158 protein-coding genes and 4 tRNA genes (1 of these 162 cut by a window edge) are annotated in these 215,608 nt (G+C 41.2%); 80 read left to right on the forward strand and 82 right to left on the reverse strand.

Annotation, left to right across the window (positions count from 1 at the left end):
• From QWZ08_RS08565 to QWZ08_RS08575, 3 genes are all read right to left on the reverse strand, one after another.
• On the reverse strand, positions 1-237 hold the 5' portion of the coding sequence (locus QWZ08_RS08565; protein WP_290336972.1) for a DNA-directed RNA polymerase subunit omega. The gene continues 105 nt to the left of window position 1, outside the view; 237 of the gene's 342 nt are visible here — the first part of the coding sequence; its start codon is at positions 235-237; the stop codon falls past the left edge of the window.
• The gene (locus tag QWZ08_RS08570) at positions 230-1,036 is read right to left on the reverse strand and encodes an outer membrane protein assembly factor BamD (RefSeq protein WP_290336973.1); all 807 of its coding nucleotides are present in this window, start codon (positions 1,034-1,036) and stop codon (positions 230-232) included. The genes QWZ08_RS08565 and QWZ08_RS08570 overlap by 8 nt, the downstream gene beginning before the upstream one ends.
• Positions 1,037-1,200: 164 nt before the next feature.
• Entirely contained in the window at positions 1,201-2,808 is a 1,608-nt protein-coding gene (locus tag QWZ08_RS08575) for an OmpA family protein (RefSeq protein WP_290336975.1), read from the reverse strand.
• A 264-nt stretch (positions 2,809-3,072) separates the two neighbouring features.
• Between QWZ08_RS08575 and QWZ08_RS08580 the strand changes: the two genes are divergently transcribed.
• The 3 genes from QWZ08_RS08580 to QWZ08_RS08590 are packed head-to-tail and all read left to right on the forward strand — an operon-like array spanning position 3,073 to position 6,503.
• Positions 3,073-4,035: a polyprenyl synthetase family protein gene (locus tag QWZ08_RS08580; RefSeq protein ID WP_290336978.1), complete on the forward strand. Its 963-nt coding sequence runs from the start codon at positions 3,073-3,075 to the stop codon at positions 4,033-4,035.
• Between the two features lie 42 nt (positions 4,036-4,077).
• On the forward strand, positions 4,078-5,784 hold the full coding sequence (gene recJ / locus QWZ08_RS08585) for a single-stranded-DNA-specific exonuclease RecJ (RefSeq protein WP_290336980.1): 1,707 nt from the start codon (positions 4,078-4,080) through the stop codon (positions 5,782-5,784).
• Between the two features lie 26 nt (positions 5,785-5,810).
• Complete coding sequence (locus tag QWZ08_RS08590; protein ID WP_290336982.1) at positions 5,811-6,503, forward strand: class I SAM-dependent methyltransferase; 693 nt, start codon at positions 5,811-5,813, stop codon at positions 6,501-6,503.
• Positions 6,504-6,527: 24 nt separating this feature from the next.
• On the opposite strand, the gene htpG is transcribed toward QWZ08_RS08590, so the two are convergent.
• Both htpG and QWZ08_RS08600 read right to left on the reverse strand, forming a co-directional pair.
• A complete protein-coding gene (gene htpG / locus QWZ08_RS08595; protein ID WP_353960476.1) occupies positions 6,528-8,348 on the reverse strand; it encodes a molecular chaperone HtpG in 1,821 nt (606 codons plus the stop codon).
• 93 nt (positions 8,349-8,441) lie between these two features.
• The gene (locus QWZ08_RS08600; RefSeq protein ID WP_290336984.1) at positions 8,442-9,143 is read right to left on the reverse strand and encodes a head GIN domain-containing protein; all 702 of its coding nucleotides are present in this window, start codon (positions 9,141-9,143) and stop codon (positions 8,442-8,444) included.
• A 192-nt stretch (positions 9,144-9,335) separates the two neighbouring features.
• Here QWZ08_RS08600 and QWZ08_RS08605 point away from each other — a divergent pair, with 192 nt between their 5' ends.
• The 3 genes from QWZ08_RS08605 to QWZ08_RS08615 all read left to right on the forward strand — a co-directional run bounded on the left by QWZ08_RS08605 (position 9,336) and on the right by QWZ08_RS08615 (position 15,423).
• On the forward strand, positions 9,336-12,428 hold the full coding sequence (locus QWZ08_RS08605) for a glycosyltransferase family 117 protein (RefSeq protein WP_290336985.1): 3,093 nt from the start codon (positions 9,336-9,338) through the stop codon (positions 12,426-12,428).
• Positions 12,429-12,675: 247 nt separating this feature from the next.
• Complete coding sequence (locus QWZ08_RS08610) at positions 12,676-13,773, forward strand: vWA domain-containing protein (protein WP_290336986.1); 1,098 nt, start codon at positions 12,676-12,678, stop codon at positions 13,771-13,773.
• 126 nt (positions 13,774-13,899) lie between these two features.
• A complete protein-coding gene (locus QWZ08_RS08615; RefSeq protein ID WP_290336987.1) occupies positions 13,900-15,423 on the forward strand; it encodes an AAA family ATPase in 1,524 nt (507 codons plus the stop codon).
• A 53-nt stretch (positions 15,424-15,476) separates the two neighbouring features.
• Here the strand turns inward: QWZ08_RS08615 and QWZ08_RS08620 are convergent, their stop codons facing one another.
• The 4 genes from QWZ08_RS08620 to QWZ08_RS08635 form a co-directional block, all read right to left on the reverse strand.
• Entirely contained in the window at positions 15,477-15,959 is a 483-nt protein-coding gene (locus QWZ08_RS08620) for a hypothetical protein (protein ID WP_290336988.1), read from the reverse strand.
• 52 nt (positions 15,960-16,011) lie between these two features.
• Entirely contained in the window at positions 16,012-17,037 is a 1,026-nt protein-coding gene (gene murB / locus QWZ08_RS08625) for a UDP-N-acetylmuramate dehydrogenase (protein WP_290336989.1), read from the reverse strand.
• Between the two features lie 97 nt (positions 17,038-17,134).
• Positions 17,135-19,624, reverse strand: a complete 2,490-nt coding sequence (gene priA / locus QWZ08_RS08630; RefSeq protein ID WP_290336990.1) for a replication restart helicase PriA — start codon at positions 19,622-19,624, stop codon at positions 17,135-17,137.
• Positions 19,625-19,941: 317 nt separating this feature from the next.
• Complete coding sequence (locus QWZ08_RS08635; protein WP_290336991.1) at positions 19,942-20,742, reverse strand: lysophospholipid acyltransferase family protein; 801 nt, start codon at positions 20,740-20,742, stop codon at positions 19,942-19,944.
• A gap of 189 nt (positions 20,743-20,931) precedes the next feature.
• On the opposite strand from QWZ08_RS08635, the gene rplU reads away from it, so the two are divergent.
• The 4 genes from rplU (at position 20,932) to QWZ08_RS08655 (ending at position 23,716) form a co-directional block, all read left to right on the forward strand.
• Entirely contained in the window at positions 20,932-21,237 is a 306-nt protein-coding gene (gene rplU / locus QWZ08_RS08640; RefSeq protein ID WP_290336992.1) for a 50S ribosomal protein L21, read from the forward strand.
• A gap of 108 nt (positions 21,238-21,345) precedes the next feature.
• Positions 21,346-21,612, forward strand: a complete 267-nt coding sequence (gene rpmA / locus QWZ08_RS08645) for a 50S ribosomal protein L27 (RefSeq protein ID WP_290336993.1) — start codon at positions 21,346-21,348, stop codon at positions 21,610-21,612.
• A gap of 81 nt (positions 21,613-21,693) precedes the next feature.
• On the forward strand, positions 21,694-21,879 hold the full coding sequence (locus QWZ08_RS08650) for a hypothetical protein (RefSeq protein WP_290336994.1): 186 nt from the start codon (positions 21,694-21,696) through the stop codon (positions 21,877-21,879).
• A 154-nt stretch (positions 21,880-22,033) separates the two neighbouring features.
• Positions 22,034-23,716: a DNA polymerase/3'-5' exonuclease PolX gene (locus QWZ08_RS08655; RefSeq protein WP_290336995.1), complete on the forward strand. Its 1,683-nt coding sequence runs from the start codon at positions 22,034-22,036 to the stop codon at positions 23,714-23,716.
• An 88-nt stretch (positions 23,717-23,804) separates the two neighbouring features.
• Here QWZ08_RS08655 and QWZ08_RS08660 read toward each other — a convergent pair whose 3' ends face one another.
• Both QWZ08_RS08660 and mazG read right to left on the reverse strand, forming a co-directional pair.
• On the reverse strand, positions 23,805-27,575 hold the full coding sequence (locus QWZ08_RS08660) for a sensor histidine kinase (protein ID WP_290336996.1): 3,771 nt from the start codon (positions 27,573-27,575) through the stop codon (positions 23,805-23,807).
• Between the two features lie 43 nt (positions 27,576-27,618).
• Positions 27,619-28,380, reverse strand: a complete 762-nt coding sequence (gene mazG, locus QWZ08_RS08665) for a nucleoside triphosphate pyrophosphohydrolase (RefSeq protein ID WP_290336997.1) — start codon at positions 28,378-28,380, stop codon at positions 27,619-27,621.
• Positions 28,381-28,598: 218 nt separating this feature from the next.
• On the opposite strand from mazG, the gene QWZ08_RS08670 reads away from it, so the two are divergent.
• Positions 28,599-29,438, forward strand: coding sequence for a hypothetical protein (locus QWZ08_RS08670; protein WP_290336998.1), 840 nt, complete (start codon positions 28,599-28,601; stop codon positions 29,436-29,438).
• Between the two features lie 287 nt (positions 29,439-29,725).
• Here QWZ08_RS08670 and QWZ08_RS08675 read toward each other — a convergent pair whose 3' ends face one another.
• The 12 genes from QWZ08_RS08675 to QWZ08_RS08730 all read right to left on the reverse strand — a co-directional run bounded on the left by QWZ08_RS08675 (position 29,726) and on the right by QWZ08_RS08730 (position 51,385).
• Positions 29,726-32,155: a TonB-dependent receptor gene (locus QWZ08_RS08675; protein ID WP_290336999.1), complete on the reverse strand. Its 2,430-nt coding sequence runs from the start codon at positions 32,153-32,155 to the stop codon at positions 29,726-29,728.
• Positions 32,156-32,439: 284 nt separating this feature from the next.
• Complete coding sequence (locus QWZ08_RS08680) at positions 32,440-32,937, reverse strand: hypothetical protein (RefSeq protein ID WP_290337000.1); 498 nt, start codon at positions 32,935-32,937, stop codon at positions 32,440-32,442.
• A 57-nt stretch (positions 32,938-32,994) separates the two neighbouring features.
• Entirely contained in the window at positions 32,995-33,648 is a 654-nt protein-coding gene (locus QWZ08_RS08685; protein ID WP_290337001.1) for an HAD family hydrolase, read from the reverse strand.
• A gap of 97 nt (positions 33,649-33,745) precedes the next feature.
• The gene (locus QWZ08_RS08690; protein ID WP_290337002.1) at positions 33,746-35,467 is read right to left on the reverse strand and encodes a GH39 family glycosyl hydrolase; all 1,722 of its coding nucleotides are present in this window, start codon (positions 35,465-35,467) and stop codon (positions 33,746-33,748) included.
• Positions 35,468-35,483: 16 nt separating this feature from the next.
• Entirely contained in the window at positions 35,484-36,629 is a 1,146-nt protein-coding gene (locus QWZ08_RS08695; protein ID WP_290337003.1) for an aldose epimerase family protein, read from the reverse strand.
• Positions 36,630-36,734: 105 nt separating this feature from the next.
• On the reverse strand, positions 36,735-37,730 hold the full coding sequence (locus QWZ08_RS08700) for an arabinan endo-1,5-alpha-L-arabinosidase (RefSeq protein WP_290337004.1): 996 nt from the start codon (positions 37,728-37,730) through the stop codon (positions 36,735-36,737).
• A 5-nt stretch (positions 37,731-37,735) separates the two neighbouring features.
• Positions 37,736-39,724 carry an alpha-L-arabinofuranosidase family protein gene (locus tag QWZ08_RS08705; RefSeq protein ID WP_290337005.1) on the reverse strand — a complete coding sequence of 663 codons (1,989 nt, stop codon included), beginning with the start codon at positions 39,722-39,724 and terminating at the stop codon, positions 37,736-37,738.
• A gap of 134 nt (positions 39,725-39,858) precedes the next feature.
• Positions 39,859-41,403, reverse strand: coding sequence for an alpha-N-arabinofuranosidase (locus QWZ08_RS08710; RefSeq protein ID WP_290337006.1), 1,545 nt, complete (start codon positions 41,401-41,403; stop codon positions 39,859-39,861).
• Positions 41,404-41,493: 90 nt separating this feature from the next.
• Positions 41,494-43,095 (reverse strand): arabinan endo-1,5-alpha-L-arabinosidase, encoded by a 1,602-nt coding sequence (locus tag QWZ08_RS08715; protein ID WP_290337007.1) that lies wholly within the window; start codon positions 43,093-43,095, stop codon positions 41,494-41,496.
• Positions 43,096-43,145: 50 nt separating this feature from the next.
• Positions 43,146-46,574, reverse strand: coding sequence for a VCBS repeat-containing protein (locus QWZ08_RS08720; RefSeq protein WP_290337008.1), 3,429 nt, complete (start codon positions 46,572-46,574; stop codon positions 43,146-43,148).
• A gap of 150 nt (positions 46,575-46,724) precedes the next feature.
• The gene (locus tag QWZ08_RS08725; RefSeq protein ID WP_290337009.1) at positions 46,725-48,284 is read right to left on the reverse strand and encodes a RagB/SusD family nutrient uptake outer membrane protein; all 1,560 of its coding nucleotides are present in this window, start codon (positions 48,282-48,284) and stop codon (positions 46,725-46,727) included.
• 26 nt (positions 48,285-48,310) lie between these two features.
• Complete coding sequence (locus tag QWZ08_RS08730) at positions 48,311-51,385, reverse strand: SusC/RagA family TonB-linked outer membrane protein (RefSeq protein ID WP_290337010.1); 3,075 nt, start codon at positions 51,383-51,385, stop codon at positions 48,311-48,313.
• A gap of 607 nt (positions 51,386-51,992) precedes the next feature.
• Between QWZ08_RS08730 and QWZ08_RS08735 the strand changes: the two genes are divergently transcribed.
• From QWZ08_RS08735 to QWZ08_RS08745, 3 genes are read left to right on the forward strand one after another with little or no spacing between them, the layout of a single operon-like run.
• Positions 51,993-55,133: a ligand-binding sensor domain-containing protein gene (locus tag QWZ08_RS08735; protein WP_290337011.1), complete on the forward strand. Its 3,141-nt coding sequence runs from the start codon at positions 51,993-51,995 to the stop codon at positions 55,131-55,133.
• A gap of 53 nt (positions 55,134-55,186) precedes the next feature.
• Positions 55,187-55,975, forward strand: a complete 789-nt coding sequence (locus QWZ08_RS08740; protein ID WP_290337012.1) for a response regulator — start codon at positions 55,187-55,189, stop codon at positions 55,973-55,975.
• Between the two features lie 52 nt (positions 55,976-56,027).
• The gene (locus QWZ08_RS08745; protein WP_290337013.1) at positions 56,028-57,563 is read left to right on the forward strand and encodes a serine hydrolase domain-containing protein; all 1,536 of its coding nucleotides are present in this window, start codon (positions 56,028-56,030) and stop codon (positions 57,561-57,563) included.
• A gap of 39 nt (positions 57,564-57,602) precedes the next feature.
• Here QWZ08_RS08745 and QWZ08_RS08750 read toward each other — a convergent pair whose 3' ends face one another.
• The 6 genes from QWZ08_RS08750 to QWZ08_RS08775 form a co-directional block, all read right to left on the reverse strand.
• Complete coding sequence (locus QWZ08_RS08750; RefSeq protein ID WP_290337014.1) at positions 57,603-58,334, reverse strand: NUDIX hydrolase; 732 nt, start codon at positions 58,332-58,334, stop codon at positions 57,603-57,605.
• A 201-nt stretch (positions 58,335-58,535) separates the two neighbouring features.
• Complete coding sequence (locus QWZ08_RS08755; protein WP_290337015.1) at positions 58,536-60,221, reverse strand: sodium/sugar symporter; 1,686 nt, start codon at positions 60,219-60,221, stop codon at positions 58,536-58,538.
• Positions 60,222-60,279: 58 nt separating this feature from the next.
• Positions 60,280-61,779 carry an L-arabinose isomerase gene (araA, locus tag QWZ08_RS08760; RefSeq protein ID WP_290337016.1) on the reverse strand — a complete coding sequence of 500 codons (1,500 nt, stop codon included), beginning with the start codon at positions 61,777-61,779 and terminating at the stop codon, positions 60,280-60,282.
• Positions 61,780-62,016: 237 nt separating this feature from the next.
• Positions 62,017-64,020 carry a glycoside hydrolase family 127 protein gene (locus QWZ08_RS08765; protein WP_290337017.1) on the reverse strand — a complete coding sequence of 668 codons (2,004 nt, stop codon included), beginning with the start codon at positions 64,018-64,020 and terminating at the stop codon, positions 62,017-62,019.
• A 60-nt stretch (positions 64,021-64,080) separates the two neighbouring features.
• Entirely contained in the window at positions 64,081-64,779 is a 699-nt protein-coding gene (locus QWZ08_RS08770; protein ID WP_290337018.1) for an L-ribulose-5-phosphate 4-epimerase, read from the reverse strand.
• Positions 64,780-65,070: 291 nt separating this feature from the next.
• On the reverse strand, positions 65,071-66,738 hold the full coding sequence (locus QWZ08_RS08775; RefSeq protein ID WP_290337019.1) for a ribulokinase: 1,668 nt from the start codon (positions 66,736-66,738) through the stop codon (positions 65,071-65,073).
• Between the two features lie 312 nt (positions 66,739-67,050).
• Between QWZ08_RS08775 and QWZ08_RS08780 the strand changes: the two genes are divergently transcribed.
• Positions 67,051-68,160 (forward strand): acyltransferase family protein, encoded by a 1,110-nt coding sequence (locus QWZ08_RS08780; RefSeq protein WP_290337020.1) that lies wholly within the window; start codon positions 67,051-67,053, stop codon positions 68,158-68,160.
• A gap of 75 nt (positions 68,161-68,235) precedes the next feature.
• Entirely contained in the window at positions 68,236-69,546 is a 1,311-nt protein-coding gene (locus tag QWZ08_RS08785; protein WP_290337021.1) for a hypothetical protein, read from the forward strand.
• Positions 69,547-69,630: 84 nt separating this feature from the next.
• Here QWZ08_RS08785 and QWZ08_RS08790 read toward each other — a convergent pair whose 3' ends face one another.
• From QWZ08_RS08790 to QWZ08_RS08810, 5 genes are all read right to left on the reverse strand, one after another.
• On the reverse strand, positions 69,631-71,103 hold the full coding sequence (locus tag QWZ08_RS08790; protein ID WP_290337022.1) for a S8 family peptidase: 1,473 nt from the start codon (positions 71,101-71,103) through the stop codon (positions 69,631-69,633).
• Between the two features lie 123 nt (positions 71,104-71,226).
• The gene (locus QWZ08_RS08795; protein ID WP_290337023.1) at positions 71,227-72,438 is read right to left on the reverse strand and encodes a glycoside hydrolase family 5 protein; all 1,212 of its coding nucleotides are present in this window, start codon (positions 72,436-72,438) and stop codon (positions 71,227-71,229) included.
• A 46-nt stretch (positions 72,439-72,484) separates the two neighbouring features.
• Complete coding sequence (locus QWZ08_RS08800; protein ID WP_290337024.1) at positions 72,485-73,351, reverse strand: 3-keto-disaccharide hydrolase; 867 nt, start codon at positions 73,349-73,351, stop codon at positions 72,485-72,487.
• A 311-nt stretch (positions 73,352-73,662) separates the two neighbouring features.
• Positions 73,663-77,040, reverse strand: coding sequence for a DUF1080 domain-containing protein (locus tag QWZ08_RS08805; protein ID WP_290337025.1), 3,378 nt, complete (start codon positions 77,038-77,040; stop codon positions 73,663-73,665).
• A gap of 165 nt (positions 77,041-77,205) precedes the next feature.
• Positions 77,206-78,471: a Gfo/Idh/MocA family oxidoreductase gene (locus tag QWZ08_RS08810; RefSeq protein ID WP_290337026.1), complete on the reverse strand. Its 1,266-nt coding sequence runs from the start codon at positions 78,469-78,471 to the stop codon at positions 77,206-77,208.
• 397 nt (positions 78,472-78,868) lie between these two features.
• Here QWZ08_RS08810 and QWZ08_RS08815 point away from each other — a divergent pair, with 397 nt between their 5' ends.
• From QWZ08_RS08815 to QWZ08_RS08835, 5 genes are all read left to right on the forward strand, one after another.
• Positions 78,869-79,831: a serine hydrolase domain-containing protein gene (locus QWZ08_RS08815; RefSeq protein WP_290337027.1), complete on the forward strand. Its 963-nt coding sequence runs from the start codon at positions 78,869-78,871 to the stop codon at positions 79,829-79,831.
• 50 nt (positions 79,832-79,881) lie between these two features.
• Positions 79,882-80,142: a serine hydrolase gene (locus QWZ08_RS08820; RefSeq protein ID WP_290337028.1), complete on the forward strand. Its 261-nt coding sequence runs from the start codon at positions 79,882-79,884 to the stop codon at positions 80,140-80,142.
• A gap of 420 nt (positions 80,143-80,562) precedes the next feature.
• Positions 80,563-83,016 (forward strand): hypothetical protein, encoded by a 2,454-nt coding sequence (locus QWZ08_RS08825; protein ID WP_290337029.1) that lies wholly within the window; start codon positions 80,563-80,565, stop codon positions 83,014-83,016.
• Positions 83,017-83,353: 337 nt separating this feature from the next.
• Positions 83,354-83,893 carry a hypothetical protein gene (locus QWZ08_RS08830; RefSeq protein ID WP_290337030.1) on the forward strand — a complete coding sequence of 180 codons (540 nt, stop codon included), beginning with the start codon at positions 83,354-83,356 and terminating at the stop codon, positions 83,891-83,893.
• Positions 83,894-83,959: 66 nt separating this feature from the next.
• On the forward strand, positions 83,960-84,241 hold the full coding sequence (locus tag QWZ08_RS08835) for a putative quinol monooxygenase (RefSeq protein WP_290337031.1): 282 nt from the start codon (positions 83,960-83,962) through the stop codon (positions 84,239-84,241).
• 481 nt (positions 84,242-84,722) lie between these two features.
• Here QWZ08_RS08835 and QWZ08_RS08840 read toward each other — a convergent pair whose 3' ends face one another.
• Together QWZ08_RS08840 and QWZ08_RS08845 are read right to left on the reverse strand one after the other, a co-directional pair.
• Positions 84,723-87,389, reverse strand: a complete 2,667-nt coding sequence (locus QWZ08_RS08840; protein ID WP_290337032.1) for a glycoside hydrolase family 3 protein — start codon at positions 87,387-87,389, stop codon at positions 84,723-84,725.
• A gap of 225 nt (positions 87,390-87,614) precedes the next feature.
• Positions 87,615-89,597 (reverse strand): hypothetical protein, encoded by a 1,983-nt coding sequence (locus tag QWZ08_RS08845; protein ID WP_290337033.1) that lies wholly within the window; start codon positions 89,595-89,597, stop codon positions 87,615-87,617.
• A gap of 318 nt (positions 89,598-89,915) precedes the next feature.
• On the opposite strand from QWZ08_RS08845, the gene QWZ08_RS08850 reads away from it, so the two are divergent.
• The 4 genes from QWZ08_RS08850 (at position 89,916) to QWZ08_RS08865 (ending at position 92,919) form a co-directional block, all read left to right on the forward strand.
• Positions 89,916-90,476 (forward strand): DUF6320 domain-containing protein, encoded by a 561-nt coding sequence (locus tag QWZ08_RS08850; protein ID WP_290337034.1) that lies wholly within the window; start codon positions 89,916-89,918, stop codon positions 90,474-90,476.
• A gap of 247 nt (positions 90,477-90,723) precedes the next feature.
• Positions 90,724-91,173: a hypothetical protein gene (locus QWZ08_RS08855; protein WP_290337035.1), complete on the forward strand. Its 450-nt coding sequence runs from the start codon at positions 90,724-90,726 to the stop codon at positions 91,171-91,173.
• Positions 91,174-91,288: 115 nt separating this feature from the next.
• On the forward strand, positions 91,289-92,221 hold the full coding sequence (locus QWZ08_RS08860; protein ID WP_290337036.1) for a sugar phosphate isomerase/epimerase family protein: 933 nt from the start codon (positions 91,289-91,291) through the stop codon (positions 92,219-92,221).
• A gap of 194 nt (positions 92,222-92,415) precedes the next feature.
• Positions 92,416-92,919, forward strand: a complete 504-nt coding sequence (locus QWZ08_RS08865) for a transposase (protein WP_290337037.1) — start codon at positions 92,416-92,418, stop codon at positions 92,917-92,919.
• 253 nt (positions 92,920-93,172) lie between these two features.
• Here QWZ08_RS08865 and QWZ08_RS08870 read toward each other — a convergent pair.
• The 4 genes from QWZ08_RS08870 to QWZ08_RS08885 all read right to left on the reverse strand — a co-directional run bounded on the left by QWZ08_RS08870 (position 93,173) and on the right by QWZ08_RS08885 (position 94,834).
• Positions 93,173-93,258, reverse strand: a tRNA-Leu gene (locus QWZ08_RS08870).
• Positions 93,259-93,330: 72 nt separating this feature from the next.
• Positions 93,331-93,403 (reverse strand) — tRNA-Gly (locus QWZ08_RS08875).
• A gap of 87 nt (positions 93,404-93,490) precedes the next feature.
• A complete protein-coding gene (locus QWZ08_RS08880) occupies positions 93,491-93,694 on the reverse strand; it encodes a hypothetical protein (protein ID WP_290337038.1) in 204 nt (67 codons plus the stop codon).
• Positions 93,695-93,742: 48 nt separating this feature from the next.
• Positions 93,743-94,834, reverse strand: coding sequence for a glycosyltransferase family 2 protein (locus QWZ08_RS08885; protein ID WP_290337039.1), 1,092 nt, complete (start codon positions 94,832-94,834; stop codon positions 93,743-93,745).
• Between the two features lie 234 nt (positions 94,835-95,068).
• Between QWZ08_RS08885 and QWZ08_RS08890 the strand changes: the two genes are divergently transcribed.
• Positions 95,069-96,220 carry a sensor histidine kinase gene (locus QWZ08_RS08890; RefSeq protein ID WP_290337040.1) on the forward strand — a complete coding sequence of 384 codons (1,152 nt, stop codon included), beginning with the start codon at positions 95,069-95,071 and terminating at the stop codon, positions 96,218-96,220.
• Between the two features lie 27 nt (positions 96,221-96,247).
• Here QWZ08_RS08890 and QWZ08_RS08895 read toward each other — a convergent pair.
• Positions 96,248-96,331: transfer RNA gene (locus tag QWZ08_RS08895), tRNA-Leu, on the reverse strand.
• Positions 96,332-96,590: 259 nt separating this feature from the next.
• Here QWZ08_RS08895 and QWZ08_RS08900 point away from each other — a divergent pair.
• The 7 genes from QWZ08_RS08900 to QWZ08_RS08930 all read left to right on the forward strand — a co-directional run bounded on the left by QWZ08_RS08900 (position 96,591) and on the right by QWZ08_RS08930 (position 105,747).
• Positions 96,591-97,865, forward strand: a complete 1,275-nt coding sequence (locus QWZ08_RS08900) for a DUF2130 domain-containing protein (protein ID WP_290337041.1) — start codon at positions 96,591-96,593, stop codon at positions 97,863-97,865.
• Positions 97,866-97,873: 8 nt separating this feature from the next.
• Positions 97,874-98,230 carry a hypothetical protein gene (locus QWZ08_RS08905; RefSeq protein WP_290337042.1) on the forward strand — a complete coding sequence of 119 codons (357 nt, stop codon included), beginning with the start codon at positions 97,874-97,876 and terminating at the stop codon, positions 98,228-98,230.
• The gene (locus QWZ08_RS08910; protein ID WP_290337043.1) at positions 98,172-99,173 is read left to right on the forward strand and encodes a zinc-dependent peptidase; all 1,002 of its coding nucleotides are present in this window, start codon (positions 98,172-98,174) and stop codon (positions 99,171-99,173) included. The genes QWZ08_RS08905 and QWZ08_RS08910 overlap by 59 nt, the downstream gene beginning before the upstream one ends.
• Positions 99,174-99,637: 464 nt before the next feature.
• Entirely contained in the window at positions 99,638-101,581 is a 1,944-nt protein-coding gene (locus tag QWZ08_RS08915) for a T9SS type A sorting domain-containing protein (protein ID WP_290337044.1), read from the forward strand.
• Positions 101,582-101,686: 105 nt separating this feature from the next.
• Positions 101,687-102,214: a T9SS type A sorting domain-containing protein gene (locus QWZ08_RS08920; RefSeq protein WP_290337045.1), complete on the forward strand. Its 528-nt coding sequence runs from the start codon at positions 101,687-101,689 to the stop codon at positions 102,212-102,214.
• A gap of 26 nt (positions 102,215-102,240) precedes the next feature.
• A complete protein-coding gene (locus QWZ08_RS08925; protein ID WP_290337046.1) occupies positions 102,241-105,369 on the forward strand; it encodes a beta strand repeat-containing protein in 3,129 nt (1,042 codons plus the stop codon).
• 6 nt (positions 105,370-105,375) lie between these two features.
• Complete coding sequence (locus tag QWZ08_RS08930; protein ID WP_290337047.1) at positions 105,376-105,747, forward strand: hypothetical protein; 372 nt, start codon at positions 105,376-105,378, stop codon at positions 105,745-105,747.
• A gap of 240 nt (positions 105,748-105,987) precedes the next feature.
• On the opposite strand, the gene QWZ08_RS08935 is transcribed toward QWZ08_RS08930, so the two are convergent.
• Positions 105,988-106,797 carry a DUF4382 domain-containing protein gene (locus QWZ08_RS08935; protein WP_290337048.1) on the reverse strand — a complete coding sequence of 270 codons (810 nt, stop codon included), beginning with the start codon at positions 106,795-106,797 and terminating at the stop codon, positions 105,988-105,990.
• Between the two features lie 267 nt (positions 106,798-107,064).
• Between QWZ08_RS08935 and QWZ08_RS08940 the strand changes: the two genes are divergently transcribed.
• Both QWZ08_RS08940 and QWZ08_RS08945 read left to right on the forward strand, forming a co-directional pair.
• Complete coding sequence (locus QWZ08_RS08940) at positions 107,065-107,553, forward strand: hypothetical protein (protein WP_290337049.1); 489 nt, start codon at positions 107,065-107,067, stop codon at positions 107,551-107,553.
• Positions 107,554-107,617: 64 nt separating this feature from the next.
• On the forward strand, positions 107,618-108,010 hold the full coding sequence (locus QWZ08_RS08945; protein WP_290337050.1) for a hypothetical protein: 393 nt from the start codon (positions 107,618-107,620) through the stop codon (positions 108,008-108,010).
• Between the two features lie 28 nt (positions 108,011-108,038).
• Here QWZ08_RS08945 and QWZ08_RS08950 read toward each other — a convergent pair whose 3' ends face one another.
• Entirely contained in the window at positions 108,039-108,323 is a 285-nt protein-coding gene (locus tag QWZ08_RS08950) for a hypothetical protein (protein ID WP_290337051.1), read from the reverse strand.
• Positions 108,324-108,516: 193 nt separating this feature from the next.
• On the opposite strand from QWZ08_RS08950, the gene QWZ08_RS08955 reads away from it, so the two are divergent.
• From QWZ08_RS08955 to QWZ08_RS08985, 7 genes are all read left to right on the forward strand, one after another.
• On the forward strand, positions 108,517-109,149 hold the full coding sequence (locus QWZ08_RS08955) for an MgtC/SapB family protein (protein ID WP_290337052.1): 633 nt from the start codon (positions 108,517-108,519) through the stop codon (positions 109,147-109,149).
• Positions 109,150-109,178: 29 nt separating this feature from the next.
• Positions 109,179-109,532, forward strand: coding sequence for a hypothetical protein (locus QWZ08_RS08960; RefSeq protein WP_290337053.1), 354 nt, complete (start codon positions 109,179-109,181; stop codon positions 109,530-109,532).
• A gap of 255 nt (positions 109,533-109,787) precedes the next feature.
• Positions 109,788-110,150, forward strand: coding sequence for a BlaI/MecI/CopY family transcriptional regulator (locus tag QWZ08_RS08965; protein WP_290337054.1), 363 nt, complete (start codon positions 109,788-109,790; stop codon positions 110,148-110,150).
• On the forward strand, positions 110,147-112,222 hold the full coding sequence (locus QWZ08_RS08970; protein ID WP_290337055.1) for a M56 family metallopeptidase: 2,076 nt from the start codon (positions 110,147-110,149) through the stop codon (positions 112,220-112,222). Before QWZ08_RS08965 ends, QWZ08_RS08970 begins: the two co-directional genes overlap by 4 nt.
• 276 nt (positions 112,223-112,498) lie before the next feature.
• Positions 112,499-113,488, forward strand: a complete 990-nt coding sequence (locus tag QWZ08_RS08975) for a helix-turn-helix domain-containing protein (RefSeq protein ID WP_290337056.1) — start codon at positions 112,499-112,501, stop codon at positions 113,486-113,488.
• Between the two features lie 3 nt (positions 113,489-113,491).
• Entirely contained in the window at positions 113,492-114,484 is a 993-nt protein-coding gene (locus tag QWZ08_RS08980) for a helix-turn-helix domain-containing protein (protein ID WP_290337057.1), read from the forward strand.
• Between the two features lie 366 nt (positions 114,485-114,850).
• Positions 114,851-115,243 (forward strand): hypothetical protein, encoded by a 393-nt coding sequence (locus QWZ08_RS08985; protein ID WP_290337058.1) that lies wholly within the window; start codon positions 114,851-114,853, stop codon positions 115,241-115,243.
• 88 nt (positions 115,244-115,331) lie between these two features.
• On the opposite strand, the gene QWZ08_RS08990 is transcribed toward QWZ08_RS08985, so the two are convergent.
• Both QWZ08_RS08990 and QWZ08_RS08995 read right to left on the reverse strand, forming a co-directional pair.
• On the reverse strand, positions 115,332-117,476 hold the full coding sequence (locus QWZ08_RS08990) for a xanthine dehydrogenase family protein molybdopterin-binding subunit (protein ID WP_290337059.1): 2,145 nt from the start codon (positions 117,474-117,476) through the stop codon (positions 115,332-115,334).
• Between the two features lie 5 nt (positions 117,477-117,481).
• A complete protein-coding gene (locus QWZ08_RS08995) occupies positions 117,482-117,940 on the reverse strand; it encodes a (2Fe-2S)-binding protein (RefSeq protein ID WP_290337060.1) in 459 nt (152 codons plus the stop codon).
• A 134-nt stretch (positions 117,941-118,074) separates the two neighbouring features.
• Here QWZ08_RS08995 and QWZ08_RS09000 point away from each other — a divergent pair, with 134 nt between their 5' ends.
• The 3 genes from QWZ08_RS09000 to QWZ08_RS09010 all read left to right on the forward strand — a co-directional run bounded on the left by QWZ08_RS09000 (position 118,075) and on the right by QWZ08_RS09010 (position 121,019).
• On the forward strand, positions 118,075-118,965 hold the full coding sequence (locus QWZ08_RS09000) for a PIG-L deacetylase family protein (RefSeq protein WP_290337061.1): 891 nt from the start codon (positions 118,075-118,077) through the stop codon (positions 118,963-118,965).
• Between the two features lie 224 nt (positions 118,966-119,189).
• On the forward strand, positions 119,190-119,717 hold the full coding sequence (locus QWZ08_RS09005; RefSeq protein ID WP_290337062.1) for a lipocalin family protein: 528 nt from the start codon (positions 119,190-119,192) through the stop codon (positions 119,715-119,717).
• A gap of 180 nt (positions 119,718-119,897) precedes the next feature.
• Positions 119,898-121,019 (forward strand): acyltransferase family protein, encoded by a 1,122-nt coding sequence (locus QWZ08_RS09010; RefSeq protein WP_290337063.1) that lies wholly within the window; start codon positions 119,898-119,900, stop codon positions 121,017-121,019.
• 95 nt (positions 121,020-121,114) lie between these two features.
• On the opposite strand, the gene QWZ08_RS09015 is transcribed toward QWZ08_RS09010, so the two are convergent.
• On the reverse strand, positions 121,115-121,666 hold the full coding sequence (locus tag QWZ08_RS09015) for a DNA-3-methyladenine glycosylase I (RefSeq protein ID WP_290337064.1): 552 nt from the start codon (positions 121,664-121,666) through the stop codon (positions 121,115-121,117).
• Between the two features lie 455 nt (positions 121,667-122,121).
• On the opposite strand from QWZ08_RS09015, the gene QWZ08_RS09020 reads away from it, so the two are divergent.
• Together QWZ08_RS09020 and QWZ08_RS09025 are read left to right on the forward strand one after the other, a co-directional pair.
• Positions 122,122-122,721 (forward strand): START domain-containing protein, encoded by a 600-nt coding sequence (locus QWZ08_RS09020; protein WP_290337065.1) that lies wholly within the window; start codon positions 122,122-122,124, stop codon positions 122,719-122,721.
• A gap of 204 nt (positions 122,722-122,925) precedes the next feature.
• On the forward strand, positions 122,926-123,495 hold the full coding sequence (locus QWZ08_RS09025) for a lipid-binding SYLF domain-containing protein (RefSeq protein WP_290337066.1): 570 nt from the start codon (positions 122,926-122,928) through the stop codon (positions 123,493-123,495).
• Positions 123,496-123,626: 131 nt separating this feature from the next.
• Here the strand turns inward: QWZ08_RS09025 and QWZ08_RS09030 are convergent, their stop codons facing one another.
• Positions 123,627-126,026, reverse strand: a complete 2,400-nt coding sequence (locus QWZ08_RS09030; protein WP_290337067.1) for an aconitate hydratase — start codon at positions 126,024-126,026, stop codon at positions 123,627-123,629.
• Between the two features lie 45 nt (positions 126,027-126,071).
• On the opposite strand from QWZ08_RS09030, the gene QWZ08_RS09035 reads away from it, so the two are divergent.
• The 3 genes from QWZ08_RS09035 to QWZ08_RS09045 are packed head-to-tail and all read left to right on the forward strand — an operon-like array spanning position 126,072 to position 128,338.
• On the forward strand, positions 126,072-126,293 hold the full coding sequence (locus QWZ08_RS09035; RefSeq protein WP_290337068.1) for a PspC domain-containing protein: 222 nt from the start codon (positions 126,072-126,074) through the stop codon (positions 126,291-126,293).
• Between the two features lie 37 nt (positions 126,294-126,330).
• A complete protein-coding gene (locus QWZ08_RS09040; RefSeq protein ID WP_290337069.1) occupies positions 126,331-127,326 on the forward strand; it encodes a helix-turn-helix domain-containing protein in 996 nt (331 codons plus the stop codon).
• A gap of 31 nt (positions 127,327-127,357) precedes the next feature.
• Positions 127,358-128,338 (forward strand): helix-turn-helix transcriptional regulator, encoded by a 981-nt coding sequence (locus tag QWZ08_RS09045; protein WP_290337070.1) that lies wholly within the window; start codon positions 127,358-127,360, stop codon positions 128,336-128,338.
• A gap of 242 nt (positions 128,339-128,580) precedes the next feature.
• On the opposite strand, the gene kdsA is transcribed toward QWZ08_RS09045, so the two are convergent.
• On the reverse strand, positions 128,581-129,402 hold the full coding sequence (kdsA, locus tag QWZ08_RS09050) for a 3-deoxy-8-phosphooctulonate synthase (protein ID WP_290337071.1): 822 nt from the start codon (positions 129,400-129,402) through the stop codon (positions 128,581-128,583).
• 151 nt (positions 129,403-129,553) lie between these two features.
• Here kdsA and QWZ08_RS09055 point away from each other — a divergent pair, with 151 nt between their 5' ends.
• From QWZ08_RS09055 to QWZ08_RS09075, 5 genes are all read left to right on the forward strand, one after another.
• Entirely contained in the window at positions 129,554-130,492 is a 939-nt protein-coding gene (locus QWZ08_RS09055; RefSeq protein WP_290337072.1) for an NAD-dependent epimerase/dehydratase family protein, read from the forward strand.
• A gap of 375 nt (positions 130,493-130,867) precedes the next feature.
• On the forward strand, positions 130,868-131,362 hold the full coding sequence (locus tag QWZ08_RS09060; protein WP_290337073.1) for a hypothetical protein: 495 nt from the start codon (positions 130,868-130,870) through the stop codon (positions 131,360-131,362).
• A gap of 131 nt (positions 131,363-131,493) precedes the next feature.
• Positions 131,494-132,009, forward strand: coding sequence for a hypothetical protein (locus QWZ08_RS09065; protein WP_290337074.1), 516 nt, complete (start codon positions 131,494-131,496; stop codon positions 132,007-132,009).
• Between the two features lie 173 nt (positions 132,010-132,182).
• On the forward strand, positions 132,183-132,740 hold the full coding sequence (locus tag QWZ08_RS09070; protein WP_290337075.1) for an outer membrane beta-barrel protein: 558 nt from the start codon (positions 132,183-132,185) through the stop codon (positions 132,738-132,740).
• A gap of 206 nt (positions 132,741-132,946) precedes the next feature.
• Positions 132,947-133,474, forward strand: coding sequence for an outer membrane beta-barrel protein (locus QWZ08_RS09075; RefSeq protein WP_290337076.1), 528 nt, complete (start codon positions 132,947-132,949; stop codon positions 133,472-133,474).
• A gap of 60 nt (positions 133,475-133,534) precedes the next feature.
• Here QWZ08_RS09075 and plsX read toward each other — a convergent pair whose 3' ends face one another.
• The 3 genes from plsX to QWZ08_RS09090 all read right to left on the reverse strand — a co-directional run bounded on the left by plsX (position 133,535) and on the right by QWZ08_RS09090 (position 135,348).
• Positions 133,535-134,482, reverse strand: a complete 948-nt coding sequence (gene plsX / locus QWZ08_RS09080; protein ID WP_290337077.1) for a phosphate acyltransferase PlsX — start codon at positions 134,480-134,482, stop codon at positions 133,535-133,537.
• A gap of 81 nt (positions 134,483-134,563) precedes the next feature.
• Positions 134,564-134,758 (reverse strand): 50S ribosomal protein L32, encoded by a 195-nt coding sequence (gene rpmF / locus QWZ08_RS09085; protein ID WP_290337078.1) that lies wholly within the window; start codon positions 134,756-134,758, stop codon positions 134,564-134,566.
• 47 nt (positions 134,759-134,805) lie between these two features.
• Entirely contained in the window at positions 134,806-135,348 is a 543-nt protein-coding gene (locus QWZ08_RS09090; RefSeq protein ID WP_290337079.1) for a YceD family protein, read from the reverse strand.
• Between the two features lie 114 nt (positions 135,349-135,462).
• Here QWZ08_RS09090 and QWZ08_RS09095 point away from each other — a divergent pair, with 114 nt between their 5' ends.
• A complete protein-coding gene (locus QWZ08_RS09095) occupies positions 135,463-136,542 on the forward strand; it encodes a DUF3810 domain-containing protein (protein ID WP_290337080.1) in 1,080 nt (359 codons plus the stop codon).
• 20 nt (positions 136,543-136,562) lie between these two features.
• Here the strand turns inward: QWZ08_RS09095 and dcd are convergent, their stop codons facing one another.
• Positions 136,563-137,099, reverse strand: coding sequence for a dCTP deaminase (dcd, locus tag QWZ08_RS09100; RefSeq protein WP_290337081.1), 537 nt, complete (start codon positions 137,097-137,099; stop codon positions 136,563-136,565).
• A 34-nt stretch (positions 137,100-137,133) separates the two neighbouring features.
• Here dcd and QWZ08_RS09105 point away from each other — a divergent pair, with 34 nt between their 5' ends.
• A complete protein-coding gene (locus QWZ08_RS09105) occupies positions 137,134-137,829 on the forward strand; it encodes a 4'-phosphopantetheinyl transferase family protein (protein WP_290337082.1) in 696 nt (231 codons plus the stop codon).
• 3 nt (positions 137,830-137,832) lie between these two features.
• On the opposite strand, the gene QWZ08_RS09110 is transcribed toward QWZ08_RS09105, so the two are convergent.
• The 4 genes from QWZ08_RS09110 to QWZ08_RS09125 form a co-directional block, all read right to left on the reverse strand.
• On the reverse strand, positions 137,833-138,222 hold the full coding sequence (locus QWZ08_RS09110) for a VOC family protein (protein ID WP_290337083.1): 390 nt from the start codon (positions 138,220-138,222) through the stop codon (positions 137,833-137,835).
• A gap of 92 nt (positions 138,223-138,314) precedes the next feature.
• A complete protein-coding gene (locus QWZ08_RS09115) occupies positions 138,315-138,851 on the reverse strand; it encodes a YceI family protein (RefSeq protein WP_290337084.1) in 537 nt (178 codons plus the stop codon).
• Positions 138,852-138,933: 82 nt separating this feature from the next.
• Positions 138,934-139,986 carry a Gfo/Idh/MocA family oxidoreductase gene (locus QWZ08_RS09120; protein ID WP_290337085.1) on the reverse strand — a complete coding sequence of 351 codons (1,053 nt, stop codon included), beginning with the start codon at positions 139,984-139,986 and terminating at the stop codon, positions 138,934-138,936.
• A gap of 67 nt (positions 139,987-140,053) precedes the next feature.
• Complete coding sequence (locus QWZ08_RS09125; protein ID WP_290337086.1) at positions 140,054-140,437, reverse strand: SET domain-containing protein; 384 nt, start codon at positions 140,435-140,437, stop codon at positions 140,054-140,056.
• A gap of 244 nt (positions 140,438-140,681) precedes the next feature.
• On the opposite strand from QWZ08_RS09125, the gene mgtE reads away from it, so the two are divergent.
• A complete protein-coding gene (gene mgtE / locus QWZ08_RS09130; protein ID WP_290337087.1) occupies positions 140,682-142,088 on the forward strand; it encodes a magnesium transporter in 1,407 nt (468 codons plus the stop codon).
• Here the strand turns inward: mgtE and QWZ08_RS09135 are convergent.
• A complete protein-coding gene (locus QWZ08_RS09135) occupies positions 142,080-142,637 on the reverse strand; it encodes a histidine phosphatase family protein (RefSeq protein ID WP_290337088.1) in 558 nt (185 codons plus the stop codon). The two genes, mgtE and QWZ08_RS09135, sit on opposite strands and share 9 nt — an antisense overlap.
• A 209-nt stretch (positions 142,638-142,846) precedes the next feature.
• On the opposite strand from QWZ08_RS09135, the gene glmS reads away from it, so the two are divergent.
• The 3 genes from glmS to QWZ08_RS09150 all read left to right on the forward strand — a co-directional run bounded on the left by glmS (position 142,847) and on the right by QWZ08_RS09150 (position 147,570).
• Positions 142,847-144,682, forward strand: a complete 1,836-nt coding sequence (gene glmS / locus QWZ08_RS09140) for a glutamine--fructose-6-phosphate transaminase (isomerizing) (RefSeq protein ID WP_290337089.1) — start codon at positions 142,847-142,849, stop codon at positions 144,680-144,682.
• 131 nt (positions 144,683-144,813) lie between these two features.
• A complete protein-coding gene (locus tag QWZ08_RS09145; RefSeq protein ID WP_290337090.1) occupies positions 144,814-146,931 on the forward strand; it encodes a DUF4954 family protein in 2,118 nt (705 codons plus the stop codon).
• A 9-nt stretch (positions 146,932-146,940) separates the two neighbouring features.
• The gene (locus QWZ08_RS09150; RefSeq protein ID WP_290337091.1) at positions 146,941-147,570 is read left to right on the forward strand and encodes a peptidylprolyl isomerase; all 630 of its coding nucleotides are present in this window, start codon (positions 146,941-146,943) and stop codon (positions 147,568-147,570) included.
• Positions 147,571-147,711: 141 nt separating this feature from the next.
• On the opposite strand, the gene QWZ08_RS09155 is transcribed toward QWZ08_RS09150, so the two are convergent.
• On the reverse strand, positions 147,712-148,233 hold the full coding sequence (locus tag QWZ08_RS09155; protein WP_290337092.1) for a YdeI/OmpD-associated family protein: 522 nt from the start codon (positions 148,231-148,233) through the stop codon (positions 147,712-147,714).
• An 81-nt stretch (positions 148,234-148,314) separates the two neighbouring features.
• Between QWZ08_RS09155 and QWZ08_RS09160 the strand changes: the two genes are divergently transcribed.
• Both QWZ08_RS09160 and QWZ08_RS09165 read left to right on the forward strand, forming a co-directional pair.
• A complete protein-coding gene (locus QWZ08_RS09160; protein WP_290337093.1) occupies positions 148,315-149,280 on the forward strand; it encodes a transglutaminase domain-containing protein in 966 nt (321 codons plus the stop codon).
• Between the two features lie 72 nt (positions 149,281-149,352).
• Entirely contained in the window at positions 149,353-151,557 is a 2,205-nt protein-coding gene (locus tag QWZ08_RS09165; protein WP_290337094.1) for an alpha-galactosidase, read from the forward strand.
• A gap of 62 nt (positions 151,558-151,619) precedes the next feature.
• Here QWZ08_RS09165 and QWZ08_RS09170 read toward each other — a convergent pair whose 3' ends face one another.
• The 3 genes from QWZ08_RS09170 to QWZ08_RS09180 all read right to left on the reverse strand — a co-directional run bounded on the left by QWZ08_RS09170 (position 151,620) and on the right by QWZ08_RS09180 (position 155,186).
• Positions 151,620-152,099 (reverse strand): TlpA family protein disulfide reductase, encoded by a 480-nt coding sequence (locus tag QWZ08_RS09170; RefSeq protein WP_290337095.1) that lies wholly within the window; start codon positions 152,097-152,099, stop codon positions 151,620-151,622.
• A 157-nt stretch (positions 152,100-152,256) separates the two neighbouring features.
• Positions 152,257-154,296 (reverse strand): putative porin, encoded by a 2,040-nt coding sequence (locus QWZ08_RS09175; RefSeq protein ID WP_290337096.1) that lies wholly within the window; start codon positions 154,294-154,296, stop codon positions 152,257-152,259.
• A gap of 77 nt (positions 154,297-154,373) precedes the next feature.
• Complete coding sequence (locus QWZ08_RS09180; protein ID WP_290337097.1) at positions 154,374-155,186, reverse strand: purine-nucleoside phosphorylase; 813 nt, start codon at positions 155,184-155,186, stop codon at positions 154,374-154,376.
• Between the two features lie 353 nt (positions 155,187-155,539).
• On the opposite strand from QWZ08_RS09180, the gene sucC reads away from it, so the two are divergent.
• On the forward strand, positions 155,540-156,751 hold the full coding sequence (sucC, locus tag QWZ08_RS09185; RefSeq protein ID WP_290337098.1) for an ADP-forming succinate--CoA ligase subunit beta: 1,212 nt from the start codon (positions 155,540-155,542) through the stop codon (positions 156,749-156,751).
• A 194-nt stretch (positions 156,752-156,945) separates the two neighbouring features.
• Here sucC and QWZ08_RS09190 read toward each other — a convergent pair whose 3' ends face one another.
• Together QWZ08_RS09190 and QWZ08_RS09195 are read right to left on the reverse strand one after the other, a co-directional pair.
• Complete coding sequence (locus tag QWZ08_RS09190) at positions 156,946-157,383, reverse strand: c-type cytochrome (RefSeq protein WP_290337099.1); 438 nt, start codon at positions 157,381-157,383, stop codon at positions 156,946-156,948.
• 6 nt (positions 157,384-157,389) lie between these two features.
• The gene (locus QWZ08_RS09195) at positions 157,390-158,664 is read right to left on the reverse strand and encodes a PQQ-dependent sugar dehydrogenase (RefSeq protein WP_290337100.1); all 1,275 of its coding nucleotides are present in this window, start codon (positions 158,662-158,664) and stop codon (positions 157,390-157,392) included.
• A 213-nt stretch (positions 158,665-158,877) separates the two neighbouring features.
• Between QWZ08_RS09195 and QWZ08_RS09200 the strand changes: the two genes are divergently transcribed.
• Positions 158,878-161,064 (forward strand): penicillin acylase family protein, encoded by a 2,187-nt coding sequence (locus tag QWZ08_RS09200; RefSeq protein WP_290337101.1) that lies wholly within the window; start codon positions 158,878-158,880, stop codon positions 161,062-161,064.
• Between the two features lie 175 nt (positions 161,065-161,239).
• Here the strand turns inward: QWZ08_RS09200 and QWZ08_RS09205 are convergent, their stop codons facing one another.
• Complete coding sequence (locus QWZ08_RS09205) at positions 161,240-162,622, reverse strand: GH1 family beta-glucosidase (RefSeq protein WP_290337102.1); 1,383 nt, start codon at positions 162,620-162,622, stop codon at positions 161,240-161,242.
• Positions 162,623-162,943: 321 nt separating this feature from the next.
• On the opposite strand from QWZ08_RS09205, the gene QWZ08_RS09210 reads away from it, so the two are divergent.
• Complete coding sequence (locus tag QWZ08_RS09210) at positions 162,944-164,875, forward strand: sodium:solute symporter family protein (protein ID WP_290337103.1); 1,932 nt, start codon at positions 162,944-162,946, stop codon at positions 164,873-164,875.
• A gap of 133 nt (positions 164,876-165,008) precedes the next feature.
• On the opposite strand, the gene QWZ08_RS09215 is transcribed toward QWZ08_RS09210, so the two are convergent.
• From QWZ08_RS09215 to QWZ08_RS09225, 3 genes are all read right to left on the reverse strand, one after another.
• Positions 165,009-165,581: a fasciclin domain-containing protein gene (locus QWZ08_RS09215; protein WP_290337104.1), complete on the reverse strand. Its 573-nt coding sequence runs from the start codon at positions 165,579-165,581 to the stop codon at positions 165,009-165,011.
• 421 nt (positions 165,582-166,002) lie between these two features.
• Entirely contained in the window at positions 166,003-166,815 is an 813-nt protein-coding gene (locus QWZ08_RS09220) for an anti-sigma factor (RefSeq protein WP_290337105.1), read from the reverse strand.
• A complete protein-coding gene (locus QWZ08_RS09225; RefSeq protein ID WP_290337106.1) occupies positions 166,812-167,363 on the reverse strand; it encodes an RNA polymerase sigma factor in 552 nt (183 codons plus the stop codon). Before QWZ08_RS09225 ends, QWZ08_RS09220 begins: the two co-directional genes overlap by 4 nt.
• A gap of 78 nt (positions 167,364-167,441) precedes the next feature.
• Between QWZ08_RS09225 and QWZ08_RS09230 the strand changes: the two genes are divergently transcribed.
• On the forward strand, positions 167,442-167,783 hold the full coding sequence (locus tag QWZ08_RS09230; protein WP_290337107.1) for a DUF8817 family protein: 342 nt from the start codon (positions 167,442-167,444) through the stop codon (positions 167,781-167,783).
• A gap of 54 nt (positions 167,784-167,837) precedes the next feature.
• Here the strand turns inward: QWZ08_RS09230 and QWZ08_RS09235 are convergent, their stop codons facing one another.
• From QWZ08_RS09235 to QWZ08_RS09250, 4 genes are all read right to left on the reverse strand, one after another.
• A complete protein-coding gene (locus QWZ08_RS09235; RefSeq protein WP_290337108.1) occupies positions 167,838-168,467 on the reverse strand; it encodes a SprT-like domain-containing protein in 630 nt (209 codons plus the stop codon).
• Entirely contained in the window at positions 168,460-168,855 is a 396-nt protein-coding gene (locus tag QWZ08_RS09240; RefSeq protein ID WP_290337109.1) for a hypothetical protein, read from the reverse strand. Before QWZ08_RS09240 ends, QWZ08_RS09235 begins: the two co-directional genes overlap by 8 nt.
• Positions 168,856-168,883: 28 nt before the next feature.
• Positions 168,884-169,288, reverse strand: a complete 405-nt coding sequence (locus QWZ08_RS09245) for a bactofilin family protein (protein WP_290337110.1) — start codon at positions 169,286-169,288, stop codon at positions 168,884-168,886.
• A 231-nt stretch (positions 169,289-169,519) separates the two neighbouring features.
• Entirely contained in the window at positions 169,520-169,918 is a 399-nt protein-coding gene (locus QWZ08_RS09250) for a hypothetical protein (protein ID WP_290337111.1), read from the reverse strand.
• Positions 169,919-170,019: 101 nt separating this feature from the next.
• On the opposite strand from QWZ08_RS09250, the gene porW reads away from it, so the two are divergent.
• A complete protein-coding gene (porW, locus tag QWZ08_RS09255; protein ID WP_290337112.1) occupies positions 170,020-173,067 on the forward strand; it encodes a type IX secretion system periplasmic lipoprotein PorW/SprE in 3,048 nt (1,015 codons plus the stop codon).
• Positions 173,068-173,144: 77 nt separating this feature from the next.
• Entirely contained in the window at positions 173,145-175,586 is a 2,442-nt protein-coding gene (locus QWZ08_RS09260; protein ID WP_290337113.1) for a penicillin-binding protein 1A, read from the forward strand.
• Positions 175,587-175,993: 407 nt separating this feature from the next.
• Here the strand turns inward: QWZ08_RS09260 and porU2 are convergent, their stop codons facing one another.
• Together porU2 and QWZ08_RS09270 are read right to left on the reverse strand one after the other, a co-directional pair.
• Complete coding sequence (gene porU2 / locus QWZ08_RS09265) at positions 175,994-181,141, reverse strand: putative type IX secretion system sortase PorU2 (protein ID WP_290337114.1); 5,148 nt, start codon at positions 181,139-181,141, stop codon at positions 175,994-175,996.
• 26 nt (positions 181,142-181,167) lie between these two features.
• Positions 181,168-182,274 carry a putative type IX sorting system protein PorV2 gene (locus tag QWZ08_RS09270; RefSeq protein WP_290337115.1) on the reverse strand — a complete coding sequence of 369 codons (1,107 nt, stop codon included), beginning with the start codon at positions 182,272-182,274 and terminating at the stop codon, positions 181,168-181,170.
• Between the two features lie 438 nt (positions 182,275-182,712).
• Between QWZ08_RS09270 and tyrS the strand changes: the two genes are divergently transcribed.
• The 4 genes from tyrS (at position 182,713) to QWZ08_RS09290 (ending at position 187,982) form a co-directional block, all read left to right on the forward strand.
• On the forward strand, positions 182,713-183,999 hold the full coding sequence (gene tyrS, locus QWZ08_RS09275; protein WP_290337116.1) for a tyrosine--tRNA ligase: 1,287 nt from the start codon (positions 182,713-182,715) through the stop codon (positions 183,997-183,999).
• Between the two features lie 103 nt (positions 184,000-184,102).
• Positions 184,103-184,173, forward strand: a tRNA-Gln gene (locus QWZ08_RS09280).
• 294 nt (positions 184,174-184,467) lie between these two features.
• Positions 184,468-185,163, forward strand: a complete 696-nt coding sequence (locus QWZ08_RS09285; protein ID WP_290337117.1) for a LytR/AlgR family response regulator transcription factor — start codon at positions 184,468-184,470, stop codon at positions 185,161-185,163.
• Positions 185,112-187,982, forward strand: a complete 2,871-nt coding sequence (locus QWZ08_RS09290) for a sensor histidine kinase (protein ID WP_290337118.1) — start codon at positions 185,112-185,114, stop codon at positions 187,980-187,982. Before QWZ08_RS09285 ends, QWZ08_RS09290 begins: the two co-directional genes overlap by 52 nt.
• 842 nt (positions 187,983-188,824) lie before the next feature.
• Here the strand turns inward: QWZ08_RS09290 and QWZ08_RS09295 are convergent.
• Positions 188,825-190,375: a SulP family inorganic anion transporter gene (locus tag QWZ08_RS09295; protein WP_290337119.1), complete on the reverse strand. Its 1,551-nt coding sequence runs from the start codon at positions 190,373-190,375 to the stop codon at positions 188,825-188,827.
• 315 nt (positions 190,376-190,690) lie between these two features.
• Between QWZ08_RS09295 and QWZ08_RS09300 the strand changes: the two genes are divergently transcribed.
• The 4 genes from QWZ08_RS09300 to QWZ08_RS09315 are packed head-to-tail and all read left to right on the forward strand — an operon-like array spanning position 190,691 to position 194,251.
• The gene (locus QWZ08_RS09300; protein WP_290337120.1) at positions 190,691-191,374 is read left to right on the forward strand and encodes a hypothetical protein; all 684 of its coding nucleotides are present in this window, start codon (positions 190,691-190,693) and stop codon (positions 191,372-191,374) included.
• Complete coding sequence (locus QWZ08_RS09305) at positions 191,371-192,648, forward strand: glycerophosphodiester phosphodiesterase (RefSeq protein ID WP_290337121.1); 1,278 nt, start codon at positions 191,371-191,373, stop codon at positions 192,646-192,648. The genes QWZ08_RS09300 and QWZ08_RS09305 overlap by 4 nt, the downstream gene beginning before the upstream one ends.
• Before the next feature lie 25 nt (positions 192,649-192,673).
• Positions 192,674-193,252: a porin family protein gene (locus tag QWZ08_RS09310; RefSeq protein WP_290337122.1), complete on the forward strand. Its 579-nt coding sequence runs from the start codon at positions 192,674-192,676 to the stop codon at positions 193,250-193,252.
• A gap of 12 nt (positions 193,253-193,264) precedes the next feature.
• Positions 193,265-194,251: a metallophosphoesterase family protein gene (locus QWZ08_RS09315; protein ID WP_290337123.1), complete on the forward strand. Its 987-nt coding sequence runs from the start codon at positions 193,265-193,267 to the stop codon at positions 194,249-194,251.
• Between the two features lie 95 nt (positions 194,252-194,346).
• Here QWZ08_RS09315 and QWZ08_RS09320 read toward each other — a convergent pair whose 3' ends face one another.
• On the reverse strand, positions 194,347-197,583 hold the full coding sequence (locus QWZ08_RS09320; RefSeq protein ID WP_290337124.1) for a S41 family peptidase: 3,237 nt from the start codon (positions 197,581-197,583) through the stop codon (positions 194,347-194,349).
• 141 nt (positions 197,584-197,724) lie between these two features.
• On the opposite strand from QWZ08_RS09320, the gene QWZ08_RS09325 reads away from it, so the two are divergent.
• Entirely contained in the window at positions 197,725-199,563 is a 1,839-nt protein-coding gene (locus QWZ08_RS09325; RefSeq protein ID WP_290337125.1) for an AAA domain-containing protein, read from the forward strand.
• A gap of 20 nt (positions 199,564-199,583) precedes the next feature.
• Here the strand turns inward: QWZ08_RS09325 and QWZ08_RS09330 are convergent, their stop codons facing one another.
• The 3 genes from QWZ08_RS09330 to QWZ08_RS09340 form a co-directional block, all read right to left on the reverse strand.
• The gene (locus QWZ08_RS09330) at positions 199,584-200,441 is read right to left on the reverse strand and encodes a diacylglycerol/lipid kinase family protein (RefSeq protein ID WP_290337126.1); all 858 of its coding nucleotides are present in this window, start codon (positions 200,439-200,441) and stop codon (positions 199,584-199,586) included.
• Between the two features lie 97 nt (positions 200,442-200,538).
• Positions 200,539-201,531: a potassium channel family protein gene (locus QWZ08_RS09335; RefSeq protein ID WP_290337127.1), complete on the reverse strand. Its 993-nt coding sequence runs from the start codon at positions 201,529-201,531 to the stop codon at positions 200,539-200,541.
• A 241-nt stretch (positions 201,532-201,772) separates the two neighbouring features.
• Positions 201,773-204,211 (reverse strand): T9SS type A sorting domain-containing protein, encoded by a 2,439-nt coding sequence (locus QWZ08_RS09340; protein WP_290337128.1) that lies wholly within the window; start codon positions 204,209-204,211, stop codon positions 201,773-201,775.
• Between the two features lie 881 nt (positions 204,212-205,092).
• Here QWZ08_RS09340 and QWZ08_RS09345 point away from each other — a divergent pair.
• Positions 205,093-208,206, forward strand: a complete 3,114-nt coding sequence (locus QWZ08_RS09345) for a VPS10 domain-containing protein (RefSeq protein ID WP_290337129.1) — start codon at positions 205,093-205,095, stop codon at positions 208,204-208,206.
• Positions 208,207-208,281: 75 nt separating this feature from the next.
• Here QWZ08_RS09345 and QWZ08_RS09350 read toward each other — a convergent pair whose 3' ends face one another.
• Both QWZ08_RS09350 and QWZ08_RS09355 read right to left on the reverse strand, forming a co-directional pair.
• Positions 208,282-209,526 carry an NAD(P)/FAD-dependent oxidoreductase gene (locus tag QWZ08_RS09350; protein WP_290337130.1) on the reverse strand — a complete coding sequence of 415 codons (1,245 nt, stop codon included), beginning with the start codon at positions 209,524-209,526 and terminating at the stop codon, positions 208,282-208,284.
• An 89-nt stretch (positions 209,527-209,615) separates the two neighbouring features.
• Positions 209,616-211,580: a glycoside hydrolase family 127 protein gene (locus QWZ08_RS09355; RefSeq protein ID WP_290337131.1), complete on the reverse strand. Its 1,965-nt coding sequence runs from the start codon at positions 211,578-211,580 to the stop codon at positions 209,616-209,618.
• A 151-nt stretch (positions 211,581-211,731) separates the two neighbouring features.
• Between QWZ08_RS09355 and QWZ08_RS09360 the strand changes: the two genes are divergently transcribed.
• Positions 211,732-213,006, forward strand: a complete 1,275-nt coding sequence (locus QWZ08_RS09360; RefSeq protein ID WP_290337132.1) for a sterol desaturase family protein — start codon at positions 211,732-211,734, stop codon at positions 213,004-213,006.
• On the opposite strand, the gene QWZ08_RS09365 is transcribed toward QWZ08_RS09360, so the two are convergent.
• Both QWZ08_RS09365 and QWZ08_RS09370 read right to left on the reverse strand, forming a co-directional pair.
• Complete coding sequence (locus tag QWZ08_RS09365) at positions 213,007-214,488, reverse strand: aldehyde dehydrogenase (NADP(+)) (RefSeq protein WP_290337133.1); 1,482 nt, start codon at positions 214,486-214,488, stop codon at positions 213,007-213,009.
• A gap of 213 nt (positions 214,489-214,701) precedes the next feature.
• A complete protein-coding gene (locus tag QWZ08_RS09370) occupies positions 214,702-215,241 on the reverse strand; it encodes a GNAT family N-acetyltransferase (RefSeq protein WP_290337134.1) in 540 nt (179 codons plus the stop codon).
• Positions 215,242-215,608 lie beyond the last annotated feature (367 nt).

Here is a 215,608-nt window from a genome sequence, read left to right on the forward strand (position 1 = left end):
AATTTCTATCTGTTCTTTGTTTTCATGAATTTCTTCCAAACTATCGGTATGGCTTGCAAATTCCTCCAGCTTGTTATGCAATTCTTCCTTAATAGAAATATTGATCTGGTTCGCACGCTTTGCAATAATGGCAATAGATTCATAAAGATTGCCTGTTTTTTGCTTGATGTCAAACAAGTTCTTTGGTTCAACCACATTGCTTGTGCTGGAACTTAGCTGGCGTCTTAGTTTACTCATTTTTTATTTCTTTAATTTTATTTAAACTTAAATTATTGTATTCCTGAGCTTCCTTCAGGTGAACACTTTGAGGAAAACGATCAGCGAAATCCTGGTACTCTGTTATCACTTTTTCAAACCTTTCAGGTTGCTTATCAACTACGCTCAATTTTGCAAACTTATAGTAGCACATTAAAGATTTCAACTTATATAAATCCCCATTTTGGGACTCGGGATAATCACTCAACAGAGTACTGTAGGAAATTGCAGCAGCTCTGTACTGACCTAATTTATTGTAAAGATCAGCTGCCCGCAATTCCTTTTGCTCCAGTTTTATCCTGTTTTTATCAATTATTTCGGTAGCTTCTTTTACTCTTGCAGAACCAGGATGCGAATTTATAAACGATTGCATTACACCGATTGATTTAGAAGTATTGGTCTGATCTAATTCAATTTTTGCAATCTGTTTGTAGAAACAAAGGGCATGCATAAAATCCACTTCTTCAGATTTACTGCTATTGGGAAACACTTCCAAAAATCCCTTGAAAAAATTTTCTGCGTCTTTATATTCTTTTAGATAATAGAAACAGTAGGCATCTTTATAATATAACTCTTCAAATTTATCCGTGCCTTTATAAACAGGGTATAATTCCTCATATAATTGCTGAGCTATACGATATTTTTTTTCTGAATAATAGGTATCCGCCATTTTCAGTTTATAATCTGAGTCCTTACTTTTTAGCACTTTTCCATACTTATTGCATGATGAAAAGAACGTTACCAATAAAAGAGATGTAATAAATACTTTAATAAAATTCATAAAGAAGTGCGAAATTAATGATTTTAAATCAAAAATCCCTTCTAATTATCGTATAGCAAAAAAGATCCCGTTAAGGTTTTGGTAAACCAATTTCCGGATGATTATCGTACTTGCAAAAAGAGCCCCTCCAACAGGAAGGGCTCTTCGACAAAAACTATTTTTAATTAGTTTGATTTAATATCAATCGTATTGGAATCTCCGCCGCCAATAACCTTATCAACCAAAACCCTGTCCGGACTAATACCTAATTTTTCAACCAGGTAGTTTTTAACCGCATCCAGTTTTTTGTCAGCTAGAGACTGTTCCTTTTTAGAGGCTGCAGGATATGCCGTCAATGTAATTGTACAGTTAGGTTTTTCTTTCAATTTATTGGCAACTGTTGCAAGCAATGCTTTTGTATCGGCTTTTAATGTAGCTGTTTTAACAGAAAGGCTTGGGTAATCAGAAGCACAGGCATTCAGGCTATCCATTTTTGCATTCATAGCAGTGCAGCAAGCAGGATCAGGGCATTTACCAACACCATCAGCATCTACTGGTTGACACTCTGTAGGAGTGATCAATTGCTTATCCTTACAATCCGGAACACCATCACCGTCTGTATCCCTAGTTACACCATGAGAATCAACCGGGCAACCAGCCGGAGTATTCGGCTCTCTGTCCAGTTGGTCAGTAACACCATCACCATCCGTGTCATCCAAAATTGGTTTAGGCAACTTCATGTGCTTAGGATTGTTGATTTCGCTGTAAGCATAATCCAAAGGATTCAGCCACCACAACGGCTCAACAGCCTTCGCGCCCAAATTAAAATTGATGCCAAGAGATAAATAGTTATAAGAATCGTAATCAGGAGTCAAAGCAGCATCAAGTCCGTCCGGATGCTCTTGCCAGCGTTGTCCGTCCAATAAATCAGACTTTACGAAAGTATGCCGGTCTTCCAGAGCCAGATTAACCCTGTTGCTTAATTTGAAAGCTACGCCGGCAAGTACAGTACCAGAAGCTCTTAAGGTATTCTTTCCCAATTTAGGGCGACGGTTTCCTTCTGATTCACCAGGTGTTTCATAGGTATTATCCATACCATCCTTCAACCGTTTCAAAATATTCCTCCTGTTAGAGTAGCTGATATCACCGCCATTGGCTATGCTATTATACAAGCTTGCATAATTGTTTCCAGATGCATCAAGTGCATTTACCATTACGTTATACCAGGTTGCGCCAACCCCAGCACCTGCATAAATGGTAACCCCAGTTTTTTGTTTATGAAAACGAACATTATTAAGGGTAAAGATGCCCTGGATTCCCAAATCCTGTACATGTGTTTTATAATTGTAAAAAACTGCATCTACATTTGGTTTGTAACCTTTGCCCGCCGGAAGATTACCATTTGGGGCACTAACCAATGCATCGTTATTAGCATAGTTATATGAAGGCTGCCAGTTCATTCCTTTAGGCGATCCGTTTAAATACTGTGCCCGTAAGGAGAAGATATATCCTAACGCTTTTCTGACATGTGCTTCAAATCCGAGTCTTGGTACTCTGCCAGCAACATCTCCCATTACTACAATGTTGCCTAGCGATACACCTACTTCAACCATATTGCGGGGCTTAGCCGGAAAGTTATATGTGTTGTTCATAAATTCATTCTGCTGCGGCAATTTTTTCGCCGGAATCACTGAAGAATCAAAAACACTATAACCAGAACCCGTTTGGGCAAAAGATGTAGTTGATATCAGGGCCAGAAACCCCAGAATTAATTTGTACTTTTTGTTTGCCATAACTTATTGATTATTAAAATTCTAAAATTTAAGAGTTTTCACATACAAAATTAGATAATGGGAGTTAATAACCAAATTTTTTTAGGATTATTTACCTTTACTACTAATTCTGTCCTGTTTAATTTGCAAATTAAGATTATAATATGTACTATTCTGCTGCTTCTTGTAAAAACTTATTGTTTTTTAATAAAATTTAAAAGGCACAGAAAAAATAAATTACTTTGAACCCGTTTTTTCCTGCACTATATTGCCGTCTTTTTAGAAATGGAATTTATAAAAAATATAATAGGTGAAGAACTAAATACTTTTGAAAAGAAGTTCGCCGAATCGGTAAAAAGTCAAACTCCGCTTCTTGACAGGATTATGAAATATATCATCAAGCGCAAGGGTAAACAACTCCGTCCGATGTTTGTATTTTTAAGTGCAAAACTGCATGGCCCCATTAATGAAAGTACCTACAGGGCTGCGGCATTAGTTGAATTACTACATACAGCAACACTGGTTCACGACGATGTAGTCGATGAATCTCTTGAAAGAAGAGGCTTTTTTTCTGTAAATGCAATCTGGAAAAACAAAATCGCTGTATTGGTAGGTGATTATCTTTTATCGAAAGGCCTGCTTTTATCAACCGATAACAAAGATTTTGAACACCTGCAAATTTTATCCCAGGCTGTAAAGCAAATGAGTGAGGGTGAATTACTTCAGATAGAAAAATCCCGGAATCTAAATTTAAAAGAGGAAATCTATTTTGAAATCATCCGGAATAAAACTGCCTCCCTGCTGTCATCTGCCTGCGCCGTTGGCGCATGGAGTACCTGTAAAAACGAAGTCATTAGTAACAAAATGAAATTGTTCGGGGAAAAAGTGGGTATCGCATTTCAAATAAAAGATGATCTTTTTGACTATGGCAAAGAAGATGTGGGAAAGCCTACGGGCAATGACATAAAAGAAAAAAAACTAACGCTGCCACTCATTTATACCTTAAATAAAATAAGCGCTCCAAAAAGAAGGGAACTTATTTACATCATTAAAAACGAAAATAAAAACACGCAAAAGGTCAGGCAGGTTATTGACACAGTAGTAGCCTCAGGCGGCATTGATTATGCCGCGGAAAAAATGACTGCTTACAGGGATGAAGCACTCGCCATATTATATGAATTTGAGGATAATGAAGTCAGGAAAGCATTGGAGGAACTGGTACGCTACACAACAGACAGAAAATATTAGATCACATTCTGACATTCCACACGGCAATAATTTTCAATTAGGATGGAAAAAAGATGGAACATACTGGAAGTTGATAAAGTTGTTACCGCTGATTTACAGGCAGCTTTAAAAATAAACAGCAGTTTATGCCGCATCCTTGTAAACAGGGGCATTGACAGTTTTGAAAAAGCCAAAGCGTGGTTTCGTCCATCGCTTACAGCCCTGCATGATCCGTTCCTGATGAAGGACATGGACAAGGCTGTGGAAAGAATTGTTACGGCCATTCAGAGTAATGAGAAAATAATGGTCTTTGGTGATTATGATGTAGATGGCACAACCTCTGTGGCCCTAATGTACCAGTTTCTCTGCAAAATCTACAACGGGAAAATGATTGAATTTTATATTCCCGATCGTTATAAAGAAGGCTATGGCATCAGTAAGGCAGGGATTGATTATGCCGCTGCTAATAATTTCTCTCTTATCATATCGCTGGATTGCGGAATAAAATCTGTGGCATTGATAGCTTATGCAAAAACGTTGGGCATAGATTTTATTGTATGCGACCATCATTTACCTGATGATATCTTACCTGAGGCTGTTGCCATTTTAAACGCCAAACAAAAAGACTGCGATTACCCCTACAAAGAATTGTGTGGTTGCGGCGTTGGGTTTAAATTAGTGACCGCTCTAGCCCAACGGTATGGCATTGACGAAGAACACTATTATTGTTATCTTGATCTGGTAGCCACCGCTATTGCGGCCGATATTGTACCAATGACGGGCGAAAACAGGATACTTGCCTATTTTGGCTTGCAGCAAATTAACTCCTCTCCCTGCGCTGGCATTAAAGCGCTGATCCATTTGGGCGGCATTCAAAAAAAACTATCCATTACCAATGTTGTTTTTGTAATTGCGCCCAGAGTAAACGCCGCAGGGCGTATGGATGATGCAAAAAAAGCCGTTTTATTGTTTATTGAAAAAGATGTTGACCGGGCGATGGAGTTAGCCAAATTACTGCATATTGATAATACCGACCGAAAGGAGGCCGATAGCAGTATAACAGCCGAGGCACTTGCAATGATTGATAACAAAGCGGAAATGATCAACCGCAAATCAACCGTTGTTTACCAGGAACACTGGCATAAAGGAGTGGTGGGAATTGTGGCAAGCAGACTGACAGAAAAGTATTACCGTCCAACCATTGTACTTACACGTAACGGTGATATTGTTGCAGGAAGTGCCAGAAGTGTAGTTGGTTATAATTTGTATGAAGCGGTGCATGCCTGCAGGGAACATCTATTAGGATATGGTGGCCATTTCGCCGCGGCAGGTCTTTCACTGTTGCCTGAAAATGTAATAGCCTTCACTGAAAAATTCGAGGCTGTTGTAGCCAGTACTATTGCACCACATTTACTGATACCTGAAATTATAATTGACAGTGTTATTTCTTTTAACGAAATCAATCAAACGCTATACAATATCATTTGCCAGATGGAACCGTTTGGGCCGGAAAATATGCGGCCAATATTTGTAGCAAAAAATATATCCGATAGTGGTTACTCGAAAATTGTTAAAGAACAACATGTGCGTTTTGTTGTAAAACAAAATGGTATAACCTTTACTGGCATTGGCTTTAATCTTGCTGATAAATTTTCCATACTTGAAACGAAAAAGCCCTTTGACCTTGTTTTTACGATTGACGAAAATGAATGGAACGGCGAAACAAATTTGCAGCTTAAGATAATAGATCTGCAGGTATCCCGTTCCTGATACCATATACCCCTAATAAAAAAAAATTGAAATTATTCACTTACCTGCACTATTTTTTTTACGTCGGTTTTAACTGGAACTTTCGCATTGCGCTTAAAATTATAAAGCAGGAAATAAAGGGCGAAAAAAAATATGGCATTTCCACAACAGGAGCCGACGAATTAAAAGATCTTTCTAAAAAAGGAATTGATACTTCGCATGCAACCATGTACATGCCTATCAGTTATACCTTGCTGGAGCAACTATTTAAACAACTGCCGGCTACACCAAACATGCATTTTGCAGACATCGGTTGCGGCAAAGGCCGGGCGATGTGTGTGGCTGCTTACAACGGATATACAAATATCACCGGTGTTGATTTTTCTGAAAAATTTTGTGAAGATGCACGCCGCAATCTTGAGAAGATGAAAGAAAAATTTCCTGAAATGAATTTTGCAGTTCATACTGCAGATGCAATGAATTATGATATTCCTCCTACCGCTGATTGCCTGTTCTTATTCAATCCTTTTGATGTGGTGGTAATGAGCGCAGTGGTATTTAATATAATGGAAAGCGTCCGCATGTATCCGCGGGAAATTTTTGTGGTATACGCTAATCCGCTTTATGAAGAATTGTTTTTAGACGAAGGCTTCAAGGAAATTTTTCATACAAAAGAAATGAAATACCTGGAAGCTGCTATACTAAAACTTCCGGCATTATTACAACGCCGGAAGTCTTAATCAACTATACTAAAATTTGAATCTTTAGTTACTTCCCATCATCTCCACACTTCTGTTGATGAAGTTAGTAAGTGTGTTTCCTTTCAATAGCCCCTGGGAAAGCAATGCAAGATCGGCCAGGTTATGAACCAGCTTTTCCTGTTTGCCTTTATCACTTTCAGCAAGTACATTTTTGTACAATGGATGATTACCATTTACAGTCAGCGTTACTTCGTCTGGCATGCTTGCATAGAATGCACCCATACCGCCCTGCATTGCTGCCATATCCTTCATACGGCGCATAAACTCTGGCCTGGTAGCTGTTACGGGTGGCGCATCAACACTTAATCCTTTCAATTCAACCGTTACATTTAACTCGGGAATTTTCACGCCGAATAGTTCTTTCAATGTCGCTTCCTCGTCTTTACTCAGTACACTTTCTCCGCCTTCCTGTTTGTCTATCAGGTTGTCTGTTATGTCGCTGTCCACTCTTACAAACTGAACATTTTCCCACTTCATCTCCATCTGGTTTACAAAACCGTTGTCGATGATAGTTTCCATCTTCACCACCTTATATCCCTTAGCCACCGCCTGTTGGATAAATGCATCCTGTTGCACCGGATCTGTAGTGTATAAAATAACCTGCTTACCTTCTTTATTTTTTTGCAGGGTTTCTGTGGCTATTTTGTATTCGTCAAAAGTAAAAAACTTACCTTCTGTATCCTGTAGTATCAAAAACCTGTTAGCCTTTTCCAAAAACTTGTCGTCGGTCATCATACCATACTTCACAAACAAGCCCAGGCTCTCCCACTTCTCTTCAAATGCCGGCCGGTCATTTTTAAAAATCTCTTCTAACTTATCAGCCACCTTCTTTGTTATGTGTGCATTTATCTTTCGCACATTGGGGTCGCCCTGCAGGTAACTGCGACTAACATTTAAAGGAATATCAGGTGAATCAATTACACCTTGTAGCAACATCAAAAATTCCGGAACAATATCTTTCACTTCATCTGTTACAAAAACCTGGTTGCTGTATAACTGTATTTTATCTTTTTGTATTTCATAAGATTGTTTAATCTTAGGGAAATATAAAATACCGGTAAGGTTAAATGGATAATCAACATTTAAATGAATCCAGAATAAAGGCGCTTCATTAAACGGATATAATTCTTTATAGAAATTCTGGTAATCTTCTGTAGTTAGCTCGGAAGGCTTCTTTGTCCAGGCTGGGGTTGGATTATTAATTTGTTTATCTTCAAAGAAAATGGGGATCGGTAAAAAACGGCAAAATTTCTCGAGCACTGTTTTAATTCTGTGCGGCTCCAAAAACTCCTGGCTCTCTTCATTCAGGTACATTACGATGTCCGTTCCCCTGTTTTCCTTTTGCGTATCTTCCAGGGTAAATTCAGGGCTGCCATCACACTCCCATCTTACAGCAGCCGCGTCGTCCTTAAAAGATTTACTAATTACTTCTACCTTTTCACTTACCATGAAAGAGGAATAAAAACCCAGCCCAAAATGACCAATGATATTGTTCTCATTCTGTCCTTTATACTTATCCAAAAATTCTTCCGCACCGCTAAAAGCAACCTGGTTCAGGTATTTGTCAACTTCTTCTCCAGTCATTCCGATTCCTCTATCAGAAATGGTGACTGTCTTTTTCCCGGCATCTATTTTTATCTCAATTTTTAGTTCCCCCAAGTCTCCTTTCGCTTCACCGATAGAAGAAAGGGTTTTTATTTTTTGGGTGGCATCTACCGCATTACTTACCAGTTCTCTTATGAAAATATCGTGTTCGCTATATAAGAACTTTTTAATAATCGGAAATATATTTTCCGTTTGTACCCGTATGTTTCCTTTTTGCATGATGAAAGATTTTCGAAGTACCTGTCAAAGAAAATACCAAATATCAAAAAGTGACAAGATGACAACGAATGCAGACTGAAATACAATTATTGCTTAGTCCTCTTTTTTTACGTTGGCAGCACCGCTTGTTTTTTGAGAAACACTGGCAGCACCCTTATAATAAATATTGGCAGCACCAGATGCATCGGCAGTTAACTGTATGCTTGCATACACATGGATGGAAGCTGCGCCGGAAGCAGTTGCAGTGGTAGTCTCACTCATCAAATCCTCCGTCTTAATTGTTCCGCTGCCAGAGGCCTCAGAATGATATTCTTTTGTTCTTCCGCTTACTTTAATAGTGGATGCTCCTGTTGCCTCAGCTGATACTTCAGGAGCATCTATTTCTCCATTAATATTCGCAGCACCGGATGCTTCGAGCTGTAGTTTATCGGTGGTCTTCAACACATTTTTTATTGCTACGTCTGCAGCTCCGGAACTATGAATATTTGTAATTTCAGGAGCAATTATATAAACTTTATAATGACCATTATTAAAATTAATTCCGTCCCTCGTGCGGATATGTAATGTATGTCCGGAAACTGTCGTTTCTATATCCTTTATCAGGTTGTCATCTGCCTCCACTTTAACTTCTGTAGGCGAACCGTTTTTCAGTTCCACTTCATAAGCACCGCCGGCTTCAATGCCAGTAAAATCGCCTGTATTCCTGGTTTCTGTAACTATATTACCACTGCCATGTATTTGCGTGCAGGCGCTCAATATCAAGATAGTTAATGCCAGTAATCCGAATTGTTTCATTTTCTATTTTTTTACAAAGATTTAAAATAAAATGCTGGTTTGCAAACCACCTGTAGGGCAATAGTTACCCCTTATAATTGATTATATCAGAAATATAAATTAAAAACTTGTAATTGATTCATAAAAAATTGTTATCCCAGTGTATCAATGGGTTGATAGTTTTATATTTGCCCACTTATAATTAACTTCTATATGAATTTTAAACGTGTTAATAACATTTCAGGATGGATAATCTGTATTATTGCCTGCACTGTTTATATTATGACCATGGAAGCGACGGGCAGTTTTTGGGACTGTGGTGAGTTTGCTTCCAGCGCTTATAAATTACAAATTCCCCATCCACCCGGAGCGCCGCTTTTTGTTTTAATCGGCCGGTTGTTTATGGCTCCGTTCGATCCAAAACATGCCGCCACAGGTATTAACCTGATGAGTGCCCTTGCAAGCGGCTTTACCATTTTATTTTTATACTGGACGATTACCCACTATGCCAAAAAACTGGTACAAAAAGGGGAAGAAGAATTGAACAGCGCCCAATTATTCAGTATTGTAGCCGCTGGCACAGTGGGTGCGTTGGCTTACTGTTTTTCTGATTCTTTCTGGTATAGCGCTGTTGAAGGTGAAGTTTACGCATTGTCCTCCTTTTTTACTGCCATTGTTTTTTGGGCGATGGTAAAATGGGAATCTGCTGTAACTGAAGAAAATAAAAGAGGCATCACCGGGCATTTTACCGGTGCAGACAGGTGGTTGATTTTAATTTTTTACCTGATGGGCCTTTCAATCGGTGTGCATTTGTTAAACCTGCTTACCATCCCGGCCATGGTAATGATCTATTACTTTAAAAGATATAAAACAACCAACTGGGGAATTTTCTTTGCCTTTATAATTGGTTGTGCCATTACAGGCATCATTCAAAAGGCGGTTATACAATGGACCATTAAAGGTGCCGGCAATTTCGATATTTTATTTGTCAACGACTTCGGCCTTCCTTTTTTCAGTGGTTTTGCCTTTTTCTTTGTATTGCTTGGGGTAGCTATTTATTTCGCCCTGCGCACGGCCAATAAAAAAAACTGGAACTTTTTAAAACTGGGTTTGTGGAGTTTCACCTTTATGTTGCTGGGGTACAGCAGCTACTTTACCACGTTAATACGCAGCAACGCAGATACCGCTATTGACATGTACAATGTTGATAACCCCGTTAACCTGGTTGGTTACCTGGCACGTGAACAGTATGGAGATTTCCCCCTGGTGATAGGCCAGGATTTTACTGCGCAGCCAACCGACCAGCAATACGTAGATACTTATATTAAGGGAAAAGATAAATATGTAAAGAATGGCCGTAAGATAGAAACCACCTGGGCTGATGAAGACTTGCATGTTTTTCCGAGAATGTGGGACCAAAGCAACGACCAGGGCCATGCGGATTACTACGCCAGCTTTGCAGGCATTGGTAAAGATCCGAAGACCGGCGAATGGAGTGGTAAACCCACCATGGCAGACAATATCAGCTTCTTTATGCAGTACCAGGTTGGCTGGATGTACATGCGTTATTTTATGTGGAATTTCGCCGGCAAGCAGGATGACGTGCAAGGTGTGGTGATGGGTAATGTGAGAGACGGCAACTGGAAAACAGGCATTTCTTTCTGGGACAATGCCCGCTTGGGGAACCAGTCTGTTATGCCGGATAGTATGAAACGCAACAAGGCGAACAACAGTCTTTTTGCTTTGCCATTGATATTGGGCTTACTGGGTCTATTTTATCATTATCAAAAAAATAAAAGGGACGGGCTTGTAGTTGGCCTGCTTTTTTTCTTTACCGGTTTTGCTATTGTAATTTACTTAAATATGCCAGGCAACCAGCCGAGAGAAAGGGATTATGCCTTCGTAGGATCCTTTTATGCGTTTGCCATTTGGATAGGTATTGGCGTTTTATATGTAAAGGAATTACTGCAAAAAGCGATGAGTGCCAATGTAGCCAACTATGTTGCTGCGGGCATCTGTATATTAGCTGTGCCGGTATTGATGGCCAGCCAGGAATGGGATGATCATGACAGAGGTAAAAAAGTATTGGCAAGAGATCTGGCGATTGATTACCTGGAAAGTTGCGCACCCAATGCTATTTTAGTTTCGTTTGGAGACAATGATACGTACCCCTTGTGGTATGCACAGGAAGTGGAAGGCATACGCCGTGATGTACGGGTTATCAATAGCAGTTTACTGGGTACCGATTCCTATATCAATCAGTTGAGGTATAAAATAAATCAGAGCGATCCGATTGACCCGATCTGGACTGCAGATCAGATTGAAGGTGCAAAACGAGATTATATTTATTATGCTCCAAAAGCAGGCGTTGATCCCAATCAGTATATGGATTTGTATACCATGATGAAAGATTATGCAGGCAGTGATGATCCTTCCAAAGTGGAACAGTCCAGAGACGGTAGTATATTGAATGTTTTCCCAACCCGTAAGGTATCCGTACCGGTTGATATCAATGTGGTAAAAAGCAATGGTACAGTTAACGCCAATGACAGTGTGGTGAACGAAGTAAAGTTTGATATACCGGCAAGATCAGGTTTACAAAAAGGAGAAACCGCTATCTTGAATATTATTGCGGCAAACAAATGGAAACGTCCTATTTATTTTACAAATGAGTATAACGAGCTTGGTTTCGGCCAATACCTACGCCAGGATGGACTTACCTACAGGCTTGTTCCAGTGCTGAACAAAGAGGTTAACGAAAACTGGGTGTACGATAAGATGATGGGCAAATTTGTATTTGGCAATGCCAATGTTAAAGGGGTTTATTTTGATGAAGAAAACCGCCGCCACCTCAACAGCATTCGTTTGGCCTATGCCAAAGCTGCAGGCAACTTAGCCGAAAACGGTAAAAAGGAAGAAGCTAAAAAAATGCTGGAGAAATGTGATGCAGGAATGCTGGAAGAGAACATGAGCTATGGCATGGTGTCCCGCTATCAGCAACACGATTACGTATCATACCAGTTTCTGGATGCCTGTTACAAAGCCGGTGATACCGCCCTTGCGGAAAAAGTTACCCGCAGTTTAAGGAAAGACCTGGAACAGCAAATGACTTATTACAATAGTTTGAATGAAACCAGGTTGTCCCAGTTTGACCAGGAAAGAGGCGATATGCCTATTGCTGCCAACCTGCTGAAAGGCCTGCAGCAAATGGAGCAGTTTTATAAAAATCCAAAACAATTAGAAGTGCCTGCCACTATTAACAATAATACCGCTCCTGTAAAAAAAACAGATAGCATAAAAAAATAGTTTTTTTCTTTTCCAAAATCCTTTCATCAGCAGTGGTGAAAGGATTTTTTATTTAACAAACGAACCAACCACATGAAATGATTGTTTCGTAAATTGTGAAGTAGCGGCTAATCATACTATTGAATCAGCCTCAGCCAAACATATTTAATGTACATGTGAATTTTACCTTACGGCCGGTTTAATTTCCATTGGCTTTGACATCAATTTTTGCCGTACGATCTGTGGAATTAATTAAATTATTATGATCATGACAGGATACAACTTTTCAAAATACGACCCCAACGAAAATAGTAAAACCAAATTTGAACAATTGCTCGATATTTTTATGCAGTTACTCACTTACACGAATGGTGATGTTGGTGAAGCCATGCAATGGATGAATGAGCTGGATAATGAATATAAGCTTACCGACAATGATTACGGTATGGGTGATTTTTATGAAGACCTGAAAGACAAAGGTTATATTGATGAAAAGAAAGGCAAAGGCGAAATAAAGATAACACCAAAAACAGAACAGGGTATTCGTAAAAAAAGCCTGGAAGAAATCTTTGGAAAGTTGAAGAAAACAAAGCAGGGCAATCACAATACTTTTAAACCTGGTGGCGGCGACGAAATCAATCCAGAATCCAGGCCCTTTCAATTTGGCGATACGCTTGAGCAAATTGATTTTACGGCATCCATCCGCAACGCACAAATTAATCATGGAGCAGAAAGTTTCAGGTTGCATGAAGATGACCTGGAAATAAGAGAAACAGATTTTAAGAGCCAGACTTCTACCGTACTAATGATTGATATTTCTCACTCGATGATTTTATATGGCGAGGATAGAATTACGCCCGCAAAAAAAGTGGCGATGGCATTGAGTGAACTGATTCAAACAAAATATCCCAAAGATACCTTGGACATAGTCGTGTTTGGTAACGATGCCTGGACCATTGAAGTAAAAGACCTGCCCTATTTACAGGTAGGTCCCTATCATACCAATACAGTCGCAGGGCTTGAACTGTCGATGGATTTGCTGCGTAAAAGGAGAAATCCAAACAAGCAAATTTTTATGATTACAGATGGTAAACCTACCTGCTTAAAAGTAGGTGCCAAATATTATAAAAACAGTTTTGGAGTAGACAGAAAAATTTTAAACCGATGCATGAGCCTTGCAACCCAGTGCAAAAAATTAAAGATTCCCATCACGACATTTATGATAGCATCTGACCCTTACCTGCAAAAGTTTGTACAGGAATTTACAGAAACTAATAATGGTAAAGCATTCTTCGCCTCATTGGATAAACTAGGCGCTTTTATCTTTAAGGATTTTGAGAGCGGCAAAAGAAAAACGGTTTATTAAATCTTTTGCCGGTAAGACGCAAAGTCGTCTTTTCTTAGTCAGGTATTCCTGATAATTACTTAACTAATTAAAAATAATAACGCTATCAAGGACCAATGACTAAACACCCTGACGGCAAAATAAAATATGAACAATAAAATAAAAACACTCGGCGAACTTAAAAAAAGCGGTTACGTTTCCAGAAGCATTAAAGATGAAATCCGGGAGAACCTGATTAAAAAAATTAAGGCGAAAGAAAACGCCTTTCCCGGTATTTTAGGATACGAAGATTCTGTAATACCGGATACCGAAAGAGCGTTGCTAAGCCGCCACAACATTTTATTTCTCGGTTTACGCGGACAGGCAAAAACACGAATGGCCAGGCAAATGACAGAACTACTGGATGAATACATACCTGTGGTTGCGGGCAGTGAAATCAACGATGATCCTTTACAACCCATCTCCCGTTACGCAGTTGATTTAATCGAAACCTATGGCGATGATACGCCCGTTAACTGGTTGCACCGCAGCCAGCGCTATGGTGAAAAACTGGCTACACCGGATGTTAGTGTTGCCGACCTTATTGGTGATATTGATCCAATTAAAGCGGCTAATTTAAAATTAAGTTTTGCAGATGAAAGGGTATTGCATTACGGTATAATACCCCGAAGCAACAGGAGCATCTTTGTTATAAATGAATTACCGGACCTGCAGGCAAGAATACAGGTTTCGTTGTTTAATATTTTGGAAGAAGGTGATTTACAGATACGTGGTTTTAAGATGCGTTTACCCCTTGACGTTATGTTTGTGTTTACCGCTAACCCAGAAGATTATACCAACAGGGGAAGCATTGTAACCCCATTGAAAGACAGGATAGAAAGCCAGATACTTACGCATTATCCCAAATCAATAGAAACATCTCTTGCTATTACAGAACAGGAAGCCAATATTAATGAGGATCAATCAACGAGAGTTAGTGTAAGTGACCTTGTAAAACGGCTGATAGAGCAGGTTGCATTTGAAGCAAGAGGCAGTGAGTTTGTAGACAAAAAAAGCGGCGTAAGTGCAAGGCTTACCATTGCTGCGTATGAAAATGCAGTAAGCGCTGCGGAACGTCGTGCCATCATTAACAATGAAAAACAAACACAGGTGTGGATCAGCGATATGATCGGTATCATCCCCTCTATCACGGGTAAAATTGAACTGGTATACGAAGGCGAGCAGGAAGGCCCGTACCAGGTAGCATTTAATTTATTGGAAAAAGCTATCCGTACACAATTCACTTTGTACTTCCCCAATCCCGATACCTTAAAAAAGAAAAGAGGCAAAGATCTTTCCGTAGAAGAAAATCCTTACCGCTCCATCACCCGCTGGTTTGATGGCGGTAACCATCTGGATATATTTTTTGATACAAAAGATGAAGACAAAATTCAGTTGCTGTACAAAGTGGATGGCTTACATGCGCTGGTGAAAAAGCATCATAAGGCAGCCAATGAAAAAGAACTCGCCTTACTAATGGAGTTTGTATTACACGGCCTGGCAGCTTTTTCGCTCATCAGCAAAAAAGTGGTAGAAGGAAAAATTGAGTTTAAAGATTTAATGGGCAGCATGCTTAATATGGGCAGCAAATCTTTTGGTGATGAAGATTTTAACGACAACGATTTTAATTAAATATCGTATTGGAAAAGAAAAGCCGCTAACAAATAAGCGGCTTTCTTGTTGTATTAAAACTTATAGCCAAAGGATATGCCCGCGTAATAAGGTATAAAAAAGCCTTTGCCGAATATAGGCACCATAGCTGCCCTGAAAACAAAACCATTTGCAGCCGGCTGGTACCTGTAACCAAAACTTGTATAACCGAATACTGCATTATTGTTAGTGTTGTCAGAGCCAATAGAAAAATCAGTAGCGTTTACGAAAGTTGCGCCACCGCCAATTTCAAAATAATGTTTGGTTTCCTTTCCTATTAAGTAATTTAATCCCACGGGTATAAAAAGTGCACCTTCTCCATCAATCGAAAATCCTCCGACACCCACTCTAAAACCAAGTCCATCTTGCGTTTTTTGAAAACGCATATCGTAATTTACTGAGGCAAAGCCGGGACCACCCAATTCAAAATACATTGCTTTTCCAGCTGATTGAGCGCTGGCTGAAACAGAGATAATTAAAAAAAGAATAGTGAGGAAGAATAAATTTTGCTTTTTCATACAAGGCAGCTTTTATTTGGTGTAGTGCAATATAATCTCCATTATTAATATATCAAATAATATTTACTTCCCTTTCTAACAACACTCCAAATTTTTGCTGTACGCTTTCAATAATTTCCTTACTTAATTTAAAAATTTCTTCACCAGTTGCATTGCCATAGTTTACCAGCACCAATGCCTGCTTTGCATGGCAGCCAGCATCGCCTTTGCGATACCCTTTCCAGCCGCATTGTTCTATCAACCATCCTGCGGCCAGCTTTACATTTCCATTATCCAGCGCATAGCCCACTACGTTAGGAAACGTTTGTTTAATTACTTCAAATTGTTGCTGATCTATTTCAGGGTTTTTGAAAAAACTTCCGGCATTACCAATCACTTTGGGATCCGGCAGTTTGCTGCTGCGGATATTGATAACGGCCTGTGAGATACCTTGTATGCTCAATTGTTCAACGCCCATCGCCTGTAATTCCTGTTCAATGGCACCGTAGCTGGTATTAAAATGTGGTGTTTTGCTTAACCGGTAAGTAACGCTGGTTATGACAAATTGGTTTTTAAACTGCCGTTTAAATACACTTTCCCTGTAGCCAAATTTGCAATCATTCAATCCAAATATGACTGTCTGTTTTTCATTCAAATGAAAAGCTTCCAGTTCATAAAAAACATCCTTCAGTTCTACTCCGTACGCACCAATGTTCTGCATTGGCGAAGCGCCCACATTGCCCGGGATCAGCGAAAGATTTTCCATACCTGCCAGGTTATTATTAATGCAGTACATTACCAGCTGATGCCAGTTCTCCCCTGCCCCGGCCTTTATAAAAACAGCATCTCCCTCTTCCGCAATTTTTTCAATTCCTTTTAGATTATTTTTTAAAACAAGTCCTTCCACATTTTTGGTAAGGAGGATATTACTTCCGCCACCCAGTATCAAAGGCATAGTTAAAGAAGCATTGCTGATATCCTTTTTAAATGCAAGCAATTCTTCCAGCTGTTCAACAGAATTAAAAGTTGAAAAATATTGCGCCGATGCATCAATGCCAAAGGTGTTGAATTGTTTAAGTGAAAAATTTTCTTTGATCATACAAATCTGATGTGCTGATTACGGATGCAAATTTAATTGAGCCAGCGATACAGGAAGGTTTAAAACGTAACAATTGGCGTGTCTGCAAATTAGCTTTTTAATTTGCATCCACATCCGCAATCATCACCACGCTCTTAAACTGTTTTTCAGCCAGCAGCAAATTAAATTCATTGCGGATGATTTGTTTGTACAGCTGAATTTGCTTTGTATCCAACGGCAATTTTATCAATAACTCCATCAGGTACTGGTTGCGTATTCTCGCTACGACAGGCGCTGCAGGACCAACCACAAAATTGCTCATATTTTTTTGCAGCGCAGCCGCTAATTTATTGGCTGCTTCATCCACCACTTCTTTCACTTTATGCTTCAGGGTGATTTCAATAATCCTGCTGAAAGGCGGATAAAAAAATTGTTGCCTGTTATTGATTTCAAAAGAATACAATTTTTTATAGTCATGTTCTTTTACAAATTGTAATACCGGGTGATTGATCTGTGTGGCCTGTATCAACACATTGCCCTGCGATTCTTTACGTCCGGCACGGCCGCTAACCTGCTCCATCAACTGAAAGGCCCGTTCATTAACCCTGAAGTCGGCAAAGCTCAACAAGCCATCGGCATCCAGGATGCCCACCAGGCTTACCTTTTCAAAATCCAGGCCTTTAACAACCATCTGCGTGCCTACCAGCACATCAATTCTTTGCTGCTCAAATAATTTAATCAGGTTATCATGCGCCGATTTACCTCTTACCGAATCCACGTCCATCCTGGCAACTTTCAAAGAAGGAAATTCATCTTCAATCATCTCTTCTATCTTCTCCGTACCAAAATTTTTCTCTATCCAGTTAACAGAACCGCATGCCGGGCAGGCAGTTATTTTAGGGTAGGTAGTGCCGCAATAATGGCAATGCAATTTGTTGGAGTACTTATGCAGTGTTAGTGTTACATCGCAGTTTTTGCATTGCGGCAAATAACCGCAGGTGCCACAAATTAAATAGGGAGAATATCCCCTGCGGTTTTGAAACAAGATCACTTGTCTTCCAGCTGCGACTGTTTTTTCAATTGCTTCTTTTAACTGGGGTGACAGCATTACTTTACCTTTTTGTGCTACCTGACGTGTATTGATAATTTCTATGGTGGGCAAATGGATACCGCCAAAACGTTCATTCAGTTCAACCAAACCATATTTGCCTTTCTGTGCGTTGTAATAAGTTTCAATAGAAGGCGTGGCGCTACCCAATAATATTTTAGCATTGAATAAAGCGCCGTAATAAACTGCCGCATCTCTTGCATTGTACCTGGGCGCCGGATCCTGCTGTTTAAATGACGGATCGTGCTCTTCATCCACTACAATCAGTCCAAGGTCTTTAAATGGCAGAAACAGGGCGCTGCGTGCACCCAGTACAATCCGCACTTCGCCAGTCTTAATTTTGTTCCACAACTCTACCCTTTCATTGTTATTAAATTTAGAGTGGTAGATGGCGATGTTACCACCAAAATGAAATTGCAGGCGGCGTATCATCTGCGCCGTTAAAGCTATTTCCGGCAAAAGATATAATACCTGCTTTTCCTGTTTATAATACGCTTCAATCAGTTTGATGTAAATCTGTGTTTTACCACTGCTGGTTACACCATGCAGCAAGCACACATTTTTTGTTGAAAAACATTGCTGTACTTCCAGTAAACAGATTTCTTGTGCAGCGCTTAAATCAAACGCCACTTCCATTGCTTTGGGCAATGCTTTTATTCTGTCAACCGTCCGCTTTTCAATCAGCAGAATTTTTTTTTCGGCAAGTCCATTCAGCTGGGCCGCTGTGGCGCCGCTTTTTTTCAGCAGTTCAACCTGTGTAACCTCACCGGTGGTTTTTATTAAATGCAGGTAGCTCAGCAACAGCTCCATTTGTTTGGGCGCTTTCGTCCAGTTGTTCAGCAGTTCACTCATCGCCGCATCTGTATCGTATTGCGGATTAAGCACAACAAAATTTTCTTTCTTGCTTTTATACCGTTCACTCAGCGCTTCCCAAACAACGCATACTTTTTTATCAATCAGTTTTTTTATTACCGGGTACACATGTGTTACATCCAGCACCTGCTGCACTTCCGTAAGGTTCAATTGTTTTTTTATGAGCAGTGCTTCCGCCACCAAATATTCTTCGTTATTTAAACTGCTGAAATCATCGCCATAATCTTCATTAAACAATAAGATTGTTTCACTGCTTAATTTAAAATGTGCAGGTAATGCAGCTGCCATTACTTCGCCTTCGCTGCACATATAATATTGACTCATCCAGTTCCATAACTGCAGTTGCTGGGGATACAGCACCGGCTCATCGTCCAGTACATTTAAGATTTCTTTGGTTGTATATGCCGGCGCCTCTGGCGTAATTAGTTTTATGATGCCTGCGTAACGTTTGTTTTTTCCCAACACAACTTCTACCCTGCAACCCGGTTTTATTTTGTCGGCGAAAATTGCCGGTACTGCATAGGTATATGTCGTTGGCAGCGCCAGCGGCAATATCACTTCTGCATACAAACTTATTTTTTGTACAACAGTTATGCTATCAAAAATTATTTCGTTGCTGTTATCCAATACACTTGTTTAAATTATCCCCAACGATGTCATTTTGAACACCATCATGTATCATCAATTGACCTGTGGTCCCGCTTTCCGTTCCAAGTCCTGCTTAACCGCTGCCGCGGTTACTCCGGGCTTTCCACTGCAATCGGGTGTAGGTATTCAGCCACATCGCAGGCGGCAACATTTACAATCCAAAACAGGTTACCAATCGCTAAGCCTTTTGCAAAAAAGCAGTTGCTGCATGCCGGAAGCCAATGCTGCCTCAAAAACAATTGTACCAGCGTACGACGCCAATGATGCACCACATTGCTTCCCGGCCCGGACAATATTTATTGCTTACCTGCTTCTGCTGATTTTGTACCGGCAGGTCTTGTTATCCAAGCTGCTTTGTAAAAAATCAATTTCTCTTCCATTAACCGGTATACTTTTTCTTTCAGACTGTTTACATCTTTCAGTGTTAACCCCTCCACAGGTACTTCTTCTAAATAAACAGCTCTTGATTTTCCTGGCGTGAGGGAACATACCGATGTATAACTCATGCGATCATAAGTATCCAAAAACAAGATGGGCTTGATGGGTGTTTGTGTTTCTATAGCCACCCTGAATGCGCCATCGTAAAATGATTTTAACGGATGATGCGTCATATTAAATGTTCCCTCAGGAGCAATAACAACTGATATGCCTTTTTTAATTACACTCTTTAACTGCATCACACTTTTCGCTCTTTTCTGTGCATCCGAACGGTCGACCATTACCACTGCGTTCCTGTAAAAAAAACCAAACACAGGTACCTTTGCCATTTCTGCTTTTCCCAAAATCCTGAAATGCTGTCCGCGGATGGCCATCATTAAAACGGGTATATCCATGTAGGATACGTGGTTAAATACAAATACATATTGCTTGCTGCGGTCGTGCGGCACTTCGTAATAATTGGTATGGCGAATGCCCCACAATACAAAAACAATATCTGCCCATAACTGGCACAGCATATATATTATATTACCACCTTTTACTTTACCGAAAAAAGAAGCCAGCACAACAAAGGGAAAAAGCAATAGCATAATGGCGATAAAAACCAACAAACCGTACACCGAAAAAACCGCCTTGAAACAAATTTTTACATATTGCATATCAGAAAGCGAATATAATGCCTTTCTATTTTAAGTAGAAAACAGGCTGTTTTTGAAGCATACATGCTGTAAAACAGCGAAAAAACCTGTCAGAAAGGTGTATATTAGCCGTTTTGGTAAAAATCCCTGTCATAATTTCGCCGGATTAATTGTATTTCCCTTACCTTTGCCGTCCTAAATTTTGGTATTATGTTAGCAGTAGTAAAAATAGCTGGTCAGCAATTTAAAGTTAAAGCAGGTGACAGCCTGTATGTGCCGCACATTGAAGGTAAAAGCGGTGATAAAGTAGAATTTTCAGAAGTACTTCTGACAGATAATGCTGGATCACTTGCAATTGGCACCGGCGTAAAAGCCGTAGTTAAAGCAGAAATTTTAAGCGACCTTATACAAGGCGATAAAGTGATTGCTTTTAAAATGAAAAGAAGAAAAGGCTTCCGTAAAAAACACGGACATCGTACGCACTACACGCACATCAAAGTGACGGAAATTGCTTAATAAAAAAGTGATAAGTTGTAAGTAACAAGTTGTAAGTTTTTTTACAAAAACTACTTACCTAAACTTCAAGCATTATAACATAGAACTTAAAACAAAAAATTAAAAAAAATGGCACATAAAAAAGGTGAAGGTTCGGTTAAGAACGGCCGCGATTCGCAAAGCAAAAGATTGGGTGTAAAAATTTACGGCGGGCAACCAGCCATTGCAGGAAACATCATCGTTCGTCAACGTGGCACGGTGTACCATCCTGGTAAAAATGTTGGTGTTGGAAAAGACTTTACCATCTTTGCATTAACTGATGGTGTGGTAGAATTTAAAAAAGGAAAGGGCGATAAAAGTTATATTTCAGTGAATGCTGTTGAGGCAGTTGCGTAAAAAAATTAAAGTTTTTTTTGGCAGGTAAAAAAATGTTTTTACTTTTAAGTATTATTTACTAACCAATTAAATTTTAAAAACATGGCCACTGCAAAAAAAGCTGCTCCTAAAAAAGCTGCTCCTGCAAAAAAAGCTGCTCCTAAAAAAGCTGCTCCTGCAAAAAAAGCTGCTCCTGCAAAGAAAGCTGCTCCAGCTAAAAAAGCTGCTCCTGCAAAAAAAGCTGCTCCTAAAAAAGCTGCTCCTGCAAAGAAAGCTGCTAAGAAGTAGAACTACTTTTTTAAAAGCGAAATTAATAAGAAAGTCCTGGCAAGTTGCCGGGACTTTTTGTTGGTATACCCTTCATACATTGTTCTGTTTTTTCTCCTTTCATTTTAATGCGTTTACTTTATTCAATAATCAATTTTACCACTACTTTTGCTGAATGGACAATTACCAGATAGCAGACTCCTTCTCACTCTTAGCCAAATTGAGTGACATTCACGGCGAGAATAGTTTTAAAGCAAAGTCGTATGCAACGGCTGCTTTTACCATTGAAAAACTACCCGTGCAACTAAGCGAAACACCTCATGAAAAAATATTTTCCATCAAAGGAATTGGGGAATCAACAGGCAAAAAAATAATAGAAATATTAACGACCGGGCAGCTTAAATCACTCGATGAAATCATTGAAAAAACACCGCCCGGTGTAATGGAATTATTAAACATAAAAGGCATCGGTCCAAAAAAAATTGCTACCATCTGGAAAGAGATGGAGATAGAAAGCGTGGGTGAATTATTGTATGCCTGTAAAGAAAACCGCTTAAAATTATTCAAAGGTTTTGGCGAAAAAACACAACACAATGTTATTGAGACAATCGAATTTTATCTAAAAAGCAAAGGCAGTTTTCTTTTTTCTCAAATAAATTTGATAGCAAATGAGGTAAAAACATTTTTTGAAAAAATATTTTTAACAAATAAAATTGCCTTCACCGGAGCCTATACAAGACAGCTGGAAATTATACATGAACTGCAATTGGTAATTGATGATACAACTGATAACATCAAAAATAAATTAGCATCGGTTAACGACTTTGAACTGATTGAAGACAACCAATACGACCTGTTATATCAGGCAGCAGTTGGTATAAAAATAAGGGTGTATGGCTGTGACAAAACCCCCTTTATGCAACAGGTATTTTTAAACAGTTGCAGTGATGAATTTGCCACCACATTTTCACGACAATTTGAGTCAATAAATTATGCGGAATGTGAAAATGAGGAAGCTGTTTTTACAAGTGCGGGCATCCATTATATACCACCATTTCAAAGAGAGTTTACACACGTTATTGACAAGGCAAAGCAAGCTGCGCTGCCACCATTATTACAGGTAAAAGATATCAAAGGAATTATACATAGTCACAGTAACTGGAGCGATGGAGGTTATACGATTGAAGAGATGGCAAAAGCTGCTATTGTGAAAAGTTATGAGTACCTGGTGATCAGCGATCACAGCAAAAGCGCCTTTTACGCCAACGGGCTACAGGAAGAACGGATTAAAGAGCAGCATTTGTATATAGACCAGCTGAATCAGCAGCTGGCACCGTTTAAAATATTTAAAAGTATTGAAAGCGATATCCTGAATGACGGCAGCCTTGATTATAGTAATACCATTCTATCTACTTTCGATTTGGTAATTGCTTCTGTACACTCCAATTTAAAAATGAGTGAGGATAAAGCCATGCTGCGTTTGATTACTGCAATTGAAAATCCGTATACTACTATCCTGGGACATATGACCGGAAGGCTGTTACTAAGCCGTAAGGGCTATCCTGTTGACCATAAAAAAATTATTGATGCCTGTGCCGCCAATAATGTAGTAATAGAGCTGAATGCGCACCCAAGCCGTCTGGATATCGATTGGCGGCACATTGAGTATGCACTGGAAAAGAATGTACTGATTTCCATCGATCCCGACGCACACTCGCTGGATGGCTTTGACGATATTCAATACGGCGTGCTGGCTGCACAAAAAGCCATGGTGAGTAAAGAAAAAAATTTAAGCAGTTTCAGTTTGCAGGAGCTGGAAGCATTTTTATTGAAAAAGAAAACGGCAGGCAGAAATTAGCAACGTTACCAACAGGATGGTAGCAGTAAGCAATTGAACGGGCCTACAAGTCCCTGTTAATCCATTCTATTGCTTACAAGCTTTAGTTTTAAGCTACTCCATCACCATTTACAACTGGCAGCTTTACATAAAACATAGTGCCCTCGCCTTCTTTGGTTTCAAACCAGATGTCTCCTTTGCTTTGTTCAACAATGCCTTTGCACATAGCCAGGCCCAGGCCGGTACCCGAAGTTTTGGTAGTGAAATTAGGGGTAAATATTTTCGACCGTACCTCTTCCCGAATACCATTACCATTGTCGCGGATGGTAATCAGTATATGATGATCCTGCAGGGATTCATTAATTTGTATGTGCACATTTCTATCTTCGGGCACTGCCTGCATGGCGTTTTGAATGAGGTTGGTAAACAGCCTGTTGATATGCGTTTTATCTGCATTCACCAGTACGGTCTCTTTTACCGGCTGCCATTCAAGTGCAGTATTTTCTTCCAGAGAATGCAACTGTATGGTCATCTTGAGTGATTCATTCAAATCAAAAATTTCGTTTTTAGGATTACCGATATTGGCGAACTGAGAAAACTGCCCGGCTATCTGGCTCAGGTGATCAATTTGTTCCACCAGTGTTGTTGCCACACTGCGACTCAGGGCATTTACATTGCCGGTATTATTATCAATCGCTTTTTGCAGGTATTGTAAACTCAGTTTCATTGGTGTAAGCGGATTCTTAATTTCGTGCGCTACCTGCCTGGCCATTTCCCTCCAGGCTCCTTCCCTTTCGCTTTTAGCAAGGGCCGCGGCACTGCTGTTGAGTTTGGCCACCATCTTATTGTATTCCTTTACCAGCTCACCAATTTCATCATTTCGTTTCCACCGGATGGCTGCATTCTCTTTACCCAGGTTTACCTCCTTCATCTTATTACTGATAAAAGAAAATGAACGGGTAATGCGATTGGTGATGAAAAAAGCCACTATCCCTGCAATCAAAAATATAAAGGCATTGAGGTTAATGATGGCCACCAAAAAGTTGGATATTTCCTGGCGCAGTTTGGATTGCGACGTAAAATATGGGATGTTTAGATAAACATATTCTTTACCCGTTTCATCAATTACAGGAACGTAGTTACTGAGATAAGATAAACTGCCAATGGCCTCTTCTTTAAAAAACTGTATTTCCTTTAAGCGGTTTAAATGATAGTAAGCCACCGGATCCATCTTGCTGCCCACAATGCCTTTATTGTAAGGCAGTGGCAGTGAAGACACTTTCAGGTTGCCTTTGAGATCGTAGATGTTTACATCTACCGCATGCACTTCGGAGATGCGTGCGATGGTTTTTTCAAGGCTCGCCTTAAAAACATCATCGGATATTTTTATAACATCATCAAACATGATCAGGTCACTGATCGAATTGCGTACTTCATTTTGCATCACGTGAATAGTGCGGCTAAGTTTTTCGCGGTTGTTATTATGATAGCGGTTTATAAAAAACAAAATGGTTGATACGCCTACCACTATAAACGAAAGCAGGCTGATAAATATAATGGTGGCATGAACCTGGTTACGGATACTCATTTGCCAATGCGTACGCATTTTACTCCACCGTAAACGGGAACGAACAAGGGCATTAAAGAACCAGAAAATACCTGTAACAAAAAGAAAAGCGCAAAAAAGGTAGCTGAATAAAGTGATGGATTCTATAAAAAAATTATCTTCTTTAGCAATGATCACCACTTTATCGGCGCCGGCCTTATACCACAGTTCATAATAACCCTGTCGCCTGTAAGTGGCGAAATCTGTCCTGGGTACCTGGTCGGGCGTTAGCTGCCAGGGAAAGGCATAATCATTGTGATTGTTTATAAGTTGTAGTTTGTTATAGATAGCATACGAATACACCGCTGAATTTTCTATAGAGTTATTGTATCCCCTTAAAAACAACTCCGGATACAGAGCATCTGTTTTATATTTTTTTGGCGTGGCCAGAATAAATACATAGCCCAGTATTTTCTTTGCGGTATCGGTAACGTCTATTTTACTAATGTAGGTAAACCTATCAAACGATACATCATAATAAAACAAATTAGGAATCGCTGTCGATTTTCCCTGGGTTTTTAAAATGGTGTTTAATGTATTATAGTTCGTAGAATCCTGGTTGTACAGCGGCTTTTCTTTATCATCAAAGGTAAAAATATGGGTATCATATTTATTAAGGTAACCACTAAAATTACCACTCAGTAAACTATCCTTTATCGTCTTGTTTTTATCTTCAAGTTTAAATAAATCGAATAGGGGTGCAAGTGCTTCATTTCTAAAGTCGGTAAGCACGGTATTCATCAAATGCTCACTCGCGGGGTCTGCCTTTGAGGCAAGTGTTTCAGCATAATACTTTCTTTGCTCCAATTCTTTTTTATCATTTTGAATAATAATAATTGCAGAGATAGACAACGAGAAGAAGAACAGCCAGAATATAAAACGGGAAGAAATGATTTGTGAAGCCAGCAGAAACAATTGGTCATTGTTCAGCAACAGCAGGTAAACCAGTAACCAAATCAGCAGGTACAATTCAAAAATAATATTGGGATGATTGGTACGAAAGCTTAAAACCGCCAGGCCAATAACCGTAACATACACCAGCATCACTAAAATATTTTTTGGCAACAGTGGCTGGATTAAATAAATAATTACCTGCGATAAAAAGAAATAACCGATGCAAACACACCCCAGCACTACAAAACCAACAATGCTGTATACAACGCTGGATATGTTTAAGGTAAAAAAGTTGATGACATCAAACGAAATCTGCGAATCGGCCACCATGGAAAAAATAATGTGACCGCATACCAGCGTACTGCCCAGTAATACAACCACGCCCAAAATAACAGCCACCCATTTTATAACTGGCTGTGTTGTTTTTATAATGATATTTTTTTCCTGAATATAAAATCTTACAAAAAGAATAACCCAAATAAATAACAAGGCATTGATAAGCAGATCGCCCAATGAACGGGATATTGCACTGCTGCCATAAATGGCCGGATCAAACAATTCGAACTGGCGCAGGTTTAAAGGTATTGGCAAAAAGTAACTGGCGCCCCTTACAATTAATATAAACGCTATTAAAAAAATGCTTCCCTGGTAAAAATTCCTTTTAACCAGGTAAGTGGCCATCAGGTGGGCCATCAGCAAAATAACCAATGCAGCCAGCAGCCTGAAAATGGATGCCAGCAAGGTATTTTGTGGTATGGTAATCTCCGCATTTTGTACCAGGGAAAAAAGAAAGACCCCCTCCTTACTCTTTATTGAATTGCTGTTTGGCTCGTTTGAAATGCTGTATTTATTACCCAGCTGGTTTTCGATAACAAATGAATTGACAAGATATTCGTTCGTGATGGCGTAATTCCATTTTACGGGAATCAAGGCCAGGGTGGTAACATCACCTGTTACTTTTTTTCGCCACACATAATAGCCGTTGGGAAATTGAATAAACCCGCTTTGCCCCTGCATATTAATTACCTGGGCAGTGGGATCTATAACCTGTGTATTCCAGAACAACAAATTGTAGCTGTCGCTGGTATCTTTTTCCAGGATAAACACAAAGTATTTTTTACCAGCCAGCCGTTGGAGTAAACTTTCGCTGTATGTTTTATCTCCCAGTTTACGAACGTCGGCAGTATCTTTTGCAAAAGCGTCAAAATCATTTTCCTGCCGTGAAATGTAAGCTCCAATCTTTTTTTTGAATGCTTCAGGCGAAGCACTGCCCGACCAGTAATTATCTATGATAAAAGATATGGTCAGCAGCCAGGCTGCTGTTATCAGCAAATAGGCATTTTTGAATAAACGCGTTTTAAAGGAGTTTTCTTTTTGCAAGTACAATTTAATTTACTGCCATTGCAGCAGATAAAAATGATGATTATTGTTTCTTTATTTTGTTCCAAAGGGCATCCATTTCTTCCAGTGTCATGTCCTGCAAGGTTCTTCCTTCGTTACCTGCAGCCTCCTCCATTTTGGTAAAGCGATATATAAATTTTTTGTTGGTTCGCTCCAGGGCATTTTCTGCATCTAACTGCAAAAACCTTGCAAAGTTTATCAATGAAAAAAATACATCGCCCAATTCATCTTCCATATCTTCACGGTTGCCGGATGCAATGGCTTCAAACAATTCTTTCTTTTCTTCTTCTACCTTTTCCCAAACCTGTTCTTTGTTTTCCCATTCAAAGCCAACCTGTTTTGCTTTTTCCTGCAAACGCATGGCTTTGGTTGTGGCAGGTAAGGCTTTTGGTACACCGCTAAGTACTGATTTTTTTCCTTCTTTTAATTTCAATTTTTCCCAGTTACGCTTTACATCTTCTTCATCATTTACCAATACATCACCATAAATATGCGGGTGCCTGAAAATGAGTTTTTCACACACACCGTTAATTACTTCATCCAGCGTAAACTGGTTTTGTTCGGCACCAATCTTTGCGTAAAAAACAATGTGCAATAATATATCTCCCAGCTCTTCCTTTATGCCTTTCCAGTCATTGTCTGTTATGGCATCAGTGAGTTCATAGGTTTCTTCTATAGTAAGCTGGCGAAGGGTTTGGATGGTTTGCTTTTTATCCCAGGGACATTTCTCCCTTAAGTCATTCATGATATTTACCAACCGGTCAAATGCAGCGTTGTGTGGCATACTGTAATTAAAAATAAACTGAAAAAATTATTAAAGCGGATTAACAACAATCTCTGTGTGAGACAATAAACGCCGCTGCCGTTGATTCAATGATAACTTGTTGTCGTGAATAAATTTTGTTAAAAATACTCAAAAAATGAATGGTGATAGCGATGGAGTAAATAAGGGGCCGGTAAAAAAAATTTAATAGCTTACTTTTACGGCTTTAAATTGAATACATGATCAAAAGAACAGGATTTATTTTTGTATTGCTCACGGGCATTGCTTTCCAGGCAATAAGCCAATATTATTACAAAGACCTGGTAAGCAACCAGCAGGCGCAGAGTGAAAAGGCAGTGTTACAGCAACAAAAAATCAGAACAATCATAGTGCATAGCTTTGAAGCGGATAAAACACCCAGTGAAGGATTTTTTTGTGAAAAGCAAATAAGCAAAAATTTTCGCAAGATGGAAACCTACACCCGCAGTTACACCACCGGAAAATCGTTGCTTACCACGAATTACAATGAACTGGGGCAGCTGATACAATCAACAGACAGTTCTGAGATTACTGTCGCTACATCTGTGTATACTTACAACCCGGATGGCACCATTTTTACGATTGTTTCCAACTCTCACTCGGCCGATGAAGATTTTAATACTGCCCTGCAGGAAGTTCATCAATATAGATACAATGACAAGAAGCAGCCAGTACAAATGCTGCGAATAAAGAATAATAAAGATTCCGTGCTGGTTGATTTTATACTGGATGCAAATGGCAATGTAACCGATGAGATTGAACCGGGAAAAAACGGGCGTCATTATTATTATTATTACGACACTAAAAACAGGCTGACTGATATTGTAAAATTCAATGTGGTATTAGGTAAGCTGTTACCTGATTTTACTTTTGAATATGATAATGCTAACCATGTAACTCAAATGGTGTCAGTGGATGAGGGCGTTAACCGCAATTACTACACCTGGAAGTACATATACAATGACGGACTGAAAATAATTGAAAAATGTTTTTCAAAAGAAGGCGATTTGCTGGGATATTTTGAATACGAGTATAAGTGATGTCAGATTTTTTGATGCCCGGTCTGATTTTTTTCGATTTTGCAGACACTTTTTTTATTGAAGAAGCTGCTAATTTGAATGCCGTAGCACGATGCCACGGCGTGGCTTAATCCAAAACAACATAATAAAAGTTCAGCAATGATAAATTGTACAAGAGTGCGACGCCAATGAAGTTGCTCATAGCTGTAACTGCCTGGCCAAAAAAGTTTCTACAAAACAAAATCCCCTCGCGGGGATTTTGTGGTTATTGTGATTGAGTCGCTTGATTGTTTAGCGGTTGACCGCTTTTATTTTATTCTTTTTGATTCGCTGTCCAACCCGGTCTTTCTGTCTCTTGAGCTTTTGATCTGGTTGCTTCCGAAACGATAGGTAAAATTTACACGGACTGTCTGGCTTTCCCAGGAACCACCTGCGTTGATCCGAAGACCTCCAAAATCACTGGTAGCTTTCCAGGGTGATGTATGAAATATATCTGTTGCAGACACTTTAACGGTGGCCTTTTTCTTCCAGAACAATTTTTGCAATCCTACATCCACACCACCCTGCGGTTTTGTTTTCCAGGTGGCTGCCCATACGCTTGGGCCGCTGAACCATCCACTCATTTCGGCTGTATAATCTTTACCTAAAATAAAACTTTGTTGCAGGTAGGCACCATAGCCCGGGATGTTTACTTTTAGAGCTTTTGTGCCAATGGCGCCATCAAACATCTGGTAGTTATACCAGATATTGGCGTAACCGCTCCACCATTTATTGATAGGTAAAGATGAGCCGATATTGATGTTAATAATATTTTGTGTTGCCAGGTTTTGCTGCTGTACATAAGTTGCATTATTGGTAGTATCAGTTACCTGCGTAGCATAATCTTTTACATGACTGTAGCCCACTGTTGTATTAATAATGCCCATGAAAGTATGCGTCAGCTCTACATTATCCGTGTACTGCGGGCGCAAAAAAGCATTGCCTTTTTCATAAGTCAGTTCATCCAGTTTATTTTCAAACGGGTTTAAATCCTGGTAAGTTGGCCGGTCAATTCTGCGACTGTAGGTAAGGTTGAGTGTATGATTTTTATGCAGGTTCCAGGTAACGGCAGCACTTGGAAAAAAGTCTATGTAACTTTTTTTAACGGTATTGTCAGCCTGAATAACTCCGTCTTCTCTTGTCAGGTCGCCTTCGCTGTTGGTCTGTTCCATCCTTAACCCGGTTTGTATACTCCACTTTGCGTTCAGCTGGCGTTGGTAATTTCCGTAGGCAGCATTTACATTTTCCGTGTATTTAAATTGATTGCTTCTGTCCAGTATTTTTACCGGTGTGCCTTCGCTGTTGTCGACAAAAAAATCGAACGCATTTTTTGTTGTTACAAAAGAAGTTTTTGCGCCATAGCCAAGCTTGCCTTTACCCAGTTTTTGCTCAACATCCACTTTGGCGGTGTAGATGTTGATGTCTGTTGGCGTACTGTTTCTGTTGATGACGCTGTAAATTAAATTATCATTATCGCCATAATAATAATTGGGTTGGTAACTGTGACTACGCCCCCTGAACAATCCATAATCCGCATCAAAATTAATTTCTGTTCCGCTGGTGTCAGCGTAGCGGTAATTCACATTGAAGTTAGCATTGGTGCGGTTTCCGGGAACAATATTGACTGCCTTTAAATTTTTTACAAACTTGCCGGTAGGGTTATAAAAAATAGGCGTGTTGGTATTGCTTGACCATTCGTTATTTCCAAAATTGGTGGTGGCTAAAAAGCCGATGGTATTTTTATTGTCTATAAAATAATCTGCACCCGCTTTTATGTTGATGTTTTTGTTGTCATTGGTATTAATGCTCTGCTGGTTGTAGGCGGTATCTTTTTGAATGCGGAATAATCTAAGTGTGTTGCGGTATTCGCCAATGTTGGCGCCTACATTGCTAAACAGGTTTATTTTTTTATCCCGGTAATTCAATGCTACGGAGCCATTGCCTTTAGGAGTAACGCCCTGTGTAAAACCCAGGTTGGTACTGCCATTGGTGCCAAATTTTTTATTCTTTTTTAAACGAATATTTACGATGCCCGCATTGCCGCTGGCATCATATTTTGCACTTGGGTTGCTGATCATTTCAATGGCTTCCACATCATCGCTGTTGATACTTTTTAAATAGGCCGCCAAATCTTTAGTATCCAGCTGCATCATTTTTCCGTCTACATATACCTTCACACCTGACTTTCCCTTCATGCTGATATTGTCATTGTTATCTACCTGCATGCCGGGACTTTTCTGCAGCAACTCCAAGGCATTGCTGCCAGTGGCATTGATGCTGGCCTCTACATTAAACACCGTTTTATCTGCCTTAATTTCTATCATCGGTTTTTTAGCAATTACGGTAACGCCTTGTAATTTATTTGTAGCAGCAACCATTTGTACATTTTTCACTATGTAGGTATCGCCTTCTTTTACATAAAAAGAATCACTGTATTTAGTTTCGTACCCTACCATGGCATAACTGATAATGTAGCCTGCTGCTTTTTTTGTTGTAAATTCAAATGCACCATCATTGCCGGAAACGGCAGCCTTTACCAGGGAACTGTCTTTCGGTTGCAGAAGCGAAACAGTGACTGACTGTAGCGGCTTATTGTTGTTGTCGGCAACCTGGCCCGAAATTTTGCCTGCCGTTTGAGCCATTGCGGGAGATGTAATAAACAACACCGCGGCTAAAAAACTTGTAGTTAGTTTTTTCATTATAATTATTTTTTGATTGATCTGACTGAGTTGATTGAACGCAAAGCAATCTAAAAAGTTACAGCAATGAAAGACTATTTGGATGAATAGTTATTTTAGGAAGATGAGTGGTGATGCGGCTTACAGCACATTGTGATGAAAGGAAACATAGCAGGATGGGTGAAGTTTTTGTTAATGAAATCTAAAAATATGTACACCCGGTAAAAATATTTTTAGAAAAAAATGGGATGAGATGGGATAAAAAATGGGTTGTGAAATATTCAGATTGTATAGAAGGTTTTAAATTATTCGATTTTTCCCTGCCTTCGTAAGGTGGCGATTAATTTCGGGTTATTACGCTGGTCTTCTACTGTTGTCCCTTGTAACATACCGGGATAACCGAGTTGCATTACTATTTTATTATCAGCGGAAAAAATATTACTCATTGTGATCGAGTTGTCACAGCTGGCGCCTGAATACGCCGACTTAAAAATTCCATAATAGACAACTTGCTTATCTACAGTTACAGCAAAAGGAGTAAAATCCCTGAATGCTTTTACCCTTTGAATTGTCAAAAAATTTAGGGTAAATGTGTGATCGGTAATTGAATATCGCTGGATATCATTATTGCCAATGGCGACTGTATCCTGCAGGGTGGCAGTGGATGGATTAATCCTGCATTGGCCGGTTACAAGTTGAAAACTTTTTAAGAGATCAATTTCCACGGTTTTTCCGGGTGCTGCATTTTCTTTTTTGCAGGAAAAAATAAGGCGTGTTGTTATAGTTAGAAGTAAAGTGCGCATCGACTTTTTTACGTTGACAACAAAAACATCGCAACAGTTGCAAGCTTGTTTAGCCGCTTAACCCACAAAAAGTTCTTTATAATCAGCACCAAAACCAATCACATTATTGTATTGTTCAAAATCTTCTTTGGGATGGGTTGTTGTCAGCACGAAAGTTTGCATACCCGCATTCAGGGCGCTTTCCACGCCTTTGGGTGCATCTTCAAATACGATGCAATCTTTAGGATCCACATCCAATGCCGCGGCACATTGTAAAAAAGTTTCTGGGTGTGGTTTGCTGATGGTAACATCGTGCGCACTTACTACCACCGGAAAATATTCCCGCAAGTTGAGATTGTCTAACACGAAATCAATATTGAAGGGAATGGCTGCGGAACCGATTGCCATTTTGATACCGGCTGCTTTTGCCATTACTAAAAATTCTTTTAATCCGTCAATTAAAGCCAGTTTCGGAAGATAAGCTTCCTGGTATCTTTTTTCTTTTTCAATGGATAATTCATTCATACGATCCATCGTGAAATATCCCTCACCAAAAAAGCGGGTGAGCACTTCTTCATTTTTACCATACATCTGTACCTTCACTTCTTCTTTTGTAAAGTTTGCCCCCAGGTCATTATTTAAAATGTTGCGCCAGGCTTCTGCATGGTAAGGCATGTCATCAATGACGGTTCCATTCAAATCAAATAAAAATGCTTTGGCTTTAATCTTCATTGTCAACTTTTTTCCAGCAATTCATGCTGCTGATGAATTGCTTTTTACACAAATTTTGTGCAATATTAGTAACTAAATATTTTCTTAGGCAAAGTATTTACCAGGTTACTTTTAACAGAGTTACTCCCTGCCCGGCTAACGATAACTGGTAATGGATGTTTCCTTTTGAAACAGCCACCTGCTTATTTGTTTCTACTGATTGTAATTTCCCTGCCTTTTCCAACTGGCTGAATTGAGCTGCAGTCACTTGCTGCGGTGAGCCGAGATTTTTCCAAACGGTGTACGAATTGCTATTTGTTTCATCCACCAGATAACTGCTAACCATGGCTTTTGAAGCTGGGATATTTTTCAGCAGCAGATTTATCAATGCGGTGGATTTTTTACTATCGTCATCATGATAATTCCAAAGCAAAATGTACAATTCCTTCGTACCTAAAGTCGCCAGCGAACTAACGTAAGGCTGGTCGCCGTGAACACTGCTATCAACTATTTGCTGCAGTGAAAGAGTGTTCGGATTATTTACCTCCAGCATCTTTCCTTTCATCATTCCAAACATTCTGAAGACATTCAGTACAGGCTTATCAACACCATTTGTCGCCAGGTCGCGAAAGCCTGCAAACCAGGGCTGGTCTTCAAATTCAAATGACCAGCTTACAGCACCCTGCAGGTTTACATCATACTTTTTTGCCAGCGCATACAATTGCGCAAACGAAGCGGCTGTATAACTCGAATACATCGTTCCATTGCGATAGGCATTCTGCGGATTGAACTTAACAGAGCAAGCGGCACAACCTTCCGGATCAAACTCACCGATAATGATGGGTAATTTTTTTAAAGAAGGAAAGGTGCTGATAATTTCAAAACCTCTTGAAACATCCTGCAACTGCACGGCCATATTCATCCTTACCTGGTTATTTACCACCGTTGGATTTCCTTTGGCATGAAAAGAAATGTAATCCAATGGCGCACCGGTTTTGCCGGTGGCATTATTTGTACCATCCACGCAATGTTGCAGAAATGCTTTCAAAAAATCTGCAGCTTTATCCCACCTTGGACCGGTGGACGTAGGGCCGCCAATGATGGCACCAGGACATGCCCTTTTCACCGCATCAGCCGCATAATCATACAATGCAAAATATTCTTCCATAGTACCTTTCCAGTAACCAATATTGGGTTCATTCCACACTTCCCAGCACCAGGTTTTTATTTCCTTTTCCCCATATTTTTCTTTACAGTGTTTTACCCATTGGTACACCAGCTCGCCCCATTTTTTATAATCGGTTGGTGGGTAGGCCCAACCGGTAAAGACGGAATCGTAGGGCACGCCGGGCTGCCAGTGATGCTGGTATGGCTGTGGCCTGGTAGACAAGGCTTCGGGCATAAAACCAATCTCTGCAATGGGCTTCATACCACGTTGTACCATCACATCAAAAATAGCGTCTACGCCCGTCCAGTCATAAACAGGTTTACCTTCTTTATCTTCTGTGTAAGCGTTGGTACTGCTCCATTTTAACGCTACTTTTCCATCACCTGTGTTTAGTAAATTATGCACCCGAACATAGATCGGATTTTTGCTAAGCACTGCTAATTCAGACAGCAATTTTTTACCATCTTTCATGGTGGTATAATTGGCTTCATCGTAACCGAAATAACTCCACACAGGATCAAAAGTGCCCGTTACTTTTTTTGCATCAATGGTAATGCTACTGGTAAGCTGCTGCGCAAAGACCGGCTGTAAAATCTCAGCACAGGCTATAGCAAAAAAGCAACTACCGGCGATTAAACCGGTAGTTGCTTTTTTTATATTTTTTAAAATCATTTGTATAATTGTAGTATTATTTTACGGAAAGTTTGTACACTGTAACACTGTGAAACTGCTGACCGGGCAATAACAAAGTGGTAGGAAATTTTGGTTCATTTGGTGAATCAGGAAAGTGTTGTGTTTCCAAACACATCGCTGCATGCTGATTTATTTTTTTACCATCAGGTGTAGAGAATTTTCCATCCAGGAAATTTCCGGTATAAAACTGAACACCAGGCTGTGTAGTGTATACTTCCAGCGTTCTTCCTGAAATACTGTCTTTTAATTCAACAATTTTTGACAGGGAAGAATCTTTTTTATTCAACACAAAGTTGTGATCATATCCACCGCTCACAGCGCCAATTTCAAGACCTATTTTTTTGGCTTTTGTAAAATCAAACGGTGTTCCTTTAACAGATTTAATTTCGCCTGTTGGTATCAGTGTTGTATCAACGGGTGTGTAATTGTCTGCATCAATCATCAATGTATGATCGAGAATACTGTTGTTTACATCGCCTGTTAAATTAAAATAACTATGGTTGGTAACATTCAATACAGTGGCTTTATCTGTGCTGGCGCTGTATTCAATCTTTAACTCATTGTCATCAGTTAAAGTGTAGCGAACGGCTACTTTTAAATTGCCCGGATAGCCTTCTTCTCCATCCTTGCTCAAATAACTCAGTTCTATACTTGCTGTAGAATCACTTGCCGGGGTTGCATCCCACACTTGTTTATCAAAACCTTTTAAGCCTCCGTGCAATGCATTAGGGCCATTGTTGGTGGCAAGAGTATACTCAGTTTTGTCAATTTTAAATTTACCTTTTGCAATGCGGTTACCATAACGCCCAACCACTGCGCCAAAATAAGGTGGCTTGGCGAGATAGCCGCTTAAACTGTCAAACCCCAGTACAATACTGGAAGGCTTGTTATTTTTATCCGGCGATACCCAGGACGTAATCGTTGCACCATAATTAGAAATTTTAACCTGTACACCTTTTGCGTTGGTGATGGTATATAAAAATACTTCCTTGCCATCGGTGTTGCCCCAGGCAGTTTTTGTTACGCCTGCTTTTGTTTCCATTTTCTCCGTAGTAGTTGTTTGATTGTTAGTGCTGTTGTTACAGGATGTGAAAAATATTGCAAAACTAATTGCAATGCCAGAGAGAGTTGATTTTTTCATATGTTTTTTTTGCCTCCGCTCCTTTTGGGGGAAGTGTTGTTGATAATAAAAATTAAATTTATGACAATAATTCTGAGGCTGACAATTAATATTACTGCTGTTTTATCAGCGCCTTCTTTCTACCATCGGCCAATCGTTGAACCACGCTAATTTTTCAATCCGCAATTTACTTCTTCCATTGTCTGCCGCATCATATCCATGAAAAATAAGATAGTCGGTACCACTAAAATTGGCTACCGCATTGTGGCCTACGCCATGCCAGTTTTTATCACCTTCCAGCACCGTGCTGCCCCCGCCTAAATTCATGGGCACGCCATCCTGGTCTGCATAAGGGCCCGTTACTTTTTCACTTCTGCCCACCATCATTTTATAAGTGCTTTTTTCGCCGCGGCAACAATAATCAAAAGAGACAAAAAGATAAAAATATTTTCCGTGATGATAAATAAAGGGCGCTTCGATAGCGGCGTCGCCTGCAACGGAATCGGGCAGTATAAAATCTCTTTTCCGTGCAGCAACCGTGTACCATTCCTCGGGCTGTGCAACAGCGGTCAGAGCACTGTCTAATTTCACCAGTTTCATTCCGTTCCAGAACGACCCAAAAGCCAGCCAGGGTATATTGTTTTCATCCATGACCAGGTTAGGATCAATCGCATTCCACATATCTCTTCCAGGAACAGACTGTATTACTTTTCCGTGATCTATCCATTTAAAATTTTTAGAAGAAGGATCCAGTGTTTTGTTGGTTGCCAGGCCAATGCAGGAAGTATTTTTTCCAAAGGCGGATACCGCGTAATATAAATAAAACTGCCCGTTGTGATAACTGATATCCGGTGCCCAGATATGTCCCCTGAAAGATGGAATGGCATCCACCGCCCATTGCGGCGCCTTATCAAAAACCGGCTTTAATTGTTTCCAGTGTTTCATATCCGGCGAAGAAAAAGCGGTGATGCCCTGGCCTGTACAAAAGATGTAGTACATACTGTCCTGCCGGATGATCACGGGATCATGTACAGAAATGAGTGTATCATTTATTGCAGGCTTTGTTTGACCGGCAACGGTAAACGTTGCCAGCATCAATAAAGCAAAAAGAAAATTTTTCATACAATTTATTTCATACCAATGCGGTACACGCTGAAGGAATAGGCTGGTAAAGAAGCCGCCAGTTTATTGCCTTTTAGCTGAACTGCAGAAGTAGCTGGACTTACCGCTTCAGGATTTGCAAAACTATTTACATCCAGCACCGAATTGCCTTTTAAAACAGTTACGGTTGCAGCAGGGTTTAATTTTTTTACGCCATTAATAGTGATGGCTTTATTGATGGGTTTGGCCGAAGCATTCACCACTTTAATAATTACATCGTTTGTATTTTTATCAGTTACTGCAGATACGTACAGGCTGTCCTGCCCTGAAACAGATTTGCCTTCCATTAACGCCGGCACCACATTGGTTCCCTTGTTGGTGCTGTATAATTTTTGTACATAATAGTTAGGCGTTCCATAAGATTGCAGGTTGTTCACCCAAATCAAATCGGGCGTCCATTGCCAGCCATCTATGTGTGCAAACAAGGGTGCGTAAGATGCCATGTTAACCACCGCAGCATTGCGTTCAAGGCCTGTCATAAAGGCTGCTTCTGCGATGGCGGTTTCTGTATTATTCCTGTTATCGATGCTTACCGTTTTATCACTTTGTGCGGCATATTCACCGGCAAATATTTTAGAAGCATTTCTTGGATAATTATCATAACGTGCGGCATTGGCCAGGAACCATTCCGGCCTGCGGTAATAATGCTCATCAATAATGTCGGCATTCATTTTTCGCAGCTCGCCATTCAGGTAATCAAAACGATCGCCGTTCGGATCTGTACCAGAGCTGTTTACCAGTTTAAAGTCCGGATATCTTGCTTTGATGGCCTTGCTGAATATTTTTAACCGTTCTACATATTGCGGACCCCAGTTTTCATTGCCCACGCCCATCATCTTTAAATTAAATGGCGCCGGGTGCCCCATCTGTGTTCTTACTTTACCCCATTGAGTGGTTGCGTCACCATTGGCAAATTCTATCAGGTCCAATGCATCCTGTACATAAGGATCCAACTGATCGATTGGAATAACTTCTGCCGTATTAAACTGGCAGGCCATGCCACAATTTAAGATGGGCAAAGGCGCTGCCCCAATGTCTTCCGCCAGTTGAAAATATTCGAAGAAGCCAAGGCCGAATGTTTGAAAATAATCTGGTGTTGGCCGGTGTGCAAATTCTCCGTTCCAGCGGTTGATGCTCAACTGGCGTTCTTCTACAGGCCCGATTGTTTTTTTCCACTGATACCTTGTTGACAATTCATGTCCTTCAACAATACAACCACCCGGGAAACGGATGAAACCCGGCTTCATATCGGCAAGCAATTGTATCATATCTGCCCGCATACCGCCGGGTCTTTTTTTCCAGGTATCTTCCGGAAATAAAGAGATCATATCGAGGTCAATTTTACCGGTTCCTTCAAACCAGATATTGAAAGATGCTTTTAATGAAGTATCGGTAGCATTAAAGCTGACGGCGGCTTTTGACCAATCTCCATTTCCGGCGGATGGCTGTAAAGTAGTGCTGCCAATTACTTTACCAGCTGTGCTCACGAGTTCTGCATGCATTGTTAAGCCAGGGGTTTGCTGGCGGTATAATACAGAAAAATCATAGCGCAATCCTTTCTTAATGCCCATGCCGCGAAAGCCTTCATTGCTGATTCCAAGAGTATCGGCAGCCGCGTCTTTTGTGATACGTATAAAACGCGGATTGTTTGTATTTTTTTCTTCCCGGTTTACCACCAGTACACTGCCTTCGTTGAATTTATTTTGTGTTACTTTCCAGCCCATCAATGGCTGGTAAAATTCGAAGGAGCGGTTCTTTACCAGCTCCGCATAAATGCCTCCATCAGCACCGAGATTAATGTCTTCAAAAAACACTCCCCACATGGTGGGTTGTACATCGGCTATGGGTTTATTTACCTGTACGGCAATAACACTGTTATTTTGCGCCTGCGTCAATGAAGGCAGCAACGAACCTGTTGTGAGCGAAACGGCAACAAGCAACTTTTTAATACGCATGCTTTTATTTTTTTTATTATAGGGATTTAATACTGTTAATTGCTTATTTTTCTAAGTGTACACGAACTAAGGTCTAACCAAATTGCAAAGGCAGGTATAAACAGTGTTACAGTAATTACCTTTCTTGTGTATTTTTATTTAAGAGTTACCACTATAACTGCTGTTGGCGGTACTGTGATAGATAAAATATTTTTGTTCAGTGCCAAATCTTTAAATACAACCGGCTTTATTTTATCAGGCTCGGTAAATGAATTATAGTCCTGCAATTTTTTTGAAGTAAGCACTTTTGCAGCTACTGTTTTTACTTTTTCATCGCCGATATTTACGTCAATTTTTTGGGCATGAGCCGGATCAATATTCACCAAGGAAATATGAATGGCACCGGTACTATCTTTAGATGCAGAGGCAGAAACAGCCGGTAATTTTTGTCCGTTAAAAGTATAGTCGTTGCCTGTAACCGTTAATGGCAGCAATGTTGCGTTCTGGTGCACATTGTACATTTCCATTACATGGTAAGTAGGTGTAAGGATCATTTTTTCTTTGTTGGTCAAAATAACAGCCTGCAGCACATTTACGCATTGCGCCAAATTTGCAATACGCACCCTGTCGGCATGGTTGTTAAAAATATTCAGTGTAACGCCTGCAATCATCGCATCCCGGATGGTATTTTGCTGGTATAAAAAACCGGGATTGGTACCTTTCTCTACATCATACCATCCGCCCCATTCATCTACCACCAATGCAATCTTTTTAGCAGGATCATATTTATCCATCACTGCGGCGTGTTTGGTTACAAGCTCATCCATCAGCAATGCCTGCTTCATGATACCAAAATATTGTTCTTCAGAAAATTCAATGGCAGGCCCTTTTTTATTCCAGTCAAGCACCGAGTAATGATGCATGGCCACGCCACCCAGCATGTTCAATGGAATATTTTTCATCAGGGTTTCTGTCCAGTTATAGTCAGCATCGCTTGCACCAGATGCAATGCGCAATAAGCCGCCGCTATTTTCCCAGTCGGAAATAAAGGTGGCGTACTTGCGGTATTCATCTGCATAATATTCAGGTTTCATATTTCCACCGCAGCCCCAGGCTTCGTTGCCGATGCCCCATAACTTTACCTTCCAGGGTTCAGTTCTGCCGTTTTGCGTACGCAGATCGCTCATCGGACTTTTGCCTTTAAAGTTGGTATACTGCACCCAATCGGCCAACTCTTGTACGGTGCCACTTCCAACATTACCAGAAAGATAAGGTTCAGCGCCCAGCAGTTCGCACATGTTTAAAAAATCGTGCGTGCCAAAGCTGTTATCTTCAGTAACGCCGCCCCACCATTTGTTTACCATGGCAGGTCGTTTATCTTTCGGTCCAATACCATCTTTCCAATGATAGGTATCTGCAAAACATCCCCCTGGCCAGCGCAGGTTGGGAATTTTTAATTTCTTCAACGCATCGATAATGTCATTGCGCACGCCATTTGTATTGGGTATTTTAGACGTATCTCCCACATAAAAACCATCATAAATACAGTGCCCGAGGTGCTCTGCAAAATGGCCATAAATATTTTTACTAATGGTAACTTTAGCCGCAGCTGAATTGATGGCAATCGTATTTTGCTGGGCAAATCCAAGTTTAGATGCTGCTACCAATACCAGTAACAACAACGCACATTTTTTTTTCATACTTTTTGTTTTTATACATTTATTCATAACAATCAACCGAAGTTAAATAAATGCGCATAGCTATTGCCGGTTAAATTATAAAAGCAGGCATTATCGTAATTTCTTTGCCCAAACAGATACACCAGAGGATGTAAGCCCGGCATAGGTTAGCGTTACTACTCTTGTCGCAGCTTCCCAATCCCAGGCATCTTTTACAATATATTTGTTACCATTGATGTTTAATAAACTGGTTGTCGCATCAAACGACCAGCCTCCGGTTACACCGCCGCTTACTTTCTTATCTGCACTCAATGTTACGCTCACAGCATGTTGAATTACCTGATACTGGTATTGTAAAGTGATCTGTTCCCAGTTGCCCACCAATGATTGCTCAGTGATAGTAGATTTAGGCACTGCCGCATACCGCTCAGGCATCACCACCGGCCATCCATCTTCCGTCCATTGAATGCTCCTCACCTGCCCCATCATCAACGCATTGGATGCATTCACGCCCGGAACATCTTTTGGCAGACGTCCCTGCGAAGCATAAAACCATTCTTTGGTATCCGGATTTTGAAACACGGCACAGTGAGAGATACCTACCCAGCCAGTATGATTGTTGAAGGCATACGGATGCGTTACGATCGGCCAGCACTCTGCACCCGCGGTTACGTTGCCACCATCCATACCCACGTAAGGACCTGTAATATTTCTCGATCTTGCCACACGGGTATTGTACGCTACCGATAATTCATCATAAGCCATAAACAAATAATAATAACCGGTCGTTTCGTTGTAAATAATTTCTGGTGCTTCCAGTGCCTGCCAGCGGTTGTTGCTGATGTTACCTCGGCCTGCTATGCGCACACCATAATCATTGATCGTTTCCAACTTATCCGGCTTGCCGGTAGCAGCATTTAATTTTAACGCAGCAATTCCTGTATGCCATGAACCATAAACCAGCCAATGTTCACCCTCTGGTGTAATGATAAAGCTGGGATCGATGGCATTGAATTTAAAATACGCGTTCCAGTCTGATCCGCCATTCCTGATATAACTTTCCAGTCCGTCAGGTTCAGAACATACAACCATGCCTTTATCTGTCCATACATTGGTAGCCAAATCATCCGATTCTGCCAAACCAATAAATGCTCTTTCAGACCAGGACGTATTGTAATCTGTACCCACAATAGGATCCAATACCACCACACAATAATACAGCCGGTATTTGTTGCCCACTTTTCTAATGCAGGGCGCCCAGTAACCATAACTGGGATTGTCGATGGCAGGCAGTGCCGGCACCATGCGGGCCCGTTTATTATTTAAAGAATCTTTTACCCATGCCGGTACGCTGGTAAAAGCCGTACCCATAAAATCCCATTTCACCAGATCCTTGGAACGACGGTATGGATAATGTCCATGACCATCCAATGCATTTCCATAAGAAGCATCTGTTTGATACATGTAATAATAATCACCACACTTAGTGACTGTTGGATCATGCACATTGGCCAGGTTCCATTGTGCCCGGCTATCCCAGCCTGCTATTGAAATATAGTTATCCGCATAAGTTGGTCCCGGAAAAGTATCTGTAACCGTCGGCACCACCACCGGTGGCGTTACAGGTGGCACAGGTGTGGGTGTACTTGTTTTACCACAACCTGAAGCTGCTACCATCAAAGCTGCAACTATTATAAAAGACAGATATTTCATGTTGTCAGTTGTTTTTGAAATTATTGTTGCCTGCATTTTTACTAAACAGCTTATCTGCCTGATAAATTCAAAACAAATGTTTTCAATTTACTGTCATTCGGCGCTGCAATTAATAATTTACCCTTGCTTTTTGTGTTGATAAGCTTCATATCTTTTACATCACCGTCAATGACCAGCCCGCTATTAAACATGTTAACAGGAGCAAAATTCCCTTTACCATTTCCCAGCAATGCAAGTCCATATGAAGCATCATAACGGCCGGTGCTTAAAGCCGCCTGGTATTCATTACCTGCTAACATCAAATCAACATTGCCGTCACTATCAATGTCTTCAGCTACGATACTATTAACCGGCGCAAACTGTGCTTCAACCGGCAATAGGTGCGTTTTAAATTTTCCGTTGCCCAAATTTTCTATCCAGACTGACGCCGATGTTTCGCATATTAATTTCATCCATCCATCGTCGCCATAATCAGATAAAAATTGCTTCATCGTAATGTTCGCATAATCTGCATGCAGCAAATATTTTTTCTTAACAGATGGAATTTGTTCGGCCAGCTGATTTCTGTCGAGGGCCGGAAACAACTCATATTGATCTGACTTGTTTTTGATATAGTACGCAGGGATCAATTCATCAAATCCATTCTTATCTGCATCTTTTGCATACAATGTCATCGGCTTGTCCGCAGCAATATGAAACCTGTTATTAAGGCCCATGTTGCCGATAATGTAATCCATGTCACCATCTTTATCTATGTCGGCTTGCTGCAGTGAGCGCCATAAGCCATTCATATTTGTAAGACCTGTTGCTCCTGTTATGTCAACCAGTTTATTATTTACATTTTTAAAGAACCTCACAGCAGTCCATTCGCCACAAATAATAAGATCTGCTTTTTTATCATTGTCAAAATCAGTAAAGATGGCACCGGTGATCATCCCGGGAAATTGCAGTGCGTCGCATACATCCTTTGTTACATCCGTAAATTGTCCTTTATTGTTTTGTAAAATATAACTGCGGGGAGATTGCGGATATTTTTGCGGTAATAACCGGCCGCCAATGAAGATATCTATATCGCCGTCGCCGTCATAATCCGCGACCGTAACAGCATTTGTAATATCAGTAATTGCCGGAAGTGCTGTAGCATTTAAAGTAAAATTACCCTTCCCGTCATTGACATACAAACGCGGTTGGTTGTATTTTGCAACACTGAATTCGAAGCTGCCGCCAGTAATCAGTAAATCAAGATCTTTATCGCCATCTGCATCAAACAATACCGCACCCAAATCTTCTTCCGGTTTATTGCCTTCAACCAGGTTGGTTAATGCAAAGCCACCGCCCGGTTTTTGAATAAATATTTTACCGGATTGATTGGTTGCACCGCCAACAAAAAAATCTTCCAATCCATCGCCGTTTACGTCACCTGTTGCAAGGCAGGGGCCGAGTTGAGAATACTTTTGCGGCAAAGGCTGGTGATAACCAAAATCAAAATTTTGGGCTTCTGTGTGTTTAAAATCAATACCCAACTGATCACTGATATCTGTAAATAGTTTAACCGGCTCAGTTAATTCTTTTTGTACAATAGGTACTCTTGCATCAGCATAATTTATAACCAAAACCTGGTTTGCTTTTATCGCTTTAATTAATTGCTCCTTATCATCCGGCCATCGAATTTTTAGCGAATCGATTATACTTACATTTCCAATGCCAAAATGAAGTCTTGCGTCTACGCTGGAAGAGAATCCCCTTACAGGTGATTGTTCAGCAAACTGAGTTGATGTTTTATTAAATACAGTGACTTTGGCCCCGAAGCCAGAAAGATTATTTGATGAACCATTTAACTGAATTGTTATAAAATTACTTGTGCTGTCTTTAACGGATTTCCTTATTTCATTCCTCCATATAAATGCAGGTTCATTCATGTTATTCACTACCAGGTCAAGGTCACCATCATTATCCAGGTCAGCATATGCTGCTCCATTTGAAATAGATGGTATAGCAAATCCCGCCATCTTTGTCATGTCTGTAAACGTTATGTCACCATTATTATGAAACAGATAGTTGTCCATTTTTACACTACCATACTGGTCAATATTTTTACGCAGTGTTTGTATGGATGCCTTGTCCAATGCCTTCTCTGCAGCACCACCGCCGAACGTATAATTGTTGGTGTGTGTTTGTCCGTTTCTGAAAGCAGTATAATCATTGTTGGTTACATCTTTTCCCAAGCCATTCGTGATATGAATGTCCTTCCACCCATCATTGTCAAAGTCAGCCATCAACACACTCCAGCTCCAATCTGTTTCCGCAATACCGGCCAGCTGGCCTATTTCACTGTAACGTGGTTGCTTTTTATTATCAATTAACATGCTGCCATTATTTAACTGCAACATATTTCTTACGTAAGAAGGCTGGTAGCCGAACCGCTGCTGCATATCAAATTTTTCCTGGCTGGTAGCGCTGGCCATCATCTTTTTCCTTTCATTGCTTTCTGGCAGCATATCCAATGATGCTATGTCGGGTAGCCCGTCATTGTTGATGTCTGCAGCATCTACACCCATGCTGTTATAACTCTGATGTTTCATTGAAGTGGCAATAACATTGGAGAAGGTACCATCGTGGTTGTTCAGCCATAAAATATCATTGGCGATATAATCATTGGCTACATAAATATCCGGCCAGTTATCGTTGTTTACATCTGTAATTACAACACCCAAACCATAGCCATCTTCTTTTATACCGGCCTGTTTTGATACCTCATGAAACACAGGGTGGGTTTGCCCCTGGGGAGTACCATCATTGCGGTATAACCTGTCTTGCGCAGGTGAATTGCCGCTGGTATCTTTCAACTCGAGATAGTTGGCAGTATGACTGTACAAACGGTGATTGAGTAAATACATGTCCAGGTCACCATCTTTATCAAAATCAAAAAAAGCAGCCTGTGTACTGTAACCTGTATCGGCTAAACCATAAGCCGCAGCCTGTTCTGTAAAATGTACTGTACCCTTTGTATTGCCGGCATTGCCATCATTAATGAACAATAAATTTTGCCTTTGCCTTACATCTCTTGAATGAGAAGCACAAACATAGATATCGGCAAACCCATCGTTGTTAATGTCAACAATGCTCACACCAGTACACCATTTGCCTGTTTGTGCACCGGCATTTTCTGTTATATCTTCAAACTTAAAATTGCCTTTATTCAGATACAATTTGCTGCTGACCATACTGCCGCAGAAATAAATATCGGGTAAGCCATCGTTATTAAAATCGCCTATTCCAACACCTGATCCGTTGAACATGTATTCGTTGGTAAAAATGTTGATGGAATCGCTTTCAGTGATTTTATTGTCGAAGCTGATATTGGTTTCGCCCCCGTTCAACAATGTAAATTGAAAAGCATCCGGGGTATTATTTTTACAACCATCAATAAACAATGGAAGCAAAAAAAACAACCGGTATATTTTCTTATTGATGAACATTGTTGATAACAAGGTAAGTTCAAGTTAAGTATTGTGAGCACTACATCGGCATAAAAAATAACGCGAAAAATTTAAATACCTTCAACTTCCACTGCGAAAAATTCCTGCCCATATAATTTTTTATATGAACAGGAATTATCGCTTACCAAATTAGTTGGCGGAGTTAGGTAACAGGTTTTTATTTACGTCCAGTTCCTGCTGAGGAATAGGAAGGTATTCATGACCTGTTTTGTAGGTGTTAAAATCAGCATCGTGTGTTTTTAATTCTGCCAGCTTTGCAGGATCGTTAAACCAACCCCAGCGAATAAGGTCATTGATGCGCTGACCTTCAATAGCGAATTCAAGCGCTCTTTCATGTGACAACTGATCCCGCATTTCTGCCTGGCTCATACCTGGTTTAGTGGTAGCAAGATCAGGTAATTTGGCTCTTGATCTTACCTGTTGAATATAGGGATAAGCTTCAGCAGTTTTGCCTGTTTCGTTCAACACTTCAGCATACATCAATAAAATATCTGCATACCTTAACACCCTGTAATTGATACCTGATTCCGCTGCCCCTTCAAATGCTTTGCCATTGCCTACTCCATCATTGGTATATTTTCTTGGGTAGATGGCAGTAATTGGATTCCACCAGTCTCTTCCATAAGCTTTGGTTGAATTATCATCCGGCTCATAAGATGCAATTGTAACAAGCAACCTCGGGTCACTTTTGCCATCTACTGTTTTTTCTTTCTTGTATTCATCATATATCCACCGGGTTGGTAAGTAATCAGAAAAACCAGCACCTTCCATTCCGTAAGTAACAGAAATGGCCTGTACCTGTTTCCATGATCCTGCAGGGTCGCAGCACCAGTTAATATCTGTACCTGTTCCTTCAGTAAACTGAACCTCAAACAACGACTCTTTGTTATTTTCATTCACGTCTTTAAAATTATCCCTGTAGTCTGGCATCAGGCCATATACATCTTTTAATGACCCGGTAAAGAATTTTTCAAACTGTGCTCCAGCCTTTGCATAATCTTTTCTGTACAGGTAAGCTTTACCCAATAAACCAGCTGCAGCACCTTTGGTAGCTCTTCCAATTTCTCCATTATCCAAGCCGGTAACATTGCTGTAAGTTATCGGCAAATCTGATTCTGCTATTTGTAAATCCGAATAAATCTGGTTCCATAATACCTCTTCTGTAGCAGTAGCCGCAAAGTATTCGCTAGGATTGGCAACGGGTTCTGTAATTACAGGTACGGCTTTAAAAGTGGTAGCCAGGTTATAATACGCTAATCCACGAAGAAAATAGGCCTGTCCCAATATCCTGCTTTTTTCATCCGCTGTTAACACTGATTCAGGGTAATTGCTAACATTTGCAATAACCTGGTTCGACCTGTTTACAACCAGGTAAAACTCTCTCCATATCCAGAATACTGGCGCTGAAGTGGTCGGTATAATAAATTCTCCCGTCAAAACAAGATCCAGCCATGGACTGTCACCTTTAAAGTCATCACCGCGACTATCTGTAAGACCAGGAAATGAACGCATATAAGAACCATCAACAGTCAATGCGTTGTAAATGGCAGTGCATCCTGCATAGGCCTGCTCCCTCGTTTTCCAGTAAGAAGAAGTGGTTAATAAATTTGGGTTTACCAGGTCCAGCTTTTTATCACAGCCGCTATTAATAAAGCAGCAGCCGATAAAGAGGTATATTATTTTTTTCATAAATTTTTGTTTAATGATTTTGCAGTTTAAAATACCAGTTGTACACCTAACATAAAAGTTCTTGGTTTTGGATAAGATCCAAAATCAAATCCCGGGTTAAATACACCTGATGTAAAATCAGGATTGTAGCCGGTATACTTTTGAAAAGTATATAAGTTTTGAACTGTTGCGTAAAACCTTGATTTGGTCAACCCTTTAATGATATTTTCAGGTAAAGTGTAGCCAACAGATACAGTATTAATTCTCAGGTAAGAACCATCCTGCAACCAGCCTGGACGATTGGAATCTTTGAAGTTGTTTACATCATCATCATTTAATCTTGGTATTGTTGTATTGGTGTTTGTTGGTGTCCAGCGGTTCAGCATATCAACGCTGTAATTCAAAGCGCCGGCTGAGTGATGCAGGTCACGGTACATTCTGCTGTTGATTAAAAATTTGGCACTGCCTGAAGCGAATACAGCCAAATCAAATTTCTTATATGCCGCAGAGAAACTAAAACCATAATTCAATTTTGGAATACTGCTTCCCAACCGAACGCGGTCGTAAGCTTCGTCTACTACTCCATCAGGCTTTCCGTTTGGTCCGCTGATATCTTTATACTTCACATCTCCGGGAGCCAGTTTTGCACCGCCTGACTGTGTTGCATGTGCATCAATTTCGGCCTGGGTTTGAAAAAGACCTTCAGAAATAAAACCATATTGCTCACCTACTTCACCGCCAACAATAGTTCTTGATCCCACACCATAAATAGGTGCGTTGGTACCACCCAGTGCAAGTACTTTATTTTTAACGGTAGATAAGTTGCCAGAAATATCGTATGTGAAAGCGCCCTTGTTTTTATGATAAGTAGCAACAAACTCAAATCCTTTATTTTCGAGAGAGGCTGCATTTACAACAGGTGTCAGGTTTTCAAAACCTACGCTGGCAGGAATGGTAATACCCACTAAAATATCAGTGCTTACTGCTTTGTAATATTCTGCAGAAAAATCAAGGTGACCACTTAAGAATGATGCGTCAAAACCAAGGTTGGTAACCGATTTCGCTTCCCATTTAATATCAGGTGATGCTACTTGGGTTTGAATACCACCTGTGTTTCTTACTCCATTAAATGTGTATACTACACCGGAATTAATGGTTCCCTGGAACTGATAGTCTGCAATTTGCTGGTTACCCAATTTACCATAACTGCCTCTTAATTTAAGTGATGAAACCACTGACCTTGGCACATTCCAGAAACCTTCGTTGCTGATCTTCCAGCCTACTGAAGCAGCAGGAAAATAACCAAACTTGTTGGCTGGTGCAAACCTTGAGGATCCGTCTCTTCTGATGGAAGCCGACAATAAATAGCGGTCAGAGTAAGCATAGTTGACTCTGCCGAAATAAGAACTTAAAGCGCTGTAGAACTCGGTTCCTTTAGCTGAAGTGGTTTGCCCGTTACTTAGTACAGGATAATAGGGAACAGTAAATCCTTCTGCATGGCTATATCTTAAAATAGCACTGCTGTACCTGTACGACTGACCGGCCAATGCTTCGATGGAATGCTTGCCAAAGGTCTTATCGTAGTTCAGCGTATTTTCAATGGAAGCATTGGTATATACTCTTGAATTATCATCCAGTCTTGCTGTATTGCTACTGAAAAATTTTCCTAAATAAAACACAGGTTGCCAAACGATGTCCCTGGTAACTGTTTTATCATAGCTTAAACTAGTCTTGAACTTTAAATGCTGGTCGCTATGTTTTAATAACTGTACTTCTCCAAAAACATTCGCAAAAGTTCTGTCAACATCAACTGAATTTTTAAAGATATTATTGATGCCGATGGCATTTAAAGAATTGGCTCCATTAAACTCTGACGAAGATCCTCCGTATCCATTAATGTTTGCTGTATCATAAACCGGCATTGTTGGAATAGCTACCACCAGTGAACCAATCATGGGAGGAATTCCACCCAACAGAATATTGTCGTTGAATGTAAGCGTGTTTTCGTGTGAATGTGTATAGCTGATAGATTCACCTACTTTAAATATTCCTTTTTCTGCAGTAGTATTTACCCTTGCTGTATATCTAGTATAGTCTGGGCCATTGCCTACATAAGTTCCTTTATTTTGAAAATAATCAAGCGATACATTATAGGTATTATTGGTGCCACCGCCAGATAAACCAATGTTGTGATTTTGTCTCATGCCCGTTTTAAGGCCCTGCTTTTGCCAGTCTGTATTGATATTGCTTACATAACCAGGGTTAGAAGGATCATTTGCAGCAAACAAAGGTTTACCTGCATTAACCCTCGACTCGTTGTTGAGGGTTTGATATTGAACCCTGTCGGTAACTTTTTCAATCTGCCACACTTTATCCCATCCATAATAGCCATTGTAATTGGCCGTCATGGCGGTATTTTTCTTTCCTTGTTTTGTGGTGATGATGATTACACCATTTGCAGCGGCGGCACCATAAATGGCGGCGGCGGATGCATCTTTCAACACTGTCATTGTTTCGATATCATTGGGGCTAAAATCACGCACAGATGCGCCGGGCACGCCATCTACAACATAATATGGTTGTGCATCCCCGAATGTACTAAAGCCCCGGATACGAACACTGGGAACTGAACCCGGCTGACCATCGCTATTCACTGCTACGCCTGTTGCCCTTCCCTGCAGCAATTGAGAAATGTCGCTGGTGCTGAATTTCTTTGTCTCTGCAATATTGATATTACTTATTGCTCCGGTTAAATCCTTTTTTCTTTGTGTTCCGTAACCAACCACTACCACTTCATCCATGGTGGAGCTTGTCTGCGTAAGCGTAATCAGTAAGGTTGTCTCATTTTGAATGGCGATTTCTTTTGCATCGTAACCAACAGCGGTTACTACCAGCACTTGCCCCGGTGCAGCTTTAATTTCAAACTTACCATCCGCATCACTGGCTACAGTTGTCTTTGTTTGCTTGATTGAAACAGTAGCAAATTGAACGGGCTTGCCTGCACTGGTAACGGTTCCCGAAAGTTGATTTACCTGGGCTTTAACCTGGCCTGATAGCAGCAGCAGTGCCATTACCAGCATGCATGATGTGTGCAGCAGCACCTTATGCAATTGTTTTTTCATATAGCTTTGTTTTGATGATGATGATTTATGCTGCTTAACCTTCGGTTGGCAGCGTTATTATATTAGGACAATGAATGAATTTGTTAGCGGCGTTTAGTTGTCGGGCAAATCTGGTTGCATATGCATAATTGACCTGGCAAACATCTTTTTATTTAATTTATAATTGTCATTTTTACAATTATAATAACCTTCAAAAAAATATTTTATTTATTCCTCCCGTTTTTAAACCGTGTTTAAAATACAATTGAAGAAAAAATAAATCAGTTTTAAAAAACGGCTGTATTATTCTATAACTGGCAAATGAAGAATTCGTGATTTTGTTGTCGTTATTTTTCTTTCATCAAGCGTTTCATCAGACAGTAGGTGAATCGTTAATACATTGTAAAAGTCCAATTATTATTGCCATTCAATACTGCATATCTTCTCAAACTTTCGCTTTAAAATCTCATTGTTTAACTTCTTAAATTATTAAAAATGTTCCTTTTTTAATAATTTAAATACACCCTGCCCTGATTGCTATGGCCAGCTGCTGACAGGTTGCACCAGGGGGACGGCGTTCACATGCCGCTATTCATTTATCTTTATAGCCTTATCAAAACACTGGCTGTTGAAGCATCCATTTTCTATACTTGTTTGCCTGCTTTGCTTTAATGCAAACCTGTTCAGCCAGTCATATTATTTTCGCCATTACCAGGTGGAGAACGGACTCAGCAACAATGCCACCATTTGTAGCCTGCAGGATAACAAGGGTTTTTTATGGTTTGGTACCAAAGACGGACTTGACCGCTTTGATGGCTATTCATTTAAAATTTTCAGGAATGCCCCCGACGACAGCGGCAGCATCGGCAATAATTTTATTCATTGCTTATATGAAGATCAGCAGGACGTTTTGTGGGTAGGTACCGAAAATGGTTTGTTTAAATACGATGCCGTAACCGAAAGTTTTATGCTGCTAAAAGGCACTGCCGAAGGACCTATCCGGGATATCAGGATGGATAACAACGGTAATCTCTGGTATATATGGGGCTTTACTTTATACAGGTACAATGCGCAAAAAAATAAAACAGTCCAGTTTCCCATTGCTCAATATTTTGAAGCGACGTCGCTTTGTATAGCGTCTGATCAAACCATCTGGATTTCTACTACCAGCGGTTTTATAAAAAAATACAATGCAGCAAATAATAGCTTCAGCAGTTATGATGTATTCAGTCATTCTCCTGCTGCGGTAAACAAATGGGTTGAACGGGTGTATGCAGTAAGCGGCGGAAAAATATTGGTGGGCACTTCCAACCAGGGCGCCAAACTGTTCGATATACAAACCAATATTTACAAAGACATTCTTACTTACAACACCAATAAAATAGAAATATTCGTTCGCAATTTTGTACAAACATCTCCGGATGAATGCTGGATTGGTACAGAGTCTGGCATCTATATTTACAACCTTGTAAGCGGCCATGTCATCAACTTGCAAAAAAAATACAACGACCCCTACTCCATTTCTGATAATGCGGTGTATTGCTTTGTAAAAGATAAAGAAGGCAGCATTTGGGCCGGTACTTATTTCGGCGGCGTTAATTATTACCGCCAGCAGCATACCAGTTTTAAAAAATTCTTTCCACAGCCAAATGAAAATTCTATCAGTGGTAACGTGGTAAGAGAGATACACCAGGATCATTTTGGTAACCTGTGGATTGGCACCGAAGATGCAGGTTTAAACAAGTATGATACTGCAACCAGATTGTTTACACATTATCAACCTACGGGAGCCAAACAAAGCCTCGCAAGTACTAACATTCACGGCTTGCTGATAAGTGGTGACGAAGCCTGGATCGGCACTTTTGAAAACGGGCTGGATGTGATGGATATTAAAACGGGCAAGGTTAAACAACATTATTACGGTGGCCCGGCACACGATTTAAAAAGCAATTTTATTTATTGCATTGCACAAATGCCTACGGGCGAAATTATGGTAGGCACCACACAGGGTGCTTATCAATTTAATAAAGCGGCCAACAATTTCAGTCCGCTGCCGGGCTTGCCTTTGAATAACTGGTACACCAATATTTTAAAAGATGAGAAAGGTATTATCTGGGCCAGCACCTATGGCAACGGCGTAAATTATTACAACACCAAAACAGGCACCAGTGGTAATTTTAGGCATGATGTAAAAAATAACAACAGCCTGAGTAATGACAGGGTGAACAGTATTTTTGAAGACAGCAAAAAAAATATCTGGTTTGCTACCGAAGGTGGTTTGTGCATGCTGAACAGAGACAGCAATAATTTTAAAAGGATCACAACTACCGACGGACTACCCAGTAATTTTATATTGAATTTGCTGGAAGATAAAAACAATAATTTATGGATCAGCACATCCCGTGGATTGGTTTGTTTTACATCATCAACAGGGCAAATGGTTGTATACACCAGGGTGAACGGCATTTTAAGTGACCAGTTTAATTTTAACTCTGCCTTTAAAGACCAGGATGGACAAATGTATTTTGGTAGTGTAAAAGGGCTGATCAGTTTTCAGCCGGACGATTTTACAAAAGATAGTTTTGTACCGCCCGTTTATATTACCGGTTTCCAGATTTTTAATAAAGAATTGTTGATTGCAAAAAATGGTTCGCCTTTAAAAAAATCCATTATAAGTACCAATAAAATTGTGCTGAATAATAACCAATCTACTTTTAGTATTGACTTTGCTGCACTCAGTTACGCATCGCCTGAAATGTCAGAATACCAGTACCAGATGGACGGGCTCGATAACAACTGGATCTACCTTAAAACAAACCGCAAAGTTTATTTTACTGAGCTCTCGCCCGGCACTTACACTTTTAAAGTAAAGGCAGCCAACAGCAGTGGCGTATGGAGTAAACAGGAAACAACTTTAACTATCGAAATATTGCCCCCCTGGTGGGCTACGGGCTGGGCCTTTGCAGCTTACATTGCCGCAACCGTTTTATTGATCTGGTATTTTGTGCGCAATTTTCACCGCCGTACCGAAGAAAAAAACAGGCGCAAAATTGAGTCGTTTGAAAGTGCCAAGGAAAAAGAAATCTTCCAGGCTAAGATTGAATTTTTTACCAATGTAGCACATGAAATAAGAACGCCCTTAACTCTCATAAAAGGGCCCCTGGAAAAAGTGATCCGCAATACGAAGGATATGCCGGTTATAAAAGACAGTCTTAGAATTATGGAGCGCAATACCGACCGGCTAATTGATCTTACCAACCAACTGCTTGATTTCAGGCAAACGGAAATAAAAGGATTTAGCCTGCATTGCGTAACAACGGATATCACAGAAATACTGGAAGATACCTTTACCAGCTTTAAGCCGCTGGCCGAACAAAAAAATTGTTCATTTACCATTGACCTGCCGGCAAAAAAACTTTTTGCCAGCGTTGACCTGGATGCATTCAACAAGATATTAACCAATCTTTTCAGCAATGCCATCAAGTATTCAGCTACCAAAGTTGTTATACAATTGCTGCCCTTTAAAGAAACAGATACCACTTTCACCATCGAGGTTAAAAATGATGGCTATCTTGTTCCATATGAAATGAAGGATAAGATATTTGAACCTTTTTTCCGGTTGAAAGAAACGGAAAAACAAAAAGGCACCGGCATTGGTTTGGCGTTATCCCGTTCGCTGGTGCAGTTGCACAAAGGCATACTGGATATTAAAGCGCCTGAAAATGACATGAATGTTTTTTATCTTGTTATGCCGATCAACCAGGATTAACTGCAAGCGCAAAATTGAATGCGCCCGCCTGGATACAATAAACAATGAATGATATGAAACCAACGCTATTGTTAGTGGATGATAATGAAGAGATACTTGAGTTTTTAGAGACTGAGTTAAATGAAAAGTATACGATTGTGAAAGCGATGGATGGTGAAGCTGCTTTGGAATTGCTGAGGCAGGAAGTAATACAACTGGTGATATCAGATATTATGATGCCGGTGATGGATGGTTTTGAATTGTGTAAAATTATTAAAACGAATTTTGAATACAGCCACATTCCGGTGATTTTGCTAACAGCAAAAAATACACTACAGTCAAAAATACAGGGATTGGAAATTGGTGCGGATGCCTACATTGAAAAACCTTTTTCGCCGGAATACCTGCAGGTACAAATTGCCAACCTGCTGATGAACCGGGCTAAGATTAAAGAGTATTTTGTAAGCTCACCGCTGGTGCATATAAAAAGCATGGCACATACCAAAACGGATGAGTTGTTCTTGGAAAAAGTAAACGAAGCCGTATACGCCAACCTGGAAGATGCAGCGCTGGATGTTGAAAAACTGGCAAAGCTGATGAACATGAGCAAACCCACATTGTACCGGAAAATTAAATCTATTTCCGATCTTACTCCCAATGAATTAATCAATATCACCCGGCTAAAAAAAGCAGCCGAATTACTGGTAGAAGGAAAGTATAAAATTTATGAAGTGGCTGATATGACCGGCTACGGATCTCAAACCAATTTTGGCAGAAATTTTCTGAAACAGTTTGGTATGACGCCGACAGATTACCTGGCTATGAAGCAGGCAAAAGCGCTTTCCAACGACCCGCCTGAATAATCTGCTTATTACTGGAACATAATAACTCTTAATCAAGCAAAACATTTCAAAAATGAGAACCCATTCTTTAACTGCCTTGTTATTTCTGGCTGTATTATCTGCCGGATTAACCAATCATTCATTTGCACAAACTGATGGTCACAGGGCGACCGCTATTGAATCCACGTTTCCGGTTTTGGACCAGATAGTTAAAGCATATGCAGAGAAGAATCATTTGCCGGGCTTTACTTTTGGGTTAGTGGTGGATGGCAGACTGGTGCATACTTATAGCCTGGGTTATACAGACATTGATAAAAAAACGCTGGTCACCACGCAGTCCGTTTTCAGGATTGCTTCCATGACAAAAAGCTTTACCGCGATGGCCATTTTAAAACTGCGGGATGACGGTAAATTACAACTGGATGATTTGGTAGAAAAGTATATTCCAGAGATGAAAGGCCAGCATTATCTTACTTCCGATGCGGCACCAGCTACCATCCGCAATTTGCTTACACATGCAGCAGGTTTCCCGGAAGATAATCCCTGGGGCGACCGGCAGCTGGCGGTTTCAGATAATGAAATGCTGGCCATGATAAAAAAAGGCATTTCTTTTTCCAACGTACCCGGTATTGCGTATGAATACAGCAATATGGGTTTTGCCATGCTGGACTATATCATCAAAAAGGTATCCGGGCAAACGTATGAAAAATACATTACCAGCAATATTTTGTTGCCGCTGGGAATGACGCATACTTACTGGAATTACAAAGAGGTGCCCCCAAATCAGCTGGCACATGGCTACAGCTGGCTGAATGGCAACTGGGTAGAACAACCTCTGCTCGGTGATGGAGCCTACGGTGCTATGGGCGGAATGATTACTACCATGGGTGACTTTAGCAAATACCTGCAGCTGCACCTTGCAGCCTGGCCTCCCCGCAGTGACAAAGAAACCGGGCCAGTTAAAAGAAGCTCCCTTCGTGAAATGCACCATGCATGGAACCTGGGCACATTTGACCCCAATTATAAATATCCTTCCGGCCGCGGATGCCCTGTTTTACTGGCATACGGCTATGGCCTAAATTACACCAAAGATTGTGAGCAAAGAGTAATAGTTGGCCACAGTGGTGGTCTGCCGGGCTTTGGCAGCAACTGGCGGATATTACCGGATTACGGAATTGGTGTAATCGCTTTCAGTAACCTTACCTATGCACCTGCGAGTACTTTTAATATGCAGGCGATTGATACCATTATTACACTGGCGAAATTGCAACCCATCCCGGTTCCGGTTTCGCCAGTTTTAAATAAAAGAAAAAACCAGTTGATAAAATTGTTACCGCAATGGAATGATGCTGCGGCAACCGGCATTTTTGCCGCCAATTTTTTTATGGATTATTTTCCAGATGAACTTAAAAAAGAAGCAACGGCTATATTTGACGCGGCTGGTAAAATAATACAGGTAGATGATTTTGTTGCGACCAATAACTTACGGGGATCATTTTTAATGGAAGGAGAAAAAGCAAACATCCAAATCAGCTTTACACTGACGCCGGAAAACCCCGCGTTGATACAGGAGTATCATATCAAGCTGGTGGAGAAAGTTCTTAAGTAGTATGCAACGAAACATTTGCGGCGTTTTGTAAAACTACACTCAATCATTTTTTGGAACGGCAGTACCTGGCACAAAATTTAAAAATGAATTAAAAGAAGCGCTGTATTTTTTTGTGTCAACCTTAAAATAAAAAGCGCCTTTTTTTGAATTCAGTTTGTCTTTGTCTTTTAATTTAACCAGCAGTTTTGTAGATAATAATTTGCGGTTAAAATTCCCTTTATCAAATTCCGTATTGTAGACGGCCTGGTACAAATGCTGCAGTTGTGGCATGGTAAATTTATCCGGTAATAATTCAAACAGCAATGGATGCAGCGCCGCTTTGTAACGCAGTTTTTCTTTGGCCAGTTCCACCATTTTGTTATGGTCAAAAATCAGGTCAGGTAATTCGTTGATGGGGAACCAGGCCGGGTGATAATCTTCATTGATCTGCTGCCTGTATTTTTGAATATCAATTAAGGCGAAATAGGCAACTGATATGGTACGTTCCATTGTGTCGCGGTCTGGTTCGGCAAAAGTATTCAATTGTTCCATGTACACGCCATCTAGGCCGGTCAGTTCTTTCAACACCCTTACAGCGGCGCCTTCAGCACTTTCATTCTCACCAACAAATCCACCTACCAGGCTCCATTGTCCTTTGTAGGGTTCAAAACTTCTTTGGATTACAAGCAGTTTCAAATCCTGCCCGTCGTACCCGAAAATGATACAATCCACGGCAAATAAAAATCGCTTTTGTTGAGCATATCGTCGCATAGCAATCAAATCTTGTTTCAAACTGGCAACTAATTTAATTCCATTTTATTAAAAATGAAACAGTAAAAAAAGGGTGTCGCTCTTCAGTAAAAAATTGGATGAAAATACAAATACTATTCAAATGGCGCCGCACTATCTACAACTGTACAAGAGTGCGACGCCAATGAACCTGATTTGAAATACTAAAGCCTGGACAAAAAATGCTTTAGTAACTTTTTTATTTTACCAGAACTTAACGTACAACGCCGCGATGATCAGCAACGTGATTACAATAAGCGCTGTGGTTTGCGGCTTTAACTTAAACATTTCTGTATCCAGTTCGAATGCTTTCGGATTTACTTTTGGTCCGGCAAAGCTGATGGCAATCATGGTGATCATGGTGAACAAAAATGACAAGCCCATGCAAATATGGAACGGTATTTCGAACCCACCTTTACCGTTTGGATATGCGGTGTAAAAGAAGGTATCTTTACCAAATATAGCTGGTGCAAATTCATTGAATAATACAGATAATAAAAAGCCCATCAATACCCCGGTGATGGCTGCAGTACCGGTGGTGCGTTTCCAGAACATACCTAAAAAGAACATGGCGAAAACACCCGGGCTGATGAAGCCGGTATATTTTTGAATGTAGGTAAAACCACCCACGCCACCAATGCCTAATAAATCATTCCATGTAAATAATACGGCCAATATCATCGCTGCGAATACAGCGATTCTTCCGGTGTATACCTGCTTGCGTTCATCCGCATCTTTCTGGAAATATTTTTTATGAATATCCAATGTATAAATGGTGGAAATACTATTTACTTTACCAGCAAGCGATGCAACGATAGCTGCTGTTAAGGCAGCTACTGACAATCCTTTTAGACCGGTTGGTAAAAACGTTAACACGGCTGAGTAAGCACCATCCTTTCCACCTGCCAGCTGTGGTAAGTGGTTTCCTTTGTACAAAACAAATGCGGCGATACCAGGCAACATTACGATCAACGGCATAAACAATTTAAGGATACCGGCGAATAAAATACCGGTACGGGCTGTCTGCAAATCCGCACCCAGTGCACGTTGTGTGATGTACTGGTTACAACCCCAGTAATTTAAATTGATGATCCAGATACCTGCAGCGTAAGAAAGCAGGCCCGGGAAAGTAAGGTACTTATTGATATCATTTTGTGAAGAGGCTGCTGTTGGTTTTGGAATAATCATTTTAAAATGTTCCGGCGCTTCATGCAATAACACTTTAAATCCGGCAATGGCATTCTGACCCACTCCAAAATATTCTCCCACTGTTGTAAGGGCAATATACGTGGTAACCAAACCGCCAATAATTAACACGGCTACTTGTATTACATCGGTATACGCAACTACCTTCATACCGCCCAACGATATCAGCAATGCAAAGATGGAAAGCCCCACCATAATGTAGTGCAGGTATCCGCCGCCGGCGATACCATTGATGGCAACCGCACCTAAATATAAGATGGAAGTGAGGTTTACAAACACATACAAAAACAACCAGAACACCGCCATGATCAGGGCCACGGATTCGTTATAACGTGTCTTTAAAAACTGGGGCATGGTGTAAATATGGTTCTTCAGGTAAACCGGGATAAACCACACCGCCACAATGATCAGTGCGATCGCTGCAAGCCATTCATAAGCGGCCACTGCGATACCTAAAAAGAACCCTTCACCGCTCATGCCGATAAACTGTTCTGCGGAAATATTCGATGCAATCAGGGAGGCACCGATGGCCCACCAGGTAAGTGTTCCTTCTGCCAAAAAATAGGCTTTGGCATCGTGTTCATTTTTTTTGCGTTTACGGTAAATGGTATAACCATAACCCGCTACAATTATAAAGTAAACAATGAATACAACGTAATCGGCAAAAGCAAGGTTCTTATTCATAAGCAAGCAAGTTTGATTGTTTTAAGGAGCATTAAATTTTAGATTTGTAATGATAAGATTATTTATTGATTTGGTAAAACACTTCATTCCACCGCAGCTCGTTTTTAAACTGGTAGAGGTTGGTGTCTTTTCCTATTAATGTAAACTCTATCCCTGCCATATCAGCAAAATCCTGCAGGTGGGTAGCGGTTAAATTCTGACTGTAACCCGTATGGTGTGCACCACCGGCAAGTATCCACGCAGCACAACCTGTTTTCATATCAGGCATTGGCTTCCACAAAACCCGTGCTACCGGCAGCTTTGGCAAGTCGTGCAACGGCACCACGGCTTCTACTTCGTTCACCAGCAACCTGAAACGGTTACCCATATCAATCAGTGATGCATTTAAAGCAGGTCCGCCTGTAGCATTAAATACGAGTCTAACCGGGTCAGCCTTGCCGCCGATTCCCAACGGGTGAATCTGGCAGCTTGGTTTGCCATGCGCAATAGAAGGACAAATTTCCAGCATATGAGAACCCAGCACCATCGGATTTTCCGGATCGAAATGATAGGTATAATCTTCCATGAAAGAATTGCCACCGGGTAAGCCACTGCCCATTACTTTCATGGCTCTTACCAGTGCAGCTGTTTTCCAGTCGCCCTCGCCGGCGAAGCCGTATCCATCCGCCATCAGCCTTTGTGCCGCAATGCCGGGCAATTGTGTCATGCCATGCAGGTCTTCAAATGTATCTGTAAAACCTTTGTAATTGCCTGCTTCCAAAAAGGTACGCAGACCGATTTCTATTTTAGCCGCATCTCTTAATGAGCTGTATTGTGCACCACCCTTGAGCAGTGATGGCACCAGCGTGTAAGCCGCTTCGTATTCTTCAATCAGGCTGTCAATAGCTGCCTCAGTTGTTTCATTGATCACTTTAACAAGGTCGCCGATGCCATGTGTATTCACCGCATATCCAAACTTATATTCCGCTTCTACTTTGTCGCCATCGGTTACTGCTACAAAGCGCATGTTGTCGCCAAAGCGGACAAACTTCGCACCCTGCCAATCGTTCCATCCTGCCGCAGCACGGCTGAACGTATTTAGTTCTTCCAGTACTTCCGGATCCTGCCAGTGACCTACAACTACCTTCCTGTTTTTGCGCATGCGGCTTACCATAAAACCAAATTCACGGTCGCCGTGTGCACTCTGGTTCAGGTTCATAAAGTCCATGTCAATATCGTTCCAGGGAATGTCGCGGTTAAACTGCGTATGCAAATGACACAACGGTTTCTGCAAAATTTTCAATCCGCCGATCCACATTTTAGCAGGCGAAAAAGTATGCATCCAGGCGATGATACCGATACAATTTTTTGTAGTGTTGGCCTGTTCGCAGATACTGTAAATTTCTTCGGTACTTTTTACTGTGGGTTTAAACACCACCCTTACCGGAATTTGTTTGGCATCATTTAAAGATGCTGCAATGATGGTAGAATGTTCCGCTACTTTCTTCAAGGTTTCTTCTCCATATAAATGCTGGCTGCCGGTTACAAACCAAACTTCAAATTCTTTTAAGTCTATCATGTCGTTATTTTTTTGCCGTCAGGCGTTAGTACGTTTTATTATTTTTTGCCGTTGATGCGTTTTATTATTTTACCAGCTGAAGTACATAGCTCAGCATCATTGTGTCACTCACTTGTACTGTTTCAGCTTTTTTGAACTTTTATTATGTTTTGCAGTTGCGGTCGGCACCGTATGTCAGACCGCATTTTATTCTCTTTCTTTCAATAAACGGTCTGACCTTCGGTACCGACCGCTTTTCTATTTTGACAACACTTCAATATCCGTTACCTGTGTTGGAAACCATACCGTCATTTCGCCTTTGCCGCGGTTGGCCCAGCTGTAATACGGTATTGCTATAAAGGGTTGTTTTACGGTAGTAATATTTTCACTGCTGTTGATCACAATTGCCGGTACATCTGATTTTAACACCATTACACCATTCAGTAATTCGGGCTTAAATTCTGTTGTAAATGCGGCACTGTTTGGCATGATGATATTGCCTGCTTTACCATTGTTGTCTTTCCATTCTGCACAATACATCAGCGGACCACGTTGCAATGCCACTTTACCAATATCTTCTTTCAGTTTTTCATTGGCTACTACCCTTCTTACTTCCATTGGCAGGTTTACTTCTACCTTATCATTCTTTTTCCAGGTTCTTTTGATGGTGGCGTAGCCGTTGGTAATGGCATAGTCTACCACTGCTCCGTTTACTTTTATTACCGGCTTTTCGGCAGACTCGTTCTGAAACTGGTACAGTGTTGAAGGCACCGCTTTGTTCTGTGCCCATCCCGGAATACGTACCAGCAAATTGAATGCTGCTGCCGCTTTTGGGTTAATGGTAAAAGCCAAACTGCCATCCCATGGATAGTTATTTGTTTGAATTACCTGCACCGGTTTGTTGCGAACCGATAAATCAGCGCTGCTGTTAATGAATAAATTGATGTACAGGTTATCTTCATTTACTGCATACATATAACCCGGTATAGAAGGTATCAAACGGGCAAGGTTGGTCGGGCAGCAGGAGCATTCAAACCAGCCGGAACGGGTGGCTTCCATCTGTGGAAAAGTGAAGCTGTTCCTGATCTGCATGGCATTGGTATAAAAGAAAGATTTTCCATCCAATCCAACGCCGGAAATTAAACCATTGTATAAAGATTTTTCAAGTATGTCCATGTATTTTGAATCGCCGTGTAATAAGAACATTCTGTAGTTCCAGTACACTAAAGCAATGGCAGCGCAGGTTTCGTTATAGGCGGTTGCATTGGGCAATTCATAATTGTTGCCATAACGTTCGCCATCACCGATAGCGCCTACACTTCCCTGTACATACATTTTTTTATCTACCACATTGTTCCATATTTTATCAATCGCTCTTAGCAAACTGTCATCGCCTGTAAGTGCTGCCACGTCTGCAACGGCTGCGTATAAGTAACCTGCACGTACGGCATGTCCTTCTGCTTCTTCCTGGTCAACTACCGGAGTGTTGTCCTGCCAGTAAGCGCCGCTTTTCCAGGAATCTTTACTGGTAGAATCATAGCCTTTGTAACGGCCGCGTTCTTCAATAAAAAACTTAGCGGTGTTTAAATATTCTTTTTTGCCTGTAAGACGATATAATTTCACCAACCCCATTTCAACAATTTCATGTCCTGGTGCAACATGTAATTTACCCGGACCAAATACGCTGCACACCAGGTCGGCATTTTTTAAGGCAATATCAAAAAGGTTTCTTTTTTTAGTCGCCATAAAATGAGCTGCGGCAGCTTCGTATAAGTGGCCGGAGTTGTACAACTCATGACTCAGCTCTCTTTCTTTTTCCCATCTTTCTTTACCAGACCAGGCATGTGGATGCGAGGGGTCGATGGTACGTGCAGTGTACAGGTAGCCATCGGGTTCCTGTGCTTTACCGATAATAACAATCAGCGAATCCAGGTATGCGGCGAGCTTTGGATCAGGATGCGTGGCCAGTGAAAAAGAGGCACCTTCCAGTGTTTTATAAATATCGGTATCATCAAAAGGAAAAGTAGTGCAGAACTTGCCGCTTTTTTGGGCAGCCATTACAAAATTCTTTACACGACCGGTGCTCTCGCAACGTGCAAAAGAAGCAGGAATGGTAACAGTTCTGTTGATTTCAATTCTTGGTAACCAAAAATTGTCAGACAGTCTTACCTGTGTAAAAGGCACGGCCTGTATGGGATAATCTTTCTGCTGGGCGAACAGGTAACCCGGAGAAATCATTAATAAAAGGAGGATCTTTTTCATATGCTTTTCGTTTATTAAATGTAGGAATCGTTTAAATTTTGAATGGCTGATATCTCCTTCCTATTGCCCGTAATAACTATCCGGCCCGTGTTTGCGCTCGAAATGTTTTTTAATCAGGGCGTCTTTTAACTTTGGCGCTTTTGGATTGATCTGTTCTGTAAGCAAAGCCATTTGAGCAATGCATTCCAGTACGGCGCTGTTGTACACAGCTTTCTCCGGCGTTTTACCCCAGGTGAAAGGCGCATGATTACCTACCAGTATCATTTCTATATCTTCATAACTCAGCCCCTTGTCTTTTAATTCGTTCATTATCTGGAAACCGGTTTCATACTCGTAATTTCCCTTGATCATTTCATCATTCATGGGTGGTGCACAAGGAATGTCAACCGTATTATGATCGGCATGCGTGGTACCAAAAATGGGTATGCAGCGCTGGCTTTGCGCCCAGGCTGTTGCGTAGGTAGAATGTGTATGAACAATGCCACCGATATTAGCCCAATGCTTGTACAATACAGCATGCGTCTGTGTATCAGACGAAGGACGTAAATCGCCCTGTACCGTTTTACCTTCAAAATCAACAATCACCATTTTATCAGGTGATAAATCTTCGTACGGAACGCCGCTTGGTTTGATGGCAAAAACGCCGAGGCTTCTGTCTGCAGCACTCACGTTACCAAATGTAAATAAAACCAATCCCAGTTTCGGCAATTGCATGTTGGCATCGTAAGCCGATTGTTGTATTGCAAGATATTTGCTCATGTTACTTTTTTATTATTCAGATATTATTCAGAATGCCTGCCCGAAAAAGTGTCCAAAGTTATTTCAATCGCTTAAAGCAGTTAGCCGGTCCAAATCATTCGTTATTCATTTTTAATCATTCAGCCTGTGGTCGGTTCATTTTGATGCATGCTGTTCGAATTGTTGTTGCCCAAAGATTCTTATGTACAAGAGTGCGACGCCAATGAAGCCAAATTGAAAAACAACTGCCCGGTACAAAAATATAAGCCAATCACATACAGTATCAAGTATCAAGTATCAAGCATCCACCAACTAGAATCCCTTTTCAATAAAAGCTCCCAACGCTTTGTATTTATCAAAACGTTTGCGGTAAATCTCCACTTTTGTTTTATCAGGAAAATATTCGGCATCAAATCCCTGTCCCATGGCGATCATTGCTTCTTCTACTTTGCTATAAATGCCGGCAGCTGTGGCCGCAAACATAGCGGCACCCAGTGCGCAGGTTTGTTCTGATTTGTGAATTCGGATGGGCATGTCCATTATATCGGCCATCATCTGCATAATGAAAGGTGACTTTTTTGCCACACCGCCAATGCCGATCAAACCCTTTACCGGTATACCTTCCTCATTAAAACGATCTACAATTGCTTTTGCTCCAAAGCAGGTAGCTTCTGCAATAGCCCTGAAAATTCTTGGTGCATCTGTTCCCAGGTTCAAGCCGGAAAGGGCACCTTTCAGCAACTGATTAGCATCCGGTGTACGGCGGCCATTCAACCAGTCGACTGCCAGTTCACTGTTCTCTTCCAAAGGAATTAAACTGGCTTGCTTACTTAATTCGGCAATGATATTATTGGTGGCTTCTTCAATTAATTTGGTTGCGGTGTCAGCATCAATGATGGCCGATTTTGGCAACAACTTTTGCAGCGGCCAGGCCAGGATATTTTTAAACCAGGCGTAGGCATCACCAAAGGCTGACTGTCCCGCTTCCATACCCATCATGCCGGGAATAACCGAGCCGGGTACCTGTCCGCAAATACCTTTTATCAGTTTGCCTTCCACTTCATTCATCGGCGCTACCAGCATATCGCAGGTAGAAGTACCCATTACTTTGCTGAGGTGATAGGCTTCAATTTGTCCGCCTACTGCCCCCATGTGCGCATCAAATGCACCCACGCCAATCACCACCTCTGTTGACAATCCCAACTTATCAGCCCATGCCTGTGAAAGATGTCCAACCGACTCATCAGCCGTATGTGTATCTGTAAATAATTTTTGAGTAAATCCTTTTAACAGCGGATCAAGCGAAGTAAAAAATTCATCGGGTGGTAATCCGTTGAAATCAGCGCTCCACAAAGCTTTATGGCCTGCACTGCATACGCCGCGTTTCATTTGTGTGGCGTCTGTTCCGCCGGATAGTAAAAACGGCACCCAGTCGCAATGCTCAACCCATGAGTGTGTGGCTACTGCAACTTCACTATCCACACGAAGTATGTGCAACAGCTTTGCCCAAAACCATTCAGACGAATATATACCACCCACAAACTGCAGGTAATTAATATCAAATTTTTTAGCGTGTTCATTTATTTCCGCTGCTTCACCGGTGCCGGTATGATCTTTCCACAATACAAACATGGCATTGGGATTTTCCTGGAATTCCGGGAGCATGGCCAGTGGCGTTCCGGTACTGTCAACCGCTACCGGTGTTGAGCCGGTGGTATCAACCGAGATGGCCTTTACCTTGGCTGCAATTTCAGGTCCGGCCTGTTGCAGGCAACTCTTGATGGTATGCTCCAGTCCTTCCACATAATCGAGCGGATGCTGGCGAAACTGGTTGAGGGAAGCGTTGCAATACATACCATTTTTCCAGCGGGGATAATAAAAAACGGCGGCAGCAATTTCGGTTCCATTGGCAGCATTAACGAGGATAGAGCGAACGGAATCTGTTCCATAATCTACTCCTATTACATATTGATCGTTCATAAGTGGCAGCAATATTAGATCACAAATATATTATTATTTGTTAGGTTGACAATTATTTTTTTGCAACTTTTATTGCATGTTTTATTTTTCGTTGCAAAGCGAATTTTGTTGTCTTCAAATTAAAACAGCAGTGGCGTTATTTAAACGTCCGGGCAGCCAACAATTTAATGCAATCATTTTTACAAATTACTCTTTAAAAATACAACGGTGGTATTGTTTGATTATAATTGTCTTTTTTATCGTTTTGCGTTTAATTCCGCTAACTTTATTGCTACCTTTTTATTAACCTTAATACCACCTTACACAATACTTATGGCACAAGCAGTTCCTTCCCAACGTTTGTATTCTTTAGATGCCCTCCGTGGCTTCGATATGTTCTGGATCATGGGTGCAGAAGAAATTTTTCACGCCCTTGCAAAGGCTACCGGGTCTCCTTTCTGGGGTGGCATTGCAGAGGAATTAACACACCCGGCATGGGATGGCTTTCATTTTTACGACCTGATATTTCCATTGTTTTTATTTATGGCCGGTGTAGCTACTCCTTTTTCCGTTGGCCGCGAACTGGAGAAAGGCAAGAGCAGAAATGCGTTGCTGCTGCGGGTAATTAAAAGAGGTTTGGTACTGGTATTGCTGGGCATCATCTACAACAACGGCCTGCATTTAAGGCCTTTTGCAGAGATCCGTTTCGGCAGCGTTTTGGGCCGCATCGGCATTGCCTACATGTTCGCCAATATTATTTATTTATTTACCAAACAAAGAGCCCAAATTGTATGGTTCATTTCCATATTGATCGGTTACTGGCTTTTACTAAAGTTTAATTCGGCGCCGGGCCACCCGAGAGGTGACTTGAGTATGGAAGGTAATTTTGCGTCCTACATCGACCGGCATTTAATACCAGGCAGGTTATATCTTGGCATTCATGATCCTGAAGGATTGGTTTCTGCTATACCAGCCATCAGCACAGGTTTACTGGGTATTATGGCGGGTAACTTTTTAAAAGGCAGTAGTTTTAGCGGTCAGAAAAAATCCTTGTACCTGTTTGCAGCCGGCGTAATCTCTATTATCCTGGCACATGTATGGAACCTGGATTTTCCTATCAATAAAAATTTATGGTCAAGTTCGTTTGTACTGAATGTAGGAGGTTACAGCCTTTGTTTATTGGGCATCTTTTACTACATCATTGATGTGCTGGGATATAAAAAATGGGCCTTCTTTTTTAAAGTGATTGGTATGAATTCCATCCTGATCTATTTGTCAGGTGAATTCATTAACTGGACCTACACCACCAACGGATTTTTTCAGTGGCTCGGGCAGTTGGTTGGGAACCCCTACAATGCCATAGTAATGGCCATTTGCTATGTGCTGGTGAAATGGGCGTTTTTATATTTTATGTATAAAAAGAATGTTTTTTTACGGGTATAATGTAGGTGGTTGACTGAAATATTGATTGCTGTAATAAAGTCTTTTTACAAAAAACGGATTGCTAAATATTGTTGTATGAAAACAATACAATTTGCCAGGGCCATCAGTATTGCCCTGGTGATATTTGCTCTTGCTTCATTTCAAGAAGTCATCACTATTAAATCGTACGCTCCAAAAGCCCAGTTAGTTGAAGCTCCTACAATTTATTTTAATTCCTTTGTTGACTGCAATATGGCAGAGGCCTGGATTGGAGATACCTTTCGCATTTTTCCCGGTAAGTATGGAGAAGACCCTTTGTGGGGAAATGCCCGTGAACTAAAATTCGCCGATGGCAGCAATAGTATCGATGCCTTTAATAAAAAAGCAGCATCATTTACAGAGCCCGCGATGCCAGCCAATGTATTATCCACTGAAAATGGTTTACATGGTGCGGTTTGGTTTGAAACGGTATATCAAAGTAAGCAGAATTTCAGCGGCAAAACTTTGTACGCTGTGTATCACAACGAAAATTATCCAGAAACAAATCCATACAATGCGGCCACAGGCCAGGGTTATAAAAAAGAGCGTTGGCCGGAAGGAATTAAGGAGCCTGGTTCATCCGCAGCCGTGTGCAGAATTGGCATCATGAAATCGGTGGATGGCGGCAGAAGCTGGGCCAACAAGGGCATATTCATAGAAGATCTGCAGCCAAGAATGATCCTTCAAAAGCATAATACTTCTAATACCTTTGCCGGCGGCACTGGTGATCCGTCAGCGGTAGCCAGCGGCGATTATCTCTATCTTTTTTACGGGGAATATGGTTATCCGGGAACATACACAGAAGACGGTTACAGTGCAGAAAAAGAACGAAGCGGTCAGTGCATCAGCATTGCCCGGATCGCTTTGGCTGATTTGGATAACCCTGTTGGCAAGGCGAGACGTTGGGATGGCAAAGGCTTTACTGCGCCACATGACGGAACCGGTAAACCTGTTCCTGCTTTACAAATACCAGCAAACCAAGGAGGCGGCCCTACGTCTGCACCTGCTTCCAAATATTATTGGGGACCATCCGTAAGCTGGAACAGCTATCTCAATTGTTGGGTGATGTTAATGGCAAAAGCAGAAGGCCCTTCCTGGAAAGGTAGCAGTATCTACATTTCCTACAACAAAAATACAGACCTGGGCAAAGATGCCAATGCCCAGCAATGGTCTAAACCGGTTTTGCTGGTTGATAAACCTGGCCATACACTATGGTATCCATCGCTGCAACCAACCGATTCGCCGGAAGACATTGCCAATAAAAATACATGTTTAAAACTGGGACAAAAGGCGAGGCTATTTTTTAAAGATTCATACGGAGATAAAAGTGATTATGCATCTGAATTCATGGTGGAGTTTGAACGGTAAAAATCTAAAAATGGCCGGTATTATAACCGGCCATTGCCATTAACAATTCTCAAAAAATCTTTAATTTTTCACTTCAAAATAGGTCTATGGCGTTGCTGCCACCGCCGCATCAGCAGTAATAAATCCGCTGCCAGCTGCATCTGCTCCCCATGTTGCAGTAACAAAACTACCGTCTGGCTGGCGCACATTTCTACTGCCCGGAGGCATTGGTATTGCTGCGTTTTGTAAAATCGTTTCGGCTTCTGCTGCAGCTAAGGACGACTTTTTCTGCGCCATCAAAGCTACAATACCAGCCACATGCGGAGTAGCCATGGATGTACCGGAAAGATAATAATACGAAATCTGCCCGCTGTTCACCTGGAAGGGACCTACTTCCCAAACACCAGGTGCAGTCACGTCCAGGTCCTGCCCTGCTTTTTGCCTGCTTGAAAAATCCGCGATATAAAAATCATTGATGTTTGTTGGATCGGCTACATTACCGGTATACCACCAGGCAGGTGCAGACCACTGCCCAAGCCAGCCTGCTGCCGCAACACTTATTACCGGCTGATAAGCACCGGGGTATCCCATTCCGGCAGTTCCTTCATTACCTGCGGCAGCTACAACTATCACGCCCTTACTGATGGCATAATCGATAGCCGCTTTTTCCAACGCATCCAGATCAGGACCGCCCAAACTCATATTGAGTACAACAGGTGCATTCTGAAGGGCACCCACTTTTAAATCAGCCATATACAAAATGCCTTCAGCAATTACGGATGACCAGCCACTGCCATTTTGGTTTAACACTTTTACCGGGATAATGGTGGACTTTGGAGCAACGCCATTAAAATAAACAGAGCCCAGTTGAAAACCAATAATGGTGCTGGTTACATGTCCGCCATGTGTACTTTGATCATGTTCCCATTTGTTTGGTTGTTCAGATACATTGCCATTTTCACCACCGCCGCCGCCAAAAGACTTTGCATATTGTACCGCAATCCTTTCCTGCGGAAAATATTGCCGCCACGAATCAGGTAAGCCCGTATCCAAAACGCCTACATATACGCCGGTACCATCCTGCGCAATGGTGCGACCTATGCCTGGTTCCGTAACATTTACTGCATCCAGGTTCCAGGTGCTGCGCCCACCTGTAAAATCTGTCACAGCGACTGCATCAACCGGCGATCCTTTGCGTTCTGCATCGGGATTCGCCGCAGTTACATAAGGCAATTTTCTTATGATGGCGAGGTTGTCCGATGTGGTGTTCATCGTTAGTGCATTGATGTCAGTGAACTGCTTCAGTATATTTCCATACAAGTTTAATTCTGTAACAATTTTCTTTGTAATGGGTGTACTTAGTAATATATTAATGCCTTTGTTACCGTTAAAAAAAGTTTGCTGCAATGTACTGGCATCTGCACTTGCTGCGGTCTGTAAATCCTGCGCAGATTTGTTACAACCTGTAAAAACAAATGCAAAAAAAGAAAGTAAAAAAGATGTGATAACAGCTCGGGTATTCTTATACCAATGGCCATTCAACAATATTCCAGTTGGCTTACTTAAAAGTGATTTCATCCTACTTGATTTTAAATGTGTGAACAATAACTGATCCCTCTATCAAATTACACATAAGAATAATGGAATCAAATTAAAGCCCTTATAATTTTTCAACATTTAAAATCAGCCTGGCAGAATTTGTTAATGAAGGCCTAATGCTTCAATATAACTTTTGTTTATAATGGTGTGCTGAAATTTGCAATTGTTTAAAAATCCTTCCAGGGCCATTTTTATTTCGGCGGCATTGGTAGGCCTGTTTTTTCTTATCTCGCCAAAATCACTGCGGGTAGTATCTGCAAATTGAATCACCTGTTCATAATGCGGCGGCATTTTAAAGGTTACGAATCCACGGTCATTGTCAAGTTTTTTATAGGGCCAGTAATGCCAGCCAATATTGTTTTTCTCCAGCGTGTTTTTAAATCCTCTTACCCAATCATCCGTATTTTCTCCGGTTTCGCCGCAATAAATGGGCACATTGTATTTATTTCGAAAGTCAATATAGTCTTGTATTACAACCGTGGTACTATCTGTCCAGTATTTATGAAAAGTGTACACCAGTTTACTGTCAAAGGGCTGCCCGAATATTTTAAAATTTGAATCCCACTGCGATCCACCCAGGAACAGGATATGATTTTTATCCACTTCACGTATGACCCTGGTGATTTCTTTATACAAAGGTTCCAGCATTGGATTGAAACGAGCTGTGTCTGCAAAATGAGGGATTGGCTCGTTCAGCAGATCATAGCACATTACCGTCGTTTCATTTTTGTAACGGGCGGCAATTTTTTTCCAGATCGAAGTCGTTAATGCCCGGCTGGCTTTACTTTCAAATAAAAAAGGATAGGCATAACTGTCGTCGATATTATCTCCGGTTTGTCCGCCCGGTGCACAGTGCATATCCAGCAATACATACAGCCCCTCTTTTTTACACCAGCCAATTACTTTATCCAGCAACGCAAAACCACGGGCTTCGCCTTCGCCACCCATATAATCTTCTGTAGTAAACAAGCGGTAATTAAAAGGCACCCGGATAGAATTGATACCGGTACTTTTTAGCCAATGAATATCCGCTGCGGTGATGTAATTGTCTAAATATTTTTTCCAGAACATATTGGTTTCATCAGGACCAACCAGTTCCAGCAGCATTTCGTTGATTAGCCTGGCAGAACTCGTTTTCTGAAATTTAAACATATAGCCTTCGGGCACCAGCCAGTTACCAATATTGGTTCCCCGGATCAGGAAAGGCTTTCCATTTACTCCAATAATTTCTTTGCCTTTTGTGGTAATGAATTTTTGCTGGGCGGAAAGATTCACAACCGCCAGCAGGGATAGTAAAAGGAAGATGTTTTTCATATTTGATTATTACTGGTTACACTACTAATACAAGTTCTTATTCAAATTACTTACAAGCCTCATCACTTTTTACATAATAAGATTTGTATTTTTTTGATTTGGGATCCATGCAACCTTTGAGGTTTAAAATTTTGATGTTTCTAAAATCAACTGGTTGTCCTTCGCTTTGAAGAGCAATAAATCCTTCTGATAGCAATTTACCATCCTGCTTTATTTTGGGATCGTAGTTGTGTACCACCCCGCCACCTATCTGCGGTTTGGAATACTGCAATACTGTATCCCCGTTAATAATATGGGTGACCAGTGAATCACCCAATACAATGATTTCTCCCTTTACCCATTGATCGCCTTCGTAAGTTTGGGAAGTTGAAGGAATGCAGTGCCTGTTGTCAATCACTCCATGAAATACCACGTCTGTGCCAGGTGAACACATATTGCCCGTGGGCCGCGGATTGCCATCACCCAGTCCGCCGAGTATCTGGAACTCAATGGAGATGGGCCAGTCCTGCTCCTTGGGCATTGTTTTAGGATCCTGCGAATGAAACATTACACCACTATTCCTGATGGTGTAATCCGGTGCGTCTTTTCTCCATTCGCCTACTAACCGGTATTCAAATACCAGGTGATAATAAGAGAAAGGTGTTTTGTAATAAAGGTGCCCAAACTGTTCGTTGAATTGATCATATTTATCATATCGTACTTTCACCATGCCATCTTCTACCCTAAAAGTATTGCCATAATTATCGCCGGTTTCGTGGTGGTTTATTTTGGGCACCCAGTCTTTAATATCTTTTCCGTTGAAGAGGGTTTGCCATTCTTCTTTATCAGCTGCACGCTGGGCAAAAGCTGGTAATGAAAATACAGCTATAATAATTATGTACAGGCATTTTGAGATGTGGTTGCTGACTTGCATCGTTGGTTTGTTTTAAGTGAATTTTTTGTTCCGGTTTTTCAACTGTATATACCGAAGTGTTACTCAAGATAAATCAAATTGTAATCTTAAAATACACTCTTTTTACGCATTCATTTTTACTTTTTGTTCCATCGTATCCGTTGTCAGTGTCGTTTGAAAAATTTCGTTTCATACAAAGAAAGCTAACAATACCAAGGTCACTACGCTGTAAAACTTTGTTACTCTGTATCCGTTGCCCCATTGTGTGAAACAAAAAAATAAGAGGTTTCAAACTGAAACCTCTTACATCAAAAAATATATGTTTTAAAATTCTACAATTCCTTCACCCGGATATTCCTGAACCTTACTACTGAACCATGGCCCAGAAAGCCAATATGCCCGGTAGTGCGTTTTAAGCCCGGATGCTGGTTGTGATCTGCAGTGCCGTTTTTACTGGCTTCTGCAATGTCGCCATCCAAAATGACTTCCCCGTTCAACGTCACTTTTATGTGGTTTCCCTTGGCATAGATTTCTTCTACATTCCATTCACCCACCGGCTTTAAAAATCCGCGCTTGGCGGGGATTACACCGTATACCGACCCATGATATTGATAAGCATGCAGGTCTTTGTACATCGGTGCCTCATTGTCCAGCACCTGTATTTCCATACCCACATAAGCAGCATCCCCTTCCAGCGGCGCACGAATACCAACGCCATTGTTGGCGCCGGGTGTTAACTGAAATTCGAAACGATAGATAAAATTGCTGTACTCATCTTTGGTATATAAATTACCATGATTGCCATCTTTTGGTTCAATCAGCAAATCGTAGTTGTCTATTTTATAATCTACTTTATTGCCTGTCCATTCGTCCATATTGGTGCCATCAAACAATACTTTAAATCCATCTTTCTTTTCTTCCGCACTCAGTTCAAATTTTTCGGAACCCGTCAGCTCGCGGATAAAGATATTGCGATAGGCTACATAAGTACCGTGTGCCTGCAGTTCAATTTGCTCTTTGCTGAATATGGGTAATGCGTGATCCCAATAGTTTTCCAACACTGTGTGGTCTGTCACAAGCACACCGTTCAAATAAACAGTCACTTTATCACCCCGCATAATGATGTGAAAGGTGTTCCATTCACCAATGGCATTATCGGCCAGTACCAACGGCTTGCTTTGATTTTTCTGGTTGTTATACAAACCACCTGAGCCAACCTGTGCGCCTACATCTACCCGGCTGGTATCCCATATCTGTACCTGTGGCGTACCCCGCAGGTAAATGCCGGCATCGCCGTCTTTGGTAATTTTCCAATCCACCAGCATTTCAAAATCGCCGTATAGTTTTTGGGTGCAAAGGTTTTCGCCGTGGCCGGTAAATACCAGCAGACCGTCTTTTACTACCCAGCCCTCCTGCATAATTTTATCTGCCTTTATTTGCGCAGCCTTTAAAGTATCAGGGTTCATTTTGGCCCGGGCAATCGGGTTGGCCACCAGGCCTTTCCAGCCGGTTAAATCTTTCCCGTTAAACAAGGCCACATACTCTTCTGTTTTGGGCATTTCATCCAGGTATTTCTGTATGGCTTTTTTCTGGTAGTCAGCATCCCGGCCATTTAATACGGCCATGGTTTTGGTCAGCAGGCTTCTGGCGATATCGCCGCTAAAATCCTTGTTGGCAGATGCGATGTCCAGTACAGCCAACGCTGCCTGCTGCTGAACAGACGGGTCGTCCAGGTATTTGCCCGCAAAAGTAAGCGCCGTAAATGATCTACAATTGCCCACTTCATCCAAAATAGTTTGCTTTTGTTTGGCCGTTGTTGCCAGTTCCATAGCATCCTGCAGCATTAACAATTTTTGATCGCCCGGAAATTTTGATTTGGCGATGATATCGATATAACCATTCAATGCGGTTTCTTTATACGCTGCATTAGTAGCAGCAATTTTGTATAAAGCTCTTGCTGTAGTAGCGCCCGACGCTTTTGATAAAGCGTTAACCGCTGCTGCTTTGGTAGCATCATCACCGCTGGCAAAAGCCGATTGTAATTCGTTTAAGGCTTTGCTGCCGCCGATGGCGGATAAAACATTAAAGTAGCGGGGCTTTTTATCATTGGCTGCTTTAGCCATTTGCTGTAGCAACAACTGTGTACGGGCAACCGTATCTTTTATACCGGCTGTTGCATTGATGATGGCTTGCTGATAAAATGGCTGATCATCTGTACCAGATGTTTCCAGCAAAGCGACCACCTGCGGTAAATCTTTTTGCATTACTACTGCGGGTGATGCTTTTACTGCGGCCTGGTGCACCGCTGCATCGCTGCTGTTGATTTCTGCAAACACATTGGCAGCGGCATTATCGGCTGACCTTGCCTGCAGCACACTTAGCAATGCTACTTTTGCAGCCGGTGTTGCACCCTGCAATGCAGCGGCAACAGCCCTGCTTACGCCATCGCCTTTTATTTGTTGCAACGCATTTTTAGCTGCTTCAATGGTGGCGGGATTGCCTTTCGTGAGTGTGCTCAAAATGGCGGGTAGACTTTCCTGCTGACCTACTTTAGCAACGGCTGCTATTGCCGCAGCTTGTACCGCTTCGTTGTTGCTTTGTAACAGTTTTTTTAACGCAGGCAATGAAGTTTTGTCGGCTGTTTTACTTACAAACGAAAGCACCTGTACCTGCGCTTCAGGCGAAATAGTGCTGAGCAACTTTACCCATTGTGCATTGGTGACAGCTGTTTGATAAGGCGCTGCAAATTGCAATGCTGCGCCACGGTACTTAATATCTTTATCCTGCATAGCCGCCTGTAGCATGGGTAGTCCTTTGGCGCCATTGATGTCGGTCAATAATTTTAAACCGGCAATGCGTGTTTGCAATTGTTTTGCTCCTGCTGCATCCGTCATTAATTTGGTGGCATATTGAACAGCCAATGGTTTACTGGTTTTAGCCAGTTGTTGCAGGTATAAAATATAGTCGGATGTTGCGTTGGTATTGTCGTAGGTAAAGCCTGCTTTTTGTGCGGCGCCTTGCAACAGTTTGGCGCTGGAAACATCACCAATTTTTGCGAGTGCTGCCAGGCTTACTTTGCGTTGCTGTTCATCTGTTGTGCTGGCCAGTTTGGTAATGGCGGCTACGGCGGATTTGCTTTGTGTATAGCCCAGCGCTTCAACAATTGAGTTTTGATTGTCGCCTGTTGCAGCAGGCAATGCTTTCAGCAATACTTTTTGTGCGAGCGGTGTTTTTATTTGTGCCAGCGCTCTTGCTGCTACCCCACCCAGGTCGGCGTTGCTGAGGTATTTGTCAATACAGGCCACCGCATCGTCTTTACCAAAACGTTGTAACTGGTAAATAATAAATTGTTTGTTTTTGCTGTCGGCCAGTTTATCCAGCCCGGTGCAATAGGCAACTACCGCGGCTTGCCGTTCTGCATCCTTACCGGTTTGAATGACGTACGATGCGTAGGCGCTGAGGGCATACTCCAGAGAAGTATTGTCTCCTGTACCCGGAGCGGTAAACTGGCTGATCATTGTTACAAGTCCGTCCTGTTTTAAGTCAGTTATGGACTGCATGCTTTTGTCGAGCTGCGCTTTGTTTTGCGCAGGCATGGTGGCCAGCACGTCGGCTATTTTGGTTGATAACAGTCTTATGTCGGGCGTTTGGGCTGTTGCTGAAAAAGCAGCAAACAAAAGCAATAAGAAAGGGAGTTTAAAAATTTGCATATTGAATACAATATTGAAAAAATAAAAAAATAAAGTCGTTTACAAATGTTGACCGTTGTTTTGATGTAGTGTACCATTGTCTACTGACACTGCTATCGCACCATTTAATTACGTGCGACGCCAATGAAGTTCATCAAAGCTTTTGCAGCCGGGACAACATTTTTTTTACAAATTAAATGGCGAACGCATCGGCGGATCGCTTAAACGATTCGCTTCTTCGTCGTTGATAAAAAGTTGCTTTACCGGGTCGAACTGCAAGGAACGACCGAGCTCCAGCGCAATTTTACCCATGTTGATGATGGTACAACTCCGATGCCCGTTACTTTCATTGAGCGCAAACTTTTTACGGTTGGTAACGGCATCAATAAAGTTGGTCACCTGTGGTTCAGGGTCCGGAAATGCATCGAGCTTTTTTTGCAGATCAGGAATATCCGATTTAAAACCGGGATACAATTTACCGAGCGGACCTTCAATATACGGAGCGCCCACATCCTTGCCTTCGCCGTCTAAAATGATCTTGCAACCATCCGCATAGGTGTACTCAATCCTGCGCCAGGTGCCGACTGCATCGGAATGCTGTTGCGGCGCATCAATCTCTACCGAGATGGGGTTGGTATCGTCCTTACCTAAAAAATATTGAATGGGGTCAATGTAATGCTGGCCCATATCGCCGAGGCCACCACCATCATAATCCCAGTACCCACGAAAAGTTTGGTGTACGCGGTGCGGATTGTATGGCTTGTATTGCGCCGGCCCGAGCCACATATTATAATCCAGTTCAGGCGGCGGTGTCATGGCTTCCAGGTTGGTTTTGCCTACCCAGTAAAATTTCCAGTCGAACCCTGTATGACGGCTTACTGTAACTTTCAACGGCCAGCCCAGCAAGCCACTGTTCACTAATTTTTTAATGGGCTTTACAGTAGTCTGCATGCCGTAAAAATTATCTTCAAAACGGAACCAGGTGTTGAGGCGGAAGATGCGGCCATGTTGCTGCACGGCTTCTACCAGGCGTTTGCCTTCGCCGATGGTACGGGTCATGGGTTTTTCGCACCAGATATCTTTGCCGGCCCTTGCCGCATCAGCGGCGATGATGCCGTGCCAGTGCGGCGGTGTAGCGATGTGTACAATGTCCACCTCCGGTAGCGTGATCACCTCGCGGTAATCCGTGAATGTTTTAACGCCGTTGGGCAACATGGCGGCGGCTTCTTTTAAATGGGTTTTATCTACATCGCAAATGGCGCCAACCCTGGTGGCGGCATAGCCAAAATGCCCGCGGCCCATGCCTCCTACGCCAATAACGGCCTTGGTTAGCTGATCGCTGGGTGCCAGGAAACCGCGGCCCAGTACATGTCGCGGTACAATGGTAAATGCAATGGCTGCGCCGACAGTATTTTTTATAAACGACCGGCGGGTGTTGTTTTTTTGTGGCATACTATAATTGAATAACGTTAAAAATGTGGGGCGGACAAGCGCATTATAATTTGGTTTGTGAATCTATACTTTTTTTAGTTAAGTAGCTTGGCTACGGCATTAAATAAGTAAATATTTTACCGGCATTGGGTTATATAATGGACATCGTTGTGTCACTCTCTTTTACTATATAACATTTTTGAGCTTTTATTACGGAGCGGGAACGGGATAGGAAAAACAGGCCAATGCCGATGGTAAATTTGTATAATAAACTGCGGCAGTAAACAACTGTTTCAAACAAGCAGGTGATAGAATTATGGCACAGTGAAAATAAAAAACACTAAATTTAATTAAATTATAACGGTGAGTTTTGCCGCAGAAACGGTACTAACCTGCCTGAACATTAAACTCCATTGCCATGACGAGGTATAACAACTCCCTTCTTGTTTTTTCTTTTTTACTGCTGTTGTTGCCTGCAGTGTTGCCAGCACAGGTAATACAGCTCAATTCAACAAACCCGTCGGTTGATTATAACAGCTTATCCAGGATTGACCAGGTGGTAAATGAGTACATTAGTAAAAATTGGTTAACCGGGGCCGTATCGATCGTTATTAAGGATAACCAGGTTGTTCAATACAAAGGGTATGGCTATGCTGATGTCAATTCGAAAAAACCAATGCAGAAAGACCAGCTGTTCCGCATCATGTCGCAGACAAAAGCAATCACCAGTGCGGGAATTATGATTTTATATGAACAGGGAAAATTACTACTCGATGAACCCATCTCCGATTTTATCCCTGAATTTAAACATCCGGTTGTGCTGGATAAATTCAATGATGCAGATACATCCTACACCACCGTGCCAGCAAACAGGGAAATCACTTTTCGTGACCTGCTTACACATACTTCGGGACTGGATTATACAGATATCGGCAGCTCAAAAGTGCAGGCCATTTATACCAAAAAAAACATCCCCTCCGGCCTCGGATATTTTGATGTCAGCCTGCTGGAAAAAATGAAAGCGCTCGGCAAACTGCCCCTTAGCTTTCAACCAGGTGAAAAATGGCAATATGGATTAAACAGTGATCTGCTGGGTTGTTTAATAGAAGTAATCAGTGGCATGAACCTGGAAGCATTTTTAACCAAGAATATATTTGAGCCACTTGGCATGAAAGATACCTATTTTAATGTGCCAGCGTCAAAAGCAAGCCGGATGGCAACCGTGTATACTGAAGATTCTTTGAATCATGTCATTCCCTGGAATCACACCTTCCGCCATATAGATCCCGACTATCCCCTGATGAATAAACATTATTTCTCCGGTGGTGCCGGTCTTTCTTCCACTGCTTTTGATTATGCTGTTTTTATGCAGAGATGCTGAATGGAGGCATTTATAATGGTCACCGGATTCTTTCAAAAAGAACTGTGGAAATGATGACCAGCGGCCAGTTAAAAGAGGGCATGTTTGGAGACGACAATATGGGGTTGGGTTTTGGTATCACATCAGCAAAAACAGCGGCCAAGGGGCCACGCAATGCAGGCTCTTTTGCATGGGGCGGATATTATGGCACCACCTATTGGGCCGATCCCAGGGCGCATCTCGTTTGTCTTTTTATGACACAACAAAATCCCAATAGTCATGGCGATGTGGAAGCCAAATTTGAAGCGATTGTTTATTCAAGTCTCAAATAATAAGTAAATCTCTTTCAAAGCATTTCGCCTTGCTTAAACAAGGTTCGTAAGCATTGCCTTCTTCAGCCACCCTTTCATTCAACGAAAGTTCAAGCCCGAAAAACAAATTATGCGCATACCCTGAACGTTGTATCGTTCCTGATTTTTATTGATAATAAAATAGGGCAGCCTATGCAGCGGAACAGGTCGTTTGTCGCAAACACTCCATCCTAAAACGTGGTGCCGGCGCCTCCAACACCAGTTCAGCACAACCGGGAAAAAGCCATATCAAACTTTTATACAGCGCCTCTGTATACCGTGGAAACAAACATCAGATTAATTATTTACTATACTTATTTTTTACCTACTTTACAGTTCTTCTTGTCCTATAACGATTGCAACATTAATTAAACGCAGGTGTAGCCGGCAACAAAAAATACCATGACCCGAAAACTTCCACTCCTTATTGTTTTTTTGGTTTTTACTAATGTGCTTGCCGCCCAGCAAACTGATAGCACTTTGAAGATTTACAGCGAACTATTTACACCTGAAAAACTGCACATCCAAACAGATCGCTCCATGTACGCCGGCGGCGAAACAATATTTTACAAGGCGTATGTGTTAAACAACGGCTATCCCTCAACGTTAAGTAAAACACTTTATACAGACTGGTATGATGCAACTGGTAAATTGATACAGCAAACGGAAGCGCCTTTACTGATAGCCGGAGCAAAAGGCTCTTTTGATATCCCAAAAAATTATCCTGATACAACACTGCATTTAAAGGCTTACACAAAATGGATGCTAAATTTTGACAGCGCATTTATTTACAGCCGCACGCTGGCAGTTTATCAGCCAAAGAATGAAGCCGCTAAAACTAATACAGCGTTGTTGCAGCAAGTGAACAAAACAACGGTGCAGCTGTATCCTGAAGGAGGTTTTAGTATAGCTGACTTAAACAACACCATTGCATTCAAGGCCACAGACCAGGCGGGGAATCCTGTTCACATCCATGGAACCATAACCAATCAAAAAGGAAACATACTTGATTCATTTGCTACCGTACACGATGGCATGGGCTCATTTTCTGTGTTGTTGAAAAAAGATGAAAATTTCTTTTTCAACTGGAAGGATGTGCATGGCAACACCGGAATCAACACAATTACAGCGCAACAGCAAAGCGGCGCCACATTGGGCGTTTTAACAAACAATAACAGTGCGATCGTAGGGGTTGAACGCAGTGCGGTGGCAGGAAAAGAATTTAAACACATGCACTTGCTGGTGCATTACAATCACTCGTTGCGGTATAAATTAGATATCGATCTGTCATCAAAAACGTTGGTGAATGTTGGCATTGACATCAGCCATTTTCCGACGGGCATTTTTCAATGTACTCTTTTTAATGCCGACTGGATACCGGTGGCTGAAAGAATTGCTTTTGCTGGTAACGGGCGCATTTCTTTTTTGCCGACCATAACAATGATTAAAAAAGACTTTTCCAAAAAAGGAAGAAATGAAGTTGAAATAAATGTTGGCGACAGTTCATTAACCAATCTTTCCCTCGCAATAACAGAGGCAAGCCTGGCAGACACAGCGGGGCCAGGAATATTCTCCGACTTGCTTTTGAGCAGTGAATTAAAAGGAACCATCTATCATCCGCAACAGTATTTTTCAGCTCCACTATTTACTGACAGCACGGCCGCCTGGCTGGACCTGGTGATGCTAACCAATGGTCACCGCCGATATAACTGGCAGGCCATTACCAAAGGATTATTACCAGAAATTGCTTACCCCGCAGATACAAGTTACCTCCAAATAAAAGGGCAGATCACCCAAAAGAAATTACTGCGCTCATCACAGCCCTTAACGGTGAATGTGATGCTGCAAACAAAAGACAGTGTAAAAAAGATGCTGGTGTTGCCGGTAAAAAGAGATGGAAGTTTTGAACAAAGAAACTTATTTGTGTATGATACGGTGAAGCTTTTTTATAGCATCAATAATCAGAAAAATATCAATGGTGCTGTGAAATTTTATGGCGGCCTTATGAAACGCGAAGAAAGGAAAAGCTACTTTTCAACCGGACAAATCCTTCTTCCATCTGCAACACTATTTGAATCCAATATTACAATACCAGCGAAAGAAATTAATTTTTTTGCAACGCAGGAAAAACTTCGCCAATTGGCAGCTTCAAAAACATTACTAGAAGTGATTGTTAAAACCAAAATAAAAACCACGACGCAAATTTTAGATGACTATTATACCCATGGATTATATTCAGGTGAGGGCAATAATATTGCGGTTGACATACAGGGTGACATCACTGCGAACGGGCGTAACTTATGGAATTACTTACAATCGAAAATACCCGGATTCAAAGCGGTATATACCCCTGGTGGAGAACTCGTTCCGGTCTGGTATCTTGATTCACAAGGTATACCCGGAACACCAGATATCTTATTGGATGAAGTGCCGATCAGCGTTGAAGGCGCAAACGACCTTGACATCAATAACATTGCCTATATTAAAGCATTCAGGCCACCTTTCCTCGGCTCATTGCAAAATGGATTTTCCGGTGTTATTGCGCTTTACTCAAAAAAAGGTTATTCCCCGGTCTACAGCAACATCAATAACACTCCCGGGCTTGAAACATTTTTACTAAATGGTTATAGCAGGTTTAAAGAATTTACGCAACCAGATTATACTGACACCAATGCTATGTCAGCACCCGACAACCGAAGCACTTTATATTGGAATCCGTTTATCATTACCGATAAAACAAACCAAAAAACTATCATCTCATTTTACAATAATGATATCAGCAAAAAATTATGCCTCATTTTGGAAGGCATTAATGAAGACGGCAAAATAACCCGGGTTATACAAATGCTGGAGTAACCCTTCTCATATGGAGGTAGAATAACGTTCCATTAATAGTTAAATAATCCCCCAACCAAATTCCGACTGGTAAACTGCTTGATTAATTACCACCTGATAAATTGAACAGTTAAGCGGGTTGTTGTACTTGTCAGCAACACCTGCCAACTGGCAACGGTCCGGTATTGCATTTGCTATCCCTGCAACCTTTATTATGATGATCTATTTTGAGCCATGGCGGGCGAAAGACTGCATGGGCAACAATCAACAAGCAGCACTGTACTGCTGTTAATGTTAAAAAAATAACCGGTCGTGACATATCATTCATTTATCTATTTTCGTTGTACAAACATCCACTATGCAAAAAACGATCGTAACCATCCTGCTAAGTTTTATTTTAGTACAAACCATTGCCCAGCCGAAGCAAAAAGTAACTACATTTTTACTGGGGCAAGTGAACTTAACTACCCACGACCGCACAACCGGAAACAACCCCTGGGGAGCCGGACTTGGCATTCAAACTTTTTTTGGCAGCAAAACAAAATTTAAAGCAGTAGTTGAACTTACCGGCGATGTATACCTGGCAAATGACAAGGTGTTAAGACTGAATACAGATGGGACTTCCTTTACGCCTGTCGATGATGTGCCGGGAATGGTCAATCTTTTTGCAGGTGCTTCCTATCATCCCGATCAACATATTTACCTGTCGCTGATGACTGGCCCCAGTTTTATAAATGGCAGCATGTTAGTAGGCGTTAAACCTTCCGTGGGTTTTTATTTTTCCAAAACGCACCGCTGTATGGGTAAGTTGTCTTACATCAATATTTTTAACCGGGATAAAACCACGAAGGAAGATTTTGGATCACTCAGCCTGGCAATTGGAATCAGACTATTTTGATTGTTGAGCAGTTAATGCAAAAAGTAAAAGTCAGCAACAGGAGGAAACCAGCATAAAACACAGCGAATGTCATACGTCTTAATTATTCATGAAGTAAGCAATTACATTGCCTGGAAAAAAATATTCGATGCTGCAGCAGGGATGAGAAAAGAAGCAGGAGAAATTGCTTACCAGGTATTGAGATATGAAAATGAGCCAAACAAAATTGTCCATTTTTCTGCCTGGTCATCTATCGGGAATGCCAAAGCTTTTTTTGAGTCTCCGCGGCTGGTGGAGATTAGAAAAGAAGCTGGTGTACAATCACCTGAATTTATTTATTTGGAACAACTGGACGCCGGTACATTATAATACCAGTAATTGTATTGAAGACCACTTTGGAAATGAAAAAATATTATTTTTCGGGCCTTATTCTGTTAATAATAAACATAGCAATCTTTATCTTTTTTACTAAAACTGGTATCAGCAAGGATGAGGGCTGGCATGTAACGATTTATCCGCTTAGCTTCCTACTGGTTCGTGCGTTCGCACTTTCAACACTGCTTGCATTTGTGTGTTTCATCTTTTGCCTGCGGTTAAAAGTAACAAAGCCATTTGCAGTTTCAGCATTGTATTTTATCTGTGTTTCAATAGCATTGCTGTTATTGACAATTCCATTTTTGCCTTACAAAATTATTTCGGTAAATGAAATAATGCCGACCATGGCAGATACAATAAAACTAATTGCCTCAGCAGCATTCTATTCGGTATTTCTTATCCACCTGCTATTGATTTTATATTTTATCTTCTCCATTCGAAAAAGTGCTCAGTAAGTGATTAAGAATAATTCATTTTACTCCACCACTTTCACCAGCTCCCTTAACCTGATATCTTTTGATGAGGCACCAATCATAATCCTGAACTCGCCCGGTTCTACAATCCATTGCATATTGGCATCAAGCAGCTTCAGCAGTCCGGGTGTAATATTAAAAGAAATTTCTTTTGCTTCTCCCGCTTTTAATGACAGGCGCTGAAACCCTTTTAATTGTTTTACGGGTTGTGCAAGTGAGGACAATACGTCGCGGATGTACAATTGTACTACTTCATCACCATCAACACTGCCCGTATTTTTTATGGTGCAGTACACCTTCGCAGAATCATTTTTCGCCCACTGCTTTTTATCAAAGCGGAGGTTGCTGTATTCAAAAGAGGTATAGCTTAAACCAAACCCAAAAGGAAACAAAGGCTGACCGTTGAGGTTGGCATAATCGTCCGTTCGGCCGGTAGGTTTGTGATTGTACACAAGCGGCAACTGTCCTTCAAATACAGGAAAAGTAATGGGCAGGCGGCCAGCAGGATTGTAATCACCGAACAATACATCTGCGATGGCATTGCCACCGTCTTCACCCGGATACCAGGCATCCAAAATGGCTGGCACCCTGTTGATCCATTTGCTCATGGTGATAGCGCTGCCGCCAATTAACACTACTACAACCGGCTTGCCCGTGGCAGCAACCTGTTCAATCAGTTCTTCCTGGTGGCCGGGCAAACCAAGGTAGGCCCGGTCCTGCGACTCCCCTTCTTCAATACCCGCCACAATTACTGCTACATCCGATTTTTTTGCTGCGGCCACAGCTTCCTTGATTTTTTGTTGCCAGTCATTGGCCACCCCCACATTCCAGATCAATTTAAAGCGGGCATATCCCTGTGATTCAAAAAATTCAATGCGGATGTTGTAGTCTTTTTCTTTTTCAAAATATACATCCGCAAGTTGGGTTGTATAAGTCTGGCTCTTCCAGTTATCTACAATCAATTTATCATTGAGGTATAAGCGGTAGCCATCATTGCCTTCAATACCCAGCTGGTATTTTCCGGCGGCAGGAGATTTTATTTTACCCGCCCATTTTACGGAGTAAAAATCATAGTTTACTTCAGGAGCCGGCGAGTACAATGTCCAACCAAAATTAATTTCTTTATCTATTCTTGTAAGTACAGGAGCACCTGATAATTGCACGTTATTAAAATACTGACCCAACAGACCCGCTTCCGTTTTGCCGTTGCTGGTGAAAGACAAATTTGTAGCTGGTACAGGTACCCATTGCTGCGTGCTACGGCCACAACCAGCTGCATACTGAATGTCGACTGATTTGCCCAATTTGTTTTTAAGGCCCTGCAATATGCTCACCTTGTTATTACCCGGGCCACTATATCCGCCCAGCCTGGCTTCCACCGCATCGGTGCCTATTAATGCCATCGTTTTTATTGACTTTTTTATGGGCAGTAAGTGACCTTCATTTTTAAGCAATACCATCGATTTTAAGGATGCTTTTTTCGCCAGTTGTTTATGTTCAGGGTTGCCATTCCATTTATTTACTTCTTCTTCATTGGTGTAAGGGTTTTCAAACAAGCCCAGTTCAAATTTTATCCGCAGCACCCTATCCACCGCGGCATCAATTGTTTGGGTGCTGATTCTGCCATCTAAAAATGCGGGCATAAATAATGCGTGGTGTTCCCACGCAGTTTGAAAAATAACATCCAGTCCATTGTTCATTGCTTTGGCACCTGCATCAGCATAATCGCTGGCGGTATAGTGCAATACATTGGCGCCGCCGGTGGCAGAAGCATCTGTAATAACAAAGCCTTTAAAATTCAGTTGTTTTTTCAACACTTCATTGAGCAGCCAATTATTAGCTGTGCTCGGGCTGCCGTTGATGGAATTGTAGGCCGTCATCACACTTCGGCTGCCACCTCTTTCAAAGCAGGCTGTAAATGGTGGCAGGTAAATTTCCCGCAGTAATCTTTCATCAATATCAATCGGGTAACTATCCCTTCCACCATCGCCGCTGTTGGCCAAAAAATGTTTAGGTGTTGTTACTACACCCATCTGTTCAAAAGGCGATACAAAAGCTACCCCCATTGCTGAAGACAAGAATGGATCTTCTCCATACGTCTCTTCTACCCGTCCCCATCTTACATCGCTGGCAATGTTTACAACGGGCGATAATATCTGTCGGATGCCACGGCTTTTGGTCTCATGGGCAATGGCCGTTGCCACGGTTTTCATAAAAGTTGTATCCCAGCCAGCAGCGAGGCCGATGGCTGCCGGAAAAGCAGTTGCACCGTCCCTTACCAAACCATGCAGGGCTTCATCAAATGCAATGATGGGAATACCAAGCCTTGTTTCATCCACAAAATAATGCTGCATTTTATTAATGAGTTTGGCTGTTTCGCCTGCATTGGAAGCAGCACTATAATTTAGCAGTTGCCCCGCCGCATCCGTACTCCCTTTTGCACTTACCTGGAAACCGAATATGCCATTTTTATATTTTTCCTTGCCATCACTTAAATCGCCGGGTATCATAAATAACTGCCAGAATTTTTCTTCGGGTGTCATCCTCGCAAGCAAATCTTTTACCCTTTTTTCAACAGGTAGTTTCGGATTTTTATATGGCAACAGCGACTGGCCAGTTGTTTGCAAAAACGAAAGCAGCACGCCAATAAAAACAATATACTTTTTCATGTAACAAATGTATTTAAACAGTCATTGAAGCATCCCTTCTTTATTAACCTATACTAAACCTAAATTGTCCTTCAAAACAGGCAATTATTTTTGAACCGGCTGTTGTTCACAATGGCGACATCGTTGTGTCACTCACTTGTGCCTCATGTTCTTTTTGCAACAACAAAAACGAAGGTTATTAATCAATCAACGGGTCTTCATTCTAAAAAATTCAAAGCTGTTATTTTAAAACCTGATCGTTTGTTTGCTTCCGTTTAATACCAATTTATTAAAAACAATGCCCGTTGCAGCAGATACTTTCAGCCGCAGTTGACTACCTTCTCTTCTTGCTTCTATATCAAAAGTATTTTGATATCCATGCACATGCTTCAACTGCATAAAATTCCATTCGGCAGGTAATTGGGGCGTAATAGTAAATGCATTTAAATCAATTGGCCGGATACCAAACAAGCCTTCGGTATATATCCGGCAATACAAACCACTTTCGGCTGAAAGGTGCCGCTGGTTACCTTCAGGATAAGCTTCTACGGGATAGGGTACATGTTCGCCCAGCAACCTGCGGTTGGAATAATATTGCAGATACTGTAAGCCCCGTTTGGTATCGCCGGCAGCAAATAGTCCACGCAAGGCGTACAAGGTAGAACGATCCCAGAACGTCTTATCACCGGCCTGCGAAGCCAGCCCGTCATCGGTCCACAATTGCGGCGAAAATAAGGCATCAATGGTACCTTGTTTGCGATCAAAAATACCTACGGTTAAAGGTGTGCAAATCCATGAACGTAGTTTATCATTCCCCTCATAATAGCGGTAAGTATCATAGCCCATTACGTTGGCAGCAAAGTAAGTATTGATGTTCCTTTTAAGGTTGATTGCTGCTGATTTATACACTGCGATTTGCTTTTTATCTTTCTGCAGTGCTTCACCCAAATAAGCCGCTGAAATCAGTGCATCATAATACAATGAAGATGTATTCAAATTGGCTTTCCCGGAAGGAAAACGACCTTCCAGTTCATCCGATTCTGAAGCCACCACACCAGCGGCATTCAGTTTGCGTTTATTGTATTCCAGGCACCATTCAATCAAAGGCCATAGTTCCGTCGCCATTTTTTTATCGCCCTGCGACAATGCAAATCTGGATGCGCCGTATGCTATCATAGCAGCATCCCCCCGATCGCCGGCGCCGTTCCAGATATCAGTTCCCTCCGCTACAATCGAGCTTGGTATTGGCCTGTAGTCTGCATTCATAAACCGGGCAAAATGCCGGTAAGCGTTGAGCGCTGACTCAATGCCGTAATCATATCCCAGGTAGGGGAAAAATGGATTGATGTATTCTGCCTGGTCGTTGGCCCAGATGGCGGCGTAATAACTTAAACCGCCCGGTCCGTGCATCGGACCTCCTTTGGTTTGATAGATGCTTTCCGCAGCACGGATTTTTGCGAAAGCGAAGGCCCTGTTCAAAACGCTGTCCGGTGTTTCCAGTACCAGGTTATCATTTAAAAGCGACAGCAATTCATTTCTTTTTACAAGTTCATCGGCTACCTCTGTATTGCTGTAATCCTGTCCCTTTTTTATAGCCGAAAAGTACAGGTAAAAAGTATACGATTGGCGGGGTTGTAACTGAATAGTGGCTGCATTTTTTGTTTGCACCATAACATCATAGCTCCCTTCAACACCATCAGCAGCATTGGTAGCAGTTTTGATATTGAGTAACGGAATTTCAACCGTTGCTGGCTTTTCATCTTTGTTTAATAGTTGATATTGTTCGCAAAATACGGGAAGACCGGTAGAGGGAAAAATTGTCCTGGTTAATTCAAGATGTTCATTGAGCGTGCTCTTTACCACCAGCGTTCCGTTCAGTGAGATAGTGGTTACCTTTTCTGCCTGAATTTGTTTTTTATTTACCACGATCATTTTTACGGGGTCGATATTAAAAGACCGGATTAAACTCGCGTGTGTATTATTGGGTATCGTGCGCAGCATCGGCCACACGATGTCGCGGTTGATAAAAAAAGATTGATCCGCATTGACTCCGTAATGTATAACAGCAGAAATGAATTTTCCACTCATTTCAATGTGATCCTGGTGTGGCAGCCGGTCGCTTACTGTCCATTGAATGGTATTACCGTTGGCCAGTGCCCAGCGATTTTGCTGGGCCATCGTCTTTTGCAGTGAAGTAAATAACATCGTAATTAAAAGGATTCTTTTCATCAATACTTTTATTTGATTATAAAATGGAGCGGTAATATAATTATTAATTGCAGCTTGCAGCAGCTTACTGAAAAACAATTTGTAAGTAAGTCAGGATTGGATGAACCGGAACATAGTGACCTTTCTTAACGACGCAAGCAGGAATTGAATTTTTGAGTATAACTGCCGGAACGTGTCAGGAGCGGCCTCAATTGCCAGTCAGGATGTTTCACTAACCTGGCTACCATTCATGTAAAAAAAATAGTGAAGGCAGTATCTTTCGTAACTTCAAACTCATATCAGAGGGCAGTTAAACTGCCTCATAAAAAAGCCACAAACATGATCATTCAACAACCCAACCGCACCGCTTACCGGGTCGAAATGATTTTATCAGGCGTGTTTTTGTTTGCCTGCCTGGTATGCTTCATTGTTAATTATTCTATTGATCGTTTCTTTAGCTGGTCATTGTACCCGGCCGGCGCTTTGTTTATGATATGGGCCACCATTACTCCATTTTTGCTGCTGCAAAAAAATAGAACAGAAGGTTCATTCATAGCGTTGAGCGTTACCCTGATTCCCTTTTTATTATTGGTGCAATGGCTGGTGCCGGCAAAGGGCTGGTTTTTACCATTGGCACTGCCGCTCGCTCTCCTGGTGTTGGCGGGCCTCGGTATATGCCTTTTTGCTTTTCGCTTTATAAAAAACAAATTATACACGGTTGCTGTGGCCATTTTTGTGTTTGGCGTAGTGGTAAATTATGGTGTCGGCATATTTGTAAAAAATTATTTGCCCTATTCAGGCGTTGATGAAGTTTCCAGGATTTCTACCATGGCCGCAGCTGGTATTTTATCATTGCTGCTGGCCGTAGTTGGTTCTCTTAAAACTACTGTACGGCCTTAAGCACCCGGCATTTTAAAATGCTGCTAAAAACCACTATCATATTTCTGCTCAACACATTGCCTGCCGAAACACTACCAATAATATTGCTGCATTTCGGTATCGTAACCCAAGCTTCATTTTGTTTCAGTGTTTGGCCGCGGCTGGTGGCAAGGGATGTACCCATAAACTATTTGCGCATCCGTGCACCAAGTGCTACCTTAGTAAAGGCGCGTTTACTACTGCGCCAATATGAATTAAAAAGATGAACATGAAAAATAGTTGCTTTCTCTTTCTGTTTCTAATGAGTGGCTTTTTTGTTTGTGCACAAGCTCGTAAGTTATCCGAACAGCAGCGACAAGCCATTACCGGGCTGATCAATCAATATTCGCAGGCCCGCGAATTAAGGGACACCCTGTTGCTAACAAAGATACTAACTGCAGATATAGATCAGCTGGTATCTACCGGTGAATGGAGGGCAGGTATTGGTGAGGCCGTGCAAGGAATGATGAGGAGCTCTGCCAATAACCCGGAGCATAGAACACTTACCGTGGATAAGATACGGCTGGTAACAGCTAACAGTGCTATAGTAGATTGCCGCTATGAAATCGCCAATTCCAATGGTGATCCCAAAAAAATGTGGAGTTCGTTTATCGTGGTGGAAAACAAGCATGTTTGGAAAATAGCCGCCATAAGAAATATGTTGCCTGCAGTCCGTTAATTGAGATGAATTTAATTTGGCTGTACCGTTTTAATTTAGTGCCGGTGTTGCTTCTTTTTTAAGCCCTGCGGATACCTGTTAAAATAGTTGTATTTTAATTTTTCAATTAACAAATATGTTGAACAGACGAGACTCCCTTAAATTATCCGCTGCGTTAGTTGCAGGTATATTTATTCCCGCATCAGTCAGAGCCACCGTTACTGCGCCGCAAGGCCCTTTCCGGTTTTGCCTCAATACAAGCACCATCAGCGGCCAAAACCCGGGATTGCTGCGTGCTATAGACATTGCTTCCACAGCGGGTTACGATGGCATGGAGCTTTGGATAAGTGATATCAGGGCCTGGCTTAAACAGGGAAACACACTACAGTCATTGGCAGCTTATCTTTCATCAAAAAATATAGTGGTAGAAAATGCAATCAGCTTTACCGCATGGATGGTGGATGACGAGGCGCAACGAAAAGCGGCATTGACAGAGCTGGAAGAGGAGATGAAAATAATGGCTGCTATCGGTTGCCATCGCATTGCTGCACCCCCGGTCGGTCTCAATAAAAATCAACCGCTCGATTTTCAAAAAGCAGGTACCCGCTACCGGCAGATACTGGCATTGGGACGACAATACAATGTGATGCCGCTACTGGAATTCTGGGGAGCATCGGGTACACTGTATAACCTCAGCCAGGCCATGGCCATCGCCGCGGCGGCTAACGATAAAGACGCCCGTATACTACCGGATGTGTATCACCTTTTTCGTGGCGGCTCGGGCTTTGAAGGATTAAGTCTTTTAAACGGAAAGGTGATTGACATAATTCACATGAATGACTACCCTGCTGCCAAACCGGTAGATCAACAAACGGACAGTGACAGGGTATACCCAGGCGATGGTGCTGCGCCACTTAAACAAATACTGCGTGACCTGAAAAACATTGGCGGTACTAAAGTCCTTTCGCTTGAATTGTTTAATAAAACCTATTGGCAGCAAGACCCGCTGGTGGTTGCCACCACCGGTTTGCAAAAAATGCAATCGCTGGTTAATGAGGTGATGGGGTAATGAATATTTTCCGGCAAAGCTATTCTGGAATAAGGTTATTGCCCATACTAAAAAAGGGATTGAGCCATCATGATTGAGATGCTAACGCGGTTATACATGGGACCGGGATCTGATTGGCTTATCAATTTGTGTAGAATTTATTTTATCCTGCATTTGAAAAAAAGATAAGATACCAATTAGTTTACACAGTTAAAGTGTCATACGATCCAAACAAATATCACCGCAAAAGCATCCGCCTGAAAGGATATGATTATTCGCAGGCAGGGTTGTATTTTATAACCATTTGTGTGCAACATAAAAAATGTTTGTTTGGGGAAATTATTGACGGCGAAATGATTTTGAATGATTCAGGAAAAATGGTATACAACGAATGGATAAAAACAGCAGAACGGTTTGCCAATGTTCAATTGCATGAATTTATTGTGATGCCCAACCATTTTCATTCAATTATGGAAATCGTAGGGGGAACCCTCGTGGTTGCCCAAAATACGGTTGATCAAAATGGGATTGATCAAAATGGGATTGATGATTTCGAAACAGGGCAACCACAAGGGATTGCCCCTACCACCAAACCAAAAACCGTTGGTGATATTGTGGGCGCATTTCAATCCATTGTAACCGTGGAATATATCCGTGGTGTAAACCAATTGGGTTGGCAACAATTTAGGGGAAAATTGTTGCCAACGGAATTATTATGAACATATCATTCGGGATGAAAAATCCTGTCAACACATTTCAGAATACATTATCAATAATCCCCAAAAATGGAAAGACGATAAATTCTATAATCATTAATTCATTTACCTGGTAATATATTAAGGTAAACATCCCATATATAATAAATGGTAAACATCAAACTCGTCCGTGCTATACTAAATGCTTTGCAGAAATATTGTGGAAACAAAAAAGCCCTGAAAGCTAATGCAATCAAGGCTTCTATTATTTTATCCGTACTCGGGATGGGAGTTGAACCCACACTCGCCTTACAGCGAACAGGATTTTAAGTCCTGCGTGTCTACCAGTTCCACCACCCGAGTGACACTGCCTGTTCCGAAGAACCGGCTTTAGAAAAAAAAAGCAGATAACATGGCTATCTGCTCTAAATTCTGAGCGGAAGACCGGGCTCGAACCGGCCACCTCGACCTTGGCAAGGTCGCGCTCTACCAAATGAGCTACTTCCGCTTTTTTGAAGCTTTCGCTTCGATATGTAAAGAACTATTTTTGTTTTGGGACTGCAAAAATAAGGCTTGTAAATTAACTACAAAATTTTTATTTGTATTTAGGGTTGTACAGGGTGTTTTCAGGCACCGCAACTTCTGGTTTTCCCTTGTAGCGATGGGTATATAAACCATAACAGCCGCCTAGTATTAAAGCCACTACCATGAATATCTGGCAATACCAGAGAAAACGTGAGGAGGACACCCAGTTGTGGGCAAAATCTTTGTGTGTTGTATCTATTATTTCCTGTTGCATGCTACTGGTTTTGCGAGGGCAAAAATAAGGGATGTGTTTCAAAAAAAATTATTTGTTATAAATAATTTCTGAAAACGTTTTTTTATGTTTTACAAAATATTGCCAAACCACGCACCCACTGTACCATCCATGCAGCTGGCCACTTTTTGATATGGGAAATACGGATTGCTTTTTACTAAACAACAACCACTTGATAAAATAACAATGCGCTTTTGCTATGGCTAAGAACGACCTTCCATTACCACTGAACAATGCCTGGTAAGCCGCTATCACGTCCAGCCCCATGCGGAAAGGAATTTTCCATAAGGCAGTTGCGACCGGTAAATTTTTTGCGAGCATTACCAGGTTGTTGCGGAAGTTGAGGAAATCTTTCCTGGGATTGCCCTTTGCTAATGTACCGCCGCCTACATGATATACTACTGACGCTGGTTGCACATATACTTTATACCCGGCCAGCTGCAGGCGCCAGCAAAAATCAATCTCTTCCTGGTGCGCAAAAAAATATTCATCCAGTCCGCCGAGCACATGATACATGTCGGCACGTACAAACATAGCTGCACCACTGGCCCAAAAGCAGGGCTGTGCCTCATTGTACTGGCCCTTGTCTTCTTCCACTACGTCAAATACCCTTCCTCTTGCAAACGGATAACCAAAGTTATCAAGCCAGCCGCCGCAGGCGCCTGCATACTCAAATAAATGCCGGGCCGCATCGGTTAACATTTTTGGCTGGCAGGCGCCGATGCCCGCATTGTTTTCCATCAGTTCAATGATGGGCTCAATCCAGCCCGGCGTTACTTCCACGTCGCTGTTTAGTAAAACATAATAGTCTGCCGTTACCTGTTGCAACGCAGTATTATAACCTTTTGCAAAGCCTTCGTTGGTGTTGTTCTCTATAATTTCTACCTGCGGAAAATGCTGCTGTAAAAAAGTAATGGAATCATCAGTAGAAGCATTGTCAGCAACAATGATTTTTTTATTTTGGTAAGAAGAAGCAATTACTGATGGAAGAAATTGTTCTAAAAAATGTTTGCCGTTCCAGTTTAAAATTACAATGGCTACAACAGGCAATGCTTCAGCTGAATCAACGGCCTGTTCTTGCTGATTACATAGATGCGTTGCTGCGTAGTTGTTTTCTGTCATCAGATATGCGGCCGTATTTTTTAACTTTTAATTTGAACTTTGCTGGCTATTAGCTACAACTGTTGCGAATTGATTGCTGCTTAAAGCTGAAAAAAGTACAAGAGGGCGATGCAACAATGCTGCTGTTCGCAAAATGCCCGGACCAATATTTTTTGCTTTGCTCTTTTTCACCGTAATGCCTATGGCGCAAACTTACTTCTTTTTGGATGTTGCTTTCTTATTTTATATTTACAAATGTTTAGTCAATTTTTTAACTGGCGTTCAGGGCTGGCCGTTATAGCCATTGCCATTGTAAGCGGTACTATTTTTTACAGCAACTACCTGGCAAAAAAAATTGCTGCTGAAGAACGCTTAAAAATAGAGCAATGGGTGGAAGCCGTGAAAGACATCAGCAACTCCGCCGCAACGCCTACCAACCTTTCGGGCAAAATACTGGTTGAAAATAACAAGGACATTCCGATGATTGCGGTGAATGAAAAAGACAGCATTTTTGAAACCAATAATTTGGATTCGGTTAAGATAAAAAATGACCCGTCTTACGTTAGTCATAAACTAAAAGAATTTAAAGGACTGCACCCGCCGGTAAGCTGGACCAACCCTGTAGATTCGCTCCAAAAGAACCGTTTGTATTATGGCGAATCATCGCTGCTGAAAGAGATGCGTTACTTCCCCCTGGTGCAACTTTTTATTGTAGCCCTGTTCATTATCATTACTTTAATTGCCATCAGCACCCGTAATAAATCTACCCAAAACCAGGTATGGGCGGGCATGGCGAAAGAAACGGCGCACCAGTTGGGTACGCCCCTCTCCTCTTTACAAGGCTGGGTTGAATTATTAAAAGACCAGCCGGGTAATGAAAAGATTGCTACCGAAATGAGTAAAGATGTTGACCGGTTAAAATTGGTAAGCGACCGTTTTGGCAAGATCGGCAGCACGCCGCAACTGGAAGAAATGAATGTGCTGGAACAGGTGGAAACCATGATGGCTTATATAAAACGAAGAGCCCCGGATAAGGTGAATTTTTCGATTAACAGCATGGGAGAAACATTTATTCCGGCACAAATAAATGCGCCCCTGTTTGACTGGGTGATAGAAAATTTATTAAAGAATGCACTGGATGCGATGGATGGAAGAGGCGCCATCAGTATCGCCATAAAAAAAGAAACCTCGCAAGTAGTGATTGATGTTACAGACACCGGTAAAGGTATCAGCAAACAACATATTCCGAATGTTTTTAAGCCGGGCTTTACTACCAAAAAACGAGGCTGGGGTTTGGGACTGAGTTTATCCAAACGCATTATCGAACAATACCATAAAGGGGAATTATTTGTAAAACATTCTGAAACCGGCAAGGGTACTACGTTCAGGATTGTACTAAAAAAATGATCCCGTCAAAAGACAGGATCATTTTTGTGCGGCAAAGGAGATTCGAACTCCCAAGCCCTTTCGAGCGCTACCACCTCAAGGTAGTGCGTCTACCAATTTCGCCATCGCCGCATTAATCGGAGTTGCAAATTAACGTAAAAAATAATTCTTTTACACACCAGGCGCAAAGAATACTACGGAAACAACGTAAACTGGCTTTACACAGGGCCACAAATAATGTACAAAATGGCACACCGGACAGAAATCAACTGTGCATAAAAATCCGTAATAAAAACCACTTTCTTCCCGTGGTTTTCGTAGTGCCCGTTGTGTGAAATATCCGTACGTTCACTGAAACTTCTTTCTTCCTATCTTGTAAAAAAATTAAGTGATGGCAAATAATATAAAATGCCCCAACTGCGGGCATGTGTTTGATGTGGAAAATGTGTTGGCGGCGGATATTGAACAAAAATACCAGCAACAATACCAGGATAAATTAAACCAGTCTTTATACAAAATGGAAGAAGACAAAAGAAAGCTGTCGGCAGACCAGCAATTGTTTGAAGAAAAAAAGAAAAAAGAAAATGAATTGTTTGCCCAAAAACTACAGCAGGAAAAACTAAAACTGGAAACAGAAATTCAGGAGCAACTTAGAAAAAGTATTTCGGCCGATTATGAAAATAAACTGCGGTTACTGCAAAACAACAACAACGACAATGAAGAAAAATTAAAAGAAGCACGTAAAAAAGAACTGGAGTTTTTACAAAAAGAACAGCAGTTAAAAAACAGGGAGGCAGAGCTGGAAATTACGCTGCAAAAAAAATTACAGGAAGAAAGAGGTTCGCTCACGGAACAGATCCGTCACCAGGAAAATGAAAAAAATTCATTGAAAGAAACCGGTTACCAGCTGAAATTAAAAGAGCTCGAATTGCAGCTGAATGAACAAAAAAAACTGGCTGATGAAATGAAACGCCGGGCCGAACAAAGTTCCATGCAACGCCAGGGCGAAGTGCAGGAACTGTTGCTGGAAGCCATTTTGAAAGAAAGTTTTCCGTTTGATATTATTGAAGAAGTGGGCAAGGGCGTGGAAGGGGCGGATTGCATACAGGTAGTAAGAACCAGCAGTGGCACGCCTTGCGGAAAAATTATTTACGAAAGCAAACGCACTAAAACCTGGAGCAATAGCTGGGTAGATAAATTAAAAACGGATATGCGCAGCCGCGGTGCCGATGTAGCTATTTTGGTTACGCAGGCGTTCCCGAAAGACATGGAAAGGTTTGGTGAAAAAGATGGTATTTGGATATGCAATTTTAGCGAAGTTAACAGCGTGGCGCACTTACTGCGCAAGGGAATTTTAACGGTGCATGAAATACAGCGCAGTGAAGAAAACAAGGGCGATAAAATGCAGCTGCTCTACAATTATTTAACAGGTAATGAGTTTAAAGGACAGGTAGAAGCTATCGTGGAAGGGTTTATGGCGATGAAGCAAAGCATTATGAAGGAGCGCATACAAATGGAAAAGATGTGGAAGGAAAGAGAAAAGCAACTGGAAAAAGTGCTGATCAGTACAAGCGGAATGTATGGTTCCGTTAAAGGCATTGCCGGCGCTTCGGTTGGTAATATTCCTTTACTGGATGGAGGTGAAGATGATGCTTTGGAAGAATAACTCGTTATATGCCGCAAACACAAGATACTGATGACATTGCTTTTACCGTACCGGTGAAGACAGACAGTCTGAACCCTGATGGGCTACGCACAATACACGTAGTAGTAACTAAACCAATGCCTGCCCACGCAAACGAGAATGTTATTTTAGGTCCGCTGCTGTTTGTTTTTTTCCTGGCGGCTTTGCTCATTCTTATGCTTTTTAAAATTAGCGGAAATAAAAAATTTAGGCGAATATCCGATGCCGCAGAAAGGCTGGCTGAAAAAAATGGTAGTAGAATAGACAACATTTGTAACGAGGAAAACGATGCCGCAGGATACAACAATTTATTGGGACGGCGAGGGCCAATTGCCTCCATTGATTGACAGCTTACCGCTGCAGCAACAAAAGGCAATTTTACATCGCATACATGATCACAAATGGGATGAGCACTATTCCAATCCCATGGATCTTGCCCCGGGATTTGTTGTGCTGGCAATTTTCATTTTATTTTTTTCCATCGCAGCCATCCGCAGCAATAAAAAAACAAGCAGCGAATCGGACGATAATAATATTCTACCTGGCAATGATAACCTTTATCCTGAAGGAGTGCAATTTGCCAACGCGGTACACACTTATCGCGGCAGCGAACTGAATTTTTCATTGCCGGAGATGAGCCGCATCTTGCAAAAACATTCGGCTTATTACAATGGGTTAAACCCATTTGATAAAGAAAAATTTATACAACGTACCCGGAAATTTATCACGCAGATATCTTTTGTAATTCATGATAAGAGCGGCTTTAAAGAAATGCCGGTACTAATCAGCGCAGCAGCCATACAACTTACTTTTGGCCTGGAAAAATTCCTGTTGCCCGACTTTGATTATATTCATATTTACCCGGAAGAATTTATTGGCGTGCATCCAACGGTACGGGTGCTCGAAGGCAACGTTTCCGGCAATACGATTAATCTTTCCTGGAAACATTTTCTGCACGGCTTTCAGTGTCCCGACGATGGACAAAATGTAGGGCTGCATGAAATGGCACATGCCTACTATTACCAGTTTTTTGAAACAGGTCGCCAGGCGGATAAAAATTTTGTTGCCGCGTTTCCGGCATTTAACAATTATGGCAATAAAGTTTTTCAACAGGAAGCCATTCCGGGTTTTGATTTGTATTCGGATTATGCCTTAAAAAATTTCCAGGAATTCTGGGCAGAAAGCATTGAGATTTTTTTTGAAAAACCTGCGACATTACGGACGCATTACCCGGATTTATACAATACCATTTGTACTTTACTGAGTCAATATCCAAACGCGAAAACCTGATATTATTTATTTTGCTGGCTATTATTGTCTGGCAGTTATCTGCTACAAATATTGTTTTTAAATAAAATATATCTACCTCTTTTTCCGGTAGTCTAATTTTTTTTGTTGCGCAGCTTATCTGGGACAGAGTGAAAAATGATATATCCCCTGGAAAAGTTTATCCCAACATTTTTAACATTCGGAGCGTTAAAAAGGATTAATAAACGCTGTCACCACATGGTTGTTTATTGACTTATAAATGATATTGTATTCCAAAATAATATAAATTTCTTCCCACATATAAGTGGTTCTTTAGAAATAGCCGCCTTTCTTTATAAGTTAAGTGCGTTTTGCATGGCAATATAAATAATCAGAAGTCGTTGTAATAACATTGTTATGCCCCTCGTGTCGTTTTTCTACAAAGTATGAGACTGCCCGTGGGCGCTAACAATGTACTCAATCCGATACCTTGAAAATGAATAACTATGAAACCTCTTTACTTTATTTCGCTGTGTCTTGCCACCTTTTCTGCCTCCTGCCAGATTACCACGCCCACAATAAAAGCATCGTTTGGTGTAGATGCCGACCTGAAGGCAAATTACTTTAATAATTTCGGGCAGTCTGGCAACGATGATTGGTTCAACATTAATAGTGGTTCCGGGCAATATATGATTGACACTACAGGAGCTGCAGCCATTGTGCAGGGCTATTCTACAAACCCGGCATCACGCAACCTTCCATTTTACCGCACCATGCATTTTCCCGCTTATACAATCGTAAATAACCGACTTTTAATTGATGCGGTATATACCCGGGATTATCATGGCCAGGACTCTACCATGTTTGCCTCTGGCTCCAACAAAAACGGAGACAGCCCGGCCAGTTGGTCTTGCCCGGTTTCACAGTCCATCCCCGATAAAAATGAAATACTGGATATGATGGTACATGTGCGCAGGGCAGGCCCTGATGTGACAGATTCTTTATGGATGTTTGGTGGCGTTTCAATAGAAAACACAAGTGGTAGCCGCTATGTAGATTTTGAAATGTACCAAACGGATATTTATTACGACCGTGGTCCAAGGCAATTTTTTGGCTATGGTCCGGACGCAGGTCACACATCCTGGAAATTTAATAATGCCGGCGATATCATATCTGCCGGCGATGTAATTTTTAGTGCGCAATATAATACGGGCTTAGATTCGCTTGAGGCAAGGATTTGGGTGGACAGAGCAGCATTGTCAATGGTTCCTATGGATTTTGCCTGGACAGGCAGTTTCGACGGAGCTGCTTCTGGCAGCCAATTTGGGTATGCGGGTATAAGGCCTTTAACACCGGGGGCTTTCTATACGGGTTTAACCTGCTCAGCTAATACGTGGGCAGGGCCATTTCAATTAGTGTTGGGCGATAATTCACTTCATACCGATTATACCACCACACAGTTTATGGAGTTTTCAGTTAACCTTTCAAAAATAGGTCTTGATCCCGTTAATCTTTTGGGAGCTCCTTCCTGCGGAATGCCCTTCCGCAGGGTACTGGTAAAAAGTCGTGCATCCAATTCATTTACCGCAGCATTGAAAGATTTTGTTGGCCCGTTTGATTTTTTCATGGCTGCCAAGGCAAATATATTTGCGGATATACCGATGTTTTGTGGTGCGCTGGGCGTAAGCAACTTAACGGTAACGAATCCTGTTGCCAATTCTGTTTACACCTGGTCTACTTTAGATGGCCATTTTTCAGGAGATACAACAGGTACCTCTGTTTTTGCAGATGCTCCGGGAACTTATTTTGTAACACAACGTTTACAAACAGGTTGCCCCGCATATGCCAGGGATACGTTGAGCATTACTTACAGTACCAACTGTACCGTGCTGGAAACAAATATTATTTCCTTTTCGGTTACTAAAGAAAAACAGCTCGCTCAGCTAAACTGGAGCGTGGCCAACAATGCACAAATCAATTATTTCCAGGTAGAACAGAGTTGGGATGGCATCCATTTTCAACTTGCAGGCAATCCTCAGAAAGCAACTGCTGCGGAAGCAGCCGCGGCCTATAACAGCACCAGCAAAATACCTTTATCAACCGCTCCGTCTATTTATTACCGACTTAAGATAGTTGGTAAAGATGGCAAGGGATCTTATAGCAAAATCGTTCAACTGCAGGCAGATGAAATTGGTTCTTCAATGGAGATCGCTCCAAATCCTGCTAAAAACAAGGTACAGATTACCTTGTTTTCATCAAAGGAAGAAACTGTGCAACTATTGCTATTTGATTTTACAGGTAAATTGCTCCAGTCAACTGAAAGACAAATCAAATCCGGCACCTCTGTCTTACATGTAAACGAACTCGAAAAATTTGAGCCTGGCGTTTATGCCGTTAAAGCAACTATTGGAAAAAAAGTTTTTGTAAAGCAGTTTGTACTTACCAGATAACCCGGGCCATCCACTGTCCGCATAATATTTTGGATTTATTATAATTATTATAATCTACATTCAATAAAGTTGACATATTAGCGTTTACCCAATAAATAACTGTTTATGAAATGTAAGTTGATTGCACTAGCCCTCACATTTGCCTCAGGGTCACACTGCTTTGGCCAGTCTGCACTACAGCAGGTAATCAATACATCAGGCGGATCTTACCAACAAGGTCATTTTAGTATCGATTGGAGTATTGGAGAATTGGCAGCTGTAAATACCATGCAATCTGCTGATATGTTGTACAACCTCACCAACGGGTTTTTGCAAACCATTACTGACCCGCCTAATGTGGTAATCGCCAATACCGAGTTAAAGCAGGAAGAAGTGCGGATACTGCCCAACCCTACCCGTGATATATTGGAAGTAGATTTAAAAACAAATCAAACAGGTTCTGTTACCATGCAATTGTATGATATACTCGGCCAGCCCCTTGTTAAAAGATCGTTCTATATGTATGGGTATGCGCAACTTCAAAAAATCAATATGTCTGCCTTCAGGCCAGGTAACTACATACTTAAAATCACACTGCAATTATACCAGGGATCAGAGTTAAGAAGTGGCTCTTTTAAAATCGTTAAATTATAACACTAATGTCCAATTCAAATCCAATTATGAAATTACTCTTCACATTACTCAGTACTTTGTTGTTATCAGCAGGGCTGTTGGCACAGGCACCCGGCCAGATCAATTACCAGGGGGTAGCCCGAAATTCTTTTGGCATTGTATTGCCTGACCAGTCTATATCTGTAAGACTGAATATTCATGACGGTAGCGCAAGCGGCCCGACTGTATATACTGAAACCCGGACGGTTAAGACAAACACTTTTGGTATGTTCACCATCGGTATTGGGGGTACAGGAGCCACCAGCAACAGTGGTACACTTGCAGCTGTAAACTGGGCCGGTGGCGGTGATAAATACCTGGAAGTGGAAATGGATCAAAAAGGTGGCAGTTCTTTTGTAAAAATGGGTTCTGCCCAATTGCTTAGCGTGCCCTATTCATTTTATGCAGCCAGTGCATTACCGGTAGGCCAGGCGGGCGGAAGTTTAACGGGCAACTATCCTAATCCTTCGGTTGCTGCAAATGCCATTACTGCTGCGCAGATAAAAGACAGTAGTATTTCCGGCGTTAAACTGGCCAGTGGCGTTTTGCCAACTTCTTTACCTCCATCAGGTAATGCAGGAGGCGATCTTAACGGAGCTTATCCAAACCCGGTTATTACTGCAAATGCGGTTACTAACGGTAAAATTGCAGACGGTGCGGTGGGTACAAGCAAAATTGCTGACAGTTCAGTAACGGGAGCCAAATTAGCAGCGGGTACATTACCATCAACCTTGCCTCCATCGGGTAGTGCAGGCGGTGATCTTAGCGGAACATATCCTAATCCCGTTGTAAATGCAAATTCAATTACAACAAGTAAAATAGCTGACGGTGCGGTGAGTTTAACCAAACTGGCACCAGGTGTTTTGCCTACTACTTTACCTCCATCAGGAACTGCAGCGGGTGATCTTACAGGAAGTTATCCTGCACCAACCATTGCAGCAGGTGCGGTGGGTACAACAAAAATTGCAGACGGATCTGTTACTGCTGCTAAATTAGCTCCAGGTGCTATTCCTGCAGCGTTGCCTCCAACAGGCAATGCGGGAGGTGATCTCAGCGGAACATATCCCAACCCGGTGATAAACACTGACGCTGTTACAACAACTAAAATTGCAGACGGATCTGTTACTGCTGCTAAATTGGCTGCCGGTACCATTCCAGCATCTTTGCCTCCAACGGGCAATGCGGGGGGTGATCTTAGCGGAACATATCCCAACCCGGTGATAAACACCGACGCTGTTACAACAACTAAAATTGCAGACGGATCTGTTACTGCCGCTAAATTAGCTCCAGGTGCTGTTCCTGCAACATTACCTCCAACAGGCAATGCGGGGGGTGATCTTAGCGGAACATATCCCAACCCGGTAATCAATGCGGATGCCATCACAAATAATAAAATTGCAGACGGTGCTGTTGGCTTATCAAAACTGGCAGCAGGCGTTTTACCAACCACTTTACCTCCTTCCGGAACTGCAGGCGGTGATCTTACAGGTACCTATCCTGCTCCAACAATTGCAGCAGGTGCTGTTGGCACAACTAAAATTGCAGATGGATCAATTACTGCCGCTAAATTAGCAAGCGGTATTTTTCCGCTGACACTGCCTCCCTCAGGGACTGCAGGCGGCGATCTTAGCGGTACCTATCCCAATCCGGTAATAAATGCGGATGCTGTCACCAGCACTAAAATTGCTGATGGTGCAATTACCTTAACCAAACTGGCAGCGGGTGTTTTGCCGGCCAGCTTACCTCCAAATGGTGCAGCCGGCGGAGATCTTAGCGGGACCTACCCTAACCCGGCCGTAATAAAATTACAGGGAAATACCATCAGCAATACTGCTCCAGCATTAGGTCAGGTATTAAAATATGACGGAACATCATGGGCGCCGGGAGCAGATGACGCGGGTGCATTTACCTTACCATACAGCTTTACCGGAAGCAATGCTGCTAATTTATTTTCTGTTACCAACAGTGGTTCAGCAACTGCGCTGGAAGGTGTAAACAGTTCGGCCGCACCTAAAGTGATCGGAATACTTGGTAAAATCAGCGCTACTGCTGCGGGCGATTCGTCAGCGGGCGTTCGCGGTATTACCTATAGCACCAATGCAAAAAGCATGGGTATCTGGGGATCGCACGGTGGCAGTGGCAAAGGTGTATATGGCACGTCCAAATCCGGAGAGGGTGTGAATGGCCAGGCCAGTTCAGGAATCGGTGTTTACGCATCCAGCAATTCCGGAACAGGTCTTTTTGCTACCAGCACTAATGGAACCGCAGCCCAGTTTGATATTTCAAATTCATCCAGCTCAAGCGATGCTTTGTTTTTAACAAACCAGGGATATGGCAATGGTCTCACCACTGTGGCCACTTTCGGTAATGGTATGCTCGGCATTGCAAATGACGCGGGAGGCCTTGCCTTAATGGGTATTAACAATAGCAGCGGTGACGCTATTCTGGGTTATACAGTTAGTGACTTTGGCAGCGGTGTAATTGGAAGAAATGATGGTAAATATGCGGGCGTGAAAGGAATTAACAGTGCAGATAACGGCGTAGCAATACTGGCACTTGCAAATAGCAACGGTACCGCCAACGGAACTGCACTGGTAGCGGAACTGGAAGGAAACCAAACCGGAAACACAGCAGTATTTGTTGCCGATGGAGCCAACGTTGCCCGCATAGATGAAACCGGTAAAGGTTTCTTTAACGGAGGTACGCAGGTAGGTGGCGCCGATGTGGCCGAATATTTCGATATAGAAGGCAACATCAATCAGTACGAGCCGGGTGATGTATTGGTGATTTCGCAGCAAACAGACCGTACTGTTGAAAAATCAACTACACCTTATTCCAATCTTATTTCAGGCGTATATGCAACCAAACCGGGATTGTCATTAACAGAAAAAAATGCGGAAAAAAACAGCTTAAAAAATATGGTACCAATGGGCGTAATTGGTGTACTGCCAACCAAGGTTTGCCTGGAAGGCGGCCGTATTAAAAGAGGAGACTTTATTGTAACGTCAAGCCTTGCCGGAGTTGCTATGAAAGGTGATCCTGAAAAAGTAAAAGTAGGGCAGGTTTTAGGAAAAGCACTACAGGATTTCAATAGTAATAGTGTTGGCAGTATCAATGTTTTGGTAAGTGTAAAATAATTTAAGATGAAAAGAAACAAATCTGTTTGTATAGTAGCGGTATTGGTTGTTTGGGCTAACTGCAGTTTCGCACAAAAAAGACTGGCGAGCGATAAACCCATCCAGTCTTTCTACTCTCAGAAAGTCCAGGCCGCATTAGATAAAAAGCAAACCGCACCAGGTGCCGCAGCTTTGGCAAAACCAGGGTTGACGAGCCAAAAATCCTCCCGGGAGCTGTCGATGATGTCACAAAAAAGCAATATCCGTTCTGAGGCTCATCCGAATAACAATCTGAGCCCCGAACAGAAGCGAAAACTATTGCCCAGCAATACAATAACAATGGCACAATTCAGCAGTCAATCGCTGAACAAAAGAAATAAGAACGGAAGTCAGTACTAAATACTTTATTTATTGTGAGGGTTTCAATGTAAAATATTGAGGCCCTTTTTTTATCAGTGGCACTTGCTCAACATGCTCACTTCGCTCCCCTATTTGGTGGCTTTTATAATTTCATCAGCACAATACTCGAAACATTTTACATCACAAATCCTAAAATGATTTGTGATGTGGTTCTACAGCATCAATAAAATAGCCGTCCCTCACTAAAGAGACGGCCATTTTTTTAGTTAACCAGGTAGCTCAATGTTGCAATTGAACCGAATCAACTATGGTCGTTTGTCCTAACACAACCAATGCATTTTTTTGTACCGTTTTATAAGTAGTGTCTGTAGGTATAAAAGACAACGTATAATCACCCGCCGGAACATCTTTCAGTAAGTACCCTCCGCTGGATGGATTGGTAAAGGCGGAAGCAATCGTATCAGTCCCACGAATGGCGATCACTGATGTTACCACCGAATCCGGAAGTACTGCTCCGCTGATATTGCCGCCTGACGGAACAAAAGACAGTACCCGAAGTACCGGCTTTAAAATAACATTGCTGCTGTTGCCGGCAAATACAATGGAGCGTGCCACATCAAAATCCAGTGCCAGCCGGTATAACACGCCTCCTGTTACATCCTGGTGCAACTGCACCTTTAACCCCGACTGCTGTGCACTCGGGGTTTTCAACATAATCTTATCACCCGCAGGAGTAACGATATAATTATTATCGCCCAGTATAAGCCGGATCTGGCTGATTGTGCCAGCTGGAATCAATGCGTCGGCCAGCAAGGTATCCTTGCCTCCCGTTAATTCAAGCAAGTTGTATACCCCTGCATGTACGCCATCCAGTATCACCGGACGGGCACTGTCACCAACAATTATTTCCACCTGCTTTATATCAACCCATACTTCCTTAATACCCACTGGAGGGTTATCAGATAGTGTTAGTTGTAAGCGGGGTTGGTCGCTGGAATTATTGCTGTTTTTACTACACGAAAAAATAAGTACGGAAGTGATAAACAGTACCGTAAAAAACATAAGCGTTCTTGTGAATGAAGTTTTCATAAATGAGTGTTTAAGAGGTTTATTTGCGACAGTAAGACAAATTCTATTCCATGTTTTATTTCTTAATGTATGTAAAATTTTCATCGTATAGCTCTCCTGCCTTTAGAACGCATTAAATTAATTAACCTGCCACTTATCATTACATACATTGTCCAAAACACGACACAGACGTTAGTTTTAGATGGTAAGCAGAAGAAAATAGTTACCTGTTACAATTAAACATTGCGCTAACTTTATTTGGTTTTTCAGTTAACTACCAAAGGCATTATGAAGCTTTCGATAACCACAGCACTTATTTTTATCATTACACTATTTTCCTGCCGGCAGTCGGGCAATAACCTGGCGTTGCAACAAAAAGTGGATAGCCTGCAACACCAGTTGGCAGCAACTTATAAACCTGGATTTGGTGAATTTATGTCGGGCATACAAGTGCATCATGCCAAGCTTTGGTTTGCCGGCAAAAACCAAAACTGGAAGTTGGCCGACTTTGAAATTAAGGAAATAGAGGAAGCGCTGGCCGGCATTCAGCAATATTGTACTGACAGGCCAGAATCGAAAAGTATAGGGATGTTGGATGGGGCAATTGATAGTTTAAACAGGGCCATAGAGCAAAAAAATATGGCACAATTTAAAAGCGGTTATTTATTGCTTACAGCAACCTGCAATAACTGTCACCGCAGCACTGCGCATGAATTTAATGTGATTACAATACCGGTGAACCCACCTTTTACCAACCAGGATTTTAAAGCACCATAACCATCCCGCATTGGTATTTTACAGGAACATAGCATGAACGCATACACACAATTTTAAACCAGTTATGATAGAACAAACAGAACTCATCGTTAACAAATGGTTGTACCAACCGCCGCTGAAATCACTGGATACAGGTGAACTGACCAGCTTGATTACACTGGACGTAATGAAAAAAAGAACGGCTGAAAAAAAGGGCCTGGCCTGCAGGTTTACCTGCGAATTTATTTTTGAAAAACAAACGCTGCTGGAATATGTTGCTGGTGATACTTACGTAATAGACCCCGGAGACGTAATTGATAAAAACGAATTGCGTACGATGGTGGCCAACTGCTACATGAAGTTTAAAGAAAAATTCGACCTCCGTAAGTTGGGTACTGTGCTTGAAAATAAAACACTGGTTGCATTTGATGAAAATAGGTACGACCTTGATCCGATATTATTGCTGCTGAATGAATAACGTCACTATCGGTATACAATTCAACCAGCTATAAAAAAGCGTTCACAATAGTTGCCCATTCTGTATCTAAATCTACAGCTGGCCTGCTTTTACCAGCACGACGGTACCAATAGTCCGCATTCCAATTGTCGCCCTCCTTTCTGTGCAGGTACGCGTGGATCCATGCGGCATTTTTATCTTCTATATCCTGTATTAATGTATGGGCTTTTTCCCAATTGCCTTTGGCATCATACCACAAGGCCTGTAAATAGGCTGACATATCGGGTGACGGTTCGTTTAAGTTGGTACTCAGTTTAAATGTTGCTGCAGTCATGTTTTCCATCCGAAGTTATAACTATAAAATTAAAGCATTTACCGTTTGCTTGTATGTTGCCAATTTTCGACAAGCCCTTCTTTTTTCTGCCTGCAGGCGGTCTGGCATTTTAAAACAAGCTATTGTTTTAACCATTGGATAGTTGAGTTAAATGCTATAAATAATAATTACATTTAAACTTTAAAACCGCTTTATGGAATTGTATTACGACGATGTTTTAAAAATAATTGTGTCCATGCTGGTAGGTCTGTTAATTGGTATTGAAAGAGAATACCGCAGCAAGCCGGCAGGGTTGCGTACATTGATGCTGGTATCTGTAGGCTCCTGCATTTTCACGATGCTGTCGCTTAAAATCGGCACGGCTAATCCTGACAGGCTGGCCGCCAACATTATTACCGGTATTGGCTTTTTAGGGGCAGGTGCCATTTTTAAAGATGATAACCGCATCAACGGATTAACTACTGCCACCACTATTTGGGTATGTGCGGCACTGGGCATGAGCGTTGGAGCCGGATATATTTTTCTGGCTTTTATTGGTGCATCAGCAGTGTTGTGCGTATTATCGCTGCTGGTATTTGCAGAACATTATATTGATACCCGCAGCACCACCCGCGACTACCGTATTGTATGTGCCTATACAGCCGATACGCTGGAAGCTTACGAAAAGATTTTCAGAACGGCCCACCTGAATGTCATCAGGGGAACACAAACCTTATCCCAACAAAATATAACCGGCCACTGGAAGTTAACCGGCAGCAAAGCCAGTCACGAAAACCTGATTAACATTTTATTAAAAGACCCGGCCATTAAAGAACTTGATTTTTAATTTTGATTGTTTAATTTTTATCTTTTTTTATGAGTAAAATTTGGTTGGCGAATCCCGAGGCTCATGATTTTCCGGCAGCAATTGATTACCTGGAATTGCTAATGCCACTAAAGGAAGCGACCGCGTTAGTGGAGGAATTAAAAAAAGTAAAAACAAAAAACAAAAAAGCAAAGGATATTTTAAGAGCCAGCGAACTTCCGCTTTTGCCTAAAGAAAATATCCATGTAACAGCCAACCTGGAAAAATTTAAAAACGGCAAAAAGTTGTCGCCCCTTTTACTAGTGAGGAGCGGCGGCAAGTTGATTATAGCCGATGGGTACCATCGCATTTGCGCCAGTTATTATTTGAGTGAAGACCTGGAAGTTCCCTGCAGAATTGTTTAAGCAGCTTCCGTATAACTTTAAAGTTCAAAACCTTCTTCCAAAAACGTGCAGCCATTTGTCTTATGCATTGTATCACCGCGTGAAAAAGTTTTGCAGCACCCTGCCATGTTTACGCTACTTCAGCAATTTTTATATCTCTTTAAAAGTTTTATTACACGCCTTTTTCCCCCACCATTCAAACTAATTTAATACCACTCCTAATAAATTAGTTTGTCTACTAACTAATTAGTAGTATCATTGTATAAAATTAGACACATGCTAAAACTGGCAAAAAGGGAAGAACAAATCATGCAGGTATTCTGGGATTTAAACAAGGCATTTATCAGGGAAATTATCCCATTGCTGCCCGACCCGAAACCACACTATAACAGCGTGGCAACCATTGTTAAAATACTGGAAGAAAAAGGATTTCTTGAAAGGGAAACGGCTGGTAACATGCATAGCTACTATCCTTTAATCGGAAGGGAAGAATATCAAAAATTTGCGCTGAAAGATATTGTCAGCCAGTATTTCGACAACTCCTATCCCCGCATGCTGGCCTTTTTTGCAAAGGAGCAAAAGCTCACCGAAAAACAACTGACTGAAATAGTAAACATCATTAAAAAAGACAACAAATGATTCCTTACATTTTGTATGCCGCACTTATTCTTACAGCCTGTCTTGTTTTTTATAAGCTGCTGTTACAAAAAGAAACTTTTTTCCGGTTAAACAGGTTTGTATTACTGGGCTGCATGTTGCTGGCCTTTGCTGTGCCCTTGCTGCATGTACCGCAACAAATGTCGTTTAGAAAAATGCCGGCGCAGGCAGACATAATAACTGCAACAACGCTCCAAAATACGGCTGTTCAGTTAACAGAAAAAAATGTGCCTGCACTGATTGAAAACGCAGAAAAGAACTCCTCCATCAATTTTCAACAGGTAATGCAATGGGCTGTTTATTTATATTGGTTTGGTGTTATTTTGTTTGCACTCAACTTTTTAATGCAGGCCGGTGTGTTGCTGTACAAAGCATATTCTAAACCGGTTATTCACGACGGCCCCTTTCGCATTGTAGAAATCAGTGGTGACAAAGCCCCCTGCTCTTTCGGCAACAATATTTTTATCAATCCCGAAAAATACGACTGGGAAACTTACAGTCAGGTGTTGCTGCACGAAAAAATACACATTGAACAAAAGCATACACTTGACCTACTGCTGGCGGAAATAGTGCTCATCTTTCAATGGTTTAATCCCTTTGCCTGGCAGTGGCGCAAAGAACTGGAAAACAACCTTGAATTTTTTACGGATGACACCTTACTGCAACAAGAGGCCGTAGAAAAAGAAAGCTACCAGATGAGCCTGCTAAAAGTGGCTGCGCCGCACTTTCCCTTGAGCCTTACAACAAATTATAATCAATCACTTCTAAAAAAACGATTACTCATGATGAACGCCAAAAAATCAAACGTGCATACAATCTGGAAATACTTTTTCCTGTTACCCCTCATGGTATTATTTGTATGTTTCTTTAACGAACCAATTGTCAACAGTCAAACCCTTTCATCAAAGGCAAAACCAGCTGCTAATCGGCGGCATGAGCATGGAATGAGAACTTCAGGCAGCTGGTTTGCTACCATAAAAGGTGACAAAGTAAGCATGCAGTTTAAAAGTGATGACGATGACAAATCAAACAACAACAATACCTTTCTCCTGAGCGAATTCAGTAGTCTTCCAAAAGGAACACAGGGCAATTTTACTTTAACACGTGAAGCTGGCACGATGGAATTTACCGGTAAATTTGAAGGCGACAATGGCATGGGTAAATACAAATTTGTAGCCAATAAAACTTACGGTGATGCCATGCAAAAAGAAGGCATCGTCATTACCGAAGATGATGGGGAACTGGTGTTCTTTTTATTAAACATAAAACAGTCCTATGTACAAATGCTGAAGAAAAATGGCTATAACGATCTGGACAAAGACAAACTGATTCCTTTGGCAGCCCTCGACATCAGCGAAGCGTATATTTCCTCCATAAAAGAAGCAGGCTTTAAAGACATCAGCCTGGATAACCTGGTTCCCTTCAAGGCATTGAACATCGATAAAACCTACATTGAAGAAATCCGCAAAGCGGGATATAAAAATCTTGATCCTGAAAAAGTAATCACTTTTAAGGCACAGGGTATTGATGGAAAATACATTGCCGATTTTAAAAGTTCAGCACAGGCTGAAAAAAATAATAACAGTAATGGTGATGATAAGGATGACGCAGTCATTGACAATAAAAATAAAAACACCGATAACAATAGTAAGAGTGATGATGGTTATGATGATGTCATCGCTTTTAAATCATTGAATATTGACAAAGATTTTATCAATTCTTTTAAAGAAGTGGGTTATAACAATTTGGCAAACCAGGACCTCATTGCGATGAAATCGCTGGGTGTTACGCCTGAATATGTCAAGGGATTTCACAACGCAGGGTTCAGTAATATTAAGCCTGATGACCTGGTTGCGTTGAAGTCTCAAAACATAACACCTGCGATGGTTAAAAACTACAAAGACCTGGGATTTGATAATGTAAGCCTGGAAGATATTGTTGGCGCAACTGCAACCGGTACTACTCCCTCTTTTATAAAATCAATGAGAGATAAAGGCCATAATATGAAAAGCCTTGACAAGTATATTGCGTTAAAGTCTGTGTTAGGCAATTAACAGAGAGACAGACCTCTACAAGTTTATCAAAACCAATTAACCAAAAAGTTTACACCCAAAGTGTAAACTTTTTTTAGATCTAACTTTAAAGAAAAATTATTTTTCGTTGTAAATTTAAAATCTATGAAAGAGTATATGTTCTGTATCAAATGCCCGCCCGTTAAAAAGAAGGAGGGAGCTACTGGATCCAACCGATAAAAATAAGACTGGTATGGCTTAACAACAGGCGAAGTTTTCGGGAAAGGCTGCTGTTTTTTTTATATATTGTACCAGCTTATGAGCTATCATTTTCAATATACCACCCTGGATGCATCCGCTATTTTCAAGCAATTAAAATCGGCCTATGGCATCAATGATACAGCAACCCGTATTGATGTACCGGCAGCATTGGGTGGCGGTTTTACCCAACACCTGCGCCTGCTCTCCGACATCGAAATATTGATCTCTGAATACGACTATGTACAAGACATTCTTTTTAAACACGAAGCTGAGCTAGCTAACAACCTGGTCTTATGGTTTGACATGGCGATTACTAATGGCCAGCAATTCAGCATTAACAATCAACGAAAGACGCTTGATTTGCCAGAGCAATTCAATGCCTATTTACTAAACAGCGCTTTTAGTTTTTCGCAACTCCGCAACAAAGGCACAAAGGGAAAATCAGTCATGATTTTTTTACCGCTGGTTTTAATGGAACAACTCTTTAATCCCGTTTACCTGCAGGAAGTGTTGAGCAATTATTATGCGGTGTTATGCAGGGGAATTGCCTTTGCCCAGCTCTCTGCTTCGCAGGAAAAAAAAGTAAACTCCGTTTTTTACCAGTGGCAGAAAAATAAAAATATGGTCAGCATTACCAAAAATATTCACCAGCTGGTAGAATGGTTTTTCATGACTTTTTTTAAAAAATTTGCCGATATGGATGAAACTGTTTCGGGGGAAGAAACTACCGATCTGCTGGCAATTGAAGATGCATTGAAACTACAGGTAGAATATGCCTCTCCTGACATTGAATCATTAAAAAAAATAACTGCTCTTCCTTTTTCACAAATTGAAAATAAGTTCAGAAAGCTGCACAATAAAACCTTGCACCAGTATTTCAAAGAACAAAAAATCCAACAGGGTATGTTGTACTTACGGGAGGGCAAACAGGTATCCGACGTGGCTTTTGAACTGGGGTATGCCAACCCAAGTAATTTCTCTTCTTCATTTAAAAAAATGTACGGACTTACGGCAGATGAATTCCGTAAGCAATTTCAAAATGATTAACCCATGACTATTTTCACTTACGACTTTAGTGACTATGAAAATTACTGTAAAGAATTTGCGGCTTTACTACAGGTTCCATATGAAAATAATACCGTTCGTTTTCCGGAAAAAATTGCCAGCGGCCAGGTTAAATTATTGTCTTTTCCCAACGGTCTGCAGGCCATCATACATGATTGTGTGCTTCACCAGGACTTCACCTGGCAGCGGATGGCTTCACTGCCGGAAATTTTTATATTAAGGGTGGATTATGTAGAAATCAAAACCGCACTGCAGGTAAACCTGGATGGTGAGGTGTTCAGGGACACATCTGATATCTACAGCAGTATTGTTTTAACCAGCTCGCGGTTTGGTTTGGATATCACCTTGAAAAAAGGGACCGTTTTAAAAACCGCTAATATTATCATCATGCCTGAATGGCTGAAAAAATACCTTCCTGCTGATGCTGTGAATTATTGGTTGCATGCCTTGCGTTCACTTAAATTAAAAGGGTTAAATATGGTGCCAATGGATTTTAATACAAGGCAATCGTTGTTTAGTATCATCAACATGCCCGCAAGTGACCCGGCTTATAATTTTAAAGCGCTTACAAGAGTATTTGAAATAACGGATTACTATTTTAAAAAAATAAATGTGCAGTTTAAGGAATGGGATCAGCAGCAAAAGCGTTTTGACGATATTGATAAAATTATTGAGCTGGATGTTTTTTTAACGCGTGATTTTAACCAGCCTGCCCCCACACTGGATGAGATGGCCACCAGTGTGCACATGAGCCCCAGTAAATTGAAAACACTTTTTAAAAAAACATACGGGCAGTCCATTTACGAGTATTTCAATGCCAGCCGGCTAAACCAGGCAAGGCACCTGCTGCTTGAAAATAATCTTTCCATTAAAGAGGTGGCCTGGCAAATGGGTTATTCTGCAGTGTCTAATTTTTCTGCTGCTTTTAAAAAGCAATTCCATATTTCGCCGGGAGAAATGTTAACTACGCCTTACTAAACTGTGGCCTGTAATATCCTTATAGATCATAATCCCCCTCTTTCTTTTACCCAACCGGCACATATTTGTCTTTTTTCATAAAAGATAAACCCTTTATCAGGTTGCAGCATCTTTTTTTCCGTCGCACCTTTGCACTCGCAATTAGGGCATTTATTGTGTAAGAAATACATAATACAATATCTCTGAAATTTCACTTCGTTTTTTCCGTAGCTATTAAGACAAGTTTACTTCTGTATGGGTTGCTATTTTAAGCGACCAGGTACGCCCCGGTTTTAGATATAATATCCTTTACGCCAACAGAAGACGCATTTCTTTTCAGCAATGCAAAGCCATCCGCCCTGGCGGATGGCTTTTAAAAATATGACTATGGCCCCTGTACGAAAAAAGATCTTTATTGCCGGTGCCGGCAAACCGATCGGCATCTCTTTGCTAAAACGTTTAAAAAATGAAAATGTAGCCATAACATCGCTGGTTACAAACTGGAAGGAACGCATCAGAATTTTCCGACTCTCAGATAAAACCGTTTGTGCCCCATTGTTTGAGCCAGTCAAATGGCAACAGTATATTAAAGAACATGATGTGCTGATATATTGTAACCAGGATTTCACCGGTGAGGAAAACAGCTATACAACCATCGATTTATCAGATGAATTGTTTTCCGATCTTGTCTCCATCCAACAGGCGATGCAGGTAAAAAGTTTTATGTACATGACTAATCTCGTAAAGGCCGATGAAGAGTTTCATTTTCTGGATAATTGAATAAAATACGTGCTCTTACAAGCAGCCTGTGCACAAGCCTGAATTACATAATTAAAGTGCTATGCCTTAGACTACCCGAAATATAACGTCAGGCCTTACCGCTGAAAACAGGTTCATCCATAAAAGGCTGATTACGTAACCGCTTGCCCGTGGCTTTATAAATGGCGTTCGCCACTGCTCCACCAGTGGGTGGCAATGCAGGTTCGCCCAATCCTGTAGGGTCGATGCCGTTGTCAACAAAATAAGGTTCTATCTCCGGTATTTCCTTCATTCGTATCAGCCGGTAATTGTGAAAATTAGATTGCTCCGCTGCTCCATTTTTAAAACTCAGTTTACTGTACATGGCATGCCCAAACCCATCGGTGATGCCCCCCATCACCTGCTGACGGGCGCCGCTCAGGTTGATCACCTGTCCGCAATCTGCCGCGGCATAAATCTTTTTTACCACCGGTTTGCCCGTCTGCAGTACTACTTCGCAAACTTGTGCCACATAACTCTGGTGAGAAAAATAAACGCTGAAACCCTGTGAAATGCCTGGCTTCTTTATTCCCCAGCCGGATTTTTCAGCAGCCATTTTTATTACACCTTCCATGCGGTCGATATTATATTTGATGGCGCCGGCCGGAGTTATTCTTGCTTTGGATAGCAGCTCCAGCCTGAATTGTACCGGATCTTTACCAGCAGCTTCCGCCACTTCGTCAATAAAAGCCTGCTCTGCAAAACCCAAAAAATTGGTAATGGGTGCACGCCAGGCACCGGTTGTTATGGGCGATTTATAATCAATGCTTTCAATCAGCAAATTATCTACCGCCCCTGAGGGAAAATTATCTTCCCGCACGAGGTTACCGGCATTGATGCCTACGCCGCGGCATTTATAGCCCACCAAATTCCCTTTGGCATCCAGGGCTGCTTCAAAGTGATATCGTACGGCAGGACGATAGTTACCACCGGTCATATCATCTTCCCTTGTCCAGATCAGTTTTACGGGTGCTTTAATAATACTTGATAATTCTGCTGCTTCAAGCACATAATCAAATTTCAATCTGCGTCCAAATCCACCGCCAAGGCGGGTAAGCTCCAATGTAATTTTATCTTCAGAAATATTTAATAATTTGGACACTGCAGTGCGTGCGCTGGCGGGTGTTTGCGAGGGGCCAACCAGTTCTACTCCATCTGCCTTTACGTGCGCAAAAAAATTCATTGGCTCCATGGGCGAATGCGATAAAAACGGGCACTGGTATTCTGCCTTTATTATTTTTACAGCCGACGCAAAAGCCGCTTCAACATCGCCATCCTTTCTTTTTACTTCGGGTTTTCCGTTGTCCATCACTGTTCTAAAAATAGCATTGTGATCAGACCTACTTTCAATAGCTCCCTCATTTTCATATTCCACTTTCAGCAGCTTCCTTGCCTTAATGATCTCCCAGGTTGATTTGCCTACCACGGCCACGTTGTTTTTAAATACCACCACATCAATAATCCCTGGCATGGCTTTCGCCGAGGCACTGTCTACCGTTTTTATTTTCGTACCAAATGCCGGCGGGCGCTGTATCATGGCAAACAGCATCCCCTCCCGGTAAAAATCCAATCCAAACATTGGCTTGCCGGTTACGATGCCTTTGTTGGCAACATTTTTCACGGCATGACCAATGATCTTAAAATCTTTCCTGTCTTTTAGCGGAACGTCTTTCGGCACCTGCAGCGTTGCAGCCAGCGCAGCCAATTCTCCAAAACCTGCTTTCTTCCCGCTGGCTGCATGCAATACAAACCCATCGCTGGCAGTACATTCCGTTACTGGTACACTCCATTGTGTTGCCGCAGCTTGTATCAGCATTGCCCTCGCTGTTGCCCCGGCCATTCTCAATCTCTTCCATGAATGAGGTACCGCACCGCTACCTCCTGTCAACTGGCGGTCAAAACTTTTAGTGTCCAGTGCTGCTTGTTCAACTTTTACTTTTGTCCAATCGGCATCCAGCTCTTCAGCAACAATCATCGGGAAAGACGTCATGATATTTTGCCCGAGTTCCGGGTTGGGGGATAGAATGGTAACCCTTCCGTCAGCTGCAATAGACAGATAGCTGTTGAAGCCAATACTTTTTTCAGGAAACGGTCCTTTAAGCACAGCGGGCGCTTCCCCATCTGCGCCAAACCAGCTAAAACCCAATACAAGTCCGCCTCCGGCGATGGCAGCTTTTTTCAAAAAATCTCTCCGGCTGTTGATTGATTGTTGCATGTGCATTAAATTTTTTTGCTGGCTAATTGGATGGCTTCCCGGATGCGGTGATAGGCGCCGCAACGGCAAATATTTCCCTGCATGGTATCTTCAATTTCAGTCAGGCTTGGATGAGGATTTCTTTTCAGCAAGGCAGCGGCCGTCATGATCTGGCCCGCCTGGCAATATCCGCATTGCGGTACATCCGTTTCATCCCAGGCTTTTTGCAAAGGATGATCTCCATCCACTGATAAGCCTTCAATGGTTGTAATGGCAGCCGTTCTTACTGCCGATACCGGCAACGAACAGGAACGCATCGCCACGCCATTCATATGCACGGTACAGGCGCCGCATTGTGCTATGCCGCAACCGTATTTAGTTCCCAACAATCCGAGGTGATCCCTGAGTACCCATAGCAAGGGTGTATCAGCAGCAACATCGGCAGTAAGTTGCTTCCCGTTTATTTGTAAATTATATACCGGCATAGTACGTTTTTTTATGTGTATAAAACTACAAAATTTTGAAGAAGATGGAGCTTTAAAATTAAAACAGCATGCCAGGTGCACAAATATTTTGCTTTTCAATAAACAGTATCTTTATTTAAACTAAAACGATTTGTATGAAGCCATTCAGACATCTTATCCTGTTCATTTCGATTGCTTTAATTTCCTCTAATGCCGTCCTTGCCCAGTCTGCAGGAGGCAAAGTCCGAATTATCATGATCGGGGCACACCCGGATGACTGTGATGTAAACAGCGGCGGCACCGCGGCTATTTTTGCAAAGATGGGCTATGCGGTAAAATTTCTTTCTGTAACCAATGGTGATGCCGGTCACCAAACTCTGAAGGGTATAGCACTTGCCAAACGCAGGTATGCCGAAACACAGGAAGTGGCCAAACGACTGGGCATAAAATATGATGTGCTGGACAACCATGACGGCTTACTGATGCCCACCCTTGCAGTGCGTCTTCAAATCATCAAAAAAATAAGGGAATGGAATGCCGATGTAGTGATTGCGCCCCGGCCCAACGACTACCATCCTGATCATCGTTATACGGGGGTACTGGTGCAGGATGCGGCCTATATGGTATCTGTACCCAATGTCGCTCCTGAAGTTCCTGCGTTAAAAAAGAACCCGGTGTTTTTATATTTCCAGGATAATTTTCAGCGGCCCAATCCTTTCCGCCCGGATATTGCTGTTGATATTACCAGCGTAAATGATCAAAAGGTTTTTGCATTGGATGCACATGTGTCGCAGGTGTATGAATGGTTACCTTGGATAGGACATTATTTAAACGAGGTACCAAAAGATAAAAACGACCGCATTAAATGGCTGGCAACTAAATGGGTTGAACCCATAACACCGGCGATAAAAACTTCGCTGGCCAGATGGTATGGTGATGAAAAAGCTGCGCAGGTAAAATTCGCGGAAGCATTTGAAATTTGCGAGTACGGTGCACAACCGGATGAAGCGGAAATAAGGCGATTATTCCCCATGCTGGTGAAATAAAAATTATTTTTTTAAGTTTGATGCCCTGGGTGTCAGCTTTTCTTTATTATTTATCCTAAGTCATCCAGCTGAATTGCGACCCGCAGAGTCTGCTGCCTGCAACCATCTCCTTCAGGATATGATCTGCCCCACAAATGATTTATACTTTTAATTCCCGCTAAGCATTCAGCCCTGGATACAACTATACCGGCATATAATGTGTTATACCTGTCTAAACAATCAATATGCATCACAAAATATGTCTTTTTGCATCTCTAATTTTAATAGTACCATCCATGTTTAGTTGTTCAACAATACCCAAAGGTGCCCAGCCCGTTCAGCATTTTAATAAAGACAAGTACCTCGGTAAATGGTATGAAATTGCACGTATGGATTTTCGTTTTGAAAAAAATATGATCAATACAACTGCCGAATATTCGCTCCGGACGGATGGAAAAATAAAAGTAGTGAACCGCGGTTTCGATACAACAAAAGCTAAAAATAAAACAGCAACGGGCAAAGCTAAATTCAGGGCAAGCAGCGATGTAGGTGCTTTGAAAGTGTCTTTCTTCGGTCCTTTTTATGCAGCATATAATGTAATTGCCCTTGACGAAAATTATCAGTATGCGCTGGTGGCGGGCAAAAATCTGAAATATTTGTGGCTGCTCTCAAGAGAAAAAACAATGCCGGAAAATATAAAGAAAGATTACCTGCAAAAGGCGCAGGCCCTTGGCTATAAAACTGCTGATTTGGTATGGGTAAAACAGGATTAGTACAAAGGTAATTACTGTTAGAATGATCAAAGATTATCGCAACAATGCTACCGAAAGGCATATATTTTACGGAGTATCATTGGATAAGGTGCTCTGAATTATTCTCACTGATATTGGTTATTTTTGACTGAGAAAAATATTAAGTATAACTAATGATTAAATTTTTTATTAAACAGTCACATGAGTAAATCATTGCTTATCAGTCCCAAAATTTTCCCTAATAATTTTGATTTTATCCGCTATTTTCTTGCTGCTTCAGTAATATTGTGCCACAGTTATGTGATGTATTATGGTACCGTCAGTTTTTTAACCAAAGAACCATTTCTTGTCTGGAGTCATGGACAGATCAGCATCGGCAGTATGGCTGTTGATTTTTTTTTCATTATTAGCGGCTGCCTGATTTTAAAAAGTTTTGAATCATCCGGTACCACAATTAATTATCTCACCAAAAGGATATTAAGAATTTATCCTGGCTTTATAACTGCCTTTACGTTGAGCATATTGATTGCCGGCTTTATCGGAACGGGATTGTTGTTTGATTGGATGAACTACAGGCAGTACCTAACCAATCTTCATAAAAGAAACGAAGTCATTCATCTCTTTACGCTTCAAAACCCTTATCAGTATTCGTTTTTTAAAACATCGCCTGAAAAGGGGCTCAACCTTTCTTTATGGACTATACAGTTTGAATTTGCCTGCTACCTGTTAGTGCCTTTATTTGCACTGGCAGGATTATTTACAAAAGGATGGGGACTGCTCCTTGTGTTTCTTTGTATGTACCTGGTATTTACACTTCAGCTGAATGGGTATATTTTTCCTTATACAGATAAGCAACATTTATGGTTTGGTAACCCATTTTTTTTACCGCGGTTTATAACTTATTTTTTAGCGGGGTCATGTTGCTACTATTACAGAAGTTCAATTGTACGAAGTAATTTAATTGCTGCACTCGCATTTATTGTTATCGTTATCTCTTTTTGCTGGGTTAAATGCATTGATGAGGTGTTGCCTTTTGCAGGAGCTTACCTGTTATTTTTTATCGCCTTTCATCCCCGTATTGCATTGGGTAATTTTGCCCGTTATGGCGATTTTTCTTACGGTGTTTACTTGTATGCCTGGCCCGTACAACAAGTGTTGGTGTATTTTTTTTACACTTCGCTAAATCCGTGGACTTTATTTTTCTACGCCTTGTGTATTACAACAATACTGGCATTTTGCAGCTGGCACCTGGTTGAAAAACCATTTTTGAAATTAAAGAAATGGAAGGCTGGAAAGCCAAACCCAATACCGGTTGTTATTTGAAACAGCAGGTGCATAAACCGGTTTATTAAGTTGCCACCTAAATTGCCCAAGCTCTTCTCACCTGATTTTTTTGATTGCTCAAAATTGTTCCCGTTTTACTTCCCGTTTGTCCACATAGGTTTGTGCTTTAGTATCACTTTGTAAATCTTACAATCGGCGGTGTGAGCGCCGGGGAGGTAGCCGATGCTCATCAAAAATTCATTTACAATTTCACCACCGGTAAAACGAAATGTTTTTTTAAACAGCTTAACCCACTCCTCCTTTGTTTTTGGGTGATGTGATGCAAGCCATTTCTGAAAAGAACCATAGTCTTTTTGCAGCACAATAATTGCCTTCGCATTTTCTATTGCCGCATTTACTTTCAGCCGGTTCCGGATAATGCCGGGATCGGCTAAAAGTCTTTGCCTGTCGGTATCCTCGTAAGCAGCTACTTTTTTTATATTGAAATTGTCATAGGCTTTTCTAAAAGTTATTTCCTTCTTTAAAATCGTTTCCCAGCTTAAACCTGCCTGGTTTATTTCCAGTACCAGGCGGCAAAATAATTCGTTGTCGTCGTTTATGGGAAAGCCATATAATTTATCGTGGTACGCCTTATGCAGCGCCTTTCTTTCTCCGTTCATTAAATTAATTGCGTTGCAGTATGACATAGTTTTTTGTTTAAAAGAAAGGTCGGATTCCACCTAGGCAAATCCTGTCTAAATTGGGTAATTTGCTAAATTATTCGCTTCAAAGTTATAATCAAACAGGGCATCAAATTCATAACAGATTTTTTTTGTTTGCAAGCAGTTTACTTTGAGTTTTACAAATGCCAGTCAGTCTCTGCATGCTCCGTTGCACATATCTCTATATCAGGGTTGCAGACCCTGATTCTACAATGCACTTTACATTAATAGCCATTTGTTTTTAAAATATAAAATATCTGCCGTGCTCAACCGTCTATATAATAAAAATCAAACGGGCCTGCTATTTGCTCAACTTTACAGGCGTACTCAATACTTTTTACATGTGGTTACAATACAATATTTTTTTGGGGAAATTGATCCGGGCATTGCGGTATCAGCAGCCTATTTTTATACTGTCATGCTTTTTGGTGGGTTTTACTATGACAAGTCTTGCTCAGGATAACTGGGAATTAAGGCAGGATAAAGAGGGCATAAAAGTCTACACCAAAAACATGGACAACTCTGCATTTAAAGCAATTAAAACTGTTTGCATTATTGATGCAACACCAGCTGTATTAACAGCTGTTTTATTGGACATCAACAACAGCGCTGAATGGGTGTATGCCACAAAAAGAGCGGTATTATTGAAGCAGCCTTCCCCGGATGAACTATATTATTATTCAGAAATAGCCGTACCATGGCCCGTAAGCAACCGTGATTTTATTGTCCGGCTGAAAGTTACACAGGATGAACGGACCAGGGCTGTTACGGTGGTGGCGGATAATCAACCCAGATATTTGCCCGAAAATAAAAACATTGTCCGTGTGCCGCAATCCAACAGCAAATGGCTGATAGAACCTTTGCCGAACAACCAGGTAAAAATTGAATACATATTGCAGGTTGACCCGGGCGGCACGGTACCGGCCTGGCTTATCAATTTGTTCGCCACCAAAGGCCCGTTTGAAAGTTTTAAGAGCTTGCGTGAGCAGGTAAAAAAACCGGTATACAAACAGGTAAAACTTGCATTTATTAAAAACTGATAACAGGTTAAAATTCGGAAACAACTGCAATGCGTTTATAACACACCCCCCTCTTCTGACCTCCCTGCATTTCATCAAGTCCTGTTTTCCAAATCATAAAAAGTTAAAAAAATGATATCTCGCTGAATGATTGCCCCAATCATTCAGTGCTTTTTTATATTTGCACCATACAATCTTCAGTCGTAATTTTTAACTTAACAAGAAATGAAAAAAATCAGCAGGTTAATAATGGTTTTGCTTTTAATGGCAACAACCGGCAGCATAATCACAACTGCACAGGCACAAACCAAACAGGAAAAATTAGTTGCCAACAGTAAAGAAGCTAAAGCGGCTTTTATTAAATCAGATAAGCTGATGAACAGCCTGTTTAAAGACAGTTATGCTTACGCCATTTTCCCGAGCATCGGCAAAGGTGGTATGGGCATCGGCGGCGCCACCGGCAATGGTGTAGTCTATGAAAAAGGTCAAATGGTGGGTACGGCCAATATGGTGCAGGTAAGCATCGGTTTTCAATTTGGCGGACAGGCGTACCGGGAAGTGATCTTTTTTGAAAGTGAAGAATCGCTGGATAAATTTAAAAATGATAAATTAAAATTTGCCGCCCAGGCAAGCGCTGTGGCAGTTACGGAAGGGGCCAGTGCCAATGCAAAATACCAGGAGGGTGTGATGGTATTTACGCAACAAAAAGGCGGCCTTATGTACGAAGCCTCCATTGGCGGACAAAAATTTACTTATAAGGGGCTGGAAGAAAAAGAAGAAGAGGAAGATAATTGACATTACGATTATTTCACGAAAGGAAAAATCCAAAGCTCGCAACGCTGAAAATGCATAAAAAAGGGAACAAAGAATAAGCTATAATTTATTCTTTGTTCCCTTTGAATTCTTAGTTCACTTTGTGTGAAAACTTATGCGTTAGCCGCTGCAAAATCTCTGCGGATGATGTTCAGTGCGCCGCCTGCTACAAACCATTCAATCTGCTGTTCGTTGTACGTATGATTTACCAGAATGGTTTCTATTGTGCCGTCAATATGGTTCAAAACCAGGTGCAACGCTTTGTTGGGTGCAAATGAAGTCAGCCCTTCAATATCAATCGTATCGTCTTCCAGTATTTTATCGTAGTCTTCCTTATTGGCAAAAGTTAGTGCCAGCATCCCCTGCTTTTTTAAATTCGTTTCGTGTATGCGTGCAAATGATTTAACCAAAACAGCCCGTACACCCAAATGACGGGGTTCCATAGCAGCATGTTCTCTTGAAGAACCTTCTCCATAGTTTTCGTCACCCACCACGATAGTTCCTATGCCAGCAGCCTTGTAAGCCCGCTGTGTTGCAGGTACTGGTCCATATTCGCCCGTAAGCTGGTTTTTTACCGAATCTGTTTTTTCGTTGAAAAAATTCACTGCACCGATCAGCATGTTGTTGCTGATATTATCCAAATGGCCACGGAATTTTAACCACGGCCCTGCCATACTGATATGATCGGTAGTACATTTTCCTTTGGCTTTAATCAACAGTTTCAGTCCTTTCAGATCAACACCTTCCCATGCTGCAAACGGATCAAGCAACTGTAATCTTTTACTGGTTGGAGAAACAATTACCTGTACGCCGCTGCCATCTTCAGCAGGCTGCTGGTAGCCGGCATCTTCCACCGCAAAACCTTTTATGGGTAATTCAAAACCTGTCGGTGGATCCAGCTTTACTTTTTCGCCCTTATCATTGGTTAAATAATCTGTCAGGGGGTTAAAAGAAAGGTCCCCGGCAATGGCCATTGCGGTTACCATTTCCGGACTGCCCACAAAGGCGTATGTATTGGGGTTGCCATCGGCACGTTTTGCAAAGTTGCGGTTAAAAGAATGCACGATGGTATTTTTTTCTGCCTTCTCTGCTCCTACCCTTGCCCACATACCGATACATGGACCGCAGGCGTTGGCAAAAACAGTAGCGCCTATTTTATCAAACACGCCTAAAAATCCGTCTCTTTCAATTGTATAACGCACCTGCTCACTGCCGGGTGTAATAGTAAATTCTGAATTCAGTTTTAACCCTTTTTCGCTTACCTGTTTAGCCAGGCTAACGGCACGGCTGATGTCTTCGTAGGAAGAGTTGGTGCAACTGCCGATTAAACCTACTTCAATTTTTGTTGGCCATCCATTCGCTGCAGCGGCTTCTTTCATCTTGGAAATCGGCGTAGCTAAATCGGGGGTAAAAGGACCATTTAAGTGTGGTTCCAATGTATCCAAATCAATTTCGATTACCTGGTCAAAATAGGCTTCAGGGTTAGCATATACCTCTGCATCACCCGTTAAATGCGCTGCAATGGCATCTGCAGCACTGGCTATGTCGGCCCTGTTGGTAGCATTCAGATATCGGCTCATGCTTGGGTCGTATCCAAACAATGAAGTAGTAGCACCCACTTCAGCACCCATGTTACAAATGGTACCTTTTCCTGTACAACTCATGCTGGTAGCGCCTTCGCCAAAATATTCCACCACAGCGCCGGTACCACCTTTAACGGTTAATATACCTGCCACTTTTAGGATAACATCTTTGGGAGCCGCCCAGCCACTCAGCTTGCCGATTAATTTAATACCAATAAGCTTAGGCATTTTTAATTCCCATGCCAAACCCGCCATAACATCACAGGCATCCGCACCACCTACACCAATGGCTATCATTCCCAAACCGCCTGCATTTACTGTATGACTGTCTGTCCCAATCATCATTCCACCAGGAAAGGCATAATTTTCCAATACCACCTGGTGAATGATACCTGCACCGGGTTTCCAGAAACCGATACCATATTTATTACTTACAGAGGCGAGGAAATCATATACTTCACTGCTTTCATGCACGGCCCTGTCCAAATCTGTTTTACTGTTTTCCTTTGCTTCAATTAAATGATCGCAATGTACTGTAGAAGGCACTGCCACTGTTGCTCTGCCACTTTGCATAAACTGTAACAATGCCATCTGGGCTGTTGCATCCTGCATTGCCACACGGTCTGGCGCAAAATCCACGTAACTCTTTCCCCGCTCGTACGCTGTGGTGGCTTCGCCCTGCCAAAGATGAGCGTACAATATTTTCTCAGTAAGTGTTAATGGTTTGCCAACCGCTTTACGGGCTGCTTCAATACGGCTGCCAAAATTGGCATACAGTTTTTTGATCATTTCAATGTCGAAGGCCATGCTGATAATTTTATAATTTATTTTAAAATATACCGTTTCCTTATCATAGTAAGGTGTAGTTTTTGCTATGATAGATTTGCCGGATGGGTGCAAAATTACTAAAAAGACAGTAAGCGAAGGCATCAAATTGATCCGGCTTATTTAATTTTATTATTTTACATTAGCAGTATGAACCGTTTTAAACAATTTATTGAATGGCAGGTATTTGGCGTTTGCAGCGCCATCGGCGAAAAAATGGGCATTGCTACATCCACCATTCGTAAAAATTTTATTTATATTTCGTTTCTTACCATGGGCTCACCGGTAATTATCTATTTGTTTGTTGCTTTCTGGATGAATATAAAACGGTACATCCTGAATGCCAGGCGAAATCCTTTAAGGTATCTATAACTGAACCACTTTTTTACTGTCTAAACTTTGCTTTTTCATGATTGTCTTCAACATCAATCATACAGATTATACCTTGCTGTTAAAGGATCTTGCCGCAGAGTTTGGCATTGCCTTTACTGGAGATGATTATGTTGAGTTACCTGAATCAGCCGGCAAAGGATGCATTAAAATATTAAAGCTGTTTGATGAATTACAGGTGCTGGTAGCAGACGTTACCTTCAATAAAACCCTGATCACTTCCAGGGAATATTCTGACAGCCGCTTTTTTATATTGCATTTTGATGACGTAAATATTACCAACACTGCAAAATTGAAAGTTGACGGCGAAACATTGCTGAAGACCAACACCCGCCATGCTGTAGCGAGGCTAACAAGCAACATGTTTGTGAATACAGAAGAGCTGCCTGCCGGACTGCATATCCGCTCCATCAAAATTTTATTCAGCGAAAGCTGGCTCAAGAAATACCTGGATCTGTCACCGGAACAACCGGTATTGGAGAAATATCTTTCGCTGAAGACGGAGAGCTTTGATATAGAATCTTTGGATACTGAATACCTGCGGCTGATGGATGATATATTTCAGGTACCGCAGCATGATCCTTTACAAAATATCTTTTTACAAAACAGGGTAACGTTGCTGATAGAACGTTTTTTTACGCGTTTACACGACAAAAGTAGTTTGCTGGAAGGGCGGTTTAGCCTCACCGATGATGAGGTACAGCGCCTGATAAAGGTGGAACAGTTACTCATCAATAACCTGGGTGAAACGCCACCGACAATTGACGAATTTTCAAAACTTGTATCCATGAGTTCTACCAAACTTAAAAAAAGTTTTAAGGGTATTTATGGCGACAGTATTTATGCTTACTATCAAAAAGTGCGTATGCAAAAAGCACGGGAATTATTGATGAGTGGCAAATACAAGGTTAATGAAGCCGCTTCCACAATTGGCTATCAAAATACAAGCAATTTTATAATGGCATTTAAAAAACAATTTGGCATTTCGCCGGGCGAAGTGGCCGGTTTACAATAAAAGTTATATTGCACCATAAATAACAGCGTTTTTGTTCCAGTTTTCTTACAAATACAACGATCATGTGGTGTACCTGCAAAACCTTGCTGACGCTTTGGGTGTGCCCGTAATTAATAATACTATTTGGTTACCCCCCCCAATAGGTTCGGGATACATAAAAGTGGTGGTGATGGCGAATGGTTTACAGGTGCTGATCAACGAATGCACGCTCAATACAGACATATGTTTTTCAAGGGAAGAAACAACCATTGCAGCCTATACCATCCGGTTTGACCAGGTAAGAAATATGAAAAAACTTACCCTTGAAATAGGAGAAGATTCACTGGAAGAAAAAAATGAATTTTATTCCGGCGCTTTTTTAACCAATTCGCTGGCTACCTTAAAATATACCACCAATGCCGGGCTGGAAGACCGGTGCATCAATATTTATTTTACAGAAGAATGGTTCAACCAGTTCTCAGGTGTTAAAACCAACGACTACTTTTTTACTCAATACCTTTCATTAAAAACAGCAGCTTACACTTTTGAAGTACTGAATATTGAATACCGGGAGCTGATGGAAGAAATATTTTTTTTGCAGGAAGATCACCCTATGTACAAAACAGTTTTGCAAAACCGGGTGATGCTGTTGCTGGAAAAGTTTTTGCGAAGCCTGTATGTAAAAATGACACCTTCAAATTCGGAAAAAGCTATTGAAGAAGCTGATATAAAAAAGTTGATGCTGGCTGAAGCTGTTTTGGTAAACGATCTCAGTACTCCACCTCCCTCCATCAGCGACCTCGCAAAAATTGCCTTGATGAGTGAAACAAAATTAAAGGCCAGTTTTAAAAAATTGTATGGCCTGAACCCATATGCCTATTATCAAAAAACCCGGATGTTTAAAGCCAGGCTGTTGATTACCAAACGCAGATTTTCTGTAAAGGAAACCGGCAGGCAGCTGGGCTTTCAGAACCTCAGTAATTTTACCATTGCTTACAAAAAGGAGTTCAATACCCTTCCCGGGAAGGAATAATTCCAGGCCTTAAAAAAACTTTTGCGGTTATTTTTATGTCGGATGCGGGCATGTGTGTAAATGACACAATGTTATCTTTGAGAAGATAAATACACAGTTTAAGTATTTACAACCCCGTTTTTTTTTCAATTCCTATCCACTTGTAATAGTGTTACTATTACATTTAAACCACAGCTGACCTTCAATTTACAAGTTTTCGTCCCGATGTTATCGGGATTTTTTTATGCCTTGCCAAAATTGGGTTAGATAATCGCGGCCCTCAAACGAACCAATTTTTCCAGCAAAGGTTCCAATAAATCCAATTGCAGCATGTTGGCGCCATCGCTTTTTGCTACTGCGGGATTGGGATGTGTTTCAATAAACAATCCATCAGAACCTGTTGCTATGGCCGCTTTGGCAATGGTTTCAATTAATTCAGGATTACCTCCTGTTACGCCACCACTTTGATTAGGTTGTTGCAGGGAGTGCGTACAATCCATGATCACCGGCACATTGATTTGCTTCATCCAGGTAATGTTCCGGTAGTCTACCACCAAATCCTGGTAACCAAAACTGTTGCCCCTTTCAATAAGCCCCACTTTATCATTCCCGGCATTGTTGATTTTTTCAACAGCAAATTTCATAGAAGGGCCATTGACAAACTGCCCTTTTTTTACATTAACTATTTTCCCGGTTTCGCCTGCGGCAATCAACAGGTCTGTTTGCCTGCAAAGAAAAGCCGGTATCTGTAAAATATCAACATAAGAAGCAGCCATGGCTGCTTCCTGGGCGGTATGAATATCTGAGGTAGTTGGAATATTAAATTTTTCACCTGTCTTTTTCACCAGTTGCAAAGCCGCTTCATCACCGATACCTGTAAATGAACTGGCACTGGTACGGTTGGCCTTGCGGTAAGATGACTTGAAAATATAAGGGATGCCCAATCTGCGGCAGATGGTTGAAACTTTATCCGCCACTTCCATCACAAGTGCTTCATCTTCCACCACACAAGGACCGGCTATTAAAAAGAAATTATTTTGATCGTATTGCTGGCCTGCAAACAGGTCGGTTAAATATTTTTCCATGTGGCAAAATTAGTATTAATACTTTTCAAATTACTTTTACAGCGTTTAACCCTGTTTTGCATAACAAACAAGCCGCATTCAGCACGAAAAACAGATTGGCCCCGATGACGTTTGGTCGTATTCAGGTTATCAATCATTAAAAGAAAAAAATATGGTAAAAGAAAAAATACTGGTGATTGGTGCCAGCGGACAAATTGGTGTTGAACTTACACTGGCATTGAGAAAAATTTATGGCAACGCCAGTGTGGTAGCCAGTGATTTAAGGGAAGAGAATGAACTGCTGAAAGGAACCGGCCCGTATGTAAGCCTGGATGTAATGAACAAGGAGATGCTGCATGTGCAGGTGATACGGCAAAATATTACGCAGATCTATTTATTAGCTGCTATTCTTTCCGCCACCGGTGAAAAAAACCCTAACCTTGCCTGGAGTTTGAATATGCAAAGCCTGTTGAATGTGCTGGACATTGCCAAGGAAGAAAAAATTCACAAAGTGTACTGGCCTAGTTCCATCGCTGTTTTTGGACCCACTTCGCCTAAAAAGAATTGTCCGCAGCAAACAGTGATTGAACCCATTACCGTATATGGTATCAGCAAATATGCCGGTGAATTCTGGTGCAACTATTACCACCAACGTTGGGGGCTTGACGTAAGAAGCATTCGCTATCCCGGCCTGATCAGTTATAAAAGTGCCCCTGGTGGTGGCACTACGGACTACGCGGTAGAGATATTTCATGATGCCCTGGAAGAAAAAAAGTACGACTGTTTTTTGCAGGAAGATACCTACCTGCCCATGATGTACATGCCCGACGCCATCAAAGCTACACTGGAACTGATGGAAGCGCCTGCAGAAAAAATAACGATCCGCACATCCTACAATATTTCAGGCATGAGTTTTTCACCAAAAGAAATTGCTGCGGAAATAAAAAAACATATTCCTGAATTTGCTATTAGCTATAACCCGGATTACAGGCAACAAATTGCCAACAGCTGGCCGCAAAGTATCGATGACAGTGTGGCTAGAAAAGACTGGGGATGGAAAGAAGATTTCGATTTATCGGCTATGACAAAAGACATGCTTGAAAATTTATAACAGCATTACTTTTAAAAGTTTCAATATTTATGAGGGGCAACTAATGGTAAAGGATACATGATAAATAAACCCGGTTGGTAATGAATTATTTCCTGATACTTTTACCTGATTTTCATCGTCTGGTATGTTTTTAACCTAAAAAATAAGATGAAAAAAGTATTGTTTGTGCTAGCTAATTCAACGTTTGCACTTGGTGCAAAAACATTTGCCCAGGAAGAAGGCTAGTTTAAACCATTTAAAGCAGAACTTTTTATCGGCTATGCTATACCGGCGGGAGGTACAGGTTCTAAGGGTGGTGCCTTATTCGCAATAGAACCCAAATATGCTGTAATGCCACAGTTAAGCCTTGGTTTATGACTGGAGATAGCGGCTACCGTGTCAGGTACAAATCTTACAAACGTTGACGCCAATACAACAGCATCTGTTAAGGCTGCCGCATCATATCTTACCACGGGTGATTTTTATTTTAACAACAACGACTTTCGCCCGTTTTTAGGAGCAGGTGCCGGTTTATATCAAACTGCCGGCGCAGAGGTTACCCAAACAACCACGGATGTTACTGTCGCTTCCAGGACAAAATTTGGCGGCATGGTAAGAGGTGGTTTCGAGTATAAACATTTTCGTTTGGGCCTTGAATATAATTTTATCGGAAAGATAATTGTTCCGCCAACATCAGGTACCAGCAACGATGGTTACGAAATAAAGAACGGTACGCCGGTATCAAAATGGGATTTTGCATCGGTGGTGGCAGACTGTAATCAACAATCAGAAAAAATGAATAAAGAGATTTGCATGCATGTACAAGTCTCTTTTAATTGTAACGATGATGATCATTTAGATAATGGCATAAGATTAAAAGCAGGTAAATGAAAGCTCCATACCCTACTCAGCAATACTCATGAACAAACCAGTGCAATCAACCGATTAATAAAAAAATAACAATATCCTTCTTTGGCCAACGCTCTTTACGGGCTTATCTTTACATAACAAAAAACTAAACAATGAAAAAAATAATGGTATGTATGATGGTGGCTTTAGGCACCTCATTTGTAACAATGGCACAAACTGATTCAAAATTTAAAGTTAGCCTTGGTCCTGAACTATCTTTCGCAAGCGGCGCTTTCTCAAATACCCATTCGTTCGGAATCGGAGGTACGATTCAAGCTGAAGTTTTATTACAAGAACATTTATACGGTACTGCCACTTTTGGAGTTATTTCATACAATGGAAAATCTAATGGGGTTGGCACAAAAAATAAGGGGCAAACTTTCCTTCCATTACGAGTTGGAGTAAAATACTTTTTAGCGGGAGGTATATATGGTGCCTTTCAAACAGGTGTTGCATTTCTAAACAATGGCCAAGGTACCGCCTTTGCATATAGTCCTCAATTGGGTTATGAGTTTAATACCAAAAGTGGTAAAGCGGTTGATGCTACTTTTAAGTATGATGGATACTCAGGAGCTAAAACTTTAGGTACAGTTGGGGCCCTTGGTTTTCGGTTAGCCTATATATTTTAAGTAAAAAAATTGATCAAGACCCGGTAGCAATGATACCGGGTCTTTTTATACAGATCAGTTTTATTAAAACTGATTACACTACCTGAAAAAATCTATAACTAATTAGATCGCTATTAGGAATACCTGATACTTTTGCAATCATTTTTTAACCCAACAAATAAACCAGCGTACAAATGAAAAAATTAATCCTGAGCGCAGCAATTTTAACCCTCGGCGTATTCTCTGTCAAAGCACAAAGAGGATCAGAAGACAAAACAGTAAAACTTAGCATTGGCGCAGAAGGCGCACTGCCAATAGGTGATTTAAAAACTACCAGCAAATTTGGATTTGGCGGTTCAGCGCAGGCTGAGTTTGAGGTGAGTGACAATATAGGTGTTACTTTGAGTGCAGGTTACCTGACTTTTTCCGGAAAAACTATTTCGATACCGGTTAGTTATGATCCTATAACAATGCAGCCTATTTATGGAGATTATAAGGTCCAGTCAATAAATATAATTCCTGTACTGGCTGGGGCAAAAATTTATTTTACAGAAAAACTTTACGGAAGTGCCCAGGCAGGCTGGTCATTTTTCTCGGCTAAAGGAGCCTCAAGTGCCAATGGATTTACTTATGCACCCGGCATTGGTTTTAACCTTAGTCCCAATTTTGACCTGCTGGTAAAATACCAGGGTTCCAGCAAAAACGGCAGCACCATATCATTTCTTGGCTTAAGGGCGGCGTATAGTTTCTAGATTAAAGCGAATGAAATCAAGCCGGACATTTTCAATGTCCGGCTTTTTGCTTTATACAATTCTGATATAAAATATCATCCTGCTTAATTTATATTTAAGTTTTGCAGGTTATTTTTTATGCTAAAATAAAAACATATAATTTCTTTATACTGCGAATTAATCTATACTTTAGGGTTATTAATTTTTTAACCCTAAAAATCATTTTAATGAAAAAAGTAATGTTAAGTGCGGTAATTTTAACCTTGAGTGTTTTAACTGCCAGCGCACAAAAAGAATCTGCTGAAACAAATTCATTTAAATTCAGCGTTGGAGTTGAAGGTGGATTACCAACAGGCGATTTAAAAACAACCAGTTCTTTTGGTATCGGAGGCTCGATACAGGGGGATTATAAAGCAACAGAAAGTTTTGCTTTAACATTAAATGCCGGTTATCTTAGTTTTTCAGGTAAAACCGTTTCACTGCTGGGTGAATCTATTAAATATCCTTCAATAAATATCATTCCGGTACTGGCTGGTGGTAAGTATTACTTTACAGAGAGTGTTTATGGAAGTGCTCAGGTGGGCGTATCATTTGTTTCTATGACAGGTGAATCAAGTTCCAGTGCATTTACTTACGCTCCCGGAATTGGTTATTATGTGAGCCCCAATTTTGATTTATTATTAAAATATCAGGCCGCATCGAAAAATGGAAGTACTTTATCATTCATCGGACTAAGAGCTGCCTATAGTTTTTAACACTTGATAAAATAAAAGAGGTTGTCAATGACAACCTCTTTTATTAAACTATTTTTTACATTATACCTGTTGTACAAATACGTCTTTCATCTTTTGCAGTAAATCTTTTTCCAGCATCTGCTGCGCTATACTGATCATATTTTTGAAGGCAAGGTCTTTTGAAATACCATGACCAATTATGACAGGTTTTGCAACACCCAGCACGGGTACACCTCCATACATTTCAAAATTAAAGCGGTCAAAATGTTCATCTTTTATCCCCCTGCGTTGAACTAAATCATAAATACTTTCTGCCAGCTTTAACACTACATTTCCGGTAAAGCCGTCGCATACCATCACATCTGCTTTGTCGAGTAAAACATCCCTGCCTTCAATATTGCCAATAAAATTAATGTGCTTATTTTCTTTTAACAACGGGTATGCGGCCTGGGCCAGCAGATTGCCTTTCCCCTCCTCTTCACCCAGATTAATCAACCCTACTTTGGGGTTGGTATATCCTAAAATATGCTCGGCATACATTGACCCCAATGTGGCAAACTGCGACAAATTTTCCGGCTTACAATCCGCATTGATACCTGCATCCAGCAGCAAGCCAAGTGTTCCATTCTCTCTTGGTATATAGGCCCCGATAGTTGGCCGGCTAACTCCCTCAATTGCTTTAATACTGAACAGAGCGCCCACCATCATAGCGCCGGTATTGCCTGCGCTGATAAAGGCATCTGTTTTATCAGTAGCCAATAAATTAAATCCAATTGATATAGAAGATGCTTTCTTTTCACGCAGTGCTTTGGTAGGGTGCTCATGCATTTCAATTACCTGCGAAGCATGCATCAGTGTAATATTTTCAAAAGGAATGGCATGAGCCGTCAGCAGCTCCTTCAATTTGGCTTCGTCGCCAATAAGTGTGAGCGAAATGTTTTTATGTCCTTCAGACAAAAAAAGTGATATCCCTTTTACAGCTTCCAGCGGTGCATAATCGCCACCCATCATATCAAGGGCAATATTCATGGTACATTCATTAAATAAAAAATTCTAAGTACTTCATCCGTTTACCGAATGTAGAACTTAGAATTCAGCATTTGAAAAATATTATGCTTTCAGCGGCGCTTTTTCAGCTACCACCTGTCCTTTGTAATATAGTTTGCCTTCGCTTACATGTGCACGGTGACGTACATGTGTTTCGCCTGTAGTTTTATCAACGGTCAACGTTGTTTCGCTTGCTTTGTAATGCGTCCTTCTCTTTGCGCTGCGCTGCTGCGAATGGCGTCGTTTCGGATTTGGCATATCTGTAAATTTTAATTGTTATTGTAAAATTATTTATTAAACTCTTTTTAATTCTTCTTAAACTTTTCCAATCCCTTCCAAATGGTATTGGCGTTTTTGGCATCTTCGCTGGCCTCCATTGCTTTTAATTTTTCCAGCACTTCCTTATTGCATTTCGGGCCTCCGAATTCTTCCGGGCTGCATAGCTTTTGTACCGGAACACTCAAACTGACAAATTCATAAATCCAGTCGTTCAGGTATAAATGGCTTTCTGTTCTGGAGATATAAAATACATCGGGATCTTCTTCCTCCTGGTTCATCTGCTCCGGGTTGTCCACCATTTTCACCAGCATATTAAATTCATCCCAAAGATCTTTTTTAAGCTGATTACCGCAACGGTCGCAAACCACATCCGCAACACCGCCCACTTCAAATTTCAGCAGTAAAAAACTACTTTTTTTATCCAGCTGCAATTTTACCGTAGCCGTACAATTGGTAAATTCCCTTACTTCGTCTCCGGCAAAAAAAGAGTCATCTACATTGTAAGTAAACTCATGAATGCCGGGCTTTAAACCCACAAAAGCTATCTCTATTGCCTTTCTTTTTCCCATTACCTTCGGTTTAAAGGACGGCAAAGGTAAGTTTTTTACGTTAATTTGAATCACAAATATCAAATTATTGTTCCAAAATTCAGCGGCAGCCTGTTTTTCATTATTTTTAGCCTTATGCAAAATAAAAAAAGGTGGATTTTATGGATAGTATTACTAACAATAGTTGTTTTCATCCGCCTTTTCTCAGCCAGTTCTTTCAGGTCAGAAACCTGGTATGCGACCGGAATATACCCCAACATAGCCATTTTTTTAAGGTCGCTTACAGGATGGTTACCTTTTAGCCTGGGCGATTTTCTATATGGTGCTGCCGGAGCCTGGTTGTTATATAAATTGGTAAGAGCTATAAAAGCCATTGTAAAAAAAGAAGTTACGGTTCAGTTCATGCTGAAGAAATTTTCTAATGCCATTTTGATTTTGCTCCTTATTTACATCGTGTTCAATATTTTTTGGGGTATCAATTACAACCGCCGGGGTATTGCGTCTCAACTAGGGCTGACTGTAGCAAAATATTCTACCGAAGATTTAAGGAACCTGAACACTGCATTGCTGCAGAAAATAAATGAAAGCAAAACTGCCACCCTGCGATCCGGCACACCTGTTTTAACCAGTAACACAGTTTTTGAGGGTGCTGCCCAGGCATATGGAGAAGTTTATAAAAAATATCCCTTTCTGCAGTACCGGGCAAAAAATATAAAAATCTCCTTATGGGGATGGTTTGGAAATTATGCCGGATTTACGGGGTACTATAACCCATTCACTGCCGAAGCCCAGGTAAATACTACGGTGCCCAAATTTTTGCAGCCCTACATCGCCTGCCATGAAATTGGCCACCAGCTTGGCTATGCGAAGGAAAACGAAGCCAATTTTGTAGGGTATCTATCAGCAACTGCCTCAAAAGACAGTGCTTTTTTATATTCGGCCTACCTGGATTTGTTTCTGTATGCCGGCCGCAACCTGTATAATGTAGACAGCGCAACCGCCAAATCATTGGCACATCAGTTATTACCAGGTGTAAAAGCTGATTTAAAAGAATTAAGCAGTTTTAATCGTCGCCATCAAAATCCGTTTGAACCGGTATTGCGGTGGATGTATGGGAAATATTTGCAAAGTAACCAGCAACCTTCGGGTGTGTTAAGCTATGATGAAGTAACAGGACTATTGATTGCTTATTATAAAAAATATGGAACCATTTAAAACGATTTCCCTTTCTCAAATTAAAACTGGTTTTTCCACATCATGCTTTCTACCGGCTTATTAGGTTGCCCACTGTATTTGGCATTTTTTTTCTGGTTGTATTTTATTTCAATTTCACCATCTACCGGAAAATAAATCAATTGCCCGATGGGCATGCCTTTATAGACCCTTACAGGTTGCTTTACGGATATTTCCAGCGTCCAGTTGCCACAAAATCCTACATCTCCCTTTCCTGCTGTGGCGTGTATATCAATGCCAAGGCGGCCTGTAGAAGATTTGCCTTCCAAAAAAGGCACGTGCGCATGTGTTTCGGTATACTCCTCTGTAACGCCGAGATAAAACTTATGCGGCAGCAGCAAAATACCTTCTTCCGGAATTTCAAAATGCACGATGGTATTGTGTTTTTTTGCGTCCAGCTCCTCGTCGGCATAAGTTGCCAGGTTTTTTCCCAGGTGTACATCGTAACTGTTGCTGCCAAGGCAGTCGCGGTCGTAGGGTACTATTTTTATGCTGCCGTTTGCTATCTCTTCTAAAATTCTGGTGTCGCTCAGGATCATTGGTGGTAATAAATTGTTGTATAAAAATGTTTAGGTGTTATTTTGTAAAATTAAAATATTCGCAACCCAATCGGGTAATTCAACCGCTTTTATGCCGCTCGTTTATCAACAAAATATCAACTCCACAACAAAATTAGGTGTTTGGCATATAGCCGAAGAAAAGGATTTCTTTTTGGGGCTGGTTCCCCAGCAACAACAGATTACACATCCGCGAAAACAACTGCAACATTTAGCTGGCCGCTACCTTTTGAAAGAAATGTACCCTGACTTTCCGTATGAGTTAATCCGCATTGCAGATACCCGTAAACCATTTCTTGAAAATGAGGCTTACCATTTTTCCATTTCGCACTGCGGCGATTATGCAGCCGTGATGGTTAGCAGTACATTAAGAGTGGGTGTAGATGTTGAACTGGTAACAAAAAAAGTAGAAAAAATAAGGCACAAGTTTTTATCTGTTACGGAACTGGAAATGATTACAACTATTGAAAATGGATCTGCCCGACTATTGCGTGACGGCTTGCTCACTGCCACCTGGAGCATAAAGGAAGCATTATACAAATGGTACGGCGATGGAGAAATTGATTTTATAGAGCATCTGCAAATTGAATCCATTACATTAAATGGAGACAGCGGTATCGCCCGTTGCTGCGTAAAAAAACATGAGCCTGTCGAATTGGAAGTACACCTGCTGTTTTTTAATGCCAACAGCATCGCCTGGGTAATGAGCTGAGAGTTAGAGCGGTTGAATGAGGTCCCATAAATTACCGTACAGATCTTCAAAAACCGCCACTGTTCCGTAAAGTTCCTTAAGTGGCAGCCGCACAAAATTAATTTTCTTTTTTACCATTTCCTGGTAATCTCGCCAAAAATCATCCGTGTATAAGAAAAGAAAGACTCTGCCGCCAGCCTGGTTGCCCACTGACTTTTGCTGCTCCATACCGACAGCTTTTGCCAGCAAAAGGTTACACCCGGCTCCTCCCGCAGGAGCCAGCACCACCCAACGCTTACCCTCAAGAAGGAAAGTATCTTCAACAACAGTAAAGTTTAATTGCTGTGTATAAAATTGGATAGCCTCATCATAATCATTTACCAGCAGCGCTACCTTTGCAATTTGTTGCCTCATATTTCATTAATAAAGAAATTCCTATAAAAAAGTGCCGCTTATTCATAAGCAGCACTTGTCAATATTATTTTGATTATTTTGAATCAGCTAAATCAGGCCTGCTCAATCAATTGTATTTCACTGATAATTCTAACCTCATCGCTCACTACTACACCGCCTGCTTCTGTTACAGCGCTCCAGGTTAATCCAAAATCTTTACGGTTTATTTTTCCGTTGATCGTGAATCCCGCCTTGGTATTGCCATAAGCGTCCTGCACAACTCCGCCAAACTCAACCGATAATTTGATATTTTTTGTTACCTCTTTAATGGTAAGATCACCGTACATATCGTAAGAGCCATCGTTATCAACGGCCTCCGATTTTGTAGCGGTAAACTTTATTTGCGGATATTTTTCAGCATCAAAAAAGTCTGCACTTTTTAAATGTCCATCCCTTTGTTCGTTTCCTGTATCAACAGAATTGGTATCAGCAGTAAAACTGATTTTTGCTGTTGAAAAATCTTCGCCTTCTGTTGTTACAGATGCCTGGAAGATATTAAAGCTGCCTGTAACATTAGTTATCATCAGGTGCTTTATTTTAAAATGTACTTCGCTGTGTGTTGGGTCTATCGCCCATGATCTTGTTGCCATGATTGTTTATTTTTAGTGCAAGTTAATAATTAATGTTTAAACATTGAGTTTTTTCTTTTATCAAATTGTTAAATCAGTTTTCTTAACCTAGCAATAATTCAACCACTTTCTTTTCCCGGTTACTTTTAATGGCAGTTTCAATAACCCGGATGATATTAATTCCCTCATCAGCAGTTACAGGAACAGGTTTGCCTTCGGCAATGGCAGCATAGATACCAGCATAATAATCCCCGTAGTTACCCCTGTCCGACGGAATGGTTTCCCTGATCTCCTTACCATCTTTTTCAGTATGCAGTAATCCCTGTTCGCTTGTAGGTTCGGTTCCCCATTGATCGCCGCCCGGCTTTTTACCTGCCAGCAAATCCGCCTCCTGTACATCGCCCCGGGTTTTAATAAATGATCCCTTCATTCCATGTATCACATTGGCTGGAATTGGCTCCCGGACGATGTTACCTGCTTTTAACCTTACCCTGATTTCAGGATAATATAACTGGATATCAAACCAGTCATCCACTTTTGAAAAGGGTCTTGTTGTGCGTATATCGGCGAATAAAGCCTGCGGCATTCCAAAAATAAGCAGGGCTTCATCTATCAGGTGCGGACCGAGATCCATCAGCAGGCCGGCTCCCGCATTCGGGGTTTCCTTATGCAGTTTGGGACCAATCACCGGCTTATAACGGTCATAGTGAAATTCAGCCTCCACAATATCGCCCAATAAATTGTCTGTAATCACTCTTCGCACTGTGCGGCAATCACTGTCGAAGCGGCGGTTTTGGTACACGCTTAGCATTTTGCCTTTTTGTTGCGCCCGCTTTTTTAACGCTTCGCCCTGTGCTACGGTTGTCGTAAAAGCCTTTTCTACCACGGCATGTTTTCCGGCTTCCAATACTTTGGTGGCATATTCGTAATGACTCTCGTTGGGCGTATTTACAATCACCAGTTCGATGGTTTCATCTGCCAGTATAGCTTCCAGCGTTGGGTAGGAAGTAACTTCCGGATAATCGTTTTGGATATTTTTACTACTTCTCTCCCAGGACCCGCACAATTGAAAACCGGGGTTGGCAGCAATAAACGGTGCATGAAAAATTTTTCCTGACATGCCATATGAAAGCAAGGCTGTTTTGATAATACGCATATTTGAAAATTTGTGTTTATAGAAATTTGTTGTTTGAAATTAGTAGATGTACCAATAAATATATTGCTTAATCCGCCTCAAACCAAAGCTTCGCCGGGTCATTCCAATCGCCGTTGTAATTGATAGTAAGCTCCTCTCCCTGTCTTATTTTTCTTACTGTTTGTACCGCGATAGTTTCCGTTTCATAATCCATTATGTACTCGCAGTTGCTTTTATAACTGTGGTTGTACATGGAGACCAGCCCAAGCGCCATACAGCATTGATCCTTCATCTTTCCCCATTCAAAAATATAATCGTGCAGCAGCGTTTTATCCAGCAATAACCTGTCTGCCGCACTCATCACTATTACCGGTGCCACTTCAATAACGGTGTCTGCCTTTATCGCTTTATTTGTAAAAACACCTCTGCCTTTACCGTTTGAGCTATCAATAAACAATTCTGCTTTTAACATAACCTCACTTTAGACTTAAATGGAGTAATTTGCAAGTTAGTTAAAAGGAAATTTACATTTTTATTAATGTGCCGCTTAGCTGCTTATGCGATTTTAATATTTAATATTGCCAGTAAGTTGATAAGACATTCCGGTAAAGTTGTTTAAGCTTTTAGTGTAAGTTAAAATGACTTTACAGAAATGTTAGTAAAACATAGTGCAATAGATAGCTTAACAATTTGTTGGCCAAAAGCATACTAAACAGATGGATTTAGAAACAGAAGAAATATCCATACAACAACAATTTGAAGAAGTAATTGCTTCTGAAGATAAACTGCGGATAAAAGAATTCTTAAATGATCAGAACATCAGCGATGTGGCTGACCTCATTTATGAAAACGAAGATTTTGACAGCCAGATCATCAGTCATCTTTCGCTGCACCGTGCCGCCAGTGTATTTAAAATCCTGGAGCTTTCCACGCAGAAGCGCATCGTTAAAAACCTGCCAGCATTCAATACCGCCGAGCTGTTAAATGAACTACCGCCGGATGACCGTACAGCCTTTTTAAGCTTGTTGCCAAGCAACGCAGTTAGGGAATTGGTCAAGACATTGAATCCTGAAGAAAGGCGTGTAACCCTGGCTTTACTTGGTTATCCGGAAGGCAGCGTGGGCAGGCTGATGACACCTGATTACATCTATGTATACGAACATGATACGGTTGAAGATGTATTAAACACCATCCGTAAATACGCCAAAAACAGCGAAACCATTGACGTTATTTATGTGATCAATGATAAAGGAGAGTTGCTGGATGATATTCGTATCAAGGATTTTATCATGGCTTCGGCAGATAAGAGAGTGGATGAATTAATGGATGGCAGGGTAATAACACTGCATGCTGAAGACGACCAGGAGGTTGCCAATGAAGCATTTAAAATGAATAACAGGGTGGCTTTGCCGGTAGTAAGCCGCAGTAATAAATTGCTCGGCATTGTTACGATTGATGACGTACTGTGGGTAGCCAATGAAGAGTTTAGCGAAGACATGCAGAAGATGGGTGGTACAGAGGCCCTGGACGAGCCTTACCTGGATACCCCATTTATCAAACTGATGAAAAAGAGGGCTGGCTGGCTGATTGTGTTGTTTTTTGGAGAATTACTTACCGCCACTGCCCTGGCTTATTTTAACGATGAAATTTCAAAAGCAACTGTGCTTGTAATGTTTATGCCATTGATTGCTTCAAGTGGTGGTAACAGCGGTTCGCAGGCCTCCACCCTCATTATACAGGCGATGGCCGTGGGCGAAGTATCACTGGCAGATTGGTGGCGTGTGATGCGGAGGGAAATTTTTAGCGGCCTTACACTGGGAGGTATTTTAGGTCTGATTGGTTTTATCAGGATCTGCCTGTGGCACATACTGATGAGCCATGGCATTTTACAGGATTTATATGGCATTCACTGGTTACTGGTGGCCATTAGCGTGGGCGTATCGCTGGTTGGTGTGGTACTGTGGGGTACCATTACAGGATCCATGCTGCCGCTTATTTTAAAAAGATTGGGTGCTGATCCTGCGGTGAGTTCTGCCCCATTTGTAGCCACCCTGGTAGACGTGACTGGCCTGATTATCTATTTTTCCGTAGCCTATTTATTTTTAAAGGGTATTTTATTGTAAGGGCTGCATGGTATTGATGCCTGTTGCTTTTGCTGGCTTTGTGCCATACTTTAAGGTGCTAAGTTGCGCTTTCCCTTTCCTGTATTTCACCACAAATAAATTATCAAATTCATTATCTGCAATAGGTTTTACCGGTTGCGTTACACCCAGCTTTTTTATAAGTACAGGTATCGTATTACTGTGGCCGATAACAAGAATTGTTTTCCCAAAATCATTGTGGGCAGCCATTTTCTCAAGCAGGCTTATGCCGGTTGTATCTGCCAGGTACTGTACTGTATCTATATTCTGTTGAATACGCATGCTATCTGCCGTCATTTGGGTGCGGCGAAATTGTGTTACATAGATATGTTGAACTTTTTTACTTTTCAACACTTTTAGCAAATCACCGGCTCTTTGCTTACCGGCTGTTGTCAACACCGGGTCATTGCCGCTTTCTTTTTCTCCATGCCGCACAAGGTAGATCACAGTGCCATTCGCCAGCACCCCGTTTTGTGCCCGGACTGAGCAGTGTATCAAAAAAACAATAACTAAAATTGAATATAATTTCATGTAGCTGCTTTACTGCTCAAATGTAGTTAAGCCTTTGTGAATAGCACTGCCCGGGCTGGAATAAAAAATTATATTGACCGCATTTTGTTAATTTGCAAATTAAACCATCCCGGTACTATTGGTGGAACCTGCCTGTAAGCATTTAGGTACAAGTGTGCGACGCCAATGAAGTTAAATAGTTAATCTGCTGCCGGGCTAAAATAATTTATATGTGTGGAATTGTAGGATATACCGGCCCCAGGGAAGCATACCCTGTAGTAATTAAAGGATTAAAAAGACTGGAATACCGGGGCTATGATAGTACCGGTGTTGCCCTGTTAAACGGCACGGTTAAAGTGTATAAGAAAAAGGGCCGTGTAGCCGAACTGGAAGAATATGCAGTCGGTAAAGAGTTGCACGCACATACCGGTATCGGGCATACAAGATGGGCTACACACGGCGAACCGAGCGACCGCAATGCGCATCCGCATACATCCAGGAGTGGCAAGCTGGCAATGATACACAATGGCATCATTGAAAATTATGTGCAGCTTAAAAAAGACCTTGTAAATAAAGGCTACCACTTTACCAGCGATACGGATACGGAAGTGTTGCTGAATTTCATTGAAGACATTAAAGAAAATAACAACTGCGGACTGGAAGAAGCCATTCGTATTGCACTAAAAAGGGTAACGGGTGCTTACTGTATTTTACTGATCAACGAAGATGACCCGGGTACAATCATCGCCGCACGCAAAGGCAGTCCGTTGGTAATTGGCGTAGGCAAAGGAGAACATTTTTTAGGAAGTGATGCCTCCCCGATGCTGGAATATACCAAAGAAGTGGTGTACGTGAATGACTATGAACTGGCGATTGTAAAACCAGACGAACTGATTCTCAAAAACCTGGGTAATGAAAAAATTACCCCTTTTATAACCAAGCTGGATATGGACCTGGCCGCTATTGAAATGGGCGGTTACGATCATTTTATGCTGAAGGAGATTTTTGAACAGCCCAGTACCATTCATGACTGTTTGCGTGGTCGTTTGGACGCCACAGCAGGTACAATTACCATGAGCGGTGTACAAAATAATATAGAAGCTTTTAAAACGGCACAGCGCATTATAATTGTTGCCTGTGGTACCAGCTGGCATGCGGGGCTGGTAGCCGAATATGTGATTGAAGAATTGTGCCGGATTCCAGTGGAGGTTGAATATGCTTCCGAGTTCAGGTACCGCAACCCGGTTATTAATAAAGGCGATATTATTATTGCTATTTCACAAAGCGGAGAAACTGCAGATACACTGGTGGCCATTGAAAAAGCCAAAGAACAGGGTGCTGTTATTTTTGGAATTGTAAACGCAGTAGGATCTTCTATTGCAAGGTTAAGCAACGGTGGCGCCTATACGCACGCCGGGCCGGAGATCGGTGTTGCCAGTACCAAAGCATTTACCGGCCAGCTTGCTGTGCTGACAATGATGGCTTTAAAAATTGCCAAAGAAAAAGGCACGATAACAGATGAACGCTACAGCAAATTATTGTTCGAACTGGATTCCATTCCTGAAAAAGTGGAAGCTATTTTAAAAGGAGCCAATGCCATTAAAGCGATTGCCGAAAAATACAAAGGCGCAGCAGACGCCTTGTTTTTAGGACGTGGTTATAATTTTCCGATTGCCCTGGAAGGTGCGTTAAAACTGAAAGAGATCAGCTATATACATGCAGAAGGCTATCCGGCAGCAGAAATGAAACACGGCCCGATAGCGTTGGTAACAGAAATTTTACCGGTGGTTTTTGTGGCTACCAAAGACAGTTACCACGAAAAAATTGTGAGTAACATCCAGGAAATAAAAGCAAGAAAAGGAAAAGTAATCGCCATCATTTCCGAAGGCGATGATGTTATTCCGAGCCTGGCAGACGACGTATTTTTTGTACCGCCTGCCGATGAAATTATGGCGCCATTATTAAGCTGCATCCCATTACAATTGCTGTCGTATTATGTAGGCATCGCTAAAGGTGTGGATGTAGATAAGCCCAGGAACCTGGCAAAAAGTGTGACCGTTGAATAATGATAATTTTTTAAAATACCCGTGAAACTCAATATGCCATAAAAACTGTCAGAATTCACCGGCAATTAAAAGAACAAACTTCGCATCGAAGGAATTATCAATTTTCGTTATCCAATTATCAATTATTAAGGATGAACATCATACAAAAACACGCCGTAAATAACCTGGGGTATAATTTTGTTGAAACACAATATATTCCGGCAGGAAAAGATGAATATTATTTGCGCAATATCCAGAATACGGCTGATACCGTTTATAGAAAATTAAACTCGCAGGAAATTGAAACACTGGTTCGCAACCGCAATACATCTGATAACTGGGACCTGATATTTGTCTCTTCTTTCTTCAATGCTGAGCTTGTCAGAAACTGTAAATTTTATGGGTTGGTACGCATCGGTAACCTGGAGCCTTTTTATCTTGAATTTCATAACCTGCGCATGCCTGTTGGTTTGTATAACAGCACAATAATCAGCTGCGATTTGGGTAACAATATTTGCATTGATAACGTCAATTATTTGAGTCATTACATTATTGGCAACGAAGTAATGATTGCCAATGTAAACGAAATTGCCGCTACTGAAAAAGCAAAATTTGGCAACGGTATCATCACTGAAGGAGAAGAAGAGGAGACGAGAATCTGGATGGAATTATGCAATGAAAATGGCGGGCGAAAAGTGTTGCCGTTTGACGGCATGCTGCCAGGTGATGCATTTATGTGGAGCAAGTACAGAACCGATGACGCTTTACTGGATAAATTTAAAACCTTTACCCTGCAAAAATTTGACAGCCGTCGTGGATACTATGGTAAAATAGGCGACCGGACAGTAATAAAAAACTGCAGGATTATTAAGGATGTTATGATTGGTACCGACGCCTATTTAAAAGGTGCCAATAAATTAAAAAACCTCACCATTAACAGTGATGCAGAACGCACTTCGCAAATTGGCGAAGGTTGCGAACTGGTGAATGGTATTGTAGGATACGGATGCAGGATATTTTACGGCGTTAAGGCAGTCCGTTTTGTAATGGCCAGCCATTCACAATTAAAATATGGCGCCCGGTTGCTTAACTCTTATTTAGGTAACAATGCTACGATCAGTTGTTGCGAAGTATTAAACTCCCTGATATTTCCGGCCCATGAGCAGCACCATAATAACTCTTTCTTATGCGCTTCCCTGCTGATGGGGCAGAGCAATATGGCAGCGGGAGCTACCATTGGCAGCAATCACAACAGCCGCAGCCCTGATGGTGAAATTGTTGCCGGCAGGGGGTTTTGGCCCGGGCTGTGCGTGAGCCTTAAACACAATTCAAAATTTGCTTCGTTTAATATCCTGGCCAAGGGCGATTTTCCTGCGGAACTAAATATTCCTTTCCCTTTCAGTTTGGTAAGTAACGATGTGGCCAGGGATGTATTGGTCATCATGCCGGGCTACTGGTTTATGTACAACATGTATGCGCTGGAACGCAATGCATGGAAATATGCAGACCGCGACCGGCGCACGGATAAAATTCAACAACTTGAATATGATTATTTAGCGCCTGATACCATTAACGAATTGTTTGATGCACTTAAAATATTGACTACCCTCGAACCAAATGAAGAAGGTATTGCAACAACAAATGGATACGAAAATACAAACCGTACAATCGAAATAGTAAAGGTATCACAGGCCACTACTTTGTTTGCTGAACTAATCCGGTATTATGGCACTATGCAATTGCTGAATCATTTTTTAACCAATAAATTCCGCAGTTTTGATGAATTCAAAAAAACACTGTCTGCCAAAATACAACGCAGTACGTGGTTAAACATCGGCGGGCAATTGATTCAGCAAACAGAGATGGAAACATTAAAAAGAAATATTAAAAGCGGCAAGGTAAAGAGCTGGGAAGAAGTACATCATTTCTACATAACAGAAGGTGTCAACTACCAGCGTGATAAAATGTATCATGCCTACACTTCTCTTTTGGAAATACGTTCTATTACCCCAAGGCAGTTTACAGCTGATTATTTTATCAATTTATTGCAACAGGCAGTGGAAACAAAAACCTGGATGTGCAAAGAAATTTATGAGTCAAGGGCGAAAGACTATACCAACCCTTTCAGAAAGATGGTATACGAAACTACCGAAGAAATGAATAAGGTGGTAGGAAGTCTGGAAGACAATTCTTTTATTCAGCAGCAAGCCGGCAAGTTGGATGAATTTAAAAAACTGGTAAAGTCGGTGACCAAAAAATTAAAAGTCTAAAAAAATTCTGTGAAAAAATTTATTCTTGTTGCTGCACTGCTTATTGCAGGTGCAAATGTGTTTGGCCAAACAGTTGCTGAAATGAAAAAAGTTCTGGATACCACCAGCGATCCCATCGGCTATGTAAAATATCGGCTGAAGAAAAAATACAAAATTGACACAGTTGCTGTAATGAGCAGCACTTCCTTTTTAGGACTTGCAGACAGCCTTGCTTATAAAGGAAAAGTAGGCAAAGTATATGGCCCCTGGAAAGGCGCCAACTACCTGATAAAAGTGCTGGCTAAAGTACCCAACACCTATTACCATGTAAGCCATATTTTACTTGACACGACGCTGTTTAAAAAGAATTTTGCCGATTCGATGTCAACCTCTATCATCAATAAAATCCAGGCCGGTACCAGTAGTTTTAGTGATATGGCAGCCACCTACAGCGCCGATCGTGGCTCTTCTTCAAATGGCGGGGATCTGGGCTGGTTTGTACGCGGCGCTATGCTGCAACAGTTAGACGCAGCCATTGCAGCACATAAAAAAGGAGATATTTTTAAAGTATGGACACCCGCCGGTTTACATATTGTAACCGTAAAAGACAATCCTAAAAAAGATGTTGGTTTTGCCTTGTTGTTAAGGGTAATTCTTTAAGGGAGAATTGTAATGAAAGTAATCTACTGGAAACACTGGCTATGAAGGAGGTTGACACAAGTTATACATTAGTGACTTCATGTAGTTATCAATTTTTTATAGTCAGTAATTTGCAGCGGATAATTCCTTAAAGGCGCCTTCTCAACCTTTTAAAAGTTGAGTGTCTTCTTTTGCTGAGCGCAGCATCTGGCCAAAGTCCATCTTTTTACTCATGGCATTTACTGCCATTGCAATGCGTTTTGTTTTGGTGGGTTCTGTCTTGGCACTTTCGATCCATTTACTAAAATAGTGCTTGTGCGATTTTGGAAGCGATTGAAAATATTGCATGGCTGCAGGCTCATCCTGCAAACATTCCATCAGCCACTTATTTACTTCGTAAGGCTTTTTATCTACCGCCAATTGCACCTGCAGTTGGGCCCCTTTTTGTTTACCAATTGCCTTGCGCAGATCGATTTTCAATGCCATAATAAAATCTCCCGCTCCCATCGGGATCAATGCCATACCGCTAATAGGGTGCTCATCCAGCTTACCTTTTACCCTGAACGACTTCTTATTACCAGGCGATAATTGCTGTGCCAAAGCAGCCGGAATTACAATGTACGTCCAGCCGGTTTTCTCTCCCTGTTCCCCGAATTTTAATATGGTTGTTGTAAATTGTATCATTGTTTATTGCTGCAAATTTCAGCAATATTTCATAAAAACAAAATCACGTTGTTTTAACTTTTGTATACTTAATTTTATTGCATGATACCAGACACAAAAAAAATAGTACTTCTTTTACTTGTTTTGATCAGCACAAAATTAATTGCCCAAAACCGCCACGAAGATTTCAGAGTAGTGGATGAATATGTAAAATCGCTGGGCACGTTGGATACACTCAATATGGGTACCATCAGCTATATTGTTACCAAAAAATTTCCTGATAATAAAGATAAGGCCAGGGCTATTTTTGACTGGATAGCCAATAACATTGCCTTTGATTACAAGTCGGCAAAAAAAAATGACAATGAGAAAAATATTGCCGAAGATGTGCTGAAATTCAGAAAAGCAACTTCAGCCGGTTATGCGGCCCTGTTTCAGGATATGTGCAGCGTGGCAAAAATCCGCTGCCTTACAGTAGATGGGTATTTAAGAAACAGTGTGGAGCAGTTTACAGATAAGCCGGAAACTTTTAACCATACCTGGAACGTGGTTCAATTGGGCACAAGTCCGGAATCGTGGTTTTATGTTGACCCGACTTTGGGCAGTGGTTATACGGATGATAGGCTAACAACGTTTACAAAAGAATTTAACGACGCTTACTTTTTTGCAGATAAAACTATTTTTAATTACCAGCATTTACCAGACAATCATGCCTGGTTATTAGGCCCGGGAATAAAAAGCAAAAATGATTTTTTCTCGATGCCGTTAGTTAAAAATGCGGCGTACGAATTTGGTGTCGGCAGCTTTTCCCCCAACACTGGTTATATAAAAACCAGTACCAGTAAAACAGTACAATTCAGTTGCAGGCTGTCGGGTAATACAAATATCGATATTGTGGCCCTGGCTATTGGTGATGAGAAGAAAAAGAAAATCAAGACGGTAGATTATACCATCAGCGATGGTGTATTACGCTTCGGTTATAAGTTCGCTGAAGAGATCACCTACCCTGTAACCGTATTAATCAATAACAAGCCAGTACTCGGATATTTTGTTGAAGCAAGTGAGTAGAAACTGGATACTATATGCTTGGTTCACGAGACTGGATACCTGAGACTGAACGTCCAAACTAACAATTATAAAATGCTTAACTCTTTCCGTTTAATTTGCTTAGCTGTTACCATCCTTTGTTGTGAAATTGGCTTTGCTCAACACAAAGACATTATTACCTGGCCCGGCAAAAACGATATGCTGTCTGAATCAGACTGGTTAATAAAAGCTCCTGTTGTGAAGGCGGCGGTTTTTAGCAGTGCCGATAAAAGGAGCATTATACTATACAACGGGCTGGTGAAAAGAACCTTCTTACTTTCCCCCAATTTGGTTTGCACTGACTATAAAAATATGGTCACAGGTCAGCAATTATTGCGGGCGGTATTACCGGAAGCCATGGTGACTATTAATGGCACTGCGTACAACGTGGGCGGGTTAAGGGGCCAAAAGGAAAAAGCCTACCTGCTCAATGAGTGGCTGTCAACCTATGCAAAAGGTGACGACGATTTCCAGTTTAGCAACTACACTATCAGTGAATTAAAACCCTTTGTAGAATGGAAACCAAACAACTGGTGGGCATACAATAAAAAACAACCTTCCGGCAAAGTGCTCACTCTCTTTTTCAACAATCCGCAGGCTGCTGTTAAAAATGTAATGATAAAAGTAAACTATGCTATTTATGATAACCTTCCTTTGATTTCAAAGTGGGTTGAAATTGAAAATACCGGAACAGCGCCGGTAATGATCGGTCGTGTGAAAAATGAACTGCTTGCGGCAGTGGAAGAAGAAAGCGCCGTAGTGGGCAGCCCGGATAAAATGAAAAAACAGCAAGGCTTGTACGTTGAAACAAATTATGCCTTCAACAATGCCATGCGATACGAAATCAGTGACCAAACCCTCCATTGGAAAATTGATTCTACCTACACTTCGCAGGTAAATTATGATTATAATACACCCTGCATTTTAGAAGTGTATCCTGATAAAGTTGCTGGTATTGAATTATCGCCAGGCGCATCCTTTACATCCGTTCGCAGTTTTGAGTTATTGATGGACAGCTATGACCGGGAAAGAAGAGGATTAGCCGTAAGAAAAATGTACACCACTGTTGCTCCCTGGACGACAGCGAATCCTATTTTTATGCACCTCGTAAGCAAAAATGATCAAGAAGTAAAAAGGGCCGTTGATCAATGCGCTGCTACAGGATACGAAGCCATCATACTTAGCTTCGGCAGCCATCTAAATATGGAAGATTCTTCGGCCTCTAACATTAAAAAGTGGCAAGCACTTGCTGCATATGCACATCAAAAAAATATTAAAATTGGCGGCTATTCACTATTTAGTTCAAGACGCATTAGTGAAGAAGACGATGTAATCAACCCGGTTACAGGTAAAACAGGCGGCGCCTTTTTTGGCAATGCACCTTGCTTCGGCAGCAAATGGGGACTGGCATACCGGGATAAAATAAAATATTTTTTTTCGCAAACCGGCTTTGATATCTGGGAAAACGACGGCCCTTACCCGGGCGATGTTTGTGCCTCCACAACACATCCCGGCCATACCGGTTTAGATGACAGTCAATGGAAACAAATGGCCATTCAAAAAGACTTATATCACTGGCTGAGTGAACAGGGGGTTTATATCAACGCCCCTGACTGGTATTTTTTAGATGGTACAAATAAAATTGCGGTAGGCTATCGTGAAGTAAATTTTTCTTTACCAAGAGAAAATCAAAAAATACTGAACCGCCAGAATATTTATGATGGCACCTGGGAAAAAACACCCTCTATGGGTTGGGGCTTTGTACCATTAACAAGGTACCAGGGTGGCGGGGAAGAGGCAGTACTAGAGCCATTAAGTGAACACCTGAAAGATTACAAACAATTAATGATGCAATACTATGGTGCCGGCGTGCAGGCTTGTTACCGCGGACCAAGATTGTATGATACTGATGCAACCAAACAAACAGTTGTCAATGTAATCAACTGGTATAAAAAATACCGTGCTATTCTCAATGCGGATATCATTCACCTGCGCCGAGCAGACGGCCGGGATTGGGATGGCATACTGCATGTAAATCCTGCATTAAAAACAAAAGGATTATTGATGTTATACAACCCATTAAAGGAAAAAATCAGAAGGACCATCCAGGTGCCATTATATTATACGGGCGCCACAGATACTGTGCTTATAAGCGAACAGGAAGGTAAAAAAATACAAAAGAAATTAGACCGGAAATATATGATTGAGCTGACGGTGACAATCGAACCGGAAAGCTATACCTGGTTTACAATTGAGTAATTCAGTAATCAATTTCTGTCAAAATAATTTGTTTAAAGCTGGCTTTTAGTAGAACAAGTTCATCAATTCACCAGCGTTTTAATTTTAGCTTCCAGTTGGTCTTCAGCCAAATCTATCGCCACAATTTTACCTGTTTTATCGAGTAAAAAAGTATTGGGGATGGCGTTGACCCCGTATTTCTCTGCTGTTTTAGAATACCAGCCGGCTTTATCATTTACCTGTGTGTAGTTGATTTTATCCTGCTCAATTGCTTTTATCCAGTCACGCTTTTTGCTGTCGATAGAAACACCAAAAACTTCAAAACCTTTTGCTTTGTATTTGTTATAAAGACTAATTACACTAGGTATAGAAGCTCTGCACGGACCACACCAGCTTGCCCAAAAATCTATCAGTACCACTTTTCCCTTCAATGAAGATAAATGCACCGTGCTGTCTTTTAGTCCGGGTAAAGCAATTTCAGGCGCCATCTGTTCAACCTTTACCTGTGCCCTCGTGCCGGCGGAAACACCCAACATTATCATTAATAGAACAACATTTTTCATTTGCAGCAGTCTTTTTTTCTGAATAAAGAGAGTATAAAATTTAATATTTTTTTTATTGTAATTACCATACCATTGCTGGTTTTAATACAATACAAATATAGCGATCAGGGATTACAGTAAATCGTTAAAATGCTGGCTTACAATATCCCGGTAAACATCAATTCACAAAATTCCACTGTATGCCAAATCTTATCACCAAACCCGGGTAAGCATAATGAGGGGCCGCAAAATTATTTTTTGTAAACCCGAACCCGTTTGAAAAATCCATGGTATTTAAATTCTCTGCCCGTATAAAAGCAGTAAAAGATTTTATTCTAAAATGCACGAAAGCGCTAATATCCGGCCTGTTCCTGATGGTAAAACTGGTATCGGGTACAAAGAACTGCCCCATAACCGGCGAGTAGTTATAAGCTTTGTATGGAGTGTAATACCTGAACTCCAACCCTGTACTCAAATTAAGATTTTTAAAAAATAAGCCTTCGTATGCCAGGCGGTTACGCGTAAAAATCAGCGGCACCTTTACCGGTGCTGCGGCATCCGTTTGCTGCAATGTGGCTTCCGCATACAGATTCCATCGTTTGGTTAATTTTATTTTCTTTGCCGCACTTAACTGCAGCAAATTAATCACCTTACTATATTGCGCAGTTTTATAAAATCCTGTAAAATAAGCGTAGTTGGTAATTAAATAATTAGCGGCGGATAAACTTACAAAAGGGTTGTCTGCGTTAGCTTTTAAGCTAATGACATTTTCTTTTTTATAGCCACCGGCATTGCCGAAATTGAAAGAAGAGAGCGTGTTAAAAATAAAAGAAGGCGTTCGGTTTACATTGCTGAAAGCCAGCCGCACATTTCCCCATTTTTTGTTCAGGTATCTTGCCAGCGAAGCATTGATACTGTAATCACCGGAATTCAGTCCGGCCATATACAATTCTCCATTGGCCAGTATATCCCACAACCGGTTACGGGTTTTATTGCGGTACTCGCCATGTAACGTAATATTGTAAAAATTGTGGGTGCCTGTTGCAAAAGTGCCTTTGATGTTTTCAATGCGGGCGCCTGCCATTAAATACTGTGCAACGTTTTTTGTATCAGGATAAGTGATAATAGAAAAATCATTCGATACTACTTTCCATTTATCTGTAACTACCAGGCTATCCTTTCGAGTTGAAGTGGAAGTATCCACCATCATAGTGGTATCGTAATAGTTTACGTAATAGCTGGTGTCAGCAGATATCAAATCCCTGAATTGGTAATTATAACTGCTGTAATTTAACGTGTGTTGAAAACGCAGCTTTGAATAAAATAAATATTCAGTGGTGCTGTCGTTGATGGCAATGGAATCTTTTTTGCCCAGGTCGTATGATTGTCTTAAAAAGAAGGTAAAATCTTTATATACATTACCTGTTGTAACAGTTGTGTTGAAAGGATTGAAAGAAGAATTATTGCCACCGAGATTTACCGGTATGGCAAATAGTTTAAAGGTTTTATCTACTAGCAGACTGTCGTTTTTAATACCGCCGCTTTCCGAACTTTTCAGCACGTTGCCCATCAGCATAAAATAGCCTCCGTATCTTTTTCGCTTACCCTGGTAGTTACTAAAAAGCCGGTAACTTTTATGGTTGGTATTTTGAGAAGAAAAATAGCCCGGCGCACTGATCAATCTATATTCTAAACCAAAATTTAAATTGGGTTTGGGGTTCTGGGTATGGATAATACTTACCACCTGTTCCTTGCCCGAACCCAGTTCATAATTCATCCGGGTATAGGGCTTGGTAGTTTTAAAAAAGCGACTGTTTTCTAATGTGTATTTGTAAGCATCAAATGCATGGAACCCTGCATCCCACCCTGCTTTTGCATGAGGCGCATAAATAAGTGAATAGCCGGCGTTGCCATTGTTACCCAGGTATTGTTCGGTAGCAGGTATAGAAAAATATTTATAAAAATCGTTGAGGTTGGTGTCAATGCGGATGTTGCGGATAGAATCAAGGTATTTGAAAGTAACCGTGATGGTATCTTTTAAGTCATCTCTATGCTCAAAACCTAAACCCAAACTATCACTTTTGCTGCCGCCTTTGCTGCTGCTTCCGCCTTTGCCCATTCCACCGGCGGCACCTCTAAGCGTTTGCAGGCCCCGTTGCGCAACACCTGCTTGAAAAAACCCCAGCAGCAATAAAGAAAATACTATTTTATACATCATTCAAAATTATTCAACACCGGCAATATGTAATGCGGCTCCAAAACCAAACCAGCCGGTAAAATTTTGCTGCAATATGCTTACAAGCTGGCGACCAATTCCTTAAAAATATGTGTCAGCTTTGGCTCAGCTTCCCTGGCTGCCTGCAACACTTCTGCATGCGTAATTATATTTTCTTCTTCCCTTATGCCAAGATCGGTTATTACACTCATTCCAAAAACATCCAGGCCCATATGTACAGCGGCAATTACTTCCTGCACCGTACTCATGCCAACCGCATCACCTCCTATAATATGCAGTAATTTATATTCAGCCCTTGTTTCAAATGTTGGTCCTGTAACACCGCAATAAACGCCTTCTTTAACATCCAGATTTTCTTTGGCGGCAATTGCTTTTACCTGGCTGATTAAACGCTTGCTGTAAGGTTCACTCATATCGGGAAACCGGGGTCCCATCACCTCTTCATTTTTCCCGATCAAAGGATTAATAACAAAAAGACTAACATGATCTTTAATAATCATCAGATCACCCACCTTATAATCCAGGTTCATACCACCCGCAGCATTGCTTATGAGCAGGGTGCTGATACCTAAAAACTTCATTACCCTGATTGGAAAAACAACTTCCTGTGGGGTATATCCTTCATAACAATGAAAACGTCCCATCATAGCCACCACTTTTTTTCCTGCCAGTTCGCCAAATATTAATTTGCCATCATGGCCTTCTACCGTACTTACGGGAAAATGCGGGATATCCCTGTAGGCAATTTCTGCTTCTATTTTCATTTCTCCTGTAAAACTACCTAACCCGCTTCCCAGTACAATACCGGCGATGGGCTTGCTTTTATAACGGCTTTGGATATACGCAACTGCCGCATTTATTGTTGTAATCATTTTGCTTGCTTGTTTAGTAGTAAGAGCTGTTTATATCCACCATTTTAGGCTGCACCGCACCATCAAAATGGTTTTGCAAAGAAAGGAAACTAAAAGCAAGGTTGAATTAAAAAAATGGTAAAAAGAAATACCCGTGCTTTCTTCCCCAGGGGCGGGGAAATGGAGAATGCTAAACGCAGTTTTTGAGCGTTTGACAATTAAAAACTTTCTTATAGTGAATAATCCATTTTTACGCTGCAGTCAAGTGACGAATAAGCCACTTTTCTATGACTCTCCTGCAGGAGGATCAGGGTTAAATTATATCCTGCTTATTTCCCCTTCCCTTCTTATCTTCGCAAAAAATTTCTCCAAACATGAACCTTCACGAATACCAGGCTAAAGAGCTGCTTAAAAAATTCAATGTTCCAGTGCAGGAAGGCATTGCCTGCAATACACCTGCCGAGGCAGAAGAAGCATACCGCCAGATACATACCCTATACGATAGTAAGTTTGCTGTAGTGAAGGCGCAGATACATGCTGGTGGCCGTGGTAAGGGTACCATCCGTGGTAAAGAGCAGCGTGGAGTTGCGGTAGGTAAGAATGCCGAAGCAGTCAAAGAAATAGCACAAAATTTAATAGGCGGTACATTGGTAACCATCCAGACAGGCCCTGCCGGTAAACTGGTTAACAAAGTACTGGTAGCGCAGGATGTTTATTATGACGGTCCTAATCCTACTAAAGAATTTTACCTGTCTATTTTAATGGACCGGTCAAAAGGCCAGAATGTAATTATGTACAGCACCGAAGGCGGTATGAACATTGAAGATGTGGCACACAACACACCTGATAAAATATACAAAGAATGGGTAAACCCAAGTGGTTTGCTGCAGGCTTTCCAGGCTCGCAAGATTGCTTTTAATCTTGGCCTTAGTGGTAATGCTTTTAAAAACTGCGTGAAATTTGTGACCAATTTATACAACGCTTATGTTGGTTTGGATTGCAGCATGCTCGAAATAAATCCATTGTTCAAAACAAGTGATGATAAAATAATCGCCGTGGATTGTAAAATGGACGTAGACGATAACTCTTTGATGCGGCATGCAGATGTAGCTGGCTTAAGGGATATTAGTGAGGAAGATCCTACAGAAGTAGAAGCTGGAAAATTCAACCTGAATTTTGTAAAGCTGGATGGTAACGTAGGCTGTATGGTAAATGGCGCTGGCCTTGCCATGGCAACTATGGATATGATTAAATTAAGTGGTGGTGAACCTGCCAACTTTTTGGACGTAGGCGGTACTGCGAATGCACAAACAGTAGAGGCCGGCTTTCGCATTATTTTAAAAGATCCAAAAGTAAAAGCAATCCTCATCAATATTTTTGGTGGTATCGTTCGTTGTGACCGTGTTGCACAAGGTGTAATTGATGCCTACCAGTCAATTGGCAATATTGATATTCCAATCATTGTACGTTTACAGGGTACCAATGCTGATGTAGCAAAAACATTAATTGACGAAAGCGGGCTGAAAGTTCAAAGTGCCATTCTTTTAAGTGAGGCCGCAGCGCTGGTGAATAAAGCGGTGGCTTAATTTTTCGATGTCTGATTTTTTGATGTCTGATTTCTTTCAACTTGAGTGGAATGCCTTGACTTAATACAGCCGTCGATTCAAAATAGATTAAAAAGAATGTCCCATTTTAAGTGGGACATTTTTCGTTTAAATATTTGTGTCTTAAGGTTCGCATTGTCAACACTCTAAATTCACCATTCACTATTCACCACTCACTATTTAACCACTTTCGCCCTTGTTATCTTCACATCCATGGCAGTTACTGCAGGCTTTTTATTTCCAAAACTGTTGCGCACAAAGGTGAGTACGTCTGCCACCTGTTTATCGGTGAGGTAATTAAAAGAAGGCATTACGTTGTTGTATCTTTCTCCATTGATTTCTACCTGGCCCATCCCATTCAGTACGGTTGTTATCAGCCTGGGTTTAGGCCCGTTTATAAAAGCAGTTTTAATTAAAGGTGGATTCAGGTTTTCAACGCCACCTCCATCGGGTAAATGACAGGATACACAAAATTGCGTATACACTGCTTCTCCGGCCGTTATTGATGCCTTAAGACCTGCTACCGGCGATTTGGTAACCGGCTTCTTTTGCTGGGCAAAACCTGCTGTTGCAAGCAGTAATTGTATGCCGGCGAGTACTATTTTTGTACGCATATTTCTTTAAGGAGTGTAGGTTATTTTGTAAAGAAATCCTTTTGAATCATCGGTTACATACAGTGAACCATCAGGTCCCTGGGCTAGTCCGCATGGACGATGATCGGCACGACCTGAAGCAGTTTTTTCAGGAGAGCCCGAAAAATTATCTGCAAATATTTCCCATTCGCCAGCAGGCTTTCCATCTTTAAAAGGCTGGAACACCACAAAGTAACCGGCCTGTGGTTCGGGTGACCTGTTCCATGATCCGTGAAAGGCAATGAAAGCACCATTTTTATATTTTTCCGGAAATTGATTGCCTGTATAAAATAATAATCCGTTGGGCGCCATGTGGGCAGGATACGCTGCCGCCGGTTCCAGGTATTTTGAATCCGCTGCAGTCTTTCCATCGCCGCCATATTCGGGCGCAAGTATATTTTTATGTTGCGCCAAGTCATAGTACAGGTAGGGCCAGCCTGCATCATCTCCTTTCTTTAAAGCAAACATACATTCTGCCGGGTTTAGGGCTGATTGCTGCACCGTATATAAATCGGGGAATATATCATGCAACTGATCCCTCCCGTGTTGCATTACAAAGAGCTGATTGTTCTGCTGGTTCCAGTCGAGGCCAACAATATTTCTTAGCCCTGTTGCATACCTGACTCCGTCGGCATAGGTTTGATTGAGCTTATCATGTTTAAACATCCAGATACCACCGGCAGAATCCAGCATCGGGCAACCTTTTCTGCCCATAGAACCTTTTTGCCTGTCTTTTTCCTGGCAGCTGTTTAACCAGGCCCCAATATTTACATAGATGTTACCTTCGTTATCCAGTACCAGTGATTTTGTTTCATGCTGCCAGCGGTTAATTAATCCGGTTACTATTTTTTCCGGCGCTGCCGGATTGATGACTTCATTTTTTGCATCAAGTTTATACCTGAAAACTTCTTCATTGCTGGAACTGTAGAGGTAGCCGTCCTTAATGTATATTCCTGTGCCGCCATAATTACCAAACCCGTTTTTAACAACCGCTTTGCCATTGGCTTCCTGTAAATAAATAGTGCCCTTGCCGTTAACCGGCTTTGCCAGCCGTACATAAATTCCACCCTGGGGCGTTACAACAATATGCCGGGCCTTACCCATATTTTCCGCAAGTATCGTCGCCTTAAATTTGGCAGGCAATTTCAAGCCTGCGTTGTCATCTGTTATTTTTAAAACAGGCTTAACGCTTGTTTGTGCGTCAGCCAGCGTTGTACAAAATATCGCAGCAATGACCCCTGCGTAAACGAAAACTTTTTTCATTTGTTGATATTTATTTTCTAAAAAGTATATAAAGATAATTACCCAACTGATATTACAATTAACTGGCAAAACTGTTGAACTAAATCTACAAATTGGCTGTTTACATTTTTTACTCAATTATAACAACAACTGTTAAGCCTTTCTATTTACCCTCACGGAGCACTTGCAACTTTATACCAGCACTGGTTCTTTATCTTTACAAAAAATAAAACAATGCCTGTAAAAAAAATATTGCTGCTGTTGCTGGTACCGATACAATTATTGGCCCAAAATTTTTCCGGTAAAGAAATCAGCCGCTGGCAGCACCAGGCTAAACAGGTAACCATTACAAGAGATAACTGGGGCATTCCCCACATCAGTGGCAACACAGATGCCGATGCTGTATTTGGATTATTGTATGCGCAGTGCGAAGATGATTTTAAAAGAGTAGAACTAAACTACATTGAAAAGTTGGGCAGGATGGCAGAGATAAAAGGCGAAGCCGTTTTGTACGATGACCTGTTGCTGCAATTATTGATTGACACTGCGGATGCGAAAAAAGATTACAATACGGCCGCCCCGTGGTTAAAAAAATTATTGAATGCTTATGCGGATGGTATTAATTACTACCTGTATAAAAATCCACAGGTAAAGCCACTAATGATCCACCGCTTTCAGCCATGGTACCCACTGTTGTGGACTGATGGCAGCATTGGTGCTATTAACACGGCAGATATTTCCACCGCTGAGTTAAAGAATTTTTATAGCGGTGACGCAAAACCTGCGGTTGCATTGGCAAAAGATCCTGATCAGCAAACAGGTTCCAATGGCTTTGCATTTGGTCCTTCTGTTACTGCCAGCGGCAACGCCATTTTATATATCAACCCGCATGTTACATTTTATTTCAGGCCCGAAGTACAGGTTACCAGCAAGGAAGGGTTGAATGCATATGGCGCTGTTACCTGGGGCCAGTTTTTTGTTTACCAGGGATTTAATGAGCATTGCGGCTGGATGCATACCAGTAACAATGTGGATGTGGCCGACTTATACGAAGAAAAAATAAGCACAAAAAACAAACAATTTTTTTACGAATACAATCACCAGTTAAAACCCGTAAGGCAAAAGAAAATGGTATTGCGGTTTGCTGAAAATGGATTGTTGAAAACAAAAAATATTACCGCCTTTTTTACGCAGCACGGGCCAGTGATGGCCATGCGCAATAACAAATGGATCAGCCTGAAATCTTTCAACCGTTCTGCCATTAGTTTACAACAAAGCTGGCTGCGTACCAAAGCGAAGGGATTTGACGATTATAAAAAAGTAATGGACCTGAAAGCCAATACAAGCAACAATACGGTGTATGCGGATGACAAAGGCAATATCGCTTACTGGCATGGTAATTTTATACCTATCCGGGATAAAAAGTTAAACTGGGCATTGCCGGTAGATGGATCCACTTCTGCTACGGAATGGAAAGGTTTACACGAACAGCAAGATATTGTGCACCTGTTTAACCCACCTAACGGATGGCTGCAAAATTGCAACTCCACTCCCTTTTCTGTTGCCGGAAATTATAGCCCGAAAAAAGAAAATTACCCTGCTTATATGGCGCCTGACGGAGAAAATTTTCGTGGTGTAAATGCGGTGAGAATTTTAGGACGGGCAAATAAATACACCGTGGATAAAGTGATTGCAGCAGGTTATAATACTTATCTTTCAGCATTTGAAGTGTTGGTTCCGGCACTCATCAATTCATTTGAAAAGAGTATTGCGAGCGGGGATACTACTTACAATAATTTGAAAGAACCCATCGCAATTTTAAAAACCTGGGATTATCATTCTGGCGAATCATCTGTGGCTACCACGCTGGCCATTGAGTGGGCTCAGAAATTAGACAAACTGTTACAGAAAGTATATGTAGATGAAGGTGAAACCGACCAGGTACAAAACACCAAACACTTCGCTGCTGTTGCAACGGCAGCACAACTGCTGCCACCACTAACAGCTGTTGTAAATGAATTAACCGGTAAGTTTGGTAACTGGCAAATTGCCTGGGGAACCATCAACCGTTTTCAGCGGATTACTGACAATATCCCTGATGAGTACCACGATAGTTTGCCCAGTTTACCCATGGGTTTTGCCTCGGCATTGTGGGGACAAATACCATCTTATAACAGCAGATATTCCGCAGGTAATAAAAAGCGGTATGGTGTAAGTGGTAACAGTTTTATTTGTGCTGTTGAGTTTGGGAAAAAGATAATTGCAAAATCATTACTGGCTGGTGGTGAAAGTGGCGATCCATTATCCAAACATTTTAAAGATCAGGCTGAAATGTACACCCATGGCCAGTTTAAAGAAGTATTGTTTTATCCGGAAGATATAGCGAAGCACGTAGAAAAAAAATATCATCCGGGCGAATAGTTTACTTCCAGCGGGTAAAAATGCATTAGGGATTGAAGCGGAAAGCCCGCAGCTGAGGGTTTGCGCATGCCTTTATGGCGAGGACTTGCAGCGTAAAGCCCGGCCCGCAGCAGCGGGAAATGCCCTTATTAAATTCCGGCACCATTACTACTTTGACAAGAAAACCTTTTAACGCTTACAACCCATTGTTTTTAATCACATCGGCATACCACAAGGCAGAGGCTTTCGGTATTCGATTGAGCGTTTCTTTCTCCACATAATGTATCCCGAATTTTTTTGAATAACCGCTGGCCCATTCAAAATTATCCAGCAACGACCAGATAAAGTATCCTTTTACGGGTACGCCCAAATCAATGGCTTCACCAATGGAAGTAATATAAGCCTTGAAAAATTCAATTCTTTCCGCGTCATCCACTTTTCCATCCACCAGTTGATCATCAAAGGCACACCCGTTTTCTGTAATAAAAACAGCAGGGTTATTATATCGTTCCGCAATCCATTGCAGCAGTTTTTTACATCCCCACGGAACAATGGCCCATTGCATATCTGTTAGCTTCCAGTCTGCATCTATACTCAGGTTCACGTCCTGGTCTTCTGAAAGTCCTCCATTACCGTATACACTTCCCTCCTCTTTATTGTTGGTTGCGTCAGATGCATACATAGTAGTGTAATGGTTCAATCCAAAAAAATCAGACGAGCCTTTGAGCGATTTTTTTTCGGCCTCAGTAAATGATGGCAGGCGGTCACCCAATCTTTCTTTCATCACTGCGGGATAATCGCCTTTATAAACAGGATCTGCAAACCAGCCTAAAAAAAACTCCAGCGCTCGTTGCGCCGCGTCTTTGTCTGCATTGCTATCTGTCAGCGGCTCCCGCCAGTCGCAGTTATTGGTTATGCCAATACAGCCTTCTTGTTGTTGCTGAAATTGAGTGCGGTATAGATGCACCGCCTGTGCATGCGCCAGCAATAAATTATGGCCTGCTACATAAGGCAGATCGTTTGATTTTTTACCTGGTGCAAACACGCCATGACCATAGCCCAAAATAGCCACCACCCATGCTTCGTTGATGGTGATCCAATTTTTTACGCGGTCGCCAAAATGGGTGAAACAAACTTCTGCATAGTCTGCAAACACGGCCGCTATTTCATTACCCAGCCAGCCATCTATTTCAAATTCCAGCGCAGCAGGTAAATCCCAATGATACAGTGTTACCCATGGCTCAATGCCTGCTGCCAGCAGTTCATTGATCAGCTTGTTATAAAAGTCAATGCCCTGTTGATTTACAGCACCACGCCCTGCCGGCAATATACGTGACCATGCTATTGAGAATCGGTATGCTTTTAAACCCATGGCTTTCATCAACGCAACGTCTGCGGCTATGCGATTATAATGATCACAGGCTATTTCACCTGTATCGCCATTTTTTACTTTACCGGGGATCAAACAAAACACGTCCCAAATAGATGGTCCTTTTCCATCGGCTTTCCATGCGCCTTCTACCTGGTAAGAAGAAGTGGCACTACCCCAGATAAAGTTGGCCGGAAATTGCTGTATCATAAATTATAAATGAAGTGTTCAAAAAATAGTTGCTCCTGAAAATTAAAAACACTTAAACGAGCTGCCAAGTTATTGCTTTTATACATGCTTATTAAAAGCAGGTTCTAAATCCGGATTTTTTTTCAGCTATGCCGGTAAAAGCTGTATATTTCAATAGGCTCATGTGGAGTTTACAATACTGATACTTTTTTAATTTTTGTTGCGCACATTTCAACAGCAGGCCTGTAAAATATTGTTAAATGAAAAATATTGATTTACTTAATGGATTGATGTGATCTGCCCGTACAACCGGCACTTTCATACATCCTCTAAAACTAACAAATGTATATTCTTTCAACGATTGACCTGCTGATAATACTCGCCTATTTCGTCCTGATGGTGTTTCTTGGTTTTTATATGAAAAACAAGGCAAAAAAAAGTAAAGATGCATATTTGATGGCCGGCAAATCCTTACCCTGGTATGCTTTGGGGCTGAGCGATGCCAGCGATATGTTCGACATCAGCGGCACGATGTTGCTCACCAGCATGGCTTTTTTATATGGATTTAAAAGTGTCTTTATTCCCTGGATGTGGCCGGTTTTTAACCAGGTTTTCCTGATGGTATTCTTAAGCCGCTGGTTGCGCCGTAGCAATGCTACTACCGGTGCAGAATGGTTAAAAACACGCTTTGGTTTAACTGACCGTGGTGTTGGCCAAAGCCATAAAGTAGTTGTTGCTTTTGCGCTTATTTTATGCATTGGATACATGGCATACGCCTTTGTAGGTGTAGGCGAATTTCTACAGATCTTCCTGCCTTATGAACGGATAAAAGATACGCTGCCCTTTCTAAATCATGGTGAGGCGGCTTTTACTGCAGGCTCCGACCAATATAAAGCAGCACTCGAAATTTCCAAACACAGTACTGCCCAGTTTTACGGTGTCAGCATTTGTTTGATAGCCATGTTGTATAGCATTTTAGGTGGCATGCATGGAATAGTGTTGGCAGATGTGATCAAGTACATGATCATGATTGTATGCTCCTTATTTGTTGGTATTATTGCTATGCGGCACCTGAGTGCAACTGGCGTCAATGTGCTGGAAAGAGTGCCCAAGGGCTGGGACTCACCGTTTTTTGGTATGGACCTTGGCCTTGACTGGAGCAATAAATTAAATGATGCCAAAATAAAATTGGAGAAAGATGGATACCAGTTGTTTTCAGCTATCATGGGTATGATGTTATTCAGCGGTATTATGAAGAGCCTGGCTGGTCCTGCACCGAATTACGATTGCCAGAAAATACTGAGCACCAAAAGCCCGGAAGAGGCTGCTAAAATGAGTGGATTTATTTCTGTGATATTGATGCCGGTAAGGTATTTTATGACGATGGGGCTTTGTATTATGGGCATCCTGTATTTTAAAGATCTTGACCTGCACAATGGTACAGATGGCCTGATTAATTTTGAAAACATCATGCCGTCCGTTATCAGTAAATTTTTACCGGTGGGATTGATCGGGCTGGTGCTGGCCGGTTTTTTAGGTGCCTTTATGAGTAACTTCAGTGGTACTTTAAATGCAGGACAGGCCTACATTGTGAATGATATTTACCTGAAGTACTTTAATCCGCAGGCAGATCGTAAGAAGATAATTGCGATGAGTTATTTAAGCGGCATCGTAATGGTAATTTTTGGTATTGGCCTCGGGCTGCTCATCAAGGATGTCAACATGATTTTCAATATTATTACCGCAGGATTATACGGTGGTTTTGTATGTGCCAATGTTTTAAAATGGTATTGGTGGCGCTTTAATGCCAACGGCTTTTTTTACGGTATGCTGGCAGGTATTGTGGTGAGCGCCATTCCGCCATTGTTGAGCGTAACGGGCGTTACTACTTATTTTGATGGCACAAGAATGCTGTATTTTTTCCCTCTGTTTATATTAATACAATTCATTGCCTGTATCATCGGCACCTATAGAGCACCGCCAACGGATATCCCTACTCTGCTTGCATTTTATAAAAATGTACGGCCATGGGGATTCTGGAAACCAATCCACTCAATGGCCATGGCAGAAGATCCGACTTTCGAAGCCAATAAAAATTTACCGGTCAATATCTTTAATATTGTTCTTGGTATAAGCGGGCAAATTTTGCTGATGCTGTTACCGATGTACCTTATCTTAAATCAATGGAACGGGCTGGGGATTGTGATGTCCCTGATAGCGGTAATATTTTTGGTAATGAAACGTACCTGGTGGAACCGCCTAAAAGATTTTTAACCAGCCCCCTGATAACAACCCTGATACCGGGCAGCGATAATATCGCTGCCTTCTTTTATTTTTGCAGATTACTATAAAAATGCGGCCCGAAGAATCGGGCCGCCTCATTTAAATTGTATATTGAAAAGTACACCTACTTTGGAAGTAATACATGATCGATTACATGTATCACGCCATTGCTTTGATTTACATCCGCGATGGTTACATAAGCCACGCCACCCTTTTCATCTTTAATGGCCACTTTTTTGCCGGCCATCATCGCCGTTAATTTACCGCCTGCAACAGTGGTTAATGTTGCCATTCCGTTGCCATCCTTTATCATCTTTACAAGATCAGCAGCGCTCACCTTGCCTGCAACAACATGGTAAGTTAGTATGCCAGCCAGCATTGATTTGTTTTCTGGTTTCAGCAAGGTGGAAACGGTACCTGCCGGCAGTAAATCAAATGCTGCGTTGGTTGGAGCAAATACAGTGAATGGTCCGGCACTTTGTAAAGTTTCTACCAGCCCAGCGGCTTTAACTGCTGCTACCAGGGTGGTGTGATCTTTACTGTTTACGGCATTGGTCACAATGTCTTTGGATGGATACATAGCCGCACCGCCTACCATGACTGTTTTTTCTTTTGACATGTTGCTGGTTTGGGCAAAAGAAAACTGCGTTAATACAAGGGCAGATGCCACCATCAAAATTGTTTTAAACTTTTTCATTTTGTAAATTTTATGTGTGATTATTTTTAAATTGATTTGATAGATGTACGTGGCTTGCGGTATGATGGATTTATAATTTTAGAAAAAAATTGCTTTTTGTTGAAACTATTAAGTGGTGTTAAACAAATAGGTGGATTACTATCACATTGATGAAACAGTAGTAAAAAGCGGGCTGTGCTAAAAAGAATCGGTAAAAGAAAATATGCCGAAGTGCTGAATTGTTATTGACAAAATTCCAGGGACTTAACCTTCCCTGTAAAGAATTGTTTATTGATTTTGACGGTCACGAAAGTGGGAAATATAAGATCGGGCGAACGTACATCGCCGTACTCAAATAATAATAATAAAGAAATATCGAAACTTACCCGCAAAAAAATGCCGGTAAAAAAGACCGGCCATAAAAATTAAGTGGAAATAAATATTACATTTTACCCATCACAAACATGGGCCCTTTCGGGGATGTATTGTCTGGTTCACTTTCAAGTGTTATTGCAAAGGCATCCACCTTACCAAAAGTCTTCATCTTTTGAATACGAAATTTATCTCCTTTTTTTGAAGTTAAAATCATACCACCGCTTACCGGTTTTCCGTCAACAATACCCCATAACTGGTATTGCTTACCCGCAGGCGCTTCAGGCAAATTGCTTGGATCAAGATATACTTCTCCTGTATTTTCCATCCAGAAAATTTTTGCGGCAGCGTCGGGTGCTGCTTCAAGTCCTTTTAACGATACGGGCTTGCTGAATTTATTTTGTACCACGGCCATATCGCCTTCCATGGTTTTGTTTTCATCTTTTAAACTGGCCAGTTCCTGTTGGGTTTGCTGCAGGTTTTGAGATATGTCGTTGCTCTTATTGTACAACATAATATTTACGGCAATACTGCCTATCAGTAAAGCTACGGAAGCTGCCGCGGCGTATTTCCAGTATGGAGCAATGCCAATTACAGGCGCCGATATATTTTTTTCTGGTTTAACCGGCGCAGTTGCAACCGGTGCAGATTCCACTTGTTCATTGTTAATGCGTGCAAATACTTTTTCTTTTACAGAATCAGAAGGTTGCTTCGCAAAAGCCCGGGCGTACAATTCCATTCCCGATTCTATCTGCTCCAGTTCTTCAGCAACTTCAGGGTATTGTGCAACGTACGCCTGTACATCCCGTTGCTCCTGTTCAGAGGCGAGGCCGGCAGCGTAAAGCTCCAAAATTCCTGATGATATGATATCCTGCGGTTTCAATTGTATTGTAACATTTTTCTTAATTCCAAAATTGCGGTTCGCATCCTTGTTTTTACGGTACCCAACGGCACACCCAGTTCCTTTGCGATTTCGTCCTGGGTGAATCCGCTGAAATAAGCCATATCAATAATAACACGTTGTTCGGGTTTCAGGTTAGCAAGCTGTTTTCTTATGCCTAGTGAGTCAAATTTAAGAAGGGTGCTGCTGGTATCTGGTATATTATTTACGGAATTTTCGTCACCTGAGATTTTTGTTTGTTTTTTATACCCCTTGCTGCGCAACACATCAATGGTTAAATTCCTTGTGAGGTTTAACATCCAGGTAAACAGGCGTCCTTTTGACTGATCGTATTGGTTGAAATTATGCCAGATCTTTACAAATGCTTCCTGCAGGATATCTTCCGCCAGTGCACTGTCTTCAACCAATCTGAAAATAATGTTGTTTAATGCACCCGCATAATTATCATATAAATAGGAGAATGCCTGCTGATCCTGTCGCTGCAATAACACAACGAGCTCTTCTTCACTATATTTATTGATGGGTTCCAAAAATGTATTGACCTTGAATTTAAGTTGATAAAAATAAAGATATTTTAAATACCTTTTGTACAATTACAATAATAAAAAATGTTCCTAAAAACTATTCCGGTTTTACCAGCTGTTAGCATCAGGGATACGATTGATTTCTATAGTTCAAAACTCGGTTTTACAGGCGTCAACCAGGGCGACTATGGCATCCTGAAATTAAAGGATGCTGAAATACACTTATCCATGTTCGACATAAATAAGCCATTCCATCCCGGCAGCTGCTTTATTTTAACGGATGATATTGAATGCCTGTATGCAGATTTCTCCGCAAAAGAATTGATTTATCCAAGGACAGTACTGAAGGACAAACCCGGACGATATAAAGAATTTAGTATTAAAGACAATAATGGAAACCTGGTACGGTTTGGGCAAAAAAAATAGTTGCAGAAGCATCTGCTAATATTCCATATGTAAATGATGATAGTCGCGGGCTGATTAATTGGCTGTATTTACTGCCTGCACTTCATAAACGGGGCTGAATAAATATATTTTTCCCGTGGCAATTTCTTTGCATTTAAACCGCTTCCTTACCCGTTCCTCCTTTAAAAAAACACGGCCTCCCCTGATGGAAAACAAGGCTCCGGCGGGCAAACTTTCAATCAATAGTACGCCTTCCCTCTTTTTATCGTATTTGTACAACACCCTCAGTAGTGCAGTGTCTGCACAACTGCTGGCGGCGGGGTTTTGAAGCGTTTTAAGTAAAGTCTGCTGAATATCTGCGGGAAAAATCTGCTTTGCCAGGAATTGCTCCAGCACTTTGCTGAATTCATTCTTCCACTCCTGGCCATGTGCCTGAACGCGGTGGCCATAGCGTTCAAATGTAAATAAATGCGCCAGTTCATGCAGCAGGGTAATTAAAAAAGCATAGGGATTTAAATTGCCATTTACACTGATGCGGTGATTTTTATTAAGATGAGAATTGCGGTAATCGCCCAGTACCGACTTTCGTTCACGGGTAATGGTTAATTGTACTTTGTAATGCAGCAGGTAGTGAACCACGCCTCCAAAACTGCCTTCTGGTAAATAATTTTTTAACTGGTGTAACGGGGCTTCCTGCTTAGGCATTTTTTGAACGATTCAGTTTCATAACCATACCAACTTCTGTAGCAAGGTAAACAAAGTAAATTACCATGGCTGCGATAACTGTTGGCTTACTGAATTTTTCCTTCATGGTAAACCAGTAAACAAAAACGGCAATTATGCAGGCGAACATTTTAATCATCATACCGCCCATTACACTACGTACAAAAACATTGGGATTGGCATTTTGCAGTGCCTTTTGCTGAATATAAAAAGTGATAAGCGTGAGTATACAAAACAATAAGTTGGCAATAATAAGCACGTCATTATCTACGCCCCATTTTGCCAACAGGTTTTTAGCTGATATAAAAAAGCCATTACAAAAAATAAACAACAGCAACAGTGGTATTAAAAATTTTCTCTTTCCCTTCATTGTTTTTTACTGTTACTGATATAGTTGCCTACTGGTTAACCGCTGTGGACAACTCTACATTTAATTCTACCACATTCGCACCCATATGACAACGGCCGTTGAAAGTTGCTGTTGGCTCTACTTCAAGCTTTCCTGCAAAAATATCTCCGTCAATAATACACTTACCCCGTAACTGCAGTATTTCTTTGATATCCATCTGCCCGGTTACTTTGCCCAGTACGTCTGCATTTTTTCCTTTGATAGCACCATCAATCACTCCATCGGCGCCTACTAAAACTTTTGCTTTGGATGTAAGGTTTCCGATCAGTGTACCGTCAATCCTGATGTCGCCTGTACTTTCTATATTACCATTGATGGTTGTTCCTGCACCGATGATTGTTGTGCTTCCTCCCTGGGCTTCGCTGCCGCCGGATTTAGATTTTGAGTTGAACATTGTAATTGATTTTTTTAGGTTTGGAATTGGTTATGTCGAAATATAGTATGCAAAATTATTTCTTTATCTGTTTAAAAAAATATCAGATAAAAAATATATTCAAAATAGTTAACCTGCAAAGCTCTGAGCTTTCACTGTATCCAATCCTTTACCGGCATGACACTTTCTACGAACAGCAATAAAACAACGTCGAAATATAATTAATGGTATGCAATGGTGAATAAGTTTTAATTACTCGTTCGTATTATCTTCTTTTGGTAAATCTAATTTGTTGGTATCCAGCGAAGACGTCTTACCTTCTAACACTTTCTTTAAATCATCCAGATATTGCTGTTTAAATTTCATTGCATTTTCCATCGAGTCCGCTCTTATTTTTAATTGCCTGTATTCCCTTACCTGCCTTGCGTCGCCATACCCAACACCCGGCAAATAGTATTTAATCGGCGTAAAAACAATGAGTGCCACCGTTAAAATTGTGAATAAAACAAATGTACTGCTCAAAATAATATATACACTCAGCCTGCTTAAACGGAACTTCACCACTTCTTCATAAGTATCCTCATTCATTACCACCAACAGGTACCTGTTGCGTAAACGTTTTAATGTACTGTTACCTTCTACCCGGGCCATATTTCATTATTGGATGTTAAAAATAAGAAACCAAAAGCATTAAGCCCCACTAATTGGCAAAAATAACCGATATTTAGCCGCATTATTTCAAACAATTATTCATGCAGAAAAGGATTTTTTTAAGGCTGTTACTGTCGGCTATTTTATTCACTTATGTAAACGTTGTTTTTGCACAGCCTGCATGGACCATAAACCTGCTGGACTCCACCAAAAGGTCGGCCAAATTTGAAGAACGAAAATTAGGGTCCGAAAAAATGGCCGACAAAAAATTCACCAAAGTGCGCCATATTTTTCAGAATAATTATACTCATTTTAATTACTATTACAATGCCCATAATAAAATAAACGCAGTTATTGAACGGGCAAAAGCACAGCAAAAAGATGACTATACTAAACTGCTGTCGTATTACCCATATAGCCTGGAAGGTACCGCCGCACAAAAAATTGAGCTTGACTCTGTAATTTATAAAGCTACGGCAGGTATTTTACTGCACGATCTGCGTAATGACTGGGTGGATAATATGTACCTGCTGATGGGACAGGCCTATTTTTTTAAAAAAGATTTTGATTCTGCCGCTGCCACCTTTCAATTCATCAACTACAATCTTTTTCCGCGTAAAAAAGATGAAGATGATAATCGGGTGGTAGGTACCGGATCAGCCTCCAGTAGTGGCACGTTAAGCATTGCCAACAAAGAAAAAAGAAACATACTTCAAAAATTAACTGCGCAGCCGCCCAGCAGAAATGATGCGTTGATCTGGATGATACTGACACTGATAGAACAGAATGAACTGGGGGATGCATCATCACTCATTAATACCTTACAGCACGATGACAATTTACCAAAACGCCTGGCAGACGACCTTGCAGAAGTAAATGCATACTGGTTTTACAAACAAAATATTTATGACAGTGCGGCTGCGCATTTGGAAGAAGCCCTTAGCAATGCCAATTCGAAACAGGACCAGGCCAGATCAGAATTTCTGCTGGCGCAGTTATTTGAAACTACACATAAGTATGACAAGGCATCGTTTTATTATAACCGTGCGTCGCAGCATACAACAGATCCCATGATGGATATTTATGCCCAGCTCAACAACGCAAAAATGATGAAAGGCACAGATTCTGTTGAACTGAAAAAAGGAATCGGCAACCTGGTGCACATGGCTAAAAAAGACAAGTTTGAATCCTACCGCGATATCATCTATTACTCTGCCGGCGACTTATCCATGCAATTACCAGACAGCGCAGCCGCTATATTTTATTACAACAAAAGTTTACACTATAACGAACAAAATATTTCTTTTAAAAATAAAGCCTTTCTGCAACTGGCAGACATTGCTTACAACCGCAAGCAATATAAAACAGCTTATGCCATGTACGACAGTCTGCAAGCTGGCGACACTGCATTGCGCAGCAGGTTTGATGAAATAGATGAAAGAAAAAATGCACTGGCTAAGATTGTCGAAAAAATAAACATCGTTGAACGGGAAGACAGTTTACAAAAAATTGCAGCCATGCCGCTGGCAGAAAGAACTGCTTTTGTAAAGAAAATGGCGAGGCAATACCGTAAATTAAATGGCGGTAAAGAAGAAGAAACTGACAATGGATTTACACCCATTGCTTTTGATAATAATAAAAATCAACCTTCTGACCTTTTTTCAAATGGCAGTAAGGGAGACTGGTATTTTGACAATGCGGCGATGAAATCAAAGGGCTCTGCCGATTTTAAAAGAAAATGGGGCACAAGAACCAATACCGATAACTGGAGAAGGAAAAATGCCACTTCAGGTGTTCAAAAGTCAGATGTTAATACAGCCCCTACTGATATGGGAGGCGGGGACATGGATGCAGCACCTTCCAAAACCGACTCCGCAGGGGTTACTTTAAAAGATAAGACTGGTGTAAAAAATTCTGCAGATGATAAGATTGCACAACCGCAGGATCAAACCTTTGAAGGGTTGATGGCTAATCTTCCTTTAACGCCAGAAAAATTAACAGAGAGCAATCACCTGGTGGCGCTTAGTTTATTCGATCTGGCCAAATTATACCAAAGCAGTCTTGAAGATTATCCGCAGGCAATCAGGGGGTATGATGAATCGTTGAGACGTTTTCCTGATTCCCTTTACAACGGGGATATTTACCTGGGCCTGTACTACTGTTATACCAAACTGGGTGATACGGAAAAGGCAGCCTATTATAAAAATCTGATCAATACAAAGTTTGCATCAAGTCCTGCTGAAAAAATACTAAACAGTCCTGCTGGTGGCGATGCTGCAAAGAAAAATGCTGCTGGCACAAAACAATACGAGTCTATTTACAATTTATTTATTGAAGGCAAGTTTGACGAAGCGCTTGCCGAAAAGAAAAAAGCAGACAGCGTGTATGGCAACAATTATTGGAGCCCTCAGTTGTTATATATTGAAGCCGTCTACCACATCAAACAACATGAAGACACCGCAGCTATTGTAATATTAAATAACATCATCGGCCTGTATCCCAAAGCACCACTAAAAGCAAAGGCGGTAAAAATGGTGGATGTTTTAAAACGCAGGAAAGAAATTGAAAGCTATTTAACGGCGTTGCAGGTTACCAGGGCGAAAGAAGATGAAGTGATACCGGCACCCAAGGAAAAATTGGTAAGAAATGATTCCAACCTGATTGTATCGCCCAAACCTTTTTATGATAGTAGCAAGGCTGTGGTTACTTCAAAGCCCGCTGTTGCAAAAGATAGTGTAAAAACCGTAGCCCCGCTTATTACAAACGGACCTTTTACATTCAATACAGCAAACCCGCAGAATGTAATTATGGTATTGGACAAAGTGGATGGAACCTATATCAACGAGTCTAAAAATGCATTCACCCGCTTTGTAGGTGAAAATTTCAGGGATCAGAATATAACGATTGCAAAAACCGCGATCGACAAAGATATCAGCCTGCTGGTATTTTCTTCTTTTGCCAATGCTGATGCTGCCCTGCAGTTTTTATACAGGGCAAAAAAAGCTGCGCCCGATGAAGTGTCCTGGCTGCCGGCTGCCAAATATTCTTTCCTTATTATTTCGGATGCTAATCTTGGGTTGTTGCAAAACAATAAAAATTTAAAAGAATATAAAGACCTGCTTAGTAAACAATTCCCGGGCAAATTTTAATAGCTTGCAACCTTGCCACACTAAATCCGGGGCAGAATTTGCTTTGAATCTGAAGACAAAAATTTGAAAATAGTATAATGACAAAACCTGTAAAAATTTTATGGCGTGTCTTTTTTGGCGGCCTGCTGCTGGTAATTTTGATTTTTTCAGCTGCCAATTTTGGCTTGTTGGGTAAGATGCCATCTTTAAAAGAGTTGGAAAACCCGGAAGCAGATCTTGCCAGCGAAGTGTATTCATCTGACGGTAAATTAATGGGTAAATACTACGCCGAAAACCGCAGCGAAGTAAAATACAATGAAATTTCGCCCAATATTATTCATGCCCTTGTAGCAACTGAAGATCAGAATTTTTATGATCACTCGGGCATAGATGCAAAAGCGGTTGCACGGGCCGTAATTAAATTGGGTACAGATGGCGGCGGCAGCCCTATTACACAACAGCTGGCCAAAATGATGCTGGGACAAGGTAAAGGGAATGTACTAAAGAGAGGAACACAAAAAATAAAAGAATGGGTAATTGCCGTAAAACTGGAACGCAATTTTACCAAAGAAGAAATTATCACGCTTTATCTTAACAGGGCTCCGTGGGGTAACAATTACGGTATCCGGAATGCTGCCAGAACCTATTTTCAAAAAGAACCAATTGATCTGAATGTGGAAGAGTCTGCGGTGCTCGTGGGAATGCTGAAGGGTTTTATTTACGATCCTATACGTCATCCAAGTGCAGCCATTAACCGCAGAAATACGGTTATAGAAAGAATGGTAGAGTGTAAGCAACATTATCTTACGGATGCACAGGCCCTCAAATACAAGGCAAAGCCACTCATCACCAGTTTTAAGAAGGTAGATGACAATGTAGGTATTGCCCCTTATTTCCGTTTTGCCGTTGTTGATAAAATGAAAGACTGGTGCAAAACACATAAAAATCCAAAGACGGGGGAAAACTATGACTTATATAGGGATGGGCTTAGAATTTATACTACCATTAATTCTAAAATGCAGCAGTATGCAGAGGAGTCTGTAGTACAGCAAATGCCCATCATTCAAAGAAAATTAAATGCTTACCTGAGAACAACCAGCGATAAAACTTGGAAGGAGCACGAAAATATTATTGAAGCGGCCATGAAATCGAGTGAACGCTGGAAGAACTTGAAGGAAGAGGAGATGAAGGATGCTGATATAAAAAAGTCTTTCCTGGTAAAAGTTAAAATGAAAGTATTTGCATGGAATCCTAAGAAAGAACTGGATACCGTAATGACCCCAAGGGATTCAATTAAATATCACCGGCAGTTGTTGCAAACCTCCTTTGTTGCAATGGACCCTAAAACAGGCGAGGTAAAATGCTGGGTGGGCGGTAACGATTTTAAATGGTTTAAATATGACCATGTAACGGCAAGCCGGCAGGTTGGCTCTACCATAAAACCATTGATTTATGCATTGGCGGTACAGGATGCCGGTTACACACCTTCTACAGTTATTGAAGGTGGACCGGTACAGTATGGCAAAATTTCAAGAACGTTTGATGGCGGTGGCGGAACACTGGCCAACTGTCTTGCTTTCTCAAAGAATACCGCATCAGTAAGATTGACTAATTTACTGGGTGTAAACAGGGTGATTGAATTTGCAAAAAGCGTTGGGGTCACTGTGCCGCTTCCTCCATATATTTCGCTTGCCCTTGGTTCTGCTGAAATTCCTCTTTTACAAATGCTGCAGGCATATACCATGTTCCCCAATAAAGGTTTTAATACAGAGCCGGTATTCATAAGCCGCATAGAAGATAAAAATGGCAATTTACTGGAAGATTATACACAGGTCAATACCAAACAGGTAATGAGTGAACAGGATGCCTTTACCATGGTAAAACTAATGGAAGGTGTTGTAGAAATTGGCACAGGCCGGTCTTTAAACAATTACGGCATCCCAGCCCAGAAGGCAGGTAAGACCGGTACTACCAATGACAATGCGGATGGCTGGTTTATGGGATATACCCCCGAATTGCTGGCTGGCACCTGGGTTGGTTGCGATGACCCTTTTATCAGGATTTATTCAGGCACAAGTGGTGGTAACGAAATGGCCTTACCTAAATGGGGCTATTTTATGAAAAAGGTTTATGATGATAAAAGTCTGGGGTACGGTAAATTAAAAGAATTTGCGGAGCCTGCGCAAATGTCAAAAGATCCGATCTATGCAGATCAGAATTTTAAAGATATCGTGAATAGTGGCGACAGTAGTAATGCTGCAGGCGATCAGGGCAGCGGAGGTGCCGGAGATTATATTGTAGAGCCTTCAACAGATAAGTCTTCGCAAATACCTGTTGAAAGCCAGTTTGAAGATGGCAAGAAAGATACCGGTTTAAAAGCAAAAGTTAAAAGTGAATTGCCTTCTGCTCCTGCTAAGTTACCAGAAGCAACGAAAGATCCGAAAGCTGTTATGCCTGCTCCAATTAAACCATTGGATGATAAAAATAAAAAAGGGGCCAAGCCGGATAAGGCAAAGAATGGAAAAAGCAATGATTATTGAGTATTCAATTAATGTAATAAAAAAGCGTGCTGTAACAGGGACGCTTTTTTGATAGTGCCGGTACAATATTTTCTTACTCATGCTGGTTGTTTGCTTACCACCATCAAGTATCAAAACCACCAGGCCCCGGTAATTTTTGATTGCATTCCATCAAATTACTTTTGTCATCTGCTCACAACAAAGTTGCAGCAACGACTGTAAATATGCTTTCCGCAGTCCATTTTCCGCAAGAAGTCAGGCTAACCTTTACCAGCCAGTTTATCCATATGCTTCCGGCTTTTTCAACAACACCTTGCCGGTAGCGTCAGCAGATTTACCATATTTATTATCTGACTGCAATAAAAAAACGTGCTGTATAGCACGCTTTTTTTTAAATTATTTTCTGTTGCGAACACATCTATCTGATGCTATCTCATCAGGTACATTTTACCATACCCGTTGTTAAAGTACTTATCAATACCACCGAGACCGCTGGTGACTGTTACGGGTTTGCCGTTAGAGTCAACATTGCCATTGGTACCAGTATATTTATCAAGCGATTTTCCATTCAGATTTGTAATCACCCTGTACAAATAAACGCCATTAGCCAGCTTTTGTCCAAAAGCATCAGTACCATCCCATTTAAAATCGGTAATATTTCTACCTATTCTTATTGGCCCCAGTTCATCTTTGGTTATTTCCCGTACTACCTTACCGGTAATGGTTAATATTTGTATCCGGATATTTTGCGGTACTTCACTTCCGGTTACAGTAAAAACAAATGCGGTAGAAGTAGTAAACGGATTCGGGTAATTCAGCATATTGCTGATCATCGGTTTATTGATTACACTAAATGTAACCTGGTACTGCAGCTTACCCGCTTTATTGCCCACCACATCTTTACCCGATACAATTAACTGGTAGTCTCCATCTTCAGGGAAGTAAGGCATAAAGTCAATCGATGCTGTATTTTCGCCGGTGGCTAGGTTGGCAGGATTGAACCGCACTGAATCCCCGAAGAAATAATTCCGTAAGTTGCCATCAGGAAAACGCACCTGTAGTTTTAACAAGGCCGTATCAGCCAAGGCAAGGAAATGGCTTTCATCTTTAAGTTTCACCAAGATATGCGGTTTGGCTGCAATGATATCCCTGTTTAAAATATGTACTCCGTCAAAAGTTACATCCAGCAAGGGATTAAATTTATCTTCTTTTACATAGAACACCTTGTAAAGAAAATTATTATACAGGTATTGTTCCGGCTGATCATTGTCGGGATTAATCATTATATACAACGTATTACTACCCGGATAATCTTTGGAGTCAATACTGTAGCTTACCACCAGTGTATCCCCTGCCATCAGTGCTTTGCGTTTAGAGATAGCGATCGGATGCGCTAAATTATTACGGTCTGTAATTACGAACTTAACTTTTAAGCTATCAAAAGCGACTGTACTTATATTTTTAAACGCCAGTGAAAAATTAATTTTATCACCCTGTTCCACCGAATCTTTCATGGTATATAAAATATTGGGTGCTATTGATCCTTCAGGTACATAGGTAGCATTTACCCGCCAGTAAGACAACTGCTTTGGTGTTGCGTATAAAGGGTCCCCGTTAGCCATTTTTAACTTAAGGTAAGGGTATGTGGTGGCATTAATAAATGCAAGCGTTGTATCCGTAGCCGGTTTTACTGTAGCCATTAATGTTTGGTTGCCGGCAGCCGTTACCCCATATACAGCCACACTCACTGTATCTGAATTGGTTGCATCATTGGTTGTTCCACGCCAGTGTAACGACGACCAGGTTTGTGCAGGTCCAAAAAGCGGTGACTCTATCGTACCCGATATATATTTTGTAGGCAGACTGAAAGAAGGCTCAAGCTGATCACTTGCAAGTGTACCCACTATTTGCTGAGGGGTAAATACCGGTGTATTCTTCCTGAATAAGAATACGAAAGGAATATTTTTTGTAAAGCTGTCAATCTTGCTAAGCCCCATTGATTTTAATTTGTCATACAGTGTGTTTCCTGCGCCCAAAATAGCCTGGTCTGCCTTCCAGGAGTCGATAAACTTAGTATTACTAAACATGCCCAGGTTTGTAATGGAAACATACATTCCGGCAGGAATACTATCAATAAAATCCATTGCCCTTTTTCTGTATTTCAGCGAATCATTGTATGGAAATTCGAAGAAGTTTCTTGAACCATCTGAAGCTGCATCCCGCAAACAGGGAACCACACTGCCAAAGCGGCCTGTAACTTCTCCGGTAACAGGGTTGGTTACTTTTACATTTTTCCAGGGCTGCAGTGTGCTTGGATCGTATACAAAAAACTGCAGGGAATTGTACTTACAACCAAACAGGTCAAGCTGATCAAAATCAAGATTTACATTTATTCTTTCATAGGTTGTAAAGGGATAGATACCTGTTCTGATGGTAAGTATTCTCTGCTTATTAGTGTACCGGAATACCCTGTCACTGTCAAGGCCGATGGTACTGCTGAATGTATTTTTTAAGAACTGAAAATAATGGGACTGGTTAAAACCCGTACCGCCATTGGGAAGGTAAACAAAAGAGAAAGAATTCCATATTTGCGGCGCCCCGTTGATTGGTATCATGGAAGTTCTCCAGTAATACACGGTGCTGTCTGCAAAAGTTATATTATTGGGCACAAATTCAACTGCACCACCAACACCGGAAGCCGTGTATTGTTTTTTAAACGGCGAATTAAACAACTCTGTTGTATCCAGTTCCATCACATATTGGCGCTGCCCGCTTAACGGATTGGCTGTGGATGCACTGAAAGTTATTTGCTGCTTATTTACAATGGAAAAATTATAAGGCGATACCGGCCGGATTTCATCTTCCAGGATATAAAACTCTTTGGTAATAGTATTATTTGTTTCAGATACTTCCTGCACCCTGTTGTCAACATCCAGTGTTACAATTATTTTATTTAGTCCTTTATCTGTGGCCGGGTTGATCGGCACTGTGAAAGTTAAAGAATCAGCGTACTTGAAAGCGGGAACCAACTGGTTAAAAATAATTTTAGAAGAATCGTTGGGTAGCTTTCTTATAACAGACACCCTGATGGAGTCGTTGGTGACTTTACCAATATTCATCATTTTAACTGACACAGAAAAACTGTTGTCCGCAACGGAAATAACAGCCGGACTAACTTTTATCAACTGGTCTTCTACAATGAAATCGGGTAAGGCAGATGAATTTATTTTAACTGCGGGATCACCATGCAAATTCAATTCTTCCAGGTGAATGCGGGTATAAAAGTCAAGCGCCTGCGGATTACCACCCAGCATTTGTAACGTGTTTTTTAATTGGTTCCCGACAGAACTTCCGTAGAGATCAAGGGCAAAATTCTCATAGAATTTATCGTTGAAAAAATTGAGAAAAGGAGGAATGCCCAAATGTGTACTGGCTATAAAACCAATACTTCCCCGCTGATCTGCCAATACCCACTTCTCTGACAAAGTTGAGTTACCTGCCAAACGGGCTGGATCGAAAATAAAAAAGTTACCCGCACTACAGCCGCTTACATTAAAAAATGGATATTTACTATCGTTGGTATATACTTCCGGACTGTTTAAGTTAAAGGCCAGTGTATTTGCTGAAGAGTGTCCGAAATACTGAATTAAGCTTACGCCCCCACTTACCAGTTGCTGTATGCGGTCACCGTTTGCCTGTTCAACAGCGGAACTGGTAGCTTTAATGAAGGTTTCCACATGCCCGCCGAAAGCGCTGTCTTCAGCAAGTGCTTTGTAATCATTCAGGTAATTCACAAAAAGATCAGTTTCGGAATTGTCTCCACCGCCGGCAACATTGATGATATTTTTCATCCATGCTTTATCAGCAACCGTTTGGCTTGTTGAAGCCTGTACCTGTTCATATTGTTTTACCTTATTAAGATAGTATTTAATTTCAGTGCCGTTAATGGCGGCAATTCTGCCAATGGGTACCAGGGGCACGTTTTGACCGGGAGGACATGCCAACAATACATCCGACGCAGGCCAGCCAAAGCTTTGCACCAAATCTATTTTCTCTGTTATAGGATCGTTCTCATTTTGTTTGTATTCAATTGAATTCATACCTCTGCCCAGGATCAAAACATATTTGGGTTTGATACTGAATTGCTGATCGGCGTAACGAATAAAATCGCGTATTGCAGCCGGATGTTTTTTTATTCCAAAAGCAAACTGATCATTCAGCTCATCAATGGTAAGCACTATAGGATGAAAACTTCCTCCGGCGGCTGAAGCCCTGTATTTTCTATATTCATCCACGTAATTCACCCCGTTGCCGTCATTAAAAAGAACCGGGTTAGATATAATCAGGTAGTCGCCCTGGTTGGCTGTTAACGCGTAATTAATAAATGACCTTGCCGTAAGGTTATCAATGGTTGTTATATTATTACCTTCTTCATTTACCAGGTTAAATTTTCTTATTGGTTCGTTAGAGACCGGTAAGGCAAAGCGAACCTGGCCCGGCGCGGAAATATCGCCTGTGTATCGCTCTCCGGTATTGAGATTATACAAAACCGGCGGCGCAGAGCCGGCATTAAAATTATCGATTACCAGGTAATTGCCGGTAGAAGAAGGGGCTAATTCAAAATAAAAATTCTTTTCGTTGTTAAAATTAAATTTAGCAGGATAAGTTAGCACCATTTCGCCCACAACAATGTGATCGTTGGAATTTGACACTCCCGGCGGGGGTGTGTATCCGTTAACAGCTACCTGCAAATTGTCAGGGCTTTGAAGAATACTCAATGGTATATTATTCACCTGCTTTTTAACGATGCTGAAATAGTTCATGGGTACATCATTAAAAAGAATGTTATTATAAAAACTCACTTTTAAATTTCTTGTATACAAAGCATTACCAAATGCCGAAATATAAAAGGACACGCTGTTGGGAGGACCCGCCGTATACACATTAAGGTTATTAAATGTGGTGTAAAGATCGCAACCACTACAGGGTGAAACATTGTCGCTTGTATAGCCCTCACCCATATCGTAAGAAGAAGAATAAACATATTCTCCCACAATAGCAGCATAGCCACGATTGTATTGTGATTTAAAAGAGGCTCCTACTTTACGCATAAAATACGCGTCCGGAGAAAGCGTATTGCCTGCTACATTATTGATGGCATTCTGAAACCGCAAATTGTTTCCCGACGGGTTGACCGTGAGAAAGTAAGTTGATGTATCTGTATGAATACTAAAACTGTCCGACAACTGGTAAGCCGTATCGCGATAAAGATTTTTATCAGGTTTACCGTCATTTTTTACACCCAAAAATTCAATATAGTCATTGGCTGTTAACGTTCCCGAAGGCACAGAGGTAAAAAGTCTCACCTCTTCACCATTGCGCCATAACTGAAATTGTTCAGCAGGAATGCTGCCCAAACCCGCCGCTGAAACAGCAGCCTGGCTAATACGGCACACACCCGTTGTACCCACTTTAAATTTAAAATATGTTTTGCTATAATCTATCCAGCTGTTATTGAGCTGCGCATAAGTGCCCGATGCAATCAACAGGAATATTGGCAATAAAAATTTTTTCATTTTGCTGTTCGGTTATATTATGTGTTTTACTCTTTCTCTCTTTTCACCAGTGTAAAACGAAGTGAAAATATATGAGTGTACAGTGGGTTGGATTGATTGGCGAGGTTGCTGTAGGCATAGTCCAGCGTAACATTTTTTATTTTTACGCCAGCGCCCAGACTTGGCTGGTATATCCACACTTTTTTTTGATTCAGTGTGTCCCCATCAGATAGTGCTTTTTGAAAATTGGTAACCCCGGCCCTGATGAAAAAAACACCTTTGATGTTGGCTTCCAGGCCAAGGTGCGGATCAACGCTTACCGGGTTGCTGCTGATAACTGTATTTCGCTTACCATCAAATGTAAGGTCTAAATTAGCTTCGGCTAACAAACTGAAGGAAGGGCTAAATTGAAAATCGTACCCACCGCCAAGGGTTAAACGCGGCGATGTTAGCTCGGTTGAACGAACGGGAATATCATTTTTAGTAAGATATAAAACCTGTTTCTCCTTATCGGTAAAAGTAAAAGCCCAGGCGTTAAAAGTGGTTGTTAAATCTTTGGCTACAAGGCCCAGGTGCCACTGTTTACCGTGCATTTGTACACCCGCGTCTATACCAAAACCCCATGCAGTAGCAAACTGGCCTACTTTGCGGTGTATTACTTTTGCATTTACACCAAAACTGACAAGCTTGTCCTCCGTTTCCACCACTTTTTGGGCATAAGAAAACAACATGGCATAATCGGCAGAAGAAAAACTGGTAATACTTCCATAGTCTACACTACCATCGGGTTGAACCAGAAATAAAGTATTGGGAATATCATCTACAGCAAACCGCAACAGTGAAACGCCGATCGTTCTTTTATTATCCTGGATTGGAATGGCTACAGAGCCAAAATCATACTTACCAATTCCGGCAAAATATTCAGCGTGCATCAAATTCACTTCCGGGTGATCTTTTACACCTGCAAGGCCAGCCGGGTTCCAGTAACCCGCGGTACCATCCTGCACCGAAGCTACCTGTGCGCTGCCCATGGCGAGGCCCCTTGCACCCGCACCTATATTGAGAAATTCATTGGAATATTTTCTGAATTGAGAAAAGGAAGCAATCGGGAATAACACTGTGCTTAGTAAAAAAGTGGCCAGTTTTGAACTCATAAATAGTTAATTTCCGGTTTAATGCGCTTGGATTTTAATGCCTTTGAAACCAAAACGCATTTGCATTAAGTAAATTGTGCTATTGACTCATTAAAAAATTGTATCATTTAAAGATAAATTATCCATTTTAAAAAGGCAATCATCAAAGTGTTGTGTGGTGTACTTTTTAACGGATAGACGCTGCGTTAAGAAGAAAGGCTGCTTTCAAGGAAGTCATTAACATCATTTACCTCCATCACAGCGGCCAATTTTTTTTTCAGAAAGACCAGTGCAGCCTGGCTCGCCGGAGTAAACTTTAATTCATATGTAAAAACACACAAGTATTACCGGCAAAAATTGTTGGATTCCGGATAAACAGAATCCAATTTTTCATTTTTTCTAAGCACTTTTGCAAAACTTTTCTTCTGAAAAGTTGACTGATAAATTAAAAGAGCGATAATGATAAATTTAATACAGGAATTACAATGGCGGGGAATGTTACAGGATATTATGCCTGGTACAGAAGAGCAACTGATGAAAGAAATGACCATTGGGTATATCGGGTTTGACCCGACTGCTGACAGCTTGCATATCGGAAGCCTGGTGCCCATTTTATTATTGAAACACCTTCAACGTTGCGGCCATAAACCTATTGCGCTTGTTGGCGGCGCCACCGGTATGGTGGGCGACCCCAGTGGAAAAAGCGAAGAAAGGAACTTGTTAAGCGAAGACGTATTAAACCACAATGTTGTTTGCGTAAAAGCCCAGCTGGAAAAGTTCCTGGACTTTACCGCCACCCAACCCAATGCAGCAGAAATGGCTAATAATTACGATTGGTTTAAAGATTTTACTTTTTTGAACTTCATTAAAGAAGTGGGCAAATATATTACCGTTAATTACATGATGAGCAAAGACAGCGTGCGTAAAAGACTGGAAGGTGATAACGGTATGAGCTTTACAGAATTTACTTACCAGCTGGTACAGGGTTACGACTTTTATTGGCTAAATAAGAACAAAGGCTGCAAGCTGCAAATGGGTGGCAGCGATCAATGGGGCAATATTGTAACGGGTACAGAAATCATTCGCAAAAAAAGCGGCGGCGAGGCTTTTGCTTTTACCTGCCCGTTGTTAACTAAAGCTGATGGAGGTAAATTTGGGAAGACAGAAAAAGGCAATATCTGGCTTGATCCTAAGAAAACTTCCCCCTACCAGTTTTATCAATTTTGGTTAAACGCAGCAGATGCAGACGCAGAAAAATACATCAAAATTTTTACTTTACTCAGCAGGGAAGAGATTGACACCTTATTAGCTCAGCACAAAGGAAACGAGCACCAGCGGGTTTTACAGAAAAAACTGGCAGAAGAAGTTACGTGTTTTGTACATAGCCGTTCGGATTACGATTTTGCGGTAAAAGCCTCTGAAATTCTGTTTAATAATGATACGGCAGAAATTTTACAGCAGTTGACAGAAGAACAATTATTACAGGTGATGGAAGGCGTACCTACAGTTGATTTTTCTAAAACTGTGGCTGCTACCGGTGTCGATATTGTAAGTTTTTTAGCAGATACAAAAATATTTCCCAGCAAAAGTGAAGCCCGTAAAATGGTGCAGGGCGGCGGCGTGAGTATTAATAAACTTAAAACAGATTCTATTGAAACGGTAATCACCGCTGATGGTTTGCTGCATCAAAAATACCTGTTGGTACAAAAGGGTAAAAAGAACTATTACCTGGTAACCATGGAATAGGTAGATGACTAAAATAACAGTCTGTATAAATTGCAAAATGATTTTGGCTGTTTTACCTTCAAACCCTAAATTTGCAGTCCCAAACACAAACCGGGACATTAATTGGGTTATGGTGTAATGGTAACACAACAGATTTTGATTCTGTCTTTCTAGGTTCGAATCCTAGTAACCCAACTACTCAAAATTAAAACCCCTGTATAAAACAGGGGTTTTAATTTTGGAAGCCTTTTATTCAACTCAATAGTCGTTACCTCATTTGGATATCCTTCATTTTTAAAGGTCCAGGGAGATGCTGCAAGAAGTTTTTAATTAAATTTATAACAGGTAATTTCCTTTTTTGAGTTCCCGAAACTAGTTTTTAAATCCACATATTTCGTCCTGCTATACCTGCCTGTAAGATATAGCCATTGCGTGCAATTTGTTTAATATTAAAGTATTGTCTTAAATTTCGCTAAAATTAGCTTCCACATGTTGAGTACAAAACTAACTGCCCTAATTGTAGATGATGAGCATAGCGGAAGATCGTCACTGAAAATTTTGCTGAATAAAAATTGCTATTATTTATTTGAAAAGATTGTTACAGCTTCGGCGCTTGATCAGGCCATTGAGATTGTTAAGCAACAGCATTTTAATATTTGCTTTTTGGATATAAATCTCAATAACCAATCCGGCTTTGACCTGATACCTCATTTAGCAAACGATACCAAAGTGGTGTTTGTTACCGCGTATTCCGAATTTGCCATTAAAGCCATTAAGGAAAATGCGTTTGATTATCTGCTAAAACCAATTAACCCCGCAGAATTTAAGCTTTGTGTAGACAGGTATGAAAAGGAAATACTGGCAGATTCAGATGCTATAAAAAAATACCTGCACATTAAAGACCAGGGCGAAACCATACCGATACCGCTGGATGAAATTGTATTTTTACAGGCTGAGGGCGCTTACTCAAAAATCTATTTAATAAAAAACAGGGAGTATATTACGGCGAAAACTTTAAAATCAATGACAGATGTGCTGGGCAAAGATTTTATTAGAATTCACAAGTCGTACATCATCAACAAAACGATGATAAAATCATTTAAAAAAAATTCACTCACTACAATCCACAATACATGTCTGCCAGTTTCAAGGGTTGGGGCAAAGGAGTTATCGTTGCACTTTTAATACTGGCTTTTCATGTAACTGCAACTGCACAAAATGAAAAACTTTGGCCAGAGCTGGATGTAACCAACGGGCTTCAGTCGAATACCGTAAGATGTATTAAGATTGACGGTAAAGGAAGATTTTGGATTGGTACTGATTATGGACTGGATATCCACAATGCCAATTCGATCGCCCAAAAAAAGATTATTGAAGCAATACAACATAAAAGCATCCAGGCTATTGAATTTTTAGACAGCCTGGTGTTTATTGGCACCAGCTATGAAGGCTTGTATATTTTCAATCAGCTTACCGGCAATTTGCATAAATACTATGGTCCTGCTTCCATTCCTCAAATACGCAAATTAAAAATATTCGGTAAGCAGGTATTTATACTTTCAGACACGGGCCCCTACTTGTGGACTTTTAACAGCCTTCGTCAAATACCACTAACCTCTGCCATTAACGATGATTATTTGATTGATATGTTTCAGCTTGACAATAATCAATACGGACTTGCCTATCCATCCAAGCAAATTGTACGTTTCAAAAACGGCGCATTCGAAGAAAACTGTAACAGCCTGTTTTTTCAAAACAATACGAAGCTATACGCGGAACACTATACTTCTTCCTTATGCTTCAACAATAAATTATTTCTTGGCAGCGGAGGCCAGTTGCAATCTTTACTGATTGTAGAAAAAGGTAAGCCGCCAATGTCGCTCAATTTTTTAAAAAAGCTGGGTGTAGGCTACATGGTTTGGGACATCGCCGAGCAAAACGACAAACTTATTTTGGCCGTCGGTGATACCATCAGTAACCGGAAAGGGTTACTGTGCATACTAAATCCAGACTACACTTACATGTCCATTAAGGCTGCTGATTATATCACCTGCCTGGCACTCGATCCGGTAAATAATATTTTAACTTACGGTACCATTAATAACGGCCTTTTTCTTCAAAGTGGCATAGGAGGCTGCTCAATGATTGACAAACCAACTGAATGCAATATTGTTGCCAACGACAAAAGTGTATTTATTTATACCGATGATTATTTTCAAAAATTCAGTACTACAGACAGTAAATCTCCCTTAAACCTGAATTCAAAAAATAAGATAGCCGATATTATATCTTCCATGAATTTATGCGGGGATACGCTAATTTATGCCAATGACAACTTCATCAAATTATACAATGCTACTTCCCTGCAACCATTGGATGTGTTGCCGGTTAATCATACCGTGGTAAACAATAATATTGCAGCCATAGAAAGAATCAACGGCACGATTTTTTATTTTTATAGGGATGGTGGTGTGTCTAAATGTAACCTCATAACAAAAAAAACTGCAGTTATTGAGCACGTTATTTCTCACAACCCGATGGTGTTTAAGCTAAATAACAAAATCATTTTATTAAGCAAGGAAAAGGGGTTTTTTGCGGTATCCGAAAAAGAGGGATACCCACTTACCTGCACAGATACATCTATCCATTTTATAAACGACTTTACAATTGGGCGGGATACTATTTATGCACTTTTAAAAGATGAGATAAGGAAGTATAAAATTGATTATATAAACCGCCGGCTTATTTTCCTACATTCTTTTTCAACCTATTCAACATTGTTTGATGTTATCGGCACCAGGTGGATTTTATCAAAAGATGATAAAGTTTATATTTTGAACGACAACGGAATTATGCAAATGAATTCTGCCATGGTACCGGTAGGATACTATTATTTCGGTTCGTATAATCAAATTAAAAAGCCCATCATTGTCGGCGATTCGTTGCTTATCAGCACCAACAATTACTTAACAAAATTTTCATTTACAGAATTCGACAGACCAATACCAACAATTAGTGCCGATGATTTTTCGATTGAATGCCCAAAATCCATTTTTGAGAATATTGGCTTTACTGTAAAAATTAATCTGGCCGATTATTTTTTACAGGACCGCTCTTTTAAAACGCTGGAACTTTGGTCAGACGGCAAACTAAAGGCAACAAAATACTCCAAGTTTTCCGAATTCAATTTTAATGACGGTCTCAATTACGGCGACTACGACCTGGTTGTAAAACTCGGTAACAATATCGCCCGGCATAAACTAAAAGTAACTTTACCACTTAACAGAAACCCCTGGTTTTTTGCTGCTATTGCGCTGGCCGTTGCCATTATATTTTCAATTGTTATCAAATCAAACATTGATAAAAGAAGATTGAAAAAGCGATTGATAGAAAACAAACTACAAAATTTAAAACAGAATTTAAATCCGCATTTTGTGTACAATTCCATGAATCTGATTAGTTCAATGATACTGGAAGAAAAATATGATGAGGCGCTGCAGGTAGTGTCAGATTTTTCGAGACTGCAGAGGACTTACCTGGAAACAAATAACAAGGAACAAATTAGTGTAGCCGAAGAACTGGCTTTCCTTGATTCGTACCTGAAATTGCAACAGCAACGTTTTAATGAAGACAATGATTTTAACTACAGTATTACTTGCGATCCGGCAATTGATATTACACAGATAATGCTACCTCCGCTTATTTTGCAACCCATTGCAGAAAATGCCATTAAATATGGCGTTTTGGCCAGCAAAGCGCCCGCCAGGAGTATAAAAATTGAAGTAAATATTGTAGAGAAAGGGATGGTAACAATTGCGCTTGAAGATAATGGCATGGAAGTCGACCTAAATTATCATGGTTTGGGTATGGGGCAGAAGCTGGTACAGGAAAGAATTGCCTTGTTTAACCTGAGCCACAATGCACAACTAACAGTATTATTCGATCAACCCGCTGTACATAGTGCCTCAGGATACCGTGTTGAGTTAGAAATTCCCCTGGCGTAACACTGCATTTTGCGCAAAAAGAAAACCGCCCCCGTGTGGACTGGAAGCGGCTAAGCTATTGTTCAGGCACGAACAGAAAAGCTTTTATTAATTGGTACGAAGGATCGAAGAAAACCGGGTGTAACCTTATTCTAAAATAACAATACCCACTTTGTAAGGCAGCAGTATTTTAACCAACGACACAAATATTTATTTAACTACAGATACGGTACGTAAGCAACTGTAAAAAGTATTAACTATAATTCAATCGCGGTGTAACGAATCTTTTTTAGGATTGGCCGGTCAGGTTAAGTTTAATTTCAAAAAAAAAGGGCCAGAATAGAAATTCAGCCCCGATTTAAATCCAATATCCTATGAAAAACCGAGTGCAAACTACCCATTGTTTCCGGCTAGCATGAATGTTTTTATTTAACGACACTATTATTTAATGAACGACATATACCCCAAAAATCTCAATGAAAACAGCTGGCTTGTTTGGGTCGATATAGGCTAATTTTTCAATTGAACTATTTTCGTCAATTGTCAGCATCTCCGCGTCTCATTTTATCAAAACAGGGGTATTTGTATTGAGGTAGCGTAGCAATGTTGATTAATAAAAAAAGAAAAAATATTTTTAAAAAACACATGCGAATACGATTACCGGCAAAAGGACAGCGTTTATAATCTGCATTGAGTGATAACGGTGTAACAAAAAATACTATAGGTGTGGATGGAACTTTTGATATGGTACGGGGAGGTCCATTGTTTACTGCGTAGGCTCGCAACCAGCATGCGGATTGAGCCGGTTATATTGTATGGATAACTCCAAAAGCTTTTAAAGAAGGGAAGTTCAGCCTGTCAAATCAATGAACAGCTGTAACATTAACTTTTTCAATTCCCTTTAAGTGCAATTCTATGTGCCGGTCATGCGCTTTGCTGTGGTATTCACTGATAATTTCAAGAATGTCGTAATCAATAAAATTGCATTCACTTCCGTCGATTGTCAGCACAGAATATTCGGGCACTTCATCCAGGGTTTTACGCAATTTTACTTTGTTTAAAAAGGTAACGTTGCTGTTGAGTTTGATGTATTCTGTATCAATGCCGCCTTCGTGACTTTTTGTAATTCTATATTCGGCTTTAAAATTATTTTGAATGATAAAGTAAATGGAGATCAACAGCCCGATGCTTACGCCGATCAATAAATCGGTGGCCAGTATTACAATAATGGTCAGTATAAAAGGAATAAATTGTTTCCAACCAAGACTAAACATATTGCGGTATAGTTTAGGTTTGGTAAGATTAAATCCAGTAACCAATAATATCGCAGCCAATGAAGCATAGGGGATTTTATTCAGTAAAAACGGAACCAATAAAACGGCGAGCAATAAAAATAGCCCGTGCGTAAAAGCCGATAATTTTGTTCTTCCGCCAGCATCTACATTGGCGGCGCCCCTAACCACCACCGCCGTCATTGGAATGGCGCCCAGCAATCCACAGGTGATGTTACCAACACCCTGCGCCACCAGCTCCCGGTTAACGGGTGTAATGCGGTTACGTTTATCCAGTTTATCAATCGCTTCAATACAAAGCAAGGTTTCCAGCGTAGCCAGCAAACCCATGATCAGTCCGTCTTTCCAGATTTCAACAGTTGAAAATATTTTAGAAAAATCAGGTAAGGAAATGCTTGCAAAAATGTTGGATGGAATATTCACCAGCTGCGTTTGCTTTAATGAAAAATCAGAAGTGACTTTTGTAAAAATGATGTTGGTGATTACGCCAAGCACCACCACTAGCAAAGGTGCCGGAATTACTTTTAACTTTTTTGCAAAAGGCTGCTGCAGTAAAATAAGTATGCCTAAAGAAACCACGGTAATCAAAATGGCACCGCGGGTAATGTGGTGATTAAAGCTGCCAAAATTGCCCAGGAAATGTTTGGAAGAAAAAAGATTTAAAAAACCGCTTGTCCAGAAATCCGGCTGATCATACCCGAGTGCTAAGGGAATCTGTTTGGAGATAAGTATGATACCAATCGCGGCCAACATCCCTTTGATAACGGAAGATGGAAAATAATTGGCGATGGCGCCCAGTTTTAAAAGTCCCAGCACCAGCTGAAACAGACCTGCCACCATAACTGCCAGCAGAAAAACCTTATAGTCGCCCAATGAAATGATGGAAGCAGCAACAATTGTAGTTAAGCCAGCGGCAGGGCCGGAAACTGCTAACTGTGAGCCACTGACAAATGACACTACTATTCCTCCGATAATGCCTGACAAAAGACCAGCATATAAAGGAGCGCCGGATGCCAATGCTATCCCCAGGCACAGCGGCAATGCAACAAGAAAAACAGATAATCCTGCGGGAAGATCGTGCTTTAACCAAATGATGCGGTAATACCGGATAGTGCGTTTCATGATTTGAGTTTGCTAAAATATTGGTCGTAAGTCTGCTTTCTGGTAATTAAAAAGCAAAACATGTACAAAAGTAACGCATGTAAAATTATAACGCAGCAGGCATTGCATCTATTGCCGGGGATTCAATAATCTACCAGTTTAAGAGAAACTGAATTTGTGGCATACATTCTGTTTCAGTTGTTGCGGCTATGTTTGTTTACCCGGATATAGCTGAAGAATTTCAGATTATTCCCTTACCAAAAATGATCAGTTATCAAAACAACATTTACCATACGCTGCTTGTTTAAATCCCTGGTTTTAACAGCATGCTGCACATTGCTTTTTCAAGCCTTGATAGCCCAGGATACTACCTTTCATTCAAAACACGCCGCGATCTATTTTCCCTACCCGATGTATAAAGAGCACTGGCGCTCGTCAATAGGTTTTACCTTAATGACCACGCCGGAAGACATAACCGAAGAAGTGCGGTTGAGGATTCCCTGCGGCGATTACCACCTGCTGACAAAAATCAACAATCACTTTATCCTGGACAGTCGTTTATTGTTCCAGGTGTTACAAAACCACGTGTCTACAGGCCTGCATTACGTAAGGCCAATTAATGAGAACGTATATATTTCTGCAGGCAATGACATTGGCTTTTGGTTTGGCTATCTGAAATTAAGCGGCTTTGACAGCAAGGCGCTAGGTTGGATTGATTACCCCAATCTATCTATAGGATATAAAACAAAAAAAGACTTGCTAATCACTTTTAAGGCGCAGGTATCTTTCAATTTGTATTACCAGGCCGCCAACGGTGCCGTTAAATATTCCTCCAGCAAACGTTATTATAATGGTGAAACTTTTACGTTGGCATTAGAGCAACCATTCTACAATAAAAAACATTTAACCCTGGCCTTTTCAGCCATCAGCAATAAATTTTACTGGCAAACCTGGGCGCTCTTTTACAAAACAAACCGGGAAATTTATTACCCACAAATAACAGTTGGCTTCATTTTATGAAAAAAAATATTTCCATTTTTCTTTTATCCGTTTTTTTATTCGCCTGTAAAAAGGAATATAAGGTTACAATGCCTGATGCAGGCACCTGGGATCTGTTTAATGACCCGGCTGCGCAAGCCTTGCCTGCTGCCACAAAAACAGCTATGGAAGGTGTTTATACTGTTACAAATGCCTCCGTTATGTTTGGTAAACTGGCTGCCGTTAAATGGAGTTATGTAATCAATAACGGAGATACCACTTTTCACGTGTCAGGATTTTTTGGTACCGACATCGCATACTTTATTTGTGAAGGAAAACAATTGAATGGCGCTATTTTATTAAATGGTTATTGGCGCAAAATGGTAAGTACCGAAACCGGCCTGGTTCATCTTACGATTGATGCTACGGCCGGGGCAAGTTTGCTGCTCAGCAATTCACCCCTGGTTAGCGAAGGCATGGTGCAAATGAATGGCTTTTATGGGCAAGGGCAGCAGGAACCATTGACACCCTTAACGCTTACCTATGCACGCAAATTGAATCACAGTCCCACTCCCTTTCAAATTGCTGCACACCGCTCCGGGGGCCGCACATCTGATCTGTTGCCTGTTTCAGAAAATTCTGTCGCCATGATTTTGAAAACCTCAGAGTTTGGCAGCACAGGTATTGAAGTAGATGTGCGATATACAAAAGATGGTGTACCGATATTGTATCACGACAATACACTTAACCTTCGGGAGATTCAAAAAAGTGGTTTGGTCGGCCCCATCGAAAATTATACTTACGACCAATTATCTGTTTTTGTAAGACTGATTCACGGTGAAAAAATTCCAACATTGCGGGAAGCGCTTACAGCAGTAGTATACCAGACGCCATTGACTTTTGTTTGGCTGGATACAAAATATGTTGGCAGTGTAAAACCCGTGCAGCGGCTTCAAAATGAATTTATGCAAAAAGCGAAAGCTGCCGGCAGAAAACTGGATATTGTAATCGGCTTGCCCGCCCAGGTTCAGTTTGATGAATTTTTATCATTGCCGGATTATGCTTCCACTCCGTCATTGTGTGAGTTAAGCATTGATGATGTAGCCAAATCTAATGCCCTGATATGGGCACCCCGTTTTACCGAAGGTACACAAAATGATGAGGTAGCTAAAATTCATGCGATGGGAAAAAAAGCCTTTGTGTGGACAGTCGATGTACCTGAATTTATCACCCGTTTTGTAAACGAAGGCCACTTTGATGGCATACTATCTAATTTTCCCTCATGCGTAGCATATAATTATTATGTACACCAGTAAAGCAGCTTTTTTGGCAGGCTTAATCATGACAAGCCTGTTTTTTAACAATGTATTTGCACAACCGGTTGTTAAGCAAGACAGTGTTATTACGCGAACACCATCCTTCATTTTATACCTTGGAGGTGGTTTTTCGAGTTATGTCGCCAACATCAATCCTCAACCGGAAAGCCGTGTTCGAAATGTGTCAAGAACCAATCCCACAGGCACTTTCAGGCTGATGTGGCACCCCGGCCACCGCCTTTGGCTGGGGGTTGAAAGCGGCTATAATAATTTTTTCAGTTATGAGCTAAAAAGTAATAATGAAACCGGCAAAGTGAGTCTGCATGCGGTTCCGCTGATGGTGGTATGGTCTATGCCTGTTATCAAAAGGATTAGTATTTTTGCAGGCATTGGCTCCTACCTGTTAACGAGCGATCTGAAATATCATGGTAATGTGCACTCAAAATTCTTTAGTTTAGGCTCAGATCTTGCTGTGGTATACACGCAGCCCGTTGCACATAGATTTGGCCTGGCGGCCGAGATAAAATGGATGAATGCTTTTGAAACAAGAGACAATGCTTTGGGGCTGCAGGTACAAATGGTGTGGCAGTTCATAAAATTTTAAACTCTGTTGAGCATGATGAAATCGAAACTTATTTTGTTGTTAGTGGCGGCAATGCCATTTGCTGTCCAGTCACAGTTACCTGCGACTGAAAATGCTGTAAGCAAAGAAATGGATTTCATCAGCGATACACAACAGCCGATGCTGGTAGAAAAAATTATTCTTAAACCAACCCATAACAAAAAGGCAACGTCTCTTCTTTTCTCGCAAATCAAAAGCGCCAAACCACAAAGCGTATATATGTTGGGTGATGTAGTTTCCCTTGGGTTCAACAACAGAAAATGGAAACGGGTGGACGCTTTTTTAGACAGTTGCCGCAGCGGAAAAACAACGGTATGCGGCTTGCTGGGAAATCATGATGTAATGGGCAGGCTGAAAAAAGGAGAAAGAAATTTTGATAAGAGATTTCCCGATAATGTTCGTACAGGTTATGTCTCCGTTACCGATTCCGTTGCCGTTATTCTACTGAATTCAAACTTCAAAAAGCTTTCCGGTACTGATAATCAAAAACAAATCAACTGGTACAAGGCCGAATTAAATAAGCTGGATACCAGCGAGGCTATCAAAGCAATTATTGTAACCTGTCACCATGCGCCCTATACCAACAGCATTATAGTTGGATCAAATACCTCGGTTCAGCAAAATTTTGTACCAGCATTTATCAGTTCAAAAAAAGCAAAATTATTCATCACCGGTCATGCTCATGATTTTGAACATTTTAAAGTACAGGGAAAAGATTTTTTAGTAATTGGTGGTGGTGGCGGCTTGCATCAGCCTCTTAGTAATTCGGCTGATAAACTAGCTGACCTGGCATCGGAGTACAAGCCATTGTTCCACTATTTATCTGTAAAAAGAACGGGGGATGATTTATCCGTTACTTCCCATTTTTTATCAAATGATTTTAAAGGCTTTGGTACAGGCCACAGTTTTATCACCAACCAGCCAGAATTCACTGCAACTAAAAGCGATTCAAATAAAAACAACAATCAACCTACATTTTGATTTTGTTGAAAAAATAAACAACGGCTTTAATAATAAAAATGGGCTGATCATTTTATAAATGACCAGCCCATTTTGTTATTGCAATCGACTACATTTTATTTGTTTCCGATTGTTTTCAGCATCTCCTTTACCGCCGCTTCCAGCTGATTATCTTTGCCATTTAAAAAATCTTCGTAAGTCAAAGGCACCCTGATATCCGGCTCCAGTTGCAGGTTTTCGGTGGGCCGGTTCTCCTTACCGTAAGTTGCTATCATCGGTATACCAAACACCATGGTTGGGTCAATTTGTGTTTCCCACCATACTGCGGTACCTGTTCCCGGAACGGGCATGCCAATCAGTTTTCCTATGCCATTATCTTTATACACATAAGGAAAAATAAATGCATCGCTGTAATTACTTTCGCTCATTAATACACAGCTTGGCTGTTGCCAGCGGTCCATTGGTTCCGTTGCAGGAACCATGTTATCCTGTGGAGCAAAACGCAGGTAGGTTTTGCCACTTAAAAAAGTATTTAAATCATTGTGTAACCATCCACCGCCATTGAACCGCGTATCTACAATCAATGCCTGTTTATTTTTATTGCGGCCCATTACTTCATCTACCACCGTTCTGTAACTACCATCGTTCATGCTTTGTACATGCACATAACCTACTTTTCCGCCGCTTAGTTTATCCACCATTTTGTACATCATAGCGGTCCAGCGTTTATACATCAATACTGCTTCATCTGCAAATGATATCGGCCTGACAGATTCTTCAAAACGGATGTTATTTTTTGCATCGTATAACTGAAGCAACGTATTTTTACCTGTTTTGCGGTTTAACAATTTTGCCCAGTCTTCCGTATCGCTGATTGTTTGTGCGTCTATCATTTCAATAATACAGCCCGGCTTAATTTTACCCGTCGCTTTATCAGCAGGGCCGCCCGTTATTACTTCTGCTACTTTCAATCCATTGCCTGTATAGGTTTCATCATACAACAATCCCAGTGCGGCTGTGGCATCCGGATTTTCCATTTTCGGTGTATACCTTCCGCCGGTATGCGAGGCATTTAATTCTCCCAGCATTTCACTCAGCAGTTCCTGGAAATCGTAATTATTGGTGATGTGCGGTAAAAACTTTGCGTAAGTATCCTTATACATTTCCCAGTCTATTCCATGAATTTTAGGATCATAAAATTTCGCCTTCACCTGCCTCCAGCAGTGATCAAATATATAAGCTCTTTCTTTCGCCGCATCCAGTATCATCTCTGCTGAAATACTGATTGGTGTTGATTTTCCTACATCATCAATTTTTAACAGGCTGCCATTGTTGGTTACAAAAACACTCTTGCCATCTTTGCTCATTTCGATGCCACTTGGTGATCCGCCCAACTTGGCCAGGATTTTTGTATCATGAGTGCGTGGCTCTGTTATCCATAAATCATAGCCCTTTTCAAATGAAGCGAGGTAATACACTTTAGCGGCATCGGCTGTTACAACATAATCGCTGATAGAAGCACTGTTAATGGTTAAACGAACTTTCCGGTTGTCTACGCCAGCAAAATCCGGCGACCAGTTTTTAGGTTTTGTGATAGTTAGTTTAGATGCAGAATCTTTTTTTGTTGCGGAATCTTTTTTATCGGCACCATTTTTTTCAAGCAGTAAAGCATAATCATCTTTCGCCAGTTTAAATTCGTCATAGGCCGGCTGATCTAAAAAAGCGCCGTAAATATCCACTTCCCGGTTGCCCTGGAATGCAAGCGAACGGCGCCCTTCCCTGTTGTTAAGCCAGGTGATCAATTTGCCATTCAATGCCCATTTGGGATTGTCTTCTCCAAAGCCGCTGTTGATTGGATGAAGGATCGTTCCTTCACCATCTGTTTTTAAAATACCGATATGTGCTCCGCCAAAACCAAAATATTCATCATCTGCCAAAATATATTTTCCATCCGGGCTCCAGCTAAAATCAATATCACCATCAGAATAACTGTAGTTATGCCCGGCTGGAATAACAGTGCGGGTTTGCTTTGTTGCAAGTGTATATATTTTAAGCACATTCCTGTTTTCAAGATAAGCCACCTCCTTACCATCAGGAGAATATTTGGGTAAGAATTCTTCGGCTGCTGTAGCAATCAATGGTTCTTCTTTTATAACCGTAGCGGCATAAAAATACGGCTCCTCTTTTCTCGCAACAGAAGCGGTGTAAATATCCCAGTTGTCACTGCGCTCTGCCGCGTAAATTAAACTCTTGCCATCGGGCGACCATCTTACCATACGTTCCTGTTGCGGTGTATTGGTAATGCGTTTTGTTTGAGAGCCGTCTACACTTGTAACAAACACTTCTCCCCGGGTTACAAATGCTATTTCTTTACCATTGGGAGATAAAGTAAACTCGCCCACGTTGCCGCTTACCGTTACATTTTTTTCTACATTTTCCCTGCCATCATTGTAAATGTGGATGGCTACTTTTTGTGGCGTTCCTCCATCTGCAAGTGTGTAAATTTCTCCGTCATTTGTAAAACAAAGCGTATTGTTTTTACTGATACTTAAATGGCGAACCGGATTTGTTTTAAATTGAGATAATTGTTTTTCGTTTGCAGAACCCAGCTCCTTTTTATACACATTCTGGTTGCCGTTTTTTTCGCTGAGGTAATAAACGGATTGATCATCACTACCAAAAACAGGCTCCCTGTCCTCCCCTTCAAAATCACTTATTTTTTTGTATTGATTGGCTTTAATATCCAGTATCCAAATGTCCCTGGTTACAGAAGATGTATGGTGTTTTCGCCAGGGATCTTCATATCCTTTTCTGTCTTCAAAAACAAGTTGATTACCCTTGCTGTTGTAATGTGCCCTGTCCATGCCAGCGCCGGATATCAATACCGGCCTTCCACCGGTAATGCTTACGGTGTAAAGGTTTTGAAATAAGCGTGGGCTGTAAAACCGCACATTAGTGGCCTGTATATTTCTGGAACTTCCAAAAATAAGCTGCTTGTTATCCGGGGAAAAATCAAATGGAAAATCGGGTGCACTATTATAGGTAACCCTTGTTGGAGTACCACCTGAAGAAGGCATTACAAACACATCAAAATTGCCATACCGGTCGCTTGCAAAAGCAATGTATTTTCCATCATGGCTCCATACCGGCATCATATCCTGGGCCTCATGCAATGTTAAAGGAACAGCCGTTCCACCAGTTGCATCTACTTTATAAATGTCTCCTTTATACCCAAAGGCAATTGTTTTTCCATCCGGAGAAATAGCAGGATACCGCATCCATAAAGGATTGTTTTGCGCAATAGCATTACCCGCTGTAATTAACAGCACAAGACAATATAAAAAAAATCTCATATCAGAAAGTTTGGTGGTGGAACATTAAGTATCTACAAAGTACTTAATCCGGTTAAAAGATAAAATTGTTTTTTATAAGCGGAACTGCAGCCCAGCTTCGAATGATTTTTTTATTCTCTTCATCCTTGGTATTTTCACGCCATGCCTGTAACAGATCCTCATATCAATTTATTATTGCAATGTATCAGTTTAGAAGAAAAAGAACAGGTCAAACGTTTTAGTTTAGATCAGCAACATACGCTAAAATCATTAAAGGCAGAGGGTTTGGCCTTGCATCCAATTACGGTAACCCGAAAGAATTTTGGTTACGCCGATTATCCAGAAATAAGTTTTCGCATTAATTTCCCGGCAGAAACCAACCAGTTTAAAGATGGTGCTGCCATTGAATGTTTTTACACCGGCGAAGAACCGGTGAAAGGCGTATTGATGAGCCTGGATGGTAAAGCAGGCGAATTCAGGTTGTTTGCGCCGGACTTTCCTGACTGGATTGAAGACAATGGCGTAGGCATAAAGCTAGCGCCCGATCAGCGAACGACCACCATCATGAAAACTGTGCTGAACAACCTGGAAGGCAACAAAGAATTATACCAGCTGTTCCGTCAAATACATAATGAAACAGCCTCCCCAATTACATTAACAGCCCTGAAAAATACAGTCTTTCATTTCAATAATAAGCGACTGAATGAAAGCCAGCAAAATGCGGTCAAAGCAATTGTTCAAAACGAGCTTATTACGATTGTTCACGGGCCGCCGGGCACTGGTAAAACCACAACGTTAACCGAAGCCATTACACAGTTAATTAAAGCCGGGGAAAAAGTATTGGTATCTGCACCCAGTAATACAGCAGTCGATAATATTGCCAGAGGCCTGATAGCACAGGGTGTACAGGTATTAAGAGTGGGAAATACAAGCAAAGTAGATGAAACGATTTTTTTACACACGCCTGAGGGCAGGCTGGCAAACAGCAAACAACAAAAGGAAATTAAAGAGCTGAAAATAAGGGCTGAACAGTTTAGAAAAATGGCGTTGAAATACAAACGCAGTTTCGGCAAGGCGGAGCGTGAACAGCGCAACCTGCTATTTAAAGAAGTAAAAAACATCAGGGCGGAAATTAAAAAGATACAGGCTTACAACGAAGAAAAATTATATACTGAAGCAGAAGTTGTTGCCGGTACGCCTATCGGGTTGCACGATGCAAAAATCAACCACATCACTTTTAACACCCTGGTGATGGATGAAGCCGGGCAATGCATTGAACCTCTTGCCTGGTGCATATTTCCGCTGGCAGAAAAATATGTATTGACGGGCGACCACCTGCAATTACCGCCGACGATTTTAAGCAATGAAGCCGCCCGCCTTGGTTTAAATCAATCCATTTTAGAAAAATGTATTGCAACTGTAGGTAATATTTATTTACTGAATATTCAGTACAGGATGAAAGAATCCATTGCCGGCTTTAGCAGTTCTTATTTTTACAATGGTTTATTAAATACCGCCGCACATCTTATAAACACCGGCACACACATCAGCTTTATAGATACTGCTGGATCCGGTTTTAATGAGGTACAGGGCAGCAATGGCATGAGTTTACAAAACGAAGGCGAGTTACAGGTTGCACAAAAATTAATGCAGACAGATGCCCTGCCTCCTGAACAGACAGCCTTTATATCTCCCTATAATGGCCAGGTTGCCGCGGCGAAAGAACTGTTGCCGGCAGCAATGCGCATCAGTACCATTGATAGTTTCCAGGGGCAGGAAAAAGAAATTATTATTTTAAGTTTGGTAAGAAGCAATGACGACGGAGATATCGGATTTTTAAAAGATTACCGTAGAATGAATGTTGCCATTACCAGGGCAAAAGAACAATTATTTATTATTGGCGACAGCGCCACGATTGGCGGTGATGCATTTTACAATTCATTTTTAACCTATATAGAAAAATATGGCAGCTACCGGACTGTGTGGGAATTTGAATTATAATTTACTGTTGATTAAAAAAATCAATAGCGAAAGTGCACAGCATTTGGTACCAACTCAATCACTATTTTAGTGGCTTCAAAATATTCGCCATCCATATGATACGGCATGGGCTCATCACTTTCAACAGATATTTTGTTTGTCTTAAAATGATGAATAAAAGGCAGGCCGAGGTGCTTGCCTTTTTCTATAACCGGCAAGTAGCGCAGCCGTTTTAGAACGGTCAGCGCATCCGCAATCACAACATCCAGTAATCCATCATTGGCTGCTGCTTTTGGTGCAATGTGAAATCCGCCGCCGGCACGTCGCCCATTACTGATATCCACCAGAAGCTTTCTGCCTGCTATTGCCTTTTCACCGCATTGTATCAAATAATTTGCCGACCGGTAAGTAAAAATTTTTTTAAGAATAGTAAACAGGAAGGAAGTTTTACCAGGCAGCTTATTCCGGCCGGTTAAAGTCTTTACAACTGCTCCCTCAAAACCAATACCAACGCCATTTATAAAATAACGGCCATTACATTTTCCCATATCTATAGGTTTTGCATTTGCATGTAACGCGATTTGCAATTGGTCTTCCAGTATTTTAGTGCCGTACAACAGCCAATGAAAGTCGTTGCCCGTACCACCTTTGAACAACACTAACGGCTGTTGGATATTGGTGTAGCGATTGATAAAATAATTCAGCGTGCCATCGCCGCCTACTATAAAAACATCTGTGAAGCTGGCTAAATTATCCGGCCAATTGTTTATATATATCGAATGCAAAATATGCTTCGATGAGAGCACTGCCTCAACCTGGTGTGCACAGCCAACCGCGATTCCTGCACCCGCAGCACTGTTACAAAGAATGACAATATTTTTTTCAGAAGATGGCAGCATAGCTAGTCAGATCAACCATACAATAACGAGGCATGTATCCCGCAATGGGATCTTTTATGGAAACGAAGAACAGCCATCTGATAAAATAATTTATATACTAAATAATTTCCTTTGCCTGCTCAATCTGTTCATCACTGCCCATTACAATGATACTTAGCGCTGCATGAACTTGAAATGCTGCCGGAGGATTCATGATATAATTATTTCCTTCCTTAATTCCCAGAATGGTGCAGTTGGTTTTCTTCCACAAGTCAAGGTCATTCAGTGAGATTGTTTTTGTTGCCTTTAATTCCGCTACCCTGAACTGGGTGTTGTTTTTTGTACTCATCATTGACAGCAATTCAGCCACATCGGGCAGCATAATGAGTGTAGCCATATGAGCCCCGCCTATTTTATCAGGCATAATCACGTTACTGGCGCCTGCAATTTTCAATTTATTTACAGATGAATCCTGTGATGCACGGCTGATGATTGTAATGTTGGGATTAAGCTGTTTGGCAGAGAGTACAACAAATAAATTATCTGCATCTACCGGCAAGGAGGAAATTAAAGCCCTTGCTTTGTTTATGCCTGCTTCTATCAGTACTTCATCTTTCGTGGCATCGCCTTTCAGATAATGTTTAACTTCAAAGCCAAGTGCTGTATCTGGTTCCTTCTTTTCTTCTACCACAACAAAGGGTATTTTGTTATTGAACAATATCTGTGCACTTTCTTTACCATTACGGCCAAAGCCGCATATAATAACATGATTATTTAAATGATCAATTTTATTATCCATGTTAATTCTTTTAAATTTTTTTACAAGTTCAAGGTCGGAAAAATACCGTGAGAGCCAGGTGATAAAATAGGTAAATAATCCCAGGTTAATCAGGATGAGTAAGATAGTGAAAATACGTCCACCGTTGCTTAATGGCTTTACTTCATTAAATCCTACTGAAGCTACGGTAATGACAGTCATGTAGAGAGCTTCTAAAAAATTATATTTTTCAATAAGCATATAACCGGCAGTGCCCACCAGCATTAAACCACCCAGCAACAACAAGGCGAAGAACAGGCCTTTGAACAGGTGTAAACGTTTTAATAAATACATGCTGTAAATTATTATTGAAAAGTATGACTTTAGCGTGAGACGAAAAAGAGAAATCGCCGGTTTAGAAAATAAATGTTTTGCTACCATCAGGTAAGCATTGTGTAAGTGGTTTGTTTTGAAAAATTATTGGAAGAAAAATATTTTCCCGGTTTTACATGATAAAAATTATGGCCAATTGTATTGTTGGATAATAAAAAAACCGTCCTTTTGAGACGGCTTTTTTATTAGAACACTACGGAAATCACCTGTTCATCTGTAATAATGTTCCTGTCATTTTTTTATCCCCAATTCTTAATATATATATAAGGCTACCTGCATTTTTAACTGGCAAACTCAATTCAAAATTGTGTGAGCCCGCAGTAATTAAACCTGCGTAAACAGTTTTAATTTTCTGTCCCATCGTGTTGTACACTTCTAAATTACCGGTACCTGAAACTGGAGAAGTTACCACAAACTTTACCTTATCGCTAAATGGATTTGGATAAGCTTTTATAGTGGTTTGCTTTTCTGTAATGTCAGCGGTTTTAGCAGTAGTGGTATTGTTTGCTAATCTGGCACCCGAACAATCAGATACAATATCAGCACAATTAACAGGAGCGGCGCTACAACCGTCAGAGTTTTTAACCTTAATGGTTGTTACTGACCCAACACCGAGATTGGTAAAAACATTGCTTGTGTTGCTAGCAGTTGGGTCTGTGCCGTCAATTGTATACAGAAATCCGGTTCCTCCAGTAGCATTTATTGTGAGACTACCGGTTGAACAAAGTGTAGGCTGAACGACGCAAACCTTAAAGGTAGGACTTGCCAAATTCGCTGCATTACTGAATGATGCTGATGCTAATGAAGTACAACTTCCGTTATTTGATGTCACTGTATAGGAGGTTCCAACGGTCATACCGCTAATTAATCCTCCTGTACCAACTGATGGTCCTGACGGCGTAAATACATAAGTGTTCGATGCACTAAAATTGCTTATTGTACTGCTTCCTGCTGCTGAACACGTAGCTGGTACCGATGTTATTGTTGGAGCCGCCGGAGTTGCCAACATCGCTGCATTACTGAATGGTGCAGATGCTGCTGAAGTACAACTTCCGTTATTTGATGTCACTGTATAAGAGGTTCCAACGGTCATGCCGCTAATTAATCCTCCTGCATCAACTGATGGTCCTGACGGAGTAAATGCGTAAGTATTCGATGCACTATAATTACTTATTGTACTGCTTCCTGCTGCTGAACAGGTAGGTGCTACCGATGTAATTGTTGGAGTCGCCGGAGTTGCAGGTTGCGCATTGATGGTTACACTTAAAGCAGCAGAAGTACATCCGACTGAATTGGTTGCTGTTACATCATATACACCAGGACTTAGTCCCGCAAAACTTGTTCCTGCATGTGTAACGGCAGCTACCACCGGGTTAGTTCCTGTAACTGTATAGGAAGCCATCCCTGTTGGAGCTGTCACTGAAATAGTTCCTGTTGCTAATGCACAGGTTGGTTGTGTTAAGTCTGCTGTCGGTGTAGATGGATTGATACAGGTAAAGTTGCCAAAGTCCTTATTGGCTGCTATAGGAGCTAGTGACGTAATGGTAACGGAATAAGACCCTGTAGCTGGTTGGGTTTGCGTCCAGCCGCTCTTCAGAACTTCCCTAACAATATAAGGATCATTTGTTGATGTGCTCTTGTTTGCATCTGGTGTTACTGAAAAAGAATAAGTACCATCTGTAGCGGTGGTAGTTGATGTTTCACCGGCATCCAATGTGCCATTATTATTATTGTCAAGGAAGATAGTCCATCCTGATAATACAGGTTCGCCATTATCCCTTGTAGCGTTTTTATTTAAATCTTGGTACTTCAATCCACTGATTGTTCCGGGAATAATTGCGGAGGGAGCCAATTGTATGGACAATGCTCCGCTAAAATCAGAAGTAACGGTAGTTTGTAAAGAACCTCCTGACCAGGCACTAGCACCCTTCGTTGGATTAGTGCCTCCAAAGCTAGGAACCTGACCAGGCGTCGCAATGTAGAGACCGTAATAAATAACTACATAACCACTTGTTGTGGTTGCGCCTGTATATTTAAAGGTTACAGTTACCATCTGATCTTTGTTGCCACCGGTTGAGGTAACCGGTGCTGATACGGCTGTAATATCTGCATTGGCAGTTCTATAAAAAGAGCCGGCAATTGAGCCTGTGTAGGTATTATCCTGTACAATCGTTGATGATGTGCCCGGCAATGTAGTAGCCGCACGGCTGGCGTTATAGGTAGTTATGTAAGCAAACCCGCCGGCATTGTTCGTGCTTTGGTAATAATTGTAAACAATCGTAAAAGTATAAAACTGATTTTGAACAAAAGGTTTATTATTGGAGGCAGGGATTGCATAAACATGCGGGATCACTTCCCCTTCAAAATAATCTGACTTATTCGCATTCAGAATATCCCCCTGCCAGGTAGCTGTAGAACCCGTTGCAGCATCACCATCAGCCCAGTGTTGATAGTTTTTGGATACTTGCCCAAAGGCAGCAATAAAACCTGAAAAAACAAACAAAGTCATTAAAAGAAATAGTCTTGTGTAAATAATATTATTTGCACTGAAAATACTTCGCTTTTTTAAAGCATCGAAAAGTGTAAAAAAAGGCTTTTGCTGCTGTAAAAATTGTTGGGGTGTACTGTTTAAAACTCTCATAAATTTAAATTTTTAAATGATTAATAAAGTCCAATTAGAGTAGTTCTTCTGGTATTGGTGATGGAGTAAATAGGAGTTGGAATAGTATAATATGCAGGTGGTGATTTATCCAATAAAGAATTTATTAAAAAACTATTTTTAATTGTTAAGTAAACCGTGTTGCAAGTACTTGGCACATTCATGTTTATAAACAGATTGAATTGAAGTAAATTCAAACAGGCTTACATAAACATAGATTTGTTCATGCCCGTCAAACCAGGACCGGCAGCAAACTGCTTTCAGAATTTTTCTATTAGCTATCAGAAAGAATTAAGAGGAGGAGTTTGGTTTTAAACAGGAAGGAAATCAGCAATCGAAGACTAAAAAAGATCAACCGTTAATTAACTAGAATAATAAGAACAAAAATTTTACAAAGAGATTGTTTAAGCAGTAAGTATTTTCAGACTTGGCTGAAGATGATTGCTATCAGGTTTTTCAAAAACTGTTGAAGTTTATTTGGTTTTTTTAGAAGGATAAGATTCTTATAATTTCATCAGTTGCAAATAGGCAAAAAGCAAGACTAAATAAAATAACCGAAGCATGATTACAAACATATGTGTTTATTCGTAAAATAGCAAGCATTCTAAAAACTATCTTATACTGATATTCGTCAGCATCCATCCTGAAGGATATTTTCGGATTACAATATTTGAAGATCATTTTTAAAAACCAAGCCTGAAGCGTTAAGAAAAAATAGAATAACTTGATTTGCTTAATATTTGCTTCTTCCTCTTTATATCCAAGCCTCACAAAGAGTATCCTGCAAACAATTTTCATTCATCAACACAAAAAATAAGTTTCAATGCTTTGTTGTAATTTCCAATTTCAAAAAATCATTTTTCATGAAACTACTGCTTTCTCTTACAGCAATGCTGGTTGTATTTTTTGCATCAGCACAAAAAGAAAAAACATCTTTAGCAGCTACCGATTCTGTTTTGTTTGGAAAAGTTAAATACAGGCTGGTTGGCCCCTTCAGAGGAGGCCGCAGTGGAACCGTGGCAGGCAGCTATAAAAATAAAAACACGTTTTTCTTTGGTGCTGTAGGCGGTGGTGTTTGGAAAACAACCGATGGCGGCAGCAACTGGAAAAATATAAGCGATAAAAGTTTTGGTGGCAGCATTGGAGCAGTAGCAGTAGCGCCCAGTGATGAAAGTATTTTATATGTAGGAGAAGGCGAGAATACATTAAGGGGTAATGTAAGCGAAGGCACAAATGGGTTATGGAAAAGTGAGGATGGTGGCCGTAGCTGGAAAAATATTGGCCTGAAAAATACCCGGCACATCGGCCGCATTGTTATTCATCCTAAAAACCCGGATATAGTTTGGGTTGCTGTGATTGGACATTTGTTTGGCCCAAGCGAAGATCGTGGTGTGTATAAAACAATGGATGGTGGCAAAACCTGGCGCAAAGTTTTATTTGCCAATGCCAATGCAGGTGCGGCCGAACTGGTGATGGAACCGGGTAATCCGAATGTATTGTATGCAAGTACCTGGAACATCCGCCGCACACCCTACAGCCTGGAAAGCGGAGGCCCCGGAAGTGGCCTGTGGAAGAGTACTGACGGCGGAGAAACCTGGATAAACCTGATGGATAAAAAAGGAATGCCCAAAAAAGAAATTATCGGTAATATTGGTATTACGGTGAGCGCCGTCAATCCGGAACGAATATATGCTTTGATCGAATGCAAGAGCCGGGGATTGTACCGGAGTGATGATGGTGGCAATACCTGGGAAAAACAAACGGATGATGCCAATATCTGCCAACGGGCATGGTACTTCAGCAAAATTTTTGCTGATCCAAAAAATGAAGATGTTATCTATGCATTGAACGTAGGAATGTACCGCAGTACGGATGGGGGCAAAACATTTAAACAATCCATCAACACGCCTCATGGTGATCACCATGACCTTTGGATTGACCCTGAAGATGCCAACCGGATGATTGTGGCGGATGATGGCGGCGCACAGGTTAGCTTTGATGCAGGTGCCAACTGGAGCACTTATGAAAACCAGCCAACCGCCCAGTTCTACAGAGTTTCCACAGACAATCATTTTCCTTACCGCATACTGGGTGCACAGCAGGATAACAGTACGGTAAGAATATTAAGTGCCAGTGATGGCGACCAGATAACCACTGCAGACTGGAGCCCGACAGCCGGTGCGGAAAGCGGCTACGTTGTGGCTGATCCTTTGAACCCCGATGTTGTTTATGGCGGTAACTATGATGGATACCTGAGCCGGTATGATCATAAAACGGGCGAGAACAGGGCCATTAGCGTGTATCCTGATAATCCGATGGGTGCTGGCGTAATCACTATGAAATATCGCTTTCAATGGAACTTTCCTATTTTCTTTTCACCGCATAATCCTAAACGCTTGTATGTATGTGCGCAAAATTTATTTGTAACAGAAAACGAAGGACAAACCTGGGAAATGATCAGCCCTGATCTTACCACCAATGATACTACAAAGCAGCGCAGCAGCGGCGGTCCTATTACGCAGGATAATACATCCGTAGAATATTATTGCACCATTTTTACTGCCATAGAAAGTCCTTATGAAAAAGATTTATTGTGGACAGGCAGTGATGATGGTCGTGTCAATGTAAGTAAAGACGGTGGCAAAAACTGGTCAGAAGTTACACCACCAACGGCAGGCAAATGGATGATGTGGAATTGCATTGATGCTGATCCTTTTAAAAAAGGTGCAGCCTATATAGTTGGCACAAAATATAAACTGGACGACTTTAAACCCTATATTTTTAAGACGGAAGATTACGGTAAAACCTGGAAGGAAATTACCAATGGTATACCGGCCATGCATTTTGCCAGAACAATCCGTGCCGATAAAAAACGTGCAGGGTTATTATATGCTGGTACAGAATATGGCATGTACATCAGTTACAATGATGGGGCTAACTGGCGGCCATTTCAACTCAACTTGCCCATTGTTCCAATAACTGATCTTACAATAAAAAACAATGATTTAATTGTTGCCACACAGGGCCGTGCCTTCTGGAGTATTGACGACCTTACGCCGGTGCAGCAGTTCGACGCAGCCGCCGTGAATAACAATTTTTATTTATTGCCTGTGAATGATGCTTATCGCCGTGACGGATCCGTAAACGCCAACGCAAAAAATGCCGGCACTAATCCAGCCAATGGTTCGGTTATCAATTTTTATGTAAAAGAAATTGCTGACAGCGTGAAAGGGAGTGTCACCATACTCGATAAAAATAAAAAAGAGATCAAAACATTTGCGACAGATGCAAAAGAGAAAAAAGACCAGATAGAAATCAACAAAGGCATGAACCAGTTTGTATGGAATATGAGTTATCCGGAAGCCGAAAAAATAGATGGGATGATTTTATGGAATGGTTCGGTTGGTGGCCCCAAAGCCGCACCGGGAAAGTATTTTGCAAAAGTAAAGGTGAATAAGGATTCGGCAGAAGTACCTTTTACTATTCTTGCAAACCCAACCTACAAAATAACGCAGCAGGATTATGAAGACCAGTTTAATACGTTGATCACCATCCGGGATAAATTCAGCGAGATACAAAAAGCCATTAAAAATATCCGGGATATGCGTACGCAAATCAATGGTTTCGCAGAACGCCAGGGAAAAGATTTGCCAAAAGAAATAAAAGAGAAAGGTGATACCATCAACAAACAATTAACCGTAATTGAAGAAGCGTTGTATCAAACAAAATCCAAAAGCGGGCAGGATGTTTTGAATTATCCTATTCGTTTAAACGATAAAATCGGTGGCTTGTTTGATTATGCCAACAGCGGTTACAATGCACCTACACAACAGGTAAAACAAGCTTATACCGACCTGAGTGCCATGGCTGATCTTCAGCTCAAAAAATTAAAAAAATTGATGGATGTTGATGTGGTGGAATTAAACAAACTCATCAGGGAAAAAGCGGTACCTGTGATTGCTCCTAAAAAAGACTAATAATTTATTATATTGATTTCACTTTTAAATGTAACGGCCAATGACAATCATTGGCCGTTACATTTTTTGAGCATTTTAAAATCGATTGAGTCTGAATGCACTTACATCAATATCACTAGTTTTATGCTGGATCAAATCTGTTACCAGCTTGCCTGTTCCTGTAGCTTCGGATATGCCCAGCATTGCATGGCCGCCCGCGATGATTACATTGTTGTATTGTTCAGTTCTGTCAATATAAGGCATACCATCTGGTGTTACTGGTCTTAACCCATGCCATATTTTATCTGCGGGAGGAAAATCAATTTTTAAACCCGGGTAAAATCTTTTTGCAGAATCATACACTCCCTGCATCCTGTTCATCAAAACGTTATTATTGATGCCGCTTATTTCCATAGTACCACCGATTCTTAATTGTTGTCCCCACGGCGTAATAGCGCATCTTCCATCTACCAGTATAGCTGGATATCGCACGTTATTTTCAACGTGCTCATAGGTGTGGCTGTATCCCTTTCCTGGTTGTAGCAGTAAACGTATGCCCATCATTTTAGCGACAACCGGAAGCCAGCTCCCGGTAGCCAGCACAAGCTCACTGCAATGAAATGCGCCCTTATCAGTAATGATGGTAGTGATGGCATTATTTACTTTTTCAAAACCGGTGACGGTTGTATTAAGATGAAACACTACGCCGGATTTTTCAAGATAATTTTTTAAAGCAACCATTAACTTTCCCGGATTCAAATGACAGTCATCTTTAAATAACACGGCTCCTGCAACGTCCAGTTCAACATCCGGCTCTAATTGCTGCACGCCCTGGCGGCTTAAGCGTTCTACTTTTAACCCATATTTTTCTGCTTCATCCGCCAGGTGAAATTCATGGTCCAATGTTTTTTGTTGCCTGCACATCATCAGGCAGCCCTTATCTTCCATCTCAAACGTATCGCCAATATCATTTTTTAAATCAAACATCAGCCTCCGGCTCACTTGTAAAATATCAATTAAATGCGGGCCATTTTGCTGCACCATTTCGGCTGTACTGCTTTTCCAGAAATGATATCCCCACCTCATTAAATCGAGGTTCAGCCTTGGTTTGATATAAAAAGGAGAAGTGGGACTGAGCATCCATTTTAGTCCTTGTGAGATAATGCCCGGACTTGCCAGCGGCACAAAGTGGCTGGGCGATATATAGCCCATGTTTCCGAATGAACAGCCATCACTTAGGTCGCCCCTTTCAATCAAATTTACTTTGTATCCTTCTTTTTGTAAATAATACGCACTGCACAAGCCAATAATACCGCCGCCGATGATGGTGATATCTTTCATAAAGTAATTTATTGTTGAACAAAAAACTATCTATTCTTTATGTACAAACGCTAAAAATTCACCGCTTGTTTCTTGGAAAAATCGGCGACTTACTGATTATTAATTTTCACATCTTTCATTTTGGTTGGCAGCCAAACCTGCATTTGGTTACTACCCCTGTTGCACCATGTATAATAAGGTATAGCAGTTACTTTTTGTTCGGTCGTGTTTAAGGAAGTACCTTCCGCGTTGATATTAACCACTGGCAGCATAGCATCCAGGGCAATTACCTTTTCATTTTTTACAATGTACGCTTCTGTTGCGAAGGAAGCTTTATCGGGCACAATGATATTCCATGCCTTACCATTGTTATCTGCTCCCTCAAAACAATATACCAGCGGGCCACGTTGTAGAGCAACGCGGTCATTATTTTGCTTCAACTCATCCCTTGAAATAATTTTCTTAATCTCCATGGGAATTTCTACTTCCACTACATCATTTTTTTTCCATTCCCTGTTGATAACAGCATAGCCTTTTTCTTCGGTATATGCAGCAGGCACCCCATTTATTTTAATGGTTAATGTAGACGGACTACTATCTGCAAAATGATACAAACCTCCTGGTGCTGGTATACCCCTCGCCCATCCGGGTATACGAATGTGCAATGCATACTTTAATTTTTTTGGTGCATTCAATTGAAGCTTTACATTGCCACTCCATGGATAGCCGGTCTCCATTTTAACATCCACGTTTCCTTTTGGCAACGCAATAGTTGTGTTACTGCCGACAAATAGATTGATCCAGATATTGTTATTATTCTGCGCATAAATATAATTACCCAGGGATGCCACCAGCCTGGCAATATTAGCCGGGCAACAGGCCGTGCCAAACCATTCCCGACGGCTATTTTTGCCATAAGAAGCCAGGGGATTGCCATAAAAAAAATGATCACCCTCCAATGATAAGCCATCCAAAGCACCATTGTATAAACTCTTTTCCAGTACATCCATGTACATGCTTTCACCCGTCAATGCATTCATGCGCTGGTTCCAGAAAACCATTCCCACGCTGGCGCAGGTTTCACAGTAAGCGTTCTCATTCGGCAAGTCATAATCGTTGCTAAAGCCTTCATTTCCGCCGCTGCTGCCAATACCGCCGGTGATATACATGTTCCTGAACACGACATCTTCCCAAACATTTTTCATCGCTTTCAGGTAATCATTGTTGCCGGTAAGTGCCGCCACATCCGCCGCTCCGGAATACAGGTACATCGCTCTTACTGCATGACCTGTAATTTCTGTCTGGTCTTTTAATGGTTTTAAATCCTGGGCATAGCCAGTGTCTTTCCAGTCTGTCCAGGTATAGCCTTTTGCATAACCGTGTCCACGTTCTTCCAGCAGCCAGTTCGATAACTTTAAATATTTTTCATCGTTGGTCACCTTATACAATTTAACCAACGCCAGTTCAAGTTCTTCGTGCCCGGTTACCCAATGTTTTTTTGAGGGGCCAAACAGGCCATCAAAATGGTTGGCCCATTTAATCACCACGTCTAAAAATTTCCTTTTGCCTGTTACATTGTAATAGGCTACTGCAGCTTCTATCATGTGGCCTGCATTGTAGTCTTCATGCATGCTCATGTCGGTATAGCGATTTTGGGGTTCGTTCAACGTGTAGAAAGTATTCAGGTAACCGTCGGGTTGCTGGGCTGCTGCAATCTTGTCAATCCACTCATCCGCCTTGGCTTCTACGGCCGCATTGGGATGCGTTTTTAAAGAATAGGCCATGGCTTCCAATGCTTTAAATACATCACTGTCATCGTAAAAAATACCTTCGTGTTTTTCGCCTTTTTTGCGGGCTACTTTTTCAAAGTTTCTAATGCGGGGTGTCTTCACTTCTGTCTGATCAATACATACCGGAATGGTTACGGTAGCCACTTTATCAATCTTCGGTTTCCAGAAATCATCCGTAATATTGACTTTGGAGAAATTGACAAATTCAATTTTATCAAGGCCCGTTTGCGCCAGGGCAACAACAGATTGAAAAAGAATCGCAGTTAATAGAACATTTTTTTTCATATAGATATTTTTACTTTTTGTAAGTACACTTCAGTCAGCATTTCATGCCGTAAGATAGCCGCTGTTTTTGCGGAAACAATAGTTCAAATTAATCAAACTTCGCGAAAGTTTTAAAATTTGACAAGGTTGTTAAGTTTTGTAGATTTATACTATGGAACAGTATGGAAAAATTCTGCTTATTGCGATGCCGGTTTTCTTGCTGCTGGTTTTGCTGGAAAAATGGTACGGCTACCTGAAAGGTAAAGACACTGTACCTAACATGGACATGGTTTCCAGTTTAAGTTCAGGCGTGACCAATGTTACTAAAGATGTACTGGGCTTAAGCATTGCTGTTTTAAGTTACGAATGGCTGGTAAACAGGGTCGCTATTTATCATGTTCAATCAACCTGGGTCACCATACTGATTGCTTTTATTGTATTGGATTTTGCCGGTTACTGGGTGCACCGCATCGATCATAAAATTAATTTTTTCTGGAACAGCCATATCATTCATCACAGCAGCGAAGAGTTTAATTTAGCCTGTGCGTTGCGCCAGAGCATTTCAACTTTTGTACGATTATTCGCCTTTTTATTGATACCGGCAGCATTGCTGGGCGTACCGCCTGTGGTTATTGCTACCGTAGCGCCCATCCATTTGTTTGCCCAGTTTTGGTATCATACGCAGCACATCAACAAAATGGGGGTTCTGGAATATATTTTAGTTACCCCTTCACATCACCGCGTGCATCATGCCATCAACAAAGAATACATTGATAAGAATTATTCGCAAATATTTATTTTTTGGGACAAGTTGTTTGGTACTTTCCAGGAAGAACTGCCGGATGTAAAACCGGTGTACGGCATAACCAGACCGGCTCAAACCTGGAACCCCATCAGGATCAATTTTCAGCACATGTGGTTATTGATGAAAGACGCCTGGCATACCAAAAGTTTCAAAGATAAATTACGCATCTGGTTCATGCCAACCGGCTGGAGACCCGCTGATGTAGCGGCTTTGCACCCGGTTAATAAAATTGAAGATGTATACAATTTTGAAAAGTACCATGCTAAAAATACTTCCACTGTATTGAGTGCCTGGGTATGGATTCAGCTGATTGTGCTGCTTTTATTGGTTAGCTATTTATTTGGCAACATTGCAAAAATTGGAAGTCCGCAAATGTTCTTGTATGGCGCTTTTATTTTTTTGTATGTGTACGCTTATTCCGAACTGATGGATGGAAACAAATATGCCGTTGTTTGGGAGACGATAACCGCATTGGCAGGCATTGGATTCGTTGTTTACTTCGGAGATTGGTTTGGTGCAAATAAACTATTCCCCTGGATCAGTAATTTTTTAGTGCTGTATTTTATTCTGGCCACAGCCATTACAGGTTGGCTGGTTTATTTATCCGGTAAACAAACCAGCCAACTATCTGTGTCTGTTTAATCAGAGTGCTGATTTAGTCAATTCATTATTTACAGTTCGCCAGATACCCAGGGGATTCTCATTTTTTAATTCATCGGGTAACAACTGGTTGTTCCAATTTTGAAAGGCAATGGGTCTTGCAAAACGTTTAATACCATCTGCACCAACAGAAGTAAATCTTGAATCGGTACAGGCAGGAAAAGGTCCGCCATGATGCATGCTTAAACAAACTTCCACACCTGTTGGAACACTGTTTAAAATAAATCTTCCGCAAATATTTTTTACTGCTTCCACTAACACTTCGCTGCTGGTAATATCAGCATCAGTAGCCATTAATGTTGAAGTGAGTTGTCCTTCCAGGTGTTGCGCTACTGCTATCATTTCCTCCATATCCCTGCAACGGATTACCAAAGAATAAGGCCCGAAAACTTCCTGGTGCAGCAATGGATTCTTTAAAAATGTTTCACCTGTTGCTGAAGCTACTGTCGGTACGCCTTCGTTTTCTTTTACTGCTGTAGCAGATTCTGCTATAAGTTCTACAGCATCCTGTTGTAATGCAGTCGTTTTGTTTTTTGTATAGGCTGCTGCAATGCCGGGATGTAACATTGGCGCTGGCAAAACTTTTTGAATGGCAGTGCCTAACTCTTGTATAAACAATTGCAGGGCTTCGCTTTCAATACCAAATATTAGTCCCGGGTTAGTGCAAAATTGACCCACACCAAGCGTGATGGAACCTGCATATTGCTGTGCAATTTCGGTGGCTGATGCTTTCAATTTTTCTGGTAATAAAAACACTGGGTTAACACTGCCCATTTCTGCAAAAACAGGAATTGGTTCCTTGCGTTGATTACCCCAGTCGAACAATTGTTTACCACCGCCATATGAACCTGTGAAGCCTACAGCTTTTGTATGCGGATGAGTTACCAATGCTTTGCCAGTTTCAAAACTTGCGCCATGGATATGCGCAAAAATTCCTTTGGGCATGTTGCATTTATCTGCTGCAACTAAAATTGCCCTGGCAACAATTTCAGAAGTTTGGATATGTGCAGGATGTCCTTTTACAATCACCGGGCAACCGGCTGCAAAAGCAGTTGCCGTATCACCGCCCGCAGTTGAGTAAGCGAAGGGAAAATTGCTGGCTCCAAATACAACGACAGGCCCGAGCGGCACCAGCATTTTCCTGATGTCTGGTTTTGGTGGTACCTTATCCGGTATAGCAGTATCTATGCTTGCTCCCAGCCAATCGCCTTTTTCGCAGGCTTCCGCATAACTGTTTAATTGAAAAATCGTTCTTCCTCTTTCTCCACGCAATCTTGCTTCGGGTAAATTGGTTTCACGCATGGCTGTTTCTATCAGCGCATCACCACAATTTTCCAGTTCCACGGCAATGGCCCTCATAAAATCAGCCCTGCTTTTCAACGGCAATTTGCGATACTCATGAAAGGCTGCCCATGCAGCATTCATTGCCTGTTCTATTTCTTCTGTACTTGCGTCTTTAATCATTTTTTATGTATTTATTTAATCCAGTGGAAATTTTTTAGATGATAAGTGAAAGCATAACCTGATTTCACTGCTGCATAAAAAATTGCTGCTTTCTATGCTTGTGACAAGTTTTGATAAAGATAAAGCATCCCTTTTTAAAAAATATTTTTAGGCGCTGAATAACACTGCATTCGAATTAAGAAATGGACATCTCTTGAAATGCTGTAGCTGTTTTTATAAATCCAGGAACATATCCAAATTGTCTTTTCCCTGGTACCAAAATGAACCGGCCTGCTTGAAATGATGCTTACTATAAAAATGAATCGCCCGTTGATTGAGTGTTTGTACTCCGCCCCAAAGGACAAGATTTTTGTAACCGCAATTTTTAAGATACAACAGAATATGCTGAAACATGGCAGTACCCACGCCTGTATTTTGCCACTCATCCGCAACAGATGGAGCATAGGTGGCCGTTAGATTTTCATCAAAATAAATATTGTATTCATCATAGCGACTTCTATCGGCATCCAGCGTTCCTTTTTTCAAAAGCATGTAGGCGATGATATTATTGTCTGAATCTTCAGCGATAAAATAAATGGTGTCTCCGCAAAGGTTATCACAAATTTCGATTGTTGTTTTACTATCAAAATCATGAGGTCCAAATCTTGATTTACTTTCAGCAGAAAGCTGATTGAGGTAGTCATATAGTCTTTGCCGGTCGTTCCTATCAAGCAATCGGAAAGAAACATTTTTGCCATTGGTCAGTTGCATCATCTAAATTTAAAAGTATTATTTAAGCAGCTATTGAAATTATGCTAAAACGAGCCAATCTGAAAAATAGAAATCAAATAAATAATTGAGTGGCATTAGCAAGAATGTCTATTTTTCACTCCTCGCAAAGCAGCTTTGTGGTACTTCATATGCGTCGTACACTTGTACAGTTGTATTTCATGGCAGCTTTATAGATGTTTTATTGACGACAGACTAAGACTAAAAAAATTGCAGCAGAGGAGAAGGTGTTGAATTGTTTGTGTTAGAAGAGTTAAGGAAGAGAAGCGGATGCTTCCCAAAGCAGTTATGTGCATAAAAAAACCCGATCAAATACATGATCGGGTTTCAAATGAATATGGCAGCTACCTAC

The organism is Ferruginibacter paludis (assembly GCF_030409685.1).
GTDB classification, from domain to species: domain Bacteria; phylum Bacteroidota; class Bacteroidia; order Chitinophagales; family Chitinophagaceae; genus Ferruginibacter; species Ferruginibacter paludis.

Coding starts and splice junctions, on each gene's coding strand:
- QWZ08_RS09180 (WP_290337097.1), bottom strand. CDS start 155,186: ATGATTACAACAATAAATGCGGCAGTTGCGTATATCCAAAGCCGTTAT.
- QWZ08_RS09320 (WP_290337124.1), bottom strand. CDS start 197,583: ATGAGATTTTTTTTATATTGTCTTGTGCTGTTAATTACAGCGGGTAAT.
- QWZ08_RS09020 (WP_290337065.1), top strand. CDS start 122,122: ATGACAAGTCTTGCTCAGGATAACTGGGAATTAAGGCAGGATAAAGAG.
- QWZ08_RS08790 (WP_290337022.1), bottom strand. CDS start 71,103: ATGAAATCACTTTTAAGTAAGCCAACTGGAATATTGTTGAATGGCCAT.
- QWZ08_RS08575 (WP_290336975.1), bottom strand. CDS start 2,808: ATGGCAAACAAAAAGTACAAATTAATTCTGGGGTTTCTGGCCCTGATA.
- recJ (WP_290336980.1), top strand. CDS start 4,078: ATGGAAAAAAGATGGAACATACTGGAAGTTGATAAAGTTGTTACCGCT.
- QWZ08_RS08720 (WP_290337008.1), bottom strand. CDS start 46,574: ATGTTCATCAATAAGAAAATATACCGGTTGTTTTTTTTGCTTCCATTG.
- QWZ08_RS08880 (WP_290337038.1), bottom strand. CDS start 93,694: ATGCAACAGGAAATAATAGATACAACACACAAAGATTTTGCCCACAAC.
- QWZ08_RS09355 (WP_290337131.1), bottom strand. CDS start 211,580: ATGAAAAAAAATGTTCTATTAACTGCGATTCTTTTTCAATCTGTTGTT.
- plsX (WP_290337077.1), bottom strand. CDS start 134,482: ATGAATATTGCCCTTGATATGATGGGTGGCGATTATGCACCGCTGGAA.
- QWZ08_RS08970 (WP_290337055.1), top strand. CDS start 110,147: ATGATTCCTTACATTTTGTATGCCGCACTTATTCTTACAGCCTGTCTT.
- QWZ08_RS08765 (WP_290337017.1), bottom strand. CDS start 64,020: ATGAAAAAGATCCTCCTTTTATTAATGATTTCTCCGGGTTACCTGTTC.
- QWZ08_RS09360 (WP_290337132.1), top strand. CDS start 211,732: ATGGAACAGTATGGAAAAATTCTGCTTATTGCGATGCCGGTTTTCTTG.
- QWZ08_RS09190 (WP_290337099.1), bottom strand. CDS start 157,383: ATGCGTACAAAAATAGTACTCGCCGGCATACAATTACTGCTTGCAACA.
- QWZ08_RS09350 (WP_290337130.1), bottom strand. CDS start 209,526: ATGAAAGATATCACCATCATCGGCGGCGGTATTATTGGCTTGTGCAGT.
- QWZ08_RS08990 (WP_290337059.1), bottom strand. CDS start 117,476: ATGCAACAATCAATCAACAGCCGGAGAGATTTTTTGAAAAAAGCTGCC.
- QWZ08_RS08890 (WP_290337040.1), top strand. CDS start 95,069: ATGTTTAGTCAATTTTTTAACTGGCGTTCAGGGCTGGCCGTTATAGCC.
- QWZ08_RS08825 (WP_290337029.1), top strand. CDS start 80,563: ATGACCCGAAAACTTCCACTCCTTATTGTTTTTTTGGTTTTTACTAAT.
- QWZ08_RS09125 (WP_290337086.1), bottom strand. CDS start 140,437: ATGTTAAAAGCAGAATTGTTTATTGATAGCTCAAACGGTAAAGGCAGA.
- QWZ08_RS08635 (WP_290336991.1), bottom strand. CDS start 20,742: ATGCAATATGTAAAAATTTGTTTCAAGGCGGTTTTTTCGGTGTACGGT.
- QWZ08_RS08800 (WP_290337024.1), bottom strand. CDS start 73,351: ATGCAAGTCAGCAACCACATCTCAAAATGCCTGTACATAATTATTATA.
- QWZ08_RS08680 (WP_290337000.1), bottom strand. CDS start 32,937: ATGCGCACTTTACTTCTAACTATAACAACACGCCTTATTTTTTCCTGC.
- QWZ08_RS09315 (WP_290337123.1), top strand. CDS start 193,265: ATGATGAAATCGAAACTTATTTTGTTGTTAGTGGCGGCAATGCCATTT.
- QWZ08_RS09210 (WP_290337103.1), top strand. CDS start 162,944: ATGTATATTCTTTCAACGATTGACCTGCTGATAATACTCGCCTATTTC.
- rplU (WP_290336992.1), top strand. CDS start 20,932: ATGTTAGCAGTAGTAAAAATAGCTGGTCAGCAATTTAAAGTTAAAGCA.
- QWZ08_RS09305 (WP_290337121.1), top strand. CDS start 191,371: ATGAAAAAAAATATTTCCATTTTTCTTTTATCCGTTTTTTTATTCGCC.
- QWZ08_RS09340 (WP_290337128.1), bottom strand. CDS start 204,211: ATGAGAGTTTTAAACAGTACACCCCAACAATTTTTACAGCAGCAAAAG.
- QWZ08_RS08740 (WP_290337012.1), top strand. CDS start 55,187: ATGAAACCAACGCTATTGTTAGTGGATGATAATGAAGAGATACTTGAG.
- QWZ08_RS08900 (WP_290337041.1), top strand. CDS start 96,591: ATGGCAAATAATATAAAATGCCCCAACTGCGGGCATGTGTTTGATGTG.
- QWZ08_RS09010 (WP_290337063.1), top strand. CDS start 119,898: ATGAGTAAATCATTGCTTATCAGTCCCAAAATTTTCCCTAATAATTTT.
- QWZ08_RS09075 (WP_290337076.1), top strand. CDS start 132,947: ATGAAAAAAGTAATGTTAAGTGCGGTAATTTTAACCTTGAGTGTTTTA.
- QWZ08_RS09295 (WP_290337119.1), bottom strand. CDS start 190,375: ATGAAACGCACTATCCGGTATTACCGCATCATTTGGTTAAAGCACGAT.
- QWZ08_RS09285 (WP_290337117.1), top strand. CDS start 184,468: ATGTTGAGTACAAAACTAACTGCCCTAATTGTAGATGATGAGCATAGC.
- rpmA (WP_290336993.1), top strand. CDS start 21,346: ATGGCACATAAAAAAGGTGAAGGTTCGGTTAAGAACGGCCGCGATTCG.
- QWZ08_RS08830 (WP_290337030.1), top strand. CDS start 83,354: ATGCAAAAAACGATCGTAACCATCCTGCTAAGTTTTATTTTAGTACAA.
- QWZ08_RS08685 (WP_290337001.1), bottom strand. CDS start 33,648: ATGAAGATTAAAGCCAAAGCATTTTTATTTGATTTGAATGGAACCGTC.
- QWZ08_RS08950 (WP_290337051.1), bottom strand. CDS start 108,323: ATGACTGCAGCAACATTTAAACTGAGTACCAACTTAAACGAACCGTCA.
- QWZ08_RS09145 (WP_290337090.1), top strand. CDS start 144,814: ATGAACATCATACAAAAACACGCCGTAAATAACCTGGGGTATAATTTT.
- QWZ08_RS09065 (WP_290337074.1), top strand. CDS start 131,494: ATGAAAAAAATAATGGTATGTATGATGGTGGCTTTAGGCACCTCATTT.
- QWZ08_RS08885 (WP_290337039.1), bottom strand. CDS start 94,834: ATGACAGAAAACAACTACGCAGCAACGCATCTATGTAATCAGCAAGAA.
- QWZ08_RS08775 (WP_290337019.1), bottom strand. CDS start 66,738: ATGAACGATCAATATGTAATAGGAGTAGATTATGGAACAGATTCCGTT.
- QWZ08_RS09365 (WP_290337133.1), bottom strand. CDS start 214,488: ATGATTAAAGACGCAAGTACAGAAGAAATAGAACAGGCAATGAATGCT.
- QWZ08_RS09240 (WP_290337109.1), bottom strand. CDS start 168,855: ATGAAGGGAAAGAGAAAATTTTTAATACCACTGTTGCTGTTGTTTATT.
- QWZ08_RS08915 (WP_290337044.1), top strand. CDS start 99,638: ATGAAACCTCTTTACTTTATTTCGCTGTGTCTTGCCACCTTTTCTGCC.
- QWZ08_RS09165 (WP_290337094.1), top strand. CDS start 149,353: ATGCTTAACTCTTTCCGTTTAATTTGCTTAGCTGTTACCATCCTTTGT.
- QWZ08_RS08940 (WP_290337049.1), top strand. CDS start 107,065: ATGAAGCTTTCGATAACCACAGCACTTATTTTTATCATTACACTATTT.
- htpG (WP_353960476.1), bottom strand. CDS start 8,348: ATGCAAAAAGGAAACATACGGGTACAAACGGAAAATATATTTCCGATT.
- QWZ08_RS09055 (WP_290337072.1), top strand. CDS start 129,554: ATGGTAAAAGAAAAAATACTGGTGATTGGTGCCAGCGGACAAATTGGT.
- porU2 (WP_290337114.1), bottom strand. CDS start 181,141: ATGAAAAAATTTTTATTGCCAATATTCCTGTTGATTGCATCGGGCACT.
- QWZ08_RS09370 (WP_290337134.1), bottom strand. CDS start 215,241: ATGATGCAACTGACCAATGGCAAAAATGTTTCTTTCCGATTGCTTGAT.
- QWZ08_RS08975 (WP_290337056.1), top strand. CDS start 112,499: ATGAGCTATCATTTTCAATATACCACCCTGGATGCATCCGCTATTTTC.
- QWZ08_RS08795 (WP_290337023.1), bottom strand. CDS start 72,438: ATGAAAAACATCTTCCTTTTACTATCCCTGCTGGCGGTTGTGAATCTT.
- QWZ08_RS08955 (WP_290337052.1), top strand. CDS start 108,517: ATGGAATTGTATTACGACGATGTTTTAAAAATAATTGTGTCCATGCTG.
- QWZ08_RS09090 (WP_290337079.1), bottom strand. CDS start 135,348: ATGGGAAAAAGAAAGGCAATAGAGATAGCTTTTGTGGGTTTAAAGCCC.
- rpmF (WP_290337078.1), bottom strand. CDS start 134,758: ATGCCAAATCCGAAACGACGCCATTCGCAGCAGCGCAGCGCAAAGAGA.
- araA (WP_290337016.1), bottom strand. CDS start 61,779: ATGATAGACTTAAAAGAATTTGAAGTTTGGTTTGTAACCGGCAGCCAG.
- QWZ08_RS09070 (WP_290337075.1), top strand. CDS start 132,183: ATGAAAAAATTAATCCTGAGCGCAGCAATTTTAACCCTCGGCGTATTC.
- QWZ08_RS09260 (WP_290337113.1), top strand. CDS start 173,145: ATGACAAAACCTGTAAAAATTTTATGGCGTGTCTTTTTTGGCGGCCTG.
- mgtE (WP_290337087.1), top strand. CDS start 140,682: ATGGATTTAGAAACAGAAGAAATATCCATACAACAACAATTTGAAGAA.
- QWZ08_RS09290 (WP_290337118.1), top strand. CDS start 185,112: ATGTCTGCCAGTTTCAAGGGTTGGGGCAAAGGAGTTATCGTTGCACTT.
- QWZ08_RS09250 (WP_290337111.1), bottom strand. CDS start 169,918: ATGGCCCGGGTAGAAGGTAACAGTACATTAAAACGTTTACGCAACAGG.
- dcd (WP_290337081.1), bottom strand. CDS start 137,099: ATGATCCTGAGCGACACCAGAATTTTAGAAGAGATAGCAAACGGCAGC.
- QWZ08_RS08580 (WP_290336978.1), top strand. CDS start 3,073: ATGGAATTTATAAAAAATATAATAGGTGAAGAACTAAATACTTTTGAA.
- QWZ08_RS08725 (WP_290337009.1), bottom strand. CDS start 48,284: ATGAAAAAAATAATATACCTCTTTATCGGCTGCTGCTTTATTAATAGC.
- QWZ08_RS08770 (WP_290337018.1), bottom strand. CDS start 64,779: ATGAGCAAATATCTTGCAATACAACAATCGGCTTACGATGCCAACATG.
- QWZ08_RS09175 (WP_290337096.1), bottom strand. CDS start 154,296: ATGATGTATAAAATAGTATTTTCTTTATTGCTGCTGGGGTTTTTTCAA.
- QWZ08_RS09200 (WP_290337101.1), top strand. CDS start 158,878: ATGCCTGTAAAAAAAATATTGCTGCTGTTGCTGGTACCGATACAATTA.
- QWZ08_RS08570 (WP_290336973.1), bottom strand. CDS start 1,036: ATGAATTTTATTAAAGTATTTATTACATCTCTTTTATTGGTAACGTTC.
- QWZ08_RS08695 (WP_290337003.1), bottom strand. CDS start 36,629: ATGAAAAAATCAACTCTCTCTGGCATTGCAATTAGTTTTGCAATATTT.
- QWZ08_RS09235 (WP_290337108.1), bottom strand. CDS start 168,467: ATGCCTAAGCAGGAAGCCCCGTTACACCAGTTAAAAAATTATTTACCA.
- QWZ08_RS09095 (WP_290337080.1), top strand. CDS start 135,463: ATGCAAAATAAAAAAAGGTGGATTTTATGGATAGTATTACTAACAATA.
- QWZ08_RS08945 (WP_290337050.1), top strand. CDS start 107,618: ATGATAGAACAAACAGAACTCATCGTTAACAAATGGTTGTACCAACCG.
- QWZ08_RS08905 (WP_290337042.1), top strand. CDS start 97,874: ATGCCGCAAACACAAGATACTGATGACATTGCTTTTACCGTACCGGTG.
- QWZ08_RS09005 (WP_290337062.1), top strand. CDS start 119,190: ATGCATCACAAAATATGTCTTTTTGCATCTCTAATTTTAATAGTACCA.
- QWZ08_RS09115 (WP_290337084.1), bottom strand. CDS start 138,851: ATGGCAACAAGATCATGGGCGATAGACCCAACACACAGCGAAGTACAT.
- QWZ08_RS08850 (WP_290337034.1), top strand. CDS start 89,916: ATGATCATTCAACAACCCAACCGCACCGCTTACCGGGTCGAAATGATT.
- QWZ08_RS09030 (WP_290337067.1), bottom strand. CDS start 126,026: ATGCCTTCGCTTACTGTCTTTTTAGTAATTTTGCACCCATCCGGCAAA.
- QWZ08_RS08935 (WP_290337048.1), bottom strand. CDS start 106,797: ATGAAAACTTCATTCACAAGAACGCTTATGTTTTTTACGGTACTGTTT.
- QWZ08_RS08980 (WP_290337057.1), top strand. CDS start 113,492: ATGACTATTTTCACTTACGACTTTAGTGACTATGAAAATTACTGTAAA.
- QWZ08_RS09135 (WP_290337088.1), bottom strand. CDS start 142,637: ATGAAATTATATTCAATTTTAGTTATTGTTTTTTTGATACACTGCTCA.
- QWZ08_RS08910 (WP_290337043.1), top strand. CDS start 98,172: ATGCCGCAGGATACAACAATTTATTGGGACGGCGAGGGCCAATTGCCT.
- QWZ08_RS08860 (WP_290337036.1), top strand. CDS start 91,289: ATGTTGAACAGACGAGACTCCCTTAAATTATCCGCTGCGTTAGTTGCA.
- QWZ08_RS09015 (WP_290337064.1), bottom strand. CDS start 121,666: ATGTCATACTGCAACGCAATTAATTTAATGAACGGAGAAAGAAAGGCG.
- QWZ08_RS08710 (WP_290337006.1), bottom strand. CDS start 41,403: ATGAAAAAAAAATGTGCGTTGTTGTTACTGGTATTGGTAGCAGCATCT.
- QWZ08_RS08715 (WP_290337007.1), bottom strand. CDS start 43,095: ATGAAATATCTGTCTTTTATAATAGTTGCAGCTTTGATGGTAGCAGCT.
- QWZ08_RS08925 (WP_290337046.1), top strand. CDS start 102,241: ATGAAATTACTCTTCACATTACTCAGTACTTTGTTGTTATCAGCAGGG.
- QWZ08_RS08600 (WP_290336984.1), bottom strand. CDS start 9,143: ATGAAACAATTCGGATTACTGGCATTAACTATCTTGATATTGAGCGCC.
- tyrS (WP_290337116.1), top strand. CDS start 182,713: ATGATAAATTTAATACAGGAATTACAATGGCGGGGAATGTTACAGGAT.
- QWZ08_RS08995 (WP_290337060.1), bottom strand. CDS start 117,940: ATGCCGGTATATAATTTACAAATAAACGGGAAGCAACTTACTGCCGAT.
- QWZ08_RS08675 (WP_290336999.1), bottom strand. CDS start 32,155: ATGAAAAAACTAACTACAAGTTTTTTAGCCGCGGTGTTGTTTATTACA.
- murB (WP_290336989.1), bottom strand. CDS start 17,037: ATGATCAAAGAAAATTTTTCACTTAAACAATTCAACACCTTTGGCATT.
- QWZ08_RS09215 (WP_290337104.1), bottom strand. CDS start 165,581: ATGAAAAAGTTTAAAACAATTTTGATGGTGGCATCTGCCCTTGTATTA.
- QWZ08_RS09040 (WP_290337069.1), top strand. CDS start 126,331: ATGATTGTCTTCAACATCAATCATACAGATTATACCTTGCTGTTAAAG.
- QWZ08_RS09230 (WP_290337107.1), top strand. CDS start 167,442: ATGTTCCTAAAAACTATTCCGGTTTTACCAGCTGTTAGCATCAGGGAT.
- QWZ08_RS08810 (WP_290337026.1), bottom strand. CDS start 78,471: ATGCCACAAAAAAACAACACCCGCCGGTCGTTTATAAAAAATACTGTC.
- QWZ08_RS09345 (WP_290337129.1), top strand. CDS start 205,093: ATGAAACTACTGCTTTCTCTTACAGCAATGCTGGTTGTATTTTTTGCA.
- QWZ08_RS09325 (WP_290337125.1), top strand. CDS start 197,725: ATGCCTGTAACAGATCCTCATATCAATTTATTATTGCAATGTATCAGT.
- QWZ08_RS09205 (WP_290337102.1), bottom strand. CDS start 162,622: ATGATACAGCAATTTCCGGCCAACTTTATCTGGGGTAGTGCCACTTCT.
- QWZ08_RS09035 (WP_290337068.1), top strand. CDS start 126,072: ATGAACCGTTTTAAACAATTTATTGAATGGCAGGTATTTGGCGTTTGC.
- kdsA (WP_290337071.1), bottom strand. CDS start 129,402: ATGGAAAAATATTTAACCGACCTGTTTGCAGGCCAGCAATACGATCAA.
- QWZ08_RS08705 (WP_290337005.1), bottom strand. CDS start 39,724: ATGCGTATTAAAAAGTTGCTTGTTGCCGTTTCGCTCACAACAGGTTCG.
- QWZ08_RS09335 (WP_290337127.1), bottom strand. CDS start 201,531: ATGTATTTATTAAAACGTTTACACCTGTTCAAAGGCCTGTTCTTCGCC.
- QWZ08_RS08755 (WP_290337015.1), bottom strand. CDS start 60,221: ATGAATAAGAACCTTGCTTTTGCCGATTACGTTGTATTCATTGTTTAC.
- QWZ08_RS08920 (WP_290337045.1), top strand. CDS start 101,687: ATGAAATGTAAGTTGATTGCACTAGCCCTCACATTTGCCTCAGGGTCA.
- QWZ08_RS09160 (WP_290337093.1), top strand. CDS start 148,315: ATGATACCAGACACAAAAAAAATAGTACTTCTTTTACTTGTTTTGATC.
- QWZ08_RS08965 (WP_290337054.1), top strand. CDS start 109,788: ATGCTAAAACTGGCAAAAAGGGAAGAACAAATCATGCAGGTATTCTGG.
- QWZ08_RS08780 (WP_290337020.1), top strand. CDS start 67,051: ATGGCACAAGCAGTTCCTTCCCAACGTTTGTATTCTTTAGATGCCCTC.
- QWZ08_RS09170 (WP_290337095.1), bottom strand. CDS start 152,099: ATGAAAAATGTTGTTCTATTAATGATAATGTTGGGTGTTTCCGCCGGC.
- QWZ08_RS08820 (WP_290337028.1), top strand. CDS start 79,882: ATGATGACCAGCGGCCAGTTAAAAGAGGGCATGTTTGGAGACGACAAT.
- QWZ08_RS08835 (WP_290337031.1), top strand. CDS start 83,960: ATGTCATACGTCTTAATTATTCATGAAGTAAGCAATTACATTGCCTGG.
- QWZ08_RS08855 (WP_290337035.1), top strand. CDS start 90,724: ATGAAAAATAGTTGCTTTCTCTTTCTGTTTCTAATGAGTGGCTTTTTT.
- QWZ08_RS08655 (WP_290336995.1), top strand. CDS start 22,034: ATGGACAATTACCAGATAGCAGACTCCTTCTCACTCTTAGCCAAATTG.
- QWZ08_RS08610 (WP_290336986.1), top strand. CDS start 12,676: ATGACAGGATACAACTTTTCAAAATACGACCCCAACGAAAATAGTAAA.
- sucC (WP_290337098.1), top strand. CDS start 155,540: ATGAACCTTCACGAATACCAGGCTAAAGAGCTGCTTAAAAAATTCAAT.
- QWZ08_RS08985 (WP_290337058.1), top strand. CDS start 114,851: ATGGCCCCTGTACGAAAAAAGATCTTTATTGCCGGTGCCGGCAAACCG.
- QWZ08_RS08845 (WP_290337033.1), bottom strand. CDS start 89,597: ATGAAAAGAATCCTTTTAATTACGATGTTATTTACTTCACTGCAAAAG.
- QWZ08_RS08670 (WP_290336998.1), top strand. CDS start 28,599: ATGATCAAAAGAACAGGATTTATTTTTGTATTGCTCACGGGCATTGCT.
- QWZ08_RS09195 (WP_290337100.1), bottom strand. CDS start 158,664: ATGAAAAAAGTTTTCGTTTACGCAGGGGTCATTGCTGCGATATTTTGT.
- QWZ08_RS08615 (WP_290336987.1), top strand. CDS start 13,900: ATGAACAATAAAATAAAAACACTCGGCGAACTTAAAAAAAGCGGTTAC.
- QWZ08_RS08785 (WP_290337021.1), top strand. CDS start 68,236: ATGAAAACAATACAATTTGCCAGGGCCATCAGTATTGCCCTGGTGATA.
- QWZ08_RS08620 (WP_290336988.1), bottom strand. CDS start 15,959: ATGAAAAAGCAAAATTTATTCTTCCTCACTATTCTTTTTTTAATTATC.
- QWZ08_RS08840 (WP_290337032.1), bottom strand. CDS start 87,389: ATGAAAAAGTATATTGTTTTTATTGGCGTGCTGCTTTCGTTTTTGCAA.
- QWZ08_RS09120 (WP_290337085.1), bottom strand. CDS start 139,986: ATGCGTATTATCAAAACAGCCTTGCTTTCATATGGCATGTCAGGAAAA.
- QWZ08_RS09310 (WP_290337122.1), top strand. CDS start 192,674: ATGACAAGCCTGTTTTTTAACAATGTATTTGCACAACCGGTTGTTAAG.
- QWZ08_RS08690 (WP_290337002.1), bottom strand. CDS start 35,467: ATGATTTTAAAAAATATAAAAAAAGCAACTACCGGTTTAATCGCCGGT.
- QWZ08_RS09155 (WP_290337092.1), bottom strand. CDS start 148,233: ATGATACAATTTACAACAACCATATTAAAATTCGGGGAACAGGGAGAG.
- QWZ08_RS09270 (WP_290337115.1), bottom strand. CDS start 182,274: ATGAGTTCAAAACTGGCCACTTTTTTACTAAGCACAGTGTTATTCCCG.
- QWZ08_RS09110 (WP_290337083.1), bottom strand. CDS start 138,222: ATGAGGCAACAAATTGCAAAGGTAGCGCTGCTGGTAAATGATTATGAT.
- porW (WP_290337112.1), top strand. CDS start 170,020: ATGCAGAAAAGGATTTTTTTAAGGCTGTTACTGTCGGCTATTTTATTC.
- QWZ08_RS08745 (WP_290337013.1), top strand. CDS start 56,028: ATGAGAACCCATTCTTTAACTGCCTTGTTATTTCTGGCTGTATTATCT.
- QWZ08_RS08930 (WP_290337047.1), top strand. CDS start 105,376: ATGAAAAGAAACAAATCTGTTTGTATAGTAGCGGTATTGGTTGTTTGG.
- QWZ08_RS09245 (WP_290337110.1), bottom strand. CDS start 169,288: ATGTTCAACTCAAAATCTAAATCCGGCGGCAGCGAAGCCCAGGGAGGA.
- mazG (WP_290336997.1), bottom strand. CDS start 28,380: ATGCCACACAACGCTGCATTTGACCGGTTGGTAAATATCATGAATGAC.
- QWZ08_RS08650 (WP_290336994.1), top strand. CDS start 21,694: ATGGCCACTGCAAAAAAAGCTGCTCCTAAAAAAGCTGCTCCTGCAAAA.
- QWZ08_RS08960 (WP_290337053.1), top strand. CDS start 109,179: ATGAGTAAAATTTGGTTGGCGAATCCCGAGGCTCATGATTTTCCGGCA.
- QWZ08_RS09330 (WP_290337126.1), bottom strand. CDS start 200,441: ATGCTGCCATCTTCTGAAAAAAATATTGTCATTCTTTGTAACAGTGCT.
- QWZ08_RS08730 (WP_290337010.1), bottom strand. CDS start 51,385: ATGAAAAAACAATTGCATAAGGTGCTGCTGCACACATCATGCATGCTG.
- QWZ08_RS08605 (WP_290336985.1), top strand. CDS start 9,336: ATGAATTTTAAACGTGTTAATAACATTTCAGGATGGATAATCTGTATT.
- QWZ08_RS08815 (WP_290337027.1), top strand. CDS start 78,869: ATGACGAGGTATAACAACTCCCTTCTTGTTTTTTCTTTTTTACTGCTG.
- QWZ08_RS08700 (WP_290337004.1), bottom strand. CDS start 37,730: ATGAAAAATTTTCTTTTTGCTTTATTGATGCTGGCAACGTTTACCGTT.
- QWZ08_RS09025 (WP_290337066.1), top strand. CDS start 122,926: ATGAAAAAAATCAGCAGGTTAATAATGGTTTTGCTTTTAATGGCAACA.
- QWZ08_RS08805 (WP_290337025.1), bottom strand. CDS start 77,040: ATGCAAATTTTTAAACTCCCTTTCTTATTGCTTTTGTTTGCTGCTTTT.
- QWZ08_RS09000 (WP_290337061.1), top strand. CDS start 118,075: ATGAAGCCATTCAGACATCTTATCCTGTTCATTTCGATTGCTTTAATT.
- glmS (WP_290337089.1), top strand. CDS start 142,847: ATGTGTGGAATTGTAGGATATACCGGCCCCAGGGAAGCATACCCTGTA.